Source organism: Mucilaginibacter sp., assembly GCF_039925265.1.
Classification (GTDB): Bacteria; Bacteroidota; Bacteroidia; order Sphingobacteriales; family Sphingobacteriaceae; genus Mucilaginibacter.
This window is the reverse complement of record NZ_JBDSZG010000060.1, coordinates 1-167,644: the sequence shown is the minus strand read 5'-3', so window position 1 is coordinate 167,644 and position 167,644 is coordinate 1. Positions and strand designations below refer to the sequence as shown.

The window sequence follows — 167,644 nt, the reverse complement described above, 5'->3', positions numbered from 1 at the left end:
ATGGAGCCTACTGGATTGTTGTTGACATAATTATATGGTGATAAAGAGACGTAACTCCTGGCACTTGGGTCAACAGTAGTAAACCTGCCGATCACCGGATCATAGAACCGCGCGCCATAATCGTATTCTGATAAATCCGTTTGATATTCTTTCCCATTGTATTTGTACTGATTTTCCGGGCCGGATACTAAGTACCCTGCATTAGTTATCTGCCTGCCAAAAGCTGAATAATCGGTTACCTGCCAAACCTCGTCGGTTGCTAATACGCCGTTATTATTCTTATCGCCAAACATGGCCCTAACGTTGCCCAGGTGGTCGGCAATTTGGTATTCAAACACATAAGGGCCTGTTATTGCTGGTAGCACCCTGCCTTCGGATGTATGAATGAAACTGAGCGTGTCCGCAACATACTCTATGCCCGTATTGTAGGTCCGGTTTTCAGCTATGCTGCCTGCTATGGTAGTTATTTTTTGCAGTTTTGTGCCTGCGGCATCATAAACATAGCTGATTGATTTTGCCGGGCTGCCCGTAATAGTTACCGTTTGCGGCAGGTTTAATTCGTTATAAGCAAGTGGCGCAACCCCCTTTTTTGTATCGTAGGTGAGGTTGCCATTGGTATCATAAGTATAGATGGTGGCTTGGTTTTCAGTTACCGAACCGTTATCTGTAATGCCCCTCAATATATTGCTGCGCCCGATTGTACCATCCATGTAATTGTATTTCATATTATTCAGGATGGTGCTTACACCGTTTTTGCGTGCCAGTGTAAGTATATTACCCAAGTCATCATAAGTAAGGTTCTCGTTGTACTGGTTATCACCAGTGCTGGCCGCTTTACTCGCTGCAATGGTAAGCCGGTTAAGCGCATCGTATGTATAAACAAAGCCTTTCTTTTCCTGCGCAACCGCCGGTGTTATGGTGGGGTTGGCCATTGATTGCCAGCTCATGCTGCTAATATTGCCGTTGTAATTGGGTGTAATAGCATAACCGTTGTTGTTTACATCATAATCCAACTGTTCCGCAAACACGTCAAAAGTTGCAGGAAACGTTTCATCGGTGAGTGAATTAGGATTATTAATACGGGCTAACGAACCATTTGCATTGTACCGGAGATCGGTATGCTGCAAAAATGTGCTGTTATCCGGCACGGCAGCTGAATTTGTGCTGCCCACATGTTTTACTTTTACCTGCCCTACCTCGTTATATTCGAGTTTAGAAAGCGTCGTTATAGCACCTGTGTTCGCTGGTGTAATATATTGTTGCCTGGTTAGCAAAGCCCGGTTGGCATGGTCATAGCCCGTCCAGTTGTTGATGGTAACTTTTATACCTGCCGCCAAGTAATGCTTGCGGGTACTTTGCAGGGCGAGTGACAGGAAGCTGTACATGCTTTCCTCGGTATCGTACTTGTTATAAGCCGCAGCCCCGCCCTGGTAATGCTGGCTGATTACTTTTACCGGCCTGCCATCTTTGTCGTAATGCATTACACTGAAAAGGTATGTGCTTGTGCCCAGTACGTTGGTAAGCGTGGCGATTGGCAGGCTCCTCGGGGCTTTGTCCAGGCTGTCTATCGCCGCATTTGGCGCGGTAAATACGGTTGCACCGGGATTTACACTTGCATTGCTGATAACGTCGTAATTGTCGAGATAATGGGCGGTGAGCACTTTGTTGTTGGTGCCTGAGCTGATGTCGGGGAAGCTTACATGTGTATAGCCGTAATTGGTTGTCGCATTGGAAAAGCTTTCGTAAAGGTTGGTATTTATGCCATCAGCCACTGTTTGCAGGGAATCACGGGTGGCGGTAGCACGGTAATACTTGCCGGTTTGTACCACTCTCCCCTGGGCATCATACTTGGTTACCATCCATATGTTCTTACCCTTTTGGTTGGCATCCTGCGTAAGGATGGGCTGATCCATGGTATTGTAAACAATGTACTGCCAGCCCTGCCCCGGTACCTTTTTTTCGGTAAGCCTATCCAGCCCGTCGTAATGGTAGGCGTAAAAAAAATTCTTAAATACGTTATCTGTTTCTGCAAAACTGGAGGGTACGGCAACGGCGGTGTTACCTGTAGTCGCATCATTACCCGGCAAAGGTGGCACTACGTACCGCAGATGCCCCAGGTCATCGTAAATGTAGTCCGTAATCACGTAAGCAGATGAGGATTTTTGTACCCACCTGCTTATCACCCTATCGTTTTTATCCTTGAATTGTATTACGGCATTGTTGTTCTGGTTCTCGTCCGTTACAATGGTTTTGGTAAGTGTGCCAGCCGGATAGTTTCCGGCGGTAGATGCACCGCCGCTCGCGCCCACCTGCCAAAGCTTTATGTTATCGGTAGAAAGGTTTACGCGGTAGTCCATAGTTACTGTATGCCCGCCGTTGATCTGGTTATTCAGGCCGGGGGAACCCTGCTGTAAGGTTCTTCCTAGTGGCGAGTTTTCCGGCAGCGTCTCCGCATAAGCAACCTGGGTGGCAGTTGGTATCTGCACAATACCCGTTTTGTCGCTTTGGTTTTGGTAAAAAGCGGATTGTGCACCGGTTAGTGCATCGGAACGGAAAGCGCCCATGGTGCCATTCGTTGGCACATAGGGCAGGTATTTCTTCACTTCGCGGCCGTACTGGTCGTAGCCAGTTGGCTGCACCATGTCATAAGCAAACGGGCTGGCCATTACAGCAACCGACTGGATGGGCCTGCCCAGGCCATCTACATATTGTATGGCCTGCTGTAATTCACAAGTGCCCCTCCCAGCCAGCTGGCCTTCGTTTTTGATGCCGCTGATGCGCGGCGTATTGCTAATGATATAGTTTTGATTGGTGCTTGGTGCGGTGGTCAAAGGGATACAATCAATAGCAACTATTTTTGCTTTAAAGGGGGCGCTGCTGGTAAAGCCAGGGCTTAAAGTAACTTTCCGGTTGCTGAAATTATCGCCCGTAGTATTGGCGGAAGATAAGGTAAGCGGCCCGTTGGTTTGTGCTTTTAGCGGGATATAAAACAGGCAAAGCAGTGCAAGTAATACTGCTTGCGGCAACCTGTTTGCGCTATATGTTTTGTTGGCCATTGGCTAAGGTTTATATGGTGGTGATTGGCTTAGATATGGTTAATGGCTATTGTATGGTTAACGGGCTCTCGTTTGATGCAGCCATTATACTTACCCCTGTAAACGTAGTACCGGGCGCTGTGACCGGCGACCTGCTGCCAACCCTGTAAGTATGATTTGCAAAAGTACCCGTCGGGAATATCTGGATGCTGTAAGTGCCCGCCTGTACCGATACCGTGGTGCTGGATGTAGTAGGGTAAAAATCGTACGACGCGGGTCCAGAAAAAGCAATATGGAAGGTATTGATACCCGTGCTGTTGGTTATGGTGAAATTGACCATTTGCACAGGACACCCGCAATTTTGCGGGTCATTCGCCTGTATTTGCCCGTTGGTATTCTGGTCGTAAACCGCCAAGGCATTGGCAGATGCTTTGGTTGACGACACATACTTGTTTGCCGGTATCGAATAGCTAAATGTGCCGGGAGTTGTATTCACGGGGCAATTGTTACGGGTGTAGGTTTTCGCGGTTTGCGCATCGTTGCCCACGACCATATCATACGTGTGGTAGCCATAATTTTTTACGATGTTGCCGTTCCAGTCTTTTATGTTTTTCAGGCGGCTGGCGAAATCATATTCAAAGCGGCTTATCTGGCTTTTTGTATCGGTCATTTGTATCAGCCCGTCTGTTCCATAGGTATATGTCGTCATTTGTGCATCTGCCGGATACAGGCGCAGTTCGTCAACGATGGCGGTTCCGCTGACAATGGCCTGAGTTGAACCAACCGGCAATTTATACTCATAATACGTCCAGCCGTTTGCCGACCGCAAAGACACGGCGGCCGGATAAGTTGCAGCGTAGCTTACCGTTGGCGCTGTACCTTTTGCCCAAAGTGACAGTACAAAACTTTTGGTATTGGTGAAATAAGGGGACGTGACAGTACCTCCGGCAAGGCTGTAGGAACGCCGGCCGGTTGGGGCCGTTACATCGTATTGGGTTGGGCCACTAAAACTCCAATTGCCTTTTTGGTCCGCCTCGAAGCTGGTGTAGGCCGCATTGGTAGCAATACTGTTATCTACGTTCTTGATCTGCGCAATGGGCAGCTCATAATTATGGTCCCAGACGATGTTCGTCGGCGTTTGAGTCCTTGGCGTGTATTGCAGGATGTTGTTCCTGCTGTCGTACGCGTCAAACTGTATCATCTTGACGTACCTGCTGTCGGCAACGATGTTTCCAGATGTAACCGTAGAGGGCGTAAAATCAGTTAAAGGATTGGTCACCTTTAAGCGACTGATTTTATACGGCACTATCGTGCCTGAGATCTGGCCGGTCTGATAACTACTCAGCTGGCCGCCGGTAACCGCGTTTATTGCGGTGGTTACGTTTTTAACGCTGTCCCATTTCTCAATAGCTTCCGCCTGCATGTTGCGGTTGAGCATGCTGTCCAGCAAGATGTTAGCGGTTGACGTGGAGGATGAAGTTGGCAAGTAATCGGCGGGATATTTCGTCACGGAAACGAGGGTATTACCCTTGCTATCCGCCTGCCTGATGCGGGTAACCTGCTGGTGTTTGATATTGCCGTACTTATAATCGACGGTTGAAGCCATCATTTTGGTCGTGTCTGCGGTGTCATATACTTGCGTGGTGGTGCTTGTAACGTAATTGTCGTCAGACAGGATTGCGTAGTTGGAAGCAGGGAAAGTATTGAGGGCGTCATTGGGAGTGCCCATGTCGTAGTAGATAATGCTAAGGTCGCCCTCGTTCTGAACCCATTGCCCCACGGCCACGCCTACGGCGTCATAGCGCGTTTCCCCAAAGGCCGAATAGGTATTGGCTGTTTGCCGCACCTTTTGGTAAGTGTTGTCGCTGTTCTTCTTGTATTCGGTTTTATACAGCAACCGGTTCCTGAAGGCGGAATAGTTATATATCACCGGGATGCCGGTATAGGATGCCGTCTGGGTTTGGTCAGGAGTGACGTTGTAGACATACACTGTTTTTCCGATGTTGCTTGCAGGCGTGCCCACGTATTCCGTGACATTGGAGTAATAGACGGGGCATCCCTCGCTCGGTGTGAGCGCTATGCCGGGGTCCGAGGTATAGCTGCGCACCCTTTTTTCCGCACATAAGGAAAACCCGCCCACGCTTTGCGTTATCTTCCAGAAACGGTGCAGGATGGAATTGCTGAAAATACCGTAATTGAGCTGCCCCGCCGCGTCGGTGGTAAAGTTCGCCCTTGACGAATTGTACTGATAGCTCTTGACGATAGGCACCGACGTTTCGCTGGCGTAACTGCTGATGGAGGTTACCCTAAGCCCGCCGGTAAGGTGCATCGTTCCCCCGGTATCGAAATAACGGTTTGTCTGATAGGCAAAATCGGTATGTCCGCCGGTAGGATAATCGATCCTTTTTAAAATACCTGCCTGCATCTTTACGGTGTCGGGGTCGCGGGTGCCGAACGTACTTGCACCAATGTAGGTATAGGAAGTGCCGCCGCCGGTAGACATTTCAATCTGCATGCGCGGAATAAGCGTGGTATTGGTTTTACCGTTGTAGTACCCCCATAGATCCTTTGAGAACGATAATTGCGATGGCAGGGCCAGGCTGTCATAAGTAAAACGGTAATGCTGAGCAATACTGCCTGCTTTGTCGAGTACCTCTATCGAATCGAGCCTAAGCCTCCCATCTCCGCCGCCAACCATCGGAAAATATGTTTTGAAGAATACAATGCTTTTTTGTACTTCGTAAGCCCGCGTTGCAAAACTGTATTGCGATACTTTAATGGTATCCAGTGTCAGCGCATTACTCATATCATCGGTACGACGGTGGCCGAGCTTGAATTCCACCTTGCCGTTCTTGAAATCGATCTGGCTGATGTCGTGTTCCGCTACCGATGCGGATACGTCAGTAATGCTAAGTGTCGGGTTATGCAAATAGTTAGTTGGGGCACACTGAGGATTAAAAATAGCAAGGTTATCTTCTACCGTATAGGTCTCGCCGGTTTGATCCGGAGGCGTAATATATTGCCTGATATATGAAAAGCTGACGGTATCGCGTCGGTTTTGCGAGATCATCTTCTCAAGCATCCAGCTTGTCACCGCCTCAGCAAGACCGCCGCTGGTGTAGTGGGTTGTGGTGGTGTCCCTGGTGGTATTCCCAAACAAGTGCTTGTTGCCATGCTCGTCCAGTATTGTAAATGATGATGATGGACGTCCTGAAATAACAATCGGAGAATATGGTATGGTGTTTACTTTAAAGCTGTTTTTGCCGTTGAAGAAGAACTTGCCGCTGTAGCCGGGGAAGTTGTAGGAAAACATATCGGGGCGCATGTCATACAGGTGGTTGTTGATGATGCCGTACAGCGAATCAAGCCCGTTATGCGTGTAGCTGTTCAGGCTCGCGAGGCCTTTATAGCCGTTGAGGTATCCGGCTTCGTCCGGGTTTCCCATGACGCTTCGCGTAACCGCCCCTCCGGTACTCACTGTCCATCCCAAGCCTACCCAACTGGCCGACTCGTCAACACGATTCCCCGATGCATGATAGGACAGCGTTATCGGTACTTTCAAACTACCCGATTCAATCGTATACAATGGAATAGAGATATTAGGGACACCACTGCTCAAATCGACCGGATAATCGCCGTACTTTTCAAACGCAGCCACGTTGGGTGCCTTTGGAAATACCGTTGGAATATAGTTTGTCGGCGAAGATTGCGAGGCTGCTTTTTGGCCAGCTAAACAGCTAATGAACGCTGTGATAACAACGCATAGAATTCTAAAACGCATAAGGCTTTAAGTTTACTGATGCTAACTATATTAATTAACCTTTTTAAACAACAGTTCCACTTTTGCTTCCATCGCCTTTAAACGCTGCTCCTGGCTCTCGTTTTTTTTCGTCTGATCGTTTAGCTTCTTTTCAGCGTCGATCAGGTACAGCGTGAGTTCCTCTATTTTCTTGGTAAGCAGTTTGTTGATCTCGCCCAATTTCAGCCCGTCCTTTTCAACTTCAGAAGCGGAAGGCAAGCCCGGCAGGTGCCGGTTTTTCGCGATATAAGTTTTCACTTCAGAAAGGGGCGTGAGCAAATACGCTTTCTTGAAAACGTAGTCCGGCCACGGGCTGGCTTCGACAACAACCTCCTTTGACCGTATTGTGCCGTTTACCGACAGGGGCATGGTGGGATTATTGGTGCCAATCCCCACATAGCCTGATGCTTTTATCCTCATGCGCTCAGATATTGCGCCCCCGCCGTTTCCAAGTGAAAACACCATGTCTCCACGGTCAGCGTAATATCCGTTAGGCTGCGTCATTTTTATATTGCCTAACGCATAAGCCGACGACCCGCCTACCAGGTTTTGAAATGTAAAGCTTTCCCCTGCATAGTCCTGCTCCGCGCCGGTATTGGGATTTGTATTAGTGGTACCGCCAAGCGTAAGTGCAGAAGACGGTATAGGCGTACCAATGCTCACCATACCATTTGAATTTATCCTCAGCCGCTCGATAGTATTCGTCCAAAATGTTATTGGAGAGTTTGACCGCTGAACGATCCTAAAATCTGCGTTCGTATAAGCGTTCATTTGGATAGGGTAACCGGCACCAGCAGACAAAGAAAGAAGATCATAGCTGAGCCCGGAAATATGTAACAAGCCTAACGTTGGGGTACTCGTACCAATACCTACGCTGCCAGTGGTGGGCCATGGATTGGAGTTCTGGGCATTGGCAACTACATATGTGAGCAGAAGTGCGAGAGAGAGTATCAGTCTTTTCATGAAAGTTATTGTTTGATTAAAATAATACAAATAAGGAATACACAAGAGCGCTAAGTCTATTTTAAGACGGGAATATTAATTGCAAATTGGCATGCCTTTTCTATCCGGCAGTGATTGTATCGCTACACAGCTGATTAATCCCCGCAAGGCGGCTAATTGATGGGCTGTGTTATTAAGGAGCGTTTAAGTTCATAATATTGTGATAATATGGCGTGTTTAGGAATTATTAATAAATATGAATATTAAAAACGATAAAACAAATGATTATTAAAAAATCATATTTGTTTGTGGCAATCATTTCCTGGGGTTAAAGGGAAGTTAGCATACTCGCAAGGAATAAACCTGGAAAACCGTTGGATCTTAATGGATAGCGTCCAAGCATCTTCTGGGGTGAGTCATGGGGCTCTTCAGTCAATAAAAAGTGCTTAAAAGAAGAGGGGAGTCTTTGACTAGCAACATTATTCATCTCATCAATTAAACTCATTTGCAGAGTTCTCTTTAAATATCCTTTTTAATGAAAGAAGTTCTTCTGCAATCATTTCCCAGTATGACCTTGTATGAATTAGATTACCAGAGGAGAGAGAACTTAACTTTTTAGGGTTGTTCGTAAATGTTTTCCTTGAGGCCCCTACGCAATTTTTACCCCCTATCCTGGGGATAAGCATATATCACAAAGGTTTTTCTACGATTCAGACTTGCCGGAAATAGGAAGTTGTTTTTCTTTCGTATATAGATACGCTTCAAAAATAATTGCAGCATATTGTTCAACCCATTCATCGGTACTCATCTCATCGTGTGATCGGGGTATCAATGGAACAATACCTTCCATCACTCTTTTTTGTTTTCTTACTCTTTTATTTAGCACAGGATACAACTTCTCTGACGTAGTTCGGTATAGATTACTGAGTTTAAACACATTGGTCATACTCGGCATACTCTTACCATGCTCCCAATGTGATATTCGACTCGTGCTTTCTAATCCTAACTCACGCATAACATGTTCTTGAGTGAAATTATGTCTGAGACGATACTGAAGGAGTTTGTTTTTATGAAGTATTGGCATAGGTGATATCCTATCACATTCTAAAAATACTACAGATCAAATACGTAAGGTCTGTAGTATGAACTCTCTTGCTATGCAGTATTAGAAGTATAGCATTTCTTCTTCTTGATCAGGCACCTCTTTCTTGCCTTCAAGGATATTCTTAAGCCGTAATAGTTCATTTGCAACAAACTCCCAATACCTCCTGGTGTGGATCAAGTCACAAGAGGGAGTAGAAGTTAACTTTTTAGAGTTGTTCGTAAAATTTTCCGTTGAGCCCCCTTTAGAGAAAATTTCAGCTTCTAAATCGTCTTTCAGCTTGAAAAGCTTACATACTTTTGTGGTTCGACAAATTTTCCCGTCAAAGATTATACCTTCGGGAAAGTCGAACACTTGTAGTTTCTGCTTTATATTGTAAGGACACTTTTGCCATATTATTTGTGGGGTTTTTAAAGCTACTTTTGCAAAAGACATAAGCGCATCTATATCATAATCTTTATCATCCCTGGTTTTTAAAAAGTCTTTTAACTCTTCGATTTCTGTTTCATGTTTTTTTACTCTTTCCGAGAATGTATATAGGCTAATGCCTCCTTGGGTTTGTAGGGCAATAAGGGAATCGATTTTTTTATTAATGGCACTAATTTTTAGTTCAATATTTTCATAATCTTTATTCATGCATTTCGATTGCTTCTTAAGTTGAGTTCTTAAGTGAAACTGCATTCGGTTGAAATGTCGCGCATCAAATTCATAGTGTGATAAAAACTCCATAAACTTCCTTTCAACTTCCTCTTTGCGGATAACTGTGCCTGGTAGTTTGTAAGAGTAATAAGGGTATTTCATACGTCTTCCTTGTGCCCAATAGCCAGTGATTTTTAACCCGTTCTCGTTTTTAAAAAACCCTCGTAGCGGAAAATCTGGGTTCTCATGTAAATAATGGGTAATTGAATGTTTCCTGCCTTCTATTATTGCCTGAACCCTATCAAAAAGTTCACATGGAACGATGGGATCGAAGGCACCCGGATAAGTGTTCCCAAATTTAACAATCACTCCTTTGTATAAAGAATTGCGAATTAATATGTAAAAGTTGGAAGGGCTTATTGGCATACCCTTTTTATTCACTAATCCCTCTTTCGCTATCATTCGCCTTATCGTATTTGTAGAATATAACTGCCTTGATACCAGCTCAAAAGCCATCTTAATAAGTGGCGCTCTTATATCGGGGATTATGGTTGATTTACCACTAATTTTTTCATTCTTATAACCAAGGGGCGCTTTCCATACATACCGGCCTTCTTTCGTTGCTTCAAGCATTCCTCCACGGGAGCGTTCAGCACGAACATCGTTATCAAATTGCCCGACATTTGCGATTATGTTTTCCATAAACCTGCCGGCAGGCGTATCTTCAAAAAACTCTGTTACGGATCGTATCTCAACCCCATATCTTTTTAAAGTTCCTCGGATTACACTATAATCTGCAATGTTTCGAGAGATGCGATCAACTTTATAGGCAATCATTGCTTGAACAATTCCTTTTTTAGCCGTACAATATTTCATTAAAAGCTTTAGCTGTGTTCGGTCTGCAGTCTTAGCACTCTCTCCTTTTTCAATAAAAACCTGGGTAACTGTATAACCTTCTTTGGCAGCATACTCGCGACAAATACGCTCTTGTGACACAAGGCTATTCCCTTCGTCTACTTGCTCCTTCGTAGAAACCCGGCAGTAGATGACGGCTTTCTTTTCCTCATTTTTTTGATTGTTTGTTGATGTATAAATAAGCTTCTACAATTAATGCTGCTAATCCCTCCAGCAATAGTTCTGTTTCAGCGTCTGAATTATCAGGGCCCAAAACGGAGCAACGAAAAGTATCTTCGCGGCAAGGCAAAAGAGTTCGTTGCTCCGTATTAGAAACGATAGTATGTATTTGTTCTCCATTGCCTTGCTGGTTCATAATATCATATAAGTTATTACTGGTATAGGCCAAGTATGGCATCGAGTAACACTGTTATTAAGCGCGGTGCTTTTGTGTCAGAGGTATCTTTTCCGTACTGTTTTCAAGGCCAAGTTTTTCATACTATGGAATAAGTATGAACGATACTTTACACATAACACCAATTGGCACGGCCAATTATCAAAGCAGCAACACAGCCTTTGGCATAAAGGACAAGGACCGGTTAGGTCACATTTACGCTATTGGCAAAACCGGAACGGGTAAATCAACCCTGCTATTAAACATGGCCATTTCAGATATTATGCGCGGTAATGGATTTTGTGTCATTGACCCGCACGGGGATGTGGCAGAAACGCTGCTTGACCATATACCGGACTACCGGGTCGAAGATGTAATCTACTTCAATCCCCAAGACATTGAATTTCCGATAGCATTCAATCCTTTGAAAAAGGTACATCCTAATTACCACCATGTCGTAGCAGCCGGGCTAATAAGCACCTTTAAAAAAATATGGGCAGATAATTGGGGGCCACGGTTAGAGCATATCTTGCGATTTACGCTCCTTACCTTATTAGAATACCAGGATGCCACCTTGCTTGATATTCAACCATTGTTAACCGACATGGCTTTCCGGGGGCATATACTTGCCAAAGTCAACACACCGCAACTGCTTGCATTTTGGTATAATGAGTTTAACAAATACTCTAATACGCTACGTTCAGAAGCAATTTCGCCAATACTAAACAAGGTGGGGATATTCACAAGCAGTTCGCTGCTAAGGAACATCGTGGGCCAAAAATCCCGGAGTTTTCATTTGCAAAAAGTAATGGATGAAGGAAAGATATTGATTGTAAATGTTGGTAAAGGTGCCATAGGTGAAGATGTTTCCTCTTTGCTTGGCAGCATGCTCGTTACCTCGATCCAACTTGCAGCGTTGCACCGCGCAAAACAACCCGAACATACCCGCCGTCCCTTTTACCTATACGTCGACGAGTGTCATTCCTTCCTAACGGATTCTTTTTCTGACATACTTGCGGAAAGCCGCAAGTATGGATTAGGGCTTTTCCTGGCTAACCAATATATTGAACAGTTAAAGGAAGAAACCCGTTCTGCGATATTCGGCAACGTTGGTACGCTGATTTCATTTCGTATTGGCGCAACCGATGCCCACTACCTGGCAAAAGAGTTCCACCCGGTCTTTACCGAAACCGATTTAGTCAACCTGCCCCGATATTCCATGTACCTCAAACTCATGATTGACGGCGCGACCTCACATCCTTTCAGCGCAGACAGCAATCCGATACAGCACAAGAAACAATTGTATGGTGATGAAGTAATCACGGTGTCCCGCTCAAACTTTGGCAAGCGTCGGTCGGATGTTGAGCATGAGATTGAAAAGCGATACAAACAGGTTGTTATGCGCAGTACAGCGCAACAGGGATTATTTGATAATGAATAAAATATATTTTGCTATTTCAAATACAACTCTCTACATTTATACAACCTAACTGTTTAACTACTAACCTTTTTCATGATTAAACCCATATGCTCGGCTTCGGAACAAAAACCGTCGGCTCAGTTCAAGGCAACTGGAGCCACTACTTCGACAAACTTCAATTTTCTTCGCAGGAATTCTATTCAACCGTTGAAACTATTGTTAAAGAACGCGCCATACCAAAAGTAAAGGTATCGCGGGTAAACTATAGCGAAGGAGGTCTTCTCTCTAATAAGCGGGAATACTTACGAATAGAGCGGGGCGAAGACATATTTGATATATGTGCTGCACCATTTGGCACCGGATTTTTTATATCCTATTGGCTTGGAGAACCAAAACACAGTTTTCGGGATATTGCCATGAAAATACCATATCTAAATACGGCAGTTGAAGGCTGGCAGGGAAGTACCTATTACCAAATGGACACGGCTGGAATGTTTAAACTATGCGTCAAGGACAGCATCAAAGAAGCAATAGAACAGGTAACAACGTCTAAGGGTATCAGAGGGTTGTCAGAAATTGAACTGATGGCATTTAGCGGATGAACCGCGCCGAAGCGTTAACAGCACATTTCTACAACTGGGAACAACGTTTGCGGGGATGGAATCTTTTCTCATTCCCGGTAGATCTTGAACCGCCCTTTGAGCCGTTTTTCTTTCATGCTGTACCTAACGCCTCAGAAGTTACGGATGATAGTTTCCGGCCTTCAATTTTCACGCGTATAATAACTGCTTTAAACCCGCGCTCGGAGGAGGATGCTATCCCGCACACGCCCGATGAGCCGCTTGTGCCGTTTCCATTTACCGAGGATGAACCATTAGTAGCTTTTTCTATTTCGTTGCCCAAAGACTATTCGGTATATCCTGAAGAAATGGAACGCCTGCTATTTATGCTGTCTCAAACAGCATATCCCGTGTCGTTTGAAATTGTTGGTACGTGGGCTTCAATAAAAGTGCAGTTCGTATGTAGAGCAACTGATGCCAGCCATATCCATAATCAGGTAAAAGCATATTTCCCGGCGTGTGGTATCCATGAAGAATCTGTTGATTTTAACAACCCACCTAACAACTATTATATCTGTACTGAATTTGGCTTAGGTCAGGAATGTATGCGGCCCATTGCCACGTCAAAAAGCTTTGACCTTGACCCACTCATTGGGATATTCGGCATACTCGAAAATCTCGGCAAAGACGAGCAGCTTATCATTCAAATATTGTTTAAAGGAACATGTAACCCCTGGGCCGAAAGTATTATGCGCTCGGTGACGGATAACCATGGTGATTCATTTTTTGTTGATGCTCCCGAGATGGTGAAATGCGCACAGGATAAAATACTCTCTCCGTTATTTGCAGTCTGCATCCGCGTGATTGGATTTAATACAAGCGGGGAAGTCCGAACCACTGAGCGGTTAACTAACACCGTCATCAAAACTACACAATCGCCGTATAACGGGTTAATTCCGGTAAATGCCATAAAAGATACCCACACACTATCCGATGTGCTCTTACGTCAGTCTCATCGCACAGGGATGCTGTTAAACGCAAAGGAGCTGGCAACCTTGGTTCACTTTCCATCAGCTTCAGTCGTGTCCCGTAAATTAAAGCGTGATACCCGCAAGACAAAGGAAGCGCCACAAATATATCTTGGTCACCCGCATGTTCTCGGCACCAATACTCATCAGGGTGATGAAGTTCAGGTGACGATAAGTGCAAACCAGCGGCTAAAGCATATGCATGTCATTGGTGCGACCGGCACCGGAAAATCGACATTGCTTTTAACCAGTATTATTCAAGACATTGCCAATGGCGAAGGCGTTGCCGTACTTGACCCCCATGGTGATTTAATTGAAAGCATCCTTTCATGGATACACCCCGACCGTCACAGAGATGTTATTCTCATTGACCCATCAGATGCAGATTTTCCCGTAGGTTTTAATATCCTGACAGCGCATTCAGAAATTGAGAAGGATATACTATCATCCGATTTAGTTGCTGCCTTCCGGCGGCTTTCCACCAGTTGGGGAGACCAAATGAACTCTGTATTTGCTAATGCTATCCTTGCATTTCTCGAAAGCACCAAAGGTGGCACACTCATTGAATTGCGAAGGTTCTTAATCGAAAAGAGTTTCAGAGACCAGTTCTTAATCACTGTCACCGACCCAAGCATTGTGTATTATTGGCAGAAGGAATTTCCGATTGTGAAATCAGGCTCTATTGGCCCGATCTTAACCCGCCTGGATTCATTTCTACGGCCTAAGGTAATCCGCAACATGGTTGCACAACACAAGAGCCTGGATTTTGAGCAGATATTAGATTCCAAGAAGATACTTTTGATGAAGCTGTCGCAAGGATTAATTGGTGCTGAGAATAGTTACCTGTTAGGCACTTTCCTTGTTTCGAAAATTCAGCAAGCGGCAATGGCCCGCCAGGCAAAACAGAAAGCTGACCGCAATAACTTTTATCTCTATATAGATGAGTTCCAAAACTTCATTACGCCATCTATGTCAGCTATTCTATCCGGTGCCAGGAAATATCATTTGGGACTTATCCTGGTTCATCAGGATATGCAGCAGTTGGCAAAGGCCGATTCAGAACTTGCAAGCTCGGTTACCGCCAATGCCGGAACTCGTATCTGTTTCCGGCTCGGTGATACCGATGCAAAACGGTTTGAACAAGGGTTCTCATACTTTGACGCACAAGACTTGCAAAATCTTGATACAGGCGAGGCCATTATTCGTGTGGAACGCCCGGAGAATGATTCTAACGTACAAACACTGCCGTTTGATGAATTGGAGCGTGATGTAGCCGAAGCGGTGAAAGAACGGGTTATTGCCTTTTCCCGTATTACCTACGGCACCCCAAAGACAGAGGTTGAAGCATTGTTAAATGCCATGCATACCGAGCACGGGTATCAGGTGACGAAAGAGGCAGCAAAAATGCCCGACATTCCATTGCAAGCAGTACCGTCAAAACCTAATCCTATACCCAAGCCATTTGTTCTGTCACCCATTAAAGACGCAGAGCCTCAAAAACAGGAAACACAACACCGATACCTACAGACCCTTATTAAAAGAATGGCGGAATCACGAGGATACACAGCCTCTATTGAAGAACCGACACCCGATGGCAAAGGCAAGGTTGACGTGAGCCTTAAAGGTAACAACAAACGCATTGCGGTTGAAATTAATGATACCTCAAAAGACGATTGGGAATTGCATAATATTCAGAAATGCCTAACTGCTGGCTATGATACCGTGGTTGCATGTTCAATGGATGCTACTGTTATATCGCGAATGCTTTCAAAAGTTAGTGAGAAATTCGATATTGTAGAGCAATCGAAAATATTAATACTCAATCCTGATTCATTGTTTCTCTTTTTAGATTCTGAAATTGCCAGGGAAGCCTCTACTGAAGTACGGGTCAAAGGATATCGGGTCAATGTCGAGTATAATGCCGTACCACCACACGAAATGGAAAGGAAGCGGGAATTAGTTGCCAAATCTATTATGGATGCCAAAAGAAAAACACACGATGTTTAAAAAATCATAAAAAAAATAGGCTGCCTTTTCAAGCAGCCTATCGATCTGTTTTCCAACGCATCCCTTGTTGCGTTATTATTAGCCCCTTATTTTCCCACCAGTTTCATTAATAGACTGTAGTGGCCTTCCGCAGGTAAGAATTCATTCATTTCCCATGATCTGATTGTGAAAGGGGTTACACCTATAATCGTGGCTAATTTACGTTGGCTCAACCCGTTCTGATAACGGAACTGTTTTATTTTCCCTCCAAGTGTATCAGTTTCACTCGCTAACGGGTTGTGTCCCAGAAATGCGATGATCTTTGGCACTTTGGTTATATCAGGAGCCACCTGCTCTGTTTCCCAATAAATAATGGTGTCCTTTGTTACGTCGAACAAGTGCGCCAAATCCTCTTGGGATAGCCCTAATTTATTCCGCCGTTGCTGGATATGAGTATTGAAGTCTAATAACTCGTTGGCGCGACGCTTTGGTTTATGTATCTTGCTTACCAATTCAACGTCGCAGAATGCCAACGCAGGGATCCCTATTAACCACTCCCTACTCACCCCTCACCAACCTACTCCACTACCAACAACCACCCCTTACCCTTAGCCACGGGTATCTCACTACCTTCCGTGAAAATATTTGCCTGCTGAAAGTTTTTGATGGGCGCGGCGGTTATTTTGGCCTTTGCGGGGTCGATGCCGAGGGCTTTCCAGTCGATGGTGAGCTTGATGCTGGTATCGGTATCGGCCCAGCTGGCTATGGCTACGAGGGCTTTGTTGGCCTTTTTGTACACGGTTGCCAGTACTTTGGGGTTGCCGGTTTTTACAGGGTTGCCGGGTACCCAGTAGCCTATCATTTTGCTGCCCTGCATGCCAAACTGGTCCCAGGCTTGCCAAATGGGGCGCGGGTCGGCGTTGTCGCTCCAGGGCATACGGTTGGTCATGCCGTAAACCATGCCGCGCCATGGGTTGCCGCCGTCCTGCAGCATTTCGCCCATCAGTCCGAAGGGGATACCCGATACCTCGGTGAGGAAGAAATCGGGGGAGTTCTTTTCGTAATCAAAGTATTCGCCAAACCACAGGCGGTTAAGGTAGGGGAAGTGCTCCATATACAGGTTGGCGCTGTTGTTAAATCCATCGCTTTTGTTGTATTGGTTGGCGCTGTGGAGGTCGATAATGCCGGGGTGCCCGTCCTGTGTAAGCACGCGTTTAATGCGTTTCATGGTGATGCGGTCGAAAGCCACGTCATCGAGGTATATGCCATCGATACCTACGTTTTGCACCAGCCAGTTCATGCCTTCTACGTAGTAATTGTGCCAGCGGCTCATACCGCTGTTTACAATGGCGGCATCCTTTATTTCGGGCACGTACCAGGCGGCGATGTAATCGTCGCCCAGGTGTTCCTGTAGCCAGGAGTAGCCGCCGCCCTTGCCGGGCGAGTAGATCTCGTGGCCAAGACTGCGCATGGGGAACGTTTCGTAAGCACTGTTGCTCAGCTCGCGCACGGTGTTGTAAATCTTCACTTTGAGGCCCAGTTGATGTGCCGAATCGATATAATGCTTCATAGCATCGTGCGCGATGAAGGGGTAATTGATGGTAGGGTTGATGGGCGTAGCGTGGTGGATGTTCACCACGGTAGCGCCGGTAGCTTTAATGGTATCCAGGTTGTTGTACTTATGGTAAAAGCGCGTGCTCCACTGAAAATCGGTATTGATAGGGTGGAAGGGGGTAATGAGCAGCGTGAAGTTGTAGTACAGCATGTCGCCCTTTTTCATAGTACGCGGGCCGCTATAATTTTCCGACAGGATGTTAGTCCCCCTTTTAGCGATGAGGATGCCGCCCTTACCGCCGTTGCCCCAACTGGTGGGTAGCAACAATGGTTTTTGCAGATAGAAGTTAGTGTTGAGCGGTCGCACGTAATTCTCGTCGCGCAGGGAGTATTGCAGGCCGGCATTTACTTCGCCCATCCAGGCACCGTCCTGGTTCTTTTTGGCCACGTCCCATTTCCAGTTGAGGGTATCGGGGCGGTAGCCGCCCTTTTGGTTAAGCCCCATCAGGTATTTGGCGGCGGCGGTATCAAAGGGAATGTGCAGTTTAATATCGTCGAGAGAGAGATCCTGTTTAGCGGTGAATTTCACGGAGTAATTCATATAGCCGTCGAACTCGATGCTGGCGTCGACTTGCATATCCAAAGCTTCGGAGGTATCCCGAGCAATCCATTTCACCATGCCGGGAGTGTTTTCATCGCCAAAAGCAAAGCCATCGCGGTAGTGTTTCGTGGCTACTTTATTCCCGGTTAGCGCACTGAAAACATCACTATCGCCTGTGTAACCTTTAAAAGCAATATCCTTATGCGTAGCCGCATTAATCACATGGAAGTGAATGCCTTCGCCTAAAATATTTTGGGGAACATCGGTGGTGCCAGTCATCTCCGGCGTGAAAAAAGTTTGAATTTGTTTGGGAAAGCCATTGTCGCCAAGGATCACCTTACGCCCCAACAAGCTGATGGTTTTATCATCAACTTTTAGCGGCGTGTAAGGCTTTATCACGGTGTTTTCCTGCGCCAGGGTTGAGTTGAGCCAGGTAAGGCGGGTTTGTAACCCCGGATGGTTTACGCCGCCGTTGAGGGCAGTTTGATTTTTTATGGTGATGCTTAGCATTACGGTAGTGGCGGGTACGCCATCGGCCGTGATGGTTGCTTTCCCGCTGTAAACGCCTGCTGCTGTTTTAGCTGGGACATTGACCAGACACCATAAAGCCTGTACATCGCCTTTGGCAACATTTACGGTTTCTTGAATGTACCTTCCATCATAGGCTGTTCCCTGCGTATTGAGGCAACTCATGTAATTGTTCCATATCTCATGACCGCTGCCATCTTTTAAACCGGAGAAGTTCACCTTAACATTCTTCAAATCCTGATTAGCAGCATACACACCCAACTGGTAACTATAATTTTCACCCTTAGCAGCCGAACCAGTGAATTTAGATACAGTACCTTTTTGTATAAACCGCTGGGGGAGGTCGTGCGTCATTTTAATGGGGTGCTCTCTGTCCTCGGTAAAAACTAAATATGGTTTTGCGTTTTTATTAAGCGCAGTTAATTCAGCTTTGGTGGCTATCACCTCCATGGGGTAAAAACTGTTCATGGCGTTCACGGCTTCCAAATAAAGCAATGTTGCGGTAGTAGCTTTGCCTGTTTTAGCCAGCCATGTTTCGGACGCGGTGCTTTTCAGCGGGAGGTATGCCGCCTTGGGGTAGTTGCTGCGGGCGGTTACCTTGTAGGGCATGTAGTAAACGTAGTATTTCCCCGCGCCCGATGTTGGTTCAAAGTAAATGGTTCCGCTCTCGCGGGAGATGTTTTCGGTCTTTACATTAAGGACGCGCTTATTGGTTTTGGCATCCACTACGATGATCTGCTTATTGGTTGGGTCGTCGCGCCGTCGCCAGGCTATTACGGATTTGCTAACCTTGCCGGCTGTGGTTACATTGAGCACCGCCCGGTGGTTGCCCAGTGAATCGGGGTCCCAGCTGTTGTTGCCGTTTACATATTTTACATTTTGGGCGATGGCATTGCCGCCAAAAACCAATAATGAACAACACAGGGGGAGGGCTTTTATTAAACGATGCATAGGCTTGATGTTGAATAGCGTTGACTCCCCAAATTAACAAAAAATTATGGATAGCCCGGCGGCGTACGCGCCTCGATATAAAGCAAGTTCGATGCGAAAATCCAGATTTTCTACAGAATGTTTAACTAATTAGCCGCAAAACTACACGCTTTTTATGGCCAGGGCAGTATTAGTAACCGATGCCGAGAATTACGTACGAGAACTGCTAAGCACACAACTGTCGCCCGATATGTATTTCCACGATCTGGGGCATACCGAGCGGGTGGTAAAAGCCGCCATAGACATAGCCCAAAACTCGGGCTTCAGCAAAAAAGAAACTATTATTGTAGAGATAGCCGCCTGGTTTCACGATACCGGTTACTGCTATGCCTATACCGGGCACGAGGATAACAGCATTGCCATTGCCGCCACTTTTTTAAAACAGCAGGGCGCCGACGAAAAATTCATCGCTAAGATCTCCGGTTGCATCCTCGCTACGCAAATACCGCAAAACCCCACTAATTTAATGGAAGAGGTGCTTTGCGATGCCGACCTCTCGCACTTTTCGCGCGCCGACTATCCCGAACGTGCCGCCATGCTGCGAATGGAATGGGCAGCCAGGCTAAAAAAAGAGTATACCGACCGCGACTGGTTTCAATCCAACATCAGCCTGCTTACCCGGCACACTTATTTTACGCCCTATGGCAAAACCGTATTGCAACAAAATAAGCTCAATAATATTGACGCGCTGCTTGCCGGGTTCCCTAAGTAAGCGTTGCCATCCCGAAACGGACGGGTTGGAAGCCCCCCACTTTATCTGTAAACAAAATGTTTACCAGCCGGTGATCCCTGCCATGAAGACCAGCGCTATTGTCCGGGGATAGAACTGTAACGAACATCCAAAAAAAAAATTTAAAGAATTTCTTGATTTATAAAAATAATGTGTATCATTGTGCCATGAAAACAATGTCAATACAAATCCCCACAGAACAACCGATAAGTCGGAGGTGATGGCGTACGTATTGTAAAAAATATTACAAGATACTGCAGATCCTCTTAGGCTTACCTAAGGGGATCTTTTGTTTTGTGGCGAAATTTTAGGGTAGTATATCAATTGGCAGATTACTCCGTTTGGAACGGAGAGGCTCCCGGTTCGAGTCCGGGTTACCCTACTTTTAATGACAGAAATATAGCTCAATTGGTTAGAGCAACACCCTTATACGGTGACGGTTACAGGTTCAAGTCCTGTTATTTCTACAACTGGCTGGTTGCCTGAGTTTGGTAACAGGGGTTCAATTTGATGTATAACAGTCGCGGGTTCGAGTCCCGCACTGGCCGGTTTTATTTTCCTGTGGTGCAAGGGTAGCACACCCTGTTTTGAGCCGGGCGGTTGTGGTTCAAATCCATGCGGGAAAACGTGAGGTGTACCCATTTTTCGGGCAGGCTTTACGGCTTGCTTTTTATAAAAACTGCTTTTAGCGGGAGGGAGAGGGCGTGTGGTATTGTAAAGAAAAATCTGTAAATTAAATTAAATTTTAACATGGATGGTATAATTTATGTATCGGAGTTTTTGAGTGACCCAGGGCAGGTTTTTGCTGAATTGCAAACAACTATTGTCTGGAATGATAGTATGGCCCTGCGAAAGACGGCAAGCTACGGGGTTGCTTATAACTATTCGCAGATGAGTTATCCGTTCAAGCCCTTCACTTCATTATTAGATCAACTAAGCATAAGCCTGGCAGCGCAAATTGGCTTCCTGGCCAACAATTGCCTTATTAATTACTATGCCAACGGGAATTCCCGAATGGGGTTTCATTCCGATCAAACTGATATTCTTGCAACCGGTACGGGAGTAGCCATACTTTCCTTAGGCGCGCTCCGCACTCTGCGATTCAGAGAAATAATCGATAAAACAAATATTGTTGATTTCGCCCTTCCAGCAGGTTCGTTATTATATATGGATCAGGGTGTGCAGGCAAAATGGGAACACGCCATCCCAAAGGCAGATATCGATATGCCAAGGATCAGCCTGACGTTTAGAAGTATAGCAGGATAGTAATATCTCCCTTATCGTCGGTTAAAACCGACGGATATGAACGTGTTTGGTTGAATCGCTTGTTCTAACGATATTCAACGCTATACTCTCATTGCCGTCCCATTCATGGGAGTGTGTACTTAAAACCAGGCATAAAAGAGCAACATTCACTCCGTGTGTTTTTGGATTTTCAGTCGAAGTAACACGGCGCTACGGCATCAATTAGTCCCGATCCTGTGAACCAGGTTTAGGTATTATTTAATAAAAAGCAAAAGAGCAACAAGCAGTGTGTGCATGTAAGGATTCGAACCTTCCCGTTTACACGGGTTCAACCGACGAAGTATCACACACTTACGGCATCTTTTGTTAAAAGGGCTAAAAACAACCGGCGATGTTTTTTTCCCTGAACTACATATGAAATTAATCACAGGTTGGAGTTGAACCAACGTTTCCCGCGCCTCGCGGACGTTCTAACCGATGTATCACCTGTTTACGGCACCTTAAGCCCCCAACCCCCTGAAGGGGAGCAGGATTTTAAAAGTTCCCCCTTTAGGGGGTTAGGGGGCAAAGAGAGCAACATTCGATCCGCGGTTTTTGTATTTGCGTGACTGGCGAAGTAACGCGGTGCTACGGCATCTCTTTATATTTTTAAGGGGCTCTGCCTCTATTTTAATAATTTATAAAAAGGGTAAAAAACAATAAGTGCTCTTATGGCCTTGCGGCGTTCCCATACTCTACCAATCTGAGCTATTGCGGGATGTGCTCACCGCAAGCCGGGTTCGAACCGGCGACCTTGGGGTTAACGAAGTATCACTTATTTACGACACCTTTTTATTTCATTCAATTCTTTTTAAAAGAAGGGCAAAAATCAATGAGCAATTCTGTACTGTGCCCTATCCAATTAGGCGACTCCCTTTCGAGAGACCGGACTCGAACCGGTAACCTCAGCAACCCAAGCGAAGTAACGCTCATTTACGGCACCTTCCTAATTTTCAATATTTTTATAAAAGAAGGGTTACAAGCAATAAGTGCCTTTTTTGCTCTGCGTTTTAACCATCTCAACTACCCTTTTGCAAAGGGCCGGACTCGAACCGGCGCTACAGCTTTGAATTAGCGAAGTAACACTCGTTTACGACACCTTCTTTATTTTATAATAAGGAGCAACAGGCGAACGCGGGAACGGGGACTGTCAAGCGAGGACTCGAACCTCCATCACGGCTTGCGCCACAATGCCCTCCCCTAAATGGCGACGAAGTAACCCGTTTCTACGGCATCCTTATGTTTTAAATTTCTTTTTAAAAGTATGGGGCGTTAGCAACCCCATACTTTGTTTTTATATTTCTGTTTGGTTTATTACATCCAGCGCGGTTTCGCCGTTTTCTAATGCTGCCAACACACCAAAAACCTTATCGCTCCAGCCGGCTATCAAATAAACATCCTTTTGCGGTACACGCAGCGGCGATTGACCGTAACCCGCCAGATCGAACAGGTACAGCTTTGCACCTGGTGCTACCTGCGCCTTATACTTACCCCACAGGGTTTGTATGTTGGCCAGGCCGTTTGCATTGCTGTTCCACAACTGGCAGTCGGTAAACAGCATCACTTTGTCTTTCTGCACGCGGTTACGCAGCAGGTCGTTTATTACCAGGTAGCCGTTGGTGCTGTAACCCACCTCGCCTTCGCGCTTGTAAAATTCCTGCACGTTGGCAAGTACATTACTGCGCGGTACGGTGATGGTTTTCCAGGTATCGCCAAACATACCCACCTGCGCGTTTTTACAACGCGACTGCAGCAGCATGGCCAGCATCAAACCTATATCGAACAACAACACCTTAGAGCGTAGCGAAACCGGTTTCTGCATCGAACCCGATACGTCGCAGGCCAGCAACACACTGGTATCGGCACCAAAGCCTTTTATGTTGGCGGCGCTCGCTGCTACGGCTTTTTCCAAAGCATCCAGCAACTCGCCGGTGTAACCCTTGTTGCCGTTTATCAGGCAGCTTATTTTATTGCCGAATGTTTTTACAGTCGACACCTTTTCTGCATCTAGCAACTCGCGGTAAGCCGCCAGGTAACGGAACGGAAACTGCTTAGCCTTCGCCACTTTATCGGCATCTGCCAACGTAGTGCAAACCTGCTCAAATGCGGCGTAGCTTACGCCCGCTTCCATTATGTTGCGCAGGTTACGCAGCAGCGCCATGTAACCCAACTTGCCGCTAAAGATCAGTTCTTCCCACTTATTGCGAAAAGCGGCCGCCTTTGCTTCCTGGCTATCGTAATTTAACTGACCAAGGGCAGATAACTCCGTTTCCCAGGTGTAAGGCGTTTGCAGGGTACCGGCAACTATTTTGTTAAACAGATCCTGCTGCGCGGTATCCTTTGCTTTAGGGTGAACCAAAAACAAAGCATCCTTTAACTTTATGGCACCATCGCGGTTGTACTTGGCAAACTGGTACTCATCAAAGCGGTTAAACGCTGCCGATAAACCCTTTTGCAATTGCTTGCTCAGGCGGTTCAGCTTTTTAGGGCCGGTACGCTGATTCATCATTTCGTAGCAAGCCAATAGCTCGGTTATTTCGTCGGCACGGTTTACCACGCCGGCGGTAACACGCGCTACCAGGTCATCTCCGCTGTGCAGGTTAGCCAACTCGGTAACCAGCACCAACGGTACCGACCGCATGTACATTTTGTGCCTTGCGTAAACCGCCAGCTTACCCACAAACCCGGGCTTGCAATTGGCCATCAGCTGGCGCAGGCGGTTTAAACGCTCGTCGTTCTTTTCGTAGAGCGAATCGTTCAGGCTCCAGGTAACCACCGCCGCATACAGCTCCATTTCGGGGCTTAGTGCGTAGGCCGTTGCGCCTGCATGGTTTGTTACCTGTTTTGTTAGCTTGCTTAGTAAGTTAAATTTCATTGGGAGCCTCCCTTCTTTGTTTTTGTTGATACAAAGGTTGATACCTACTGCGCAGTGTATTTGCGCAGTAGAAATTTATTTTACTTTTTTTGAAAAATAGTTGGGAAATAGGGTGAAAAGGGACGGTTTTATGCAGAATTGTCATTGCGAGGAGCAGCGGGGAGGGGCGCGTGGTGGCGCGACGTGGCAATCTCATAACGCAAGTAGCCGCAATGTATAGGTTTTGAAAATCAAGGGCAGTAATATTTAGGTTGGTTTCTGTCCCGCTATCCGCTGCAAGCCGCCGGTAGAAGCGGGCTTTACGCTGCTATCGGGTTTAGATGGGTGAGGCCGTGCAGGTTTTTTCTATGGCTGCCGCAAGCGTCCCCGGGTTTGTGGCCCGTTTGTGGCGCATTGCTGGCGCGCAGATAACGCTTTATATACTCGTGAACTTACCGCATTGTTAATTATTTTTTTTAATAAACTCATATAATTTTTCAGCTAAGTCTAATGCCTCACTCGACAAGTCCTCTATTTTCTTTACATGACTAACTGCTTTTTTTGCAAAATTGAGTTTGTCCTTTACCGTACCGGATTGATCAGCGTAGCTTTTGGTAGCCGCGATGATATGCGAGTCTAAATATGTGCCTATTTTTTTTTCGGTATATTTATTTTGATTATCAAATTCTGCCTTAAATTCAATGTTTGGATTGTTCTCTATATCACGAATTGTGTTTTTAAGGACAGTAATAGATAATGTGTTTTCTATTTCTCTCGCTGCTAAACAATAATATCGCTCGCGTAATTTCTCTTTTAATTGTTCTTGTCTTAAAGCTTTAGCTGATTTATTGCCGTCCTTTGTTAAACCATCGCCATCTTTATCCGTAATTAAAAAGAGCTTGCCACATAATCTATCAACCTGAATATTCGGATGGCTTGCATCTGCGCTGTCTAAGAAAGACCAATGCGTAATATTATTTCCTCCATACTCTACAAAGGAGAAATGTAAATCTTCTTTGAAAGTTAGAACTTGCGATTTTTGATATATTTCTAAATATTTTCGGATGTATATCCTATCAGTTATCCCCTCAACCCAAATAGTACAGTTGGATAAAAAGACGGACGAGTTTCTTACACCGATACTCGCCAAAATGTTAGAGTCCTCATTTTCTACGTTTTCAATTATAAAATTTGGGGCATTTGTTTCCGTGTACTTTTTTTTAAATGTGTATATTGAAATGTGCTCTTTGTCTAACGTTAAATCTAAAAGATGATTAGAATGAGTTGTGATAAAATATTGGAAGTCTTTAAATCTCGGAGATAACAATGTTTCAATAAAAGTACGTTGAAAGCCAGGGTGAAGATATTGTTCCGGTTCTTCGATGAAAAAGTTCAGTTTTTCGCCCTGTCTAAAAAACAAAGGATATGTTAATATAATGATAGACTGAATTCCATCACCAAGTTCATATATAGGATGTTCCTCGTATTCTCCAATCCTAAAATACACAACCTCTTTCCCGATTCGTGGTATAAGATTTATTTCTTGATTGTTGAAAAACGTTTGTTGCAAAAATAGCTCAAAGGCTCGAACTTTATTTCTATCATCTTTATCGCCTAACAAAAGCTTTTGCGTGTCTTTGTATAAACTCAATCCCGTGTAAAGTTGATTTTTTATATTGGTGCCAAAGTCGCTGCCAGTAAAGTAATCTCGGATAGTACATGTGGAAAATAAATCGTTATCAATTCCATTTATATTTCTTAATCCACGTAATGTTGGGATATAAACGTTGTCTAATTTAAAATTAAAAACTTTGTTTTTTATAAGAGCATTTAACTGGCTGGTGTATCTTCGTCCTATAATATTAAGTGCATTTCTAATTTCTAATCCCCCACTATTATACTGAGTGTTGACAGCACCGTCATAACTCGCTAAGTCTTGAAAAAACCTATTAACGGATGGTGTTAAGTTTAGTGTTACGTTTACGAAATCCAGTTGCTCAAACTTTTCAATGAAACGTTCGGTTATCTGACCGTTTGCTGGCAGCCCATTGAGTGCATCTTCAATTTCTTGTTTGAAGTTTTTTATTAAAGAGTTAATTTTTGATAGGTCAATTTGGTCTGTTGTGTATTTCAAAAGTTCATTTGAAAATACCGTTCTTAAACATCTGCTTTTGCCTGAATTATTGCTACCTATAAAAATATTTACTTTAGAAAGATTTTTAAGAGTTCGATCTTCTTCAATTGTATTGTAATGCTCAAATTTATCTTCACCTAAATAAATACTGCTTATCATGATGTTAGGGTTAGGTTATAAATATATTAAGAATATTTACAACTTAATTTGTTTCATTCTTTCGGAATGACAGGAGGAAGGAACTTCCCTAAACCCGATAGCAGCGTAAAGCCCGGACGAAGGAGGACTTGCAGCGGATAGCGGGACTATCGGTGCCTAAGCGCTACTGCAACTGTTTTTCTAAATTGCATTGCGGCAATTGCATCGTGGCTATTAGATTCTTCGCTATCGCTCAGAACGACAAGGAGAAAATTGAAAAATATCGAACACCGAATGCTGAAATTCGAATGATGAAGGGAAAGAAATGAAGAAAAACTTCGCCGTTCAATATTCGAAATTCATCATTCGATATTAAAAATCTTCCCCTAAAATCTAAACCCTACGGTTATATAACTCAGGTACCCGTCGGTGCTTTTGCCGAGGACGGCCTGGAGAAGGAAGGCGTTGTAGGGGGTGAGGAAGATGCCGCCGCCATAGGTATCGTGGATGGTGCCGGAGTGCTCGCCTTTGAGCCACACACGGCCGGCATCGTTAAAGGCCACCAGTCCGAATGAGGAGGCTAATACGTAAGCGTTAAAATTGAACAGTTTGGCGCGCAGTTCCAGGTTGTTGTATGCCACCGTGTTGCCAATAAAGCGACTGGTGTGGAAACCCTGCAGGCTGAGCCCGCCCAGGTTCATCATCTGGAAGAACTCGCCCTTACCCACAATGTGCCCCAAGCCGGTGCGGTTGGCCAGCACAATGGTAGAATCTTTTATCGGCACAAAAAAGCTGAAGGTGGTAAGGATAGACGCGCTGGTGTGGTCGCTTACGTTTAGCCCGGTGAGGCCTGTTGCGGTGGTGCGCCAGGTTACGCCACGGCTGGGGAAGGTTTGGTTATTGCGGGTGTCGTAAACCGCTCCGGCTATCGCACCTGTGTACAGCTTGGTTTTAAATACCTGGTCTTCGGGGTGTTCCTGGTCGTACTGTTTAAAAAAATGGTCGAAGTTATGGTTGCGTGATGCGGTGTAGAACTCGGTGATGGAACCACCGCTTACCTGCCAGTGGTCGAATTTGTGCGCGAAACGAATGTCGGCAACGCCGTAGTCGTACCTGTTGCGGTAGTAGTAAAACTCCTTATCGTTTTGGTATTCGCCCACGTTACCCAGGCCGAAGAAGTTGTTGGTGTTGCGCGGACCGCGTTCGGTAAGGTTTACCAGCAGGTCGGTTTTGCCCCACACGTGTTTAAATACACCGGTATAGTTTACAATGAACGACTGCTTGCTAAGCGTATAGCTCACCTTAAGCTCCTGATGGGCGCGGAAAGGTTCCTTGCGGAAGCCGTACTGGGTAAGCCCTATGCCGGCAATAAACTGCAAGCCGTCCTCCGTACTATACCCAATGCCGCCAACAGGGGTGTAGGTATCGTACTTGTTTTCGGGGTGCTTGTAGGCGTTTATGGCTGTATCGTTTGATAGCTTGAGATGCACCTGGCTGGAGGTTGGCAGGCTGTTGCCCGGCCCGCGCACATCGTACACGTACAAGTTTTTGCGGTTATGCAGCAGGGTGTCAATCCGGAAGGTGTCGGTATCGGTACCGCCTACCATGCGCACTTTCATAGGCGTTGGGTTGCTGCCGGTAACCTCAAAGCTGTTTTTGCCGCCCAGCCCGTACAGGCGCAGATCTTCGGTATGTTTCTTATTAAAAGTACGCTGGTAAATAACCTTGCCTGTGCTGCCATCCTTTTTTACTTTGTTAATGGTAACTTTTACGTCGCCATCTTCCTGGGTGTTAATGGTAAAATGCTCGTCCTTATCCGATGCGGGGATATCCACCTTCTGTGCCAGGAAACGGTAATATTGCATGACGTATTTTTTGATATGGTCGCGCCGTTTAAAAAAGGTTTTGAGGATGTGCGGCCCCGATACGGCGTACACGTTGGCAGGCATTAGCTTTACGGCACGGGTAACCAGGCTATCGCTAAGTGTTTTTTGCACGTAGGATATCTCGTCTTCCCAATCCTGCTGGTTCAGCTGGTTCAAAAAATACAAGTCGAAGCCAACGGTGTTATAGTTCCAAAGGTCCACCCGGCGGATATGGTCGGTATAAGGCTGCAGGTTGGGTTTGGCCAGGGCCATTACGGTAAATATAGCGCCGCCGGTGGTGTAGAAAACCTTGTCGCGGTCGCCGGGGGTGGGCTCGTAGGTATTTTTGGTAGAGTCCTCGCCTTTGGTCCATTTCCACTGGCCGCCGTGACGGTCCCAGTCGCCCATGATCATATCCAGGATGCGGGCGCGGAGGATGAGTTTCTGGTCGGCTTTTTTATCGTTATCCTCTTCCAGTTTTTCCTGCACTTTTTCGGTTTTGTAATCTTTGCTGCCATCTGCCGGGCCGTGTTCCTCAAACAGGTAAACGTGGTTGGCAAACTCGTCGCGGTATTTGCCCAGTTGCGGGTCATCGCCCAGGTAAACAATTTTGGGGTTGGTGTGCGTTATGCCCAGCGCCTGCGCCATAGGTGGCACCGCCAATGCCGAAAATGGGTGACCTATAGAACCGGCATCTAACATAATAGCCTCCACGAGGGTGTTCTTGTAGATCTTAGGCTGATCTCGCGAAGTGGTTTTATTGGCCGAACGCAACACCCATTTGCGGCCAGCTGAATCTTCCAGTTGTAAGGAAGTAGTTTGGTTACCGCCGCCGGTACCGGTAATTTTTAAGCCGCCTTTTTCTTTATCGAGGCGGAACACCGGCATTTTTATTTGCTGCGCCCAAACCTTGCGATAATTGGTGCCCAGCAATAACCGGGTTACCTTGCCGGCTTTGTCAAATTTGGTGTTAATAGCTATAGTGATGCTATCCGGCGAGGTTGCCTGCTGCGAAAAGGCAAGATGCGTTAATAACAAAAGGTAGGCGCTTACAAATAGCCGTTTATAACTCATAGATGGTACGGAGGTATTTAGGAACTGAAAGTAGGTTAATTAACATTCGCTGCGTGCATTTGTTCTGTAACCTTGCTAAATGTACAATTTTGTTATGGGAAAGGCTGAAAGATGGAAAGTAGGATTTTATGAAAAAGTATTTTAACCTTAACATCAAATCCGTTATATTTAAAACGTTAAACTAACCTTATTGCATGAAAAAACTTTACGCCCTCATTGTTTTCCTAGGCCTTTGTGTAAATGCTTCCCTGGCGCAGGATAGCACGGCCCTGAAGATCGCCACCCTCGAAAAATCATTCACCTACCAGCATGGTACCATCAAAATTGGCGATGGTATTGCTACGGTAACCGTTCCTAAAGGTTTTAAGTACCTCGATTCGGTACAATCGCTACGGGTACTTACCGAAATTTGGGGTAACCCTAAAACAGCCAACATGACCTTAGGCTTTATCCTGCCCGAAGCGCAGGGTGTTGTGGCCGGTGGCTATGTGTTCAATATTCAGTATGATGCCATCGGTTATGTAAAAGACGACGATGCCAAAGACGTTGATTACGACGAAATGCTCACCAACCTGAAAAAGGAAACCAATGACGAGAATGCCGAACGCCAGACAGCGGGGTACGAGCCGATAACCATTGTCGGCTGGGCCGCAACACCATATTATGACGCCAATAAGCACATTCTGCACTGGGCCAAAGAAGTAAAATTTGGTACTGACAGCGTGAATACGCTTAACTATAACGTGCGCATACTGGGCCGTAAAGGTGTATTGGTATTAAACGCCATAGCCACCATGAACGAAATAGCACCTGTGAAGGCCGACGTGCCACATGTGCTCACCATGGTTGCGTTTACCGACGGCAATAAATACACCAACTTCGATTCGGGTATTGATAAGGTAGCCGCCTGGACCATCGGTGGCCTGGTTGCCGGTAAAATACTGGCTAAGGTTGGCTTTTTTGCCCTCGCCGTTAAGTTTTGGAAGCTGATCGCCCTCGCAGTTGTCGGGGTGGGCGGTGCCATCAAAAAGTTCTTCACCGGGAAGAAAAGCGCGCCGCCTGTTACCCCGACCGAAGAGGAAAAAGAACCCGTAGCTGCCTTTGAATCGCTCGGCGACGAAACGGAAGAGAAGAAGGAAGAAGATAAGCCGGTGGTGTAGGTCACCGTATATTATGCTAACTGCTGCCCTGGCTTGTGAAGAGTACCGGGAGTTGTTATCTTACACTCCTGTTTATGTTTAGGCTATTTAAAACTGTTTTTATTTTCCTGCTTTTATTGGCACCGGTCACACTTTGTGCACAAAAGTATGAACAATCGGTTTGGCTGGGGTATGCGGAAGATTCGTACACGCGTATCATGCAAATAGATAAACAGGGGAATGCTTATATTATAATGGCCAGCCGGTACGATATTAATTTTTGCGGCAAGCCTTTCGAACGGCACGCCGCCTCGGATTATTCGGTAATAGGCAAGCTTAACAGTGCGGGTAAAGTGCTGTGGTCGCGCACCATATCGCCGGTAAACGGTGGCGACCAGATCTACGACCTCCAGGTAGATGAGGCTCAAAATGTTTACATTTCGGGTGCCGGGTACAATATCAAACTCGATGATGGGGAAACTTTGCCCGGGGGGACATTCCTTGTTAAACTTGATAAAGCGGGTAAAACACAATGGGGTGTTGGTGCCGAAACATACAACGGCAGCGCGCAAATAGGCGGCCCCATTGCGCTTAGCAACGACGGTGTATTTTGGAGTTCGATATTCTATGCTAAAATAAATTTGCAGGGCTATGAGTTTAACGCTAATGTGCCAAACGGCGGGTATCCGGAAGGTTTTGTGGCTAAGGTAAATGCCGCAGGAAAGATAACCGCCATTTATCATGACCCATCTGTATCATCTATACCCCAGATACTGGTATCGTCTGGCGGGGAAAGCGCAACAGCAGTTATGAGCAGGGGAGGCCTTCCCAAATTCCAGGTAACGCTTGATGCTAATTGCAAAGTTGTGGCCGAAAAACCATTTATCCTATATGGCGATTTCCCGGCACCTGTTCGCCCTATTGATAACGGATATGAGATGATCACGTCGGTTTATAACCCAACCCCCCAACGGACCCGAGGCTTTAGGTTATTTTGATATAAGGATGGATAAGTATTTAAACGTTTTAAGTTCGGTGAAGGTTTTTCCGGACGCCGCCACACGCAGGGACGTTTACAGTTCCATTAATTACAATAACAACGGGTATTTTTGTATAGCGCCGGCCGCAAATTATTGGAGCGTTTATAGCTTAGACTGGCTGTATACAGACGGGAACGGTGCGGTCACCATTTTACCCGATGAAAACAAAACCGATTACCTGCCAGATGCCTTCACACGCGATCTGGTGAAAGTTGAAGGCGAAACCCTTAATATGATGGTGCGCCATTACGGCGTTTATGAGCAGAATTTTACATTCGATGGAAAGGATTATACAACCCCCAGCAACCTTCATTTTAGTTATTTTTGGGTGAAATACCTGCACGAGGATCCTGATCCGTGTAAGCGCATCAGTGCCACCGTAACCCAAAGCGGGCTGGAAGGCAGCAAGGATGTTTCCATTAAATACAGTTTATTAACCGGCTGCCCTGCCGAAGATGATATTGTAATCCATTTAACAGATACCGACCCGCAATTAAACCAGGGCGACTTTACTTTGCCTGCCACAGTTACCATCTCCAAAGGCCAAACCAGTACCACGCTCACCATCCCGGTAACCAACGATAACCTGATGGAAGAACAGGAAAGTTTTACGCTGAAAGCTGCCATACCTGATAATCCGCTGGGCTATACCATATCGGGCGCTGCCGCCGGTACGCTGTTTTATATTGATGATGATGACAATACCGATGACAACCGGAAGTTTAAAGTAACGTATACTCCCCAGGTAACCGAAGGCTCGTCTGGCAAAATAAAAGTGGCATTGCTTGGTACAGCGCTGCTATCGCAGCCCCTGAGCTTTATGCTTGCAGAAAATCCTCCCGCTTTCGCAGCAACTGCAGGTTTCGATTATACGCCCTTTGCTCTAACCATACCTGCCGGGCAACGCGAAATAGAGATAGACTTAAACGCCCTTACGGACCAATTAATAGAAGGCGATGAATTTATTAGGGGCGATATTACTACGGGTGGCAATACTTTAGGGCAATTTACCTCCACAGAAAATACGGTAGCTATCACAATATTAGATGCCGATAATACTGTAGCGAACCGTGTTATAGAGATCACCCCGGCTACCGACGTGTTGAATGAGGGGAACAATATAACCTATTCTTTTCAGTTGCCGGCGGGGATAGGAGTACAGTACGCCTTGGACATTAACACCCAAATACTAAAGTGGTTTACGTATCTGCAGGCTATCGGTATCACCGGGCTGCAAATAAGTTACACAAACAGAAACCCCCAACTCACTATAACCTATCCTGACGATAACATGATCATGATAGACGGCGTAGCTTCTATATTATTATCTGCCGTGGACAGCCACGCGGGTACCTACCGGTTTAAATGGAAGGGCGTTATTACCAACGAACTGGTGATAAACCCGGTAGATAACGATAAGAATTTTTATCTGGAACTTAGCCCGTCGTATCAAACGGTTAACGAGGGGCAATCGAGCAATATAATGGTGCAGCTTTCGAACGGGCTGACGCTTACCGATGATATTAAGATTAACTACCAATGGGGCGGTACCGATGTGGCAGCCGACGGACGTGTGCAGGTAAAGCAAGGCAACATTGTTTTGCGCAAAGGGCAACGCAGTGTTGCCTTGCCTTTCGATATATTGGATGATGACCTGGTGAACGTATATAACGAGCGTAATATCAGTTTTGCCGCAACAAGCACTATGTTTGGCTCGGTAGCCTTTCAGCCATCATCAACTGCTGTGGTAGATATTCTTAACAATGATTATCTCGAACTAACCATTCCCAATACCTTTACACCCAATGGCGACGGCGTAAACGATAAATGGCTCATCACCGGCCTTGATTCGGACCCGAAAAGTAAGATGAATGTATTTAACAGGTATGGCGCAGTTGTGTTTTCGTCGGTGGGCTATGCCAAACCCTGGGATGGAACCATGAACGGTAAGGACCTGCCTGTAGGTGTTTATTACTATACTATTTATTTCGACGGAAAAAAGTATTCGGGAAATATCACCTTGCTGCGGTAGCAACTCAAAACTAAATCCTAATTTTAGGGATTCTATCTATGTCAATTAAACACTATACTATGCTACCTGTATCAAGCAAGAAATTCATTTGGGGCCTTGGGCTGTTATCTGTTGTTATAGCCCAGCCTGCCACGGCTCAGCAAAAAGAGGGCGACCCGGTGGAAACCAAATCTCCAAACAGCGATTACCAGCCTGCTTTTAAAGGGCAAACCCGCGCGCCTGGTGTAAAAACCCAAACCGCTATAACTGCAACTGTTATTACAAACGATCTGAAGAGCCCATGGGGATTATGCGTATTGCCCGATGGCCGTTTTCTCATCTCCGAAAAGGGCGGCACCATGCGGATCCTGAAAGCGGGCGGGCAGGCCGATAAAAAGATAACCAATCTGCCCGCCGTTGTAGCGCAGGGGCAGGGCGGTTTACTTGATGTGAACATAGATCCTGATTTTGCTACCAACCGCATGGTGTACTGGGACTACGCGGAAGCAGTTGCTGGCGGTAACGTGCTGGCCATAGCCAAAGGTAAATTGGCTGCCGATGAAAACTCCATAGAAGATATACAGATAATATACCGTGCCCTGCCTGCGTACCGCGGCCCATTGCAATACGGATCGCGTATTTTGTTTGACAAGCAGGGCTACCTGTTTGTAAGCACCGGCGAACGTTCTGGCAGCGATATCCGTATGAAAGCGCAGGACCTTGACGCGGCTATTGGTAAAGTGATCCATATCACCAAAAACGGCTTGCCCGTGGCAAACGGACCTTTTGCAGCTAAGGCAGATGCCCTGCCCGAGATCTTCGCTTACGGTTTCCGTAACCCCGAAGGTATGGCATGGAACCCAGCTACCGGCGAACTTTGGGAAGCCGAGTTTGGTCCCCGCGGCGGCGATGAGATCAACATTATCCGCGCTGGCAATAACTATGGCTGGCCTGTTGTTACCTACGGTATAGAATATAGCGGCAGCAAGGTTGGCGACGGTATCCAGCAAAAAGAAGGTGTTACCCAGCCCATTTATTACTGGGATCCAAGCATCTCGCCATCGGGCATTGCCTTTTACACCGGCACCGCCATCCCAGAGTGGAAGAACAATCTTTTTGTAGGCGGCCTTGGCGGCTCGCACATCGCGCGTTTGATCATCAGCAACAATAAAGTTACCGGCGAAGAACGCCTGCTTAAAGATAAAGGCGAACGCTGGCGCGCCCTCACCACCGGTAAAGACGGTGCCCTCTACGGCGTAACCGATAGCGGGAAATTGTATAGAATTGGGAAGTAGGGTGTGGGAAGTAGGGTGTGGTGAGTAGGGTTTGGTGAGTAGTGAGTAGTGAGTAGTGAGTAGTGAGTAGTGAGTAGTGAGTAGTGAGTAGTGAGTAAGTGAGTGGTGAGTAGAGAGTAGAGAGTGCAGCTATAATTCCCTCCTTGGGGAGGGGTGCGGCAGGTATGAGCGCAAAGGCAGGGAGGGGTTTCGCCGCTATGATATTAACTTTTCACCGAAAGCAGGCAGGGCTTACTTCCCCTGCCATTTAAATATTAAACACATGAAATACCTATTGATCTTCCTTTTTCTCTCCACAACTGCCTCTTTCGCGCAGGACCATAAAACGCAGATAGCTGCTTATCGCCAAAAGTATATGGCTGATTTTTTGGAGGATAAAAATTCCCCGCTGAAAAAAGAGGACCTGCAATACCTGCGCTTTTACGATGCCGATAGTACCTATAGAGTGGAAGCCCAGGCCCGGATAGTAGTCAGCGCCCCCACTTTTGTAATGCCCGTTTTTGCAGGCACCGGGAGGGAATACGTAAAATATGCCGACCTAACCATGCAGTTACACGGCAAACCGGTAACACTTTCGGTTTACCGCAGTACGGGGCTGGCTAAGATCCCTGCTTACGCCGATTACCTCTTTTTACCCTTTACCGATGAAAGCAACGGCAAGGAAACCTACGGCGGCGGCCGCTATATCGACCTCCGCGAGGGCGATTTTAAAAATGGAAGGGTAATCATCGATTTTAACAAAGCCTACAACCCTTACTGCGCGTTCGCCGGTGGCTACTCGTGCCCCAAACCACCGGATGAAAACCAACTAAAAATTGCCATACCAGCCGGTGAAAAGAAGTTTGGTAAAGAGGTAGCTCATTAAGTAGGTTGGATCAATATCTTTATTTAGGCTATACAAAAAAACCGAAAATCTGATTAGTGCCAGGCTACTAAGACGTTGGATGCTGTAAACTGAAAACTATGCTACCCGCAATGCCCGTTGCTGATGAATAGCCACCACGTAAGGGGTGAGCAATACCACATCGTGGTGCTGGTGAAGCGGGATCTCCAGGAAATCGCCGGCGTGGAGGATATGCTCCTGCCCGTCTATCAAACAACGGCAGCTGCCTTCGAGGATAAAGAAACTTTCGATCAGGTCGGAGTGGGTTTCGTCGGGGATGTTTACTTTGGAGACCACGAGGGCTTGGGTCACCTGGTCGTCGTGTCGTAACAGGTGATGATAAAATGGTTCGGTATGCTCCTGCGGAATAAGGCCGAATAACGCTTTAAGCCAGGTATCCAAATCGGATGAACTATCGGTAAGCGGCAAATTGTTCAGATCGAGCGTGGGGGTATTAAACGCGGCATTCAGGATCCTTTCGCGCAATTCCGGACGTGGCGTAACCGCAAAGGACAATGCCAATTGCTCAATCACCAATTGAATTTCCTCCAGTTCCTGTTTAATAGCCGGGTAAAGGGCACACATGCGTAATACTTCCTGCTGCTCGGTGGCGTTTAACGCGCCTGTGCAGTAGGTTTCCAGTATTCCGCTTTTTATGTATTCCTTTTCGTCCATTAACCCGGGAGGCGTTGTTTTTAAATTAACGTTGCAAAGATACTTTTAATGTGTTGGTTAAAAGTTGCGGTTAAAAATAATCGCAGAGATTGGGGGAATAAAATAGCTGAAATAGGAGTAAGAGGTAGAGATTTGGGTCGGGTTAATCAACGTCACCTACGCTATGGCTATCGTGTATTTACCCACCATATTCCCTTTTTCATCGTGCGAGACTTGCATCAGTAGGGTATCGCGCCGGTGGGTGTCTTTATCGCTACGTAGTTCAAAATCCTGCGCCATGGTAACCGGGTTTGGGCCTTTGGGGTAAAGCGGGTGTTGGAAAACTTTGTCTTCTACCTCTTTGGGGAAGAAGAAATTAGTGGTCAGCGGTGCTTTACCTTCAAAGCGCACTTTGGCGTGTACATGGGTAAGGCGACCATTGTACCATCCCGGGAAAACGGCATTGAACCGGCAAATGCCTTTACTATCGGTTACCTGGTAACCCCGCAGCCAGGTTTCGCCCAATGTTTTTTCCTGTTGATAATCGGAGTAACGGCCGTTATTGTCGCATTGCCAGATGTCTACAATGGCATTTGGTATAGGCTTGCAGTTGCTGTCTTCCACCTTAAAAATATAGGTAATGGGCAGGCCTTCTTTATGCTCCGCAATGTTAGGTCGGTTCAGCTTTTCGTCTTTATAATATGGTCCTTCGGGTACGGGCGGAGTTATGGGATCGCCGCAGTCGGTTAAAATGACGGCCTTTTTTGATGAAGACAACACAACACCTAAAAACGACAGCCCCAGGGCTGACAGGAAATTCGCTCTTTTCATGATCGGGAGGGGTTAAACTTGGGTAGTGTAATTTAAGGATGTTTATGGGGAATTGGAAAGATGGGAGAAAAATATTCCGGCTATAATAGCTGAAAACATGGATGATTGACGATGAAGGTTTAACATAGCGCAGCTTTTACGTGTTAAAAAGAACTGTTGATTAATTTTAACGATATGTTAGCACCTTTTTGGTTAATTTGCGGTACAAAAACCATCTTACATGAAAAAACAACTGATCAGCACTTACTTAGCCTTAACCGTATCACTCTTCTTTTGCGCTAATGCAAACGCCCAGTTTGGCGGCCTCGGAAAAAAACTATTGGACAAAGGCACCGAAGTGGTATCCGGCGGCGGATTAAACAAAATATTAAAGCAGCCGCAAGCCATTACCACCAACTTTCAGGACGTTGATAAAACAGGCTCCAAGCCACCCTCGTTTACCGAGGGGAAGCAGCCACAACCTTTGTACCTGTTACCTAAAGCCCCAACCGGCGGCTTTAAACTTTGCGAAGGCTTTTACGAAATGACCAACAAAAGCTACTGCCTGCACGCCGGTACCCGCGGGCCAAGCAGCGGCGATGGCTATATGCTTGCACCCGTGTTGGGCCCCAAAAAAGATGTGGTGATCCTCATCTTGAAGAGTGGCGAGAAGCACCCCGAGGTTACCCAGCACAGCATACAGGTATTGCTTTGGGCCATTATTGCCCGCACCCGTTTTGTTGATATGGGTAATGATATTAAACTCACCGCAAGCACTCTGCTAACCCCGCAGCAACTGTTGATGCTGGAGGGCGGCGCGCTTGGCGTATTACCCGCAAACCTGATGGACAAGGCAAAAGGCCAGTTGCCGCCGGCTGTACAAGCCGTATTTGAGGCGGAGAACAACATCCGCAGGCTGGCAGCATCGGGTTCGTCATCCTACGAAGAGATGGAAAAATACGCCATCATTGCCGGCCTGGCCCCGCAACCCGACCCGGATGTGCCGTCGGGGATCTGGTCGCTGCACCCGGATGGATACTACATCCGCTTTATTCCCAGCGGTTACTCGGTTACCAAAACACAAATTTATGTACCCAAAGAACTTGTTTCAGCTAAACCAAACCTGGTTTACGATGCCCCGAACGGAATAGCCTGCCCCGCCAACGTTGGCTCCCAGCGCCTTGCCCAAACCAACGAACCCCTCCACCCGGATTATACGCAAAAACTAAAAACTGTTTGCTTTAGTAAATAAGAAAACGGCCCGGGCAGCGATATTGCTGCCCGGGCCGTTTTTTATAATTATCCTCCCGGTAATTATTTATATATCAGCGGAGCAACCAGGGTGAACAAAGGCGTTAAGATTGCACCTATCAGAGAAAGTTTCTCACCTAAAATGAGTCGATCTTCTATTAACGGCCCGCCAAGCGTTAATACCCAAATAACAAAAGCTACGCTGGATATTGCCAGTTGCTTCCAATCGGTAACGTCAGCGTTTCTTTTGTATAAAATATTTACAACCAGTAAGATAATAACGATGCCCAGTTGCAGCATCTCGTGCTTGTTAGCGTCTTTGCCCGAAACAAGTACTAATAAGGCGAGGTAAACAGATACCACCTCGGCAGGGATAAGCTTCAGGAGCCTGTCCTGGTAAGGGTCGGTTTGTGTAGCAGTGGTGGCATTGGGCTGTACAAAGCCCTTTTGCACCAGGTCTTTTGTAATAACTTGTGACGACATGATAAGTAAGATTATTTAGTTTGATAATAGGTGAAGAAACAGCTGGAAGTTTAATTACAATTTAAACTGTAGGGTAAATTCCCAAAAACGTTGATTTTTTAAGCCCTCAAGGGGATCGGAACCAACGTTGTAACTAAGGCCGAGCGATGCCTGAGGTCCGCCTTCTCTAAAAGCGATGTAATAGTCAACGCCACCTTTAAATAATTTTGTGAACCCTTCTGAGTTACCCGTGGAATTTGCAACGGCGTAGCGATTTATATAATCAAAGGAAAACTCTATTATTTTTTTAGGAGCAACTATTGGCGCACCAGCGACGGGGACCTGGTTTATGGATATCGCGGCGAAAAGATCAACAAGGGGCCGGATAATACCACCCTTTATACCGCTGGCCGAGCTTAATATTTGTTGATATTGAACTTCAAATGCCGGGCCAACCTGGTAAGTGTTTTTCAAGCCCTTTGTGTACCCGGGCCGGCCTAAATTAAAACCGTACTGCCCGGCGGCGCTCTGGGCGCCAGACAGGTAAGGCGTTAAATTCAATGTAGCCACAAACGAGTGATCATCCTTAATTTTATCGCGCACATATTTAGTGGTACCTGTTATCGCGGTTGTATAAAAACTGTTGACGCCATCGCCGTTCCCACCAAAAATATTGAAGTTATAACCGGCCTGAAAGTTATTTTGCTCTGCATCTATCAAGGTGTTTCGATGATACTCCGCCGTTAGTTTGGAGGTGAATGTGCCGGTGCTTAGTTTACCCAAGGTAATCCCTATACCGGCATCGGCCAGCCAACTATTTTTACCATCATGCGGCGCGGTGTATAAAAGTTGAACCGGCTTTTGCAAAACGTCTGCCGCCTCAAACGATTTGCGTATTTGCAGATTGGAAAAGAAGGGAGATGCCGTGCTCTCAGCTCCAGGTGTTTGCCCAAAGCTGTAAGTAGCCCAGCATAGGCAAATTGTGAATAAGATTGAGGTTTTCATTAGCTTAGTTTTTTGGTGATAAGGTCAATTATATCTTGTACAGTTTCATCGCAGGCTATCTCGGCATTGCTTACACCTGTAGCTGTTTTTTTGCTTTTTACATAATGATCAAGGCGCTGTGCAAGTTGGTTGCACATGTTGCCGGTGTACCCCAGTTCTGGTAGGGTTGTGTCGTTGTTAAGGTCATCAATAGTTCCTGGAAGTTGTGAAATAACCAGAATGATTTGCTTTACGTCGTTTTCAATTGTTGAGGCCATGATATTATTGTTTAAAGGGTTAGTGTTTATGCCGGCAATACCTGCAGCGCGATGCTTTAATAAAGAATTGAGTTGATGCGCTTTGTTAAATGATACATGCGGGACTTGTTTGTTGTAACCAAATCTACCGGCTTGGCAACCAGATGTATAGCGTGGGTTTACCTGTTTTGAGGAGCGTATAAATACGGCATGATAATAAGTGTAAATACGCTTATGTTAAATATTTAATAAGCGCAACTTGCATTGCAGATCGCAAAGATTTATATTTAAATAATTAACCTTTTATTCACAATTAAACACTTAAAACAATGCCAGTAAAATTAAATGAAACGGGCACTTTAGCCCCTTTAGATCCCATCCCATTGCAGGAGATTCAAGCGCTAAGAGCCAATTATGCAACAGCACCGTATGTTCTTAACACCAGATCGGGTTGGGTGAGTGTTTACGAACTAATGGCTTTGATCAGCGATAACAAAGCAAACGGTGTACGTATATACTTTGGGCGCCATCCTAAGAACAGCTCCACTTATTCATCACCTTACCCTGAGCAAAACACGGTTATTTTGGTAGCAACGCTGGATAGTAAGAACCCTGCTAACCCAACAACCTTCGATTCGGTAGATCTTTTAAATGCCTTTGAGGCAAACGGGCCGGTTAATAGCGTAAGCTATACCAGCGGTTACCAGGGTATGGGCGGTGATATGATCCCTTTATGTCCTCCAAATTGCCCCAATCCGTGATATAATATTTCTTAAACTATAATTCTTATAATGCTGAGTATCATAATAGGATCTATACCACTATTGGTGGCACTTTTTGTATCGGCAATATATTATAAAAGGCCGGAGCCTGGCAGGCTCTGGCTTTTTACCTGGTTTTTGCTATTTACATTCCTGGTTCAAACAGGTAGTTATTTGTATTGCGTAGTGCGCCCCGGACATAGCAATCATTTTATTTTTAATAGCTACACCATCGTAATGTTTATTTTTTATGCCTACATCTATTACGAGGTGTTAACCAGGCCGCTGTTTAAAAAGTTGGTGGCCTGCGGTTCACTGTTTTTCTTTGTGTTTTGTTTTTACCACATCATCTTTATAAACCACTTTTTTAAATACAGCCCAATTTCGTATGACGTTGGCGGGTTCCTGGTGCTGTGTTATTGCTTTTTATATATGACAGAGCTGTTACGGGCCGACGAGTTTATCAACTTTTTTAAAACGCCTATGTTTTGGATCTCCACCGGTATCATGATATCCATAGGCGGCAACTTTTTGTATATAAGTTTCTTTAATTATATACTTGATAATAAAATGGATAGCCAGGGGCATATCTATAATTTGATATCAACTGTCTTAAGTATTATCGAATATTCATTATTCGCCATTGGCTTTTATGTAAAAAAGAATGGATAACGGCGATTTGATGTTGGCGATATGTTTTGTTACGGCGCTGGTTGTGATGCTTACCTGTTTTTTTTTATATGTGCTTTTTTTGCAGCGGAACAAAAGCAACAAGTTTATAACCGAACGCGAATTGATGAAGGCTAACTTTAACGAGCAGTTGCTGCGGTCGCGGTTGGAGATGCAGGAGGAGAGTTTTAACGCCATCAGTATGGAAATACACGATAGCGTGGGCCAAACGCTTAGCCTGTTAAAAGTGCAGCTGAATATCATCGAACAAAAAGAAATTTTAGACAAAGTATTGCTCTCGGAGGCAAAAAAAAACGCGGGTAAGGCCATGAGCGATCTGCGCGATATTGCAAAAAGCCTGAGCACGGCGCATATCCATTCGCTGTCGCTTATGGAAATGGCAACGCACGAATTGCAACGTATCAACGCTGTAGGTATCATAGAAGGCACTTTGTTGTCCCTGGGGGAAGAAAAACCTGTGCAAAACGAAAAGAAACTCATCCTCTTCAGGATGATGCAGGAGAGTTGCCAAAATATCATTAAGCATTCGGGTGCCACGCGTCTCACCATAACTATTTTATTCAATAACGAAAACCTGGCAATCAAAATAAACGACAACGGTAAAGGCTTTAACCGCGAAATACTGGCGGGCCCGGGTTCGGGCCTGGGCTTGCAAAATATCATGAGCCGGGCGCTGGTAATAGGCGGGATGGCCGAGATCATAAGCGGGATAGACGAAGGCACAACGGTAGGCATAACAGTGCCATATAATTAAATACAGATGAATATAGCTATTATTGACGATCACGTACTTTTCAGGAAAAGCTTAAAGGTGCTTATCGAGCTTTTTCCGGGTTATAAAGTAATTTGCGATGCTTCCCATGGCAAGGATTTTATAAGCCGGTTAAATTCCGCGTCCCTGCCAGATATTGTTTTGATGGATATTAATATGCCCGTTATGGACGGCTACGCAACCACCGCATGGCTCCGCAATAATTATCCTGCCGTTAAAGTGCTTGCTTTAAGTACCATGGATGCCGAAACCGCCATCATCAAAATGATAAAAAGCGGTGCCCACGGCTATGTGTTGAAAGATGCCGAACCGGCTGAGTTGAGACTCGCTTTTGAGGAAGTAGTAAGCAGGGGATACTTTTATAACGAATTGGTAACGCGTAAGATTATGCGCTCGGTAGGGGTATTGGCCGATAACAATAGCAGCACCAATACATTTGCAAAGCTATCAGAACGGGAAATTGAATTGTTGAAATACATTTGTACCGAACTTACCTATAAAGAAATAGCCGACAAAATGTTTTTGAGTGCACGCACTGTAGAAGGTTACAGGGATACCTTATGCGACAAACTAAATTTAAAAAGCAGAGTAGGCCTGGCTATGTACGCTATCAGAAACCAGATAGTAAGTGCCTACTAACGCATTAAGCAGAAGGATGGGTAGCCAGAATTTGCTTGCGCTTGAGGTAGAGGGTAAGCCGAAAGCCTGAGAACCTATAGATCCCAGTTACGTTATGCTAAATTTGGACCAGTGTGGAGGGGGGCAACGGAGAGCGTATATAATCACGCTGTTTTTAAAAATATTAGTTTATATATTTGATAAAGCAATAGACAACGTTAGTGTTTTCTGTTTTTAATAACATAAAAACGCTATGAAAAAGTTAAGCCGATATTCAAATTTTGATGATTTAAAAGCAAGTGCCACTGCTAATAAACAGGTGAATGTTGATGAAGTGAAATTGGCGGAATTGAAAGTTTTTTTCAAGATTCTAAGGAACAACTCAACCCCAATAAAAACTGAAACACCCGCCCAGTCAGGCGTCCACGCCTGTCTGTAAATGTTTGTCAGCGTCCACGCTGACGGGCATCGATTGAATAACATTGTCAGTTGATGCATTGCGTGACATGAAATTAAATATGAGTAATTACATTTAGACCGGGTAGTTTAAGCGCAGACGCTTAAATTACCTGCATCCAGGCGTAGAGCCTGGATGGGCGGGGGATGAAAAAGCAACTTACTTAGAACTTGTCTTTTTCTTTTTTTTCTGCTCAGAGTGTTGAACAAAATTAACCGGAGAAAGCAAAATTGGATTAATGCCTGCTTTCACCGATAATGAAGATAAGTGTTCGCGAATAAAGGGGAATATTATTGCGGGAGCGTTAATGCTTGCAAATTGGTCGATACTTAACTCTCCCTTTGCAGTAGTCGAAAATATACCGACCATTTTGATGTATGCACGCACTTGATAATCATCTCCTACGCCGGCTTTAAACGTTAAATGAAGCGTTACACTTAACATATTATCGCCTCTAGTATCTTCCACCTCTATATCTACGCTATTAGTGAAATTTGGCTCGTCAAAATCTATGCTCCAACTTCTAGTAAAATTACTATCAAGTAATAAAATGTGCTGTAAACTGTAAGACGGTTTTTCGGACATGATTAAGCGGCTAAAGCATAGTTGTTTTGTCCAGCCTCAGAGTATGTTGTATCATCAGCTAAAGATGTTATCGTATCTATGGTATTTAAGACTCCTGTTTTCTTAGGATAAATGTTGATATTGGTAGCAATTACACCAATCGGCTGTTTAAAGAAACTTTTACTCATTTGTATTTTAAAGTGATGCTCCATTTGCGCATCATACTTTTCAAATAACTCTTGTAATAAATCGTTATTTATGCCGGTAAAACTAGTGAGAATTTGATTTATTGAAATTAGAGCAGGGTTTTTACAGAAATTATTCCCGACAAATTCATGATCTATTTTTTCAAGTTTATACAAGTCATCTCCAGATAGGAACACAACGTTTTCATAAGGAAATTCCTTAATGAAATTATCAATTATATCATCTTCTACCACTCTGAATTTTTCATCATTATGATAAAAATGATTTGGTATGATTTCTATCACGTGTGAATTACTACTTCTATCATTGTCGTAACGAGCTCGAATATTAGGGAACTTATTAACAAGTGATATGAGCTGTAATATTATATATTCTTCTGCTGTCATTTATAATGCTTTTGTAAGTATCTTAGTTATTTCTTCTGCCTGTTGTATAGAATACCTACACTCGTCTGGTCCAATTCCTATATCTAAGTAGTCTGCGGCTGTTCTTGTTTTTTTTAATTTAAAAATTTCTTTATTAAAGGCATTTGCATCTAGCTTCTTACCGCGTAAATGTCCCAAAATTAAGTTAATATAATATTCATGTAATCCTGCGGAGGCCATTGGATTTGCTAATTTAAATTTTTTATGTTCATCAGCTATTTTAGCTTGGTCTATCCCAATTTTATAAATTATAAGATGCAACATCAATTGTATGCAACTGTAATAGGAACTGTGCACAGATGAACAGTAAAAAGATTGCTTTTGCATTTCATATGCTGCTGCTATATTTATTACTGACTTGTTCTTCAGTTGACTCATTTAGAGGAGGCAAATCTATAGATTTATAATTTTGTGAATCTAATCAATTTGCAATATAATGCAAATGCTGGAAATAAATATTTATTGTTCTTCGGAGGTTGTGAAACTAAAGCTGCCTCGCCCGCGTGCAACGTGTGTTACAATCTATCAATGGGCGATGGTTAAAACTACGGCCAACAATCGAGCAAGAATTCTTCTTGCAGTGACAAGTTGGAAGTTTGAGAAATTATAGGTCCAAGTTACGCTAACCACCGGGGGGCTATTTCCCAATATTTAATACAAATTTCTCGGCAATCAGATTTTCATTTATCATCTCGATTATTTTCAAACCCGCGTTTTGCAAGTCCTCATAAAAATCTTCCGCCGACAATATCAGTTGATTATTTAAAATTGAAAGATGATTGTTGCCCGAAGCACGTTGACTAAGCGCGATAGACGGTTTCGGCAAAAAGGAGTGATTGAGGCCACATCTTAATTCGCTATATAAGTCATATGGTGTGTTCTTGATTGCATAATTATGATATTTTGACGGAAATAATACATTTATTGCCATCCTGAACCTATCGCCGCTTTCACCTCGTTTTTGGATTGAATGATCGTCAAGACAGGCACCTAAGAGTTCAATGCTTGTTGCGATTAGCCCAAAGGATAGGTATGGGTGGAGTTTTACGATGTCTCCAAGTTGGTTTAAAATTACCACTTCAATAAATTCTTTTTGATTCATGTTTTTATAAATATATATAATATTCATCTGTTGTGAGTGTTTTTCGCCGACCAACGCGCACGTTCCCCCTAAACCTGTAGCAGCGTAAAGCCGCTTCAATCGGCGGCTTGCATCCCGATATTCATCGGGACAGGTGTCCTGCGGGGCAGAACCTGACCTAAGTACCGCTGCCCCTGCTTTTCTAAAAAATAAACACACACATCAAAACCTTGCACGCGCCCTTCGCCAAGCTCAGGGTGACAACCGCTAACCCCTCCCTGCCTTTGCGCGCCCTTGGACAGGCTCAGGGTGACAACCGCACCATCCACAAAGTGGGAAATAAAATCCATCATCAACCTTCCCCAACTAAGCCCGGATGTGCTCTGTGGCAGCATTCAGGTGTTCCAATTGTTTTAGGCATATTTTGCATTTTTAATAACTTAGTGATAATAAGCCTGTTATAAATTTACCTAAAACAGCTAAAGTGTTCCAACGTGTTTTTTAGTAAAAACTGTAAAGCGTTGATAATCAAAACACATGGTGTTCCAAAGTGTTCCACAAAAAACTGTAAAACGCTGATATACAATACTGTTTTAAAAATAAGTGTTCCACATTTAAATGTGGAACACTTACAGCCTCGGCCTTAACCCCTCCCTGCCTTTGCGCTCGTTCCCGGCCCGCGCCCTCCCAAGGGAGGGATTTAGCTGCAACGGCTTTTTACAGTCATTATCTAAACTCCTGCTCCCCCTTCAGGGGGCCTGGGGGGCTAATCCTCCGGTCGCTCCTTAGGGTCCGCCATACGTACAATTCGCGGCTCGAATTTGGCCAGTACCTCCACCAGGTTCTGCTGGGCGGCCATCACGGTATGGATATCTTTATAGGCCATTGGGGCCTCGTCCACGTCGCTGCCTATCAGGGTGATGCGTTTATCGATGAGGTTGGCGGCAATGGCTTCCCTGCTCAGCGTTTTTATGGCGGCGCTCCGGCTCATTAAACGGCCCGCGCCATGGCTCGCCGAGTTGATGCTGGTTGCATCGCCTTTACCGCGCACCACAAAACCGGGGGTGCTCATACTGCCGGGGATAATGCCCAGCACGCCTTCGCCTGCGGGGGTTGCGCCCTTGCGGTGTACCATTACTTCGGTACCATCGGCCAGTTGTTCCTGCCAGGCAAAGTTGTGGTGGTTCTCAATCATCATTACCGGCGCACGGTTTAGCGCACGCGCAATTTTGTTGTGGATCTCGTGGTGGTTGGCGCTTGCGTATTCGCCGGCCAGGTTCATGGCAATCCAGTATTCCTGCCCTTCGTCCTTATCCAGGTCCAGCCAGGCGAGGTGTTTGGCCTCCGGTGGCAGCTTGGTTTTGGTCATGGCTATTTTGCTGTAATAATCGGCCACGCTACCGCCAAACCCGCGCGAGCCGGAGTGGGAAAGTAGCGACAAATAAGTACCCGCCGGGATGCCGTTTAAAGCGCCGTCGGCGATGGTGAGCTCGCCCCATTCCACAAAGTGGTTGCCGGTGCCGCTGGTACCCAGCTGCGCGTATGCCTTATCCTTTAGTCCGCGGATCACCTTGGTCTCGCCCCACATTTTGCTGTCGAACAGCGAACTGTCGTGGTACGATTTGGTGGTGCAGCCCATACCAAAATACGTGTTTTGCATCAGCAGGCTTTTCAGCAGGTCGGTTTCAAGATCTATCATGCTGGCGGGCAGGTCGAAGATGCTGAGGCACATCCGGCAGGCAATATCCACACCCACCGCGAAGGGGATAATGGTATTGGCCGTGGTGGCCAGCACGCCGCCAATGGGCAGGCCGTAGCCCTGGTGTGCATCGGGCATCAGCGCGCCCGGCGACAGCTATGGGCAATTGTATAGCTGTTTTCATCTGTGCCAGCGCGCCTACCTCAATATGTTCTATCCCCCAAACCGGGAAATTGGCTATCTCTTCCTTCAGCTTAAATATGCTGCGTTGCTGTTTTAAAAAATGGCCGTCCTTACGCAGCTGGATCACGCTTTCGGCCAGGTTTTTAAACTTGCCGCCTTTTTTAAGCGCATAGGGCATAGGGTTGTCTATGAGTGCTTCCAGGTTAGCCAGGATCTGTGTTTTATCCATCACGCCGTGTTTAAGCAGGCCGTTGGCCACGCGGCTGAAGTTCTCCAGTATCTTATTATCGTCAATGCCAAAGGCCTTAAGTTCGTTGTTGCTTATTTTTTCTTTTTGGCTCTTCGCCCCCTCAGGGTCGAGCGAGATATTTGTGTTTGTTTTTCTCATAACAGTACAAAGAAATACACCTACTGCGCAATCTATTTGCGCAGTAGAAAATAATTTGATAATATTATAAAAAACTTTGTCGCCTTGTCCTGAGCGATAGCGAACTGTGCGTGGCGAATATGCCTATCGGTGAATAGATGCTTCGCTGCGCTCAAGCATGACAAAGTGTTGAATAGCATAAATCCGAAATCGAACATCCGAATATCTCAAATAAAGAAATGCCTGTAAACCGCAACGCCCTTATCCGCTACCGCACAATAGACCATTGCCTGCAGAACCGCCGCCGCAAATGGACGCTGGAGGACATTATAGATGCCTGTGCCGATGCTTTGTACGAGTACCAGGGCATCAATACGGGTGTGAGTCGCCGCACTATACAGGCCGATATAGAGATGATGCGCAGCAATAAGCTGGGTTACGAGGCGCCTATTGTAGTGGTGGATAAGAAGTACTACACCTATGAGGATAAGAACTACAGCATCACCAACAGCCCGCTAAATCAACAGGACATGCAGGTGCTTACCGAGGTATCGGACTTGCTGAAGCAGTTTAAGGGCTTTGGGCATTTTGCCGATATCAACGAGATGGTGAGCAAGCTGGAGGACAAGATCTACACCCAGAAAACCCAGAGCCCGCCCGTAATTGATTTTGAGAAGAACGATAACCTGAAAGGGTTGGAGTGGATAGAGGTGATCCGTAAGGCCATTGTGGCGAGGCAAACGCTGTGCATCACCTACCAATCGTTTAAGGCGCGGGAAGCCAGCACCTTTTGCTTTAGCGCGTATTTATTGAAGGAATACCGCAACCGCTGGTTTGTGCTCGGACAATCGCACGCCCGTAATTCGCCTATGCTCACCCTGGCGCTCGACCGTATAAAAACGGTGGAAGAGCATGAGGATGGCTATCGTGAGAATATCCGCATAGACCTCGCCACCTACTATAACGACGTGCTGGGCGTTACCAAAAGCCCCGGCCAGCGCGATGGCGAGGTGATCTTTTGGATAGACGATGCTAACGCGCCGTACGTAATTACCAAGCCCCTGCACCACACCCAAAAACTACTGAAGGAGCACGATGGCGGCAAGATCTTCAGCATCCGCGTTATTATGAACTTTGAGCTGGAACGCGAGCTGCTGGGTTTCGGTGCCAAGCTGCGTGTTTTGGGGCCGAGAATCCTGGTAAAACAAATAAAAGCGCAATTAAGCCGCGCGCTGGACCGATACCAGGCCGATAGCAGGCCTAAGAGCGCGGAGGAAGCCGATGATCAATCAAGGTCATAAGTAAGAGTGTATTCGCCTGGTTTATTGCTATTCAGGCTGATGGTTACCATATGTTTTATGTTGGTGATCTTTTGCATAGGGTCTACATCATAAGGGAGCCGGCCGGTTTCGGTAAAGACCACACCGCGCACAAAATGTTCCTTTGTTTTGCCCGTAAAATTGTCCGCCCTGTTTACACCCAGGCCATATGCTACCGGGAGAATGCTGCGTGTGGCAGCTTGCAGCGCATCAAATTTGGCATTGGCAGCGGCCAGGTCGGTGTAGGTAGGGAAGGTGCAGGCGTAAGTAGCGGAGCCGCTGATGACCTCAATTTTACATTCAGCATCGTCGAAAAGCTTCACAGTTGGTACAAAATTAGCACCCATAAAACTTTCAGACTGGCTTAGCTTTACAAATTCATACCCCAGGAATTTTTGCCCCTGCAGGTACTGAAGCTTATCGCCAAAAACGGTGGACGCGGTGTTTCTAACCCTATCGGCGCCTTTCCGGTACAGGTACAGATCGATGGAAAATTTGCCTGTAGCGCCTTTGTCTTTAGTAGAAAACAAAAGCCTGTATATCCCTGCAAAGGGAGGACGAAAAGGCAGTTTGAGCCCGCTGCCGGTGGTCTTGCTAAAAACCCGCTCATCCTGTTTAAGGGAAATTCTGCCCAGGGTATCCTGTACGCCAAGCAGTACCGAAAAATCGCCGGAACGGTAAACGATGAAGGCCGCGTCGCCGGGATCAAACGGTATGGTTAAAGATTGATAGTATTTGCCATCGCTGGTTTGGGTAGATGCGGCGGTAAACTCTGCATCAAAGCGCTGATGCAAAAACGGTTGATTTTGTGCCTGGGCAAAAGCAAAGCTTACAAAACAAAGAAGCAGGGGGAGCAGAGATCTTTTCATGGTGCTTGGGGTGAGGTTGTAAGCTAAAGATACCCTGATAACAGCGGCAGAACAATAATACAGATGTAGTATTTATGAGAGTTGTGAAGTGCGCGCCGGGAAAATGATCCGTACCCGGTTGCCGCAGATGTCGCTTCAGGATTTAAAAGAATTGTACCCAAGAGAGACTCTAACTCTCAAGAGGAAATTCTTAACAGGAAAGTAATTTGAATTGTGCCCAGAACGAGATTCGAACTCGTACATCCTTGCGAATGCCACCCCCTCAAGATGGTGCGTCTACCAATTTCGCCACCTGGGCATTGTTATCAAGTAAAAAGTCTTAAGTTGAAAGTTTCAAGTCCTAAACAGACTTATAACTCCCGACTTAAGACTTCTAAAAATGGATGTGCCCGAAGAGAGACTCGAACTCTCAAGAGACAATTCTCAACGGCTTCTGAGACCGCAACGTTTACCAATTTCGCCATCCGGGCAATAGAACGATTTTTCCTTTAATGATTGCTGGCTTGCGGCCACACCCCCATTGCGGGCTGCAAATATAACCGTTTACCCTATCCAAATAAAAATAAATGCAAAATAAGCTGTGTTTTGCAAATACGATGGTAAAACCTACCTTCGGGGTAACCAATTATTACACTTCATGATCAAAAAAACATGTATAGCGCTGCTGTTTACAGTGGTATGCGCGCTTACCGCATCGGCACAAAAAGCCGACGCAATTTTAGGTAAATGGATAAACCCCAGCGGCGAAGGCCAGGTACTCATCTTTAAAAAAGGGGATAAATACTTCGGTAAGCTTGTCTGGATGAAAGAGCCCAACGATGCCAGCGGCAAGCCAAAGCTGGACGCCCTGAACCCCGATAAGGCCTTACAGTCGCGCCCTAAACTGGGAATAGAGTTATTAAAGAACTTCACCTTTGATGGCGACGACGTTTATGAGGACGGCACCATCTACGACCCAAAATCGGGCAAAACCTATAGCTGCAAAATGACATTGAAGGGCGATGTTTTGAAAATTCGTGGCTATATTGGCATTTCGTTATTTGGACGAAGCGAAAACTGGGCACGTGTAAAATGAAATTAAGAAGCATCCTCTGCGCCGCATTGCCGGCACTGCTGTTTATCAGCACAAATTTAAATGCGCAAACTATTAACCTGGTACACCAGGGTACCCGCGTGAGTATGCGCGGTTTATCTGTGGTGGACCATAACACGGCCTGGGTAAGCGGCAGCGGCGGCAATGTGGGCATCAGTAACGATGGCGGCAAAACATGGGCGTTTCAGCAGCTTAAAGGTTACGAGAAACTCGATTTTAGGGACATAGAAGCTTTTTCGGATAAAGATGCCGTGATCATGAGTTCGGGCACGCCGGCGGTTATTTTAAAAACCAATGATGGCGGTGCCACCTGGCAGGAGAAATACCGCAATGCCGACAGCCTGTATTTTCTGGATGCGATGGATTTTGCAGATAAGAAACACGGCTACATTATGGGCGACCCTATAAAGGACGAATTTTTACTGCTGGAAACAAAAGATGGTGGCAACAACTGGAAAGAACTAACCAATGCCCCTGCCGCTTTAAAAGGCGAAGCTGCCTTTGCGGCAAGCGGCACCTGCCTGCGGGTTGATAAAAAAGGCATCTCCATTGTTACCGGCGGTGCCCATAGTCGCGAACTTACCTTTAACTTCAAGACCCCCAATATTTGGATAGCCCGCGAACTTAAGGTTTTGCACGGGCAGCAAAGCCAGGGCGCGTTTTCTGTTGCAAATGGCAGCAGCAAAGTGATAGTAGGCGGCGATTATGCTAAACCTGCACGCACCGATTCTATATCCGAATATTTGCCAGGCAAGAATGCCACAGCAGCCAACACTGCGGTACTCTCTGCCGCAAACCCGGTAGGGTTTCAGTCGTCGGTAGAGTATATAAAAGACGATACTTTTATTTCTACAGGCACCCCTGGAAGCTGTATAAGTACCGATGGCGGCAAAGCTTGGACTAAAATTGATGACAAAAGTTACAACGTTTGCCGCAAAGCTAAGAAGGGTAACCTCATTTTATTCGCAGGCGACAGGGGCAAAATAGGAATTTATAGGCCTTAAATACTGATAATGAAAGCCTTATTTTTTACCTGAAAATAATTTTAAAATAGACTTGCAGGCAATGTATAATCGGCGTATATTTGCACCACTTAAAACGGAAACGCTTTCAGTAGCGAAACAAGTTGAAAAGATGATTCCGTAGCTCAGCTGGTAGAGCATAACACTTTTAATGTTGGGGTCCTGGGTTCGAATCCCAGCGGGATCACAAAGACCACCCAACCGGTCGAACGTTTTGAAGTAAGAGCCTCTTGAAAAAGAGGCTCTTTTTTGTTTAAACGCGGTTTTTAAGTCAGAAACCAACTTTTTTCAAATTCATTCCTTCACTTTTCTCAAAAATTTCAATACAAGTTAGTTCAATGTAATGAAGCTTTTTCCCCTATCCTGATGGAAACAACTTTTTATATACGTTTCGTTCTTCCGATGATCTTTCTTAATTCCTACAATCTTTGAACGATTATGTAATTAAAATTGCTGCTTAAATCAGACTATTAGTTAAAAGAATGACGAAATTCCAGTGGCGAGAGGCTGGTCTTGGTTTTAAACAGTTTGCTGAATGATTGCAGGTGCTCAAAACCCAATTCATATGCTATCTCACTAACCGATAAAGTTGTTGTTGAGAGTTTTTCCTTGGCCAATTCTATCAACTTGTTATGCAAATGTTGCTGGGTACTCTGGCCGGTCAATGATTTGAGCAGGCCGCTCAAGTAACCCGGCGATATATTTAAACTCTCGGCAATAAAGGTTACGCTAGGCAGTCCTTTTTGCGCAAGCGCGCCACTGCTGAAATAGTCATTGAGTAAGTCTTCCAATTTGCTCAGAATCTCATGGCTAGCGATCTTGCGGGTGATGAACTGGCGCTGGTAAAATCTTTCCGAATAGGTCAGCAGTAGTTCCAGCTGGGCGATGATCACGCTCGCACTAAAACGGTCAATATTGGCATGATATTCCTGCTCAATATTTTGAGCAATGGTGGTGAGCATCGTTTCTTCCTTGTCGGATAAGTAAAGCGCCTCATTAACGGAATAATTGAAGAATTCATATTGTCTAATGGTTTTTGCCAACGGCGTATTCCAAAGAAAATCCGGGTGGATTAGGATCATCCAGCCTTCAGGACGATGCATTACGCTGCCCTTTTCAATTTCCATTCCAAAGACCTGCCCGGGAGAAATGAAAAATAATACCCCTTCATCAAAATCACTGGCCTGCTGGCCATATTTGAATTTAACATGCTTCATTCTTTTCATCGCGATCGAATAAAAATCATAAACAATACTGAACGCGCCTTCGACCAATGGCCTGTTTAGGTCGTCCATATGCACTAAGCTGATCAGCGGGTGCGCCGGTTTAGGCAGGCCAGCGGCCCGGTGATATTCAGTGATCGTATGAAAATGATAAAGTTTGTTATTATTCATAAGGAGGTTGAAGCTCGTTATTTTTTGTGATAAACGTTGGCAAACTCTTCGGCGAAATCGGCGAGTTTGACTTTACCCATTTTCGGCTGGCTGCGGTGAAAGTTTTCCAGGGTTTTGCCGCTGTGCATTACTGCCTGCATTTCTACTAAGGTCGCAGCCAGCTTTTCCGGCACTTTGGTATTGACCCAATAGTTGCAGTCACTCCCAAAGCTTTAATAGCTGCCTGTTTTTCTGGTTCGCTGCTAACAACGTCACCGCATGGCCGCGGGCAATTAATATCTCTGTCAACGGTTTGCTGATGTTCCCCAAAGAACCAGTTACAATAATTTTCATCTTTCTTAATTAGTATAAACACCGTTCTCAATATCGGCAAGTAAGGTGGAGTGAGTCGGCTGCCAGTTCAAATGTTCCTGCGTCCATTGGCTTGATGCCGGGCAGTTGATCGTGGCCATCTGTGAGAACCAGCCAAAATGGTCAGCTGCTGCTTCAGGAGCGAGCGAAATTACCGGGAGGTTCAGTTGTTTGCCTATGGCTTCGGCTATAGCTTTAACCGGAATACCCTCCTCGGCACAAGCATGGTAACGGGTACGTGGCTCAGCCTGTTCTAAAGCAAGCCGGAATAAATGCGCTGCATCCAGCCTGTGTACTGCATTCCATCGGTTGAGCCCTTCTCCGATATATGCCGAAACCCCTTTTTCGCGGGCCATATTAACCAGTATCGGTATAAATCCATGTTTATCCCCGTCGCCATGCACAGATGGTGATAAGCGAACGGCTGCCGCATATACACCCAACGCCGCTACGGCATCTGCCGCCTGTTCAGAAGCCCGTGGCCAGGCGGGGTTGAATGGCGGCAGGATATCTTCAGTGGCCAGCCTCCCCGGGCTAACCAGCGCCGTTCCGGAGGTTACAATAAACGGGTGGTTGGAGCCGGCCAATACTTCGCCAATGGTTTCAATGGCTATTTTATCTACCTGGCAAACTTCAGCGAACCGCGTAAAGTCATGGATAAAACCGGCATGAATTACGCCGTCTGATTGGGCAGCGCCGCTGCGCAGGCTGTCGAGATCTTCCAGGTCGCCCCGATGAGCTTCCGCGCCTGCATCGATCAGTTTTTGTGCCGATGCATCAGACCGGGCCAGCCCCAATACCTGGTGGCCTGCATTTATTAATTCCTGCACAATGGCAGTACCGATGAAGCCTGTGGCTCCTGTGACAAATACACGCATAATGTTTTTTCTTTTGTTGATACAAAGGTGCGCTGCTTTGACTTCCCGGATTTATCCAATTCTGCTTTTGATTTAGCCAAAACCGTAAAAGCGTCAAAGCTGTTTTGAGTAAAGCGGTATATTTCGCTTTCTCCGCCTCTGGGCTCTAAATAACGGCTAAAATAAAGCCTGATACCAAAACCGGAAATATGTTTGTTATTGACATCTTCAACGCGATAATAACGGTCGAACAAGTGTTGTTTTCCGATGATTGTTAATAAAACATAAGATGTTTGTTTGTTTTTATTAATGGCAATTTCATAATTTGTATATTTGGGAACATTAATTTTCGTTCTTTAAACGACATCAAAATAGTACATTTTATTACAAAGTATATCGGTGACCTTTTCGGTGACCCATTACAATCACATCGTCGTAACTTATTGATAATTAGAGGTATTAAACCTTCAAAAAATAATCCCAGCGGGATCACGAGAGAAACAAAATAACCAGAGTTTCTCATCTGTTTTGAAGTCAAAGAGGCGCTGTAAGGCGCCTTTTTTGCGTTTTAAGAGTTTTTAAGCGCATTTATGGTCACACTTGGAGCTTCCCGGCTCAAAATTCAATTAATTACAAATCAACTAAGATCATTCTGATACAGGCTAATCGATAAACTATTCGGTAACCTATTCCCTTTTCCGAAATTAGGTTACCGAATAGAAAAAAAGTGGGTTTCCGCACTGTATTCGCTGTTTTTTGGAGAACCATGTTTAACAAAATGGTTATGAAAATTAATGAAGAAATGTCTGTTTTATTTTGGATCTGGCGTCAAAAGATGGCCGCGCCATTAGCATGTCTATCGAGTCTTCTTCATTACGTATACATATACGGAAGACCTTAAACAACGACCAAATTTACATGACAGATGGCTATGTGAATAAGGAAATCCGGACGAGGCTTTCGTTAAAAGACACCATTAATCCCCCTTTAAACAATATAAATATCTTTCGGCAAAATAATTATATTACTATGCCAGGTGTTGGTTTTTCTAATCACCCCATGTGAGAAAAGATGGCGATATCTAATAATGATGTATGGGCTAAGTTTTACATTGCACTTTGGAGATTTATAGGGGATGACAAAAAATAAAAAGTGTAAACCTCAATTGGATTGGAGTATTAAGTACCGCATTGAGATTTACGCCTAATTCCATCTGTTTGTCTACTGCATTCTATGTACTTTATTATTGTCATTCGAGCAAATCGAAAATCGCTGCTGCGACTGATTAATTTATCCTGTTGCCCTTTGATTCTTGTAAAAGCCACTTAATAAAGTAATCTCAATGTTCATGGCCCGCTATAATACCGGGATGGATTCTGCACTTGTTGGTGTTCGTGGCGGTGGCCGTTGTTGTATCTTATGACCGACAACTGAAGCGTGGGAATGCCCGCGCCCGGCGCGGTGAGGAATATCCTTCAAAGTTTTTATAAGTGCGTTTCGCGGATGAGTCACCGAGCGACGCCGTTCAGACGAAGATATCCACCAAACCTGCCGGGAGATTTCCATGAAAGAGTCCCTACCTGATTTATCAGCCATCGTAATATTGAAATGTCCCAGCCGGGCCACGCTCTTTAGCCTGAATAGGGGCAGTTTTGTCAATTTGAACATTTCGTGCCCTATTTATTCACTTTTGTACCCGCTCATCTATTTTTCCTGCGCATATTTTTGGCCAGCCGATCAATAAACCCAACTACGTTTTAAAATCAAAATAGCTGTTGTCAAGTTTCCCGATATGGAAATGAGTGCACTGCTATGAAACGAAGATCGTTGGTCAGCCAAAACCAAAACAACCAATTACTATTGCGATAAACCTATATTCATGTTGTATAAAAAACAAACTTTAAAGCGTGCTCTTTTTAACATCTTCCTTCCATTACTACTTGTTGGTATAAGCATATCCGTAAAGGCATCTGTTATATCGTACAAAAAAAGCGCAAACGGATTAGTATTTAAGTTGGATAAAGGCTTAATTGCCATAAACGTTTGCAGGAACGATATTATTGAAGTAAAATACACCATTTTCAATAGCTTCAACTCGCGCCCATCACTCGTTGTTAATAAAAAATGGGGGAATATACCCTTTGATGTACAGGAAAATAAAACTCAGTTTATTATAACAACAGCCAGGCTGAAGGTGTTGGTTAACAAAGCCAGCAATGCAATAACCTATACCGACCTTAACGGCAACGAGATTACTTCCGAAGATAAAAAAGGCATTACGCCGGCCACCATTGCCGGTATAGACACATGGAACATAAGCACCCAGTTCCATTCGCCCAAAAACGAGGCACTTTTTGGCCTGGGCTGCCACCCGGTTGACACCGGTTCGATCAACTATAAAGGCAGGAATCAGGATATGGCCATAAAGTATTTGACGGGAGCCATACCTGTATTATTATCTACCAGGGGCTATGGCCTGATGTGGGACAACTATTCGGCATCTAATTTTTACGGCGCAGAGGAAGGCAACACCAAATTCAAATATGTATCCGAAAGCGGGAGAGAGGTTGATTATTATTTTTTCTACGGCCCCGGTTTCGATCAAATCATCAACTCATACCGTACCGCTACCGGGAAGGCCCCCATGTTTCCTAAATGGGCATTTGGATTGTTCCAATCGCAGGACAGGTATCTGAGCCAGGACGAGGTACTTTCCGTAAAAGATAAATACCGCAGTAACCATATCCCGGTAGATGTCATCGTACAGGATTGGTATTATTGGGATCCATTTCCCATTGGTGTACATATCATGAACCCCGACCGTTATCCTGATCCCAAAAAGATGGTTGATGAGTTGCATAAGGCAAATATCCATGGTATGATATCCATCTGGCCGGTATTTGGTAAAGGAACAAGGGATTTCGACACCTTGAAAAAAATGGGCGGGTTAACCAGCATCACCTGGGACAATGTTGTAACGCACACTTTTGACACCTATTATGACGCGCATAACCCCAAAGCACGTGAATTATACTGGGACATGGCCCGCGACAGCCTGATTAAAAGATACGACTGGGATGCATGGTGGGTTGACCAGTGCGAACCCGATAACGGCGCATTGTTAGATGAGCGGCGCAAAAGTAATTTTTGGACGGGGAAAGGCATCGATTATTTTAATACATATTCATTGGAGCATTCTACAGGCTTATATAAAGGTTGGCGCCGCGATATTCCGAATAAACGGGCATTTTTCCTGCTCAGGCAATCTTTTGCGGGCGAACAGCGAAACGCAGGCACGCTTTGGTCATCAGATATTTCCTGCTCGTTTGAATCTTTTAAGATCCAGGTACCGCAAGGTATTAATGCCTGCACCTCCGGCATTCCATATTGGACCTCCGATATTGGTGGATACCATTACAACTGGAGCGCTCCCGATTGGTCAAAACCAGAATTCAGGGAGCTGTTTACCCGCTGGTTCCAGTTCGGTACTTTTTGTCCTATTATGCGTATTCACGGCAAGGGCGAGCGGGCCATATTTTCAAAAAATTGGGACGAAGATACCCGGGCTATACTGATGACATTCGATAAGCTTCGTTATCGCCTGCTGCCGTACATTTATTCTAACGCTGCAAAAACCACCCTCGAAAATTATACCATGATGCGTTCCCTTGCATTTGATTTTAGGAATGATACCAATGTTTATAAAATACCAGATCAATATATGTTTGGCCAGGCATTTTTGGTGAATCCGGTTACCGGCAAAAGCCAAACCAAAAGAGAGGTCTATTTACCAGGAACTGAACCGTGGTACAATTTCTGGACAGGCGAAAAACTCTCCGGAGGTAAATATATCGATGCGGCATCGCCCATAAACCTGATGCCATTATATGTACGCGCAGGCGCTATCGTACCAATGGGGCCTGAAGTTGAGTACGCTACCGAGGTAAAAAATAAAGTGATAGAACTGCGCATTTATCCGGGAGCCGATGGGCAGTTTACCTTTTATGAAGACGAGAATGATAACTACAATTATGAAAAAGGGATGTATGCCACCTTTTCATTAACCTGGAATGATAAACAGAGAAAACTAAGTATTTCCGGTACTAAAGGGAAGTTCCCGGGTGCTTTAAAGCAACATACTTTCAACGTTGTTTTGGTTAATGGCAAATATGGATCGGGGCCGTCGGAAACTGTCAAGGTTGATAAACGAGTTGTATACAATGGCAGTGCGGTAACGGTTAAATTATAGAAAGCGCTGGTTACCGGTAATTTGATTTTTTGATCAGCAACGTAATGTCCTTGACCCAAATCTTCCGGCCATCCGTTTCTAAAATCCCTTCTTCTTTGAATTCTTTTAATAAGCGAATGACATTCTCCTGTGCGATCCCGACCATGTTGGCCAGGCCTATCCGGGAAATATTTAAAATGATCTCTTTTTCACCCGGTCCATCCTCTTTAAATTTTCCCCTGAACACGATCAAGGCAATGGCCTGTGCCCGCGCCGGTAGCGCCGGGATGCCGGGTAAAATTGGTGGGAGGAGCCTAATTTTTAGCCTTGTTCAGCCCGTCGGTACAGGATGTATCTTCGGGTTTTATAATTAAAGCCTGTTCAAAATAAACCCGGGCCTGGGCTTTGTTGCCGGCCATCAGGTAGGCCCAGCCAAGCATTTGGTTCCCATCGTAATCAAAGGGGTACAGGCTTACTACTTTGCTGAAATACTTGGCAGCGGCATCGTAGTGTTTGCGGTTGTAAAAGATAACGCCTGCCCAGTAGTTGGCTTGCGTATTTTGCGGATCTATCTTAAGGATGGCCGCGTATTGGGTAAGTACTTTATCCCAGCTGGCTAATAGCGAGAGAGGCTTTACATAGCCAAATTTTGCCTCGAGCGCGTTGGGCTTTATACGGACGGCCTTGGCGTAATAACTTTCGGCGGCAGTGTAGTTTTTGCTGAGAAAGTAAAGCCATCCCAAGCGTAGGTTGCTTTCGTAGTCACCGTCGCTGTAAAAGGGTTTTATATCATTGATGGCCTCGGCGTAGTTTTTTTTCGCTTCATCAGCATAGCTGCTTTTGTAGGCGCGCTGCAGGGCCGCTTCCGATTGTGCCCTGGCCTGCAACATGGCAAACAGACAAATAAAAACCGTAAATAACTTTTTTAAAACTTCCATGTAAGTCCCCCGGTTACCGAATGTTGTTTATACTCCTCAATTCTGTAAAAATCTTTCTTTTGCTCAAACGTATAATTGAGGTACAAAAGTACATGGCCACTTAGCTGACAATAGGCCGTTGCACCTGTTTTAAATGTAGCAATATCTATGGCATTATACACGTACAAAGCGTCGGCATCTAAATAATTGTTTAAAGTACCAATGGTGGCGTTGGCTTCCGCCCAAAAATTCTTAAATACTTTTGTACCGATGGTTTGGCTGAACACAAATTTGCTGCCGTCCTGGTGCAATAGGCTCGCCCTCGAAATAAAATACAAATTGAGATTGCCTTTGGGATAAATGCTCAGCTGGGCGTTGTATTGCTGAAATGTAGTATCGCTGATGCGCCCAAAATTGGCGTCGGCCTGTAATATGGTATTGCCGCTGGCGTACTTTAAGCCGGTAAGGCCTATGTGATTGTTATAAGTGCCCACGCTGTATTTGGTGTTTAAGTAATGATAGCCGCCAAACACGGATAAAGAGCTGTTTGCCGAGTAGTTGAGTTTGCCGTAATATTCCAGCTGTTTTACGGGATTGTTTACCAGGCCATTAAACGTCCGGTGCAAAATATCCTGACCAAAGTAGGCGAAGGATTCGTCCAGCACAAACCGGTAGCCCAAAGTGTTGGCAAAGCCCATCTGGGTATAGTTACCGTTGCCACGGCGGGGATTCCTGGAGAATTTAATGCCATGTTCGACAGATGCGCTGATGAATTTAACGGGCGATGGTTTTGCGTTGTAGGTGCTGTCATCCAACAGTGCGAGGTGGTAGCCTGCGGCATCGTCGCGGTTGAGGTACAGGTTACTCAGGTAGGCGTAATAGTTGGCCGTTTGATTGCGCGGATCGTGTTTTAATACTTCGCGATATTGGCTAAGCGCGGCGGTATAATTGCCGGTGATGAAGTAAGCGTAAGCCACCCGCAAATGCAGTAGTGGGAAATCAATGCCGCTTTTTACGGATTGATCGCCATAGCTGATCAACTGCTGCCAGTTGCCGGCGAGATATAAAGAATAGCTGGTGCTATCTGCCTTTTGATAACTATCCTGCGCGCGGGCAATGCTGGTACAGCCTAACAGGGCGGCTATCAGTATGTATTTTACACTTCCCATTTTGCCTCTGTTTGTTTGCCGTTTACATCTATAGTAAATTCCGAGATCTGGTTATTGGTTACCAGCACATCTGCCCGCATAAATTGTTTGTTTTTGCTAAAGCCGGTTTTATACCCGAAAGATGTGACCAGTAAGCCGTTACTAAGCGGACGGGTATAACTTTGATAAATACGACCAATAAAATGGTAAAAGGGCGATACCAGATCGTAAAGCCAAACCGTCGGTTTGCTACCCGTTATATTTACGGGGAATACATCCTTCGCCTTTACGCCGCTCTCTGCTGAGAAGATAACCTTATACGCCGCTAACTGGAATTTATACAGCAGTGAGGACCTTCCGCCATAAAAGGCCGTAAAATAAAAAGCGGTGTCGTTACTTACAAAGTAGGCAATATCACCGCTCTCATGGTGGAACAGATAAGTTTGGTTAAGTGTATCGGTAAATACCTCCCAGGTTTCGGTATTGCTGCCTGCGGTAACCCTGGCCACATAGCCTGGCTGAAAGGCAAACGCCTGTTTTAAGGCTGATGAAGTAGCAATATTGTGTACGGTGCTATCAAGAGCGGGGACGTTAAAGCTATTGAACTGTTCGGCATGGCCGACGTTTTCTTTAAAGTAAGCAAATGGGTAACTGATGGTTTTAGAACCTACATAAGGCGTAGCTTGCATTTGAAAATGCAAATGCGGCTCGGGCGAACGGCCACTGTTGCCGCATAGGGCAAGTATGTCGCCGCGTTTTACAAGGTCGCCGGGTTTTACTTTTGCTGTATTTGGTTTAAGGTGCGATACCTTGCTGTACAAGCCATCGGCATGTTTGATAACGATGGTGTTACCCCAGTTTTCGCGGGTGTTTATTTCACCAATGCGGTTATCTTCTACGTGGCTTACCACGGTTTCTACCAGGCCGTCGGCGCAGGCTAAAATGGGTTTGTTATAACAGTAAAAGTCCTCTGGTTTTTCGCCGGGGACCTTACAAGTCCGGTGGTCCTCATCTTTGATCACAAAATCCAGCGCCTGCGCCCATTCAGCATTATGAGTGATACCACCATCATACCCCTGCGAAACCGACCAGCCGCCCATAAATGGCAGCGAAAGGTTAAGGTAGCGCAAATGGTTCAGGCGCTCCTGCCCGTTAAGGTATTGATATAGATTTGCCTCGGGCGAGTAATTTTGATAAGCCGTAAGTTGTAATGCCCGCGGGTGCTGCCTCAGCTTTAAAAAGTACAGCACACCTATAACGATGAGGCAGAAAGGAAGCGAGAGGATAGGCAGGTTCCAATCATCAAGTAAACTCGTAAAAGCGCCTGTAAGCAAATAGGCCAGCGGAATAAAGGCGATAGCTAAAAGGTATGAGCGTAGAGATGGAACAATGAAAAACCCACTGAGCGCCATGCCTGTCATCATAAAATTCACCCCCAAATGGTAATGCCCCAAGCCATCCGGGTAAATATGGGTGAAGGAGTTAAACAGGCAGGCCGAAATAAAACCGAGCACCAGCAGGCTAAGGCTGATACGCGAATGAATAAGCACACCAATGCTGATCACCAAGCCTGCAAATGCGCTATCCTGGAACAAAATTGCGCTCACCGCCCTGAAAAATAGCCTGATATAATAGGGTAGAGGTACCGCGTTTAACGTGCCAAAAAGCTGATAGGGATGGACACTTTCTTTTACCGAAAGCTCGTTGAGCATGTAGCTCTCTTTAGGCACCAGGCCCATTTGTCCGTAACCATTAGCGGCTAACAATATCAGCCAAAATACGACAACAAATGGCAGCGATAAGGCGGGCAGCCCGCGCTTTGCCAGTGTGGTAGTAAGAATAACGGTAAGCATTACCGTAAGCGCTGTGGCCATCACCAGCCAAACACAAAACGCCATATTAAAATGAAAGAAGCTACCAAAGCCAAGCCCGATAAGAATGGAGTTAAAGGAATACAAACCCGATTGCGTGGTATCGTGCCGGTAGCCCGAGAGTTTAAGCAAAACCAGCGAGCCGCAAACTGCAAATAACCCTGCCGCACCGGCAATCGGGTTAAAAAAAGAGGTCACCAGCAGTAAAACCGCCAGCACATTATGCTGCGAAAAAAACACAATGGAATAGCTGTTGAGCAATGCCTGGATAAATAAGAGTGTTTGTTTTTTCACAGCGCGGTTAAATGCTATACGGTTTTTAATTGCTGCAGGTATACCGGCATTACCTCCGGCACTTCCAAATATTCCAAAGTTTCGGCTTTGCGGATGATGTGGGGCTGCCGGTTCTCGTCTATTAAAACCACCGCCGGGCGCATGGTTATAAATTGCATCCATTGGGTCATGTTGTAAGCGCCAACTTTATGCACTACCACGTTATCACCGGGTTCCATGGCGGGGAGGTTTACGCTTTCGCGGATGACGTCGATATTCATGCAAAGCGGGCCGTACAGTATTACGTTATCGGTATGCTGCGAGGCATCCTGCGCAGGGCTTATCTTATGGTCGTACCAAAGCGAGGTGAACAGGGTATTAACGCCAAAATCCATAATCAACGCGCGGCGGCCATCGCTCAGTCGTTTGTTGGCGATCACGCTGCCCAGCAAATACCCGGCATCATCTATTAGTACCCTGCCGCTTTCCAGTATCAGAAGGGGGAGTTCTTTGTGTTGAAAACCGGCGCTGAGCAGGGTAGTAGTTATTACTTCCGCGAAATCATCAACCGATGGCACGGTATCTACCCCCGGCAAATAAGCGCCTTTTAGGGTATTGGTAGATGGGAAACCACCACCCAGGTCGAGATACTCGATGGGATTATTCAGGGCGGTTTTGCATTGGATAGCCAGCTCGCTCATTTTAGCCGCGGCAATGCCGTAGGCTGCTGTGGAAAGCATGAAAGTACCGATATGGCAATGCAGACCCGCCAGTTGCATTTTGCCCGAATCAACTATTTTGCTGATGGCGCTCCAGGCCTGCCCGTTCTCGTAATTAAAGCCAAACCTGTCCCAAACCGGGTAAACGCCGGTGTCCATATTTACACGGACGGCCACGCGGGGCTTTATATTGATTTCGCCGCAGAGCGAGATAAGGGTGTATAGCTCGTCGAAATGGTCGATATGAATTAAGGAGTTGTTATCGATGGCGAGCAGTAGGTCTTCCTTGGTTTTTTGCGGACCGTTAAAGATGATATGCTCGCCGGCAACTCCATTATTTAGTGCCTTGCGGTATTCAAAGCCCGATACTACCTCTGCCCAGCTGCCTTCCTGGTGAAAGATGCTGCAAACGGCGTTGAGGTAATTGGTTTTATAGCTCCAGGCAAACTGAACCTTTGGGTAACGTGTTTTAAAAGCACGAACTGCCGCACGGTAGTTGCGGCGGATCTGTCGTTCGGATAATACAAACAGGGGCGAGCCAAATTCCTTCACCAGGCTTTTTACGGTAACGCCGTCAATATCGCGCACAGTTTCTGCCTCGTTCTGTGTGCCGAACTTGTTCATCAGCCCGGTATTCATTTTTTTAATGAAAGGGCGTTCGTATTTAAGTTTTTGCGTCATTCGTTTTTCTACTGAATTATAATTCGCCAAAGGCAGAAAATTGCTGAAACTCGCTTACATCGGTCACATGGTCCAACGCGTAGCGGATAAACATTTTGCCAACCTGGTATTCGGTAAGTGGTTCCACTGTTTCGCCTAATGCCATTTTTACCAAAGCTGCCGGCTGGTTTTGCCCTGCCGCGGCCGTTAAATAGATCCACGCCGGGAACCTTGGGTTTATCTCCATAATAAACAATTCACCGGCTTTATCCTGCATCAGTTCCAGCTCAAAACCGCCGCTCCATTTGCTTGCGGCGGCAAACCGGTGTGCAATGGTGAGTAGTTTATCATCAGCAATGGTTATGCCCGCCCATGCCTTACCTTTATCGGTAATATATAGTTTGCGCATGGGTACTACGCTTAATGCATTGCCTTTGCCATCGGCAAGGCCGGCAACGTTTATTTCTGTCCCTTTTATAAATTGCTGTACAATAATGGGCGTACCCCATTTGGCGCTGAGCCGGTAAAAAGCGTTTTGGGCCTGACTGGCGGTATGGGCTATCTCGGCCTCGTAAAATTTGCCCTTTATTACCAGCGGGAAATTCAACTCATCCGCCGCGTTATGCAATTCGTCGGCATTAAAAATACTGAGGCTTTTGGGCACATTTAATTGATGCAGCCTGCCAAAGGCCGCCAGGTTGGGTTTGCTGCAGGCTGCCAATTGCTGGTGTGTAGGCAGTATGAGGCGGATTCCTATTATTTGTAACTCGGCCTTTATTTTGATGAAATTATACAATTCCGCGTCGAAATTGGGAATGATAAGGTCCATGTGTTCCTTCGCCTGAATGGCTTGCAATCTTTGCGATAAGGCCACGGAGCCGGCCGATGGATAGGGGATCTGGTAAGTTTTATCAACCAAATTGTGCATATAAATGCCCGGCTCTAAGGATTCATAAGCCAACCCTATAATACGCACCTGTGGAAATGCCTCCCGCAACGCACGGATAACCGCTAAGCCCGGTCCGGGGTTTTCGGTGGCATTTAAGCCGGTAACGCCAATTACCAAAGGGGCATTAGTTAAGTTTGCCATATTACTTAGCCTCCAGAAGGTTGGCGTCTTTTAACTGCAATAGCCAGTCTTCCCAGTCGCGTTCTAAAGCCGTGGCTTCTACATCGTAGGTATCAAGGAGTTCCAGTTTAATGTCTGCATCGGCCTTGCCGGCTTTCATCAATGCCAAAATAAACGCGGCAATGGTGTTGCTGGTGTACGAATCACCGGTGGCGGGGTTAAATATAAACCCGTTATCGCTGGTAGCTATGTTGGCCTTAAGTTTCACGTAAAAAATATATCAAATATAGGTTGTTAATTGGTTTGCTCTCTTGATTTCGGATTTCGAATGTCCGATTTCGGATATGTTTTAATTTCGGTTTTTCTTTGTTGGTTTTGTTTGTATCGTCTTGCATTCGGTTACCTGTCCTGCTGGTTGGCGGTGAGGACACCGCCAACGAGGAAAGGTTTGCCTTCTTCATGCCATGCACTCAAAAATCCGAAATCGAACGTCCGGAATCCCAAATCATTCAAAACCTTCTTTCCATATCGCGGATAAGCGCTGGTAATTTATTACTAAATATCAGTAATAAGATGGCTGCAAGCGTTAAAATTAATTCGGGTATCCCTAAATCGTGCATCTTTATAAGTTTAATGTGTAAAGATGGTACCAAATGGTATCTAACCGGTAAATGTGTCGGCGAACGGCTTTAATGTATAGATGAACAGGTTAGAGATTTTTTGCCCAGGTACGGATAGATTCGGTATAACTTTCGCCGATGGGGAGCTCGATATCTGCCAGTTTAAGTTTTCGGTTGTGTATGGATTTTACTTTGTTAACGGCAATAATGTAGCTGCGGTGTACCCGCTTAAATTTATCTGCGGGCAGTTTCTCCAGCGCCTTTTTGAGCGACATTAATGTGAGTATCGGCTTTGACTGCCCGCTCAGGTGAATTTTCACGTAGTCTTCCATGCTCTCCAGGTACTCTATCTCCGCCATGTTTATCTTCACCATCCGGTACTCCGAATACACGTAAAAGCTTTCTTCTGCGGCGCCGGGGATGGCGTTGTTTTTATAATTGTAAAACTCCAGCGCTTTTTCTACCGCTTTGGTAAACCGGCTGATGTCGATTGGCTTTAGCAGATAATCCAGCGCTTCCAGCTCAAAACCTTCGAAGGCGAAATTTTTATAGGCGGTGGTGAAGATAATGATCGGCTTGCTGGCGAGCGAGCGCACCAAGTCGATACCAGTAATATCGGGCATGTTGATGTCCACAAAAAGCAGGTCGACGGGTTGTTTTTTGAGATATTCGGCACCCCTGATGGCATCCTCGAACGAACGCACCAACTGCAGGTAAGGGAAGCGGGAGATATATTCTTCTATCAAACTGAGCGCCAGCGGCTCATCATCAATGGCAATACATTTTAATTTAATCATAGGGTTTATTAGCTCAATAATATCAGTTTTACCTTAAAAACACCATCCGCCTCCTGTATGTTTAATGTATGTTTTTTGGGGTATAAGTGCGATAACCGTTGTTTGGTATTGGCAATGCCGATGCCGCCGGTACGGTCTGGCAGGGTGGATGTTCGCTCAAAAACCGCATTCTCACATTCAAATGTAATGGCATCGCTGGTAATACTTATTTTAATGCTGATGGCACTGTCGGTTTGTTTGCTTACGCCATATTTAAAGGTGTTCTCTACAAAACTCATTAAAATAAGCGGCGCTATTTTTTGGTTAGTCACTTCGCCAATCACTTCAAAATTGACTGCGGTTTTGCGCCCAAGCCGTAACCTTTGCAGGTCTACATAGTTTTTAATACAATCCAGATCTTGCTGCAGGGGCACAAAATCCTGCGTTACATCATCGGTAACGTAACGCATAATATTGGAGAGTTTCATGATGCTTTCTGAGGTGTGCTCACTGTTCATGATGGAGAGCATGTAGATATTGTTGAGCGTATTGAAAAGGAAATGAGGGTTGATCTGCGCTTTGAGGAAGGAAAGTTCGGCGTTCACTTTTTCGGCTTCGGCTTTAATTACTTTCTGCTCGGTGGTTTGCCACTGTTCCACCGTGCGGATGGATAACCCAAGTGCGATAATGATACCAAACAGGAACAAACTTACTATATCCATATTGCTGGAATGCTGCCATATGCTGGCAGCCGCGTTGGATTTAGCCACAGGCAGTTGCATCCGCAGGTCCTGGTGAGGGAGTGGGCCAAAGGGTAATGACTTGTCCCCGGGACCATGCACAATGCTATCGGCGTTGTGCGAGGTTATGGCCTTGAGCGAATCGGCAGCTTGCTGGCGGGCGATAGCTTCCATTTGCTCCTGGAAACGCGGATTATGCACCAGCAATTTATCAAAGGGCTGTAAAAAATATACAAAGCCAAATAGGATGATAATGAATAAGCCGTACACCCAGCGCTTCTTTTTAAGGAAAAAGGAGGGAATAAGGTACCAAAGGTTAAAGTAAAACAGGGTGAGATAGGTAAGGCAAAATAGCCAATAATAAGGGGAGGAGAGTAAGATCCAGGCACCGCTTTGTTTGCTGCCAGTGCTTAAAAACAACACCGGCAACATCAAAAACAGCAGCCAGCCGGTAACGTGGATCAATATGTTGTTTAATTTAAAACGCAGCATCTGGTTGGGGTTCTCTCTACTATGGTTCAGCTAATTCCCGAAAATAAGGAATAATGTTAAATGATTTGCAAAGATGAGGTTCTGGCTGCGTTGCCGGGGTAGCTATCGGTTAACGGGGGATATGTGTCGATTAATTTCGGATTTCCAAGTTGGGGTCGCGCAGTTGCGAATGCCAAACAATTAGCCTGGGTAAGGGCTGTTCGATATGAGTTATACCACCTGTAGTGGTTTTTTATCCGGCGCTACAAATTGGGTTTTTGCTTTATCGGAATACAACACTTCATCAGAATAATAATCTGACAAGAATTTTTTGAAGATACTTAGCCCGGCATTTGCCGCAACAAATTCTTGCCAGCTTTCATAGGTTTTACACTTCATTAAGGTAGTTATGCTGTTGGCAAAAACCATAGTAATGGTGTGCTGGTATTTCATCCCGCCGGCGTATTTGGCATCTATGCCTTTAATGGCCGCACTGATCTGTTGTAAAGCTGCATCCTCATCAGAACCACTCAAATACAGCCATGCCATGCGGATATGCGCCTCATGCGTAAATAGCTCGGGGTTAATGGTAACGGTTTCTATTTGGTGGAGGAATTGCTCGTTACTTAAGTCTGCGTGGCTCAACTGATATTAGTGATACAAATATTTTTAAATATAGACGGTTATAAAAAGGATGATTTAAAAGCCCTTCCTTAACGTATCTGTGGAATAAGAAGTATTAAAGTCGATGTTATAAGTACCGTTGCCCGTAGGGCTGGTCGTACCCGTTAAAACTGTTCGGGTATTCTTTTTGCATTGTACCGATATTGTTTTTTTGTAGGTTTGCGAACCATTGAATTCAACCGTTACAGTTAAAGGCGAGTTTGTATTAAGTATATTAGTTACATAACGTGGCTTTACGCCATAATCGCCATTACCAAAATTATAATTTAATGCTATAATGGCATTGCTCGCAGCCGCATTATCCCAAATAGAATAATATCTTTTTTCACCCTCTACCAAAAAACTTCCTGAAAGTATAAAAGAATTTATACCCTCAAGGTTTATCTCTAATTGCCCGATAATTCTATCCAGTGTTATGTTTTGGGTCACTGCGGCGCCCGACACGGTGACATTTATTTTCTTGAAAAAAGTATCTCCAACGGAAGTATTGTTTGAACTGAAATAGTAATAATTAGCGTTTGCCATCAAATCATAATCATAGCCATTTAACTTTTTAGACCCTATGATTGCAAACGTGTAAGAACCATTTGTAAGGCTGGCGGTTATCACTCCAAAATTACTTTGATCTGAAGTTTGTTTTACCGTAGTAATTAATTTATTACTGGCATCATAAATTTGGTAGTAAAAAATATTTATGGCGTTGGTCAGTACTGTATCTGCCGCGTTTGTTTTCAGTGCGTTGGTAGTTAGTGGTTTGCTGTGTATGATTTGTGTGAAATCGCCACCGTTAACGTTGACCGTAACATCATATTTAAAGTCGTTTTTTTGCGACTCACTTTCTTTTTTATTCTTTTTACAGCCAACATTAATGCAGGCTACTAAACAGATAAATAATATGGTTTTTTTCATAAAAATGTCTATTTAAAATTTTACTGTATCAGCCGGAGCCCACGTTTTCGGAATAGATACCCCAATACCTGCTGTGCCACCAAATAATTTACCGGTTAGCACGGTTATTTTGTTTCGTTCGCAAACCACATTACTTATTACTTTAGTATAGGTTTGTGCGGAATTATCAAAAACAGCTACTATAGACAATGTAAATGGCGTTATATGATTTGATGTGTAGGAAGCAAAGGGGGCGGGGGTAATTCCTTTTTTAGCACCATCAAGATACACACCAAGCGTATTCACTGTGGCCGGGCTAAGGTATTGTTGCGTTAACGTATTGAATTGAGTTGAATCTGGTAATGATAAATAAATTCTACTAACATGTTTGGGTATGGTGTCGTCTTTCAACTTTACTTCAATTTTAGCATCAATTCTATTTAAAATCACGTTTTGCGTAACGCTATTTCCAGATACTACAAAAGTGATTTTTTTGCTAAAAAAATCGTTACTGTTGGTTATATTCTGAATGTTTCCACCACTGGGAACTACATAACCCGAATTTGCACTTAAATTTATCAGGAAAAATGTTGCTGTATAAGTTCCGTTAGGGATATTATCTTTAATAACCGGTGTTGAAGTTCCATCAGTTTGTTTGATAGTGAGTGTTTTATTCGACTGATCATAAAGGGTATAAGAAAGGAAATAGGGTGTAGTACTGTTTGTTTTAAGTTTATCACCTACGCTATTAACAATAGGGCCGGTAGTTAGGTTTAAATCTAAACCGGAAATATTGAATGTAACTTCATGAGTCTCTACGGGAGGGTCGGTACGGTGGGGCTTTTTACATGCAGCAGAAATTAGCAGCAGCAAGCAAAAAAATAAGGTTAAGGATTTATTCATAATAGAAATAAGATTAATTGGCATTAAAAAAATCAATTAAAAATATAAAAATGTTTTTTCACGGATATTGATATGCATTGTGCTTGGATTAGGTGAGTTAAAATTAGTCATAATTTTCAATTATACAAGGAGTTAGCAAGTTTTTTTCAGGTGTTTTCTGTAAAGATAAAAAGTCGAAATTTCTATAGTAGCCGCTTAATTGCCTATGCTATGTGCCATCAATCAAATACAAGGTATCCTTAAACAATGGCCGTAATACGCCAGGCAATGCCTGGTAGAAAAGGAAGTGCAGGACGCGCTGTCAGGAACCTGCCTTTGCTCATCAGCTATACTTTACTCACGAGATAGGGCACGCCACCAATGTACATCACCTTCATTTACCACAAGAGAAGCAAGACGGTTTTTACATGTGTGTTGCCAATTGCCCTATGCGCTACTGGTTTGATACAGGCCGGGAGGATGACCATGCCGACTGATCCCAATGTTTGCCATCGGTTTGTGGGCCCCAGCTAAATTAAAAACTCTCACAGGTGTACCAATGGAACTATGTAAAACTGATGATAATTGCTTCAGCCAAATGTAGCTAAAGAAAGGCGGCAGGTAGCCATGTACTTAAGAGTTAGATTTTAAATGTTTGTATTGCTGCTGGTAATACCATTCCACAATGCAAACATCATCGCTCCAGCTTAATTTACCGTCGGCAGCTAATTGTGCTATCAATACAGATAAATTATGCAGATAAGCGTTTTTAATTTCGCCAGTTATGTTTTGCAGCGTTTTAACGGCGCATTTGGTGATTTCCTGCGGATCGGAGGAAGCTCTGCAGTTTTGAGCCAGTTTTAAATTGGTTAGAAGTATTGGTAACCCTGCACGTAGCGTTTGTTTTATTTTGTCGTCAATATCGCCGGGAATAATATCCGTCAACACATCTGCCAAAGGCGAGTCTACAAAGTTTTTGATGTTTTCGGTAATAATTACGCCGAGATGCACTGCGGTTTTTACTGTGACGGGTAGCTTGCTGAATAAAGACCGCATGTTAATCCAAAGCCTGGTTAAAAAGGATATGACGCTCGTTATTTGCCCGATTTAATATTTTCAACTTCGCGTTGCAAAAGCGCAACCTGCCCTTCCAATACTTTCAAACGGATCTCGTTTACCCGCGTCTGCGAATCCTGCCGGGTTTTTACATTACGGATATCTTCCTTTAATTCAAAGTAGGTAGTCATTACCGATGCCACAATGCAATGGGCAGCGCCTCCGTTACCCATAGTTTTTTAACGGCTTCGGCAAAGGCGGCAGCGGCATATTCATCAAAGGGTTTGCGCGTTACCCTGCAGTACAAATAATAGCCCAATACTTTGCAACAGGCGGCGAGTGAGGGGTTAAAGTATTCCTGCCAGTTTTCTTCCCCATACTTTTCTATATGAGTGGCTATCTCATCGCTTATTATATCGCGGGCGGCCATAAAAGCGCCCGCCGGCTCTACTGATAGGTTTTTGATCACATTTACGGTAACCGGTTTGCCCTCCACATCTAAAGTGACGGTTTTGGGGATAGCATCGGCGTTGTACAGGTACTTTATCTGTTGCGATAAGCCCATTATCGTATCGGCAAAGCCCATTAATTCGCCGGCATCCTTTACGTTTTGCAGATCGGCTACGGGCGCGCCCGATAAAATGCTGATGGCGTGCAAGTCTGTTAGTTCGGTTGCGTCCTGTAGCTGCATCATTTGCCCCAGGGTTACTTCGTTCAGTTGCGTGGGAATGCTTACCCGCAGCTTGCCGCCTGTTGTTTTTAGTGTTTTTTCTATCATAGTATTTGTGATTAGCCCCCCAGCCCCTGAAGGGGGAGCTTTTGATTTGTGTGTTAGTGGGTGGGCGATGTGGTTGTTTCGAGTTAAGCCATTCCAATAAGTTCCTCAAAAACACCCCTGTTAAAGAGGTCCGGCGCTTTTGGTAGCCTGCTTTTTAGTGCTTTCGGCGGCGTTATTTTTAGTTTGTTGAGGGCTATGTACCGCAGTGGGTCTACCAGGTGGTTGCAGGTATCTACGGGCTGATTAATGGTTTTGCCATCGTTATCGGTTTTCCATTTATAACGTGCAAGTTCCTTACGCAGGTTAGTGCTGTTGCGGGTTACGTTTATTTTGTAGCGCTTTAGGATATCTATAGAATTTGTGATACTATCCGCGCCTTTTTTTGCGCCGCTTACATACCAGCCCAGGCGCTTAAGTTCTTCTATCGATTTTGGTTCGGCGCTATCGGCTATAATTTCGGTGTTTTTGCTGATGTTGGCATCCTTTAGCTTCCGGCTGATATCGGTATTAGTGAGCCCGGTTTGATAAATTGCCTCATCGGCCCATAGCTCGCCGTTTTGTTTGTAAAGCAGCAGGCAGCCGGTTTCATCATTAGTAAAACCAAAATCGAGGCCGGCAGCTATCAGTTTGGCACCTTCAGGGATGTGTTCGCAAACGTGCCAGTTGTTAAACACCAACCCGGTAATTTTGCCGGTAAGTCCGCGGGCGTATACCTTCCAAAGTTCCAGATCCTCGTTTTTTAGCGCTTCTATCTTTTGGCGCATGGCCTCGTCTACAAAGGGGTTGTGCCGATGGTCGGATATAATGAGTTCCACCTCGGGCTTACCCAGTAGCTTTTCGTGTACCCAAAAGGCGGTGTTGGGGTTATAATCAATAAACACCCGTTTACGTGTACGCAGAGCCAGTTCGGTATAAATATCCCAGGCTATGCCATTTGCTTCGTTAATGAAAAGGTAGTCTCTCTTACCAGCCTTGGTATCCTGTGCATCGCTATAGCTCTTGAACTCGATGATGCTGCCGTTGTGGAACTCGTAAACCCGATCTGTTTTGTTAAAGCTTTTGGTGCTGCGCTGAAAAACGGGGGAGGCGTTGTGGATCTCTATCGCATCCCTCAGCGCGCCTGCCTTAAGGTTGGGGATATCCTGCCCTACAACGGTTATTACCAGTTTGTCTGTCACGGCCAGCGTAAAAAGGCATTGCAATATAGAATAGGTTTTGCCTGAGCTGGTGCCTCCCTGGTTGACTATCACTTGCGCGGTAGCATTGTAATTATGTTTAAATAGCGCGGTGGCTTGCATAGTAAGGTATTTAGGAGTAAGGGAGGCGCTTACATGACGACCTCTTTTTCATTCCTGGATATTTTTGGACCCGATTCGGTGATCTCGATAAGTAGTTTCTTTGGTACTGCAGCGGCGGGCTCGGCGTTTTTATCTGCCCAACCCATGCACCTCAGGGCAAACATGGCACCCGTGGGTGCTTGCTGATGCAGTTTCTTTTCGTATTCGGCCTCTATTTTTAAACGGGCTTTTCGCAGTGTCTTTTTATGTTTCCCCCTTTTCTCGCAGGCCACAAAATCGTCCATACTGTTAAAACCAAGGTGGAGGGCAAGTCCGGTTAGCAGGGCTGGTTCTGGCTGGCGGTCCCAAACTACCTGGTCGCCCGTTTCGGCATCTGGTGCTTGTTTTTTTTGCGGTGGTTTTGGCTCGAGATGGTACTCGCCTTTTATGTAACAGAAATAGCCATTCACCCGCTCATTTAGGGCGGTTTCATTCAGGAAGATCATGGGTTAGCGGTTTATGATTAAAATGCCGAATGGCATAAAACGTATACAAATGTAGCGAAAATATTTTACAACTGCTAATTATATTAGAATAAATTTGAAAGATATTTTGACGGATATTGAAACGAAATGTAAATAATTTCTTTTTAAATAGAAAATGTTTACATTTGTGTTATGAAAGAAGAAAGCAAGGATAAAAGTACCGGAAGGCGTAAAAACCAGGCGCTTGCGCGTACCTACACAAATTTTGAAACCCCGCTATCAATGGTTCATGATTTGATGGTGCCTTACGAAACTCTTTTTAAATCTCCGTTGGCCAAGTTGGGCGCTATAAAACAGGGCTTGCAGCCGGGTGCTTTAACTACTCTGCTACAGGTTACCGGTGTTACCCAAATAGATATTGCCAAATGGCTTGATATTACCGAGCCAACCCTGCGTAAGCATATCCAAAGCACCAAGGGCTTAAACCCGGGCTTAAGCGAGCACGTTATACAGCTGTTTGAGCTTTTTGATAAGGGGCTTGATACTTTTGGTTCGCTTGATGAATTTAAGAGCTGGCTACGCCATATCAATCCAGGTATTGATGCCGTCCCCTTTGATATGCTGGATACCATTACCGGCATCAGCATTGTAATGGCCGAGCTCATCCGCATAGATTACGGCGTTACAGCTTAGGCAATATTAGTTATAAGGGTTATGAGAGGTTGTATAAGTTTTAGTAGTTATGAATTTTAAAACTGTATTAAGGCCTTTTTACTGCTTTTTCAGCCACTCCAACTTCTTACAACTTTCCCAACCAACTCTAAATGAATACTTACCGCATAGGGCAAACCAAATATGCAGCCGACCGTAACGGTTCGGGGATAGACGGGCGCTGGAACTCGCGAGGCCGCTATGTAATTTATACAGGTGGCTCGCTGGCACTCTCCTGTTTAGAAAAATTGGCGCATACTGCAGGCACTTCCTTATACACGGGTAATTTTTCTGTTACGATGTTTAATGTGCCGGATAAATTGACCATAAAGGAAATTAGCCTGGCAAAACTAACCGGCATCAACCCACAATGGCAAAAGGTGTTGAATTACCCCCTCACCCAGGCACTTGGCGATACCTGGCTGCAAAAAATGGAAACCGCTGTGTTGAAAGTTCCTTCGGCTATTATAGGTATGGAATACAATTATCTGTTTAACCCCGCCCATCCCGATTTTGAAAAGATAAAAATCACCGCCATAAGTAAATTTTCCTTTGACGAGCGGTTAGGCGCGTAGATGTGCGGATATGCAGATTTCAGACGAGAGCGCCAGATGCAAGATAAGTTGTAGGTCCGCACATCAAAATCATTCGCACATTTATCACTCATTTCTCCATTTTTTATCCTGTCACGAAAGGCAAATTTTAAATGGTTGGCTAACATGGCTTTGTGTATTGATGTTTAGCGTTTTAATAAATGAATGAATGTCTTGATTTGTTATAATATGTTGTAATTCAATATATTGAGCAGGTAATTAAGGCGAATATATTTGACTTCTTCATGCTTTGTGTACGCGGTTAATATAACATTTACGACTATAACTAAATCTGGCGGAGCAGTGTTTAATTTAACCATCTGGTAATCAATAAAAATAAGTGTAAAAAGGACAAATAAAACAAACCTTTTGTTTGCCAAATACGTTTATATAGATAGTTAAAAAGTGTTAAACTTTTTGTGCGGGCGATTCGCTGGAGGCTTTTTTCAGAAATATTTTTTTTACTTTTAGGCCATCAATTTACCTATGTATTCAAAACGGTTTACCAACTGGTGTGTTTCGTGCGTTTTGTTCCTTGCGTTTGTGGCATCTTCCTGCCAAAAAGACCAGGGCGATAAAAGCGTGGACCAGAAAAAAGCCGTAGCCGCCGCAGACAGTGCACTTTCTGCTACCCCTGCCACCAATTTTTTAGCTTCGAGTGGTACTTTAACCTTAAACGTTCAGGATTCTACCTATACTTTTAATGCTGCCGAAGATTCTGTTGCATTTGTAAATATTAGTGTTGGCGAGAGCCGGTACTTTGGCATTACCGCTATAAACAAAGCGCATACCATGAGCTTTGCCATCAGCAGTAAAGGCACCGCAGCCGCAGAAGTTACCAAGGGGGTAGAGGGTAGCCAATTGTTGCTTCGCCCCGATGCCTTGCATATTAAGCAATATAGCCTCACTCAATTTACCGAGGCCGGCGATGCAGGTGTTTTAGACCTGCAGCGATACAGGCAAGACAGTGTACTCGCCAAGGGTACCTTCTTTACTTTTTTGGCACATGATGATAAAGCCAACTCGCCCTTTTACCGGGTGGAGGGTAGCTTCAACCTGAAGCTTAAACAATAATTAGCCACCAAAATTTTCGCAAGTTAACGATGTAAGGATCACGTTGCGTCATATTGACACCTTATTGTAAAAAACAAGCTACACCACTATTTAACACCACTCAACGCTTTAAAAAGCGACCTTTTTTGCGTACATTTGTAAAAACAAAGGAGATTAATGAAAGTATTTATTGGAGGCCTTCCATTAGAAGTAAATGAGGCCGAACTAAATGCGGTTTTTGGCGATTTTGGGCCGGTTAAGTCCCTCAGGATAGTTAAAGATCGTGAAACAAAAGAGAGCAGGGGTTTTGGGTTTGTTGAGATGGTGAACGAGGATGAAGCTAAAGAAGCTATAAGATGCATGAACGGGCAAAGCTATTACGGCAAACGCATTACAGTTAACATAGCCGAGGACAAAGGTCCAGGTTTTAACGGTGGTGGCGGTGGCCGCGGTGGATTTAGCCGCAATTAAGCACCCCTAAAATATTTTTCTTTTTAAAAGCCGGCATAGTCCGGCTTTTTTTATGCGCTAAAATTTAAATACGCTGCCAACCTAATAGCTCTTATTAAATGGGATAATTCCTGTTATATTTGGTTAACCAAAGCCCCACAGGTATGTATGAGTTAAAAACCAAAGCCACGCCAAAAACTGCGGAAAGCTATTTAAACATGATAGAAGACGAATCCCTGCGTAAGGATTGCTTCGCCATTGCCGCAATGATGGAAAAGGCTACCGGCGAGCCGGCCATTATGTGGGGCACGGCCATTATTGGCTGCGGTAATTATCATTATAAGTATGCCAGTGGCCATGAAGGGGATATGTGCTTAGTGGGTTTTGCGCCCCGCAAGGCCAATATTGCTTTGTATCTTAAGCTTGGGAGTTTTGAAAGTGATCAACTGCTGGCCCAATTAGGGAAATTCAAAATGGCCAAAAGCTGCCTCTACATAAAAAAGCTGGCTGATGTGAATTTGGATGTTTTGTATAGTTTGATAACGCGATCGGTAGTATTAATGAAAGAGCAATACCCGCGATAAATGAGAATGGATAAGTCGTACAAATCGCCTCGGTGGATTGGGGTTTTGCGGCAGTTTGATTTATGCAGGCAGGTCGCTGTTTATCAGATAATAAACCTATTTGGCATATACCTTAAATTACCTATGCTTACTTATATTTATACCCTAAAGTTTAACAGTGGCAGCGTTCGTCCTTTAGAAATTATTACTAACCTTGCGTACTCCAAATAATAATATAATTTGAGCCCCTTAGGAAATATAAATAAGCTTTGGATCAGGATAACGGGTTCAACGGCAGAGTTTCCGCTGGAGGTTAGGATATTTCACTCGGTTTGCATACTTGCCATTGCCGCGTTGGCATATAATATTCCGTTTAATTTTATTATTGGGTTACCGCTCATCGCGCTGCTCAGCCTGGGCACAATGCTTATTTTCTTGCTCTTGTATTACTGGTCGCGTTACCGGGGTAATACTAAGCTTGCAATTACGCTATTTTGCATTGTTGGCAACTTGTTATTCGCCCTTAACTTTCTTTATAATTCGGGCACGTTTGGGCCAACGGACCTTTTTATGGGGCTTTGTGTGCTGCTGTTGTTGTGTATCGCCCCAAAAAAACAGCATCGTTTCTGGATAGCCGGCAATATGGTGATCATTATCGGCCTGCATATATTTGAGTACTACAAGCCCGAGCGGATCCCTTATACTTATATAAACCGTGAAAGCCGTTTTTTCGATATCACATCGGCCTATGTGGTAGGAGTGATCGTTGTGTACTATACAATAACCTACCTGCGCCGCAACTACGATCATGAGAAACGCTCTGCCGGAGAAAAGGCAAGTGCTATTGAGCGGAAGAATCAGCAGATCATGCAGCAGAACCAGGAGCTGGAACGGATTAACCAGGAGCGTAATAAACTGATGTCGATCATAGCTCATGACCTTCGCTCGCCATTGAGCAATATTCAGAACTACCTGGAATTAATCACCGAATATGAGCTGGATACCGAAGAGCGCCGCATGGTAGAGGGCGACCTGCTGAAGGTTACCCGTAGTACTATTGATATGCTTGGCAAGCTACTCATTTGGAGTAAGGGCCAAATGGACGGCGTAAACGTAAAGCTGAGTTATGTAACGCTGCGAGGCGCCTTGTTTAATACGTTGGAACTGGAGCGCTCTATTGCACTAAAAAAAACAGATTGTATTAACCACCGAGCTGGATTGGGACATCAAAATAGTTGCGGACAATGATATGTTGCAACTGGTGATACGTAACCTCATCAATAACGCAATTAAATTTACTAATGCGGGCGGCGAAATAATTTTCAAAGCCAAACAAATTGGCGGCGAGTGCTGGCTCATCATTCGCGATAATGGCATCGGTATCACCGAAGAAAAGCAAAGCGAGCTTTTCTCGTTACGCGCAGGGACAACCTTTGGTACCAATAACGAAAAAGGAGTAGGCCTGGGCTTGCTGCTTTGCAAAGAGTTTACCGAACTACAAGGTGGCCGCATCTGGCTGGAAAGCAACCCCGGAGAAGGCACCGCCTTCTATGTGGCGATGCCGGCAGGCAATTAGCAGTTTGCGGTTTGCAGTGCGCAGTCTATATTTCGGCAGCACGCTGTTGTAGAGTCTGTAATCAGCCCACTATCATCAGAATCATTATAATCGATGCAATCAACCTGCAATCTCTATAATCTTAAATAATTATCTTTGTACCATGAAGCCAGGTGATAAGGTAATTTGTATTAACGATAAGATAGACCTTGATAAGAACGAGGAGATACGGCGCGACTTTGAGATTTGGATAACCAAAGACAAAGAGTACACCGTGCGCGAGATACTGGATAACAATGGCATAGTGCCCGGCCTCCTGCTTGATGAGGTGCATAATTTCCCCAAGTTTTTTAAGCTGATCAACCGTTTCCAGGAACCTGCCTTTGCTATATGGCGTTTTCGTAAACTTAATTACAACACCAAACCGGCCGAAGCTTTAAGCGAAATCGAAGAATTGGTAGAAGTAGATGCCGGCGAACTGCTAAAGGTTAGAGAAAAGTAACCTAATTCCGTTAATTTCCCGTTCAAATACCGTTAAAACACGGTTGCCCGGCAGCGGGTATTTCACAAGCTTTGTATCATCAATCTATACCATGCTTATGAAATCATTTATCTTGCTATTCCTGCTGTTTTTGGGCCTGTGTTTATTTGCTAACGCGTTGTTATCTTAACTCACAGATCGTTTCAATTTTTAGAGGCCTGTGCCTCCTTTACTGTATATTTTATACAGGTATTAAGCTCCCCTACGTTTTATCGGAAGTACTACCCTCACTGGATGCTGCAATGCATTACAGAAAATAGGTGCGCGTTTAAATATGAATATAATGCTAATTGGCATAATTAATTATAAATTATCGCCAGCTGTTTCGTTTTCAACCAACTGCGTTAATATGCTTTTCAGCATGGCCTCGCGTGCCCAGGTTTGTTCAACAGGTGTCGCATCTTCCCGGTACCATTTAACAGGCGCGTTTACCTCTATGCGGGTTTTGTACACATACTGGCGTGTAGGGTGCATTTTGCAGCCTTCGTAGCTGTTCAGTTTTTCGGCTTTGATAATTTTGGCGAAGTTGCGCAATGGCAACTCCAGTATCAGGCACTCGTCCAGGCTGTTCTTAAAATCGTGCTTATCTTCCAGCCAAAGGGTGAGGCTGTCGTCGCCAAGGTCGTGGTCGGCAATGCTGATGCGGCTGTAATCATAATCAACCGAGATGATCATCCACCAGAGTTCGTCTTTTAGTTTTTGGGTTAGTTTCATGTTGTTGGTATTAGTTCAGTGGTTTATTTGTTCATTGGTGTTCGTAGTGGGGGAGGGATTATCCCCTGGCGTCGAACGTGGGCATCCAGCCGGGGAGGTAGCGCTGTATGGCGGCTATCTCTTCCCGGTGCTTATTACAAACTGTTTGGTAAGCTTCCAGGCGCTGTTGCAGTTCTTTATTTTTAAGTTCGGCTTTGCCGTTTTTAATAGTAGTGCGCAACGCGCTGTGGACTAAATACATATTCGGGTGCGGAAAAAGGTGATCGATTTTTAAATACTTTGAAATTGGAAACATGCTAACCGGCACGGCTGCTGGGTAAAGTTGTTTCTTTAGTTTCTTGATGCATTATATTGATTTATTAAAATTTATACGTATCTTTATAGAATAACGACCTGACAAATATAAAGAATAATCTTTATTAAATAAAGAAATAAATAAAAATATTTTTCTGCTATGGAAGATCAGTCAAAACCCAATAAAATAAAAACCATTCGCCCCGAAACGCTGGAGTTTATTATTTTGTATAATCAATTACGAGGGAAAGCCTTTAACAATAACAGCGAACTGGCCGAAGCCTTGGGCTTTAATAATGCCAGCAGCATCACCGAGATCATCAAGAGTCGCCAAAACATCGACCCGGAAAAATTAAAGATATTTAAAGAAAAATACAGAGATTTATTAGGTGGTAAGAAAAATACGGATAAACCTGTAAGTTTACGCAACGGCGACGGCATCCCTATGTACGAAATTACCGCTACCGCGTCTGGTGTGGAGGTATATAATGATATTAATGATGCGCATCCTGTGGGCCGCATGAATTTCCCCGGAATAGAAGAATGCGACTTTGCCCTACCAGTTTGGGGCCACTCCATGTATCCATACCTGGAGAACGGTTGCTGGGTGGCATTAAAAGTGATCAGCGATAAAAAGATCCTCCCCGGGGAGGTGTATTATATTGAATGGGGCGATTACCGCATGTACAAACGCCTGCTAATGAGCGATAACCCGGAAGAGGTGATAGCGCACTCAGACAATACCACCGAAATGATTGGCAGCCGCCTAAAATACGCGCCGTTCCCTATTTTGATAGATGATATTAAAAAGCTGTGTTTGGTGAAGGATATCCATAAGAAGCATAATCATTAAGCGATGTGCAGGTGTGCAGATGCAAGAAAAGGACGCGGGATATCCAGCATTATAAGTAAAAATAAATGAAGCCAGCAGGTAATAAAGTACGGTCCATTAAAGCCGCCGTTATTTCGGTGGTGTATATAGTGCTGGCGTTCTTCTATTATTACATAGATGTTTACCTGTCAGGCTGGCTGGTGCTTATCACAGCATCGATAATTGGTTTGGCCGGTATTTTAATGGTAGTTGGGGTGGTGAGGCAGTTGATACTCGTTGTTAAAAACTGGCATAATTTAAACTTAGGTTATTTTTTACCCATCGCCATATATCTTATTTTTCTCTTTTTGCCAACAGGGTCTGTTGAAGACTATTTAAGCCCTATTAAATTTAAGGCTTGTCACGAAGGTACAAATGCGCAATCGGTTATCTATTTCCGTAACGACCATACTTTTCAAATGCATTCTACGATGGCATTTTTCAGTGAATGGAGTATCGGCAAATGGCAACAAAAAAAAGATACTTTGTTGTTGAATTGGGATGGCCGGGTTCACCCCAAGTTGGGCCGTACGTTGCTCGTAGATAGTGGTTATTTAAAACCGCTGGATGCTTCGGTAGCGGAGGAACTTCGTATACGCCCTTTGTTTTACCTCGGCTACTGTAAGGGGCAGAGTTAATACACTCTTGCCTTTGTTGTCTAAACTTAGCTTACTATTTTTGCGCAATGATCATCCGCCGCGCTGCACTTATTGATATCCCCGCCGTTATGTCCATCGTTAAAGAGGTTGTCCCCCTCATGCGGGCTTCGGGTAATTTGCAATGGGATGATAAATACCCTAACCCGGAGATCTTTGCATCGGATATTGCGCTTAACCAGTTGTGGGTTGCCGAAATAGACGGCCTTGTTACAGCGGCTTCTGCCATCACTAACGAGCAATACCCCGAGTACGGGCAGCTAGGTTTCGATATCAATGATCCCGCCATTGTTACCCATCGGTTGGTGGTAAGTCCCCAATACCGCGGACGAGGTATTGCTGAAGCACTGTTGACGGAAGCTGAACTTGAGGCAGGCCGCCGGGGGATCCCCTTACTGCGGATAGATACCAATTTTGAAAATAAGGCTGCGCAAAAGCTCTTTATTAAACTGGGTTATATATTGGCCGGCGAAATTACGCTCGCCTTTCGCCCGGGTATGCGCTTTGTTTGCTTGGAAAAGCAATTAGCGTAAACTTTAGCTTTAAATGGAGAGGAGAGCCTTATTACATTAAATCACAAAAAATAAGTAAAAATACTCCTAAAAGTTGTAATTTAATTTTTGAGTAATTAAATTTGATGAAAAATTAACTCAATAATAAAAATTGTGTTTAATTTTAACTTACCAATACATTGCCTAACCATGTTGCCAACTTTAATGGATGCCCTGCGCCATCATCTTAGCGTAGGTAATGCTTTGCAAAATATTGCGTTTTACACATTCGTGTGTTTACTGTTTATGATATTACTGGTACAGTTGAATGCGCATCAGGAAACGGGTATCCGCCGTTTTTCTATTACCAGGTTTTTGCGGTTACGCCAGGTTATGCACTTTGCGGTAAAAGTGCTATCGCACATGGTACGAAGGCTATTTGTAAATAAAGCCCACTGAGTCGCTCCACACCAACAATTTCTCTTTATGTTATTCCGATGATATAAACTTTGCGGTATATCACCGAGATTTGAACTGATAACAGGGGTTTCCTTTGTTTTATACATCAAAAACTCACACCTTATGGAATACAGACAATTAGGCGGCTCGGGATTACAAGTGCCCGTGCTAAGCTTTGGTACCGCAACCTTTGGCGGCGCCGGCGAATTTTTCAAAGCCTGGGGCCAAACCCAATTAGACGACGCGAAAAAACTGGTGCATCTTTGTATGGATGCAGGCGTAAACTTTTTTGATACTGCCGATGTGTATTCAGGCGGCGTAGCCGAAGAAATTTTGGGGAAAGCGCTGCTTGGCATCCGCAACGAGGTGCTGGTATCTACCAAGGCAACGTTTAAAATGGGGGAGGACCCTAATTACGGCTCATCCCGTTTTCACCTCATCCGTTCGGTAGAAAATAGCTTGCGCCGGTTGCAAACAGATCATATTGATATTTACCACATGCACGGCTTCGACGGTAACACGCCGGTTGAAGAAACCTTGCGCGCGCTTGATGACCTCATCAGCAGCGGTAAAATACGGTACATCGCCTGTTCCAATTTTTCCGGATGGCACCTCATGAAATCTCTTTCGGTATCGGAACGGTATGGCTGGGCCAAATATGTTGCCCACCAGGCATATTATTCCCTGCTCGACAGGGAGTTTGAATGGGAGTTGATGCCCGCAGGTATCGACCAAAAAGTAGGCACCATTGTATGGAGCCCTTTGGCATCCGGCCAGTTGGGCGGTAAATTCCGTCGCGGGCAGCCTATCCCGTCAGATAACCGCCGTAGCCAGGGTGGTAGCCATGGTCCCGAAACCGACTTTGAACGCCTTTATAATATTGTTGATGCTTTGGACGAGGTAGCCGAGGAAGTGGGCAAATCTGTTGCCCAGGTGGCCATTAACTGGCTGCTGCAGCGCCCAACAGTAGCCAACATTATTATAGGAGCCCGCAACGAAGAGCAGCTAAAGCAAAACCTTGCCGCCGTAGGCTGGAACTTAACCACCGAACAGGTTAAAAAGCTCGATGAGGCCAGCGCCGTTGCACCGATATACCCCTATTGGCATCAAAAGCAGGACACAAAATTGATCCCGCCGCCAAAGTTTTATTAAACTTCCCGCGCGTCATTGCGAGGCACGAAGCAATCTCTACGAAGGACAAGCCATTATGCAAGCGGCTAAGCCTATCGGGAGATTGCTTCGTGCCTCGCAAAGACGCCGAAAGCCAACAAAAACGCCTGCTAAATTCAGTAGGCGTTTTTGTTTTTATATCCTTTTGCAATGCGGCTATTTAAGCCTTCAACATTTTCATTTTTTCCGGATCCCAAAACATAGGGGCATTTTTAAAGTAGCTATCGTTACACAGCAGGGCAGGGGCTGCCGCGCGGTAACCAAAAATGGCATCCTCAGTAACTTTGCCGCCGGTGCGGATAGCGTTGATGAAATTATTCATGTGATCGTACGGCCCGCCTAAATAACCTTTTTCGGCATCGTAGGTGATCTGCTCCGGCGGGAGCATCATTTTACGGCCACTTACCGCCTGCCCCATTTGTTTCATTTTTTCGATGTAGAAAGGGTCGTTATTATCGATGGCTTTATTACGTTTTAAGGTCACACTATCCCAGGTGATATCCATGGAGCCTTCGCTGCCTACCAGTTTAAGGTAAGTGGTTCCGCTGGTGCCATCCACAAAGTTGCAGCGTAACGACAGGTTGAACGCCGGGTGAGCGGCTGCCTTAGCATAATCAAAAGTACCTAACAAAACATCAGGTACTTCGCGGCCGTCGTTCCAGTAGCGTAAACCACCCGAAGCATATATCTTATTTGGCCCCATGGAGCCGGTGATAAAGTGCAGGCTGCTAAACAGGTGGACGAACAAGTCGCCCGCCATACCGGTACCATAATCGGTATAGTTTCTCCAGCGGAAGAACCTCTTAGAATCGAACGGGCGTTTTGGCGCGTTGCTGATATAGGTTTCCCAATCTACCGTTTGGGTTGAGGCATCATCGGGGATGGGGTATTGCCAAACTTCCACCGCGCCGCGGCGTGCCCAAAAACCTTCGGCGTAGTTCAGCTCACCAATGGCTCCGCTTTTTAAAATTTCTTTTGCTTTCTCGTTACCAAGCGAAGATACCCCCTGGCTACCCACCTGGAATACCTTACCGGTTTCCTGCTGGGCTTTAATCACCGCCGGGCCTTCCATCACGGAATGTACCATTGGTTTTTCGCAATATACGTGCTTACCGGCGTGCATGGCATCCACCGAGATCTGCTGGTGCCAATGATCTGGCGTGGCAACTATAACCGCGTCAACATCCTTGCGGTTCAATATCTCTTTGTAAACTTTAGTGGTAAAAATATCGGCACCCCATTTGGTTTTGGCATCCTTAAGTCGGCCGTCGTACAAATCGCATACGGCAACCAGTTTTACACCCGGTATTTGTAGGGCGGTTTGGGTATCAGATGTACCCATGCCACCGGCGCCAATCAGGGCAATGTTCACCTGATCGTTAGCGCCGATGCTATTGTATTGCTGTTTAAGGTAATGAAAGCTGCCAATATTATCGGCTGCTATTAAATTACTGCCAACGGTTGCAGCAGCTGCGGTTGTGGCCAGTTTTTTAAGAAATCCTCTGCGCGATGCTTCGTTATTTTCCTTCATTTTTGAAACGATAAGATGGTTTTGTGGTTTGAGATACGGAAAGTGAAAGGTATAAATTTATTTAATTAGTTCATAAGCATTGCAAGATGAGTTAGTATTAATAATTATTGATGTTAGCCTCTTTTGGCTAATATTAATTAAATTAGCCTTTTTGGGCTAATAGTTTATTAATTAGCCATTTTTGGCTAATTAATTTGATGTTAGCCTATTTATGCTAATATTTGTTTAACTAATATTTTATGGCTACTATGAGGGCAATACTTACAGCCGATATTGTTAATTCGTCTATGTTAACCACGGCATTCGATAATCTTATTGTTGATTTAAAACAGTTTTTTGATGGCGAAAAAACCGACTTCTATAATGGAGATAGTTTCAGGGTACTTGTTACCCAGCCGGAAACAGCGTTATTGAAATGTATAAAAAGCAGGTTGCTGGCCATAAAATATGCAGAGAAACATACTATAGACATACGGGTAAGTATAAATATAGGGCATTTGAGATCTGATGATATAGACCTGCGGTCGAGCATGGATGAACTTTTGGTGGCTTCGGGGCGGAGCTTTGCTAAATTGCAGGGTACATCACGGCGATTGTATATCAATAGCGGAAATGCAGAGAAAGACTTTACCTATGAAATAATAGCCGAATATGCCGACAGCCTGTTGGCGCAGATAACCGCAAAACAAGCTAAAGTGATCTATCAATTGCTGTCGGGTAAATCGCAGGTAGAAACCGCGGCTTTTTTAGGTTTATCTACCGCTACGGTAAGCAAGCAGGTAAAGGCTGGTCGTTACGAAGAGATAAGGAGCGTGCTGAATAAATTTGAAACACTAACAAACCAACTGCAAAATGGAAATTAGTATCATATGGCTCGTTAAATTGTTGCTGGCACATTTGATAAGCGATTTTTGGTGGCAACCATCCAAATGGGTTCAGGACAGGCAGCAACGGAAAATAAGATCCAGGTATCTCTATCTGCATATCCTGGTTACCGGTGCAACCGCAATACTGTTTGTTGGGTTTAATTACTGGAAAGTGGTTTTGTTTATAACCATTCTGCATGGCGTTATAGATCTTGCCAAATCTTACGTAAAAGCGAATTTTACTTATTTTATAATAGACCAATTACTGCATTTATTGGTGATACTGGCAAGCTGGATGATAGTTTTTGAAGAGCACAGGCTTGATATGCAAACCCTAACCGGCTTTTATGAAAATAGTAAGTTTTGGGTGGTAGCAGCAGCGGCATTCTTCTTAACTGTTCCTACATCTATCATAATAGCTTATGCCACCAAACATTGGGCCGTGCCGCCCGGATTGAAAAATGCCGGGAAATATATAGGGATAATTGAGAGGCTGATCATCTGCGTATTGGTGTACCAGGGGCAGTATGAGGCAATAGGTTTGCTAATTACCGGAAAAAGCATTTTAAGGTATAACAGCGCCAACGAAGAAGCTAAAACCGAATACCTGCTGATAGGTACGCTGTTAAGTATTTTTATAGCCTTTGCCGTTGGTTTTGCATTAAAGCTTATTTTGAAGTAGGCGAATGGTTCATAGGTAGTGGTTTATAGTTGATAGATAATAGTTCATGAATAAGACCATTTCTTCATAGATCATAGAATTGCATTTTTTACGATGAACCATCATCCATGAACCATCAACTAAAAGCAAAAAACCTATCTTTGCCCCCCACAGCGTATGAGCAAAATTGTAACACCGTACCAGGATCAGCAGGGCACCAAAAAAGAGCAGGTGGCCGATATGTTTAACAATATCTCCAAAACCTACGATTTTTTAAATCACTTTATGTCGCTGGGGATAGATATCATCTGGCGCAAAAAGGCCATAAACGAACTCAAAGCCGACAAACCCCAGCTGATATTGGATGTGGCTACCGGCACCGGCGATTTCGCCTTTGAGGCGCTGTCTATATTAAAGCCGAAGAAAATTATCGGTGTTGATATTTCACGCGGGATGCTGGACATTGCAGACCAGAAGATACTGAAACGCGGCTTGTCTGATAAGTTTGAAGTAAAACTGGGCGATTCGGAAAAACTGCCGTTCGAAGCAAATGAGTTTGATGCTGTTACTGTGGCTTACGGCGTACGTAATTTTGAGAACCTTGCCGATGGACTGGCCGATATATTCCGGGTATTAAAACCGGGTGGCAAAGCGGTGGTGCTGGAGTTCTCTAAACCCAGGGCATTCCCTATAAAACAACTATACGCGTTTTACTTTAACTACGTTACCCCGGGTATTGGAAAGCTGTTTAGCAAAGATGCCCGCGCTTATACCTACCTGCCCGAGTCGGTTGCCGCTTTCCCTGATGGCGAAGCATTTACCGGTATGATGGCAAGGGCAGGTTTCAAAAATACCAAAAGCCGGCCTTTGGCGTTTGGTATCTGTTCAATCTACACCGGCATTAAATGATAAAACGTTACCTGGCCATCTTACTGGTACTATTGTGTTGCAGCACTTTGCTGCGTGCACAGCAGTTTTCGCCAGCCTGGGGTGGGGGTGCAGATCAGGCCGACTTTAGCGGAGGTTTTAGTTTTTCGTACGTTACCAGCGATTTTAAAATTGTAAAACAGCCCAACTGGCGCGCGCCTTTTTTTGATACGGATGCCAATGCCTACGTAACCGACTCACTTACCAGCATCAGCTCAAAAACAACGCCCGGCTTTGCTGTGGGCTTTGTGGCCCGCTACCGGCTAACAGATCACCTGGAGGTTCGCTCAACCCCTTCACTAATTTTCTCCGACCGTAAGTTACGGTACACTTTTAAAAACACCACCGAACCAATCGATAAGCCGGTACAAACCACTACCGTAGATTTCCCCTTTTCGGTAAAACTAAAATCGGACAGGGTGGGCAACCTGCGCGCCTATCTTTTGGGGGGCGTAAAATTCTCAAGCGCTATCGGCGGTAAAAAAGATGGTGATAACACAGCTCCTTTAGAACGCCTTTTAAAGAACAGCAAAAGCTACTCATCCTACGAGGCGGGTTTTGGCTTTGATATTTATTTCGAATATTTTAAAATGTCGCCCGAAATAAAAGTGACCAACACCTTTGGCAACCTGCTTATCCAGGAGAACCATCCCTTCTCGGCGCCTATCAGCAAGCTCTCGCTCCACACCATTATGTTTAGCTTGTATTTTGAATAAGACCGGGATTAAGCGAATTTTTACGATTAACACGGTTTTTTTGAATCTTTCTGAACCTTGATTTTGAGGATTAATGGATTAGCCTGATCAGAAAAGGGTGTGAACGGCCCCAACGAAAGCCATTTCTTAAATCGGCCTTGTCCTGTTCGGTAATCACAGGTACTGAAAAAGCACAAACGTTCATAGAACAAGGCGCAGCCGGGAGTTTCTTTTGATTACTTTTCTTTGCGGAAAAGAAAAGTAACATCCACAGGCTTAACAAAACCTACTGCCGCAGCTAACGAAGCTCTGAAATGCCATCATAACCTTGCAACAATTACAGCCCAACACTTATTATCCCAACATAAAAACATAATTTCGCTGCCGATAGTTACACTACCTATGGCTAAGATCGCATTAATTACAGGTGCTACCGCAGGGATAGGCGAAGCCTGTGCCCATACATTTGCCCGTGAGGGTTACAATTTAATACTTACTGGCCGCCGTATGCAGCGTTTAGAACGCCTTGCCGAGCAGTTGAATGATAAATACAATGTTGAAGTTGCAGTCTCTTGTTTCGATGTACGCAGTAAGGCGCAAGTGATAGAGAACCTACAGGGCCTGCCCGCCGAATGGAAACAGGTAGACGTATTGGTGAATAACGCCGGACTAAGCCAGGGGCTCGACCCCATTGACAAAGGCAGCTACGACGATTGGGAAACTATGATAGATACCAATATAAAAGGCCTGCTTTACGTAAGCCGCGTGGTAAGTAATTGGATGATAGACAACGGTTTCGGGCACATTATCAACCTTGGATCGATAGCCGGGAAAGAGGTTTACCCTAACGGGAACGTATATTGCGCCACCAAACACGCTGTGGATGCCTTAAATAAAGGTATGCGGTTAGATCTGCTGAATCACGGTATAAAAGTTACCGCCGTGCATCCAGGTGCTGTTGAAACCGAGTTTAGCGAGGTACGCTTTAAAGGCGATAAAGAACGCGCTAAAAAAGTGTACGATGGTTTTGAGCCGCTGGTGGCCCAAGATGTTGCCGAAACCATTTGGTTTGTAGCATCGCGCCCGGCGCATGTAAACATCAACGATATTATAATAATGCCAACCGCGCAGGCGGCAGCAACCAATATATATAGGAAGTAGATGTGCGGATAGAAAAAGGTAAATCCGGAAAAAAATCACTCATTCACTAAATCACAATTCACTCATTAAAGATATGTCACTCATTACACAAATAGACCAGGATATCAAACAAGCGATGCTATCCAAACAACCAGACCGCTTGCGCGGGCTGCGGGCCATTAAATCGGCTTTATTGCTGGCAAAAACAGAAAAAGGCGCTGCTGAGGAATTAACCAAAGAAGCGGAGATAAAAGTGCTGCAAAAACTGATCAAACAACGTAAAGAATCGGCTGATATATATAAAGCGCAAAACCGCGAAGACCTGTACGAGGTGGAAATGGCGGAAATGTATGTAATTGAGCCGTACCTGCCTCAACAAATGACCCGTTTTGAAATTGAAGGGTACATACAGGAGGTAATTGGCCGCCTTGGTGTAACATCGGTAAAAGAGATGGGCAGGGTAATGGGCATTGCCAATAAAGAACTTGCCGGTCAGGCCGATGGCAAAACAGTATCGGAAGTAGTTAAACAACTGTTAGGATAATTTAATTGTTAAAATTGTTGCAGGTATACCCTAATAAACTAAATTTACCGTGGTAACTACAACTTTTCAGACTGAAACGTAAAACGGTCTGCACCAGTTTAAAGCTGCATTTGAACAAGGAACTATGAATTTTGTACTGAAAGAAGAAAAGGGTTTTACATACGTAGAAAAAGGCGAGGGCGAGCCATTACTGCTGTTACACGGCCTCATGGGCGCACTAAGCAATTGGGAGAAAGTGATAGAGGAGTTTAGTCCGCATTATAAGGTTATCATCCCTATTTTGCCTATTTACGATATGCCTATACTCACCACCGGCGTGCGTGCCCTTTCTAAGTTTGTGCATAAGTTCATCAAGTTTAAAAAGCTTACACGCGTAACCTTGCTGGGTAACTCGCTTGGCGGCCATGTTGGTTTAATATATGTATTGTCGCATCCTGGTTATGTAAAAGCGCTGGTGTTAACCGGTAGCTCGGGCTTGTACGAAAACGCTTTTGGCGGTTCGTTCCCGCGCCGTGAGAATTACGAATTTGTGAAAGGAAAGGTAGAATACACTTTTTACGACCCTGCCGTAGCGACAAAGGAAATGGTTGATGAAGTTTACGCCAATATTAACGATCGCCCCAAGGTGATACGGATACTGGCCATGGCAAAATCGGCCATCAGGCATAATATGAAAGCCGACCTGCGCAAGATAACGATGCCTGTTGCGTTAATATGGGGCAGGGATGATAAAATTACCCCGCCAGAGGTAGCTGTTGAGTTTAACCAGTTGCTGCCGAACTCGTACTTATACTGGGTTGATAAATGCGGGCATGCCCCAATGATGGAGCGCCCGGAGGAATTTAATAAGTACCTAAAGGTGTTTTTAGATAAATTAAAACAATAAAATATGCTTGCAGTTGAGTTGATCTCAGACGCGGTCCCCCCGGTACACACTTCTGATACTATACAGAAAGTGTTCGACCGTATGGCGGAATTTCGTGTGCGGCACCTGCCAATTGTAAATGAAGAACAGTTTTTGGGCCTTGTATCTGAAGACGATCTGATAGAAGAGCCAGATTATAATACCCCCATTGGCGCGCTGGCGTTATCGCTGGTGAACCCATATGTACTGGAGGAACAGCATATTTATGATGTTATCCGCCTGTTTTACGAGCAAAATCTGAGCGTGGTGCCCGTGCTGGATATAAAAAAAGACTACATGGGGCTGATCTCTATTAATACCATGAACGAGTACTTTGCCAAGCTCACTTCCGTAAGCGAACCAGGCGGTATAATCGTTCTGGAGATCAGTAACAAGAATAATTCGCTGGCCCACATGTCGCAGATTGTAGAGTCGGACAACGCCCAGATCCTTAGTTCTTACACTCGCACCTTCCCCGAAAGCACCCGCATGGAAGTTACCCTGAAGGTGAACAAGCAGGATATTTCCAACATCATAGCCACCTTCTTGCGGTACGAATACGACGTAAAAGCCACCTTCAACTTCACCGACCATAACGACAATGCCAAAGACAGGTTTGATTCGTTTATGAATTATTTGAATTTGTAATAAACAAATCGTCATCCTGAACTTGTTTCAGGACCCCACAGGACGGGTAGCCTACATGCAAAGTAACCTTTATGTCGGCGGCTTTGTATATTGCATACCTTGCCAGTGGGATGCCGAAATAAATTCGGCAAGACGTAATGAGAATAGCCCCTCCCCGAAAAATTCTCAACAAAACTCCCACCACCCAACCTATTTTTATAGCTTTGCAGCCCCTACTACGCTAACCACGCCCATGAAAAATCTTTTTTTCCTGCTTCTAATTTCTGTTTTAGCTATATCGTGTACCAAAAACGCTGATAGACCCGAAACCAAACTTCTCAATAAATACGCTGCCGAATATGTGAGGCTTGGGCTAACCATTGGCGAATACGATAAAGATTTTGTGGATGCCTATTATGGTCCCGATTCGTTAAAACCGAAAGCAGTTGAGGGCGACGAGTTCCCAAGAGATAGCCTGCTGGCATCAGTAAACAGCCTGATGAATGATATTAAATTGTTAGCTAACTCTGCCGAAGTGGATTCTAATAAAATGCGCGCCAACTGGCTTTACGATCAATTAGCTTCCTTCAGTGGACGGATAAAAATATTCTCGGGCGAGTACAGCACTTTCGACCAGGAATCTAAACAGTTGTTCGGCGTAACCGCGCCGGTGAATACCGAGGACTATTTTAAAGCACAACTGGTTTTATTGGATAGCCTGTTGCCGGGCAAAGGTAACGTGAACGACCGCTTTCAGAAGCTGGCCAACAAATTCATCATTCGCAAAGATAAGCTGGACCCGGTGATCAAGGCGGCCATTGCCGAATCGCGTAAGCGTACCCTGGCGCATTATAAACTGCCTGCAGGCGAATCTTTCACGCTGGAATTTGTTACCGATAAACCCTGGAACGGGTATAACTGGTACAAAGGCAAATACCAAAGCGTAGTACAAATAAATACCGACCTGAAGATCTTTATCGATCGTGCGATAGACGTGGGCAGCCACGAAAGCTACCCGGGCCATCATGTGTACAATATGCTGCTGGAGAAAAACCTGTATCACGATAGGGGATATGTAGAGCTTTCCATGTATCCGTTGTTTAGTCCGCAATCGCTTATTGCAGAGGGCAGCGCCAATTACGGTATAGAAATGGCCTTCCCCGGAGATGAAAAGATAAAGTTTGCAAAGAGCGTTTTGCTGCCGCTTGCCGGTTTAGATACCACCGGTGCCGATGCTTATTTCAGAGCATTAGCTATAAAAGGCAACCTTAACTACGCTCGCAACGAGGCTGCCCGCGGGTTGATAGATGATAACTGGAGCCAGAGTAAGGCCCGTACATACCTTAAAAAGTATTGTTTGATGAACGACGAGACCGCCGAAAAATCGGTAAGCTTCATTAAAAAGTATCGCGCCTATGTAATCAACTACAATTACGGGCTCGACCTGGTGAAACACCATATCGAAAAAAATGGCGGAACGGCTAAAGACCCCGCAAAACGCTGGGAGTTGTTCAGTCAACTTTTAAGTAACGAGGTTACCATGGATGAGTTGGGGAAGTAGACCACCTTTATTTGCTCGGCGCATAAATAATGATGCAGGCTCCTATCAATGCGATGGAGGCTCCTATAACGTCGTATTTGTCGGGTTTAAAACCGTCTACCTTCCATGCCCATATAAGTGCCATTACGATGAATATTCCTCCATACGTAGCGTAAACACGCCCAAAGCTTGCAGTTTGCCAGGTAGCCACAATACCATAAAGCAGCAGTACCAAGCCGCCAATTAAACCGTACCACAAAGGCTTATCATTTTTTAGTCAGAGCCAAACCAGGTAGCCGCCGCCAATTTCGCAAAGGCCGGCTAACGCGAATAGGGAGAAGGATTTTAATATATTAACAACCATCCCCTAATATAAACAGGATCTAATGATTTTAGGATCTTACAGCATCGATGGCGACAAATTCCGATAGGTAAGCCAACATTATTTAAAACATTAAGCGGCTTTTTACATCCAAAGTTCGATATTCGTTTTTTTATTTGAATGAAGATAGCAGTTTACGGAAGGCAGTTTAACGATCCGCAGGTATTCCCGTACATACGGCAGGTGTTTGATAGCCTGGTTCTGCATCAGGTTGATGTTTATGTGCATCACCAGTTTAATGAGTACCTGCAGGGTAATGTAGATACTGCTGCCTATAACGTCCTCAAACCGGGCGACACCATTAAAGATTTTATCGATATCTTCATCACCATTGGCGGCGATGGTACTTTGCTGGATATGGTAACCGTTATCCGCGATAGCGGTGTGCCGGTCATAGGCATCAATTTTGGCAGGCTGGGCTTTTTAGCCAGTATCAATAAAAACGACATCGCGGCGGCCATGCACGCGGTGGTGAATAAAGAATACACACTGGATTGCCGCGAATTGCTGATCATAGATTCGGACAAGAAGATCTTTGGCGACGATAACTTCGCGCTGAACGATGTTACTATCCATAAGCGCGATGATTCGGCCATGATCACCACCCATGTTTCGCTTAACGATGAGTTTTTAAACTCCTACTGGGGAGATGGGATCATTATCTCTACCTCTACGGGGTCAACAGCATACTCTTTAAGCTGCGGCGGGCCTATTATCTTCCCGCAATCAAACAGTATTGCCCTTACACCCGTATCGCCGCATAACTTAAACGTAAGGCCAATTATTTTACCCGATACCAGCAAGCTATCCTTCGAGGTAGAGTGCCGGGGCACCAACTACATCGTATCGTGCGACAGCCGGACCGCGGTGATTGATAAAACCATGCAATTCAGGGTTTATAAAGCGGATTTTAAACTCAATTTGATCCGTATGAATAATGAAAGCTACTTGCAAACGTTAAGGACTAAATTGTTATGGGGCTTAGATGCCCGTAATTATTAAATTTAACGGATGCTAAAATTTTCCGCTGCCTTATTCTTCCTTATACTTAGCTATACTGTACAAGCCCAAACCTGGGAAATTGGCGGCGCTTTAGGCGGTGCAGGTTACATTGGCGATCTTAACCCAAGTCCGTTTAAACCGAGCGGCGGCTCTGCCGGTTTGTTTGTTAAACGAAATTTTAATGGCTATCTTTCGGCAAGGCTAAACTACCAGGTTGGTAAAATAGCGGGCGCGGATAGTACTTCATCCAGCCAGCAGCTACGCAACCGTAATCTGAGCTTTACCGATGGTTTGAAGGAACTGAGCCTGATGGCCGAGTTCAATTTTATGAAATACATCCCCGATGCCGGCAAAAATAAATACACGCCCTACATTTACTTGGGCATTGGTACAACGGCCTTTGCACCGCGTACCATGTACAACGGCACCGAATTTTCTCTGCGGGCGCTCCGCACCGAGGGGCAAACATCCCAATATAAAACCAGCACTATTGTTGTCCCTTACGGCGCGGGCATCAAGTACAATATCGCCGGTAAGTGGACGGTAGCTGCCGAGTTAGGCTATCGCTACACCCGCAGCGATTTTTTAGACGATGTGAGCGGCTTCTACGCGCCGCATAGCCAACTCTCCAGCCCGGCATCTGTAGTACTTGCCGACCGAAGTGGCGAACGTACCCCCGTTTACACCGGCAATCCGGGCTCCCAGCGCGGCGATCTGCGTACTACAGATATCTACGCCTTTTTTGGTTTTACGCTTTCCTATACCTTCGTAACCGCGAAGTGTTATTACGAAGAGTAACCCCTCTCATTTTACCATCCAATTGATTAATACACTTCAAAGGAAAAGACTTGGCAGTGCGTACGATTTTAATGGTACGGGCGGTAAACCAAAATTGAAACACTGTTAAATGACTTTTTTACTGTATTAAATTCCGTAAAATTATAATTAAACAAAATATAATTTGTTTAATTGAAACAAAGCATTACTTTTATACGTTGAATAACCAAAATCCATTGTTTAACCCTAAACGTATAAAGCCATGGCCGAATTAAACACCGCTCCCGAAAAACAAGGCAAAAAAGTACGCACAAAAAAACAAGCCCTGCGTGTAGACCTCACCGCAATGGTGGATCTTGCTTTTCTGCTTATTACCTTTTTCATGCTGACCACAACGTTGAACAAGCCAAAGGCAATGGAATTAAATATGCCGGTTGGAGATATAAGTGAACCGGTACCAGAATCCCGCACCATGACCATCTGCCTGGGAAAAAATAACCAAGCCGTGTATTACTTGGGCTTAGCCGAAAATCCTATCATATCTGCAACGATAACCGGATACGGCAAAACGGGGCTGCGCCACGCCATATTGGATATGCGCAAAAAAGTACTTGCAGCTACCGGTAAGGCCATGATGGTAATTATAAAACCCGCTGATACATCGGTATACGAAAACCTGGTGAACACGCTGGATGAAATGACGATAACCAATGTGCAGCAATTCGCCATAGCCGATATCGCACCAAAAGACATCAGCCTGCTGAAAGATAAGCAGGCCTATTAACACGTAACCTAAACCTCATCAATAAATTAGTATTGTTTACCCTCTTCTGCTTCGGCAGGGAGGGTTTTTTGTTTTAGGGATTTAAATAAAAACCAATGCCCTCACTTTCAATAGTTACCCAAAATCTCCTTTTTATTTCTTTTTCACTCCATACTAAAATAATACAAAGTAAGTTTTACCTTTGTCACCTTAAAAAAGAAGCGTATTTATATAAAACTTTGCTTAAAACAGGGTTTGTTTTAGTAAAGCCATGTATTTAACAGCCCTGTTTTGGCTGGTAAATTGCCCCGAAAAATGAGTTTAAAGGATCAGATAGATTTGCAAAGATTGCCCCGCCACGTAGCTGTTATTATGGATGGTAACGGCCGTTGGGCAAAAGGCAAAGGCAAATTAAGGGTGTTTGGCCATCATAACGGTGTGCTATCTGTACGCGATGTAGTGGAAGGCGCAGGCATTCTCGGCATCGAATACCTTACCCTTTACACCTTCAGCGCCGAAAACTGGAACCGCCCAACCTTTGAAGTGAACGCCATTATGGAGCTCCTCATTAGCACCATTAATAAAGAAATTAATAAGCTGATGCAAAACAACGTACGCCTTAACGCCATCGGCGACCTGGACCAGCTGCCCGCCAAATGCCACAAAGAACTTAACAACGCAATAAATAAAACATCGGTAAATACGGGGTTGGTGCTTACGCTTGCATTAAGCTACAGCAGCCGCCGCGAAATTGTACACGCTGCCAAATCGCTGGCAGTTAAGGTGCAAAACGGCGAACTGAAGCCCGAGGATATTGATGAAACTATGTTTGAAGATAATTTATATACCGGCGGCATCCCCAATCCCGAGCTTTTGATAAGAACGAGTGGGGAGTATCGTATAAGTAACTATCTGCTTTGGCAGATTGCTTATGCCGAACTATACTTCACCACAAAACTATGGCCCGATTTCAGGCGCGAAGATTTGTATGAAGCTATACTTGATTACCAGAAACGCGAGCGCCGTTTTGGAAAGACAAGCGAGCAGGTAAACTAAATTTTTTCTTTTAACAAAATTTAACAACTGTATAAATTATTTTTAGCCCACTAAAATATTCGGATGAATAAAGTCTTTTTTGCTATTCTTTTCTCTCTTATAAGCACCGCTGCCATTGCCCAGATACCCGGCCAAAGGCGGTCTACGCTTACGAAAACCATCCCTGCCGATAGTTTGAGCTACCTTAATCCCAAAGATTATATCATTGGCGGCATAACCATTAGTGGCGCTAAATACCTCGATAAAGATGTATTGCTGCAGATATCGAAACTAAACAAGGGCGATAGGATAAACCTGCCCGGCGAGGCTAACGCCAATGTGATAAAAGACTTGTACAAACAAGGCCTTTTTGATGATATCCACTTAAATGTTACCGGTATTAATATGGATACCATTTACCTGGAAATTGCTGTGGTGGAACGCCCGCGCCTCTCCAGGCTTAAAATGACCGGCATCCGCAAAGGCGAAATTGAAGACATTACCAAAAAGCTGAGTGATAAAACCGGCAAAATTGTAAACGAGAATTTGCTGAGCACCACCACCGCTATTATTAAAAAGCACTTTAACGAAAAAGGCTACTTAAATACAACCGTTAACATTACCCAGGTTAAAGATCCGGGCGACCCCAATAGCGTAATACTGAATGTGGCGATCGACAAGAAAACCAAGGTGATGATTAACGACGTAACCTTTGAGGGCAATAAAGATTTTTCGCAGGCCAAACTACGTAAGTATCTTACTAAAACCCGCAAGCGCCGTTGGTACAATCTGTTCGGTTCTAAAAAATTCAAGCAGGATAAATACGAAGAGGATAAACAAAACCTGGTTGATAAAATGCAGGCTGCCGGTTACCGCGATGCCGAAATAATAAGCGATAGCGTAACCCGCCACGATGATAAAACCGTTAATGTAAAAATTAAGGTTTACGAAGGGCATAAATATTACTTCGGTGATATCAAGTTCTCTGGCAACGCCCGTTACCCGGCCGACATTCTTACCCGTGTATTGTCTATCGAAAAAGGTAGCGTATTCAGCGAAGAGGAGTTGAGCAAACGCTTAAGCGGCCCTACACCAAACGACGATGATGTTTCATCGCTTTACCTTAACGATGGTTATTTAACCTTTAATGCCGACCCTGTACAGACCCGCATCCATAACGATACTGTTGATTTGGATGTAAGGATTTACGAAGGGCCGCAATACACTATTAACCGCGTAATACTAAAAGGTAATGATGTTACCAACGATAAAGTAGTAATGCGCGAGATTCGTACCAAACCGGGGCAAAAATTTAACAAGGCGCTGTTAATACGCAGTGCCCGCGAAATTGGCCAATTGGGTAACTTTGATGAGCAAAAAACAGAACCGCGCCCAACCAACATTAACCCATCAGAGGGTACGGTTGACCTGGTTTACAACGTGGTTGAAAAACCGTCAGATCAGATAGAGCTTTCGGGTGGTTTTGGTGGTGGTCAGCTGGTGGGTACACTGGGCTTAACGTTCAACAACTTCTCGTTGCGCAATATATTTAACGGTAAAGCGTACCGTCCGTTGCCAAAAGGTGACGGCCAAAAGCTGAGCTTAAGGGGCCAGTCGAGCGGCCGTACCTACCAAAACTTTTCGTTTACCTTTAGCGAGCCATGGTTAGGTGGTAAAAAACCTATTTATTTTGCTTTTTCAGCATATACACAAGGCAGCTCAACCGGGCAGTACTATCCAAAAACGAGCCCTAACTATAACAACCTGCGTATAAACGGTGTGGGTATTACATTGGGTAAACGTTTAAACTGGCCCGATAACTACTTCCAGTTAAACTACTCGTTAAACTTCGACCACTATAACCTGGATAACTATCCTGGCTACCTGTTTAACAACGGTACATCTTACAACATTAAATTAACGCAGGAGTTTAGCCGCAACTCGGTAGACGTTCCGTTATACCCAACATCAGGTTCGAATATTAAATTAACCTTACAGGGTACGCCACCATACTCGTTGTTTAACCATACCAACTATAACGTGGCCACACCAGAAGAGCGTTACCATTTTGTAGAGTATTACAAAGTTAAGTTCGACGCGCAATGGTTCACCAAAATTACCGGCAAGCTGGTATTGATGAGCCAGGCAAGGTTTGGTTACTTAGGCCAGTACAACAGCAAGGTAGGCCCGTCGCCATTCGAACGCTTTAAATTAGGTGGTGATGGTATGCAGAGCTACCAGTTTTTACAGGGTACCGATATTATTGGTATGAGGGGTTACGAAAACTTCTCGGTAGTACCGGTAGGTTCAAGCTTCAACGCCAACACCAACCAGGGTAACGCTATCTACAACAAATACACGTTTGAGTTAAGGCATCCGGTAATTGCCAGCCAGTCGGCAACTATTTACATGCTTGCATTTGCAGAAGGTGGTAACGTTTGGGATAATATAAGCCAGGTAAATCCGTTTAACGTTCGTCGTTCGGTAGGTGTGGGTGCAAGGATATTTTTACCTATATTTGGTTTGCTTGGGCTTGATTACGGTTACGGTTTTGATAAACTACCGGGCCAGCCAGATGCTAACAAAGGGCATATCCACTTTACAATTTCACAAAGTTTAAGCGGCGGATTTAACTAAATTTGAACAGGGATTTATGAAGAAGATAATTTTAGTACTTGTTTTAACGTTCACAGCATTTACAGCGGCATTTGCACAGCGCTTTGCCTATGTAGATTCGGATTATATTTTGAAGCATGTGCCTGAGTACGCTTCATCACAAAAGCAATTGGCTGCATTGTCAGAGCAATGGCAGAAGGAAGTTGACGCCCGTTTTCAGGAGATAGACCGCCTTTATAAAGCCTACCAGGCCGACCAGGTGTTGATGACGCCTGATATGCGTAAGCGCCGCGAAGCGGAAATTGTGGATAAAGAGAAGATAGCCAAGGATTTCCAACGCGAAAAATTTGGCCCGGATGGTGAACTGGCAAGAAAAAGTACCACACTGATTAAACCTATACAGGATAAAGTGTCAAAAGCAGTACAAGCCGTTGCCGAGAGCGACAACCTTGATATGATATTTGACAAAAACAGCGAGGTAATTATGCTATATGCAAGCCCCCGTTACGATAAAAGTGCCGACGTAATAACAAAGTTGGGCCTTAAACCCGGAGTTTTCGCCAAATAAAAAAAATACATAAATTCGCGAACTATTAATTTAAACACCAGAACAGAACAAAAAAACAATGAAAAAACTATTTAAAGTTGCTTTAGTTGCAGCAGGAATGTTATTTGCAGGCAACTTTGCCCAGGCCCAGTCTAAAATAGGCCATATTAATTTTGAGCAATTGGTAGGCTTAATGCCAGAAACTAAAACCCTTTCTGCACAGATCGACGCTTACAAACAAACATTTGTTACGCAGCTTACTGCTATGAACACAGAGTTGCAGGCAAAAGGTAAGGATTTCCAGGACAAAAGCGCAACCATGACAGATGCTGTACGCGTAGCTAAACAAAACGAACTACAGGACCTGAGCAAACGTTTCCAGGATTACCAAACTACCGCGCAACAACAAGTTGAAGCAAAAGGTAACGAATTAACCAAACCATTGGTTGATAAAGCCCGTGCTGCAATTGCTACAGTAGCGAAAGAAAAAGGTTACACCTACGTTTTAAACTCAGCACAAACTGACCTGATCGTGTCACCGGATGCTGACGATTTGATGGCTGCTGTGAAACTTAAATTAGCTTTGAAATAAGCTTTTTAAACAATTAAATTATTACAAAAAAGCGCTCCAACTACGGGGCGCTTTTTTTAGTTTTGAAGTATATGGCAACAGGCAACCCAATAGGTGTATTTGATTCGGGCATAGGCGGCCTAACCGTTTTTCGCTCCATTGCGGAGGCTTTGCCGGGCTACGATTATATTTATTTGGGCGATAACGGCCGCGCGCCATACGGTAACCGCTCTTTTAAAACCATCCACCAATACACCTGGGAATGTGTGCAGTGGATGTTTAAGCAGGGCTGCCCCCTGGTTATACTCGCCTGCAATACTGCATCGGCCAAAGCCCTGCGCACCATACAGCAGCAGGATCTGCCAAAGCTCCATCCCGATAAACGTGTGTTGGGCGTTATCCGCCCTACGGCAGAGGTAATTGGTGATTATACCAAAACCAGGGAAATAGGCGTACTGGGCACAAAAGGCACGGTGCAAAGCGGATCGTACCTGTTAGAGATAGAGCATTTTGCTCCCGAGTTAAAAGTGCACCAGCAGGCAGCGCCGCTTTGGGTACCATTGATTGAGAATGGCGAATATGATAAACCCGGTGCCGATTATTATGTAAAACTATATCTGGATCAACTGATGGCACAATCGCCAAATATTGATACTGTATTGCTGGCCTGTACGCATTACCCGCTGCTGGCAGATAAAATAAAAGCCCATTTACCGGCGAACATAACGGTAGTTGCCCAGGGCGATATTGTGGCGGCCAGCCTGGTAGATTACCTGCAGCGCCACCCCGAAATGGAGCAAGGCCTAACCAAAACAGGCAAGCGCGAATTTTACACCACTATAGACGACACCGCCGACTTCGACCACCACGCCTCCCAATTCTTCAACGACGAGGTGAAAAGCCAGTTTGTTGATGTACGGGAAGGATGTGAATAAGCTTCGGATGTGCAGATGTGCGGATTTCAGATGTGTAGATGGAACTCCATCGGTGTAATCCACCCCCCATCCATGTAATCACCGGCGCAGCCTAAAAAACAACTACCAAAACAGTCAACTATCCCCTGCATTTATTAAGTTTGCACCAAAAGCAAGCGCCCTTGAATTTTTATCTTACATATTTTATTGTTGCCTTTGGCTTATTTGCTTTTGTGGGGCTGTTTACCATGATCGGTGTGTATGCCGAACGCAAGGTGAGTGCCTTTATTCAAAACCGCTTGGGGCCTACCGAAACAGGCAAATTTGGCTGGTTGCAGGTGCCTGCGGATATGCTGAAGATGGTGCAAAAAGAGTTCATCATCCCCGCCGCTGCCGATAAGATACTTTTCCTGATGGCGCCGGCGGTTATTTTTATAGGCGTTTACCTTGGTTTCGCGGCACTGCCCTGGGCATCGGGCGTTGTACCGGCCAATATCAATATTGGGCTGTACTATGTGTTCGCCATAATTTCTATCGAAACCCTCGGCATTTTGATGGCGGGCTGGGGATCCAATAATAAATATTCTATACTGGGCGCTATGCGCTCCGCGGCACAAATTATCTCTTATGAGATTCCCGCCGGCTTCGCGCTGATAGCGGTAGTGATGATCGCTCAGACGCTCAACCTGCAGGAAATCTCGATGCAGCAAGGCGTGTTGGCAGCAGAAAAAATAAAGTTTTTAGGCATTTGGGACGTAAGCCATATAGGCGGCATTTTGTCATGGAACGTATTCCGCGCGCCGCATTTGTTGGTGGCGTTTGTGATCTATTTCATTGCGTCGCTGGCAGAGAGCAACCGTGCCCCCTTTGATATTCCCGAGGCAGATTCGGAATTGGTATCGGGTTTCCATACCGAGTTTACCGGTTTGCAATTCGCGCTGGTGTTTTTGGCGGAGTATAGCATGATGTACCTCGTATCTATGGTAGGGGTGATCCTATTCCTCGGTGCCTGGAACACGCCACTACCAAATATGGGCGGGGTAAGGCTGGCCGACTGGACAACCGGCACCGCCTGGGGCATCATCTGGATCTTAATAAAAACAATAGCCCTCGTAGGCGTGCAAATGTGGATCCGCTGGACCTTACCCCGTTTACGGGTAGACCAGCTGATGAACCTTTGCTGGAAAATATTAACCCCGCTGGCTTTTGCCTGTATGCTCATTTCGGGCGTATGGCGGTTGTGGGTGATGTGATTTTGGGACGGGGGACGGAATGACAAAAGAGAAAAGTTTAATATCAACGTAATCAATTAATCAATAAAATCAACGGTTCAGACTTGATAAGCAAAGTAATAAACGGATTCGTAACGGCATGGCGGGGGCTTACCCTCACCGTGAAGCACTTGTTTGTCGGTAATTTTAAGCGGCAGGTGATACCCATTACCGATAACAATTACTTTAAGCAGCAAAACGATACCAATACCATCCAGTATCCTATGCAACAATTGCCGACCCCCGAAGTGGGCCGCTACCAGTTGGATGTGGAGATAGACGACTGCATCGTATGCGACCTTTGCGCCAAAATTTGCCCGGTAAACTGCATCGATATCGAATCGATAAAATCTACCGAGGGCTCCATAGGCGAAACATCCGACGGATCAAAAAAACTGCTGTACGCTGCCAAGTTTGATATTGATATGGCCAAGTGCATGTACTGCGGGCTGTGCACCATTGTTTGCCCAACCGAGTGTATTGTAATGACCAACCAGTACGATCGCACCGTATTTGAACTGAAGGACCTGAATTATGAGTTTTCGGATATGTCACCGGAATTTGCTGCCGAAAAGCGTGAACTTTTGGAAAGGCAGCAAGCCGAAAAACAGGCGGCCAAATTAGCCGCCATGAAAGCGAAGGAGGGCGGTGCATGAGTTTAGTGCAGTTGATGTTTTATGTGATGAGTTTTGTGATGCTGGGTTCGGCGTTGATGGTAGCCATCAGCCAAAATTTGGTACGCAGCATCTTTATGTTCTTTATTACGCTGTTCGGCCTCGCTGGGCTGTACGTACTGGCCGTTGCCGATTTTGTGGCCGTTACACAAATTGTAATATACGTGGGCGGTATTTTGGTGCTGATACTGTTTGCCTTCATGCTCTCGGGCAAGGAAGCGCTGGAAGCAGTGAATCAGCAAAAAAACAGGTTCATTAGCTTGGGTAATTTGCCGGGCTTTATACTTGCTGCTTTGTTTTTGGTGGTGATGGTAAACGTTATATTTAAAGCCGACGTAGCCAGCTTGCCCTGGATAAAGACTGCAAAGGACACCGGCAATGTTATCCCCGTAAACGAATCGGGTATTAACAATATCGGCATCAATTTGATGACGAGGTACCTGCTGCCTTTCGAGGCTATTAGTATTTTACTGATGATAGCCCTGGTGGGGGCGGCGCATTTGTCGCGGAAGGAGGGGAACACATGATAACCCTGCAAGATTTTATGCTGGTAAGCGCCTTGCTGTTTTGCATCGGCCTGTTCATTGTGGTATCAAAAAAGAACGCCATCCAGATATTGATCGGCATCGAACTGATGCTGAACGCAGCTATCCTTAACCTGGTAGCCTTTGGCCGTTACGACCGTATTAACAACGGCGGGCAGATGTTTGCCCTTTTTGCCATTGTACTGGCAGCCGCCACAACTGCCGTAGCGCTGGCTATTATATTGAACGTGTACCGCCGCTACAAAACCATTGATGCGGATAAAATTAACCGGTTAAAAGATTAAGGGATGAAGAATTATTATTTGAAATTATTTTCTTCTTTAATAGCACTTGGCTTGTTTGCATCAGGGTTAATTTATTATGCTTTGCACCGGCCTGCTGAATTATCAACCGATTTGTTATCTATTGACGGCTTGTGGTATAATCAGGATAAAACGTTATTTACAGGGAATTTCGTAAGTCATACTTTTGAAGGTAAATTGTTCTCTGCAGGGAGTATAAAAAACGGGATGATGAATGGCTTGTTTACAAAGTATTACGATAACGGTACGAAAGAATCGGAGTGCAATTATAAAGATGATTTTTTGATAGGTGCTTGCATAGAATACGACGAAAAGGGTAATATAGAACCTGCCGAAAAAAAGAAAAATTGAATCAATCTTTATTAAATACCGACGCGCAAACCGTAACCCTGGCTATTATAGCCGTGGTGTTGCCTTTTGCTGCCTTTGTGGTCAACTTTTTGGTGTTGGGTAAAAGTAAGGCTTCGGGTTGGGTATCTACGCTGGCTATTTTGGGCAGCGCGGTGCTGTCACTTACGGTGTTTTTTAGGGTGTGGGATAGCCATGTGATCCACATGCAGCAGGTTTGGTTCATTATAGGCGAAAATAAGGTGCAGGTGGGTGTGTTGCTCAACAACCTTTCGGTACTGATGCTCGTGCTGGTGTCGCTCATCGCGTTGCCGGTGCATATTTATTCCACCGCCTACATGAAGGACGACGCTGGGTACAGCCGTTACTTCCGTTACCTCAGCTTTTTCTGTTTTAGTATGCTGGCCTTGGTGGTGGTGGACAGCCTCATTACTTTCTACGCTTTTTGGGAACTGGTGGGTTTCTCCAGCTACCTGCTTATCGGTTTCTGGTACGACAGGGACAGCGCCGTACAAGCCAACAAAAAAGCCTTTATCATGAATAGGATAGGAGATATCGGTTTGTTGACGGCAATCATTATCCTCTTCGTTGTATTTGGAACTTTTGATATACAAGAGTTATTTGGTGCAAATGGGTGGTTGAAGCGAGCCATTGACAATAATGCACACTTTACGGGGAGTTACGCAGGCGCGCTTTATAATCCGGGAGCGCCCAGTTGGATCCCGGTAAACGCCGACTCGGCGCATTATTCAGACCTTAAAGCAAATCTGCCCATAGTTTGGCATTACATAGCCTTCGGCGGTATCTTTTTAGCTGTCGCCGCTAAGTCCGCACAATTTCCATTGCATACCTGGCTACCCGATGCGATGGAAGGCCCAACCTCCGTTTCGGCACTCATCCACGCGGCTACCATGGTGGCAGCAGGGGTATTCCTATTGGGCAGGGTGTATCCAATGTTCAACCAAACCGAACTCACAACCCTCGCCGTTGTCGGCTGTTTTACCGCGTTTATGGGGGCTACTATTGCCCTCACCCAAAATGATATTAAGCGCGTGCTGGCCTACTCAACTATTTCGCAGTTGGGTTATATGGTAATGGCAATGGGCGTTGGGGCATATTCATCGTCATTGCTACATTTAGCTACGCATGCTTTCTTTAAATGTTTGCTGTTCCTGGTGGCAGGTATTGTTATCCACGAAGTGAAACACATTAGCGACGAAAACAATCTCGATATTGATCCGCAGAATATCCTCCACATGGGTGGTCTACGCAAAAAGTTACCACTTACTTTTATTGCCGCGCTTATCGGCGGGGTAGCGTTGATCGGCCTGCCTTTTACAAGCGGTTTTCTTTCCAAAGACGGCATATTGGTACAGGCTTTTAACTGGTGCGATAGTAAAAATCCGCTTTTGAGCGTTATCCCTATTGGCGCAGAATTTACAAGCTGGCTTACGGCTTTCTACGTAACAAGGCTTATCATAAAAGTATTCTTTGGCGAGTTTCGTCTGCAAAAGATGAATCCGCACATTCATATCCACATCGGCGATGGCGACTGGCGTTATAAATTGCCACTAATATTTTTAGGGCTATGCTGTTTGTTCCCGCTAATTTCGTTTAATCCTTTTTCCTACGAAAGTACATGGTTGTACAAAGCCTTTCTGCCCGAAAGGCATGAAGAGCAACGAAGCCTTTATACAGTAATGGTACCGGTTTTTGTAAACGTCTTAAACGTTGGGGTAATCTACTGCGCGTACGTGATTTACGCCAAACGCAATACCTGGTCCGCCCCGCAAAACGGCCTCCTTTACCGTATCTCCTTCAACGAGTGGTATATCGACCGCTTTTATAAACGTATTATTGTAAAGTTTGTAATTTGGCTCAGCGGTGCGCTCTATTGGGTAGACCGCAAAGTTATCGATGGATTTGTACACCTTCTGGAAAGCATCGGCCTCTGCATAGCGAAAGCTACCGCCTGGTGCGATAAATATATTGTGGATGGCGTGCTTTGGCTGGCTGCCCAACTGGTGCAGTACATAGGCAATTTTGCGCGCCGTTTCCAGGGCGGTAAAGTGCAATACTATTTGTACAGCATGTTGCTTGCCGTAATTGCTGTTTTTATTTTAAAATTGATCTGGGCCTGATGAACATATTAACCCTACTTATATTCACTCCCGTACTGTTCGGATTCATCATCCTGCTGTTGCCCTCATCTATGCGGGCCAGCTTTAAGTACATTACACTTTTTGCCACGCTGCTGCAGCTGGGACTGAGTATTTGGATGTACCTCAACTTTAAAACCGGTGCATCGTTCGCCGGGATCAGTCACGAGGATCAGTTCCAGTTTGTTCAAAAAGTGCCATGGATCCATCTCGACCTTGGCTCCGCAGGCAAAATGCAGATAGAATACTTTGTGGGGATAGATGGTATTTCCATCACGCTGATGGTGATGACCTGCCTGGTAATGGTGGTTGCCGCCGTTTCTTCCTGGGAGATCAAAAGCAACCTCAAAGGTTTCTTCGCTTTGTTTTTACTGCTGGATATGGCGGTTGTCGGCGTTTTCTGCGCGCTGGATTTCTTCCTGTTCTACACTTTTTACGAACTGATGCTGTTGCCGCTCTACTTCCTGATTGGCATGTGGGGCGGTGCAAGGCGCGAGTACGCGGCCATCAAGTTTTTCCTTTATACCTTGTTCGGGTCGGTATTTATGCTGCTGGTGATGGTGGGCTTGTACCTCTCGGTGAAAGACCCGGCAACCGGCAACCATACCTTCAATATCATCCAAATGATGAATCCGGCCAACTACATCAACGGCTCGGTGTTCTCTACCCTTACGCATAGCACCATTTTAGGTATGCCGGCGCGGTCCGTAGGTTTTGTGGTGCTGTTTATCGCCTTCGCTATTAAAGTGCCGGTAGTGCCCCTGCATACCTGGCTGCCGGATGCGCACGTGGAAGCGCCAACGCCGGTGTCTATCATACTGGCGGGGATCCTGCTAAAAATTGGCGGTTACGGCATCATCCGCATCTGTTTGGGTATCTTCCCGGATATCGCGCTTAGCGGTGCTTTCTGGCTCGGCTTGTTAGGGGTGATCTCCATATTATACGGCGCTTTCAACGCCCTCGCACAGCGCGACTTGAAACGGTTGATCGCGTATTCATCCGTATCGCATATGGGTTTTGTGCTTTTAGGCATCGCTTCTAACACCGCCGAGGGGATCAGCGGTGCCATGATGCAGATGGTGAGCCACGGGTTTTTATCAACTATGCTTTTCTTTTTGGTAGGCGTAATCTACAACCGCGTGCACGACCGCGACATTTACCATTTCCGCGGACTTGGTTCGCTGATGCCACGCTATACGGTTTATGTAATGGTGGCGTTCTTTGCCTCCCTTGGCCTGCCGGGTTTCTCCGCATTTGTGGCCGAAGCATTTTCACTGGCAGGTGCGTTTAAATCACATTCGGTAAACGGATTGCTGCCTTATTGGATGGCGGTTTGCGGTTCGGTAGGGATCTTGCTGAGCGCCGCTTACTTTTTGTGGACGCTGCAGCGGATGTTTTTTGGTAAGCTAAGCTTAAAAGGAGGCGAGATCTGGAAGATAGCCCTGACAGATATCAACCTGCGCGAAACTTTGACGTTACTGCCTTTGGCACTCATCGCTTTAATTTTAGGCTTGATGCCTTCGCTGGTTTTTGATAAGGTGAATGATTCCGTACTGGCGCTGGTACAGTTTATCGGTTTAAAATAATTTGATGCAAGGTTATGGAAATAGGCGATTGCGTGCATCCTACAGGTAAATAAAACAAAATATGAAGCATTTATTATTTATTGCCTGCCTGTTTATATCCATCCAAACCGTCCGCGCCGACGACGGACAGAAAGTGGCATCCAAAGTACAAAACGTTACATTGTTTTTGAGCGGTGCACAAGTTACACGCACAGCAATGGCAAGTATTGTGCCAGGCACCTCAATCCTGATATTTGAAAATCTTTCGCCGGATATTGATGTGCAAAGCCTGCAGGTAAAAGCCTCGGGGGAATTCACCATCTTATCGGTAAAGCACGAGATGAACTATTTGAACGAGCAAGCTAAACTTAGCCGGGTTGAGGATCTTCGCGCACAGCAAAAAAATCTGAGAGATAAAATTTTCCTGCAAAACAGCCTGCTTTCTATTAACCAGGAAGAAGCTAACATGCTTACCAAAAACCAGGTGGTTAGCGGGCAAAACTCGGGGTTAGATCTTATCAAACTAAAACAGGCGCTCGATTTTCAAACCGCGCGCCTCACCGAAATAAAAAAGAAAGAACAGGCTATCAGCAACGAGATCGCCGTACTTAATATCGAACTCCAAAAATACGATCGTCAAATAGTCGACATACTGAAAGGAAGCAGTACCGCTACCAGTAATGTATTGGTTACGGTGTCTTCTAAAACAGCTTTGCAGTCTGCTTTTACCTTAACTTATGTAGTTAAAAACGCAGGTTGGTACCCTACTTATGATATCCGCGCCAAAAACGTAAACAGCCCGGTTACCATCGCTTACAAAGCCAATGTATCGCAGCAATGTGGCGAGGAATGGAAAAATATTAAACTAACCCTATCTACCGGCAACCCAGCCGTAAGCGGCAGCAAGCCGGAGTTATTACCCTACTATCTTAATTTAGGCATGTACTATGCCGGGCAGCCGAACAGCATAACCAAAGTAAACGGGAGAATTACATCCCAGAATGATGCCTTGGGGATACCTGGTGCAACCGTAAAGGTGAAAGGTACATCTATCGGCACGCAGACAGATGTAAATGGCAATTACAGTTTGCAAATACCTGCAAACAGCCCGGTATTGCAGATTAGTTACCTCGGTATGGAAACCCAGGAGGTAACTGTAAATTCATCTGTGATTAATGTTGCGCTAAAATCCTCTGTAAATCAATTAAGCGAGGTGGTCGTGGTGGGTTATGGCGTTTCAAGTGACCTGCAAGGAAGTGCTGCCGGCTTGTCTGTTGATAAACGGATAAAAATACGTGGTGTTGCTACTTTAAATACCGTCCCCATCGCTGTTAACCAAACGGAAAATCAAACCAATATTGAGTTTAAGATAGATAACCCATACACCATCCCGGCTGATGGAAAACAATATTTGGTAGAAATAGATGAAGTGAGTACCGAAGCAACGTATCAATACTACGTAGCACCCAAGCTAAGCACCGATGTGTTTTTAACCGCCCGTATTACCGACTGGAATAAATACAACTTTTTATCCGGCGAGGCGAATCTGTTTTTTGAGGGTACGTTCATCGGCAAATCCCTGATCGATACCCATATTGCTGCAGATACGCTAAATTTATCATTAGGGGTTGACAAGAACATTGTAGTTACCCGTACTTTGCAAAAGGAACTGAACGATAAGCAAGGCATATTCGGCTCCAATAAAAAAGAAACCCGCGACTGGCTCATTACGGTTAAAAACCGCAAAAACCAGCCTGTGAATTTATTGGTAGAAGACCAGGTACCAGTATCAAAAAATTCGGATATTGAAGTGGAAACGCAGGATATAAGCGGTGCCGAAATGGATAAGCTCACCGGCAAAACCGCCTGGAACTTCACCATTATCCCGCAGGCCGAAAAACAGTTTCATTTAAAATACCAGGTGAAATATCCTAAAAACCAATCTGTAATAGTACAATAATAAAAATGCATTACCCCATACGCGATATACCCAACCAGTTAAGTGATGTTTTAGGCAGTCTGCAATATTTTACGCCCGAAATTTACTTAACTGCGTTGTTTATCGTGGTACTGCTTACCGATCTTTTCTTTGGTAAATCCTCCACCTGGCTCTGCCGCACCATCGCGTTGATAGGCATGGTGCTGGTATTGGTGATGGATTACGATCAGAAGTTCCTGTTGATGAAGGGCAGCGGTTCGCAATACTTGTTTGGTAATATGCTGTGGCTGCATGGCCCCGCCATTAAGTTTAAGATCGTTATCGATGTATTAACGTTTATCCTGTTGCTGTATTTTACCTGGGATAATAAGTTAAAGGCGCATAAAAAAGGCTTGTCAGATCTGTACACCATCGTCATCGGATCGGTATTGGGCTTGCATTTGATGATCATGGCGGTGAACCTGCTATCTATTTACCTGGCGATTGAGATGGTGTCTATTGCATCGTACTTGTTGGTGGCCTATAAATCCGAGCGGTTGATCACTACCGAAGCGGGGTTAAAGTATGTACTGTTTGGCGCGGCATCGTCGGCGGTAATGTTGTACGGGATCTCGCTTATTTATGCCTTTACGGGTTCGCTGAATTTAACAGTGGGGAGTCAGATGATCGTGCAGTTTGCACAGGTAAACCCGTTGAGTGTTTCCTTCGCCCTGGTATTGGTGTTGGTGGGTATAGGGTTTAAGTTGTCGTTCGTTCCCATTCATTTTTGGGTGCCCGATGTTTATGAAGGTGCCGCAACCCCGGTTACGGCCTACCTCTCGGCTTTGCCAAAAATTGCCGCCTTTGCTTTGCTGGTGAACTTTGTTACGCCATTTGCATTTTATAAAGATTGGCATGGGTTCGATTTTCGTTTGGTGTTAAGCATCATCGGTATCATCACCATGATAGCCGGTAACTTTACCGCCGTACTGCAAAATAATGTGAAACGGATGCTGGCCTACTCGGGCATTGGGCATACCGGTTTCGCGCTGATGGCACTGGTTACATTTACACCAGAAGGTTTATCCGCTTTAATATATTACCTGCTGGTTTATGGGCTTGGCATTATCACGGCGCTTGCTTTGGCCAATTACTTTGAGAACGCCGAAGGTATTACCGATGTGCGCGACTATAAAGGGCTTGGCTTTAAATATCCGCTGGCGTCGGTTTGTTTTGTAGTGGTGCTCATCTCCTTAACAGGCATCCCGGTAAGCGCTGGTTTTACGGGTAAGCTGTTTGTGTTCTCGGCTACCTATAGCGTTTATCAGCATACCAAAGATGTTTGGCTGCTCGCCATGCTGGCAACAGGTGCGCTTACCACGGTAGTAGCGCTCTTCTACTACATCAAAATTCCGCTTAATTTATTCCTGAAACGTACCGAACTCATCATTAGCGAAAATAAATGGTCGATAAAGTTGGTGGTGCTTTCGGTGATTATCGCAATTGCATTGATCTTATTCGGGATTTTCCCGGATTTACTGATTAAATACATGTAATTTGTAGTAATTTTTCATTTTTCGTAAAAATATTGCAGAAATTATATAAATTCAGCCGTTTATTGTAAAAAGTGCTGATAATATATGAAACGTTACTTCCCCTTCTTCATCATCCTGGTAATTTTAGGCCTTACATTTGCCTTTCCTTCTATCGAATATGATAAAACGATAAAGTCGGATTTTAACACCGGCGATATCGCCTGGATGCTGATGTCTACCGCTCTTGTTTTGATCATGACACCCGGTCTCGCCTTTTTTTACGGCGGCATGGTGAACAAAAAGAACGTGATATCCACCATGTTACAAAGTATTGTATGTATGGTTATCATTACCGTAATGTGGGGCATATTTGGCTTTAGTTTGGCCTTTGGCGATAGCATTGGCGGCGTTATTGGTAACCCGTCTACCTTTTTTATGATGAAGGGTATGCTGGGCAATACCAGCTGGCCGCTTGCGCCAACCATCCCATTGCTGCTGTTTGCCATGTATCAGCTCAAGTTCGCCATTATAACCCCCGCGCTTATTACAGGCGCCTTTGCCGAGCGTATCCGTTTTAACTCATACATCATTTTTTTGGTGTTGTTCTCCATATTTATCTTTTCGCCATTGGCCCACGCCACCTGGCACCCGGATGGTGTTTTATTCAAATTAGGAGTGCTCGATTTTGCCGGGGGGACGGTAGTACACATGTCGGCCGGTTGGGCGGCACTGGCATCAGCCTTGTTTTTAAAACGCCGTAACGAAGCCAACCATGCCCCGGCTCGTATCACTTATGTAATGATAGGCACGGGTTTACTTTGGTTCGGCTGGTTCGGTTTTAACGCGGGTTCTGCTTTTGGCGCAAACCATTTGGCAGTAACCGCACTGGCTACCAGCACAACGGCATCTGCCGCCGCCGGTGTTACCTGGATATTTTTTGATATGCTGCGCGGCCGCAAGCCTTCTGCCATGGGTACCTGTATCGGCGCTGTGGTAGGTTTAGTGGCTATTACCCCTGCGGCTGGTTTTGTAAGTGTACCGCATTCACTGGCGATTGGTATCATATCGGCAGTGGTAAGCAACCTGGTAGTAGAATGGCGCACGCGTACCACGATAGATGATACGCTGGACGTATTCCCCTGCCATGGTGTAGGCGGTATGGTAGGTATGCTGCTAACCGGCGTATTTGCCAACCAAAACGTAAACCCGGCCAACACCACCGGCGACGGCTTATTTTTTGGGCACACGCATTTGTTCTTCATTCAATTACTGGCGTTGGTTGCCACTTCTTTGTTCTCGTTCTTCGGTTCGGTGGTATTATTGAAGATAACCGACATGATCTCGCCGCTAAGGGTATCAAAAGAAGACGAAGTTTTGGGATTGGATATCAGCCAGCATGGCGAAAAACTATAAGTTTTAATATCGGGTAATAAATTTTCAATTGTTGAACGCCGAAGGGAAACCTTTGGCGTTTGATGTTTAAGGGGGGAGTGAACTTAAACATTGAACCGCTACGCCTGACGCAATAATATTGGTGGGCGTCCACGCTCACGAGACTAAGCTTGCAAATAAAAATAAACGGCAACCCCCGACCTGGGGAGTGGATAACGCTAAGCGATAAATAGGTGTTTATTTGAAATTTGGGCGACAAGTGGATAAACTATTACACCATCCACCTATATTTGAAGTATAAAGCTTCCATCACCATGAAAAATCTTTTGTCGTTTATCTTTTTATCTTTCGTATTCTTGTCCGCCAAAGCCCAGGATCTGCCTGCAGATAGCGGTACCTTTTTGCTGCATAAGTTTGAGCAGCATATCGGGAAGGAAACCTACAAGGTTTATAACTATAAAGACTCAAAAAAGTACGTGGTCGATTTTAAGTTTGTGGACAGGGGCAGCCCGGTTCCGCTGAAGGCAACCTTAAAGGTAAACCCCGTCGCCGATCCGCTGGAGCTGGTGATCAAAGGCAGCACTTCGCGTTTTTCCACGGTAGACGATTCTATAAAAATAAAAGGTAATAGGGCAACCATCCGCGTGAACGATTCTACCTATACCCAAAGTGTGTTGCCAAATACATTTCCCGTTACCGGTTATTCGCCGGCTACCGTGCAAATGATATTGTTGAAATACTGGAACAACAAGAAGCAGCCCGCCACCATCAATACACTGCCCTTTGGCGCTTTGCACATTAAAAAGACAGGTACCGATGTGCTTACTTTTAACGGTAAGCCCCTGTCGCTCATTCGTTACACCATTAGCGGTTTAATTTGGGGTAATGAATTGCTGTGGACGGACAATACCGGTAAACTGATATGTATTCTCACCATTGATGCCGAGGGCGATAAAACCGAAATGATGAGCGAACCCTATGAAGCGCTGTTGCCCGAATTGATAAAACGCGCCGCCGGCTATGGCATGGAAGTCTTTGCAAAATCGACCGCGTTACCTGCATCCGCCAATAAAATTGTAGCCATTACCGGAGGAAGTATTGTTGATGTGGAGAGGGGCATCGCTATACCAAACGGCGTGATTATACTACAGAACGGCCTCTTTACAAAAATAAGCAAAGCGGGCACCGCTATACCAAAAGGTGCGGAAATTATTAATGCGGCAGGGAAAACCATATTGCCCGGCCTTTGGGATATGCACGCGCACTTTGAGCAAACCGAATGGGGGCCGGCCTACCTTGCTGCCGGCGTAACCACCGTGCGCGATTGTGGTAACGAACTGGGTTTTATCGATGCTATCCAAAAAGCTATCGATAGCGGTAAAGGCATCGGCCCTAAAATAATTATGGCCGGTATTATTGATGGTAAAGGCCCGATGGCTTTGGGTATTATCCAGGCCGATACCAAAGAAGATGCCATAAAAGCGGTAGATACCTATAAAGCAAGGGGATTCGGCCAGATAAAAATATACAGCTCCATGAAACCCGCCATTGTGAAAGCCGTTTGCGACGAGGCCCATAAGCTGGGGCTTACCGTTACCGGGCATATCCCCAATGGCATGTCGCTAAGAGCCGGCGTAGATTCGGGTATGAACATGGTGAACCATGTGCAATATGTGTACAGCATGATGAAACGCAATAAAGACCGCTCGGTAAATTTCGACGACTCCATCAGCAAAGCTGCTATTAAATTTCTTGCCGACCGCAAAGTAGTGATCGATCCTACGGTGGGTGTTTACGAATTAGCTTACCGCAATGTTAAGGATGATATAACTGCCCTTGAGCCAAATTTTAACACACTACCCCCAACAATGCAAACCGTTTTCAAAAATATGGGTGGCGATGCCGAAACAGCAGCGAGGTTTAAGCCAATGATAGAGAGTATGCGTCAAATTGTAAAGCGTCTTTACGACGCCGGCGTACCCATCGTAGCCGGTACTGATATGGGCTTCCCCGGCTTTAGCGTGGATCGCGAACTGGAAATATACGTTGGCGCAGGTTTAACCCCGGCACAGGCCCTTAAAACCGCCACCATCACCCCGGCACAGGTAATGGGCATGGATAAACAAACCGGCAGCATCTCCACCGGCAAAAACGCCGATCTGATTATTGTAGATGGCAACCCGCTTAGTAACATTAGCGCTCTGCGGAATGTTAAAGTGGTGATAAAAGGCGGTAAGGTTTACAGCCCTACGGTGCTGCATAAGATGGTGGGCTTCAGTACACGATTAAAGGATTGATAGATTAACACGATTTTTTTTGAATTGCTGTCGCGAGTTTTTAACTCGTGACGCGCATCGCTTCAGCTTTCAGCTGAATTAGGTAGATAAACTAATGGAAATCAAAACTTTGTACAGGCCAGTTGGCCCGCAAGAACTTAAGCTAATAGAAGAATCGGGATGGAAGCGGTTCCCAAAGAGGTTAATTGAGCAGCCGATATTTTACCCCGTTATGAACGAGGAATATGCGGCGCAAATTGCCCGTGATTGGAATGTACCCGCATCCGGCTCGGGGTTTGTGACAAAATTCGATCTGTCTTCAGACTATTTAAAAAAATATCAAATCCAAAACGTTGGTGGAGTAATCCACAATGAGCTTTGGGTGCCTGCTGAGGAATTGGAAGAATTTAATAGTCAGATCGTGGGGCAGATAGTTGTAACCCAATCTTTTTATTCCAAAATTTAATTATACCAAACCCGCCTTAAACCGCTTCGCCAATAACCCCGTCGCCTTATCCAGATCGATCTCCGCTACGGCAACACCCGCCTCACCATAAGGCTGGTAGGCAAGGCAAACCCCGTCGGGCGCAATAATGCAGGAGGCAGCTTCCTGGTATTTGGTGGCATAGCCCACGCTGGCGAAATAAATGGTGTTCTCCATAGCCCGCATCATCATGGCTTTTTCGTAGTAGGGGCTGTGTTTGTCGCCCCATTCGCTGAGTTGTACTCCTTCGGTATCACTGCCGGTAAAATGGGGGTGGAATACCACCTGCGCCCCATTTCGCGCCGCCCACCTTACCGATTCGGGGTAGCGGAAACCCTCGTGGCAAATGGTAATGCCGAATTTCAGGCCGTCAATCTCAAATAAGCTGCGCTCCGTGCCTGCTATCCAGGTATTGTCTTCCGATGGGTCAAGCTGGTTCTTGGTTTGGTAACCTAATGGCTCGCCGGTGTTTGATATTACATAAGCAACATTCAGCAGTTCGCCATCCTTAAACCAATCCATTGGGATAATAATACATATTGAATACTGTGCAGCTATCACGCAAACCTTCTCCAACGCCGCTTGCATATTTTCAGGCGTTGCTTTCTCCGCAGCAAAGCTGGGATATCCGGGCAGATAAGTTTCCGGGAAGCAAACTACTGTGGTTTGTTGGCTGGCTGCATCTTTAGATAATTTATCTATCCAATAAAGACCGTCTTCAATAGATTTCGGGTACGGGGGAGAAGCAACTGCTATTTTCATAATGGTTATTTATGATCAAATTTCTATTCCCGCCGCGTCATTGCGAGGTACGAAGCAATCTCTGAACTATGCATAAACGCATTGCATATCGCGAACCTTTCTATCTGGAGATTGCTTCGTGCCTCGCAATGACGATGTGTTTAGGATCAGCGGACTACAAGCTCTTCAAATACTTTATCGTCACCGGGATCTGCTTAGCATGGTCCGGGCTTTCGTCCTCAATAAAATAATGGCGGATGCCTACTGCCTTGGCGGCTTTTAATACTTCCGGGATATCTATCTGCCCGGTGCCCAGGGCTACATCATTTTTGATGTCGGTTCCGCCGGTGAGGTCGTTAGCAACGCCTTTACGTATATCCTTCAGGTGCATCAGTCTCCAGCGGGTTGGGTATTTTAACATCAGTTTGGCTGGGTCAGCGCCACCATGGAAAGCCCACATCACGTCCATCTCAAACTTAACATATCGCGGGTCGGTGTTTTTTACAATATAATCGAAAAGGGTACCATCCTCATAAGGCACAAATTCGTAGCCATGGATGTGGTAGCAAAGCGTTAAACTATTTGCTTTAAGCGTGCGGCCGGCTTTGTTTAAGTCGGCAACCGCTTTTTTGGCATCATCAAGCGTAAAAGTTTTACCATGGGGCAGCCAGGCCACCATTACAAATTGAGAACCCAATATACCGGCGGTGCGCACCGCTTCCAATGGTTCTTTTACCAGCGAGCCATAATCAATCCCGATAGACGGCATACTGATGCCGCGCTTATCCAGCATCTGCTTAAACTTGTAAATGTCTACACCTTTTGGGTTCGGCCCTTCCATTTGCGTAATGCCAAGCGCTTTCACACTGTCTAATACAGCCTCGGGCCGGGCGGCAAAACTGGCCCGGTAGGTATAAGCCTGCACGCCAATAGGGGCGGTAAAAAGGTTTTGGCCTTTTACGGGAACCTGTGCTGATTTAGGAACCGAGCAGCTTGCGATAATGAAAGCAAGTAAAATATATAGGATCGATCGTTTTTCCATCATGTAAGTCATAATCAAAATTAAAGATTTTTGTTTTAATAGCCCGCTGATGTTTCCCATTAGCATGGTTTAAGTTTTGGATTAAACGCGGTTTAACCGGCCTAACTGTTAAGCGAATATTAATGCATTATAATGACAATATGTTTAAACACAATTGAGATAAAGTCTTACCTTTGCGTCCTCAATAGCAAGCATGAGCGATTCGATAAAGCACGAGTGCGGAGTAGCATTTATCCGCCTTTTAAAGCCGTTATCCTTTTATCAAAAAAAGTACGGCACGGCGCTGTACGGCATAAACAAACTTTACCTTTTAATGGAAAAACAGCATAACCGCGGGCAAGACGGCGCGGGCGTTGCTACCATTAAACTGGATATTGAACCCGGGAAACGATACATCAGCCGGCATAGGTCGATGGCGTCAAACGCGGTGGCCGATATCTTCGAGTATATACAGAAGAAGTTTGCCGAGATAGAAAAAGAGCAGCCTGAAAAAATGCAGGATGCCGAATGGCTCAAAGAACATGTAAGCTTTACCGGCGAAGTTCTTCTGGGCCATTTGCGTTATGGTACGCACGGCAAAAACAGCATCGAAAGCTGCCACCCTTTTCTGCGCCAAAACAACTGGATGACACGTAACCTGGTTATTGCCGGTAACTTCAACATGACTAATGTTGACGAACTGCTGCAGCAACTGTACGACCTGGGCCAACACCCCAAAGAACAAGCCGACACCATCACCGTGCTGGAAAAAATGGGCCACTTCATCGATACCGAGAACCAGGGCCTTTTTGACCAGTACAAACGCGAAGGATTGGACGATAACCGCGAGATAAGCAAGCTAATAGCCAATGATATGGATGTGGCTAAGATATTGCGGAAAAGCGCCAAGAACTGGGACGGTGGTTACACCATAGCCGGTATTTTGGGCCACGGCGACGCATTTGTAATGCGCGATCCGGTTGGCATACGCCCGGCTTATTATTATTATAATGACGAGATAGTAGTAGCCGCTTCCGAGCGCCCAGCTATACAAACTGCTTTCAATATTCCTATCGACGAAGTGAGGGAGATCCGCCCCGGCCACGCGCTTATTGTTAAAAAGAGCGGCAAGATAACCGAGGAAATGTTTAGCGAGCCGAAGGAACAAAAGTCATGCTCCTTCGAGCGGATCTATTTCTCGCGCGGCAGCGATGCTTCTATTTACCGCGAACGTAAACAATTAGGCAGGCTGCTTTGCCCGCAAATATTGAACGCGGTGGATAACGATATGAAGAACACCGTGTTCTCTTACATCCCCAACACTGCCGAAGTTGCCTTTTACGGCATGGTAGAGGGGGTGCACAAATACATTAAACAATACCAGCGCGATAAATTGCTTAACCGCGATGATAAAATAAGCGAGGAAGAGCTAACCGAGGTGCTGAGCATGGCACCGCGTGTAGAAAAGATAGCTATTAAAGACGTTAAGCTGCGTACCTTCATCACTCAGGATGCCGACCGCAGCGAGATGGTAGCGCACGTTTACGATACCACCTACGGCCTCATCAAAAATGATGATGATACATTGGTAGTATTAGACGATTCTATTGTACGCGGAACAACCTTAAAACAAAGTATCCTGAAGATCTTAGACCGCCTCGGCCCTAAAAAAGTAGTGGTGGTATCATCTGCACCGCAGATTCGTTACCCGGATTGTTACGGTATAGACATGTCGCGCATGGGCGAGTTTGTAGCTTTCGAAGCAGCTATCAGCTTGTTAAAAGATGCCGGCAAGGATGATGTGATAGTAGGCGTTTACCAGAAATGTAAGGATAGTTCTAAACTGCCAAAAGAGGACGTGGAGAACTACGTAAAAGCAATTTACGAACAGTTTACCGATCAGGAGATCTCTGACCGTATCGCGCAGATCATCACCCCTAAAGGTGTTAAATGCGAAGTGAAGGTTTTATATCAAACTTTAGATAACCTGCACATTGCCTGCCCCGGCCACACCGGCGACTGGTACTTCAGCGGCGATTACCCAACCCCGGGTGGTAACAAAGTAGTGAACCGCGCCTTTGTTAACTGGATGGAAGGTAAAAACCAGAGAGCATATATGTAAGAGATTCAAGAGACAAGAATCAAGAGAAATACAAAAAGGCGGCGAATTTTAAATTAGCCGCCTTTTTGTATTTATTTCAATTTAGATAGTTGTGGGGACTTTCTCGGGCAATTGTATCTTTTCCAATTGGGGTACCTGTTCTGGATGTTCAACGCAGTTTTTAACTATTAAAGGAATTGTATGTTTTGTTACGGAAATCTTAGCTGCTATGTTTCTCTGTACCCGGCGGAGAAAAAACGTAATGGGTAACCAGCCTGTCTACCAGCACAAGGGATGCGATGATGAGTGCGATACCGGCGATCTGGTTGAGGCGGTGCACTAATTTTACAGATATTTTGTCGCGGAGTTTATCGGCGTAGAACGCTTTGGTGGTGTCGAGCCCGAATTGTACGATAAGGATGGTTAGGAACATGATGGCGATTTTTAACGTGCGGCCATGTACACCCTCGTGGTAAACGGTACTGGCTGCGCCGATGACGACCGTCCAATGAAAAAGGATGGTTGGGTTGAAAATGCACATTAAAAAGCCTTTGAAGAAGTACCCAGCCCGATCTACGTTAGATGGTACCGTGTTGTTGTAATTTACGTCGCTTTTTTTGAACAGGTAATAAACGCCTACTACGAAGAGTATAAGGCTGCCCAATACGCCTACCATGGTTTTTGTATGTGGGCTTACAGTAAACAGTTGCGATCCGAAAAGGATGGCTCCCACAAAAACAACATCGCTGCATACCACGCCGAGGGCCAGAGCTACGCCTGCGTGGAAGCCTTTTTCGATACTGGTTTTAATTAAAGCGAAAAAAACCGGGCCGGTTATAAATGTGAGCACTAATCCAAACCCAATTCCCGAAATAATGGCTTCTATCATTAAGTTAGGCGTATATATTGCTTTCTATCCAGTTAAAAAAATCAGGACACTAATATGCAACAATTATCTGTTAAACACCAAAAACATAATTTGTGATTTATATTTTGAAAAAATTAACGGCCATTTATAAAAAAAATGAATTATGTTTAGTGCTTCAAATACACCAATATTTAACAACCTCTTTTAACAATGGAACAAAACAACTCAAAGAGTAATAGCTCGGCGTTGTATACGCTGGTAACTGTATTCTTTTTTTGGGGCTTCTTGGCCGCTTCTAACGGAATTTTCATCCCTTTTTGTAAAGCACACTTTAGTTTAACGCAATTCGAGTCACAATTGATCGACTTTACCTTTTATGGCGGCTATTTTATAGGCTCGCTTATTCTGTATTTTGCTTCTGCCGCAACAAAGGTTGATATTCTGAATAAGATCGGCTACAAGAATGGTATCATCTACGGGCTATTGCTTTCTGCAGTAGGCGCGTTGATCATGATCCCAGCCATCAACTCGGGTTCGTTCGCATTCATATTGTTCACATTCTTTGTAATAGCTTTAGGTTTCTCCTTGCAGCAAACTGCTGCCAACCCATTTGTGGTAGCCCTGGGTAGCGCCGAAACCGGTACCCACCGCTTAAACTTTGCCGGTGGTGTAAATAACTTCGGCAGTATTATGGGCCCGGTTATCGTAAGTATCGTTTTATTTGGTTCGGCATCTGCAAAAATCCCGGCTTCCGAAGTGAAAATATCCTCGGTTAATAACCTGTACTATATTCTTGCTGGCTTGTTTATAGCTGTAGCAATATTCTTTTGGGTATCAAAATTACCAAAAGTAACCAGCGACGAGAAAATAGAACCCAGCAACAAGGCAAACCTGCCATTGGGTATCATTTTTATCGCGTTCCTTTTAATATTGGCAGCAAGCCCGCTTGCTATTGCAACAGGATTGCCTAAATCGTATTTCGTATACGCTTCTCTTGCAATCATCCTAATCTCGCTTATTGGTTCGGTATCGGCGTCAGCTAAAACTAAAAATAAATCGGGTTGGGGTGCTATGCAATACCCGCAATTGGTTTATGGTATGCTGGCCATCTTTACCTATGTAGGTGTTGAGGTAACTATCCAGAGTAACATGGGCGCCTTGCTGGAATTACCTGCATTTGGCGGTTACGCGGCATCGGATATCGCACCGTTCATCTCCTTATACTGGGGTAGTTTAATGGTAGGCCGATGGACGGGTGCTATCGCTGCTTTCAGCCTCAGCAAAACCGCTAAGTTTGCCTTAACCGTTATTATACCTTTTGTCGCATTTGCAGTGGTACTTATTGTTAACCGCATTGGCGGTACCGATGTTACCAGCCTTTACCCTTACGCTGCCTGTGTAGCTATCCTGGTTATCGGTTTTATGATAGGTAACCAGAAACCAGTGCGCACACTGGCTATATTCGGCGTTTTAGGCGCTATATTTATGGTGATAGGTTTGATGACCACCGGAATGATCGCCATCTTCTCGTTCATCAGCGGTGGCTTATGCTGCTCAATCATGTGGCCGTCTATCTTCTCTTTATCGGTTACCGGTTTAGGCAAGTACACCAGCCAGGGTTCGGCATTCTTAATTATGATGATTCTGGGCGGTTCTATCATCCCGCCGGTGCAGGGTATCCTGGCCGACACCAGCGGTATCCACTTGTCATACATCGTACCGGTTATCGGCTTTGCTTACCTGGCGTTCTTTGCCTTTAAAGCTGGTTCGGAACTGAAGAAACAGGGTATCGACGTAGATAACCTGGAAGCAGGCGGAGGACACTAATTGTCTGAATCAGAATTTTCGGAATTAGACAATTTTCAGAATACTTAAAATTAAGGTTAGTTAACGGAGCCATCCAATAGCTAACCTTTCTTATTTTAATTAACTTTAAACATGAAACCTACTTTCGATCATATTTTTATGAACCTGGCAACCGATCTGGCTAAGCGCTCTCACTGCGTTAAAGCCCAGGTAGGTGCCGTTTTAACTAAGGACACCCGGATCATCTCTATTGGGTATAATGGTCCCCCTGCGGGCACGCATAACTGCGATGAGGAGTTTCCTGACCAGGGTTGCCCGCGCGACTCTAAAGGAAGCTGCTCGCTTGCCCTGCACGCCGAAGAGAACGCCATACTGTATGCCGTAAAGAACGGTGCCAATTTAGAAGGTGCAACGCTTTACACCACGCTATCGCCATGCCTGCCATGCGCCAGGCTTATTTTCTCTGCGGGTATTAAGCAAGTTTACTTTGATAAATCTTACGCCCAATACAAAGGCCTCGCCAGTGACGAAGGGGTTGATTTTTTGAATAAGTTTGGGGTTAGCGCCGTGAAAGCGGAGTAGAGTCGAAAGTTAAAAGTGAAAAGTTTTGAAGACTTTTCACTTTCGACTTTATTTAAAACTGGGGCAAACAAAGGCTTTCGGGTTGCATTGCCTTTTAACTTTTAACTTTTAACTTTTAACTTTTCAAAAGTGGTTCCACCCTGTCCAGCGCAAATTGGAGCTGCTCCTCAGGGGTGAGTTCGGTATTATCCAGTATAATGGCGTCATCAGCTCGTACCAACGGGCTTTCAAGGCGGGTGGTATCGGCGTAGTCGCGGTGGGCAAGGCTCTCAAATACCTCTTCTAAAGTAACATCAGGTTCTTTGATGTGGATCTCTTTGTAGCGTCGTTCGGCGCGTATTTTTGGGTCGGCCGTCATAAACAATTTTACAGGGGCGGTAGGGAAAACGGCGGTACCTATATCGCGGCCATCCATCACGATATTTTTTGATTTGCCCATGCGCTGCTGCTGCTTCACCATCTCACGTCGCACCTCTTTTAAGGCCGCTACAGCGCTCACCTTTTCGGATACGGGCATCTGGCGAATTTCTTCGGATACTTCCTCGTCGTTCAGGGTGATGTGCGATTCGTAATCGCGCGAGTGAAAGTTGAGGTGGATGTTTTTAAGGGCTTCCTCAACGTGGGCATGGTCGGCCATATCTACATTGTTCCTTAAAAAATATAGGGCAACCGCGCGATACATGGCACCACTGTCTACGTAAATAAAATGAAGTTTTTTGGCCAGTGCTTTGGCCAGGGTGCTTTTACCACATGAGGAATAGCCGTCGATAGCTACTATAATGTTATTGCTCATCGGGATACGAAGTTACGGTTTTTGGCTAATAATTGGAAATAGAAAGGGTGAGAAAGCTGCACGGCGTCCGGTGGGGTGTTCCACCATTGCAAGTGAAACACTTATTTTTAAAACAGTATTGACAATCAGTATTTTACAGTTTTTTGGTGAAACACTTTGGAACACCCCTGTTAGTTAAGTAAACTGTTTAATTTATTCATGGACAGGTAGTTATTGAGATTTTTAAAATTGACGAAAAATAGCATGAAACACTTGCCTGGAACACCTCCAATACGCTAATCAACTAATTTATTAAATTCGCGCCATGAATTTTGATAAGGCCAGCCTGCAAAAAGAGATCAGCTACAAAACATCGCGCAGCGGGGGTAAAGGCGGGCAAAACGTAAATAAGGTATCCAGCAAGGTAGAGTTGCTGTTCAATATCAACGAATCGGTACTGTTTACCGATGAGGAAAAACTATTGCTGAACGAAAAGCTGCAAAGCCGTTTTAACAAAGATGGCTCCGTACAGGTGATATGCGATGAAGAGCGCAGCCAATATCTCAATAAAGAAATTGCGGTGGAGCGCTTGATGGTTTTATTAGGCAAGGCCCTTATCAGGCCCAAAATTCGTAAGAAGCTGAAAATTAGTAAGGCCGCCAAACTGACCCGCCTTGGCAACAAAAAAGCGCAATCCGATAAAAAAGAGAATCGAAAAAAGAACTTCGATATTTAATCAAACCGGTACAGTAACGTTGCCGAACCCCATTGATGCGCTTTTGCCTGGTTTTTTACATCTTTTGTATTGAAGATGGCCGCTAACCCGTATACAAACCTGCCGCTTACATAGTTTACACCCAACTCATTACTGAATACAAAGTGGCGGATATCTTTGGTAACTTCCATGGTGCCAGCCTCGGGGTGGTCCTTAAACATGCTGCCCTGTATGGTGGCATCGTAACCAATAACGTTTGCCTGTGGTTTGTAGTAGAAGAAAAACTCATGCTGGTGCAGTAACGTGTTTTTACCTTTAGAGGCAGTGCTTTGCGTACTTGCCGATTCGAACAACTGGTTGAAATTCCCCAGGCGGATCAGCGGGCCCGCGCCTGCGCTAACAAAGCCGGTACCCAGGTTGGCATAAGTAGCAGCAGATACATCTATAAACGAGCCGCGTGCAAGCAGTTTATTATATTCTGCCGACAGGTTTACTTCAACATCGTTCCTGATCTGGTATTCCCAGCCCTCCGGCGGGTAGAAGCCGAATGTTTTATGAATAAACTCCTGTGCGCCTCGGCCACCCGACGCCGGGCCAACAACGCCAACCCTGGCGGTAAACTTTAAGTTGCTTTCGCTTTTATAAAGCAGGTTTAACGATGCGCCCGCGTATAAATAGCCTGCGAATGGCCTGTCGAGGTAATTTAACGAAGGTATAGCTGCCGATTGGGGGTTGAATAGTTTTTGACCCACCTCAAAACCCAGTACCTTATTGCCCAGCTTTTCGTTTTTGCCGGCATCCAGGGCTTTGCGGTAATACAGGAAAATGCCATTGGTGTAATACTTGTCAGACCCTTGCGCCAGGAAGGAGTCGTTATCAGATTGAAGGCCGAACTCGTGCCCGCGGGTTTGTGCAAAGGTAGTGCAGGCTGTAAACAGGCAGGCGGCTAAAGCAAAAAGTTTAATTTTCATCAAGGGGTTATAAAATAGCTTCGCTAAATTAAAAAAAGCAGCGAAACTTTAAGCGTTAAATTTTACCGCACTTAATTGCCATATTCCAGTGGGTTCAGATCTGCAATTTGTTCCCAGCCCATGTGCCCTTCAAGGGCTAAAGCGTTGGGTGGGCTGTAGTAACCATGCTTGTCTACCACTATTTCGGGGGCTAAAAAGTTCAGCATAGAGTATTGCCCTTTGGGGAAGGTGTTCCATTTGGTGGTCATTTTTACATTGTATTCGCTATCCGTATTGGAATACCCCTCGGCCTCGTAAATGGTGTATACTACAAATATACTCTGCGAGTGGTTAAAAGATTTAAAATCACCGTCTATCATCTTCATTAACGAATCGGCCTTAAGCGGCCTACGACTCGGGCGGATCCCTTTACCGTCGTCCGTTTCGCCGGGCTTTGTTTTGTTTCGGATGCTGTAAACTGCGTAACCGTCTTTGTCCAGCTTGTTTAGGTAAATGGATTTCAGGAAATGATAAATAGAACCCTGGTAGGCAATTTGCCGGTTTTCTTTCCATGTTTTCGCCTCCTTTGGCGTTTCGGGTTTTAGCTCTGCAAACGACGCTTGCCCCTGGTAACTCAAGAGCTTTTCATCATCGTTAAGCTGAAAGGACTGCAGCAGGTATTTTATTTTATAGCCGAGCGCCTTATTCTCTATCTCTAAAAAATCATCGGCTGTAACCGTAAGTGTATTGGTGGCTTTATTAAAATGAAAATGGAGGACATCCTTATTAAGGATACCGCACTTATCGGCATTTAACGTGGTGCCTAAAAAATACTGCCTGAATTTTTGAAAATACTCTTCTGAATAAGCGGTGATCTTCACTTCTGAGAGCTGGTTTACAGAAGGCAGTAATTTTACATCAAGCGTTACATCCTTTGTAACCGCAACCGCCTGCGTAAAAGTTTGGAAACCGATGAACCTCGCTGTAAGTGTGTAGGAGCCCGGCGCTATATTGTTTAAGGTGAATTTTCCGTTATTATCGGCCGCAGTAATGGCTTTTGTACCCGATAGAAAAACTGTTACACCGGGAAGTGTTTCGCCTTTATCATCGCGTACGGTACCACCAATAGCGACTGTGGATTGCGCAACGGAAAACCGGGCAATGAACAGGAGTGTTAGTATCAATAACAGTTTAATGTGCCGATAGCTAATTTTCATCAATGAATTATGAAGCTTGGCTAAAAATAGAAAAAGCAAGGCTAATTACCTTGGTTATTCATTTTTTAAAATGAATAACCAAAACTTAAGTAAGGCCAGTAGGGCACAAAAGCGTGCGATGAAAATATAGGGCTGAACCCACCACGGAAGCTAAAGCCGCCATCGGCGGGTTGGTAACGGTAACCAAAATTAAGCGAGCCGAATGCCCCAACTTGAGAGTGGCGCTCATAGCTGTAATCCACCGGGTAATTGATGTAATCGTAATAGCTATTGCTATTGCCAAAAAAGGTGTTAGAGCTGTAAGAACTGTAGTGGAAAAACGTAGCGCCAGCGCCAATTTCAAAATACTTGCCATTTTTACCCAACAAATAGTTGATAACAACGGGTATGGTAAAAAGCCTGTCATCATTTTCGGAAAAATAGCTGATACCAACCCGGCCGCCCAGCCCATCCTGCCGCTTTTTAAAACGGGTGTCATAATTAAAGGAGTATACGCCACCGGCGCCTAATCCCTCAAAATAAACGCTTTGAGCCCTTTTATTGGCGTAAACCTTGTTAAGCGAATCTGTTTGCGAAATTTTTTGCGCACTGGCATTAAGCGAAAAAGCGGCGAGTAAAATGAGTATGCTGGGGCGTAGAAATTTTATCATAAACTGGTTTAAGCGCCATGAAGATAATCTATTTTTTGGAACGACCCCGGCATTAATTGTTAATTATTGTTATTGCCTTTTTTACAGCGATAGTTACCCCAAAAAGCAGACACAAAAAAAGCAGCACAATTTGTGCTGCTCTCCATTTATTTTAAGGCGTTTTTAATTTACCGCCGGTTTTGCAGGTTCTTTTTCCTTCACCGTAAGGTCAAGCGCGTTGCTTACTTTCTCATTCAGCAAAGCCAGTTCAACTACTTCCTTCATATCGGTAACGTAGTGGAATTTCAAGTCCTTGATATAATCTTCTTTGATCTCGAGGATATCCTTCTGGTTGGATTTGCAAAGGATGATCTCTTTAATATTGGCGCGTTTAGCAGCCAGGATCTTCTCCTTGATACCACCTACAGGCAGCACACGGCCACGCAGGGTGATCTCGCCCGTCATGGCTAAATGTGCTTTTAGTTTGCGCTGCGTAAATGCCGAAACCAGTGCGGTAAGCATGGTAACACCAGCCGATGGGCCATCCTTGGGGGTAGCGCCAGCCGGTACGTGCACATGCACATCCCATTGCTCAAACAGTTTTGGGTTGATATCGAAAGCGGCGGCATGTGCCCTTAAATAAGCTAAGGCAATGGTTACCGATTCCTTCATTACGTCGCCCAAACTACCGGTTAAGGTAAGTTTGCCGTTACCCGGGCTCAGGCTCGATTCGATGAACAGGATATCGCCACCAACGGATGTCCAGGCTAAGCCTGTCACTACACCGGCTATGTCGTTGTTTTCGTAAAGGTCTTTATCATAAAAAGGAGCGCCTAATATTTTTATCACGTCCTTTTTATTCACCGCCGGGTTGTATTCCTCTTCCATGGCAATGTTTTTGGCCACGCCACGGACTACCGAGCCAATTCTCTTTTCCAGCGCGCGTACGCCCGATTCGCGTGTATAATCTTCTATCAGCCGTTCTACTATCTCGTTTTTGATCACTACCTGCTTGGCGTTCAAACCATGGGCTTCGCGCTGCTTGGGTACCAGATGGCGTTTGGCTATCTCTACCTTTTCTTCGATGGTGTAACCGTTCACTTCAATGATCTCCATACGATCCAGCAATGCGGGTTGAATGCTGCTCAAAGAATTCGCGGTAGCGATGAACATAACGTTAGACAGATCAAAATCCATCTCCACGTAGTTGTCATAAAAAGTAGCGTTCTGTTCAGGGTCCAACACCTCTAAAAGGGCGGAAGATGGGTCGCCACGGAAATCGTTGCTTACCTTATCTATCTCATCCAAAATAAATACTGGGTTGGCCGCGCCGGCTTTCTTTACCGACTGGATGATCCTGCCCGGCATAGCGCCGATATAGGTTTTGCGATGACCGCGAATTTCGGCCTCATCGCGCACGCCGCCAAGGGCCATACGCACATATTTACGCCCCAAAGCCTTGGCGATTGATTTACCCAGTGAAGTTTTACCAACCCCCGGAGGGCCAACCAAACAAAGGATAGGCGCTTTCATATCGTGCTTCAACTTGAGCACGGCAAGGTATTCTATAATGCGTTGTTTTACTTTATCAAGGCCAAAATGGTCCTTATCCAGCACCTTTTGGGCGCGTTTAAGGTCGAAGTTGTCTTTAGTAAATTCGTTCCATGGCAGATCGATCAACAACTCCAGATAGTTTATCTGCACCGAATAATCCGCCGCGGCGGGGTTGGTGCGGGCAAGTTTTTCCAGCTCTTTGGCAAACTGTGTTTTAACTTCCTTGCTCCATTTTTTCTTTAAGGCACGCTGGCGCAGGTTCTCTATCTCCAGGTCGGGAGAGGTGCCGCCCAGCTCTTCCTGTATGGTTTTTAGCTGCTGGTTCAGGAAATAATCGCGCTGCTGTTTGTCCAAATCAACCCGTACTTTGGTTTGGATCTGGTTCTTCAGTTCCAGCATTTGCAGGTCTAAAGTAAGGTGCTCCAATACCATGTTCACCCTGTCGCGCAGGCTGGCGGTTTCCAGCAGGTCTTGCTTGGCTGCCATATCCGCGTTCATATTGGATGATATGAAGTTGATGAGGAAGTTGGTGCTCTCGATATTACGGATAGCAATGCCCGCTTCGCTCGGGATATTCGGCGAAAGATGAATGATATTCATGGCCATATCTTTTACAGACGATACCATGGCTTTAAATTCTTTATCTTCTTTCGGTTTTATCTCTTTAAATGGCTCCAGTGTAGCTTTAATGTAGGGTTCGCTTTGTACTTCGTCCTTTAAAATAAAGCGCTTTTTACCCTGCAGTATCACGGTGGTGTTACCATCGGGCATTTGCAGCATTTTAATGATGAGGGCGATGGTGCCCACGCGGTGAAGCTGACTAAAGTTAGGGTCTTCTACACTTACATCCTGTTGTGCCACTACGCCAATAAGGCGCTTGCCTTTGTTGGCATCGCGGATGAGCTTGATAGATTTATCGCGGCCTACGGTAATAGGAATTACCACACCGGGGAATAAAACGGTATTGCGAAGCGGAAGTATGGGTAAAATTTCGGGAACCTGCTCGTTATTCATCTCCTCCTCATCCTCTGACGACATCAGCGGAAAGAACTCGGAATCTTCGTTTATAGCAGCAGTATTTTTAAAATCAAACGGATCGAAAGTCATTAATCACCTTGTTTAATGATAGCGCAACGTCATATTGTCAGCCGCCGGAAACATCCTGCGCATTAAATAGGGGTTAACTACCAGTTTTATATATACAAATATACTGTTTCAAGCGCTATGCCAATATAGGGTTATTTGAGCGGGTATTTTGGCAGCGCCTGTAACTATTTGATTTATTAGACGTTGCAATGCGCGAAAAGTTTCAAGGGGAATTAAGGGGATTGGTGAATAGTGGAAAAAAAGTCATGCTTTTTGGGGAATGTAGTTTCAGTTGAAAGTTTTCTGTTTGAAGTCGCAATTTGCGAACTCAAGTTCATAATTGACATCACATTTTTAATTCACAAAACAGGATAAACAATTATATTGCACAACGATGAGTAACGAACTATCTCCGCTTACGGTGCCAGAGGAAATAATGCTGAACCCAATTTATTATTTGGCGTGAACAGAAAGTGATGCTCGATGCAGATTTAGCAGAACTATACCAAGTGGAACCCAAGCAACTTAAAAGGCAGGTTAGACGGAATATAGATCAGTTCCCGGAGGATTTTATGTTTGAATTAACAGATAATAGAGTATGGTTCTTTAAGGAGCCAATTTGGCACCTTAAAAAGAGGCGAACATACTAAATATCTCCCGATGGCTTTTACGGAACAAGGCGTGGCCATGTTATCCAGTGTGCTGAATAGTCGCCGGACCATAGCTGTTAACATTCAAATCATCCGGATTTTTACAAAGCTTCGTCCAATGTTTATAGATAATACCTATCTGCGCCTCGAGGTTGAGAAGATAAAAACCAAACTGGATAATCAGGATAAGAATATGGAACTTGTGTTTCAATACCTGGATGAATTAACAGAGAAAAAGATGAACCAAAAATACGCAATAGAATAGGGTACAAGCCCGATACCCTTTAAGCGGTCACTCTCCAATTTTCCGAATAAAAAAGTACGCGCTTAGTATAATATTTTATACTATTGCAAGTTACTATAATACAAATTTGTTACACAAGGCAGGCAGTTAATGAGGTTCGCAACAATAATTTCTCTTCTTGTAATTACTTCGCTCGAATCATCGGCACAAAATGCCTATGTGAAAATGGGCCAGCAAGCCTTTATGGATGGCAATTTTAAAGCCGCCGTTGCCCAGTTAGAGAAAGCCTGTTTAATAGATTCTACCAACGCCAATGCTTACTGGATGCTGGGCTACTCCTACTATCATAGCGAAAACTACCGTAAATCTATAGTAGCTTATACCAAAGCAATTTTTATAAACCCGGTTGATGCAACTGCCTATTATTACAGGGCACGCGCAAAAGGCTATTTGGGTAAGGATAATTTTCTCTCGCCAGATGAACGTGAAAAATACCTGCTTGGCTCTATTTTCGATCTTACCAAGGCTATCGCCATAGATCCGTCTCAGCAAACAAAAAGCTACCAAACCCGCGCTATCGCTTACCGGGAATACGGCATGTTTAAGCTAATCTCCAGCCAGAAAAACTACGATAAGGTACGTGGCATCAATTCTTTACGCGCCTCGGTTGCCGACCTGGAAAAGGTATTGGCCGAAAACCCGGGGCGGTCGGATATTTCTACGCTGCTGGATGTTTCTAAAGAAAAGCTGGCCAGCGCTACCGGCAAGCACTAATTAAAACTCGCCTTTAATGAGGTAATTATTTCCGCCCATCACTTTTACCTTTTGGTCTTTCTCAATTAAATAATACTCTCCGGGCACATACAGAAGCTTTTCGGTAGTGGTATAGAGCAGGTTGTGGATGTTGTTGAGGATATACAGCTGTGTTACCTTGCCGTTGCTTTTGTTGATCACAATTTCGCGGGTTTTCAGCTCCGGGAATTTAGCTTTGTACACCAGGCTGTCGGCATTTTCTGTTACGGCGTAACTATCCTTCCAGGCGGGTTTGTTGATGTCTGATGAGGTGAACAAGCCAAACTCCTGCCCCCAATTGGCTATTTTAACCGTTTTGGTTTCGCTTTCGCCATTGTGGGTAACGGTTTTTTTAATGTTGAGATTTAGTTTTACCAACCGGGCCGAATCGGTTTTAAAAAACTCCTTCAGGTCGAAGTATTTTAACTTGGCGCCGGTTTCCTTAATTTCCGGCTTACAGGCGTACCATGTGCATAAAAGCAGCAGGCCGCCTGTAAAAAGGATATATTTTTGCAACGGTTTATACCAATACATTGCCGGTCATTTCTGCGGGGATGGGTACACCTATCATGCTTAAAATGGTTGGCGCGATGTCGCCCAGCTTGCCATCCTTAACTGCTTTTACATCGCTGTCGATCACAATACAGGGTACCAGGTTGGTGGTATGCGCTGTGTTTGGCGATCCATCATCGTTGATCATGTAATCAGCATTCCCATGGTCGGCAATGATGATGAACGAGTAGCCATGCGCCAGGCCGGTTTCTACAACTGCTTTGGTGCAGGCATCGGCTGTTTCGGCAGCCTTAACTACCGCGCTGAATACGCCGGTATGGCCTACCATATCGGTATTGGCAAAGTTCAAACAAACAAAATCGGGCCATTCAGCAATCAGTTCCGGGATGATGGCATCACGGATGCCTGCGGCATTCATTTCCGGCTGAAGATCGTATGTAGCCACTTTTGGCGATGGCGCTAATAAGCGTTTCTCGTTGATGAACTCCTTTTCGCGGCCACCGCTAAAGAAGAAGGTTACGTGTGGATATTTCTCCGTTTCGGCTATGCGGATCTGGTTTTTACCGGCACTTTCCAAAACTTCGCCCAACGTTTGGCTCAGGTCGTCCTTACGGAAAACCACGCTTACGTTTTTAAAGGTTTCGTCGTACGAGGTCATGGTTACGTACTTCACATTCAGCGGGTGCATGTTGTATTCCGGGAATGGCTTTTGGGTAAGTGCAAGCGAAATTTCGCGGCCCCTATCTGTACGGAAGTTGAAGCAGATCACTACGTCGCCTTCTTTTATCACGGCAACAGGTTTGCCATAGCTGTCAACCTTTACTATCGGCAGTACAAATTCATCGGTAACACCCGCGTCGTACGATTTTTGGATAGAAGCTGCGATGTCCTGGGAACCCTCGCCTTCGCCGTTCACCATCAGGTCGTACGCCTTTTTAACGCGTTCCCATCGGTTATCGCGGTCCATAGCGTAATAGCGTCCAATGGCAGATGCTAATTGAACAGGAGTGGAGGCTATATGTTGGTTTAATTCATTTATAAAACCCAAACCGGAGTTAGGGTCGGTATCGCGGCCATCTAAAAAGGCGTGGATAAACACTTTATCCAACTCTAATTGCCTGGTAGCATCTACCAGGCCTATTACGTGTTTAATGTGGGCATGTACGCCGCCATCGCTCACCAAACCTATCAGGTGTACATCTTTATCATTAGCCTTAGCATAGTTAAATGCCTCCAGCAGGGTTTCGTTCTGCACAAATTCGTTATCAATAACGGCTTTGTTTATGCGGCCCAGTTCCTGGTAAACCACGCGGCCTGCACCCAAATTCATGTGCCCCACTTCCGAGTTGCCCATTTGCCCTTCGGGAAGGCCCACCGCAAGCCCGGAGGCCTCCAGTTTGGAGTTTGGATAATTGGCTATCATCGAATCGAAAAATGGTGTGTTAGCGGCCAGTATAGCGTTCGATTCGTCCTGGCGGCCGTAACCCCAGCCGTCGAGTATTATTAATGCAACTTTTTTTCTGTTTTCCACAATGCAAATATAAAAGCAACGTTTAAACATTATAATTTAAAAACTGGTTTATTTTTTTGTGCAACCTTTTTTTAGTTTATTGGTCATATATATGATGAAACTAAAATATTTGCCCATCCTGGTACTCCTTTACCTGGTACCATCTGTTTGTTTAGCCGGCCCGATAGATAAAATTGCCGAGTTGATAAAGCAGGGGAACGCGCACGAATTGTCCAAATATTTTGCTGCCAGTATTGATATCACCGTGTTAGAGAATACCAACGTGTACTCCAAAACGCAGGCTGAGCTCATCCTCGAAAAATTCTTTAAAGAAAACAAGCCCCATACCGTTACCGTACTGCACCGCGTAAACTCCAGCACCACTTATAATTACAGTGTGCTTTTACTTGCTACCGATAAAGGGAAGTATCGCGTTAGCTATACCATGAAAGAGGTTGAAAAGGAAATGGTGGTGATTGAACTTCGCATCGAAACTGAAAAAACCTAATTACTCATCAATTGTTCTTACTTTTGAAACTCAAAATTTAAAGGTTTGGACAAACAACTTATACACCAATTTATAGTAAATGCTTTAAGTGAGGATGTTGGCGATGGCGACCACACGTCCTTAGCTACTATTGAAGCCGGCACACAAGGAAAAGCGAAACTTTTAGTAAAAGATACCGGCATACTGGCAGGTGTTGAACTGGCTAAAGAGATCTTCGAAGTGGTTGACCCGAACCTGCAGCTGGAAGTGTTTTTGAACGATGGTGCCGAGGTAAAACCCAAAGATATCGCCTTCATCGTATCTGGCGACGCCCAAAATATCCTGAAAGCCGAACGGCTGGTGCTTAACTGTATGCAGCGCATGAGTGGCATAGCTACCAAAACCAACGAAATTGTAGACCTGCTGCAAGGCACCAATACCAAAGTTTTAGATACCCGCAAAACCACCCCGGGATTACGTTACCTGGAGAAATGGGCCGTGCGCATTGGCGGTGGTGTAAACCACCGGATAGGACTGTACGATATGATCCTGATAAAGGATAACCATGTCGACTACTCCGGCGGCATCAGGCCGGCTATTGAAAACGCGAACCATTATTTAGAGCAAACCGGCAAGAAACTGGCCATTGAAATTGAGGTAAGAAACCTTGATGAATTGGAGCAGGTGTTGCAAACGGGCAAGGTAAATCGTATTTTGCTGGATAATTTCGATTTTGACAGTTTGCGACAGGCTGTTAGCATGATAGAAGGCAGGTACATTACCGAAGCTTCGGGCGGGATAACTATCGATAACATACGCGATTATGCCGATTGCGGCGTAGATTACGTATCGGTAGGAGCGCTTACCCACTCGGTAAAAAGTTTAGACCTAAGTTTGAAAGCCGTTAAATTATAAATGAATATATTGCGGTATATAACATCAATTTAATATTATTGCAGGCAGATGCTATCAATCTACTCCATTTTAGCGCTTATTCTTGCTTATTGTTTCGGCTCAATACCTACGGCGGTATGGATTGGGCAGGCCTTTTACAACATTGATGTTAGGGAATATGGCAGCGGAAACGCCGGCGCAACCAACACATTCAGGGTTTTAGGTAAAAAGGCGGGCATCCCGGTAATGCTGCTGGACATTCTGAAAGGATGGACGGCCACCAACCTTGCCTACATCATAGGTGTATCTACCACGGGCGCTTACCATTCTGTGGCTTTTACCAATTATTCTCTGGCTTTGGGCGTAGCTGCCGTTATGGGCCACCTGTTCCCTATTTTCGCGGGTTTTAGAGGCGGTAAAGGCGTTGCCACTCTTTTTGGAATGATATTGGCTATTAACCTACAGGCATCTTTACTTTGTGTGCTTGTTTTTTTAGTGGTGTTGCTGTTAACGCAATATGTGTCATTAGCATCAATTTCGGCAGGTTTTATATACCCCATCGGTGTAACATTTATATTCCCGGTGACTATTAAATCGGTCGTTATTTATGGGATGTGTATATTTTTGCTGATTTTAGTTACCCATCAAAAAAATATAGAACGCTTATTAAGAGGTAAAGAGTCGAAAGTTAATTTATTTAAGAAAAAATCAACCGCTTAAATTACCATGAAAACACTTAGACCCTTACTGATTGCTGTTATTGCAGCAGTTACGTTTTACGCATGTTCCACTGTGCCGCTTACCGGCCGCTCGCAATTATCATTGGTTAGCGATGACCAGATAAACCCTGCTGCAGCAGCCAGCTACAAAGAATTACTATCGAGCCCAGCTACAAAAGTTGTTACCAGCGGCACCGATGCCCAGCGTGTTAAGCGCATTGGCGGCCAGTTAGCCATTGCCATTGAAAAGTATTTAAACGCCAACGGCTACGCCAACCAATACAGCTTTGCCTGGGAATTTAACCTGATACAAAGCCCGGAAATAAACGCGTGGTGTATGCCCGGCGGTAAGGTTGCCGTATATAGCGGCTTGTTGCCGGTTGCCCAATCTGATGCTGGTTTAGCCGTTGTAATGGGTCACGAAATTGGCCATGCCATTGCGCGTCACTCGGCAGAGCGTATGTCGCAACAATTGGCATTGCAAGCCGGCGGTACAGCCGTTGGTGCAGCTACTGGTAACAAATCTGCCGCAACGCAAGCCATTGTAGGCCAGTTATATGGCGTTGGTGGCCAGTTAGCTTTATTGAAATATTCGAGAGGGCAGGAAACGGAAGCCGACCGCTTGGGTTTAACCTTCATGGCCATGGCGGGGTATGATCCACGCCAGGCAGTTGCTTTTTGGCAACGTATGGCAGCGCAAAATAAAGGTGGCAGCCCGCCCGAGTTTTTAAGTACTCACCCATCTGATGCTACCCGCATTGCTAATCTGCAAAGTTTAGTACCGGAGGCTTTGAAATATTATAAAGGGAAATAATAAACACGAATTAAGCGAATTACACGAAGTGGTTCGGCTTAAGTCAAAAGAACAAAGGGCACAAAGATTTATTTCTGAGTGCCCTTTTTATTTAGCATGGGTCAGCACAAATTGGCGGTGATGAATGTTGAATTTTTAATTCTTGAAATTAGTTCTGATTTGTGAAATTCGTGCTGATATGTCTAAATCCCGCTTTCTTACCGCCCAATGGAAAAACCTGGTAATGCTGAATTACGAGGTGCCGCCGGAAATTCTAAAACCCTATCTGCCTGCCGCTACCGAAATAGACTTATGGGAAGGTAAGGCGCTGGTAAGCATGGTGGGCTTTTTATTTGAAAACACACGCGTGTTGGGCATTAAATGGCCCTTTCATGTAAACTTAGAGGAGGTGAACCTGCGCTTTTATGTGAGGCATTTTGATGGCAAAGAGTGGAAACGGGGAGCAGTTTTTATAAGCGAGATAGTGCCTAAGAGCATGATAGTACTCATCGCCAATAACCTGTACAAAGAACATTACCGTGCCCTGCCTATGCGGCACAGCATCACCAAAGATGGTCTCGGGCATACCCGATTTTTATACGAATGGAAGCTGAAAGGCCGGTGGAATAAGCTTGGCGCTACGGTTCGCAATGCCCTGGTTAAGATAGAGCCCGGCAGCCCCGAAGAATTTATTTTTGAGCATTACTGGGGATATAACCGCCTCACCGACCATAAAACTATGCAATACCAGGTAGAACACATTGCCTGGCAGGTTGCAGAAGTAAAAGATTATATTTTTGATGGCGATATAGCTGAGTTATATGGCGAAGCGTTTTTGCCCTATCTGTCAGTAAAACCATTTTCGGCGTTTTGGGCAAATGGCTCGGATATAGCGGTTAGGATAGGGGATAAACTGGTGGTATCTGCAACACTCCCAAAATAGCTTTTGCCTTTAGTAGGCATTCCTCATACTCGCGTTCCGGGTCTGCGTGGTAGGTGATGGCACCGCCTACATGGAAGGATAAATATTTTTCGGCGGAGTTATAAAGCAGCGTGCGGATCACCACGTTAAAATCAAAATCATCATCCGGACTAAAATAACCAATGGCACCGGAGTATACGCCGCGCTTACTGCGCTCATATTGCTCCATCAGCTGCATGGCGCTTATCTTTGGCGCGCCAGTCATGCTGCCCATAGGGAAAGTGTTTTTAACGGCCTCTACGGCGCTTACATCGTCCCTTATCTCGCATACCACCGTTGATACCATCTGGTGTACCTGCTTAAAGCTATGGATACCAAACAGCTCTGCGGTTTTAACCGTGCCGGGTTTAGCCGAATGTGTAAGATCGTTGCGCACGAGGTCTACTATCATTACATTTTCCTGTAACTCTTTGGGATGGTTGCGGAGTTCTTTCTTAATGCGCTGATCAACAGCGCTATCATTATCTCGCCGTGCTGTGCCTTTTATGGGTTGGGAGATAAGTTGATTGCCGCGTTTGGCTAAAAACCTTTCGGGCGAGGCGCAGATAATATAATTGCCCTTCCATTTAAAAAATGAAGAGAAAGGGGTGGGTGACGAACTATTTAACTTGTTGAAGATGCTAAGTGGTACGATGTCTGCATTCTCCGCGTAAAACTCCTGGCAAAAATTAGTTACGTAAATATCGCCGCGCACAATATGGGCTTTTATTTTTTCAACCGCATTGATGTATTCCTCCCTGCTGAAACGGGATTGGAGATCTACCGACGGTGCCGATCCTGAACTGTCCACGGGTTCGAATTCCTCCAATTTTTGGCAGATCTCCGCTTCATTCTCTCCAATTATCTCCACCGTATTTTTATTGATGGTGATCGTAATTTGGGGCGCAAAAAAATAAAGGTCGGGAAAATGGAGCCCGTCCACGTTATTGGAAGACAAATTCTCTACCTCGTTCTTGAGGTCATATCCGAAGAAACCGGTAATAAAACCGGGATTTTGCTTGCGAAAATTTGCGAGTTTTTCGAAATTTTCACCATTTTTTGGGTCGATTTCTTGCTTTATTCCAACAAAAATCAACGCATCAAATTTACCGTAAGGGTCGGCGTAATTGTTGCTGTCGAGGTAGCACATCGTGTCGAAAGTATTTGCCCAGGCAAGTGCTTTTTGTTTGAAGAGTTGTACGTCGGTGGGCTCGAATATCACAAGGCAAAGATAAATAACAGGAAAAGAAAAAGGCTCCGATTATTGGAGCCTCTTGAAATTTATTAAGCGTTCCGGTGAGGACACCGGAAACGGGTTGTTAGGTTTTTTCTCCCATTGGCGGTGTCTCACCACCAATTTTTAGTGCAATACCAAAGTTTGCTTTCTGTCTGGCCCTACAGATAGCCATTTTACAGGTACGCCCAGTTCGGCTTCCAGGTAATCAATGTAGTTTTGCAGTTTCTCAGGGATCTCGTTCAATTCGGTAATGCCGGTAAGGTCTTCATTCCAGCCGTCAATTTCTTTCAGAACCGGGTGCGCGTCTACTGAGCAAATATCATACGGCATGTAGTCTATCTGTTCGCCTAAGTAATTGTAATGGGTACAAGCGTAAATTTTATCGAAACCGCTCAGTACATCAGCCTTGGTCATTACCAGTTGGGTAACACCGTTCAGCATAATGGCGTATTTAAGGGCAGGCAGGTCTATCCAGCCCGTACGGCGCGGGCGACCTGTAGTGGCACCAAATTCGTGGCCTATACGGCGCAGTTCTTCGCCGGTTTCGTCATTCAGTTCGGTAGGGAAAGGGCCGCCGCCTACACGGGTGCAATAAGCCTTAAAAATACCAATCACGTCGCCTATCTGGCTTGGGGCAATACCCAAACCGGTACAAGCGCCTGCAGCGGTAGTGTTTGATGAGGTAACAAATGGGTACGAACCGAAGTCGATATCCAGCATAGCGCCTTGTGCGCCCTCTGCCAATACCTTTTTGCCGTCCTTAATGTAGTTGTTCACCAAGTGCTCGCTATCTACCAGCGGGAACTGTTTAATGAAATCTATCGCTTCAAAAAATAAAGCTTCACGCTCGCTGAAATCAGCTACTTCGCCGTACATAGCTTGCAGCATAGAGGTGTGTTTATCAACCAGCTTTTGGTAACGCTCTTTAAAATCGGGCAGGGTGATATCACCGATGCGCAAACCGTTGCGGCCGGTTTTATCCATATAAGTTGGGCCGATACCTTTTAGGGTAGAACCAATTTTGCCATCGCCCATTTTCTTTTCAGAAGCGGCGTCAAGCAATTGGTGGGTAGGTAATATCAGGTGCGCCTTTTTGGCTATCATTAGGTTCTTTTTGGCCAGCAGGTCGTGTCCGGCATCTTTTAGCTTATCAATTTCTTTTTTAAGCGTGATGGGGTCTATAACCACACCATTACCTATCAGGTTCATGGTGTTATCAAAAAATATACCCGAAGGGATGGTGTTTAAAACAAACTTTTTGCCTTCAAACTCTAAGGTATGCCCGGCATTAGGGCCGCCCTGGAAACGGGCTATGAGGTCGTAACCTGCACTTAGTACATCAACAATTTTACCTTTACCTTCATCGCCCCATTGGAGGCCTAATAATACGTCAACAGCCATTAATTAATATTTTTTTGTTTGTAATAATCTTTAAGTGAACTCGATATCACTTTTTTAACTTTTCCCCAGGTCATGCCATCGAATGCGAAAGGATCATTGTCACTTTCTGCGTCGACAAAATATCCGATTGACCGTTCAAGAGCGAGAGAATCATCCCATGGGTATCTGTTTTGGTAAAATTGAAAAAGTTGTGCCATCGTGTAAGACTTTAATAATACAGCAACGTCCCAAAAATCTTTTTTTACCCCCCGACCCTTTATCGCGTTTAGTTTCAAAGCGATCAAATCCTTAATTTCAGGAAAAGGGATACCGTCGATGATATTGGCCGGAGTTAAAAATGCATCTTTAACACACACAAAGTCAACTTTTACACCTTGAATTATGCATTGATATATATTCCTGAATCTATCGTTGGTAGGTACAACTTGACCAAAGTTATTTTCCAAAGCTTCTATTAACGCTTCTTTTTCGATAGGTTGATCTGTGAAAAAATCCAGGTCAATAGATTTTCGATGGCCGTAAATAAGAGAAAGTGCGGTACCCCCAACCAATCTAAATTGCGTTAGTTCGGGCATTGAAACCATTTTTTTTAAAAGTCCCAATGTTGTCGGTTCAACTGTTTCTTCTCGTAACATTTAAAATCTGTTGGTTTCAAATCAAACAGGATACAGCAAAAATTTATACTTATATCTGATAGCCAATTTGCTTGCAAAGCCAGCCTGCCCACTTTGTCAAATCCATAAAACTGTAGCAGGTTATCAAAATCTTTCGATTTGCCTCTTTCTATTACTTTCTCAACCACAAAGCGCGCATTTCTCTCATAGTCGATATTATCCATATCAACATCCCAAAATGCTTGTTTGCTTAGAATTGGTTTATTCATTTTTATTGCGCCCTCCTGTCGCAGAAGCCTGCGCGCAGTTTTTCGCAGTTACCGTATAGGTTCAGCGAGTGGTGTTTAATCTCGAACTTTAGAATGTCGCCCATCATGCTTTGTATCTGCTGAATGCGCGGGTCGCAAAACTCCACCACCTTACCGCAATCAATGCAGATGATATGGTCGTGCTGTTTATAGCCGTACGATTTCTCGAACTGCGCCATATTTTTGCCGAACTGGTGTTTGGTAACCAGATCGCACGATACTAAAAGTTCTAAGGTGTTATATACCGTGGCGCGGCTTACGCGGTATTTTTTGTTCTTCATGTGGATGTATAAACTCTCCACATCAAAATGGTCGCTGCGGGAGTAGATCTCCTCCAGTATGGCAAAGCGCTCCGGCGTCTTCCTGAGGCTCTTGTTTTCGAGGTAAGCCTCAAAAATCTTCTTTACCAATGCAATGGTTTCCTGTACAGGCATAATGTTAAATTAACCCTCCAAAGGTATTAATAAAAAATATAAAGTAACGATAAGAAACAAGAATCAAGAGCCAGGAATCAAGACATGGCTACCAATCAAATCTCTTGTTTCTTGCTTCTTATCTCTTTATTCTTGCTTTAAGACGCTTTATCCACCGCCGAATCAAACCGCTCTACAGAGGTAATGCCTTTTATCTGCAAGATCTTTTTGGTAAGATTATTTAAATGCTCGGTATCATTTACATACACCATTATTGATCCTTCGAAGATCCCGTTATCGCTATCTACCGTAATAGAGCGGATGTTCACCTTAAAATCGTTAGATATTACGGTGGTGAGCTTGTTGATCAACCCAACTTCGTCGATGCCGCGGATGCGCATCCCGGTTAAGAATGCCAGTTCCAGTTGTTTGGTCCATTTGGCTTTTACAATACGGTAGCCATAGTTGGCCATCAGTTTGGCGGCGTTAGGGCAGTTGGTGCGGTGTATCTTAATGCCGTCGCTTACGGTTACAAAGCCAAATACATCATCGCCAGGGATGGGATTACAACAGTTACTCAGCTTATAATCTATCTTTTGCAGGTCCTCGCCAAAAAGCAATACATCGCTATCCTTGGTTTTGATATTGCGCACAAGCGATTGCAGCTGCTCGTTCTCAATCTTATCCTGCGGTTTGTTCTCAATAACTTTTTCGGATGCCTGGTATTCTTTCAGGTCCTTCATGTCTATCAGGCCCTTGGCTACGTTGTAGAACAGGTCCTGGGTAGAGGCAAGCTTAAAAAAGTAACTCAGCTTATGAATATTTTCGGAGTTGTAGGTAATCTTCAGCGATTTTAGCTTGCGCTCCAGTATCTCCTTGCCATCTTCGGCTATCTTGCGTTTTTCTTCTTTAAGGGCCGATTTTATCTTGGCTTTGGCCTTAGCCGTAACCACAATACTCAACCAATCCTCCTTAGGCGTTTGCTTGCCCGAGGTGATGATCTCCACCTGGTCGCCGTTTTGCAGTTTATAGCTTAGCGGTACCAGCTTGTGGTTCACCTTGGCACCAATACAGGTGGCGCCCACATCGGTGTGAATCTCAAAGGCAAAATCAAGCGCGGTAGCACTCAGGGGTAGTTGTATTAAAGCGCCCTTGGGGGTGAAGATGAATATCTCGTCGCTAAAGAGGTTCATCTTAAAATCGTCCAAAAAGTCCAGCGCGTTGGAGTCGGGGTTCTTCAGCATATCGCGTACCTTTTGTACCCATTGGTCCAGGCCGCTGTCGGTAGATGATTCCTTATACTTCCAATGCGCCGCGAAACCTTTTTCGGCAATCTCGTTCATCCGCTTGGTACGGATCTGCACCTCCACCCATTGCCCGCGGGGGCCCATTACGGTGGTGTGCAAGCTTTCGTAACCGTTTGCTTTTGGCGAGGAGATCCAATCGCGCAGCCTGTCGGGGTTAGGGCGGTACAGGTCGGTAATAATAGAATATGCTTTCCAGCAATCTGCTTTTTCGCTTTCGGGCGTGCTGTCTAAGATGATCCGGATGGCAAAAAGATCGTACACCTCCTCAAAGGGGATCGATTTCTTTTTCATCTTGTTCCAGATGGAGTGGATAGATTTTGGCCTGCCGAAGATGTCAGCTTGCAGTTCCTGTTCTGCTACCACATTTTTCACCGGCTCCACAAAATCGCGGATGAATTTTTCTCGTTCGGCTTTTTTCTCGTTCAATTTAGCTTTGATAAACGAGTACATATCGCGCTCCATGTATTTCATGGAGAGATCTTCCAACTCTGACTTTATGGCATATAAACCCAGGCGGTGTGCCAGCGGTGCATACAGGTATACGGTTTCTGAGGAGAGTTTTAGCTGCTTATCGCGCGGCATAAACTCCATCGTACGCATATTGTGCAACCTGTCGGCCAGCTTTATTAGTATTACCCTTACATCATCGGCAAGGGTAAGCAGCATTTTTCTGAAGTTTTCTGCCTGTAGTGAACTGTTGGTATCAAATACGCCCGATATTTTGGTAAGGCCATCAATAATTTTAGCCACTTTTTTACCAAATTCCAGCTCAATATCTTCCAGGGTAACATCGGTATCTTCCACCACATCGTGCAGCAGCGCGCATACGATGGACGTAGTACCCAGGCCTATCTCTTCGGCAGCTATCTGCGCCACGGCAATAGGGTGGTATATATAGGGCTCGCCGCTTTTACGGCGCATATCTTTGTGGCTTTCCAGCGCCATATCAAACGCCTTGCGTATCATGCGTTTATCGCCTTTTTGCAGGGTAGATTTACTTGCACGCAGCAACGCACGGTAACGTTTTAGTATCTCCGTTTTTTCGGCTTCCAGGTCAATCACTAAATCTTTCATGTATCAGTGTAAGTACTATATAATATCATCAACTTGCAACAATATTTATTATTGCAGGTTGTTATAAAATAATGGAATAAAATGCGTTAATTTTGTGTTCAAGTAAAAATATGAAATTTATTGCTTCTCTGCTTGTATTTTGTTGCTTATGCGGCGCGTTAAAAGCGCAGGTAGAGAAAACTGCCCCGCCGGTTATACTTGGCAAAAATGATACCATCAAAACGCTGATGACAAAGCTTGATGGCGAATTGGTGCCCTGGATAGTTACGCCCGAAGTACGCATTGTAGATACCCGTATTTTTGCAAGCGCGCAGGACAGGGCAAACTTTTACCGTTTGCGCTATAACGTAATGAAGGTTTTGCCCTACGCGCAGTTTGCGGGCAAGCGCTACCGACAATTGCAGCGCGACCTGGCCCTAACTGCCGATAAAAAGAAGCAAAAAGAGCTGATGAAGGCCTGCGAAACAGAAATTAAAGACATTTTTAATAAACAGATAAAAGACCTCACCATAACACAGGGCGAGGTGTTGATAAAACTCATTAACCGCGAAACAGGTAACACCAGCTACGCCATGGTTAAGGAACTAAAAGGTGGGTTTAATGCTTTCGTAATTCAATCGGTGGCGAAGATATTCGGGCACGATTTGAAGGAAACCTACGACCGAGAGGAGCAGCGGGATATCGAATCGATACTCCAAACCGCGGGCTACAATCCTAACTATAATTAATGGACGGTAAAAATATTTACGGGTTTAACGTTAACGCGTTAGATGGTGAGCCTATCAGCCTTGGCGACTATAAAGACAAAATACTGCTTATTGTAAACATCGCGTCGGAATGTGGTTTTACACCACAACTGAAGGACCTGGTGGCGCTTAAAACCGAATTTGCGCCGCAGGGGTTTGAGATTCTCGCCTTCCCATCCAACGATTTTGGCGGGCAGGAGCCTTTAGAAGGGCAGGACATTGCCACCTTTTGCAGCAATTACGGTAATAACTTCCCGGTGTTTGATAAAATAAGGGTACGCGGCCCCTATGCCGACCCGCTTTACAAGTTTTTAAGCGAGAAGAAAGAGAACGGCGTGCTAAACTCCGTTCCCCGCTGGAACTTTCACAAGTATTTAATAAACAGGGATGGCGCGGTTGTTGATTACTTTTTTCCGTTCACCAGCCCTACTTCCTCCAAGATCAGGAAAAAGATCCAGCGCCTGTTAGCTGTGGCTGATCAATAATTACAATAATTTTATGCTGAAATTAGATATATTAGTTTTGCCGGTACACCCGGACGACGCCGAACTTGGTTGTGCCGGCGTGATACTGAAACACATTGCCCTTGGCCACAAAGTTGGCATTGCCGACCTTACCCGCGGCGAACTGGGCACCCGCGGCACCGCAGAAATTCGCGACCAGGAAGCCGCTAACGCCGCAGAAATTTTAGGTTTAACCGTTCGCGAAAACCTGGAACTGCCCGATGGCTTTTTTGAGAACAGCAAAGAATACCAGTTAAAAGTGATAGCCGCTATACGCAAATACCAGCCCGATATTGTTATAACCAATGCCTACCACGACCGCCACCCCGATCATGGCCGCGCCAATGAACTGGTAGAGGCCGCTTCATTTTTAGCAGGCCTGCGCCGGATAGAAACGCTTGGTGCCGATGGCCAGCCGCAAGAGCCATGGCGCCCGGGCCAGGTGCTGCACTTTATACAGGACCGCTACATTAAGCCGGATATTTTGGTAGATGTTACCGAATATTGGGACAAAAAGATAGCCAGTGTTTACGCTTACGCCTCGCAGTTCCACAACCCCGATTATAATGAGGACGAGCCGCAAACGTACATTTCTTCCCCCGATTTTATTGAGCAGATAAACGGCCGTGGCCGAGAGTTCGGCAAAAGCATCAACGCCAAATACGCCGAAGGTTTTACCTCCAGGAAGATATTGGGAGTTGATAATTTGATGGAGTTGAGGTAGAAGAGGGTGAGAATCAAGAACCAAGAGACAAGAATCAAGAAGTGCTGTTGCCACGCGTTATTGCAATGACGGCTTGGTAAGAAAAGTCGAAGAATATTCTATAACCAAAGAAGGCCGCTCCTAACTGAACGGCCTTCTTTATTTTACTTAAACGCCTACGTATTCAAAGCGGTTGTGTTCGTTGCTTCTTTCGCGCCTCAGTTTGTTCTCTTTGGCAAGCTTTAGCAGAATGCCCGATAATTCTGAAGTTTTGAAGTCCGAATCGAACTTGTCTTTGCAATACTCTGCAATGGAGGATATGGAGTGCGGTGTTCTGAAGAAATCGCTCGAAAGCAATTGGTTCAATACCTTGGTAGCACCCGGTTTTTTACGCCTTTGTACGGTAAGGCTTTGTTCATCGTCATTTTCACCCCTGGGCCTACGGCCCCTCTTATTGAAAATTTCTGATCCTTCCGTTTCCACCCTCTCTGTTTCCATAATCTCGTCTAATAGCCTGTCTACAACTCTTACTTGTACGGCCTCAGACTGGAAAGAATTAACAACTTCGGCAATCTCCACCAGTTGTTTTTTTAATTTTTCAATGTGTCTGTTCATTCTAAAATAGTACTCTTGTTTTGATATTGTTATAAGTTAATGTGTTACAATGTGTTAACTAATACTGCGTATTTTTGTAAGCGCATTATATAATAGTTAATAATATATAATAACGTTAAAGTGCGATTATAGTATATTCCAAACAAAAAAAGCGCCTGTTTTGCTTTAAACAGGCGCTTGTAGCGATATTATTACATTGATATTATAGGGAGGGCAATATTTTTTCGATGTTAAATAAACCCTCATCTATATGTTCTTTTTCGATGATGAGCGCCGGTCGGAAACGGATGGTTCGGTCGCCGCAACCAAGATACATAATGTTGTTTTCCAAGCCCTTATCAATAAATGCCCCGCGGATGGTAGCATCCGGAAAATCAAACGCGGTTAGCAAACCCTTGCCGCGTACGTTGGTAACCAGGCCGCTTTTATCGGCAATTTTTTGCAGTCCGTTTTGCAGGTAAGCGCCTGTTTCGGTTGCTTTAGCGCATAATCCGTCCTCTTCAATAATTTCCATAATTTTTGCCGAGCGAACCATATCCACCAAACTGCCGCCCCAGGTGGAGTTGATGCGCGATGAGATCTTGAAAACATTATCGGCTATCTCATCAACACGGTTACTCACCAGTATGCCGCAAACCTGCATTTTTTTACCAAAGGCAATAATATCCGGGCGGGCTTTTTCGCCGAAATGCTGGTGCAGCCAAAACTTGCCGCTCAGCCCTACGCCGGTTTGTACTTCGTCGTATATCAGCATGGCCTCGTATTCGTCCGCTATCTGTCGCAATTGCTCCAAAAACTCCTGGCGCACATGCTTGTCGCCCCCTTCGGACAGGATAGGTTCGATGATAATGGCGCAGATATCATCCGGATTGTTGGCAAATGCGGTGCGGATCTCGGCTATCGATCTGGCTTCGCGGGCGGCCAGGTCAACAATATTATTCTCATTCAGCGGGAAATGGATCTCGGGCAACGAAACCCGTGGCCAGTCGAACTTGGCAAACCATTTGGTTTTTACGGGTTGAGTGTTGGTTAAGCTTAAGGTATAGCCTGATCGGCCGTGGAAAGCATTCTCGAAGTGCAGCACCTTGTGGCCCTTTTCCTGCGTATGGCCCTTGGCAAAGTTCTTTTGCACTTTCCAGTCCATTGCCACTTTAAGTGCGTTCTCAATAGCTAAACTACCCCCGGCGATAAAAAAGGCATGTGGCAGATAGTCGGGGATGCCAACACGGCCAAATGTTTCCACAAACTGCGCGTATTGTTCGGTATAGATATCAGAGTTGGAGGGGTTGGTGAGAGCCGCCAGCATCAGGTTCTTTTTGAAAGTTTCATCGCCCAGCATTTTTGGGTGGTTATAACCTAACGGCACAGATGCAAAGCAGGTAAAAAAATCCAGCAGGGTGCGGTTATTTTTGGCATCGTAGATGTGGACGCCCTGGCTTTTTTCCATGTCAAAAGTAAGGTCGAAACCATCGGCAAGAATATGTTTGCTGAGGGTGGCCTGTACGTTCTGAGGGGTGATCTGTAGTTGGCTCATAAGTATAGTTTAGTTTTAACAAATCTAACAAAAAGGGCTAAATAACAATAATTTAAAGGTTTTTGAACCGATTGGCGAAAAAGTAACTTTAAATTAACTAAACATAGTTTTTGAACCAAAGCCGGAAATAGTATGCCCGGGAAAATGTGCAGATGTGCAAATATGCGGATGTGCAGATGATGGAAAAGCGCGGAATGCCGGTTATTAATCCTGGGAATTCTCTAATTCTGAAAATCCTGATTCAGACAAATTTCTCTGTCATTCCCAGTAAGCCCAACAACCCGCCGGTGTGGATGGCAAGCACTTTGTCACCTGATTGGAAATGATCTTTTGCAGCCAGATCGTATATAGCGTATAACATTTTAGCAGTGTAAACCGGTTCTATCAAAATCCCTGTTTTGGCTACGAATGTTTTAATGAATGCAATAAGTTCCGGCGTGGTTTTGGCGTAGCCGCCGAAGTGGTAATCGAGGTGCAGGTCGTAATCTGCAGGCGCAAGTAGGTATTTATCTATTTCATCCTTTATAAAACCACCGTTCTTAAAAACAGGGATGGCGTTAAAGCGAGTGTTTAGCTTATGCTGACCGATATCGTTGATCAAACCCGCTGCTGTTGTGCCCGTTCCGCAGGCGCAGAAGATGTGGTGGTAGGGTTGGGTTAGTTCGTCAACCAGTTCGCTGCAACCTTTGGCTGCCTCGGCTGAGGCGCCGCCCTCGTCTATAAAAAAGGCATTGGTATCGCCCCCAAAATGCGTTTTAAATAAAGCAGGTTTATCGCGGTAGCTGTCCCTGTCGGTAAAAATCAGTTGCATGCCATGCAGGCGGCACATAAAGAGGGTGTCGTTCTGCACTTCCTCGCCCCGCACAAAGCCGGTGGACCTAAAGCCAAACTTTGCCGCTGCTGCCGCAGTGGCCAGTAAATGATTGGAATAGGCACCGCCAAAGGTGACCAAATGAGTTTTGCCCTCATCCTGCGCTTTTTGCAGCACATATTTAAGCTTACGCCATTTATTGCCCGATATAAGCGGATGGATCATATCATCGCGTTTTACAAAAACCTCGATGCCTTTCGCGGCAAATAATTCATCATGAATTTGCTGGATAGGGCTGTAGATATCGAGATGGATGCTCATGGACGGCAAATTTAGGAAAATAAAGCCTGAAGTACTTGGAACTCTTGGTTATGGTCGGTGGTGCTCTTTGGTGCCTTGTTAGGAGCGTGCTGGGATTTATGCTAAGCCTGTGGATGTTACTTTCTTTTTTTCCGCTAAAAATAAAGTAACCAAAGAAAAAACTCTCGGCTGCGCCCTGTTCTTTTAATGGTTATGCTTTAGCAGTACCTGTGTTTGCCGAACAGGCCAAGGCCGATTTAGAAAGGTACTTCGAGAGTGTAGTGATGGAAGTTGGATTGGAGCACACCTGTTTACTCAATCCCTTAGATAAATTATTCAACCATCCTTGCGAAGCAGAGAGGGTGGCCCAGCGTAGCGTCGGCCGGGTGAGTGGATTAACCAACTTGTAATACGTCGCGCTAATCAAAAATTCCCCCTTCAGGGGGTTAGGGGGCTTGGCTTGTTTTTTCTTACTTTTGCGCCATGGCAGCAGAGGATACCCAATTAATTGAAGGCGACGAGCAGGATCTGTTTGAACACTTGCGCGTGGTGGTTGATAAAGGGCAGTCGCTGCTGCGGATAGATAAGTTTTTGATGCACCGCGTGGAGAACGCGTCGCGCAATCGTATTCAGAACGCCATTGAAGCCGGTAATGTACTCTTGAACGATAAGCCGGTTAAGGCGAGCTATAAGGTTAAGCCGATGGACGTGATCTCCGTTGTGTTGCCTCACCCGCCGCGCGATACCGAAGTTTACCCCGAAAACCTGCCCATCAATATTGTTTACGAGGATAATGATGTGCTTATTGTAAATAAGGAAGCAGGCATGGTGGTGCATCCGGGCTATAATAACTATACTGGTACCCTGGTTAACGCGCTGGTGTATCATTTTCAGCAATTGCCAACACTACCGGGGAACGATGGCCGCCCGGGATTGGTGCACCGCATTGATAAGGATACGTCGGGCCTGTTGCTCATCAGCAAAAACGAGCGCAGCATGAACTACCTGGCCAAACAGTTTTACGATCATACCATCAACCGAAGATATCTTGCGCTGGCATGGGGAGATATTGCCGAGGATGGCACCGTAAGCGGTTATATTGGCCGCAGTGTTAATGATCGCCGCGTGATGTCGATCTATGATGACCCGGAGAAGGGCAAATGGGCCGTTACACACTACAAAGTGCTGGAACGCATGGGTTATGTTACCCTGATAGAATGTAAGCTGGAAACCGGCCGTACGCACCAGATCCGCGCGCATATGAGGCATATTGGTCACCCGCTGTTTAGCGACGCCATGTACGGCGGCGATAAAATTTTAAAGGGTACCGTATTTAGTAAATACCGCCAGTTTGTAGAAAATTGTTTTGAGATAATGCCAAGGCAAGCTTTACACGCCCAATCGCTGGGCTTTTTGCACCCCTCACTAAAAAAAGATATTTACTTTGAAGCACCCTTACCGCTTGATTTTGAAACCGTTTTAGAAAAGTGGCGCAAATATAGTAAGGCCGATATCAAAGATGAGAATTGAGATATGAGAACAAATCCGGTTTCTACGGGTTGATGCCAAAATAAAAGGTAATAATTTGATAATTTTTTAAGTTTGCGAATGTTAAATACCCAAGCAAATCTCAAATTCCACATCTCATATCTCAAATCTTAGCATGTCTGCCAGGTACATCAATTTTAACGGCGAAATACTCCCTGAGGATAGCATATTGCTTACCATTGCCAACCGTGGTTTTAAGTATGGCGACGGCTTGTTTGAGAGTATGCGCCTGATGAAGGGCAAACTGCAATTTGCCGAATTGCACGCCGAACGCCTGCAGCGCGGGATGAAAGCGCTTAAAATAGATGGTTACTCGCAGGCCGATACCTGGTTTCTGCGCGAACAAGTGGAGCAGCTTGGCCGTCGCAATAAGATCCGCCACGGCAGGGTTCGCCTTACCGTTTACCGCGAGGCGGAAGGCTTATACACACCTACTCAAAATAAAATGGGCTTTTGCCTGGAGATAAGTCCTCTGGATGAGCCCCGCTATTTTTTGAACGAACGCGGATTGATCATGGATATTTATAGCGAATTACCCAAACCACTCAATTACCTTTCCACCATAAAAACCTGTAATTCACTATTATATGTAATGGCGGGGCTTTTTAAGCAGCAAAATAAGCTGGATGAGGTTTTTTTGCTGAATGCAAATGGATTTTTATGTGAAGCAGGCGCGGCCAATATCTTTGTGTGGTATCAAAACCACCTGTACACCCCCGCCCTTAGCGAAGGCTGCGTAGAAGGCGTAATGCGCCAGGTAGTGATTAAATTGGCACAGGATAGCGGCATCCCTATTACCGAAGCCCAGATCAATCCCGAGATATTAAACGAAGCCGACGAGGTGTTTTTAACCAACGCCACCAGCGGTATTCAATGGGTAATGGGCTACGGTGTAAAACGCTATTTTAACCGGGTAAGCAAGGGGTTGATGGATGAATTGAATAAGTTGTAGATATTACCAGTCCTTACCGCCCTTTATGTCATTTCGATGAGCGCGGCGGGGAAGTAGCGGGCGGGCGAAGAGAAATCTTAGAGGCCATGCATCCAAACTATGCAGGTAGGATACAGGCAGGGCGTCTACAGGCACGGCGTACAAGATTTCTCATCGCTGCGCTTCCTTCGAAATGACATGGTGCAGGAAATTTACCCTTCCACAACCTCTTCCTTTATTCCTGCCAATATCCCGTCCCACAAAGCTAATCTTGCTTGTAATGCGGCCTTAACAGCCTGCGTTGCTTCTGCCCATTTGCTATCATCGTTGCCGCAAAGTTCGGCTGTCATTTGGTAGGCAAGTTGGGAATGGTGGTCACCATCTACTTCAATATGTCGTTCTAGGTAATAGAGCAGTATGTCCACCTTACCGGGTAGCTGGCCGTTAAGTTTCTTCACCATCTCTATAAACATGCCCGGGATCAGGTCTTCGCGGCCAAAGGTGAACACGGCTGCCTGTAAGTGAGGTTTATCTGTTGCTATTACGTCAAAGGTGTGTGATACAAACTCGCGGGCTGCAGTTGGCATATCTGCTTTAATTAACGCGGTGCTAACTTCGGGATGTTTGCTTAGCTGCTCAAATAAAGACAGTATAGCTGATGCATCACACCCAGCCTGTTCCATCGCTTTCAAATACAATTCGAAATGGCTAGTACGCTCGCCGGTATGGTCCACATCACTTTCTTCGCCGGTAACTATCTCATTAATAAGATAGCGGGTATTGGCATTGCCCACGGGCATCCAGGGCAGGGTAGTACAGGTTAAGTTTTGCTGAAGGGCTTTCAGTAGCGACATAAAATCCCACACGGCAAAAATGTGGTGCTGCATAAAGGTATGCAGATCGTCCAGTGTGTTAATATTATGGTAAAGTTCGTGGGCTATAAGTTGCTCACGAATATGTTCAATTTCAGTTTGTAGTTGTGCTATCCTTGCGCTCTGTTCCGTCATGTTGTAGAAATAAACGGCAAAATTAAGATTTTGGATTTTAAGAAAACATCGGTATTCAGCCGCCAAGTTTTCAGAAACATCTTTCTGCTTAGCGCCTTTGCGCGCCAAATTCTCGCTAAAACTTATTCCCCCTTAAAAACTCCTCAATACCCATGCGTTTTTTACCTTCCAACTGCACGTCGGTAACGCTTATGTAGCCGTCTTTGGTGGCAAACCTTAAACGGGTTTTATTATCGGTAACAAAGGCCCCGGCAGATACGCCCGGTTCGGTTATCTCAAAAGTGGCGTTGTATATTTTCAGCACTTTATCGTTTATGGTTGTGTAAGCGGTGGGTGATGGGCTTAAACCACGGATAAGATTATATACCTTTTCGGCTGGCTGGTTAAAATCTACCAGGCAATCTTCCTTAAATAATTTTGGCGCGTGTTTCAGCGTAACACCTTCAGTAAAGTGATCCTGCGGGTGCTGGCTGTAGCGGCCGCTTTCTATACCTTTTACAGTTTTTACCAAAAGGCCGGCGCCCTTGTTCATCAGCCAGTCGTGCAGGTCTCCGGCGGTTTCGGTGCCTTTTAGAGTTACTTTCTCGGTGAAGAGGATGTGCCCGGTATCAATATCATGAGTAAGGAAAAACGTAGTTACGCCGCTTTCTTTTTCGCCGTTGATGATGGCCCAGTTGATTGGCGCCGCGCCGCGGTATTGTGGTAACAGGGAGGCATGCAAGTTAATGGTGCCTTTGGAGGGCATGCTCCAAACAACCTCGGGCAGCATCCGGAAGGCAACCACCACCTGCAGATCGGCTTTCAGGGCTTCCAAGTCCTTTAAAAAATCGGGATTCTTTAATTTTTCGGGCTGTAGTACTTTTAAGTGATTTGCTACAGCATATTGTTTCACGGCAGATTCGTTTACTTTTTGGCCCCGGCCCGCGGGTTTATCGGGGGCGGTAATAACGGCCACAACATCGCAACCAGCGGTTATTAAGGCATCGAGCGACGCAACGGCAAACTGGGGGGTACCCATAAAAATTATTCTCATCTGCTTGTAGATTAAGATTTAGCGTAAAAACAAAAAAGAGCTTAATAGCGTTGCGGTGTTCAACTGCGGCTGCTATTTATACAGCAGATATTTGCTGCGTGTTACCTTGAAATTTGATAGGGCAGGCTCCCAGCTTTCTCTTATTTCAGCCTCCGTTTTACCGGCAATAATTTGCTTTTTAAGCATTTCGTTACCGGCAAGTTTGTTGAAGTATGCTATAAAAAAGTATTCCTTATCAGGGTACGCTTTGTAAAAGCTGATCAGCCACGCTAAGTTAAGCTTTTTCTGTTGCCTTAGGGTGTCGGTATTGTAATCTTTTAAGCTAATTCCATAACAAATTTGGTCTTTCAGAGGCGGATTATCGCTCATCCCCGGGATACTTACCGGTTTAAACGAAAAAGGGTACTTTCCCTTAAGCAAGGGGCTGCCCAGGATCTGGAAGGGTTCCATAGTTCCCCGGCCCAGGCTAATATTAGTCCCCTCAAAAAAACAGATGTGCGGGTATAGCAAAATAGACTGATCTGAGTTGAGGTTTGGCGATGGGTTAACGGGTAATTTATATGGCTTATCGTGCGTGTAATAGGCCACCTTAACTATTTTGAGCTTGCATTGTACTTTGTTCTTCAGCCAGCCCTCACCGTTTATCATCTGGGCGTATTCGGCTATGGTCATCCCGTGTACCACGGGGATGGGGTGCATCCCCACAAAGGAGCGGAAGGCGGTATCAAGCGTTGGCCCGTCCACAAAATAGCCGTTGGGGTTTGGGCGGTCCAGTATCATGAGTTCTACGTTATTTTCGGCACAGGCCTCCATTACGTAGTGCAGGGTAGATATGTAGGTATAAAAACGCGTGCCAACATCCTGTACGTCAAATATCATGAGGTTGATGCCTTTTAGGTCCTCCGGTGTTGGTTTGAAGTGTTTACCGTATAGCGAGATTGCGGGCAACCCAGTTACCGGGTCTTTGGTATCGTTAATGGTAGCGCCATCGCTGGCATTACCCCTAAAGCCGTGCTCGGGGCCGAAGATCTTTTTCACCGCTACGCCCAGTTTCAGCAGGCTATCAACAACGGGCACTTTCTTTGGGCCGATAACCGATGTTTGGTTTACCAGCATCCCTATGTTTTTGCCTTTCAGATAATCGAGGTAAACGGGCACCTGGTCTGCTGCGGGGGTAACTGGCGGCACCATTTTTTTAATGGCCAGTTTGTGATGCCTTTTGGGCGTTTGCGCCAGGTTATCGCAGGTAAAAAACAGGCAGCAAATAAGCGCGGCGGGTAGCAATATTTTTATCCTCATCATAAATTCATTATTTAAAGCAAATTTAAAAGCGGCTTGTTTAACCTTAAAAACGCATATTTGCGAAGGTACAAAAATCATTCAGCATTGAGTTTCGCCCGTTTTATATCAAGCCGCATTATACTAAAGAGTAAGCGTACATTTTCAAAATTAATTGTACGCATAGCTATCATTGGCATTATGCTGGGGCTTGGGGTTATGATACTTTCGCTGGCCGTTATCCGTGGATTTAAACAGGAGATCCGCGAAAAAGTTCGCGGCTTTGCGGGCGACATACAGATCGTAAAGTCAGATCTGAACAATTCTTACGAAAACTCCTCTTTTATCTCAGATGCCGACCTCATAACCAGGCTAAAAGCCAACAGGTACGTCGCCGCTATTAACCCTTATGCTACCAAGCCGGGAATTATAAAGGCCAACAGCGAAATAGAAGGCGTGGTGATGAAAGGCGTTGATAAAAATTACGACTGGAAGTATATTGAAAAAGTGCTGGTAGCAGGCACGGTGATAGATTTTAGGGACAGCGCCGAGGCCATGAAGCAGGTGATGATATCGCAGATAACCGCTAACCGCCTTAAGCTAAAAGCCGGTGACGACCTGCTGATCTATTTTATACAGGAAACCCCGCGCAAACGAAAATTAAAGATAAAAGGCATTTTTAGTATTGGGGTTGATGAGGTGGATAAAACCTTCATCATTGGCGATATTAACCTGATCAAGCGCCTTAACGATTGGAACAAAGGGGAAATTGGTGGCTACGAAGTGCGGCTGACCGATTTCGACAAGATAAACTCAACTGCCGACTGGATTGATAACAAGCTTCCCATTCTGCTAAAATCGTACACGTTGTTTGACAACTACCCCACTATTTTTGAGTGGCTGGGCCTGCTGGATGTAAACATTATAGTAATGCTGGTGTTGATGACGGCGGTAGCGGTTATCAACATGATATCGGCCCTGCTGATCATGATACTGGAGCGAACGGCCATGATAGGAATGTTTAAAGCCATGGGCGCGCGCAACTGGGTTATCCAAAAGATATTTCTTTACAATGCGGCTTATCTGATAGGGATAGGGCTGCTGCTGGGCAATTTACTGGGCCTTGGCGTAGGTTACTTCCAGGAATCCACCCACTTTTTTAAACTGGACCCGGCAAGTTATTATATGACGTTCGTCCCCATCAAATTCCAGCTGAGCGATGTGTTATTGCTCAATATATCCACGCTGATCATTTGCCTGCTGGTATTAATCATACCAAGTATGCTGGTAAGCCGGATCTCCCCGGTGAGGGCTATAAGGTTTAAATAAGGGAATAAACCAACGCGAAAAACACTAAAAAATCCGATACCCCAAACCGATCCTTATCACTTTACTATGTGCATTGTGCGAGCCTCCGCCAATGTAACCACCCATGTAATTAGATATACTATTGGCGTAGCTGGCATTAAGGCTGAACTTGTTTAAGCTGGCGACAAGGCCGAAGCGCAGCCTGAAATCTTCCGTTACGGTGGTGCGGTCAAGGTCGGTGGTGTAGGTTTTGCCATCGTTGGCATGGGCAATGCCTTTTTCGTGTGTGCTGCTGATGAAACCGAGATCGGCACCTGCTAAAATATCGAGTTTAATTTTGGTGAATGGTATACGGTAGCCGAAGTATGGGTTAAGGTTGATGATGTTGTTTTTTAAAGCGGTGCTTCCTTCAGCGTCAAACGGTACGCTGGTGCTGCTGCTAATTGGGTTATAGGTGCTTACCCCGGTGATGTCTACTTTGCTTTTCAGTTGTTCGTAAGCAGCCTGCAGCCCTATTATAAAACCGCCTTTGCCAACCAGTTGGGCCTGGCCGTTTACGCCAAACCCAAATCCAATTTTATTACCGTAAGGGTTATTGGTGTATGACGAAGGAGCTACGTTAGGAGTTACACTCGAATTGATAAATGAAGAAGAAGCAGTGGATTCGCCACTGTACTTAAACAAACCCGAGTAAGCCCCGGCTGTTACCTCCAGTTTTTGTGCCAGCAATGCTGTGCAGGCAAATACGCAAACAAGGCTTAGTAGAAGTTTCTTCATTTTTTGGTTGCTTTGAAATTGAATTTCAGGTTAACGCCTCCGGCACCGAAATGTATAGCCTGGGCACCCATACCGCCAAGCGGGTATTTCAAAAATGGCTCGATAACCAGCCTGTTTGTTTTGCCGATAGGGAAACCGGTGCCAAACGAAATGTTCAGCGTTTTGCCGAAGTAAAAGCTGCTGAAACTTTGGGTTGACGTTTGGTTCTGCGTGGTTACTGTTGAGTTAGCAAAACCGCTGTTATTGTGGTAGGCATACCGGTAAGTGTAGCGCTCATCTATAAAGGTACCCGAGCTTAAACCTGCCGAGATATAAGTATCACTTTTCTCGGGGTTAAACTCGTATTTGATGTTGATAGGGATATCCAACCCTACCAGGCTTGCATTTGAGCCACGTAGTTCGGCAACAGATGCAGCCGGACTAAACAGGCCACCCTGCTTTATTGACGGGCTTGCATCAGCGGCCAATGCCCGGTTGCTGCTACTTACCGGGGGCAGGCCGGCATAGCTAAAGCTGTTCTGCGCCAATGAAACCCCTGTAGAAAGTTTTACTTTTCTGCCTAAGCGGATATCTGAAGTAAAGCCCGCGCCGGCATTTACCTGGTTGGCACTGCCTTCGGCATAGTTAACGTAAGTTGCCGCGTATACGCTGAAGTTCACTTTCTTCAAATCCTTCTTATCCGCCTTTTGCTGGGCCACCACCTTTGGTTGGTTATCTTTAAAAAGATCATCAATGGTTTTAGCAGGTTGCTGCGCAACACTATTGGTTTTTGTGCTGGCAACGGCGTTGGTTTGGCTGTTATCTGTAACGGCAACAGGCACATCAATTTTAGCTACCTGCTGCTGGTCGGTTTTAACATTTGCCGGCTTTTGTACATCGGGGAGGGTAGTTGTGTTTACAGGCACTTGTTTGTCTGCTGGCGGGTTAGCCGCAACGATATCGGCGTTTTGATCCGGTTTCGAGATGCTATTGTTTTGGGTGCCATCTGCAACAACAGGCAGGGTATTAATGTGGGTGTTGCCAAAAGGCGTGTATTGTTTCTTTGATAATTTGTTATTCGCTGCATTGTAATTATCAGATGCAGAATGTGTTACGGGCCGACTTTTGCCCACACTATCGGCATCGATAGTTATATTATCATTATCGCCCGGTTGCGGCGGTTTTACCCAGGCAATGTGCGTTTTTGCCGCCTCGGCCATCTGTGCGCTATCAAGCTTCTGTATCACGTGCTTTGCCGGTTTGGTAGCTAATAGATCATTCGCTGCATTATTTTTACTTATCAGCCATAAGCCTACGCCTAAAAACACCAATAAAATCGCCGCGGCGCTGCTCCACCAAAGCCAGGCAATTTTGCGTTCCTGTTTCACCGGGAACTTTTTGCGGAGTTCCAGCCACGCTTCATCGGCCGGAGGTAATTCGTAATTATCAAACACCTCCGTGATGCGGCTCTTTAGTTTTTCATCAAACTGCTCATCCATGGCTTTGTGTTTCTGTTGTTAATAGCTGCCTTAACTTATCTTTGGCCCTGCTCAAATAAACCCGTGATGAACTGGCCGGCAGGTTTAAAATTTTGCCTATTTCATCATGGTTGTAGCCATCTATTTCATACATGTTAAAAATGGTAAGCTGTAGTTGCGGCAGGCGCTTCATCAGCTTTAAAATGTCTTGTGCGTTTAAACTGTCTATGGCACTGGCGTTATTGCCCACGCCAACCGCGTTATCCAGATCTGTGGTGGCCTGGTGTTTCAGTTCTTTACGTCGCCTGTCAATGGCCGTATTAACCACTATGGTTCGCAGCCAGGCCCTAAAGGGCTTATCGGTGTTATATGTATCTATATTATTAAACACTTTTATAAAAGCATCATTTACAACTTCCAATGCATCATCCTGGTTAAGGCTGTAGCGTACACTTATACCCATAGCATAGCCGTAAAACTGCTTATACAGCAATTCCTGGTATTTCAGGCTGCCTGTTTTGCATTTACTTACTATTTCGTCTTCAGTAATGCGTTGGGTTAGATGCATTAAATACTGTTAGTTCTGCTAAGTGTAAATAATTACGGTTGTTTATTGTAAAACGCTACACCGGGGCGCAGGTATTTTACAATAAAATTCCCGTGGCTTTTATCAATAAAGCCACGGGAACAAAAATAGTATATGCTATTGTTTAGTTTACCTTTTTAAGGTCGTACTGTAAGCTCAGCGTATCGGCACTGTTAAGCACCATTTGGAAAACGCTGCTGCCGTCGTAATAAAAGGAGTAGTATCCGTATAAATGTATTTTAGGATCAGTCGCTGTTGTGAAGGTTGCATCCTGAAATGCTATTACACTCCCACCTATATTGTAGCCGCCTTTACTACCGGCATGCAGGGTAGCGGTATCGCCCAATACTTTATAGGTGCCACCGTCTTCCAGTACTAACTGTATATTAGCCTTTGAAGTGTCAATTTTTGTTGCACCCTTAGCACGGTGTAATTTGCGGAACTGACCGGAAAACGTGCCAATGGGAGTAGGCACCGGCGCGCTTTCTTTATTAGGGGCACAACCGATTGCCATTAATATAGCTATTGCCACCGCCGGCAATAAATAAGTAGATCTTTTTTCCATTTTATGTTAAGTTATAAAGGGTTACGGGGTTGGTACTTAAAACGCTACAAGCTGTTTTATATTTTTTAGGTTTTTTTCGCCTCGTTCCAAAATACGTCCATTTCTGCTAAATTCATATCCTGCAGCTGTTTGCCATGCTCTTTGGCCTTGCTTTCGAGATACTGAAACCGCTTGATGAATTTGCGATTGGTTTTTTCCAGTGCATCCTCGGGGTTAATGTTGATGAAACGGGCGTAGTTAATGAGCGAGAATAACAGGTCGCCAAATTCTGCTTCGGCTTTTTCCTGGTCTATCGCGGTATCATCAACTACGTTAAACTCATCCTTAAACTCCTGCAATTCTTCTTCTACTTTGGCCCAAACCTGGCCTTTGTTATCCCAATCAAACCCAACGCCGCGGGCTTTCTCCTGTATGCGCGATGCTTTTACCAGGGCAGGTAATGATGCAGGCACCCCCGCCAGTACCGATTTATTCCCCTCTTTTAGTTTGATCTGCTCCCAGTTGCGCTTTACGTCCTCTTCACTGCTTACTTCGGTATCGCTGTAGATATGCGGGTGGCGGTTGATCAGCTTATCGCAAATGCTGTTGAGTACACCGGTAATGTTAAAATCATCCGTTTCGGATGCGATGCGCGAATAAAACACCAGGTGCAGCATAATATCGCCCAGCTCTTTTTTGATCTCCTGCATATCGCCACCCAGTATAGCGTCAGATAGTTCGTAGGTTTCTTCTATGGTGAGGTGGCGCAGGCTTTCCAGGGTTTGTTTCTTATCCCAGGGGCAGTTGGTGCGCAGGTCGTTCATGATAGTAAGCAGGCGGTCAAAAGCGCCTGAAGGCGTTGCAGAAGTAATAGGCGGCGTTAGTGGCATGTGGGCAAAGATAGTTAACAGTTGTGAGTTAGCAGTGGGCAGTTTGCTTATCTTCACCGGTTAATAGTGCTTAGTTTGCGGTTGATATTTTGTTTGTTGCAGGTTTGCCAACTGCAACTGGCACCGCTTACTGCAAACTGCTTACCGCCCTCAGCATTTCCCGTTTGCCTGGTGCTCCGGGGGCTTTCTCCACTTTTAAGCCTAATGCTTTGATGGTGCGTTTTAGGTTGCCGGTTATGGCGTAGGTAACAAATACGCCGCCGGGTTTTAAAAAACTGAGCGTATGGTTAATAGCGGCCTCGCTCCACATTTCGGGTTGGTTGGCGGCGGCAAAGGCATCAAAATAAATCAGGTCGAATTTTTGGGCGGAATTAAAAGCTTGCAGCGGGCAATGCGCCGTGCGTAGCTGAACAAAATCGTTTAGGGATGTTGCCCCCGTAAGCGATTCTGGGTAGCTATCTAAAAAACTCTGCCAGGTGGCACTGGTAACATACTTTTCATAGCCGGTTTGGCTAATTATTTCGGGGCTTAGCGGGTAAGCCTCTATACCGGTATAATCTAATTTGAGTTGTTCGGCGAAACAGAGATCGGCAGTTAGTAAGAAATTAAGCCCGGTGCCGAAGCCCACTTCCAGTATGCTTACCGTCTTTGGTGGGGTAGGGCTAAGATTTAAAAAATAGTTAAGGCCCGCTTGAAGGAACACGTGCCGGCTCTCCTGCACCGCACCATTGCGCGAATGATAGTTTTCACCAACCTGCGCATTATAAATGGTGTTGGAACCATCGGCAGTGGTAACTATTTGTAAGTTATCGGTGGGTTGGCTGGCGCTCGTCATCAGGCGCCAAATTTAGCAAATAGGAATGAGAAGGGATGTTAAACCAAAATTACCTATGAAAGCAAGTATAGGCGGACCCTGCAACCGGGACAATTTGACAGTTGGATAAATTAAGCAACCATAGCCAGCAGGCTGTTTAATTTGTGGCAGTATTCTGGTAATGATACCCGCCCGGTATCATAAGCGGCAACCAATTCGTCAAGCTGCTTGGCAATGTCGCGGCGGCTATCAGCATTCAGCTCGGGCTTTATGGCTTTTAGTTTATGGTTAATAGCTTTCGCCACGAATAGTGGCTGCACATCGCGGGTTTGTGCCAAAATACCGCTCATTTTATTGCGCTGGAGTTTATCGAATTTTAAAATAAGGTAAACTATCAGAGCTCCCAATATCAGAAAAAAGGAAAACGTTGTAAATGAGTTAGTAAATATGGTGTTCATGGTGTAGCTTTCTTATGTGCATTATTACGGATTTAGTATACAATAGGTTACGAAAGAAATTAATTTCAGGGGAATTTTTTTGGGACAGCGAATCACTTAAAAAACAGCTCGGTCTCTTTCAAGTTAAAGCAAGTGCTAATTGCCCGGGTAAACGCCTTTGTAGAAAAACATAATATTGCTTAGTTAAATACGGTAGAAAAGCGATACTTCGCGTCTTTTTTTTCATCTTTTTGCATGTGCCTTTTGTTTAACAGTTGTTGCAATTAAACCCGGGTGCAGGTTTGCAGTCATACCCAAAACAATAGCACGCCTTTTATCCTTTATAGGGGGTAGCCAGTTTATAACCAAATAATGCCTGCAAATAATTCAAAAACACAGGGTTTATACCCAAAAACAATCGTATATCTTTGCGCCATGTTTTTTAAGCCGCTTACAAGAGCCGCGTTGCTTTCTTGTACTATACTTTTTTTGGCCGGGGCTTGCCCGGCGTTTGCACAGTCGCCTGTTAAAACCGAAGATTCTACGGGATCGTTCCGTTTCAAAACAATTGTTATCGATCCGGGGCATGGCGGTAAAGATCCTGGTGCCCATGGGGCCTATTCCAACGAAAAGGCGGTGGCGCTAAGCATCGGCAAAAAACTGCGCGACGCGCTTAACGATCAGCTCCCGAATATTAATGTGATCATGACGCGCAGCACAGATAAATTCATCGAGTTGCACAACCGCGCCCAAATTGCCAACGATAGCAAAGCCAATCTATTTATATCTATCCATTGCAACTCTACGCCGCAGCGTGTGGGTACCCGCCGCGGCGCTATGTTGCTGTTGTATGGTTTCCACCGCAAGCAGGAGCAGTTAGAGGCCCTGCGCGAGAACGCTTCCATTTACCAGGAGAAAGATTACCAGAAAAAATACAACGGTTACGGTGAGGATGCAGCCATGAACGCCATAGTGCTGGCCGCGTTTCAGCAACGCTACCGCAAACAAAGCGTACAGTTTGGCGAATTGCTGAACACCGAGTTCACCGAAACCGACGGCCGCGCCAGCGTAGGTGTAAAAGAGCAGGGCGTACTGGTATTACAGCAAAGCGGCATGCCCGGGCTGCTGATAGAAACCGGTTTCATCAATAACCCTGATGACGAACGCTACCTCAACTCCGATGAAGGCCAGAACGAAATAGTGCAATCCATTATTCGGGCCATTAAGAAGTATAAGGCAGGCATTGGTAGCTAAACGAAGATCTCACCGATTATATAAAAGTTAGCAATTGCAGCCCGAGAAACCCAACGAAGCCGAAAAAAACCGGCATCAGGAACGTTCGGGTAGCATAGGCACTGAAGGAGCACTAACTTTTAAAGAACGTAACGTGGCCGGCACTTTTCTTTGGTGCGTTTCTTTTGGTGTCAAAAGAACGGCGAAGCCCTCTTGAGCGCCTTAAAAAAAATGCCGCGAAAAAATGAACATCCACAGGCTTGTCATAATCCATTGCCTAACCTAACGAAGCACAAAAGAGCAACCATTCTCCAACTTTCAATATTTTCCGCTAACTTTAAATGCCAAACATCAAACCATTTATAGTTATGAAAACAAGTACCCAAATTTCACGTCGTAGTTTTATTCAAAAAGGATCTATAGCCACCGGCGCTTTATTGCTCGGCAACGCTATATCCGCCCTGGCCAAAGGGAAAAAGATGGGTGTAGCGCTGGTTGGCCTCGGTTATTACAGCAGCGGACAGCTTGCCCCGGCGCTGCTACACACCAATAACTGTTACCTGGCCGGTTTAGTAACCGGTACGCCGCAAAAGGCGGTAGACTGGGCCAAAAAGTACAACATTCCTCAAAAGAACATATACAATTACCAAAATTTTGATGAGATAGCCAATAACCCGGATATCGACATTGTGTACATTGTGCTGCCGGTAAGTATGCACAAAGAGTTTACCATCCGCGCGGCAAAGGCGGGCAAGCATGTACTATGCGAAAAACCAATGGCGCTCAACGCTGCCGAATGCCGCGATATGATAGCCGCCTGTAAAAAGGCAAACCGTTTGCTGTCTATAGGCTACCGCCTGCATTTTGAACCGCATACGCAGGAAGTAATGCGCCTGGGGCAAAAAAAGGTTATGGGTAAAGTCACCACTATAGATACGGGCAACGGCTTCACATACGGAGGCGACCCTAACGCATGGCGACTTAAAAAGGCAATGGCCGGCGGCGGCGGCTTAATGGATATGGGTATTTACGCCATACAAGGTTCGCGGTATACACTGGGCGAGGAACCTATTGCTGTAAAAGCTACCCAGGAGAAAAAACGCCCTGATTTTTTTAAAGAAGTAGACGAAACGGTTTTTTGGGAGCTGAAGTTCCCCGGTGGCGCTAAAGTAACAGGCAAAAGCAGCTACAACAACAACTGGGGCTACCTGCACGTAACAACCGAAAAAGGCAACTTTGAACTGGACCCAGCCTTTGGCTACGGCGGGCTCGACGGCAAAATAAATGGCAAGCATATGGATATCCCCAACATTATACAGCAAGCAGCACAGATGGACGATTTTGCCACATGCGTTGCCCTCAACAAGCAAAGCCGTGTGCCGGGTGAGGAGGGGCTGAAAGACATGAAAGTAGTAGATGCCATTTACCGTAGTTTAGACAGCGGGAAATGGGAAAATATATAACAGAAGCCACGCTGAATTTAGATGGAATTTCATCTGCCAAGGCAGTGGTTCTGTGCTATTCCACTCCTTTGGACGGATTTAATTAGGGTTAACATAACTTAACACAATTTCAATAATTTATTTTTAAATGGCTGATATTCAATAATTTAAAAATAATCAGGGTTAACATATTTTTCACTATAATATTGTCACTGCCCCGTCCTGAAATAGCTATACAGATTTTGAGTAAATCCTGTAAAACCTATACCTTATAGCTTATTAATCCTAAAGGAACTATACAGGTCTTTTTTTTAAAGATAATCAATAATTGACTTGTTGTTTGTTTGTCGTGCCTGAATGTGGGAAACTCGGAGAGTTTTCCATTTTCAGGCACGTTTTTCTTTTTTTGCTTCTTTTTTCTTTTTGCCAGGCCTCCTTTTTTTGTGAATAACTTGTGTTGGATTTTATTGCAGCGGCAAAACCGCTGGTTTTTCCTTCTGCCATTTGCCGGCATAGGCCTTCCATCGCTTTGCCAATACACCCGCTTGCCTGTGCGCCTGGCATGGTGTTAAGTAATCGCAGCTGCCGTGGGGCCTTAATTCGTTATAAGCCTTAACGCTGTTATGGATCTTCCCGTAGGTTTGCTCAAAGTTTGATGAACTGCTGTACAGGTTAAATTCGCTCTTTAGGATACCGTTCATCCGCTCTGCCAGTGCATTCTCATAGGGGTCACCGTTTTGCGTCATACTAATAGCTATCTGTTGGCAATTAAGCAACCCCACATAATCCCTGCAGCAGTACTGTGAACCCCTGTCTGAATGATGGGTCAGCGGCTGCCCGCTGTAGCTGCGGTTATCGAGGGCCATTTGTAAGGCTGCTACACAGCCCGATGCAAGCATATCGCTGCGGAAACAATAGCCCATGATCTTCCTCGAAAATGCATCCGTGACCAGGCTTAGGTAACCCCATTGGTTCATCACCCTGATGTAAGTCATATCACTCACCCACAGTTGTTCCGGGCGTATAATAGCCACGCCCGCCACCAGGTTGGAATACTTATGCATCCAGTGGCGGGAGTCTGTAGTGAAGATCTTCTTCCTGCGCTGACGGATCAGCAGCTTATGGGCACCGAATAACTCAAACAAGTAATCCCTCCCGGCCGAAATGCCATGTGACTCCAACATGGGCTGTAACAAGAAAAGCATCTTCCGGGTCCCCAGCCGGGGCAACGGCCCCCTTATTTCATGGACAAGCTGCAGAATGATCTCCTCCTTCATCGAATCATGCTCACTTCTCCATAGATGATCGTAATAGGCATGGCGCGTTTTGCCAAACAGCCTGCAAAGAAACCCAAAGCCTAAATGGGGATAATCCTGCTTCATGATTTTGACTGCCTGGCACCAGCTTTTTTTCTGATGGCGATGTTAAACTGATCCTGTGCTACATCAATGAGCGTATTTAAAGCGTTGATCTTCATTTGCGCTTCATCCAGCGCCTTCTTTAAAGCTTCCTTTTCACTGTCCGGTAGTTCGGGCTTATCCTTCATCTCAAATGGATCATAAATGGCAAGTTCGACATTTTCTTTCCGGAATGCCCTAAGCCATTTAGTTAAAGTGTTACCACTGATCCCGTGCTCCTGCCTGGCCGCATAAGGGGTCAGGGTACCTTGCTCAATCAAACGCACTACCGATCTTTTTTCAACATCTGTCAAATGAGCCCCGACTTGCTTTTGCTGGTATGCTATGGAACTATGATTCCGCATCCAACCACTTATCGCACTCCGGGAAACGTTATAACGGTAAGCTATAACACTTCTGGGAACACCATCTTCTATCGCACGGATCAGCTCTTCCCGTAAACCCTTCGGGAAATGAACCCCTGCGAAGAGCCGACCCGATCTTATTAAATCTTCATCCTCTATTTTCATACACCTTTTTTTAGTGTATAG

The 167,644-nt window shown here is 45.2% G+C and carries 158 protein-coding genes, 6 tRNA genes and 3 pseudogenes; 87 read left to right on the top strand and 80 right to left on the bottom strand.

What is annotated here, in order from left to right:
• The 5 genes from ABIX36_RS26155 to ABIX36_RS26135 form a co-directional block, all read right to left on the bottom strand.
• The coding region (locus ABIX36_RS26155; RefSeq protein WP_348085112.1) for a DUF6443 domain-containing protein at positions 1-3,056 on the bottom strand (3,056 nt) is incomplete at its 3' end.
• Positions 3,057-3,102: 46 nt separating this feature from the next.
• Positions 3,103-6,816 (bottom strand): DUF5977 domain-containing protein, encoded by a 3,714-nt coding sequence (locus tag ABIX36_RS26150; RefSeq protein WP_348085111.1) that lies wholly within the window; start codon positions 6,814-6,816, stop codon positions 3,103-3,105.
• Between the two features lie 30 nt (positions 6,817-6,846).
• Positions 6,847-7,797: a hypothetical protein gene (locus tag ABIX36_RS26145; protein WP_348085110.1), complete on the bottom strand. Its 951-nt coding sequence runs from the start codon at positions 7,795-7,797 to the stop codon at positions 6,847-6,849.
• A 1,144-nt stretch (positions 7,798-8,941) separates the two neighbouring features.
• The gene (locus tag ABIX36_RS26140) at positions 8,942-10,564 is read right to left on the bottom strand and encodes a recombinase family protein (RefSeq protein ID WP_348085116.1); all 1,623 of its coding nucleotides are present in this window, start codon (positions 10,562-10,564) and stop codon (positions 8,942-8,944) included.
• A gap of 16 nt (positions 10,565-10,580) precedes the next feature.
• Complete coding sequence (locus tag ABIX36_RS26135; protein ID WP_348085109.1) at positions 10,581-10,787, bottom strand: hypothetical protein; 207 nt, start codon at positions 10,785-10,787, stop codon at positions 10,581-10,583.
• 136 nt (positions 10,788-10,923) lie between these two features.
• Between ABIX36_RS26135 and ABIX36_RS26130 the strand changes: the two genes are divergently transcribed.
• From ABIX36_RS26130 to ABIX36_RS26120, 3 genes are all read left to right on the top strand, one after another.
• Entirely contained in the window at positions 10,924-12,246 is a 1,323-nt protein-coding gene (locus ABIX36_RS26130; RefSeq protein ID WP_348085108.1) for a type IV secretion system DNA-binding domain-containing protein, read from the top strand.
• Between the two features lie 86 nt (positions 12,247-12,332).
• The gene (locus ABIX36_RS26125; protein ID WP_348085107.1) at positions 12,333-12,827 is read left to right on the top strand and encodes a hypothetical protein; all 495 of its coding nucleotides are present in this window, start codon (positions 12,333-12,335) and stop codon (positions 12,825-12,827) included.
• Positions 12,824-15,820, top strand: a complete 2,997-nt coding sequence (locus tag ABIX36_RS26120; RefSeq protein WP_348085106.1) for a type IV secretion system DNA-binding domain-containing protein — start codon at positions 12,824-12,826, stop codon at positions 15,818-15,820. Before ABIX36_RS26125 ends, ABIX36_RS26120 begins: the two co-directional genes overlap by 4 nt.
• A gap of 86 nt (positions 15,821-15,906) precedes the next feature.
• On the opposite strand, the gene ABIX36_RS26115 is transcribed toward ABIX36_RS26120, so the two are convergent.
• Entirely contained in the window at positions 15,907-16,332 is a 426-nt protein-coding gene (locus tag ABIX36_RS26115; RefSeq protein ID WP_348085105.1) for a helix-turn-helix domain-containing protein, read from the bottom strand.
• A gap of 44 nt (positions 16,333-16,376) precedes the next feature.
• A complete protein-coding gene (locus ABIX36_RS26110) occupies positions 16,377-19,433 on the bottom strand; it encodes a glycoside hydrolase domain-containing protein (protein WP_348085104.1) in 3,057 nt (1,018 codons plus the stop codon).
• A gap of 154 nt (positions 19,434-19,587) precedes the next feature.
• Between ABIX36_RS26110 and ABIX36_RS26105 the strand changes: the two genes are divergently transcribed.
• From ABIX36_RS26105 to ABIX36_RS26085, 5 genes are all read left to right on the top strand, one after another.
• Positions 19,588-20,184, top strand: a complete 597-nt coding sequence (locus ABIX36_RS26105) for a hypothetical protein (protein WP_348085103.1) — start codon at positions 19,588-19,590, stop codon at positions 20,182-20,184.
• A gap of 327 nt (positions 20,185-20,511) precedes the next feature.
• A tRNA-Pro gene (locus tag ABIX36_RS26100) sits at positions 20,512-20,584 on the top strand.
• Between the two features lie 11 nt (positions 20,585-20,595).
• A tRNA-Ile gene (locus tag ABIX36_RS26095) sits at positions 20,596-20,669 on the top strand.
• 5 nt (positions 20,670-20,674) lie between these two features.
• A tRNA-Ile gene (locus ABIX36_RS26090) sits at positions 20,675-20,750 on the top strand.
• Between the two features lie 202 nt (positions 20,751-20,952).
• Positions 20,953-21,468, top strand: coding sequence for an alpha-ketoglutarate-dependent dioxygenase AlkB (locus ABIX36_RS26085; protein ID WP_348085102.1), 516 nt, complete (start codon positions 20,953-20,955; stop codon positions 21,466-21,468).
• Between the two features lie 1,312 nt (positions 21,469-22,780).
• On the opposite strand, the gene ABIX36_RS26080 is transcribed toward ABIX36_RS26085, so the two are convergent.
• The 3 genes from ABIX36_RS26080 to ABIX36_RS26070 all read right to left on the bottom strand — a co-directional run bounded on the left by ABIX36_RS26080 (position 22,781) and on the right by ABIX36_RS26070 (position 29,551).
• Complete coding sequence (locus tag ABIX36_RS26080; protein ID WP_348085101.1) at positions 22,781-24,361, bottom strand: TROVE domain-containing protein; 1,581 nt, start codon at positions 24,359-24,361, stop codon at positions 22,781-22,783.
• A gap of 442 nt (positions 24,362-24,803) precedes the next feature.
• Positions 24,804-26,633, bottom strand: a complete 1,830-nt coding sequence (locus ABIX36_RS26075) for an AAA family ATPase (RefSeq protein ID WP_348085100.1) — start codon at positions 26,631-26,633, stop codon at positions 24,804-24,806.
• A gap of 365 nt (positions 26,634-26,998) precedes the next feature.
• On the bottom strand, positions 26,999-29,551 hold the full coding sequence (locus ABIX36_RS26070; RefSeq protein WP_348085099.1) for a hypothetical protein: 2,553 nt from the start codon (positions 29,549-29,551) through the stop codon (positions 26,999-27,001).
• Positions 29,552-29,745: 194 nt separating this feature from the next.
• Here ABIX36_RS26070 and ABIX36_RS26065 point away from each other — a divergent pair, with 194 nt between their 5' ends.
• The 5 genes from ABIX36_RS26065 (at position 29,746) to ABIX36_RS26045 (ending at position 35,901) form a co-directional block, all read left to right on the top strand.
• A complete protein-coding gene (locus tag ABIX36_RS26065; RefSeq protein ID WP_348085098.1) occupies positions 29,746-30,711 on the top strand; it encodes a DUF2167 domain-containing protein in 966 nt (321 codons plus the stop codon).
• A 74-nt stretch (positions 30,712-30,785) separates the two neighbouring features.
• On the top strand, positions 30,786-31,688 hold the full coding sequence (locus ABIX36_RS26060) for a hypothetical protein (protein WP_348085097.1): 903 nt from the start codon (positions 30,786-30,788) through the stop codon (positions 31,686-31,688).
• Positions 31,689-31,695: 7 nt separating this feature from the next.
• Positions 31,696-33,762, top strand: a complete 2,067-nt coding sequence (locus ABIX36_RS26055) for a gliding motility-associated C-terminal domain-containing protein (protein ID WP_348085096.1) — start codon at positions 31,696-31,698, stop codon at positions 33,760-33,762.
• 59 nt (positions 33,763-33,821) lie between these two features.
• The gene (locus ABIX36_RS26050) at positions 33,822-35,036 is read left to right on the top strand and encodes a PQQ-dependent sugar dehydrogenase (protein ID WP_348085095.1); all 1,215 of its coding nucleotides are present in this window, start codon (positions 33,822-33,824) and stop codon (positions 35,034-35,036) included.
• Positions 35,037-35,298: 262 nt separating this feature from the next.
• Positions 35,299-35,901 (top strand): DUF1684 domain-containing protein, encoded by a 603-nt coding sequence (locus ABIX36_RS26045; protein ID WP_348085094.1) that lies wholly within the window; start codon positions 35,299-35,301, stop codon positions 35,899-35,901.
• Between the two features lie 96 nt (positions 35,902-35,997).
• Here ABIX36_RS26045 and ABIX36_RS26040 read toward each other — a convergent pair whose 3' ends face one another.
• Both ABIX36_RS26040 and ABIX36_RS26035 read right to left on the bottom strand, forming a co-directional pair.
• Complete coding sequence (locus ABIX36_RS26040; RefSeq protein WP_348085093.1) at positions 35,998-36,594, bottom strand: cupin domain-containing protein; 597 nt, start codon at positions 36,592-36,594, stop codon at positions 35,998-36,000.
• 156 nt (positions 36,595-36,750) lie between these two features.
• Complete coding sequence (locus ABIX36_RS26035; protein WP_348085092.1) at positions 36,751-37,404, bottom strand: hypothetical protein; 654 nt, start codon at positions 37,402-37,404, stop codon at positions 36,751-36,753.
• A gap of 220 nt (positions 37,405-37,624) precedes the next feature.
• Between ABIX36_RS26035 and ABIX36_RS26030 the strand changes: the two genes are divergently transcribed.
• Positions 37,625-38,635: a hypothetical protein gene (locus ABIX36_RS26030; RefSeq protein WP_348085091.1), complete on the top strand. Its 1,011-nt coding sequence runs from the start codon at positions 37,625-37,627 to the stop codon at positions 38,633-38,635.
• A 62-nt stretch (positions 38,636-38,697) separates the two neighbouring features.
• Here ABIX36_RS26030 and ABIX36_RS26025 read toward each other — a convergent pair whose 3' ends face one another.
• From ABIX36_RS26025 to ABIX36_RS26015, 3 genes are read right to left on the bottom strand one after another with little or no spacing between them, the layout of a single operon-like run.
• Complete coding sequence (locus ABIX36_RS26025; protein WP_348085090.1) at positions 38,698-39,117, bottom strand: hypothetical protein; 420 nt, start codon at positions 39,115-39,117, stop codon at positions 38,698-38,700.
• Between the two features lie 54 nt (positions 39,118-39,171).
• Positions 39,172-40,101, bottom strand: coding sequence for a hypothetical protein (locus tag ABIX36_RS26020; protein ID WP_348085089.1), 930 nt, complete (start codon positions 40,099-40,101; stop codon positions 39,172-39,174).
• Entirely contained in the window at positions 40,101-40,358 is a 258-nt protein-coding gene (locus ABIX36_RS26015; protein WP_348085088.1) for a hypothetical protein, read from the bottom strand. Before ABIX36_RS26015 ends, ABIX36_RS26020 begins: the two co-directional genes overlap by 1 nt.
• Before the next feature lie 308 nt (positions 40,359-40,666).
• On the opposite strand from ABIX36_RS26015, the gene ABIX36_RS26010 reads away from it, so the two are divergent.
• From ABIX36_RS26010 to ABIX36_RS25990, 5 genes are all read left to right on the top strand, one after another.
• Positions 40,667-41,098 (top strand): hypothetical protein, encoded by a 432-nt coding sequence (locus tag ABIX36_RS26010; RefSeq protein WP_348085087.1) that lies wholly within the window; start codon positions 40,667-40,669, stop codon positions 41,096-41,098.
• A 30-nt stretch (positions 41,099-41,128) separates the two neighbouring features.
• Positions 41,129-41,770 (top strand): hypothetical protein, encoded by a 642-nt coding sequence (locus tag ABIX36_RS26005; RefSeq protein ID WP_348085086.1) that lies wholly within the window; start codon positions 41,129-41,131, stop codon positions 41,768-41,770.
• Positions 41,763-42,542, top strand: a complete 780-nt coding sequence (locus tag ABIX36_RS26000; RefSeq protein WP_348085085.1) for an ATP-binding protein — start codon at positions 41,763-41,765, stop codon at positions 42,540-42,542. The genes ABIX36_RS26005 and ABIX36_RS26000 overlap by 8 nt, the downstream gene beginning before the upstream one ends.
• Before the next feature lie 6 nt (positions 42,543-42,548).
• The gene (locus ABIX36_RS25995; RefSeq protein WP_348085084.1) at positions 42,549-43,199 is read left to right on the top strand and encodes a response regulator transcription factor; all 651 of its coding nucleotides are present in this window, start codon (positions 42,549-42,551) and stop codon (positions 43,197-43,199) included.
• A 232-nt stretch (positions 43,200-43,431) separates the two neighbouring features.
• A complete protein-coding gene (locus ABIX36_RS25990) occupies positions 43,432-43,617 on the top strand; it encodes a hypothetical protein (protein WP_348085083.1) in 186 nt (61 codons plus the stop codon).
• Positions 43,618-43,794: 177 nt separating this feature from the next.
• Here the strand turns inward: ABIX36_RS25990 and ABIX36_RS25985 are convergent, their stop codons facing one another.
• The 7 genes from ABIX36_RS25985 to ABIX36_RS25955 all read right to left on the bottom strand — a co-directional run bounded on the left by ABIX36_RS25985 (position 43,795) and on the right by ABIX36_RS25955 (position 48,182).
• The gene (locus tag ABIX36_RS25985) at positions 43,795-44,220 is read right to left on the bottom strand and encodes a protein-export chaperone SecB (RefSeq protein ID WP_348085082.1); all 426 of its coding nucleotides are present in this window, start codon (positions 44,218-44,220) and stop codon (positions 43,795-43,797) included.
• Between the two features lie 2 nt (positions 44,221-44,222).
• The gene (locus ABIX36_RS25980; protein ID WP_348085081.1) at positions 44,223-44,792 is read right to left on the bottom strand and encodes a hypothetical protein; all 570 of its coding nucleotides are present in this window, start codon (positions 44,790-44,792) and stop codon (positions 44,223-44,225) included.
• Positions 44,793-45,209: a hypothetical protein gene (locus ABIX36_RS25975; RefSeq protein ID WP_348085080.1), complete on the bottom strand. Its 417-nt coding sequence runs from the start codon at positions 45,207-45,209 to the stop codon at positions 44,793-44,795.
• 259 nt (positions 45,210-45,468) lie between these two features.
• On the bottom strand, positions 45,469-45,933 hold the full coding sequence (locus ABIX36_RS25970; RefSeq protein WP_348085079.1) for a hypothetical protein: 465 nt from the start codon (positions 45,931-45,933) through the stop codon (positions 45,469-45,471).
• Between the two features lie 95 nt (positions 45,934-46,028).
• Entirely contained in the window at positions 46,029-46,265 is a 237-nt protein-coding gene (locus ABIX36_RS25965) for a hypothetical protein (protein ID WP_348085078.1), read from the bottom strand.
• Between the two features lie 413 nt (positions 46,266-46,678).
• Entirely contained in the window at positions 46,679-47,707 is a 1,029-nt protein-coding gene (locus ABIX36_RS25960) for an RtcB family protein (RefSeq protein WP_348085115.1), read from the bottom strand.
• Positions 47,598-48,182 (bottom strand): hypothetical protein, encoded by a 585-nt coding sequence (locus ABIX36_RS25955; protein WP_348085077.1) that lies wholly within the window; start codon positions 48,180-48,182, stop codon positions 47,598-47,600. Before ABIX36_RS25955 ends, ABIX36_RS25960 begins: the two co-directional genes overlap by 110 nt.
• A gap of 218 nt (positions 48,183-48,400) precedes the next feature.
• Between ABIX36_RS25955 and ABIX36_RS25950 the strand changes: the two genes are divergently transcribed.
• Positions 48,401-49,462, top strand: coding sequence for a WYL domain-containing protein (locus ABIX36_RS25950; RefSeq protein ID WP_348085076.1), 1,062 nt, complete (start codon positions 48,401-48,403; stop codon positions 49,460-49,462).
• Here ABIX36_RS25950 and ABIX36_RS25945 read toward each other — a convergent pair.
• From ABIX36_RS25945 to ABIX36_RS25935, 3 genes are all read right to left on the bottom strand, one after another.
• The gene (locus ABIX36_RS25945) at positions 49,447-50,349 is read right to left on the bottom strand and encodes a hypothetical protein (protein WP_348085075.1); all 903 of its coding nucleotides are present in this window, start codon (positions 50,347-50,349) and stop codon (positions 49,447-49,449) included. The genes ABIX36_RS25950 and ABIX36_RS25945 overlap by 16 nt on opposite strands.
• Positions 50,350-50,563: 214 nt before the next feature.
• A tRNA-Leu gene (locus ABIX36_RS25940) sits at positions 50,564-50,647 on the bottom strand.
• A gap of 88 nt (positions 50,648-50,735) precedes the next feature.
• Positions 50,736-50,819, bottom strand: a tRNA-Leu gene (locus tag ABIX36_RS25935).
• Between the two features lie 167 nt (positions 50,820-50,986).
• On the opposite strand from ABIX36_RS25935, the gene ABIX36_RS25930 reads away from it, so the two are divergent.
• The 3 genes from ABIX36_RS25930 to ABIX36_RS25920 all read left to right on the top strand — a co-directional run bounded on the left by ABIX36_RS25930 (position 50,987) and on the right by ABIX36_RS25920 (position 52,651).
• Positions 50,987-51,424, top strand: a complete 438-nt coding sequence (locus ABIX36_RS25930; protein ID WP_348085074.1) for a DUF2147 domain-containing protein — start codon at positions 50,987-50,989, stop codon at positions 51,422-51,424.
• Positions 51,421-52,446, top strand: coding sequence for a YCF48-related protein (locus ABIX36_RS25925; RefSeq protein WP_348085073.1), 1,026 nt, complete (start codon positions 51,421-51,423; stop codon positions 52,444-52,446). The genes ABIX36_RS25930 and ABIX36_RS25925 overlap by 4 nt, the downstream gene beginning before the upstream one ends.
• 132 nt (positions 52,447-52,578) lie before the next feature.
• Positions 52,579-52,651, top strand: a tRNA-Lys gene (locus ABIX36_RS25920).
• Positions 52,652-52,934: 283 nt separating this feature from the next.
• On the opposite strand, the gene ABIX36_RS25915 is transcribed toward ABIX36_RS25920, so the two are convergent.
• From ABIX36_RS25915 to ABIX36_RS25905, 3 genes are all read right to left on the bottom strand, one after another.
• Entirely contained in the window at positions 52,935-53,858 is a 924-nt protein-coding gene (locus ABIX36_RS25915) for a helix-turn-helix transcriptional regulator (RefSeq protein WP_348085072.1), read from the bottom strand.
• A gap of 17 nt (positions 53,859-53,875) precedes the next feature.
• A complete protein-coding gene (locus ABIX36_RS25910) occupies positions 53,876-54,031 on the bottom strand; it encodes a hypothetical protein (protein WP_348085071.1) in 156 nt (51 codons plus the stop codon).
• A gap of 165 nt (positions 54,032-54,196) precedes the next feature.
• A complete protein-coding gene (locus ABIX36_RS25905; RefSeq protein ID WP_348085070.1) occupies positions 54,197-55,087 on the bottom strand; it encodes an SDR family oxidoreductase in 891 nt (296 codons plus the stop codon).
• A gap of 1,858 nt (positions 55,088-56,945) precedes the next feature.
• Between ABIX36_RS25905 and ABIX36_RS25900 the strand changes: the two genes are divergently transcribed.
• Positions 56,946-59,315: a TIM-barrel domain-containing protein gene (locus ABIX36_RS25900; RefSeq protein WP_348085069.1), complete on the top strand. Its 2,370-nt coding sequence runs from the start codon at positions 56,946-56,948 to the stop codon at positions 59,313-59,315.
• Between the two features lie 10 nt (positions 59,316-59,325).
• Here the strand turns inward: ABIX36_RS25900 and ABIX36_RS25895 are convergent, their stop codons facing one another.
• The 17 genes from ABIX36_RS25895 to ABIX36_RS25815 all read right to left on the bottom strand — a co-directional run bounded on the left by ABIX36_RS25895 (position 59,326) and on the right by ABIX36_RS25815 (position 74,629).
• The gene (locus tag ABIX36_RS25895; RefSeq protein WP_348085068.1) at positions 59,326-59,541 is read right to left on the bottom strand and encodes a helix-turn-helix domain-containing protein; all 216 of its coding nucleotides are present in this window, start codon (positions 59,539-59,541) and stop codon (positions 59,326-59,328) included.
• Between the two features lie 67 nt (positions 59,542-59,608).
• Positions 59,609-60,232 carry a tetratricopeptide repeat protein gene (locus ABIX36_RS25890; protein WP_348085067.1) on the bottom strand — a complete coding sequence of 208 codons (624 nt, stop codon included), beginning with the start codon at positions 60,230-60,232 and terminating at the stop codon, positions 59,609-59,611.
• On the bottom strand, positions 60,220-61,380 hold the full coding sequence (locus ABIX36_RS25885; protein ID WP_348085066.1) for a hypothetical protein: 1,161 nt from the start codon (positions 61,378-61,380) through the stop codon (positions 60,220-60,222). The genes ABIX36_RS25890 and ABIX36_RS25885 overlap by 13 nt, the downstream gene beginning before the upstream one ends.
• On the bottom strand, positions 61,368-63,524 hold the full coding sequence (locus ABIX36_RS25880) for an urea transporter (protein ID WP_348085065.1): 2,157 nt from the start codon (positions 63,522-63,524) through the stop codon (positions 61,368-61,370). Before ABIX36_RS25880 ends, ABIX36_RS25885 begins: the two co-directional genes overlap by 13 nt.
• Positions 63,525-63,538: 14 nt before the next feature.
• Positions 63,539-64,903, bottom strand: a complete 1,365-nt coding sequence (locus ABIX36_RS25875) for a hypothetical protein (protein WP_348085064.1) — start codon at positions 64,901-64,903, stop codon at positions 63,539-63,541.
• Between the two features lie 16 nt (positions 64,904-64,919).
• Positions 64,920-65,972 (bottom strand): ATP-grasp domain-containing protein, encoded by a 1,053-nt coding sequence (locus tag ABIX36_RS25870; protein WP_348085063.1) that lies wholly within the window; start codon positions 65,970-65,972, stop codon positions 64,920-64,922.
• Position 65,973: 1 nt separating this feature from the next.
• Positions 65,974-66,219 (bottom strand): PqqD family protein, encoded by a 246-nt coding sequence (locus ABIX36_RS25865; RefSeq protein WP_348085062.1) that lies wholly within the window; start codon positions 66,217-66,219, stop codon positions 65,974-65,976.
• 441 nt (positions 66,220-66,660) lie between these two features.
• Complete coding sequence (locus ABIX36_RS25860; RefSeq protein WP_348085061.1) at positions 66,661-67,368, bottom strand: LytTR family DNA-binding domain-containing protein; 708 nt, start codon at positions 67,366-67,368, stop codon at positions 66,661-66,663.
• 8 nt (positions 67,369-67,376) lie between these two features.
• On the bottom strand, positions 67,377-68,579 hold the full coding sequence (locus ABIX36_RS25855) for a sensor histidine kinase (protein ID WP_348085060.1): 1,203 nt from the start codon (positions 68,577-68,579) through the stop codon (positions 67,377-67,379).
• Between the two features lie 210 nt (positions 68,580-68,789).
• Complete coding sequence (locus ABIX36_RS25850; protein ID WP_348085059.1) at positions 68,790-69,203, bottom strand: hypothetical protein; 414 nt, start codon at positions 69,201-69,203, stop codon at positions 68,790-68,792.
• A 54-nt stretch (positions 69,204-69,257) separates the two neighbouring features.
• Positions 69,258-70,151 (bottom strand): hypothetical protein, encoded by an 894-nt coding sequence (locus ABIX36_RS25845; protein WP_348085058.1) that lies wholly within the window; start codon positions 70,149-70,151, stop codon positions 69,258-69,260.
• A 12-nt stretch (positions 70,152-70,163) separates the two neighbouring features.
• Positions 70,164-71,033 carry a hypothetical protein gene (locus ABIX36_RS25840; RefSeq protein ID WP_348085057.1) on the bottom strand — a complete coding sequence of 290 codons (870 nt, stop codon included), beginning with the start codon at positions 71,031-71,033 and terminating at the stop codon, positions 70,164-70,166.
• Between the two features lie 612 nt (positions 71,034-71,645).
• The gene (locus tag ABIX36_RS25835; protein WP_348085056.1) at positions 71,646-72,068 is read right to left on the bottom strand and encodes a hypothetical protein; all 423 of its coding nucleotides are present in this window, start codon (positions 72,066-72,068) and stop codon (positions 71,646-71,648) included.
• A gap of 38 nt (positions 72,069-72,106) precedes the next feature.
• Positions 72,107-72,301: a hypothetical protein gene (locus ABIX36_RS25830; protein ID WP_348085055.1), complete on the bottom strand. Its 195-nt coding sequence runs from the start codon at positions 72,299-72,301 to the stop codon at positions 72,107-72,109.
• A complete protein-coding gene (locus tag ABIX36_RS25825) occupies positions 72,259-72,846 on the bottom strand; it encodes a hypothetical protein (protein WP_348085054.1) in 588 nt (195 codons plus the stop codon). The genes ABIX36_RS25830 and ABIX36_RS25825 overlap by 43 nt, the downstream gene beginning before the upstream one ends.
• Before the next feature lie 83 nt (positions 72,847-72,929).
• Positions 72,930-74,144 carry a terminase large subunit gene (locus ABIX36_RS25820; protein ID WP_348085053.1) on the bottom strand — a complete coding sequence of 405 codons (1,215 nt, stop codon included), beginning with the start codon at positions 74,142-74,144 and terminating at the stop codon, positions 72,930-72,932.
• Between the two features lie 29 nt (positions 74,145-74,173).
• Positions 74,174-74,629, bottom strand: a complete 456-nt coding sequence (locus tag ABIX36_RS25815; RefSeq protein WP_348085052.1) for a hypothetical protein — start codon at positions 74,627-74,629, stop codon at positions 74,174-74,176.
• A gap of 171 nt (positions 74,630-74,800) precedes the next feature.
• Between ABIX36_RS25815 and ABIX36_RS25810 the strand changes: the two genes are divergently transcribed.
• The 8 genes from ABIX36_RS25810 (at position 74,801) to ABIX36_RS25775 (ending at position 80,035) form a co-directional block, all read left to right on the top strand.
• Entirely contained in the window at positions 74,801-75,301 is a 501-nt protein-coding gene (locus tag ABIX36_RS25810; RefSeq protein WP_348085051.1) for an antitoxin Xre/MbcA/ParS toxin-binding domain-containing protein, read from the top strand.
• Between the two features lie 131 nt (positions 75,302-75,432).
• The gene (locus tag ABIX36_RS25805) at positions 75,433-75,894 is read left to right on the top strand and encodes an RES family NAD+ phosphorylase (RefSeq protein WP_348085050.1); all 462 of its coding nucleotides are present in this window, start codon (positions 75,433-75,435) and stop codon (positions 75,892-75,894) included.
• Positions 75,895-76,398: 504 nt separating this feature from the next.
• Positions 76,399-76,986, top strand: a complete 588-nt coding sequence (locus tag ABIX36_RS25800; RefSeq protein ID WP_348085049.1) for a hypothetical protein — start codon at positions 76,399-76,401, stop codon at positions 76,984-76,986.
• A 156-nt stretch (positions 76,987-77,142) separates the two neighbouring features.
• Positions 77,143-77,436, top strand: coding sequence for an RNA-binding protein (locus tag ABIX36_RS25795; RefSeq protein WP_348085048.1), 294 nt, complete (start codon positions 77,143-77,145; stop codon positions 77,434-77,436).
• Positions 77,437-77,579: 143 nt separating this feature from the next.
• The gene (locus ABIX36_RS25790) at positions 77,580-77,999 is read left to right on the top strand and encodes a DUF1801 domain-containing protein (protein WP_348085047.1); all 420 of its coding nucleotides are present in this window, start codon (positions 77,580-77,582) and stop codon (positions 77,997-77,999) included.
• A gap of 219 nt (positions 78,000-78,218) precedes the next feature.
• Positions 78,219-79,226 (top strand): histidine kinase dimerization/phospho-acceptor domain-containing protein, encoded by a 1,008-nt coding sequence (locus tag ABIX36_RS25785; RefSeq protein ID WP_348085046.1) that lies wholly within the window; start codon positions 78,219-78,221, stop codon positions 79,224-79,226.
• Positions 79,227-79,239: 13 nt separating this feature from the next.
• Positions 79,240-79,554, top strand: a complete 315-nt coding sequence (locus tag ABIX36_RS25780) for a sensor histidine kinase (RefSeq protein ID WP_348085045.1) — start codon at positions 79,240-79,242, stop codon at positions 79,552-79,554.
• A 142-nt stretch (positions 79,555-79,696) separates the two neighbouring features.
• Positions 79,697-80,035, top strand: a complete 339-nt coding sequence (locus ABIX36_RS25775; protein ID WP_348085044.1) for a hypothetical protein — start codon at positions 79,697-79,699, stop codon at positions 80,033-80,035.
• A gap of 342 nt (positions 80,036-80,377) precedes the next feature.
• Here ABIX36_RS25775 and ABIX36_RS25770 read toward each other — a convergent pair whose 3' ends face one another.
• Positions 80,378-80,788, bottom strand: coding sequence for a hypothetical protein (locus ABIX36_RS25770; protein ID WP_348085043.1), 411 nt, complete (start codon positions 80,786-80,788; stop codon positions 80,378-80,380).
• Positions 80,789-80,846: 58 nt separating this feature from the next.
• The gene (locus ABIX36_RS25765; RefSeq protein ID WP_348085042.1) at positions 80,847-81,029 is read right to left on the bottom strand and encodes a hypothetical protein; all 183 of its coding nucleotides are present in this window, start codon (positions 81,027-81,029) and stop codon (positions 80,847-80,849) included.
• Positions 81,030-81,242: 213 nt separating this feature from the next.
• Here ABIX36_RS25765 and ABIX36_RS25760 point away from each other — a divergent pair, with 213 nt between their 5' ends.
• The 5 genes from ABIX36_RS25760 (at position 81,243) to ABIX36_RS25740 (ending at position 84,711) form a co-directional block, all read left to right on the top strand.
• Positions 81,243-81,935 (top strand): S24 family peptidase, encoded by a 693-nt coding sequence (locus ABIX36_RS25760; RefSeq protein ID WP_348085041.1) that lies wholly within the window; start codon positions 81,243-81,245, stop codon positions 81,933-81,935.
• Between the two features lie 65 nt (positions 81,936-82,000).
• On the top strand, positions 82,001-82,591 hold the full coding sequence (locus tag ABIX36_RS25755; protein ID WP_348085040.1) for a hypothetical protein: 591 nt from the start codon (positions 82,001-82,003) through the stop codon (positions 82,589-82,591).
• A gap of 47 nt (positions 82,592-82,638) precedes the next feature.
• The gene (locus tag ABIX36_RS25750) at positions 82,639-83,142 is read left to right on the top strand and encodes a GNAT family N-acetyltransferase (RefSeq protein WP_348085039.1); all 504 of its coding nucleotides are present in this window, start codon (positions 82,639-82,641) and stop codon (positions 83,140-83,142) included.
• Between the two features lie 168 nt (positions 83,143-83,310).
• Positions 83,311-83,559 (top strand): hypothetical protein, encoded by a 249-nt coding sequence (locus ABIX36_RS25745; RefSeq protein WP_348085038.1) that lies wholly within the window; start codon positions 83,311-83,313, stop codon positions 83,557-83,559.
• Between the two features lie 123 nt (positions 83,560-83,682).
• Entirely contained in the window at positions 83,683-84,711 is a 1,029-nt protein-coding gene (locus ABIX36_RS25740; protein ID WP_348085037.1) for an aldo/keto reductase, read from the top strand.
• Between the two features lie 178 nt (positions 84,712-84,889).
• On the opposite strand, the gene ABIX36_RS25735 is transcribed toward ABIX36_RS25740, so the two are convergent.
• Positions 84,890-86,260 (bottom strand): Gfo/Idh/MocA family oxidoreductase, encoded by a 1,371-nt coding sequence (locus tag ABIX36_RS25735; protein ID WP_348085036.1) that lies wholly within the window; start codon positions 86,258-86,260, stop codon positions 84,890-84,892.
• A 239-nt stretch (positions 86,261-86,499) separates the two neighbouring features.
• Between ABIX36_RS25735 and ABIX36_RS25730 the strand changes: the two genes are divergently transcribed.
• The 9 genes from ABIX36_RS25730 to ABIX36_RS25690 all read left to right on the top strand — a co-directional run bounded on the left by ABIX36_RS25730 (position 86,500) and on the right by ABIX36_RS25690 (position 94,185).
• Positions 86,500-87,123 carry a hypothetical protein gene (locus ABIX36_RS25730; protein ID WP_348085035.1) on the top strand — a complete coding sequence of 208 codons (624 nt, stop codon included), beginning with the start codon at positions 86,500-86,502 and terminating at the stop codon, positions 87,121-87,123.
• Complete coding sequence (locus ABIX36_RS25725) at positions 87,113-87,808, top strand: DUF3307 domain-containing protein (RefSeq protein ID WP_348085034.1); 696 nt, start codon at positions 87,113-87,115, stop codon at positions 87,806-87,808. The genes ABIX36_RS25730 and ABIX36_RS25725 overlap by 11 nt, the downstream gene beginning before the upstream one ends.
• 156 nt (positions 87,809-87,964) lie before the next feature.
• Positions 87,965-88,696, top strand: coding sequence for a bifunctional demethylmenaquinone methyltransferase/2-methoxy-6-polyprenyl-1,4-benzoquinol methylase UbiE (gene ubiE, locus ABIX36_RS25720; RefSeq protein WP_348085033.1), 732 nt, complete (start codon positions 87,965-87,967; stop codon positions 88,694-88,696).
• On the top strand, positions 88,693-89,430 hold the full coding sequence (locus ABIX36_RS25715; protein ID WP_348085032.1) for an outer membrane beta-barrel protein: 738 nt from the start codon (positions 88,693-88,695) through the stop codon (positions 89,428-89,430). Before ubiE ends, ABIX36_RS25715 begins: the two co-directional genes overlap by 4 nt.
• Before the next feature lie 381 nt (positions 89,431-89,811).
• Positions 89,812-90,570, top strand: coding sequence for an SDR family oxidoreductase (locus ABIX36_RS25710; RefSeq protein ID WP_348085031.1), 759 nt, complete (start codon positions 89,812-89,814; stop codon positions 90,568-90,570).
• Positions 90,571-90,643: 73 nt separating this feature from the next.
• Positions 90,644-91,093, top strand: a complete 450-nt coding sequence (locus tag ABIX36_RS25705; protein WP_348085030.1) for a GatB/YqeY domain-containing protein — start codon at positions 90,644-90,646, stop codon at positions 91,091-91,093.
• Positions 91,094-91,217: 124 nt separating this feature from the next.
• Positions 91,218-91,979 (top strand): alpha/beta fold hydrolase, encoded by a 762-nt coding sequence (locus ABIX36_RS25700; RefSeq protein ID WP_348085029.1) that lies wholly within the window; start codon positions 91,218-91,220, stop codon positions 91,977-91,979.
• Positions 91,980-91,982: 3 nt separating this feature from the next.
• A complete protein-coding gene (locus tag ABIX36_RS25695; protein ID WP_348085028.1) occupies positions 91,983-92,645 on the top strand; it encodes a CBS domain-containing protein in 663 nt (220 codons plus the stop codon).
• Positions 92,646-92,877: 232 nt separating this feature from the next.
• Positions 92,878-94,185 (top strand): hypothetical protein, encoded by a 1,308-nt coding sequence (locus tag ABIX36_RS25690; RefSeq protein ID WP_348085027.1) that lies wholly within the window; start codon positions 92,878-92,880, stop codon positions 94,183-94,185.
• Between the two features lie 7 nt (positions 94,186-94,192).
• Here ABIX36_RS25690 and ABIX36_RS25685 read toward each other — a convergent pair.
• Positions 94,193-94,528, bottom strand: a pseudogene (locus tag ABIX36_RS25685) (YnfA family protein).
• Between the two features lie 138 nt (positions 94,529-94,666).
• Here ABIX36_RS25685 and ABIX36_RS25680 point away from each other — a divergent pair.
• The 20 genes from ABIX36_RS25680 to ABIX36_RS25585 all read left to right on the top strand — a co-directional run bounded on the left by ABIX36_RS25680 (position 94,667) and on the right by ABIX36_RS25585 (position 117,222).
• Positions 94,667-95,548, top strand: a complete 882-nt coding sequence (locus tag ABIX36_RS25680) for an NAD kinase (RefSeq protein ID WP_348085026.1) — start codon at positions 94,667-94,669, stop codon at positions 95,546-95,548.
• A gap of 9 nt (positions 95,549-95,557) precedes the next feature.
• Positions 95,558-96,346 carry a DUF6089 family protein gene (locus tag ABIX36_RS25675; RefSeq protein ID WP_348085025.1) on the top strand — a complete coding sequence of 263 codons (789 nt, stop codon included), beginning with the start codon at positions 95,558-95,560 and terminating at the stop codon, positions 96,344-96,346.
• A gap of 241 nt (positions 96,347-96,587) precedes the next feature.
• Positions 96,588-97,109: a biopolymer transporter ExbD gene (locus ABIX36_RS25670; protein ID WP_348085024.1), complete on the top strand. Its 522-nt coding sequence runs from the start codon at positions 96,588-96,590 to the stop codon at positions 97,107-97,109.
• Positions 97,110-97,403: 294 nt separating this feature from the next.
• Positions 97,404-98,144: an isoprenyl transferase gene (locus ABIX36_RS25665; protein ID WP_348085023.1), complete on the top strand. Its 741-nt coding sequence runs from the start codon at positions 97,404-97,406 to the stop codon at positions 98,142-98,144.
• Positions 98,145-98,207: 63 nt separating this feature from the next.
• Positions 98,208-100,760 carry an outer membrane protein assembly factor BamA gene (gene bamA / locus ABIX36_RS25660; protein ID WP_348085022.1) on the top strand — a complete coding sequence of 851 codons (2,553 nt, stop codon included), beginning with the start codon at positions 98,208-98,210 and terminating at the stop codon, positions 100,758-100,760.
• Positions 100,761-100,776: 16 nt separating this feature from the next.
• The gene (locus ABIX36_RS25655; protein ID WP_348085021.1) at positions 100,777-101,307 is read left to right on the top strand and encodes an OmpH family outer membrane protein; all 531 of its coding nucleotides are present in this window, start codon (positions 100,777-100,779) and stop codon (positions 101,305-101,307) included.
• 58 nt (positions 101,308-101,365) lie between these two features.
• Complete coding sequence (locus ABIX36_RS25650) at positions 101,366-101,878, top strand: OmpH family outer membrane protein (protein ID WP_348085020.1); 513 nt, start codon at positions 101,366-101,368, stop codon at positions 101,876-101,878.
• 71 nt (positions 101,879-101,949) lie between these two features.
• The gene (murI, locus tag ABIX36_RS25645; RefSeq protein WP_348085019.1) at positions 101,950-102,792 is read left to right on the top strand and encodes a glutamate racemase; all 843 of its coding nucleotides are present in this window, start codon (positions 101,950-101,952) and stop codon (positions 102,790-102,792) included.
• Positions 102,793-102,953: 161 nt separating this feature from the next.
• Positions 102,954-104,024 (top strand): complex I subunit 1 family protein, encoded by a 1,071-nt coding sequence (locus ABIX36_RS25640; RefSeq protein WP_348085018.1) that lies wholly within the window; start codon positions 102,954-102,956, stop codon positions 104,022-104,024.
• An 83-nt stretch (positions 104,025-104,107) separates the two neighbouring features.
• Entirely contained in the window at positions 104,108-104,698 is a 591-nt protein-coding gene (locus ABIX36_RS25635; protein ID WP_348085017.1) for a 4Fe-4S dicluster domain-containing protein, read from the top strand.
• The gene (locus ABIX36_RS25630) at positions 104,695-105,243 is read left to right on the top strand and encodes an NADH-quinone oxidoreductase subunit J (RefSeq protein ID WP_348085016.1); all 549 of its coding nucleotides are present in this window, start codon (positions 104,695-104,697) and stop codon (positions 105,241-105,243) included. The genes ABIX36_RS25635 and ABIX36_RS25630 overlap by 4 nt, the downstream gene beginning before the upstream one ends.
• Positions 105,240-105,545: an NADH-quinone oxidoreductase subunit NuoK gene (gene nuoK / locus ABIX36_RS25625; protein WP_348085015.1), complete on the top strand. Its 306-nt coding sequence runs from the start codon at positions 105,240-105,242 to the stop codon at positions 105,543-105,545. The genes ABIX36_RS25630 and nuoK overlap by 4 nt, the downstream gene beginning before the upstream one ends.
• A gap of 3 nt (positions 105,546-105,548) precedes the next feature.
• On the top strand, positions 105,549-105,914 hold the full coding sequence (locus ABIX36_RS25620; protein WP_348085014.1) for a hypothetical protein: 366 nt from the start codon (positions 105,549-105,551) through the stop codon (positions 105,912-105,914).
• Positions 105,911-108,052, top strand: a complete 2,142-nt coding sequence (gene nuoL, locus ABIX36_RS25615; RefSeq protein ID WP_348085013.1) for an NADH-quinone oxidoreductase subunit L — start codon at positions 105,911-105,913, stop codon at positions 108,050-108,052. Before ABIX36_RS25620 ends, nuoL begins: the two co-directional genes overlap by 4 nt.
• Positions 108,052-109,656: an NADH-quinone oxidoreductase subunit M gene (locus ABIX36_RS25610; RefSeq protein WP_348085012.1), complete on the top strand. Its 1,605-nt coding sequence runs from the start codon at positions 108,052-108,054 to the stop codon at positions 109,654-109,656. The genes nuoL and ABIX36_RS25610 overlap by 1 nt, the downstream gene beginning before the upstream one ends.
• A gap of 61 nt (positions 109,657-109,717) precedes the next feature.
• Complete coding sequence (locus ABIX36_RS25605) at positions 109,718-111,595, top strand: DUF4139 domain-containing protein (protein ID WP_348085011.1); 1,878 nt, start codon at positions 109,718-109,720, stop codon at positions 111,593-111,595.
• 5 nt (positions 111,596-111,600) lie between these two features.
• The gene (locus tag ABIX36_RS25600; protein WP_348085010.1) at positions 111,601-113,109 is read left to right on the top strand and encodes an NADH-quinone oxidoreductase subunit N; all 1,509 of its coding nucleotides are present in this window, start codon (positions 111,601-111,603) and stop codon (positions 113,107-113,109) included.
• 84 nt (positions 113,110-113,193) lie between these two features.
• Positions 113,194-114,501 (top strand): ammonium transporter, encoded by a 1,308-nt coding sequence (locus ABIX36_RS25595; protein ID WP_348085009.1) that lies wholly within the window; start codon positions 113,194-113,196, stop codon positions 114,499-114,501.
• A gap of 293 nt (positions 114,502-114,794) precedes the next feature.
• The gene (locus ABIX36_RS25590) at positions 114,795-116,777 is read left to right on the top strand and encodes an amidohydrolase family protein (RefSeq protein WP_348085008.1); all 1,983 of its coding nucleotides are present in this window, start codon (positions 114,795-114,797) and stop codon (positions 116,775-116,777) included.
• A 94-nt stretch (positions 116,778-116,871) separates the two neighbouring features.
• The gene (locus ABIX36_RS25585) at positions 116,872-117,222 is read left to right on the top strand and encodes a hypothetical protein (RefSeq protein WP_348085007.1); all 351 of its coding nucleotides are present in this window, start codon (positions 116,872-116,874) and stop codon (positions 117,220-117,222) included.
• On the opposite strand, the gene ABIX36_RS25580 is transcribed toward ABIX36_RS25585, so the two are convergent.
• The gene (locus tag ABIX36_RS25580) at positions 117,223-118,002 is read right to left on the bottom strand and encodes a carbon-nitrogen hydrolase family protein (protein ID WP_348085006.1); all 780 of its coding nucleotides are present in this window, start codon (positions 118,000-118,002) and stop codon (positions 117,223-117,225) included.
• A gap of 154 nt (positions 118,003-118,156) precedes the next feature.
• On the bottom strand, positions 118,157-119,083 hold the full coding sequence (locus ABIX36_RS25575; RefSeq protein ID WP_348085005.1) for a sugar phosphate isomerase/epimerase: 927 nt from the start codon (positions 119,081-119,083) through the stop codon (positions 118,157-118,159).
• A 133-nt stretch (positions 119,084-119,216) separates the two neighbouring features.
• Between ABIX36_RS25575 and ABIX36_RS25570 the strand changes: the two genes are divergently transcribed.
• Entirely contained in the window at positions 119,217-121,124 is a 1,908-nt protein-coding gene (locus ABIX36_RS25570; protein ID WP_348085004.1) for an amidophosphoribosyltransferase, read from the top strand.
• A 199-nt stretch (positions 121,125-121,323) separates the two neighbouring features.
• On the opposite strand, the gene ABIX36_RS25565 is transcribed toward ABIX36_RS25570, so the two are convergent.
• The gene (locus ABIX36_RS25565) at positions 121,324-121,992 is read right to left on the bottom strand and encodes a LysE family transporter (RefSeq protein ID WP_348085003.1); all 669 of its coding nucleotides are present in this window, start codon (positions 121,990-121,992) and stop codon (positions 121,324-121,326) included.
• A 189-nt stretch (positions 121,993-122,181) separates the two neighbouring features.
• Here ABIX36_RS25565 and ABIX36_RS25560 point away from each other — a divergent pair, with 189 nt between their 5' ends.
• The gene (locus ABIX36_RS25560; RefSeq protein WP_348085002.1) at positions 122,182-123,798 is read left to right on the top strand and encodes an MFS transporter; all 1,617 of its coding nucleotides are present in this window, start codon (positions 122,182-122,184) and stop codon (positions 123,796-123,798) included.
• A gap of 111 nt (positions 123,799-123,909) precedes the next feature.
• Positions 123,910-124,359, top strand: coding sequence for a dCMP deaminase family protein (locus ABIX36_RS25555; RefSeq protein ID WP_348085001.1), 450 nt, complete (start codon positions 123,910-123,912; stop codon positions 124,357-124,359).
• A gap of 115 nt (positions 124,360-124,474) precedes the next feature.
• Here ABIX36_RS25555 and cmk read toward each other — a convergent pair whose 3' ends face one another.
• Positions 124,475-125,152 carry a (d)CMP kinase gene (cmk, locus tag ABIX36_RS25550; RefSeq protein ID WP_348085000.1) on the bottom strand — a complete coding sequence of 226 codons (678 nt, stop codon included), beginning with the start codon at positions 125,150-125,152 and terminating at the stop codon, positions 124,475-124,477.
• Between the two features lie 304 nt (positions 125,153-125,456).
• On the opposite strand from cmk, the gene arfB reads away from it, so the two are divergent.
• Entirely contained in the window at positions 125,457-125,867 is a 411-nt protein-coding gene (gene arfB, locus ABIX36_RS25545; protein ID WP_348084999.1) for an alternative ribosome rescue aminoacyl-tRNA hydrolase ArfB, read from the top strand.
• Here arfB and ABIX36_RS25540 read toward each other — a convergent pair.
• The 4 genes from ABIX36_RS25540 to lon all read right to left on the bottom strand — a co-directional run bounded on the left by ABIX36_RS25540 (position 125,864) and on the right by lon (position 131,303).
• On the bottom strand, positions 125,864-126,817 hold the full coding sequence (locus ABIX36_RS25540; RefSeq protein WP_348084998.1) for a lipid A deacylase LpxR family protein: 954 nt from the start codon (positions 126,815-126,817) through the stop codon (positions 125,864-125,866). The two genes, arfB and ABIX36_RS25540, sit on opposite strands and share 4 nt — an antisense overlap.
• A 71-nt stretch (positions 126,818-126,888) precedes the next feature.
• Complete coding sequence (locus tag ABIX36_RS25535) at positions 126,889-127,980, bottom strand: carboxypeptidase-like regulatory domain-containing protein (protein WP_348084997.1); 1,092 nt, start codon at positions 127,978-127,980, stop codon at positions 126,889-126,891.
• A gap of 98 nt (positions 127,981-128,078) precedes the next feature.
• Positions 128,079-128,663 carry a hypothetical protein gene (locus ABIX36_RS25530; RefSeq protein ID WP_348084996.1) on the bottom strand — a complete coding sequence of 195 codons (585 nt, stop codon included), beginning with the start codon at positions 128,661-128,663 and terminating at the stop codon, positions 128,079-128,081.
• A 162-nt stretch (positions 128,664-128,825) separates the two neighbouring features.
• Positions 128,826-131,303, bottom strand: coding sequence for an endopeptidase La (gene lon, locus ABIX36_RS25525; RefSeq protein ID WP_348084995.1), 2,478 nt, complete (start codon positions 131,301-131,303; stop codon positions 128,826-128,828).
• A 455-nt stretch (positions 131,304-131,758) separates the two neighbouring features.
• Between lon and ABIX36_RS25520 the strand changes: the two are divergent.
• From ABIX36_RS25520 to ABIX36_RS25505, 4 genes and pseudogenes are all read left to right on the top strand, one after another.
• A pseudogene (locus ABIX36_RS25520) lies at positions 131,759-131,824 on the top strand (ORF6N domain-containing protein); the annotation flags it as partial.
• 46 nt (positions 131,825-131,870) lie between these two features.
• A pseudogene (locus tag ABIX36_RS25515) lies at positions 131,871-131,933 on the top strand (hypothetical protein); the annotation flags it as partial.
• A gap of 9 nt (positions 131,934-131,942) precedes the next feature.
• The gene (locus ABIX36_RS25510; RefSeq protein ID WP_348084994.1) at positions 131,943-132,197 is read left to right on the top strand and encodes a hypothetical protein; all 255 of its coding nucleotides are present in this window, start codon (positions 131,943-131,945) and stop codon (positions 132,195-132,197) included.
• Between the two features lie 129 nt (positions 132,198-132,326).
• Positions 132,327-132,950, top strand: coding sequence for a tetratricopeptide repeat protein (locus ABIX36_RS25505; protein ID WP_348084993.1), 624 nt, complete (start codon positions 132,327-132,329; stop codon positions 132,948-132,950).
• Here ABIX36_RS25505 and ABIX36_RS25500 read toward each other — a convergent pair whose 3' ends face one another.
• Both ABIX36_RS25500 and gpmI read right to left on the bottom strand, forming a co-directional pair.
• Positions 132,951-133,484: a hypothetical protein gene (locus ABIX36_RS25500; protein WP_348084992.1), complete on the bottom strand. Its 534-nt coding sequence runs from the start codon at positions 133,482-133,484 to the stop codon at positions 132,951-132,953.
• 4 nt (positions 133,485-133,488) lie between these two features.
• Positions 133,489-135,042, bottom strand: coding sequence for a 2,3-bisphosphoglycerate-independent phosphoglycerate mutase (gpmI, locus tag ABIX36_RS25495; RefSeq protein WP_348084991.1), 1,554 nt, complete (start codon positions 135,040-135,042; stop codon positions 133,489-133,491).
• Positions 135,043-135,103: 61 nt separating this feature from the next.
• Between gpmI and ABIX36_RS25490 the strand changes: the two genes are divergently transcribed.
• From ABIX36_RS25490 to ABIX36_RS25470, 5 genes are all read left to right on the top strand, one after another.
• Entirely contained in the window at positions 135,104-135,499 is a 396-nt protein-coding gene (locus ABIX36_RS25490) for a DUF4783 domain-containing protein (protein ID WP_348084990.1), read from the top strand.
• A 45-nt stretch (positions 135,500-135,544) separates the two neighbouring features.
• Entirely contained in the window at positions 135,545-136,393 is an 849-nt protein-coding gene (gene nadC, locus ABIX36_RS25485; RefSeq protein ID WP_348084989.1) for a carboxylating nicotinate-nucleotide diphosphorylase, read from the top strand.
• Positions 136,394-136,441: 48 nt separating this feature from the next.
• Positions 136,442-137,092 (top strand): glycerol-3-phosphate 1-O-acyltransferase PlsY, encoded by a 651-nt coding sequence (gene plsY, locus ABIX36_RS25480; protein ID WP_128534542.1) that lies wholly within the window; start codon positions 136,442-136,444, stop codon positions 137,090-137,092.
• 6 nt (positions 137,093-137,098) lie between these two features.
• Positions 137,099-137,905, top strand: coding sequence for a M48 family metallopeptidase (locus ABIX36_RS25475; protein ID WP_348084988.1), 807 nt, complete (start codon positions 137,099-137,101; stop codon positions 137,903-137,905).
• Positions 137,906-138,083: 178 nt separating this feature from the next.
• Positions 138,084-138,827, top strand: a complete 744-nt coding sequence (locus ABIX36_RS25470; protein WP_348084987.1) for a DUF2071 domain-containing protein — start codon at positions 138,084-138,086, stop codon at positions 138,825-138,827.
• Here the strand turns inward: ABIX36_RS25470 and ABIX36_RS25465 are convergent.
• The 6 genes from ABIX36_RS25465 to ABIX36_RS25440 all read right to left on the bottom strand — a co-directional run bounded on the left by ABIX36_RS25465 (position 138,781) and on the right by ABIX36_RS25440 (position 145,199).
• The gene (locus tag ABIX36_RS25465; protein ID WP_348084986.1) at positions 138,781-140,067 is read right to left on the bottom strand and encodes an anthranilate synthase component I family protein; all 1,287 of its coding nucleotides are present in this window, start codon (positions 140,065-140,067) and stop codon (positions 138,781-138,783) included. The genes ABIX36_RS25470 and ABIX36_RS25465 overlap by 47 nt on opposite strands.
• Positions 140,068-140,205: 138 nt before the next feature.
• On the bottom strand, positions 140,206-141,483 hold the full coding sequence (locus ABIX36_RS25460; protein ID WP_348084985.1) for an adenylosuccinate synthase: 1,278 nt from the start codon (positions 141,481-141,483) through the stop codon (positions 140,206-140,208).
• Complete coding sequence (locus ABIX36_RS25455) at positions 141,483-142,118, bottom strand: nucleotidyl transferase AbiEii/AbiGii toxin family protein (protein ID WP_348084984.1); 636 nt, start codon at positions 142,116-142,118, stop codon at positions 141,483-141,485. Before ABIX36_RS25455 ends, ABIX36_RS25460 begins: the two co-directional genes overlap by 1 nt.
• Positions 142,073-142,366 (bottom strand): hypothetical protein, encoded by a 294-nt coding sequence (locus tag ABIX36_RS25450; protein WP_348084983.1) that lies wholly within the window; start codon positions 142,364-142,366, stop codon positions 142,073-142,075. The genes ABIX36_RS25455 and ABIX36_RS25450 overlap by 46 nt, the downstream gene beginning before the upstream one ends.
• Positions 142,367-142,368: 2 nt before the next feature.
• Positions 142,369-142,839 (bottom strand): transcriptional repressor, encoded by a 471-nt coding sequence (locus ABIX36_RS25445; RefSeq protein ID WP_128534538.1) that lies wholly within the window; start codon positions 142,837-142,839, stop codon positions 142,369-142,371.
• Positions 142,840-142,976: 137 nt separating this feature from the next.
• On the bottom strand, positions 142,977-145,199 hold the full coding sequence (locus tag ABIX36_RS25440; RefSeq protein WP_348084982.1) for a bifunctional (p)ppGpp synthetase/guanosine-3',5'-bis(diphosphate) 3'-pyrophosphohydrolase: 2,223 nt from the start codon (positions 145,197-145,199) through the stop codon (positions 142,977-142,979).
• Between the two features lie 110 nt (positions 145,200-145,309).
• Between ABIX36_RS25440 and ABIX36_RS25435 the strand changes: the two genes are divergently transcribed.
• The 3 genes from ABIX36_RS25435 to bshB1 are packed head-to-tail and all read left to right on the top strand — an operon-like array spanning position 145,310 to position 147,172.
• Positions 145,310-145,927: a DUF4294 domain-containing protein gene (locus ABIX36_RS25435; RefSeq protein WP_348084981.1), complete on the top strand. Its 618-nt coding sequence runs from the start codon at positions 145,310-145,312 to the stop codon at positions 145,925-145,927.
• The gene (locus ABIX36_RS25430; protein ID WP_348084980.1) at positions 145,927-146,430 is read left to right on the top strand and encodes a glutathione peroxidase; all 504 of its coding nucleotides are present in this window, start codon (positions 145,927-145,929) and stop codon (positions 146,428-146,430) included. Before ABIX36_RS25435 ends, ABIX36_RS25430 begins: the two co-directional genes overlap by 1 nt.
• A gap of 16 nt (positions 146,431-146,446) precedes the next feature.
• On the top strand, positions 146,447-147,172 hold the full coding sequence (gene bshB1, locus ABIX36_RS25425; RefSeq protein ID WP_348085114.1) for a bacillithiol biosynthesis deacetylase BshB1: 726 nt from the start codon (positions 146,447-146,449) through the stop codon (positions 147,170-147,172).
• A gap of 147 nt (positions 147,173-147,319) precedes the next feature.
• Here bshB1 and ABIX36_RS25420 read toward each other — a convergent pair whose 3' ends face one another.
• From ABIX36_RS25420 to ABIX36_RS25410, 3 genes are all read right to left on the bottom strand, one after another.
• Positions 147,320-147,766 (bottom strand): hypothetical protein, encoded by a 447-nt coding sequence (locus tag ABIX36_RS25420; RefSeq protein ID WP_348084979.1) that lies wholly within the window; start codon positions 147,764-147,766, stop codon positions 147,320-147,322.
• Positions 147,767-147,968: 202 nt separating this feature from the next.
• Entirely contained in the window at positions 147,969-149,300 is a 1,332-nt protein-coding gene (lat, locus tag ABIX36_RS25415; protein WP_348084978.1) for an L-lysine 6-transaminase, read from the bottom strand.
• Between the two features lie 241 nt (positions 149,301-149,541).
• Entirely contained in the window at positions 149,542-150,432 is an 891-nt protein-coding gene (locus ABIX36_RS25410) for a pyridoxal-phosphate dependent enzyme (protein WP_348084977.1), read from the bottom strand.
• A gap of 462 nt (positions 150,433-150,894) precedes the next feature.
• Here ABIX36_RS25410 and ABIX36_RS25405 point away from each other — a divergent pair, with 462 nt between their 5' ends.
• Both ABIX36_RS25405 and ABIX36_RS25400 read left to right on the top strand, forming a co-directional pair.
• Complete coding sequence (locus tag ABIX36_RS25405; protein WP_348084976.1) at positions 150,895-151,941, top strand: RluA family pseudouridine synthase; 1,047 nt, start codon at positions 150,895-150,897, stop codon at positions 151,939-151,941.
• Positions 151,942-152,074: 133 nt separating this feature from the next.
• A complete protein-coding gene (locus tag ABIX36_RS25400; protein WP_348084975.1) occupies positions 152,075-152,911 on the top strand; it encodes an aminotransferase class IV in 837 nt (278 codons plus the stop codon).
• 191 nt (positions 152,912-153,102) lie between these two features.
• Here ABIX36_RS25400 and ABIX36_RS25395 read toward each other — a convergent pair whose 3' ends face one another.
• From ABIX36_RS25395 to ABIX36_RS25385, 3 genes are all read right to left on the bottom strand, one after another.
• The gene (locus ABIX36_RS25395) at positions 153,103-153,897 is read right to left on the bottom strand and encodes a DUF3050 domain-containing protein (RefSeq protein ID WP_348084974.1); all 795 of its coding nucleotides are present in this window, start codon (positions 153,895-153,897) and stop codon (positions 153,103-153,105) included.
• 115 nt (positions 153,898-154,012) lie between these two features.
• A complete protein-coding gene (fmt, locus tag ABIX36_RS25390; RefSeq protein ID WP_348084973.1) occupies positions 154,013-154,930 on the bottom strand; it encodes a methionyl-tRNA formyltransferase in 918 nt (305 codons plus the stop codon).
• Between the two features lie 72 nt (positions 154,931-155,002).
• Positions 155,003-156,232: a DUF1343 domain-containing protein gene (locus ABIX36_RS25385; protein ID WP_348084972.1), complete on the bottom strand. Its 1,230-nt coding sequence runs from the start codon at positions 156,230-156,232 to the stop codon at positions 155,003-155,005.
• An 84-nt stretch (positions 156,233-156,316) separates the two neighbouring features.
• Here ABIX36_RS25385 and ABIX36_RS25380 point away from each other — a divergent pair, with 84 nt between their 5' ends.
• On the top strand, positions 156,317-157,537 hold the full coding sequence (locus tag ABIX36_RS25380; RefSeq protein ID WP_348084971.1) for an FtsX-like permease family protein: 1,221 nt from the start codon (positions 156,317-156,319) through the stop codon (positions 157,535-157,537).
• Between the two features lie 24 nt (positions 157,538-157,561).
• On the opposite strand, the gene ABIX36_RS25375 is transcribed toward ABIX36_RS25380, so the two are convergent.
• The 7 genes from ABIX36_RS25375 to ABIX36_RS25345 form a co-directional block, all read right to left on the bottom strand.
• Positions 157,562-158,293, bottom strand: coding sequence for an outer membrane beta-barrel protein (locus tag ABIX36_RS25375; RefSeq protein WP_348084970.1), 732 nt, complete (start codon positions 158,291-158,293; stop codon positions 157,562-157,564).
• Complete coding sequence (locus tag ABIX36_RS25370; RefSeq protein ID WP_348084969.1) at positions 158,290-159,771, bottom strand: hypothetical protein; 1,482 nt, start codon at positions 159,769-159,771, stop codon at positions 158,290-158,292. The genes ABIX36_RS25375 and ABIX36_RS25370 overlap by 4 nt, the downstream gene beginning before the upstream one ends.
• Positions 159,764-160,318 (bottom strand): RNA polymerase sigma factor, encoded by a 555-nt coding sequence (locus ABIX36_RS25365; RefSeq protein ID WP_348084968.1) that lies wholly within the window; start codon positions 160,316-160,318, stop codon positions 159,764-159,766. The genes ABIX36_RS25370 and ABIX36_RS25365 overlap by 8 nt, the downstream gene beginning before the upstream one ends.
• Positions 160,319-160,460: 142 nt before the next feature.
• Entirely contained in the window at positions 160,461-160,901 is a 441-nt protein-coding gene (locus ABIX36_RS25360) for a hypothetical protein (protein ID WP_348084967.1), read from the bottom strand.
• Between the two features lie 65 nt (positions 160,902-160,966).
• Positions 160,967-161,770, bottom strand: coding sequence for a nucleoside triphosphate pyrophosphohydrolase (gene mazG, locus ABIX36_RS25355; RefSeq protein ID WP_348085113.1), 804 nt, complete (start codon positions 161,768-161,770; stop codon positions 160,967-160,969).
• Between the two features lie 127 nt (positions 161,771-161,897).
• Entirely contained in the window at positions 161,898-162,605 is a 708-nt protein-coding gene (mnmD, locus tag ABIX36_RS25350; protein WP_348084966.1) for a tRNA (5-methylaminomethyl-2-thiouridine)(34)-methyltransferase MnmD, read from the bottom strand.
• A gap of 110 nt (positions 162,606-162,715) precedes the next feature.
• Positions 162,716-162,934 (bottom strand): hypothetical protein, encoded by a 219-nt coding sequence (locus tag ABIX36_RS25345; protein WP_348084965.1) that lies wholly within the window; start codon positions 162,932-162,934, stop codon positions 162,716-162,718.
• Between the two features lie 459 nt (positions 162,935-163,393).
• Between ABIX36_RS25345 and ABIX36_RS25340 the strand changes: the two genes are divergently transcribed.
• Both ABIX36_RS25340 and ABIX36_RS25335 read left to right on the top strand, forming a co-directional pair.
• Positions 163,394-164,275 (top strand): N-acetylmuramoyl-L-alanine amidase, encoded by an 882-nt coding sequence (locus tag ABIX36_RS25340; protein WP_348084964.1) that lies wholly within the window; start codon positions 163,394-163,396, stop codon positions 164,273-164,275.
• Between the two features lie 347 nt (positions 164,276-164,622).
• Positions 164,623-165,717: a Gfo/Idh/MocA family oxidoreductase gene (locus ABIX36_RS25335; protein ID WP_348084963.1), complete on the top strand. Its 1,095-nt coding sequence runs from the start codon at positions 164,623-164,625 to the stop codon at positions 165,715-165,717.
• 443 nt (positions 165,718-166,160) lie between these two features.
• Here the strand turns inward: ABIX36_RS25335 and ABIX36_RS25330 are convergent, their stop codons facing one another.
• Complete coding sequence (locus ABIX36_RS25330; RefSeq protein WP_348084962.1) at positions 166,161-167,078, bottom strand: IS3 family transposase; 918 nt, start codon at positions 167,076-167,078, stop codon at positions 166,161-166,163.
• The coding region (locus ABIX36_RS25325; RefSeq protein ID WP_348084961.1) for a hypothetical protein at positions 167,075-167,644 on the bottom strand (570 nt) is incomplete at its 5' end. The genes ABIX36_RS25330 and ABIX36_RS25325, both read right to left, overlap by 4 nt.

What these genes read in the sequence shown, in the direction of transcription:
- ABIX36_RS26150 (WP_348085111.1), bottom strand. Translation starts at nt 6,816, where the DNA reads ATGCGTTTTAGAATTCTATGCGTTGTTATCACAGCGTTCATTAGCTGT.
- ABIX36_RS26145 (WP_348085110.1), bottom strand. Translation starts at nt 7,797, where the DNA reads ATGAAAAGACTGATACTCTCTCTCGCACTTCTGCTCACATATGTAGTT.
- ABIX36_RS26135 (WP_348085109.1), bottom strand. Translation starts at nt 10,787, where the DNA reads ATGAACCAGCAAGGCAATGGAGAACAAATACATACTATCGTTTCTAAT.
- ABIX36_RS26130 (WP_348085108.1), top strand. Translation starts at nt 10,924, where the DNA reads ATGAACGATACTTTACACATAACACCAATTGGCACGGCCAATTATCAA.
- ABIX36_RS26125 (WP_348085107.1), top strand. Translation starts at nt 12,333, where the DNA reads ATGCTCGGCTTCGGAACAAAAACCGTCGGCTCAGTTCAAGGCAACTGG.
- ABIX36_RS26120 (WP_348085106.1), top strand. Translation starts at nt 12,824, where the DNA reads ATGAACCGCGCCGAAGCGTTAACAGCACATTTCTACAACTGGGAACAA.
- ABIX36_RS26110 (WP_348085104.1), bottom strand. Translation starts at nt 19,433, where the DNA reads ATGCATCGTTTAATAAAAGCCCTCCCCCTGTGTTGTTCATTATTGGTT.
- ABIX36_RS26105 (WP_348085103.1), top strand. Translation starts at nt 19,588, where the DNA reads ATGGCCAGGGCAGTATTAGTAACCGATGCCGAGAATTACGTACGAGAA.
- ABIX36_RS26085 (WP_348085102.1), top strand. Translation starts at nt 20,953, where the DNA reads ATGGATGGTATAATTTATGTATCGGAGTTTTTGAGTGACCCAGGGCAG.
- ABIX36_RS26080 (WP_348085101.1), bottom strand. Translation starts at nt 24,361, where the DNA reads ATGAAATTTAACTTACTAAGCAAGCTAACAAAACAGGTAACAAACCAT.
- ABIX36_RS26075 (WP_348085100.1), bottom strand. Translation starts at nt 26,633, where the DNA reads ATGATAAGCAGTATTTATTTAGGTGAAGATAAATTTGAGCATTACAAT.
- ABIX36_RS26070 (WP_348085099.1), bottom strand. Translation starts at nt 29,551, where the DNA reads ATGAGTTATAAACGGCTATTTGTAAGCGCCTACCTTTTGTTATTAACG.
- ABIX36_RS26065 (WP_348085098.1), top strand. Translation starts at nt 29,746, where the DNA reads ATGAAAAAACTTTACGCCCTCATTGTTTTCCTAGGCCTTTGTGTAAAT.
- ABIX36_RS26060 (WP_348085097.1), top strand. Translation starts at nt 30,786, where the DNA reads ATGTTTAGGCTATTTAAAACTGTTTTTATTTTCCTGCTTTTATTGGCA.
- ABIX36_RS26055 (WP_348085096.1), top strand. Translation starts at nt 31,696, where the DNA reads ATGGATAAGTATTTAAACGTTTTAAGTTCGGTGAAGGTTTTTCCGGAC.
- ABIX36_RS26050 (WP_348085095.1), top strand. Translation starts at nt 33,822, where the DNA reads ATGCTACCTGTATCAAGCAAGAAATTCATTTGGGGCCTTGGGCTGTTA.
- ABIX36_RS26045 (WP_348085094.1), top strand. Translation starts at nt 35,299, where the DNA reads ATGAAATACCTATTGATCTTCCTTTTTCTCTCCACAACTGCCTCTTTC.
- ABIX36_RS26040 (WP_348085093.1), bottom strand. Translation starts at nt 36,594, where the DNA reads ATGGACGAAAAGGAATACATAAAAAGCGGAATACTGGAAACCTACTGC.
- ABIX36_RS26035 (WP_348085092.1), bottom strand. Translation starts at nt 37,404, where the DNA reads ATGAAAAGAGCGAATTTCCTGTCAGCCCTGGGGCTGTCGTTTTTAGGT.
- ABIX36_RS26030 (WP_348085091.1), top strand. Translation starts at nt 37,625, where the DNA reads ATGAAAAAACAACTGATCAGCACTTACTTAGCCTTAACCGTATCACTC.
- ABIX36_RS26025 (WP_348085090.1), bottom strand. Translation starts at nt 39,117, where the DNA reads ATGTCGTCACAAGTTATTACAAAAGACCTGGTGCAAAAGGGCTTTGTA.
- ABIX36_RS26020 (WP_348085089.1), bottom strand. Translation starts at nt 40,101, where the DNA reads ATGAAAACCTCAATCTTATTCACAATTTGCCTATGCTGGGCTACTTAC.
- ABIX36_RS26015 (WP_348085088.1), bottom strand. Translation starts at nt 40,358, where the DNA reads ATGGCCTCAACAATTGAAAACGACGTAAAGCAAATCATTCTGGTTATT.
- ABIX36_RS26010 (WP_348085087.1), top strand. Translation starts at nt 40,667, where the DNA reads ATGCCAGTAAAATTAAATGAAACGGGCACTTTAGCCCCTTTAGATCCC.
- ABIX36_RS26005 (WP_348085086.1), top strand. Translation starts at nt 41,129, where the DNA reads ATGCTGAGTATCATAATAGGATCTATACCACTATTGGTGGCACTTTTT.
- ABIX36_RS26000 (WP_348085085.1), top strand. Translation starts at nt 41,763, where the DNA reads ATGGATAACGGCGATTTGATGTTGGCGATATGTTTTGTTACGGCGCTG.
- ABIX36_RS25995 (WP_348085084.1), top strand. Translation starts at nt 42,549, where the DNA reads ATGAATATAGCTATTATTGACGATCACGTACTTTTCAGGAAAAGCTTA.
- ABIX36_RS25990 (WP_348085083.1), top strand. Translation starts at nt 43,432, where the DNA reads ATGAAAAAGTTAAGCCGATATTCAAATTTTGATGATTTAAAAGCAAGT.
- ABIX36_RS25985 (WP_348085082.1), bottom strand. Translation starts at nt 44,220, where the DNA reads ATGTCCGAAAAACCGTCTTACAGTTTACAGCACATTTTATTACTTGAT.
- ABIX36_RS25980 (WP_348085081.1), bottom strand. Translation starts at nt 44,792, where the DNA reads ATGACAGCAGAAGAATATATAATATTACAGCTCATATCACTTGTTAAT.
- ABIX36_RS25975 (WP_348085080.1), bottom strand. Translation starts at nt 45,209, where the DNA reads ATGAGTCAACTGAAGAACAAGTCAGTAATAAATATAGCAGCAGCATAT.
- ABIX36_RS25970 (WP_348085079.1), bottom strand. Translation starts at nt 45,933, where the DNA reads ATGAATCAAAAAGAATTTATTGAAGTGGTAATTTTAAACCAACTTGGA.
- ABIX36_RS25965 (WP_348085078.1), bottom strand. Translation starts at nt 46,265, where the DNA reads ATGATGGATTTTATTTCCCACTTTGTGGATGGTGCGGTTGTCACCCTG.
- ABIX36_RS25955 (WP_348085077.1), bottom strand. Translation starts at nt 48,182, where the DNA reads ATGAGAAAAACAAACACAAATATCTCGCTCGACCCTGAGGGGGCGAAG.
- ABIX36_RS25950 (WP_348085076.1), top strand. Translation starts at nt 48,401, where the DNA reads ATGCCTGTAAACCGCAACGCCCTTATCCGCTACCGCACAATAGACCAT.
- ABIX36_RS25945 (WP_348085075.1), bottom strand. Translation starts at nt 50,349, where the DNA reads ATGAAAAGATCTCTGCTCCCCCTGCTTCTTTGTTTTGTAAGCTTTGCT.
- ABIX36_RS25930 (WP_348085074.1), top strand. Translation starts at nt 50,987, where the DNA reads ATGATCAAAAAAACATGTATAGCGCTGCTGTTTACAGTGGTATGCGCG.
- ABIX36_RS25925 (WP_348085073.1), top strand. Translation starts at nt 51,421, where the DNA reads ATGAAATTAAGAAGCATCCTCTGCGCCGCATTGCCGGCACTGCTGTTT.
- ABIX36_RS25915 (WP_348085072.1), bottom strand. Translation starts at nt 53,858, where the DNA reads ATGAATAATAACAAACTTTATCATTTTCATACGATCACTGAATATCAC.
- ABIX36_RS25905 (WP_348085070.1), bottom strand. Translation starts at nt 55,087, where the DNA reads ATGCGTGTATTTGTCACAGGAGCCACAGGCTTCATCGGTACTGCCATT.
- ABIX36_RS25900 (WP_348085069.1), top strand. Translation starts at nt 56,946, where the DNA reads ATGTTGTATAAAAAACAAACTTTAAAGCGTGCTCTTTTTAACATCTTC.
- ABIX36_RS25890 (WP_348085067.1), bottom strand. Translation starts at nt 60,232, where the DNA reads ATGGAAGTTTTAAAAAAGTTATTTACGGTTTTTATTTGTCTGTTTGCC.
- ABIX36_RS25885 (WP_348085066.1), bottom strand. Translation starts at nt 61,380, where the DNA reads ATGGGAAGTGTAAAATACATACTGATAGCCGCCCTGTTAGGCTGTACC.
- ABIX36_RS25875 (WP_348085064.1), bottom strand. Translation starts at nt 64,903, where the DNA reads ATGACGCAAAAACTTAAATACGAACGCCCTTTCATTAAAAAAATGAAT.
- ABIX36_RS25870 (WP_348085063.1), bottom strand. Translation starts at nt 65,972, where the DNA reads ATGGCAAACTTAACTAATGCCCCTTTGGTAATTGGCGTTACCGGCTTA.
- ABIX36_RS25860 (WP_348085061.1), bottom strand. Translation starts at nt 67,368, where the DNA reads ATGATTAAATTAAAATGTATTGCCATTGATGATGAGCCGCTGGCGCTC.
- ABIX36_RS25855 (WP_348085060.1), bottom strand. Translation starts at nt 68,579, where the DNA reads ATGCTGCGTTTTAAATTAAACAACATATTGATCCACGTTACCGGCTGG.
- ABIX36_RS25845 (WP_348085058.1), bottom strand. Translation starts at nt 70,151, where the DNA reads ATGAAAAAAACCATATTATTTATCTGTTTAGTAGCCTGCATTAATGTT.
- ABIX36_RS25840 (WP_348085057.1), bottom strand. Translation starts at nt 71,033, where the DNA reads ATGAATAAATCCTTAACCTTATTTTTTTGCTTGCTGCTGCTAATTTCT.
- ABIX36_RS25835 (WP_348085056.1), bottom strand. Translation starts at nt 72,068, where the DNA reads ATGCGGTCTTTATTCAGCAAGCTACCCGTCACAGTAAAAACCGCAGTG.
- ABIX36_RS25830 (WP_348085055.1), bottom strand. Translation starts at nt 72,301, where the DNA reads ATGGGTAACGGAGGCGCTGCCCATTGCATTGTGGCATCGGTAATGACT.
- ABIX36_RS25825 (WP_348085054.1), bottom strand. Translation starts at nt 72,846, where the DNA reads ATGATAGAAAAAACACTAAAAACAACAGGCGGCAAGCTGCGGGTAAGC.
- ABIX36_RS25820 (WP_348085053.1), bottom strand. Translation starts at nt 74,144, where the DNA reads ATGCAAGCCACCGCGCTATTTAAACATAATTACAATGCTACCGCGCAA.
- ABIX36_RS25815 (WP_348085052.1), bottom strand. Translation starts at nt 74,629, where the DNA reads ATGATCTTCCTGAATGAAACCGCCCTAAATGAGCGGGTGAATGGCTAT.
- ABIX36_RS25810 (WP_348085051.1), top strand. Translation starts at nt 74,801, where the DNA reads ATGAAAGAAGAAAGCAAGGATAAAAGTACCGGAAGGCGTAAAAACCAG.
- ABIX36_RS25805 (WP_348085050.1), top strand. Translation starts at nt 75,433, where the DNA reads ATGAATACTTACCGCATAGGGCAAACCAAATATGCAGCCGACCGTAAC.
- ABIX36_RS25800 (WP_348085049.1), top strand. Translation starts at nt 76,399, where the DNA reads ATGTATTCAAAACGGTTTACCAACTGGTGTGTTTCGTGCGTTTTGTTC.
- ABIX36_RS25795 (WP_348085048.1), top strand. Translation starts at nt 77,143, where the DNA reads ATGAAAGTATTTATTGGAGGCCTTCCATTAGAAGTAAATGAGGCCGAA.
- ABIX36_RS25790 (WP_348085047.1), top strand. Translation starts at nt 77,580, where the DNA reads ATGTATGAGTTAAAAACCAAAGCCACGCCAAAAACTGCGGAAAGCTAT.
- ABIX36_RS25775 (WP_348085044.1), top strand. Translation starts at nt 79,697, where the DNA reads ATGAAGCCAGGTGATAAGGTAATTTGTATTAACGATAAGATAGACCTT.
- ABIX36_RS25770 (WP_348085043.1), bottom strand. Translation starts at nt 80,788, where the DNA reads ATGAAACTAACCCAAAAACTAAAAGACGAACTCTGGTGGATGATCATC.
- ABIX36_RS25765 (WP_348085042.1), bottom strand. Translation starts at nt 81,029, where the DNA reads ATGTATTTAGTCCACAGCGCGTTGCGCACTACTATTAAAAACGGCAAA.
- ABIX36_RS25760 (WP_348085041.1), top strand. Translation starts at nt 81,243, where the DNA reads ATGGAAGATCAGTCAAAACCCAATAAAATAAAAACCATTCGCCCCGAA.
- ABIX36_RS25755 (WP_348085040.1), top strand. Translation starts at nt 82,001, where the DNA reads ATGAAGCCAGCAGGTAATAAAGTACGGTCCATTAAAGCCGCCGTTATT.
- ABIX36_RS25750 (WP_348085039.1), top strand. Translation starts at nt 82,639, where the DNA reads ATGATCATCCGCCGCGCTGCACTTATTGATATCCCCGCCGTTATGTCC.
- ABIX36_RS25745 (WP_348085038.1), top strand. Translation starts at nt 83,311, where the DNA reads ATGTTGCCAACTTTAATGGATGCCCTGCGCCATCATCTTAGCGTAGGT.
- ABIX36_RS25740 (WP_348085037.1), top strand. Translation starts at nt 83,683, where the DNA reads ATGGAATACAGACAATTAGGCGGCTCGGGATTACAAGTGCCCGTGCTA.
- ABIX36_RS25735 (WP_348085036.1), bottom strand. Translation starts at nt 86,260, where the DNA reads ATGAAGGAAAATAACGAAGCATCGCGCAGAGGATTTCTTAAAAAACTG.
- ABIX36_RS25730 (WP_348085035.1), top strand. Translation starts at nt 86,500, where the DNA reads ATGGCTACTATGAGGGCAATACTTACAGCCGATATTGTTAATTCGTCT.
- ABIX36_RS25725 (WP_348085034.1), top strand. Translation starts at nt 87,113, where the DNA reads ATGGAAATTAGTATCATATGGCTCGTTAAATTGTTGCTGGCACATTTG.
- ubiE (WP_348085033.1), top strand. Translation starts at nt 87,965, where the DNA reads ATGAGCAAAATTGTAACACCGTACCAGGATCAGCAGGGCACCAAAAAA.
- ABIX36_RS25715 (WP_348085032.1), top strand. Translation starts at nt 88,693, where the DNA reads ATGATAAAACGTTACCTGGCCATCTTACTGGTACTATTGTGTTGCAGC.
- ABIX36_RS25710 (WP_348085031.1), top strand. Translation starts at nt 89,812, where the DNA reads ATGGCTAAGATCGCATTAATTACAGGTGCTACCGCAGGGATAGGCGAA.
- ABIX36_RS25705 (WP_348085030.1), top strand. Translation starts at nt 90,644, where the DNA reads ATGTCACTCATTACACAAATAGACCAGGATATCAAACAAGCGATGCTA.
- ABIX36_RS25700 (WP_348085029.1), top strand. Translation starts at nt 91,218, where the DNA reads ATGAATTTTGTACTGAAAGAAGAAAAGGGTTTTACATACGTAGAAAAA.
- ABIX36_RS25695 (WP_348085028.1), top strand. Translation starts at nt 91,983, where the DNA reads ATGCTTGCAGTTGAGTTGATCTCAGACGCGGTCCCCCCGGTACACACT.
- ABIX36_RS25690 (WP_348085027.1), top strand. Translation starts at nt 92,878, where the DNA reads ATGAAAAATCTTTTTTTCCTGCTTCTAATTTCTGTTTTAGCTATATCG.
- ABIX36_RS25680 (WP_348085026.1), top strand. Translation starts at nt 94,667, where the DNA reads ATGAAGATAGCAGTTTACGGAAGGCAGTTTAACGATCCGCAGGTATTC.
- ABIX36_RS25675 (WP_348085025.1), top strand. Translation starts at nt 95,558, where the DNA reads ATGCTAAAATTTTCCGCTGCCTTATTCTTCCTTATACTTAGCTATACT.
- ABIX36_RS25670 (WP_348085024.1), top strand. Translation starts at nt 96,588, where the DNA reads ATGGCCGAATTAAACACCGCTCCCGAAAAACAAGGCAAAAAAGTACGC.
- ABIX36_RS25665 (WP_348085023.1), top strand. Translation starts at nt 97,404, where the DNA reads ATGAGTTTAAAGGATCAGATAGATTTGCAAAGATTGCCCCGCCACGTA.
- bamA (WP_348085022.1), top strand. Translation starts at nt 98,208, where the DNA reads ATGAATAAAGTCTTTTTTGCTATTCTTTTCTCTCTTATAAGCACCGCT.
- ABIX36_RS25655 (WP_348085021.1), top strand. Translation starts at nt 100,777, where the DNA reads ATGAAGAAGATAATTTTAGTACTTGTTTTAACGTTCACAGCATTTACA.
- ABIX36_RS25650 (WP_348085020.1), top strand. Translation starts at nt 101,366, where the DNA reads ATGAAAAAACTATTTAAAGTTGCTTTAGTTGCAGCAGGAATGTTATTT.
- murI (WP_348085019.1), top strand. Translation starts at nt 101,950, where the DNA reads ATGGCAACAGGCAACCCAATAGGTGTATTTGATTCGGGCATAGGCGGC.
- ABIX36_RS25630 (WP_348085016.1), top strand. Translation starts at nt 104,695, where the DNA reads ATGAGTTTAGTGCAGTTGATGTTTTATGTGATGAGTTTTGTGATGCTG.
- nuoK (WP_348085015.1), top strand. Translation starts at nt 105,240, where the DNA reads ATGATAACCCTGCAAGATTTTATGCTGGTAAGCGCCTTGCTGTTTTGC.
- ABIX36_RS25620 (WP_348085014.1), top strand. Translation starts at nt 105,549, where the DNA reads ATGAAGAATTATTATTTGAAATTATTTTCTTCTTTAATAGCACTTGGC.
- ABIX36_RS25610 (WP_348085012.1), top strand. Translation starts at nt 108,052, where the DNA reads ATGAACATATTAACCCTACTTATATTCACTCCCGTACTGTTCGGATTC.
- ABIX36_RS25605 (WP_348085011.1), top strand. Translation starts at nt 109,718, where the DNA reads ATGAAGCATTTATTATTTATTGCCTGCCTGTTTATATCCATCCAAACC.
- ABIX36_RS25600 (WP_348085010.1), top strand. Translation starts at nt 111,601, where the DNA reads ATGCATTACCCCATACGCGATATACCCAACCAGTTAAGTGATGTTTTA.
- ABIX36_RS25595 (WP_348085009.1), top strand. Translation starts at nt 113,194, where the DNA reads ATGAAACGTTACTTCCCCTTCTTCATCATCCTGGTAATTTTAGGCCTT.
- ABIX36_RS25590 (WP_348085008.1), top strand. Translation starts at nt 114,795, where the DNA reads ATGAAAAATCTTTTGTCGTTTATCTTTTTATCTTTCGTATTCTTGTCC.
- ABIX36_RS25585 (WP_348085007.1), top strand. Translation starts at nt 116,872, where the DNA reads ATGGAAATCAAAACTTTGTACAGGCCAGTTGGCCCGCAAGAACTTAAG.
- ABIX36_RS25580 (WP_348085006.1), bottom strand. Translation starts at nt 118,002, where the DNA reads ATGAAAATAGCAGTTGCTTCTCCCCCGTACCCGAAATCTATTGAAGAC.
- ABIX36_RS25575 (WP_348085005.1), bottom strand. Translation starts at nt 119,083, where the DNA reads ATGGGAAACATCAGCGGGCTATTAAAACAAAAATCTTTAATTTTGATT.
- ABIX36_RS25570 (WP_348085004.1), top strand. Translation starts at nt 119,217, where the DNA reads ATGAGCGATTCGATAAAGCACGAGTGCGGAGTAGCATTTATCCGCCTT.
- ABIX36_RS25565 (WP_348085003.1), bottom strand. Translation starts at nt 121,992, where the DNA reads ATGATAGAAGCCATTATTTCGGGAATTGGGTTTGGATTAGTGCTCACA.
- ABIX36_RS25560 (WP_348085002.1), top strand. Translation starts at nt 122,182, where the DNA reads ATGGAACAAAACAACTCAAAGAGTAATAGCTCGGCGTTGTATACGCTG.
- ABIX36_RS25555 (WP_348085001.1), top strand. Translation starts at nt 123,910, where the DNA reads ATGAAACCTACTTTCGATCATATTTTTATGAACCTGGCAACCGATCTG.
- cmk (WP_348085000.1), bottom strand. Translation starts at nt 125,152, where the DNA reads ATGAGCAATAACATTATAGTAGCTATCGACGGCTATTCCTCATGTGGT.
- arfB (WP_348084999.1), top strand. Translation starts at nt 125,457, where the DNA reads ATGAATTTTGATAAGGCCAGCCTGCAAAAAGAGATCAGCTACAAAACA.
- ABIX36_RS25540 (WP_348084998.1), bottom strand. Translation starts at nt 126,817, where the DNA reads ATGAAAATTAAACTTTTTGCTTTAGCCGCCTGCCTGTTTACAGCCTGC.
- ABIX36_RS25530 (WP_348084996.1), bottom strand. Translation starts at nt 128,663, where the DNA reads ATGATAAAATTTCTACGCCCCAGCATACTCATTTTACTCGCCGCTTTT.
- lon (WP_348084995.1), bottom strand. Translation starts at nt 131,303, where the DNA reads ATGACTTTCGATCCGTTTGATTTTAAAAATACTGCTGCTATAAACGAA.
- ABIX36_RS25510 (WP_348084994.1), top strand. Translation starts at nt 131,943, where the DNA reads ATGGCTTTTACGGAACAAGGCGTGGCCATGTTATCCAGTGTGCTGAAT.
- ABIX36_RS25505 (WP_348084993.1), top strand. Translation starts at nt 132,327, where the DNA reads ATGAGGTTCGCAACAATAATTTCTCTTCTTGTAATTACTTCGCTCGAA.
- gpmI (WP_348084991.1), bottom strand. Translation starts at nt 135,042, where the DNA reads ATGTTTAAACGTTGCTTTTATATTTGCATTGTGGAAAACAGAAAAAAA.
- ABIX36_RS25490 (WP_348084990.1), top strand. Translation starts at nt 135,104, where the DNA reads ATGATGAAACTAAAATATTTGCCCATCCTGGTACTCCTTTACCTGGTA.
- plsY (WP_128534542.1), top strand. Translation starts at nt 136,442, where the DNA reads ATGCTATCAATCTACTCCATTTTAGCGCTTATTCTTGCTTATTGTTTC.
- ABIX36_RS25475 (WP_348084988.1), top strand. Translation starts at nt 137,099, where the DNA reads ATGAAAACACTTAGACCCTTACTGATTGCTGTTATTGCAGCAGTTACG.
- ABIX36_RS25470 (WP_348084987.1), top strand. Translation starts at nt 138,084, where the DNA reads ATGTCTAAATCCCGCTTTCTTACCGCCCAATGGAAAAACCTGGTAATG.
- ABIX36_RS25460 (WP_348084985.1), bottom strand. Translation starts at nt 141,483, where the DNA reads ATGGCTGTTGACGTATTATTAGGCCTCCAATGGGGCGATGAAGGTAAA.
- ABIX36_RS25455 (WP_348084984.1), bottom strand. Translation starts at nt 142,118, where the DNA reads ATGTTACGAGAAGAAACAGTTGAACCGACAACATTGGGACTTTTAAAA.
- ABIX36_RS25450 (WP_348084983.1), bottom strand. Translation starts at nt 142,366, where the DNA reads ATGAATAAACCAATTCTAAGCAAACAAGCATTTTGGGATGTTGATATG.
- ABIX36_RS25445 (WP_128534538.1), bottom strand. Translation starts at nt 142,839, where the DNA reads ATGCCTGTACAGGAAACCATTGCATTGGTAAAGAAGATTTTTGAGGCT.
- ABIX36_RS25440 (WP_348084982.1), bottom strand. Translation starts at nt 145,199, where the DNA reads ATGAAAGATTTAGTGATTGACCTGGAAGCCGAAAAAACGGAGATACTA.
- ABIX36_RS25435 (WP_348084981.1), top strand. Translation starts at nt 145,310, where the DNA reads ATGAAATTTATTGCTTCTCTGCTTGTATTTTGTTGCTTATGCGGCGCG.
- ABIX36_RS25430 (WP_348084980.1), top strand. Translation starts at nt 145,927, where the DNA reads ATGGACGGTAAAAATATTTACGGGTTTAACGTTAACGCGTTAGATGGT.
- ABIX36_RS25420 (WP_348084979.1), bottom strand. Translation starts at nt 147,766, where the DNA reads ATGAACAGACACATTGAAAAATTAAAAAAACAACTGGTGGAGATTGCC.
- lat (WP_348084978.1), bottom strand. Translation starts at nt 149,300, where the DNA reads ATGAGCCAACTACAGATCACCCCTCAGAACGTACAGGCCACCCTCAGC.
- ABIX36_RS25410 (WP_348084977.1), bottom strand. Translation starts at nt 150,432, where the DNA reads ATGAGCATCCATCTCGATATCTACAGCCCTATCCAGCAAATTCATGAT.
- ABIX36_RS25405 (WP_348084976.1), top strand. Translation starts at nt 150,895, where the DNA reads ATGGCAGCAGAGGATACCCAATTAATTGAAGGCGACGAGCAGGATCTG.
- ABIX36_RS25400 (WP_348084975.1), top strand. Translation starts at nt 152,075, where the DNA reads ATGTCTGCCAGGTACATCAATTTTAACGGCGAAATACTCCCTGAGGAT.
- ABIX36_RS25395 (WP_348084974.1), bottom strand. Translation starts at nt 153,897, where the DNA reads ATGACGGAACAGAGCGCAAGGATAGCACAACTACAAACTGAAATTGAA.
- fmt (WP_348084973.1), bottom strand. Translation starts at nt 154,930, where the DNA reads ATGAGAATAATTTTTATGGGTACCCCCCAGTTTGCCGTTGCGTCGCTC.
- ABIX36_RS25385 (WP_348084972.1), bottom strand. Translation starts at nt 156,232, where the DNA reads ATGATGAGGATAAAAATATTGCTACCCGCCGCGCTTATTTGCTGCCTG.
- ABIX36_RS25375 (WP_348084970.1), bottom strand. Translation starts at nt 158,293, where the DNA reads ATGAAGAAACTTCTACTAAGCCTTGTTTGCGTATTTGCCTGCACAGCA.
- ABIX36_RS25370 (WP_348084969.1), bottom strand. Translation starts at nt 159,771, where the DNA reads ATGGATGAGCAGTTTGATGAAAAACTAAAGAGCCGCATCACGGAGGTG.
- ABIX36_RS25365 (WP_348084968.1), bottom strand. Translation starts at nt 160,318, where the DNA reads ATGCATCTAACCCAACGCATTACTGAAGACGAAATAGTAAGTAAATGC.
- ABIX36_RS25360 (WP_348084967.1), bottom strand. Translation starts at nt 160,901, where the DNA reads ATGGAAAAAAGATCTACTTATTTATTGCCGGCGGTGGCAATAGCTATA.
- mazG (WP_348085113.1), bottom strand. Translation starts at nt 161,770, where the DNA reads ATGCCACTAACGCCGCCTATTACTTCTGCAACGCCTTCAGGCGCTTTT.
- mnmD (WP_348084966.1), bottom strand. Translation starts at nt 162,605, where the DNA reads ATGACGAGCGCCAGCCAACCCACCGATAACTTACAAATAGTTACCACT.
- ABIX36_RS25345 (WP_348084965.1), bottom strand. Translation starts at nt 162,934, where the DNA reads ATGAGCGGTATTTTGGCACAAACCCGCGATGTGCAGCCACTATTCGTG.
- ABIX36_RS25340 (WP_348084964.1), top strand. Translation starts at nt 163,394, where the DNA reads ATGCCTGCAAATAATTCAAAAACACAGGGTTTATACCCAAAAACAATC.
- ABIX36_RS25335 (WP_348084963.1), top strand. Translation starts at nt 164,623, where the DNA reads ATGAAAACAAGTACCCAAATTTCACGTCGTAGTTTTATTCAAAAAGGA.
- ABIX36_RS25330 (WP_348084962.1), bottom strand. Translation starts at nt 167,078, where the DNA reads ATGAAGCAGGATTATCCCCATTTAGGCTTTGGGTTTCTTTGCAGGCTG.